A 219456-nucleotide genomic window follows, 5' to 3' on the forward strand; every position below is an offset into this window, starting at 1 on the left:
TCGGCCAGACGAAGAACTCCGAGATGACCGCCCTGGTGACCGGCGATCCCGTGAAGGCGGACAGGCTCGCGGCGCGCTACGGGCTGAAGAGCTACCACTACGACGATTACGCGAAGCTCCTGGCCTCGGACGGGATCGACGCGATCTACCTCGCCCTGCCCAACGACCAGCACGAGAGATTCGCCGTGCCCGCGCTGGAGGCCGGCATCCATGTGCTGCTGGAAAAGCCGATGGCGGTGAGCACCGCGCAGTGCGAGGCGATCAACACGGCGGCGAAAGCCTCGGGCGCCAAGCTGCTGATCGCCTACCGCCTGCATTTCGAGCCGGGAACGCTGGAGGCGATCCGCCGCGTCCGCTCCGGCGAGTTCGGCGAGATCCGCTCCTTCGTCTCGAATTTCAGCCAGATCGTCAGCCCCTCCAACCACCGCGCCAGGCATGGCTACTGGGCCGGGCCGGTGACGGATATGGGGCCCTATCCGCTGAACGCCGTGCGCAACCTCTTCGGCACGGAACCGGTCGAGGTCTCGGCCATGGGCATCCGCACGCCGGGCTCGGGCATGGACCTGGACGACACGGTGGCGGTGACGCTGCGCTTCCCGGAGGAGCGGCTGGCGCAGTTCACCGTCAGCTACACCGGCGGCAGCAGCGCCACCTACCGCGTCACCGGCAGCAAGGGCGACCTCTATGTCGAGAACGCCTATGGCTTCGGCCCCGGCGTCTCGCCGAAACACACCGCCACCGTGGACGGAAAGACCAGCACGCGCGAATTCCCCGTGGTGGACCAGTTCGCCGGCGAGACGGACTACTTCTCCGACTGCATCCTGAACGACCGCGATCCGGAGCCCGGCGGCGAGGAGGGCCTCCTCGACGTGCGGGTGCTGGAGGCGATCGAGCGGGCGCTGGAAACCGGCCAGCCGCAGACCCTGCCGCCCGCCCGGCGCAGCCGCCCGATCGACCCGGACCAGGGCCGCGAATTCCCGCTGGCCGAGACGCCGGAGCTGATCGACGCCAAGGAGCCGGGCGGGGACTGAAAGCCAGGAGGCGGGGGGCAGCAGCGCCTCCCGCCGGCCGTCTCAACCCCTCCAGATCACCTCCGGTCCGATCGAGGCGAGGTCGCGGCAGCCGGTCAACGCCATCGCGGCCTCCAGCTCCGTGCGCAGGATCTTCAGCAGATGCGCCACGCCCACCGGCCCGCCCACGGCCAGCGCGTGCAGCACCGGCCGCCCGACCAGCACCGCCTTCGCGCCCAGGGCCAGCGCCTTCACGATATCCGTGCCGCGCCGGATGCCGCCATCGAGCAGGATCGGCAGCCGCCCGCCGAGCCGCTCCGCCATCGGGGGCAGCAGGTCGATCGTGGCCGGCAGCGTGTCCAGCGCCCTGCCGCCATGGTTGCTCAGGATGATTCCGGCCATGCCTTCCCCGGCGGCGCGCAGCGCATCCTCCGGATCGGTCACGCCTTTCAGCAGGATCGGCAGGCGCGTGCTGGCGCGCAGCCATTCCAGGTCCCGCCATGTCGGCGCGGCATCGAGCATCCCGCGGAAGACCGCGCTTTCCGCCATGCCCGCCCGGTTCGGTGGAGCAGGGGGCAGGCCGCGCAGATGCACCGCCTCCAACCCCGGCGGCAGGGCGAAGCCGGCCCGGGCCTCGCGGTTGCGGATGCTGACCGGCGCATCCACCGTCAGCACCAGCGCGGAACAGCCGGCCGCCTCGGCGCGCTGGATCAGGGCACGGGTGAAGCCACGGTCGTGCTGCAGATAGAGCTGGAACCAGAGCGGCGTCCGCCCGCCGCCCGCCGCATACTGTGCGGCGATCTCCTCGACCGGGATGCTGGACTGGGTGCTGACCACCATGCCCGCCCCGACCGCCGCCGCGCCCAGCGCGGTCGCGGCCTCGCCACCCTGATGGGCCAGGCGGTGGAAGGCCATCGGCGCCACCAGGACCGGGTGTTCCAGCGATGCGCCGAGGAGGTCCAGCCGCGTGTTGGCGCCCGCCATGTCGGCGAGCACCCGCCCGCGCAGCCGGAGCCGGTCGAAACCCTCGCGGTTCCAGCGGAGCGTCAGCTCATCCGCGCTGCCGCCGGAGAGATAGGCCCAGGCGGCTGCCTCCATGCGCTGGCGTGCCTCGGCTTCGTAATCGGCGGCGCAGACGATGCCGGGCGGGATGGGCGGGGCGGCGAAGCTCAAGCGCGGGCCCTTTCGCGGGGGTTGTCCGGGGCGCGTCCATCCTACCCGCCCGGCCGGGTGGCGACAGCCTCGCGGGGGCGGGAAGACATGAAAAAACCCGGCCTCCCGCAAGGGGAGGACGGGCTTCTCAAACGGGCTCTCAGGTCAGGCCGTCAGGCCCGGATCGCTCAGCGCGTGCCGGAACGGTCCGTGTCGCGGAAATCGCTGTCCCGCCAGGAACGGTTCTTGGCCTCGCCCTCGTGGCGCGCGTGATCCGCGCGGCGATCGCGGCCCTCGCCATGCGGGCGATGGCCGCCCGCCGGCTTGCGGTCGCCCGCGAACTGCGGGCGGCGGGCATCGCCGCGCCCGTTGCCGGCACCGTGCCCACCCGCCGGGCGGGGGGCGCCACCGGGGCGGCCCTGGCCGCCGCGGCCACGGTTCTGCTGGCGCCCGGGGGCGCGCGGCACCGGGCCGGTCGGGATGTCGCCCTCGGCCGGCACCGCCTGGCGCGTCAGCTTCTCGACCGCGCGCAGCAGCGGCACGTCGTCCAGCGACACCAGGGCGATGGCCTCGCCCGAGGCGCCGGCGCGCGCGGTGCGGCCGATGCGGTGGACATAGGTCTCCGGCACTTCCGGCAGGTCGTACTGGATCACATGCGTCACGCCGGACACGTCGATGCCGCGCGCGGCGATGTCGGTCGCGACCAGGATCGGCGCCGTGCCGCGCTTGAAGGCGTCGAGCGCGCGCTCACGCTGCCCCTGGCTCTTGTTGCCATGGATCGCGTTGGCGGCGAGCCCGTCCTGCTCCAGCTGCTTCACGATGCGGTCGGCGCCGTGCTTGGTGCGGGAGAAGACCAGCGTGCGGCCCACCTCCGGCTTGCGCAGGATCTCGGCCAGCACCGTGCGCTTGCCGTCGCGGCTCACATGGATGGCGCGCTGGTTCACCCGCTCCGCCGTGGTGGCGACGGGCGTGACCTCGACCTTCACCGGCTCGCGCAGCAGGTCCTTGGCGAGCGAGGCGATGGCCTCGGCATGGTGGCCGAGAAGAACATCGTGTGGCGCTGCTTCGGCAGCATCCCCGCGATGCGGCGGATCGCGGGCCAGAAGCCCCGGTCCAGCATCTGGTCGGCCTCGTCGAGGATGAAGGCCTCCAGCGAGTCCAGGCGGCAGTTGCGCGTGCCGATATGGTCCAGCAGGCGGCCCGGCGTGGCGACGATGATGTCCACACCGCCCGACAGCGCGCGGCGCTGCGGGTTCTCCGGCACGCCGCCGAAGATCAGCGCGGTGCGCAGGCCCAGGTGGCGGCCATAGGCCTTGATGCTGTCATGGATCTGCGCCGCCAGCTCGCGCGTCGGGGACAGGATCAGCGCGCGGCAGCCGGTCGGCGGCGCGCGGCGCTTGTCCATGATCAGCCGGTGCAGCAGCGGCAGCGAGAAGGCCGCGGTCTTGCCGGTGCCCGTCTGGGCGATGCCCAGAACGTCCCGCCCTTCCATGGCGGCCGGAATGGCCTGGGCCTGGATCGGGGTCGGGGTGGTGTAGCCCTCTTCGTCCAGCGCGCGCAGGATGGGCGACGCGAGGCCGAGGGTCAGGAAGTCGGTCATCAGTGTTCGATCGGTCCGTGAAGCGCCCGGCCCATGGCTTTCCCTGGGGGCGGAGCGTCTTCCAGTGGGCCGCGAACGACGCGGATGGCGGCCCGGGAGAAGGTTGCTCCGCCGCAGGGCCATGATGGAAGCGGCCCGCTCGCGTCAGGGAGCATGACCGGCGCGGATCGCCGGTGGGCGGCATATGGACTGTTGCAGTGCAGGATGCAAGCGCGCCCCGGACGTGTCTGCCCCGCGAGGTTGCGGGGCAACCCCCGGGCGGCCTTCCCGTCGCCCCGGGCTTCCGCTACGGCCTTCCTGCCCAGGGGCTGCGAGTCCCCGGCGACGGACGGAGGATGGCCATGGCGGGACGCCTGCACCGGTACCGGATCGCCGTGACCTGGACGGGCGACCGTGGCCGGGGGACCGCGGGCTACCGCGCCTATGAGCGCGCCCATCTCATCGAGGCCCCCGGCAAGCCGCCCATCAAGGGCTCCTCCGACCCGGCCTTCCGCGGCGACCCCGCCTGCTGGAACCCGGAGGAACTGCTGCTCGCCTCGCTCTCGGCCTGCCACAAGCTGCAATACCTGCATCTCTGCGCCGAGGCCGGGGTGGTGGTGACCGCCTATCGCGACGAGGCCGAGGCGGAGATGGCCGAGGAGGGCAGGGGCGGCCGCTTCATCGGCGCGACCCTCCGGCCCCAGGTGGTGATCCGCGCCGGCTGCGACGTGGAGCGGGCCCGGACCCTGCACCACGAGGCGCATGCGCATTGCTTCATCGCCAGTTCGGTCAACTTCCCGGTGGCCTGCGAACCGGTGATCCGGGAAGCCTGACCCTTCCTCAGGCCGTCGGCAGGCGGCGGAGGCCCGGTTCCTCCGGTGCCTCGGCAAAGGATTCCACGAGCTCGTCCACCCGCGCCATGGGTGGCCCCAGGCGGCAGGCGGACAGCACATCGCGCACGGCGGCCTCGTCGCCGGACAGGAGAGACTCCACGGAACCGTCCTGCCGGTTGCGGACCCAGCCGGACAACCCATGCGCCCGCGCCTCCCGCAGCAGCCAGTCGCGGAATCCCACGCCCTGCACGCGGCCCCGGATGCGGATCAGCCGGGCCGCCATCAGTGCGCCCTCGCCAGGAAAAGCAGCCGGGCGGAGAGCGCCACATCGGCCGCCAGCCTGTCCCGCCGGGCCAGGGCCTCGGCATCCTCCCCCCAGAAGGCTTCCTGATAGGTCTCGTCGACGATGGAAAGCCTGTGCGCGGCGACCGGGTCCAGCACCCCCGCCGAGAGGGCGAGGCCGAGCACGAGGCTGCCCAGTGTGGGGACGGCGAGCCCCAGCGCCGAGAGTTCGAGCGGCGAATGCTCCGCCACCACCTCGCGCAGCCGCTCCAGCGCCTCCGGGTCCTGCGGGCGATAGGCGATGCCGCTGGCCGGGCGCAGGCGGGCGCCATGGCAGGCCGCGCACCAGTCGAGGATGGGGTCCCAGTCCGCCGCCTCCAGCGCGGCCAGGCGGCGGTCCTCGGCGCGGTAGCAGAGCAGGTCGGTCTCGGCATAGCGGGCGATGGCTTCCACCGTCGGGCCGGGGTCCGGCGCGATCCGGTCCAGCCCGGTGGCGGCGAGGCGGGTGAGCGGCACCTCGTCCAGGCTCATCTCGCCACCCTTCCCGCCGCCGGCCTGCTGCCATTCCCCGGCCACGGCCTCGGCCAGTGGGCGGCTCGGCAGGATGAAGCCTGCGGCGCGGCCATCGACACCGGGCAGGCGCAGCGGTTTTCCGTCGAGCATGATGGCGAAGCCGCCAGGTGCCTGGGCATAGTCGGCCCGGTCCCAGAATCGCTTCATCGCGGGTCCTCCGGAGCGGCTCTGCCCCCTGCGCGGCAGGGTGGAGCACTCTCTCCTCTTCCGTTGGCGGCAGCGCCCCTCCTCATGGGTCGCTTCGCCAGACATGTCCAACTCTCCACCGGTCCGCCCGTTCCGCGGAAACCCACCGGACCCTCGGACGGCCGGGAAGTTCCCCGAAAGGGACAGCGGACTCCACCTCCTGATCTAGACCAGATCGGCGCCGGGCCAAATGCGGCTGCCCCGGGGAGCATCAGCGCCGCAGCAGGCCGCGCAGCAGGTCGCCGACGCCGCCGGAGCGGTTCTCCTGCGCGGGCGGGGCCGGCACCGGCCCTTCGCGGCCATCCCGGGCGATGCGGAGCTGCGCGGCGCAACCGGCCTCGTCGCCCTCGCCCAAGGTCTGGCCCAAGATCTGGCCGAGAGCCTGCCCCAGCGCCTTGCCGGCCTCGCCCGCGGAATCGCCCCCGGCATCGCCCCGGTGGCTCGACAGCTCGCTCAGGATCGCGGCGCCGGCGCTTGCCGCGCCCTGCGGATCGGCGCGCAGGCGCGGCTGCGCCAGGGCGCCGTCCACCACCACCGGGATGGCCAGGCCGACGCCGCCGATGCGCGCGCGCGGCAGCAGCCGCAGGTCCAGCCGCTCCTGCCGCAGATCCACCGAGCCGGAGCCGAGCACGCTGGCGATGTCGGTCTCCAGCAGCATCGCCTGGGCATGGACCACGCCGTCCCGGGCCTGGAGGCGCAAAGCGAGGCAGCGCAGCGCCTCGCTGCCATTGCGCGGGGCATTGGGCAGCAGCAGGCGGCGCAGGTCCCCCGCGACCGCGTCGAGCAGGCTGATATCCACCCGCCCATCGGCCAAGGCGAGGCCCAGCGAGCCGTTCAGCCCGGCCGCCATCTCGCGCAGCGTCCTGCCCCTGGTGGAAAGCGCGGTCTCGGCATCGAGCATGCCGCTGGCGCCACCCGGTTGGCTACCCGGCTGGCCTCCGGCCCGGCCCATGGAAGGGAGCAGGGCGGGGACCAGCGCCGAGAGGTCGAGCGAGGGCGCGCGGACGGAAACATCCAGGCCAGGGGGCTGGCCGCGCCATCCGCCGCCACGCGCAGGGCGATCCGGCCGCCCGGCCCGTCCACGGCCAGCGGCTCGGCCAGCAGCCGCCCGCCATGCACGGCCAGCACCATCTCGCCGTTGCGCCAGTCCAGCCGGGCGGCGCGCAGCAGGCCGAGGCGGATGCGCAGATCGGCCTCCAGCGCGGCGAGGCGCTCCAGCGGCACCGGCAGGTCGGGAATGACCTTGCGGCTTCCGGCGGGCAGGGCGGGCGGCGCGGGGGAGGCCGGGGCGGCGGGCGTGGCGCCGCCGGAATCCTGGGCCTGGCCCGCAGCCTGGTCCGCGTTCGGGGCCGGGGCGGGTGGCAGCGGCGGCGGGATGGCATCGAGGTCGAGCCGCGCGATGTCGATCTGCCCGTCCAGCGCCGGCACGGCGCCGGGCCGCAGGCGCAGCCCGCCCGCCGCCTCGGCCTGCTCCGCGCGCAGGGCGAGGCTCCGCAGCCCGATCCATCCCTCCGCCTCGCCCACCAGATGCGTGCTGGCCTCCAGTCCCCGCAGGCCGGGCAGGGGCAGGCGCGCCCGCTGCCCGAGGGTGCGGAGGTCCTGCGTCTTCAGGGACAGGTCCAGCGCCGCGCCTTCGATCCCCGGCCCCGCCAGCGTGCCGCCCAGGGAAAGGGCGAGGTCCTCGCCCGTCACCCAGACCTGCAGCGGCCAGGGGCCCCGGCCGGACTGCACCGCGCGGGGCGGCGGCAGGTCGGCCTTCCAGCTCAGCGGCAGATCGCCGATCTGGGCCTCGCCGGTGGCGGCGACCCGGCCGTCGAGATCCGGCGCGGTGACCGTGACCGGTCCCAGCGAGAGATCCGGCCCGGTGTCGCGTTGGGGCAGGTCCACCTTGCCGGCGGCGAGGCGGATCGCGCTCGGCCCCCCGGGCGCGAGGTCCATGTCGAGGGCCAGATCCTCGGCCGGCGGCAGCCTCAGCCCCGGCACCAGCATCGCCAGCCGCGCGGAGCTGTCGGCGGAAACCCTCAGCCGGCCGGACCAGAGGCTGCCGGAGAAGTTGCCCGAAAGCTGCGCCTGTATCCCTTCGCCGGACAGGGAGGCATCGATGGGCCAGCCGGTGACTGGCTGTCCGGCGGCCGGTGCCGGCGCCCGTCCCGACAAGGCGGAACGCAGGCCGGACAGGGTGCCGCCGCGCGCATCGAGCGACAGGGCGAGGCCCTGGAAGCCGATATCGCCGGCCATGCGGAGCGTGCCGTCGCCATCGGTGCGCAGGGCCAGCCTTGGCAGGTCCAGCTGCTCGGTGAGGCCGGAACGCATGTCGTGCCAGACCGCCCGGCCGCCGCGCAGTTCCACCTGGCGCAGCTCCACCACATAGCCCCGGGCGGCATGCCCGCCCCCGGGTACTCCGCCCGCCGCTGGCGAGGCTTCGGGCGCGGTGGGCTGCGCCGCCTGCGCCGGGCCGGCGGCGTGGAAGCGCCAGTTGGGCTGCCCGGAGGCATCGGTCTCCAGCAGCAGTTGCGGCTCCACCACCGTCAGGTGCCGGACCTCCAGCCGCTGCGACAGGAGCGGCAGCAGCGCCACCTCCGCCTCCACGCGGCGGGCGGTGAACATCTCCGGCTGCGAGCCGCCCGGGGCATTGGCGAAGCGCGGCCCCTCCAGCACCACGGTCGGGACCAGGGCCAGCTTCAGCCCCACGGGCCCGGACAGGGTGAGGCGGCGCCCGGTGGCGGCAGTGACCGCGCTTTCCACCCGCTGGCGCAGGCTCTCTCCGTCCAGCAGCACCGACAGGGTGGCATAGCCCAGCAGCGGCAGGGCCAGGACCACCCCGCCCGCGATCCACCAGCCGCGCCGCCGCCGGGGCTTCCCGGCAGACCCCTCCGGTGACTCCCCCGGGGGCTCGCCGGGGGGCGCCACCCATCCATCGGCGCCTCGGGCGTGGCCATCACCCGCGGATCCAGCGGGCGCGCGGTGTCTTCGGCCGGTCGAAGCCAAGGAAAACGAAGGTCTCGTTCATGTGCGGTGGCAGCGGCGCCGCCACCTCCAGCCGCCCGCCCTCGGGATGCGGCACGGCGATGGCGCGGGCATGCAGGTGCAACTGGCCGGACAGGTCCTCCAGATGCGCCGCCGAGCCGCCATACTTGCCATCGCCCACGATCGGGCATTTCAGCGCCGAGGCGGCATGCACGCGGAGCTGGTGCGTGCGGCCGGTGAGCGGGTTCATCTCCAGCCAGGCCGCATGGCCGCGCGCCGCGTCCACGGTGCGGTAGTCGGTGATGGCGCGGGTGCCCTCGCCATCCTCGGCCGGGGCGGTGCGCTCGCCACGGGCACCGGCCTGCTTGGCGAGCGGCATGTTGATCCGCCCCTCGCGCGGGGTAGGCACCCCGGCGACCACGGCCCAGTAGGTCTTCTCCGCATCACGCCCGCGGAAGGCGGCGGCCAGCTTCGCGGCGGCGGCGGCGGTGCGGGCCAGCAGCAGCACGCCGGACGTGTCGCGGTCCAGCCGGTGGACCAGCCTCGGCCGTTCCTCCGAGCCGAAGCGCAGCGCGTCCAGCATGGCGTCGAGGTTGCGGGTGATGCCCGGCCCGCCCTGGACCGCCAGCCCATGCGGCTTGTCGAGGGCGATCACGCTGTTGTCGCGGTAGATCACCATGCGCTCCAGCATCGCCGCGTCGCGTTCCGAGACCTCGCGGACCGGCTTCGGCGCCGGGGCGCTGGGCATGGGCGGGATGCGGATCTCCTGCCCGGGCGCGAGGCGCGTGCCGGTCTCGGCCCGCTTGCCGTCGACGCGGATCTGCCCGGTGCGCAGCATCTTCTGCAGGGCGCCCTGGGTCAGGGCGGGATAGTGCCGGCGGAACCAGCGGTCGAGGCGCAGGTCGGCCTCGTCCGGTGCGACGGATCGGGTGGAAACGGTCATGACCGGGCGGGTTTAGCATCGCCCGGGCCCGGGCACAGCCCGCCGTGACGCGGGGGCGCGCGGGAAGCCGGCCCGCCTCGCCCCCGCCTCGCCAAGCCGGCCGAACCGGGGCAGGTTCGGCCCCAGCACCGGAGCAAGGCCCCCGCCCATGAGCCAGCAGGACGACACCCATTTCTACGAGCCGGCGAAGGGCCACGGCCTGCCGCACGACCCCTTCAACGCCATTGTCGGCCCGCGCCCCATCGGCTGGGTCTCCACCCAGGGCCGGGACGGCAGCGTCAACCTCGCGCCCTACAGCTTCTTCAACGCCTTCTGCTACACGCCGCCGATCATCGGCTTCTCCTCCACCGGAGCGAAGGACAGCCTGCGCAACACGCGGGAAACCGGGGAATTCGTCTGGAACCTGGCGACGCGCGAGCTGGCCGGGGCGATGAATGCGAGCTGCGCCCCGGTGCCCTACGGCACCGACGAATTCGCCCTGGCCGGGCTGGAGAAGGCGCCCTCCCGCCTCGTCGCGCCGCCGCGTGTGGCGGCCAGCCCGGTGCAGTTCGAATGCAAGGTCTCCGAGATCGTCCAGCTCAAGGGATATCGCGGCGACCCCGCCCGGGCCTGGCTGGTGCTCGGCGAGGTGGTCGCGGTGCATATCCGCCGCAGCCTGCTGAAGGACGGCATCTTCGACACCTTCGGCGCCGGGGTGATCCTGCGCGCCGGCGGCCCGAGCGCCTATGCCGCGATCGGGCCCGACAACCGCTTCGACATGCGGCGGCCCGGCTGAAGCGCGGCGGCCGGCATCCCGCGAACGGCGGAAGGCTTCGACGCCGAAAGGCGGTGGAGCCTTGCTCCGGGCCACACACCCCTTGCGTCCCGAGTTCCGCCCGCGCTATGGGAATAAAATCAACAGCCGACACACGTCCAGCGCAGGCCATCGCCAGGCCAAGCGACGACCTGCATCCATTCGGACGCATAAAGGGCTAAAATCCTAAAACGCTAAAATCCTAAAGCCTGAACCAGCACGCATGGCGGAAGGCTCCGAACCCATTACGCCGGGGGCTGACAGCACCGGCACCAGACCGCGGCACGCCCGGGGGCCATGCCTCCCGCCGCTCGCACCGGCTCCGCATCAGTCTTCCGGAGGCTGCCCCTCGCCGCGCCGCGCCGCCCGCAGCTCCTCCCACTGCTCCAGCCGTGCCGCCACCCGGGCCTCCGCGCCCCGGTCGGTGGGGCGGTAGAAGCGGCGCCGCGCCATCCCCTCGGGGAAGTAGTCCTGGCCGGAGAAGGCATCCTCCTGGTCGTGGTCATAGGCATAGCCATGGCCGTAGCCGAGCTGCTTCATCAGCTTCGTGGGCGCGTTCAGGATATGGGCGGGCGGCATCAGGCTGCCCGTCTCGGCCGCCGCGGCCTGGGCTTCCTTCCAGGCGACATAGGCGGCGTTGGACTTGGGCGCCGCGCCCAGATGCAGCACGAGCTGCGCCAGCGCCAGCTCCCCTTCCGGCGAGCCGAGCCGCTCATAGGCTTGCCAGGCCGCCAAAGCGAGGTGCAGCGAGGCGGGATCGGCGGCGCCGATATCCTCCGAGGCGAAGCGCAGCAGGCGGCGGGCGATGTAGCGCGGGTCCTCCCCGCCCCGGACCATGCGCGCGAACCAGTAGAGCGCGGCATCCGGGTCCGAGCCCCGCAACGACTTGTGCAGGGCGGAGATGAGGTTGAAATGCTCCTCCCGGTCCTTGTCGTAGAGCGCGGCACGCTTCGCCAGCAGCTCCGACAGCCCCCGCGCATCCAGCGGCGCCGTGTCCTCGGGCAGGGCAAGGAGCTGTTCCGCCATGTTCAGCAGGTAGCGCCCGTCGCCATCGGCCATGGCGCGCAGCGCGGCCCGCGCCGCCTCGTCCAGCGGCAGGGGGCGCCCCGCCTCCTCCGCGGCGCGGTCCAGCAGCAGGTCCAGCGCCGCATCGTCCAGCCGCCGCAGCACCAGCACCTGGCAGCGCGAGAGCAGCGCGCCGTTCAGGGCGAAGGACGGGTTCTCCGTGGTGGCGCCGACCAGCACCACCGTGCCGTTCTCCACCACCGGCAGGAAACCGTCCTGCTGCGCCCGGTTGAAGCGGTGGATCTCATCCACGAAAAGCAGCGTGCCCTGGCCATTCTGACGCCGGGCGCGGGCCTCGTCGAAGGCGCGCTTGAGATCGGCGACGCCGGAAAAGACCGCCGAGAGCGGCGCGAAGCGCAGCCCGGCCTCATCGGCCAGCAGGCGCGCGATGGTGGTCTTCCCCACCCCGGGCGGCCCCCACAGGATCAGCGAGGCCAGGGCGTTGCGGTCGAGCATCCGGCGCAGGCTGCCCTGCGGGCCGAGCAGGTGGTCCTGCCCGACCACCTCCGACAGGCGGCGCGGGCGCAGGCGGTCGGCCAGGGGCGCCGTGGCGGAGGGGGGCACATCCCCGGCGGGGTCCGGCCCGGAGGCGGGAGGCTGGCCGAACAGATCCGGCGCGGCGCGGGATGTCTCCCGGGATGTCTCTGGGGCACGCTTGGGCGGCATGGGCGTAACCTAGGGCAGATCGCTCCGGAACGGCATCGCCCGGGCGCATGAATCCGCGCCCCGGACGGAAACCCAGGGCTTCCACGGCGGAGGCGGGCGAAGCGGAACCGTCCCGGCGCCCGGAAAGGCACCCGGAAACGGGCGCGGGGCTGGCCACGCCCTCAGCGCAGCCGCGGCTCCTGCCGGTAGCCGCGGGCGCCCGGCACCTCCGGCGGCGGCGGCACGGGCGGCGTGGTGCGGACCGGCCGGATGTCGCGCGGCGGGGTGGCCCGCATCGAGGGCGGGCTTTCCCAGCCTTCCTCGGGCGTGAGGCGGCGCGAGGAGGGCAGTTCCGGCAGGCGCATGGCCAGGGCGCGGATATCGTCCTGGATCTCGTCGAGCTGTGCCTCCAGCGATTCCAGCCGACCCTTCACGCCGAAGACGCTGAAGGGCATCAGCAGGAAGGCGATCGCCGCCAGCAGCAGCAGCAGGGCGACCACGAGGCCCGACCATTCGGGCAGGCCCGGTATCGCAAGGGAATGGATCAATTCGGACGGCACGCTCAGCCCCCGGTGACGGACATGTGACGATGCAGTGCAGGACGAGCCTGCCTCCGGTCAATCACGAAGTCATGTCCCTTGGGCTTGCGGGCGATGGCATCGCGGATCGCCTCGCGCAATCCGGCCTCCCCGAGCGCCGGGTCGCGCAGCGGGCGGCGCAGGTCCGCCGCATCCTCCTGCCCCAGGCACATGTAGAGCGTGCCCGTGCAGGTGAGGCGGACCCGGTTGCAGCTCTCGCAGAAATTGTGGGTCAGCGGCGTGATGAAGCCGAGGCGGCCGCCGGTCTCCGCCACGCGGTAGTAACGCGCCGGGCCGCCGGTGCGGTGGTCGCTCTCCTCCAGCGTCCAGTTCCGCCGCAGGCGCGACCGCACCAGGGAGAGCGGCAGGTACTGGTCGGTGCGGTCGCCGCCGATCTCCCCCAGCGGCATGGTCTCGATCAGGGTGAGGTCGAAGCCGTGCTCGCCGCACCAGGCGATCATGCGGTCGAACTCGGCCTCGTTCACATCCTTCAGCGCCACGGCGTTGATCTTCACGGCGAGGCCGGCGGCCTTGGCGGCGAAGATGCCGTCCAGCGTCTGGTCCAGCTTTCCCCAGCGCGTGACCGCGCGGAAGGTGCCCGGGTCCAGCGTGTCGAGCGAGACGTTCACCCGCCGCACCCCGGCATCGTAGAGATCGTCCGCCAGCTTCGTGAGCTGCGTGCCGTTGGTGGTGACCGTCAGCTCCCGCAGCCCACCGCCGTTCAGCCGCGCGCCCAGAGCGCGGAAAAGGGAGATCACGTTGCGCCGGACCAGCGGTTCGCCGCCGGTCAGCCGGATGCGCTCCACCCCCAGGTCGATGAAGGCGCCGCAGAGCTTCTCCAATTCCTCCAGGCCGAGGACTTCCGCCTTCGGCAGGAAGGTCATGTCCTCCGCCATGCAATAGACGCAACGCAGGTCGCAACGATCCGTGACCGAAACGCGCAGATAGCTGATGCGCCGCCCGAAGGGATCTTCCATCGGCAGGGGCGCCACCCCAGCGGGGGCGGTGTCGGCAGGAAAGGGAAAGGTCAGGTCGGACACGATGGCCTTGGCGTCTGTTGATGGACCCGGCGGAACGGCGGCGGCTGGTCCCCCGATGTGGCGGGACGGGACGGCCGCCGCAAGGGCCGCACCGTCCGGGAGGGCTGGGGCCCTTCCCAGGATCCCTTAATGATCCGACACGATTTCCAGCGTCACATGCAGCGTGTTGATCAGCAGCTTGCCGGCATGTTCGAAGTTGACCGTCACACGCTCCCCGGTCACGGACTGCACCTGGCCGGTGCCCCAGTCGGGGCGCGACGGATGCCGCACGCGCATTCCGGGCTCGATCAGATCGCTGTTGGCGCTGGACATGTCCAGAGCATGGCACCGGCCCGCACCCAGTGTCCATGACGCGGGCCGTCACGGCGGCGGAAGGAAAGGCAGGCGTTCATCTTGCGGCAACCGCCGATCCGCCAGAGAGCATGCTTTCCCACGGGACCGATGCCGGAATGCGATTCGACCTATCCCTGACCCAGGATCTCTGCGCCCGCCTCTGCCATGACCTGGGCGGACCCCTGGGCAGTGTGTCCGGTGCGCTCGACCTGATCGGGCCGATGGACGAGGCCGCTCTGGTGGCCCGCGAAAGCGCCGAGGTGCTGGAAGGCCGGCTACGGCTCTGGCGCGCCCTGGCCGGCGCCGGTGCCGGCCCGCTGGACCGGGAGGGCCTGGACGCCCTGCTGGCCGGCGGCTTCGGCGGCGGCCGCGTTTCCGCCGACCTGTCCGGCATGGAGGGCGGGGAACTGCCCGCCACCATGGCCCGCGCGGCGCTGGCGGCCGCCATGCTGGGTGGCGAGGCCCTGCCGCGCGGCGGAAAGGTGCGGCTTTCCGGCGGCGCCGGCGCCCTCCTGGTGGTGCCGGAAGGGCGGAACGCCCACTGGCCCCCCGGCCTGGCCCTGGTCCTGGCGGGAGAGACGGTGAGCGGCCCGCGCGAGGTGCTCGCGCCGCTTCTGGTCACCCTGGCGGAAACGGCGGCCTGCCGGTTGGACATGGTGCCGTCCGGAACCGGCGGGATCGACGGGCTGAGCCTGCTGCCGCTCTGACGACACCAGGGGTGGGCGCCGCCCTCTCACCGGCGGGCTGGTTTCAGCCCGTCTTGCCGCGAAGCCCCGCCGCATCGAGCGCCTGACGCTCCGCCTTCGCGGCGCGGCGCCCGGCCTCGGTCTCCCGCTTCTCCTGCAACCGCTCCACCGCCCGTTCCGCGGCGCGGGCCGTCGCCAGCGCCGTCCGCGCCTGCTCCGCGGCGGCTTCCGCCCGCCGGGCGGCCTGCGTGGCCTCGTCTCTTTGCCGCAGCCCGAGGGGGAGCCAGGCCGCATGGTCGCGCGGTTCGGCGGCCAGTGTCGCCTCGCGCCGCAGGACCTCCGCCGCCGCCTGGGCGGATTGCTCCGCGGCGGAGAGCCGCGACAGGCGGTCGCCGAAGATGCGCTTCGCCTGCTCCACCTCCATCGCCCGCAGCCGCCGCAGCACGGCCAGGGGATCGCGCGCGCCCGGCCGGCTCACGCGCCCTCCAGCGCGCTGGCCAGCCGCAGAAAGGCATCCTCCACCGTGCCACGCTCCTCCTTGCCCTGGGCCAGCACGGCCTCGATGCGGGGCGCCAGGCGGATGGCCTCGTCCACCGCCGGGTCGCTGCCGGCGCGATAGGCCCCCAGCCGCACCAGATCCGCCATGTCCCGGTGCAGCGACAAAATCCTCCGCGCCCGCGCCAGCAGGGGCCGTTCCTCCGCACGCAGGCAGCCCGGGGAGGTGCGCGACAGTGAGCGCAGCACGTCCACCGCCGGGTAGCGCCCCGCCTCGCCGATGGCACGGTCGAGCACGACATGGCCATCGAGGATGCCGCGCACGGCATCGGCCACCGGCTCGTCATGGTCGTCGCCCTCCACCAGCACGGTGAAGAGCCCCGTGATGCTGCCGCCGCCCGCGCCCTCCGCCGCCATGCCGGCGCGTTCGAGCAGGCGCGGCAGCTCCGCGAAGACAGAGGGAGGATAGCCCTTCGTGGCGGGGGGCTCGCCGGCCGCGAGCCCGATCTCCCGCAGCGCCATGGCGAAGCGGGTGACGCTGTCCATCAGCAGCAGCACGCGCCGTCCCTCGTCACGGAAATGCTCGGCGATGGTCATCGCCGCCAGGGCGGCGTCGCGGCGTTCCATCGGCGAGGCATCGGAGGTGGCGCAGACCACCACGCTGCGCGCCCGGCCCTCCGGCCCGAGATCGTCCTCCAGGAACTCCCGCAACTCGCGCCCCCGTTCCCCCACCAGGCAGATCACCGCCACGTCGCAATCGGCGCCCCGCGCCAGCATCGACATCAGCGTCGATTTGCCGACGCCCGAAGCAGCGAAGAGGCCCAGCCGCTGGCCGCGCCGACAGGTGGCGAAAAGGTCGAGCGCGCGGACGCCCAGGTCGATCCTGTCCCCCAGGCGCTGGCGCAGCCCGGCCAGGGGCGGTGCCGCATGGAGGCGGCGTGACCGGGCGCCCGACGGCAGATTCGGCCCGCCATCCATGGGACGCCCACGGGCATTCACCACCCGCCCGAGCCAGCCGTCGGAAGGGGCGATTCCGGCCTCCCCGTCGAACCGGACCACGTCACCGACGGCCACTCCGTCCGGCCTGCGGTCCAGGGCGGCATGGATTCTTCCAGAATTTGCAGCAATGGATTCTAATTTGATACAATCACCATTATTGGAGATTATCTGGAACTGAGAGCCGATCGGGAGGGGTGGATGGAAGCCGGACAGAGTCAGCCCCTGCGACAGCATGGATTCCACCGTTCCATGCCTAATAATATTTTGTTTTTGCTTGATTAAATTTGAAAGGGCCAGGAGGCGTGGCGGCAACGAGCCAAAGGAGTCCATATCTTTTATGATATCCGTCTCATGTCTTCATTCGCTTCATCTCTAAAATGACCCTTTTCAGTTTCCGAATTATGAGGCCAAATGCACGCATAGGATGTGGAGCAAAAAAGATGCGAGTTCTTCTGGTTGAGGATGATCTCACAACCGCCCGCGGCATCTCCCTGATGCTGAAATCGGCCTCGATGATCGTGGACACGGCCGATACGGGCGAGGAAGCGATGGAACTGGCCCGCCTCTATGACTACGACATCGTCATCCAGGATCTGATGCTTCCGGATATGGAGGGCTATGAGGTCGTGCGCCGGCTGCGGGCTGCGCGCATCGAGACCCCGGTGCTGATCCTCTCTGGCCTTTCCCGGCCGCAGGCGAAGGTGAAGGGCTTCGGCATGGGGGCCGACGACTTCATCGTGAAGCCCTTCGACCAGCAGGAGCTGATTGCCCGCATCCAGGCCATCGTGCGCCGCGCCAAGGGCTTCGCGCAGCCCAGTCTGACGGTGGGCAACATGACGCTCGACCTTGCCTCCCGCGAGGTGACGGTGAGCGGCCGGCCGGTCCATCTGACCAGCAAGGAATACGCAACGCTGGAACTCCTGACCCTGCGCAAGGGCGCGGTGCTGACAAAGGAAGCCTTCCTCAACCACCTCTATGGCGGCATGGATGAACCGGAGGTGAAGATCATCGACGTCTTCATCTGCAAGCTGCGCAAGAAGCTGGCCCAGGCGGGCTGTTCCGACCTGATCGGCACGGTCTGGGGCCGCGGCTATGTGCTGCGGGACCCGGTGGGCAATCCCCGGGCCGGAAAGGCGCAGAAGGCCGAGGAAACCCCTAAGATCCCCCTCGTCGCCGCCTGAAAGGGGCGGACCAGGGCAAGGGGGCTTTTGTATCCATCGCGCGATGGCGCCGCCCTACCGCGTCGGTACGGCAGCGGCGCCGCGCAGCCGGTGCGGCCCGCGCTCACCGGGCACGGGCACCAGGCCATCGGTCACGCCGAGGACCGTTTCGGCCCCACCCAGATACAGCAGGCCATCCGGCGCCAGGCGCCCGGCCAGCGCCTCCAGCACATGCCGCTTCGTCGGCATGTCGAAATAGATCAGCACGTTCCGGCAGAAGATCACGTCGAAACGGCCCAGCCCGCGCAGATCCTCCAGCAGGTTGCCTTCCATGAAGCGCACGCGGGCGCGCAGTTCCGGCGAAGCGCGCCAGCGTGCCTTCCTGCCGGAAATACTTCACCAGGAGCTGGATCGGCAGGCCCCGCTGCACCTCGAACTGGCTGAAGACGCCCTCCTGCGCGCGGGCGACCACCTCGCGGCTCAGATCGGTGCCGAGGATCTCGCAGCCCCGCCCACCCATCCGGCCCTGCAACTCGTCCAGGATCATGGCGATCGAATAGGCTTCCTGCCCCGTGGAACAGGCGGCGGACCAGATGCGCAGCTTCTGCCCCGGGGGCCGCGCGGCCGCCAGCCCGGGCAGCGCGCGGCGCAGATGGTCGAAGGGTTTGCCGTCCCGGAAGAAGGAGGATTCGTTGGTGGTCAGCGCCTCCGTGACCTCCTGCGCCAGCCCCTGGGCACCCGGGGCCTGCAACCGGCTGGCCAGGAGCCGCAGGTCGCCCAGCCCATGGCGGCGGAGCAGGGGGGCCAGCCGGGTTTCCAGCATGTATCCCTTGTCCTCCCCCAGCACGATGCCGGAACGCGCCTGCACCAGTGCGGCGATGACCGACAGGGCCGTGGCGCTCATGTCCGCACCCCCGCCGGGCCGCTGGGCGGCGGTGCCCAGCGCTGTTGCCGCAGCCGTTCCGCCAGCCCCTCCGGCGGCAGCAGCACCTCCGCGAGGCCGGCCCGGGCCACGGCGCCGGGCATGCCCCAGACCACCGAGGACGCTTCGTCCTGCGCCAGGACGGTGCCGCCCGTCGCCGCCACCGCGCGGCTGCCGGCCAGGCCATCCGAGCCCATGCCGGTGAGGATCACCGCCAGGACGCGGCCCTGGCAGGCGGCGACCAGGCTGCGCAGCATCGGGTCCACCGCCGGGCGGCAGAAGTTCTCGGGCGGCGAATCGCTCAGCCGGGCCAGGAGCGCCCCGCCGTCGCGCACCGCCAGCAGGTGGCGGTCCCCCGGGGCGAGATAAAGTTGCCCCGGCCGCAGGACCTCGCCGTCGCGGGCCTCACGCACCGGCAGGACCCCCAGGCGCGACAGATGGTCCGCCAGCATGGAGGGAAAGCCCGCCGGCATGTGCTGCACAGCCAGGACGGGCACCGGCGGCGGGCTGCGCAGCCCGCGCAGCAGCGCCGCCAGGGCCTGCGGCCCGCCAGTGGAACTGCCGATCGCCAATACCTGCGCCTCCTGCCGCGCGCGCTGCGGTGGCGGGGGCGGCAGGGCGGGAGGCCGTGGCGCGTTCCGGCGCATGCGGGCCCAGCCCCTGACCTTCTCCACCAGTTCCGTGCGGAAGGCCTGATCGGCCATGCCGCCCGCGGCGGCCATGGGCTTGGGCATGTAGTCCACGGCCCCGGCCCGCAGCGCCGCCATGGCCATCGCCGCGCCGCGCTGCGTCAGCGAGGAGGCGACGATGACGCTGGGGCGCGGCTCGCAGCGCAGCAGCAGGGGCAGGGCGGTCATCCCGTCCATCACGGGCATCTCCAGGTCGAGCAGCACCACCTCCGGCCGCTCGGCGGGGGGCAGGGCGGCGAAGGCGGCGAGGGCGGCGCGCCCGTCGCCCGCCCGGGCGACGATGCGCAGGCCGGGATCGGCCTCCAGGATGCGGCTGAAGGCGGCGCGGACCGTCAGGCTGTCGTCGCACAGCATAACCCGCACGGAGGAAGCGCTCACGCGGCTCCGCCAGCCGGGGCGAAGCCCATCACCGCCAGCTTGTCGGCCAGGATCGCCTCGTCGAAAGGCTTCATGATGTATTCCCGCGCCCCGGCCTCCAGCGCTTCCATGATCCGGGGCAGGCTGGCCTCGGTGGTGCAGAACATGACCGGCGGACAGGCCTCGCCGAGATCCCGCCGCAATGCGCGCAGGCATTCCAGGCCATCCATCACCGGCATGTTGCGGTCGAGCAGGATCAGGTCGGGCCGTGCCGCCTGGCAGGCGCGCAGGGCGGCCGCCCCGTCCTCCGCCTCGCGCACCGTGAAGCCGAACCGCTCCAGCATCCCGCGTGCGACCCTGCGCACCACGCGGCTGTCATCCACCACCAGGCAATCGGGCATCTCTGCCTCCTCATCCGATCGCGAGGAGGCGATCGACATCCAGCAGGACCAGGAGCTGCCCCTCCTCGCCCGCCATGCCGCGGAAGACGCCCCGTGCGGTCTCGCGCCAGAGCGGCTCCAGGGTCGGCGGGTTGGGCGCCGCCTCCCCCAAGGCCAGCGGCACGACATCGCCGACACTGTCCACCAGCAGCGCGTAGAGCTCGCTGCCCTGTTCCACCACCACCGCCATGGGGCCGGGCGCGTCGGCTGGGCGGGCGGGCAGGTGGAGCCGTCGCCGCAGGTCCATCGCCGTGACGATGCGGCCCCGCAGGTTCAGGCTGCCGGCGATCTCGGGCGGCGCCAGCGGGATCGGCGTGGTGGCCTGCGGCAGCAGGACATCCCGGACACGCTGGACCGGCACGCAGCAGAGCTGGCCGCCCACGGTCAGGGTCAGGAAGACCTCGGTTTCCCCGGAGGGCATTTCCCGGGAAGGGGGCAGGCGATCCGCCTTGGTCATGCTCATGGCTGTCTCCTCATTCCGTCGCCATGGCGGGCCATTGTGTCGGGGTGCCAAGGCATTGCCGCAGGGAGGCAAGCAGGCCCTCCCGGTCGAGCTTGCCGACATAGTCCGTGAAGCCTGCCTCGCGCGCTTGGCGGATCGCCTCCGGCGTGGTGCGCGAGCTGAGCGCGATCATCGGCAGGCCGGCCCAGGCGCCACCCTGGCGCAGCGTGCGGGCCAGTTCGATGCCGCCCAGCTCCGGCATCTCGATATCGGAGACGATGGCGTCGAAGCTCTCCTCCGCCTCCCGCAGCCGGAGCGCTTCCGCCCCGTTCGCCACCGCCGTGACCTGATAGCCCGCGGCGGACAGCATGGGCCCGACGACGCCACGGAAGAAGGCGCTGTCCTCGACGAGCAGGAGGCGGGTCCGGGCGGCAGCGGTCTCGAACCAGCCTTCCCCACCCTGTTCCAGCCACCAGGCGCAATCCAGCACCTCCGTGGCGCGGCCGGCGATCACCGCCGTGCCGAGATAGCCGGGGCAGGTCGAGGCCTGCTCGATCCGCAGCCTCTCCTCGACGACATCCAGGATGCTGTCCACCATGAGCCCCATGACGCGGTCATGCTCGGTGAAGACCAGCACCGCCTGGCGCGTCCCGGCGTGGCCCGGGCTCCATCCCGGAGAGAGCGGCACCAGCGGCATCAGCCGGCCGCGATACTGCGTCATCCAGCGGCCCCCCGAGACCTCGATGCGCTCCGCCGGGATGTCCTCCAGCCGCGACACCAGGGCGAGCGGCACCGTCTTGGGCGTGGCGTCGCCGGCGGTGAAGAGGAGCAGGGCCGAGGCCGTGCTGGTGGTGCGCGCCGGGGCGGGCTTGCGCTCCGCCTCCAGGCCACGGTCGCCGCCGATGCCGGCGGCGCGTGCGATTCCGGCGGGGTCGGCGATCATGATGACGGTGCCGTCGCCCAGGATGGTGTTGCCGCTGAAGACGGTGAGGTGCCGCAGGATCGGCGCCACCGGCTTCACCACGATCTCCTCGGCATCGAAGATCCGGTCCACGATGATGCCGAAGAGGTCGCTGCCGAGCTGGGTCACGACGACGAAGCCGCCATCCTCGCCCGCCCCGCCATCCAGCCGCAGCAGGCCGGACAGGGAGACCAGCGGCAGCAGCCGGTCGCGCAGCCGCAGCACGGCGGCGTCCTTGATGCGTTCGATCCGGGCGCCGCTGCTGCCCACGCGCACCAGTTCCAGCACGCCGATCTGCGGGATGGCGAAGCGCTCGCTCCCCGCCTGGACCACGAGTGCGGAGACGATGGCCAGGGTCAGCGGGATCTTCACCACGAAGGTGCTCCCCTTGCCCTCGCGCGACCGCACCTCGACCGTGCCGCCGATGCGCTCGATGTTGGTCTTCACCACATCCATGCCGACGCCGCGGCCGGATACGGCGGTGACGGCGGCGGCGGTGGAGAAGCCGGGGTGGAAGATCAGCCGCTGCACGTCGCGCTCGCTCATCGCCGCGAGCTCGGCTTCCGTCACCAGGCCCTGCGACAGCGCCTTGGCGCGGATACGCTCCAGCGCCAGGCCACGGCCGTCATCGCCCACTTCCATGACGATGTGGCCGCCCTCGTGATAGGCATTGAGCAGGATGCGGCCGGTGTCCGGCTTGCCGGCGGCGCGGCGCTGCTCGGCGGTTTCCAGTCCGTGATCCGCGCTGTTGCGGACCATGTGCGTCAGCGGGTCGCGGATCATCTCCAGCACCTGCCGGTCGAGCTCCGTCTCGGCGCCGCGCATCTCCAGCTCGATGCGCTTGCCGAGTTCGCGCGACAGGTCGCGCACCAGCCGGGGCAGCTTCTGCCAGGCATTGCCGATCGGCTGCATGCGCGTCTTCATCACCCCTTCCTGCAGGTCGGAGGTGATGTGGGAGAGCCGCTGCAAGGGCACCGACAGGGCGGCGTCATCACGCCCGCGCACGCTTTGCAGGAGCTGGTTGCGGGTCAGCACCAGTTCGCTCACCAGCACCATCAGCTCCTCCAGCACCTCCACCGACACGCGGATGGTCTGCTGGGCGGCGACGGGCGTGGCGTCCGGGGCCTCGGCGGCGGGTTCGGGCGAAGGCGCGGCGGCGGTTTCCGTGGCGCCTGATTCCCTGGTCCCGGCTCCCCTGGGCTCGGCCAGCCGTCCCTCATAGGCTTCGTTCAGCGCATGCAGCAGCGCGGCATCGTCCCCTTCCGCCTCCGTCCCCGTGCTGGCGATGCCGGCGACGATGAGCTTCACGCGGTCCAGCGCCGAGAGGATCAGCGTGACGCCCGCCGAGGTGACGGGGAGCTGCCCGTCGCGGTAGCGCCCAAGGACGTTCTCCGCCGCATGGGCCACGCGTTCCAGCCTCGGCAGGCCGAGGAAGCCGCAGGTGCCCTTGATCGTATGCACCAGGCGGAAGACCTCGGAGAGGGTCTGGCGGTCCTCCGGCACACGCTCCAGCCGCAGCAGGGCGTCGTCGAGGGCCGCCAGCCCTTCATGGGTTTCCGTCAGGAAATCGGCGAGCAACTCGTCCATCGTCGTCCCGCTTCGGTCACGACGGATGGAATAGGGCTCCGGTCACGAAGATTCCGTGAAGACGGCACCGGAGCCTGGCGAGTGACGCACCTCATCCCGCCGGCGCGCGGTGCTCCTCCAGCGCGGCGAGGGCCGAATGCGTGTGCTGCCTCGCCTCGTCCAGACGGCCCTGGCCCAGTGCCGTGCGGGCGTCGGAGATCATCCGCACGACCGGGGCATGGTCAGGGATATCGGCCCGTGCGGGCGTCACGGAACGGTCCAGCAGGCGGGTTTCCGCCATTTCCAGCGCCTGTTCCGCCGCGCCGGTGTGGTGCGAGTCGAGATCCGACAGGGCCGCGTGCAGGTAGCGGGCGGGATGCGCCTCGTCGCCGAAGCGCGGTTCCGGCAGGCTGGGCGCGACCACGCCATGCGTGTCGGCCGGCAGGATGTTGCTGGCCACGGTCGCGGCGGGTTCGCGGCCCATCTCCTGCGCCGTGCCGTTCGTGGCAGCGAAGGCGGGCAGGCCGAAGGCGGTGGAGCCCAGCAGGAGCAGGGGAAGAAGGGGTTTGCGGATCATGTCATCCTCCAGAATTGGTGGACGATGAAAGAACCGGGGCGGCGCTCCGGTGCTGCGTGATCGCTGGCTGAAATTCCGGCACAGGTGCGGAAACCGGCCGGAAACACGCGGCGCTCAGCGCCAGCGGCGATGCATCCAGAGCCACTGGCCCGGATGCTCGCGCACCCAGCCGGCGATGACGTCGTTCATGGCCTGCGTCGCCGCCGCGACGTCGATCTGTCCTTCCGCGTCGCGTGGCAGCTCCAGCGGCTCCGTCACCTCCACGCGGAAGCGCCCGCCGGGCAGGCGGATGGCGCGCACCCCGCGCACCGGGCAGTCGAAGCGCCGGGCCAGGTTGGCGAGCAGGGGGTTGGCCGGGGTCGGGCGCCCTAGGAAATCGATCACCGGGCCACGGCTGAAACGCTGGTCCACCAGCATGGCGACGATGCCGCCGGCCTGCAGCACCTTGGCCAGTTTCGTCGGGGCGGTGATGCCGGCCGGCACCATCTCGCCCATCAGGTCGCGCCGCATGCCGGTGATCAGTTCGGCGATCGCCTTGTTGTTCGGCGTCCGGTAGAGCACGGCCGTGTCCAGCCCGTGCTTGCGCGCTGCCACCGCCGGCAGTTCCCAGTTCGCGAGATGCGAGGCGAAGACCACCACCGGCCCGCCGCTCTCGCGCACCTGCCGGAAGCGATCATAGGTCGCGTCGTCGATCTCCACGCGGCCGCCCGGGTGGCGCTCCTCGGTCAGGTCCCAGATCTCGCCCAGATGCACGTATTCGCAGGCGGTGCGGCCGAGATTGTCCCAGGCTTCCATCGCCACCTGAAGGTGCCAGGCCTCGTCCTTTTCCGGGAAGGAGGCCCGGATGTTCTCCAGCGCGATGCGGTGCTGTTTGAACAACGGGCCAAGCTTCCGGGCCACGGCGGCGCCGAGGCGCGGACCGCGGTCCGGCCCCATGGCGCGCATGGCCGCGAAGGCGCCGCGCACGAGCAGGGCCAGGGCGCCGTCGCGCCAGCGGAGGGCGCGGAGCTGGGCCTTGCGCCAGCGGTAGCGGAGTTCCGGGGTCACGATGCCGGGGCTTACAGCGTCACCACGATCTTGCCGAAGACGCGGCGGCTTTCGAGCCGGTCCAGCCCCTCGGTGAAGCGTTCCAGCGGGATCACCGTGTCCAGCACCGGGGTCATGCCGCCCGCCATCCTGGCCAGCCCGTCGGCCACGTTGCGCATGGAGGCGCCGAAGGAGCCGAAGATCCGGAGCTGGCGCTGGAAGATCATCATCAGGTTGGTCTCGGCCGATACGCCGGAGGTCGAGCCGCAGGTGACCAGCCGCCCGCCCATCCTGAGCGAGAGCAGCGAACCCGCCCAGGTCGAGGCGCCGACATGCTCGAACACCACATCCACGCCGCGCTTGCCGGTCACGCGCCGGGCGACGGTGGGGAAGTTCTGGGTGTTGTAGTTCACCACATGGTCGGCGCCGAGCGCCCTGGCCTTCTCGCACTTCTCGTCATCGCCCGCCGTGGCGATGACGGTGCAGCCGAGCGCCTTGGCCTCCTTGATCGCCACCGTGCCGATGCCGGAGCCCGCGGCCTGGATCAGGATCGTCTCGCCCGGCTCCAGCCTCGCATTGTCGAAGAGCATGTGCTCGACGGTGGAGAAGGTGATGGTGGCGCAGGCGGCATCGTTCGTGGCGACATTCTCCGGCACGCGGATCAGCAGCCGCGCCGGGATGTTCACCAGTTCCTGCGCGAAGCCGTCGAGATGGAAGCCCATCACGCCGCCGACATTCTCGCAGAGATTGTCGCGCCCCTCGCGGCAGGCCCGGCAATGGCCGCAGGTGAGCGCGCCATAGGGCGCCACGCGGTCGCCCACCTTCCAGCCGCTCACGCCCTCGCCGGCGGAGACCACCTCGGCCACCGCCTCGGCGCCCGTCACCAGCGGCAGGTTCCGCTTGGCGAAGGCCATGCCGCGCCAGCCCCAGACATCGATATGGTTCAGCGCCACCGCCAGCGGACGGATCTGCACCTCGCCCGGGCCGGGCGGCGGAGGCGGGGCGATGTCGTCGATCCGCAGGTCGCGGTCGCCATGCAGGCGCAGGGCGCGCATCAGCGGGCACTCCGGTTCACGTTACGCATCTTCGATGTTCCACGACCGGAGCGCATCAGCGCGGCTCCGCCGAGAGGACGAGGCAGGTGTTCTGCCCGCCGAAACCGAAGGAATTGGACAGCACGTGCGTCACCTGGGCCTCGCGCGCCACATTCGGCACCACGTCCAGGGTGATGCTCGGATCGGGCTCGTCATAGTTGATGGTGGGCGGCAGGCGGCCGTCGCGGATGGTGAGCAGCGAGAACAGCGCCTCCAGCGCCCCGGCGGCCGAGAGGGTGTGGCCGATCATCGACTTGTTGGAGGAGATCGGCGGCGCGTCCTCGCCGAAGACGGCGCGCATGCCGAGATTCTCCATCTTGTCGTTCTCGGGCGTGCCGGTGCCGTGCGCGTTGACATAGGAGATGTCCCAGGGCTTCAGCCCGGCATCGGACAGAGCCACGCGCATGGCGCTGATCACCGCGTTGCCGTCCGGATTGGAGCGGGTGCGGTGGAAGCTGTCGGCCCGCTCTCCACAGCCGGAGACGAGGCCGAGGATGCGGGCGCCACGCGCCACGGCGCTGTCGTAATCCTCCAGCACCAGCGCCGCCGCACCCTCGCTCATCACGAAGCCCGCACGGTTCTTCTCGAAGGGGCGGGAGGCCTTCTCCGGCTCCTCGTTGCGGGTGGACAGGGCGGAAAGCAGCGAGAAGCGGATCAGCGATTCCGGCTGCACCGTGCCATCCGCGCCCACCGCGATGCAGGCCGTGGCCTCGCCGCGCTGGATCGCCTCGACGGCGAGCTGGATCGAGGAGGCACCGGTGGCGCAGGCGGTGGTGATGGCCACCGGAGCGCCGCGCGTGCCGAAGCGTTCGGCCAGGCGCTCACCGATGCCGCCATAGAGGATGCGCTCGTGAATCTCCGGATGGCCGATGGCCGCCAGCGTCATCGCGGCATAGCCGGGGCCGGCCTCGCGGGCGAGGGTGAAGCGCTCCGGCCATTCCATCTCCACCGGCGGCATGCCGAGGAAGAGCGGCCCGGGAAAGCGGCCCGGCTGGCCCAGCGCGGCCATCTCCAGCGCTTCCTGCACGGCGATCGCGGCGATGCGCTCCACCCGGACGGGGGTGGAGAAGGGCTCGCGCCCGGCCTCCTCCGGCAGGTCCACCGTGCCGGCAATGGTGGTCCGCAGGTGTTCGGTGGGGAAGCGGGTGATCCGGCGCAGGCCCGAACGGCCGGCCAGCAGCGCGGACCAGCTTTCCGCCACGCCGAAGCCCAGCGGGGTGACGGCGCCGATGCCGGTGACGGCGACCAGGGGGCGCCCGAGATGGTCCTGCATGCCGCTCACGCCTCTGCTTTCGACAGGCTGGCCAGGGCCTCGCCGCGCCATTGGCCGAAGCCGGTGACGAGGATACGCCGGGGCGCGGCGGCCTCGCCTGTTCCCGCCTCCGGGTCCGCCGGGTCGATCGGCGGATAGAAGCCGTCGCGCGACAGCGCCAGCGCCGCCAGGGCGGTGTTCACCATGAAGGCGCCCTCCACCCCATGACCGATCAGGCTGCCGGTCCGGCGCGGCACCACGGCGCCGTCCTGGCCGAGCGAGGCCAGGAAGCGCTCCTCCTCGGCCCAGGCGGCGGGGGCGCCGGACGCGCCGGAGATCACGGCGGCGGCGGGGCCGCCGACCAGGGGCAGCAGCGCCGTGGCCGCCGCGGCGGACTGGCCGGGGCTGGAGCGGTGGGCGGAATCCGTGGCCACGGCATCCAGCCGGGCCAGCGCCCTGGCGCCGCGCGCGCGGGCATGGTCGGCGGCCTCCAGCACGAGATAGGCGGCCATGGAGCCCAGCACCATGCCGCCGCCCTCACGCTCGGAGAGGGGACGGAATTCCCCCTGCCAGAGGCCGCTGCGGGCGTAGAGGATCAGCATGTCCCAGCGCGAGGCGGCGAAGCCGCCGCCGACCAGGGCAATCTCGCCGCGCCCCTCGCTGATCCGCGCCCGGGCGATGCGCAGAGCATCGGCCGCCGCCACCTCCTCCCCCATCAGGGTGCGGGAGGAGCCGGTGACGCCATGCACGATGGAGATGTTGCCGGCCACGAGGTTGGAGAGCTGCGCCAGGAACAGCGTCGGCCGCAGGCCGGTGGCCAGCATCTCGTTCAGCCGGGCGCCGCTGTCGCTGCTTTGGGCGAGTTCCGCGGTGATCTGCTCGTCCAGCGCCACGTCGCGCTCGCCGCCGCCGGCGGCCACCACCAGATGTGTCTCGCCCGCTAGGTCGCGCGCGCGCGCATCGTCGAGCGCGAGGCCGGCGGCATAGGTGTTCAGCCGCTGCCAGGGCTCCATCTGCCGCTGGTCGCCGCGCCTGGGGATCTGCCGGTCGAGGTCCAGGGCGGGGAGGGGATGCACCAGCCAGGGCGCGAAGCCCGTCTCGTCCAGCACCGGGCGGCGTTCCGGCGCCCGCAGCGCCTCCCAGTGCGTGTCGCTTCCTTCGCCCAGCGAGGTGACGAGGCCGATGCCGGTGATGACGACGTCGCGCTGACGCATCAGCTGCTGGCTCCCTGAACGGAAGGCTGCGCGGCCAGGGCCTCGTCCAGCCCGATGGCGGCGGCGCGCTCGCGCATCGCCTTCTCCAGGTCAGGGGCAGGGAAGGGCATGATGCGCAGCATGATCTCGGCATCGCAGAGGCGCTTGCCGCCGCTTTCGATCCGCGCCGCGGTCACGGCATAGCCGGAGCCGTCATGCACGATCCGGGCGGTGACATCGAGCTTCGCGCCTGGTCCGACGAAGGAGCGGAACTTCGCCTCCTTCACCGAGGAGAGGAAGGGCATGGCCGAAAGGCTGTTGCGCGCCAGCAGCAGCCAGCCCGCGGCCTGGGCCATGGTTTCCACCAGCAGCACGCCGGGCACCAGCGGATGGCCAGGGAAATGCCCCTCGAAGACCGGCGAGGCGTCGGGCACGGTACTCTCCACCGCGATGGCGTCGCCGTCGAAGGACCGTACCCGGTCCACCATCATGAAGTATTCCAGGCGCACCGGGCGTCCTCCGTCTCTGGCCGTCCCTTCCGGCCGTGCCGGGAAATGCGGGCGTCAGGCGCCCTTGGCCGCCACCAGTTCCTCGACCCGGGCCGCGAGGTTCTTCATGACGAAGTACTGCTCGGCCGGGGCGGTGCCGGCATTCACGTCCTGCGTCCACTTCTCCACCGGCACCTTGATGCCGAATTCCTTGTCGATCGCGAAGACGATATCGAGGAAGTCCAGGCTGTCGATGCCCAGATCGTCGATCACATGGCTGTCGGGTGTGATCTTGTCGCGGGGGACTTCGGAATTGGCGGCGATGATATCGGCGATGCGCTCGAAGGCCGAGGCCATGGACGGCTCCTGAATGGGCAAGGGTCGCCGCCCGTACCTCCCGTCTCGGGGAAATCCCGCTCGGGAAGACGAGGGCGTCGGTCGGAACAGGGGGCGGGTGATGGACCGGAATGGGGGCGGGTGTCCATAGGGCTTGCGGCCCCGCCGCCTCCGGCCCCCTCAACCATGGGGGCCATGGGATACCGCCGCGGACAGGATCGCGTCATGGCCACCCATCCTGGGCTCTATCCTGGGCCAGGACCCAGGCTTCCTGCTCCGCCGTCTCGATCGCCCCTGGCCGCGCCCGCCGCACCTGCATGACGGCCTCCGGCGCCGGCAGCCCCCGGGCCACCAGCAGTGCCGCCGCCACGGTGCCGGAACGGCCCAGGCCGCCCCAGCAGTGGATCGCCAGCCTTTCCCCGGCATCGAGCCGCTCCAGGAGCCGGCCGGACAGCATCCGCCAGGCTGGGCCGGGGATACCATAATCCGGAACGGGAAAGCTGACCCAGCCGATATGCGCGTGGCCGAGCCGTGCCGCCAGCGCCGCCGCATCGGGGAATTCGCCGGGCTCGCAGAGGCTGAGCAGCCAGTTCGCCCCCCAGCGGCGCAGGGCCGCCACATCGGCGGCGAGGTCGCCATGGCGGCCCGGGCAATGGGTGATGGCCAGCGCGCCGGGCGGCGGCCAGGGCAGGGGGGTCAGCTCCGGGGGCGGGACGGGATGGGGCTCGATGGCGCTGCGCCTCCGGAAGGGGGTCAGAGGCCGGGGCGGGACGGGGTGAGGAGGCGCAGGCTCCGGTCCGCCAGCAGGGCCAGCCAGGCGGTGAAGATGCCCCCCTGCAGCACCCAGGCGGGATTGCCGTTCGACAGGCCGATCACGATGGGCGTGCCCAGGCAGCGCGCCCCGGCCACCGCCCCCACCGCCGCCGTGGCGATGGAGAGCACCACCGCGACACGCAGGCCGGACAGGATCACCGGCAGGGCCAGTGGAAGCTCGACCTGCAGGAGCTGCCGCGCCGGGCCGAGCCCCAGCCCCTGGGCGGCGTCGCGCACCGGACCGGGCACGGCGTCCAGCCCGCCGGAGGCCGCCCGCATGACCGGCAGGGCGGCGTAGAGCACCAGGGCCAGCAAAGTGGGCGCGGCGCCGAAGCCCAGCAGGGGCAGGGCGAGGGCGATCACCGCCACCGGCGGCACGGACTGGGCCAGGGAGAAGAGCGCATCCAGCAGCGGCCGCAGCCGGCGCCCGGCCTGGCGGCTGGCCAGCACGCCCGCCGCCAGTCCCAGCGCGGCCGCCACCAGCGCGGCCCCCAGCGACAGGGCAAGATGGCTGCCGAGCAGGGTGAACCAGCTTTCCGAGGTCCAGACCGGGCGGGACACCTGCGGGAAGAGGCCGCCCCAGAGCGCGCCCAGATGCGGCGCGGCCAGCAGGGCCAGCAGGAACAGGGCCGCCTCGGCCAGGAGACGGATCGCCCGGCCCCCTGGGCGCCTCCTCATGGTGGCGTCCGGTCGCCGGCCGTGGCCGGGGACAGCAGGTCGCCCAGATGCAGGATGTGCGGCGGGCCGGCCTGCGCCGTCTCCACCACCAGCCGGTCCGTGCGCCGGTCCAGCATCAGCAGCAGCGCCTGTTTCAGCGTGGCATCCGCCGGCAGCAGAGGGAGATCCCGTTCCCCAGCCCCCATCCCGATGCCCGTCTCGACCCGGGCGCGGCGATGGGCGGGCAGGGTGGCGAGGCGGTGGAAGGCCAGCGCCTCCTCGCCCAGCAGCTCGCGCACCGCGCCATCCGCCTGCCGCTCCAGCACCTCGGCCGGCGTGCCACTGGCCACCAGCTTCCCATCCCGCAGCACGGCGAGCTGGTCGGCCAGGGTCAGCGCCTCCTCCACGTCATGCGTCACGAAGAGGATGGTCTTGCCGGTGCGGGCATGGATGGCGCGCATCTCCCGCTGCAGGCTGCGGCGGATGCTGGGGTCGAGGGCGGAGAAGGGCTCGTCCATCAGCAGCACCGGCGGGTCCGCCGCCAGGGCCCGGGCCAGCCCGACCCGCTGCGCCTGCCCGCCGGACAGCTCGTGCAGCCAGCGTTCCGCGAAGCGCGCGGGGTCGAGCCCCACCAGTTGCAGCAGCTCCTCCACCCGCCGGGCGATCCGCGCCGCGTCCCAGCCCAGCAGCCGGGGCACGGTGGCGACATTCGCCGCCACCCGCCAGTGCGGGAAGAGCCCGACCGACTGGATGACATAGCCGATGCCCCGGCGCAGCGCCCCGGGATCGGCCGCGGCGACGTCGCGCCCGTCCAGCATCACCCGTCCGCCATCCGGACGCACCAGCCGGTTCACCATCCGCATCAGCGTGGATTTGCCGGAGCCCGATTCGCCCAGCAGCACGCAGAACCGCCCGTCCCGGATCTCCAGGCTCACGGCATCCACGGCGCGGCGGCTGCCATAGGTCTTGGTGGCCCCCTCGAAGCGGATCATGCCGGACCTCCATGGCGCCGGGACAGCCAGGTCTGCAGCGCCGCCAGCCCGGCATCCGCCGCCAGGGACAGCGCCACCACCGGCAGCACGCCAAGCAGGATCAGGTCCGTCGCCAACTGCCCGACGCCTAGGAAGACCAGCCGCCCCAGCCCCCCGCCGCCGATCAGCGCCGCCAGGGTGGCAAGGCCGATCGCCTGGATCACCGCCGTCCGCAGCCCACCGAGCACGATCCCGCCGCCGAGCGGCAGCCGCACCCGCCAGAGGATCTGCGACGGGCCGAGCCCCTGGCCAATCGCGGCATCCATCACCGGGGCGGGAACGGCGCGGAGCCCGGACAGCATCCCCGCCGCCAGGGGCAGCAGCAGGTAGCCGCCGATCGCCAGCACCGCAGGGGCCGGCCCGATCCCGCCGATGCCGAGGCCGCGCAGGACGGGAAAGGCGGCGGCAAGCGCCGTCAGCGGCGCCATCAGCAGGCCGAACAGGGCGATGGAGGGAACCACTTGCAGGCCGTTGGCGAGGCCCATGAGCGCGGCCTCCAGCCTCGGGCGACGCAGCGCCAGGACCGAGAGAGGGATCGCCACCAGTGCCGCCAGCAGCAGCGAGGCGGCGGCGATGAAGACATGTTCCACCAGGGCACCGCGCAACTCGGCGCCGCGCGAGGCGGCTTCCCGCAGCAGGGACAGGGCGTCGAGCGCACCACTGCCCACCAGCAGCGCGAGGCCCAGGCCGAGGCCCAGCAGGAAGCGCCCGGGCGTGCCGCCGCGCCCGGCAGCGCAGCACCCGGCGGCCAGGGCAGACAGCAGCAGGCCCAGCCAGACCCCGGAGGCCGGTGCCGCGCGGGCGACGGAGGAGGCGTCCGACAACGCCGCTGCCGCCCCGAGCCCCGTGGCCGTCAGCATGGCGAGCACGGCCAGCGCCACCAGCGCCTCGGCCCAGGGCAGCAGCGCCGCGCGCCGGGCCAGGACCGCGCCGCCCAGGGCAGAGAGCAGGAAGACCGCCACGGCGGCCCAGACGGATGGCGTCAGCGGCAGAGGCACCGGGCGTGGCGAGACCAGCCGGTTCGGCGCGACGGAGAGCCAGCCCAGCAGGAAGGGCGAAAGGGCGGCCAGGGCCAGGAGGACCCCCGCCGCCAGGGCCTCGCGCGGGATCGGCGCCGGGGCCGCCTGGTCGCGGGGCGCCGGCAGCGCCGCGCTGCGCGCCATTCAGCGCGCCGCGCCGAGGCTGCGCAGATGCGCCTGTGCCACGTCGCGCGGATTGGCGCCTTCCACCACGACCTTGGCGTTCAGCTTTTGCAGCACATCCAGGCTGAGGGAGTCGAAGACCGGCTTCAGCCAGTTGCCCATCTTCGGATGGGCATCGAACACCGCCTGCCGCACCACCGGCGCAGGGCGATAGACGATCTGCGCACCCTTGGGATCGGCCAGGACCTTCAGCTCCAGCGCCTGGATGGCGCCGTCGGTGCCATAGACCATGGCGGCATTGACGCCGTTCAGCCGCTCCGCCGCGGCGCGCATCGTCACCGCCGTGTCGCCACCGGCCAGGACGAGCAGCCGTTCGGGCGGCAGGGTGAAGCCATAGGCCTTCTGGAAGGCAGGCAGGGCGGCCGGGCTTTCGACGAACTCCGCCGAGGCGGCCAGCCTGAAGGGGCCGTCACCCTTCAGGTAGTGGGCGAGATCCTCCAGGCTTTCCAGCTTCGCGCTCTTCGCCAGGTCCTGCCGCACGGCGATGGCCCAGGTGTTGTTGGCCGAGCCGGGCGTCAGCCAGACCAGCCTGTTGCGCTCCAGGTCCAGTGCCCGGACCTTCTCCGCCCCGGCCTGCGGATCGTGCCAGGCGGGGTCATCCTCCATCTGGAAGAAGAAGGCGCCATTGCCCGTGTATTCGGGATAGACGTCCACCTCGCCATTCAGGATGGCGGCGCGCAGGATGCGGGTCGGCCCCAGTTGCAGCTTCCGCTCGACCGTCACGCCCTGCGCTTCCAGCACCAGGGCGATCATCTGGCCGAGCAGCGCGCTTTCCGTATCCAGCTTGGAACTCACCACGACGGGGCGTCCCGAGGCAGGTTGCGCGCGGGCCTGCCGGGGCAGGAGGGCCGGCAGGGAAAGGGCAAGCCCTGCGAGCAGCATGGCACGGCGGGAGAGGGCGTGGGTCATCCAGGGCTCCTCGCATTTCGCCCGGGGCCCGGACGGCGTGGCGCGCCCACGGCGGGATGGCCGGGGTCACATCGTTACTTAGCCTGTGGCCATGCGGGCGGAAGATGGCCAGCGTGCATCCGGCGCACACGCCTTTGCGATGAGATCCTTGTCCGGCGCGAGATCGGTGAAATCCGGGCGATGGTGACGCCCTGTTTGCCACGGTCCGGCCCGATGCCTTCTCCGCCCGGTGGTGCCGGAAGGCGCATTCCCGCATCCCTCCGGCCGGCCGGTTCCGGAGCGGTCTCTCATGTCACGGAGACTGGTAGGGGCGGCCGGACTCGAACCGGCAAGCCTGTGAAGGCAAACGATTTTGAGTCCATTTAGCGTCACAAAAAGTGGTAGGGGCGGCCGGACTCGAACCGGCAAGCCTTTGAAAGCAGGCGATTTTGAGTCGCCCGTGTCTACCGTTCCACCACGCCCCCAAACGCCGAGAAGGCCCCCGATGCGACTGTCAGCCGCGCCGGAAGCCTCGTCGGCGCAGGAGATTTACGGCAAGTGGGAATGCAGTCAACTGACCCGCCGGCAACGGGTCGCCGCCCCGCCAGGGAGGTGCGTCCATCCCCGCAACCGTGGCCAGGGCCGGGTACTTTCAGGGGAGGCCCGGCGTTCCGGTTCTGGAGGCGAAGCACGGATGGCAGGTTTCATCGGGCGTTGGCTTTCCGATTCGCTGCGGATCGGGCTGGCCCTGGTCCTGGGTGTGGCGGCGATGCAGGTTCCCGCGCTGACCCATTCCTATGATGCGGCCCTGCTGCAGGTGAGCCAGGACGCAAGGCGCGACATCGAGCAGCGCAAGGAGAAGGCGCGGCGGTTCTATGGGCTGTCGACGGACACGGATGAGGGCGTGATCGGAGCCTTGCGGCAGGCCGAGCCCTCGAACGCGGAGGGGCTGGCCGTCTCGGTCGCCAAGGCGGAGGCGTTGCGCCGGGCGCATGAGCGGATCGGGAAGGCGCCGCCGCTGTTGCAGCCGCTGGACGCGGCCTGGGATCTCCTCACCGAGCCCGATGCCGACAAGCGCGCCGTGCTGAGGACGGCGATCGACACCCATGTGCCGCAGCTCATCCTCGGCAGTGCTGCCGCCACCTATGGCCTCTGCGGCCTGGTCCTTGGCCTGTTCCTGGCGCAGCTCGTGATCTCTTTGCCGGGCAGCCTCGCGCGGCGCAGGCGGCAGCGTCACTTGCCGGCCTGACGGCCCGGACGCAGCGTTGTGGCCATGATTCGCCGCTCCTCCCTGTTGCTGGCTGTGCTGGCCGCCGCCGCGCCCTTGGCCGCCCTGGCGTCCGAAACCTTCCTGGGCCTCGCGCCCTGCGCTCTGTGCTTGTGGCAGCGCTGGCCCTACTGGGTGGCGGCCGTGCTGGCCGTGCTGGCCGCTGGCCTGCGCTCGCGTGGCCTGCTGGCCCTGGCGGCCCTCGCCGTGCTGGTGTCGGGTGGCCTCGCGGTGCTGCATATCGGCGTGGAGCAGCAATGGTGGCCCTCGCCCCTGCCATCCTGCCAGGCGCCCACAGCCACGCTGGGCCTGAGCGTCGATGACATGCTGAAGGCCATGGCAGCCAAGCCCGACAAGCCCTGCGATGCGCCGACCTATCTGATCCCCGGGCTGCCTGTCACCATCGCCCAGTTGAACCTTCTCTACGCACTGCTCCTGGGCGGCTTCGGGCTCCGGCGGGCGATCCGCCACCCGTAACCGGTTCCGACAGCGATTGAAGGAAGCGTTGGAGGCTCCCGACGGAGCCTCCGGCCGCCATCCGGATCTGCCCGTTCGGTCACCTCGACCGGTTATCGGCTGGCGGTCTCACGCCCCATCGGGCCCATTTTTTGTGGCAGGACGACAATAGGCCGTCAGAGGCCGGTTTTGGCGTCGAATGCGCCGTATCATTCGAACAAAACAAGAACAATTTGTTGCCGAAACTCCAAGGAATCATGAATTTCACGAATTGGTGATTAATCTCTCTCGTAATTTTGTTCGTTAATGCTACCTAGAGTTGCAATGGGACGATGATGGACTCCTGAGAAGGGTATCCTGTTTGACCCCGCACGGAAGAATCTTGTCCTACAACACAACCATAGGTTGCAAAATGGCCAGTACGACAGCTTTCCGCGCCGGAGACTTCATCGATTCCCTGGGTGTCAACGTTCACAGCCAGTACCTGGACACGCCTTATGCGGACATCGATCAGGTGCTGGCCTCGCTCCAGTACCTGGGCATCGGCAATGTGCGCGACGCCGCAGGCTATGCCTCGCTGCAACTCGATCGGCTGGCCTATCTTGGTGAGAACGGCATCAAGCTGGACATGATGGTGGGCGTCCAGGGCGATACCTATGCCAACCAGTTCGCGCTGGTAGAGAAGCTCGCGCCCTATCTGCGCAGCCTGGAAGGCCCGAACGAGGTCAACTACTGGGAAGCCACGCTGAACGGCGTGGGCGGCATTGCCGGCGCCCGGGCGGTGCAGAAGCTGATCGCCGACTATGTGAATTCCAGTGCCGCGCTGAAGGATGTGCCGATCATCAACTTCAGCGTCGCGGCATCGGACTCCGCCAGCTTCGCCGCCTATGGCAACAATTCGGCCAATGCCGATTACGGCAACGCGCATATCTACTACGGCGGCGGCGCGACCTCCTATTCCGTGCTCAGCACCTATGTGCCGATGGCCAACCAGATGAATCCCGGCCAGCAGATGGTCATCACGGAATCCGGCTATCCGACCCAGACCTCCGGTGCCGGCAACCAGGGCGTGAGCGAAGCGGTCCAGGCGAAGTACACGCTGAACCTGCTGCTGGACACCTACAAGCTCGGCTACGCGGCGACCTATCTCTACGAGCTGGTGGACTCCTTCCAGGACCCCACCGACACCAACCAGGAGGCGCATTACGGCCTCTTCAACTACGACTGGTCGGCCAAGCCCGTGGCGGTGGCCATCCACAACCTGACCACGATCCTGTCCGACACCGGCAGCACGGCGGAGAGCTTCACCACCGGCACGCTGGGCTATTCGGTCACGGGCCTGCCGGCCACGGGCAACACGCTGCTGCTGGAGAAGTCCTCGGGCACCTACGAGCTGGCGGTGTGGAACGAGCAGAAGCTGTGGGACAGCGCCACCCTCAGCGAGATCGCCGCCAAGAACACGACGGTCACCGTGACGCTGGACCACAGCTTCGGCACCGTGAAGGTCTATGACCCGCTGCTCGGCACCGATGCCCAGAGCACCTACACCAATGTCAGCCAGATTCAGATCAGCCTGACCGACCATCCGCTGATCATCGAGATGTCCGATTCCAAGGGCGCCGGGACGGGCTCCGGCGGCGGCGCCACCACCGATGCGCACACGATCACGCTGAAGCTGTCTGGCGACAGTTGGCAGGGCGATGCCCAGGTGAAGGTCTTCATCGACGGCGTGGCGATGAGCGACGTGGTCACCGTGACCGCCCAGCACGGCAGCGGCCAGACCCAGGACCTGACGCTGACGGGACACTGGGATGCCGGCGCCCACACCATCTCGGTGCAGTTCCTGAACGACGCCTATGGCGGCACGGCCAGCACCGACCGGAACGCCTATGTCGACCAGATCCTGGTGGACGGCAACGAGCTGCTGACCAGCGCCTCCTGGCTGACCTACAACCGCACGATCGACTACGCGGTCTCCCTGACCGACCAGCTCGTGGTGGGCAAGACGCCGGTCACGATCAGCAGCGCGGTGAGCACCACCCTCGCCTCCACGGCGGACAACCTGGTGCTGACGGGCTCGGCCGCGCTCAAGGGCGTCGGCAACGCGCTGGACAACACGATCACCGCGAATGACGCGGGCAACAGCCTCTATGGCAAGGACGGGGCCGATACGCTGAACGGTGGCGCGGGCAACGACTATCTCGATGGCGGCACCGGCGCGGACCACATGGCGGGCGGCGCGGGCAACGACACCTATGTCGTGGACAATGCCGGCGACGTGGTGGTCGAGGCGGCCAATGGCGGCGACGACCGGGTCTATGCCTCGATCAGCTATACCCTGACCGACAATGTCGAGCGGCTGAAGCTGACGGCGGAGGGCCTGACCGGCACCGGCAATGCCCAGGACAATGTGCTCTATGGCAGCGACGGGGCCGATACGCTGAAGGGCATGGCCGGCAACGACACCCTCTACGGCAATGCCGGCAACGATACGCTGGAGGGCGGCGACGGCAACGATACCCTGAATGGTGGCACCGGCGCGGACCGCATGACCGGTGGCGCGGGCAACGATGCCTATACTGTGGACAATGTCGGCGATGTGGTGGTCGAGGCGGCCAATGGCGGCGACGACCGGGTTTATGCCTCGGTCAGCTACACCCTGCCCGATAATGTCGAGCGGCTGAAGCTGACGGTGGAAGGCCTGGCCGGTACCGGCAATGCCCAGGACAACATTCTCTACGGCAGTGACGGCAAAGACGTATTGAAGGGCATGGCGGGCAATGACACCCTCTATGGCTATGCCGGCAACGACACGCTGGTCGGCGGCGCCGGCAATGACGTGCTTCTCGGCGGTGCCGGGGCGGATGTCTTCCTCTTCCAGAAGAGCGATGGCGCCGGCCGCGACACGGTCGTGGACTTCAGCCATGCCGAGGGTGACGTCGTCAGGTTGCAGGGCTTCGGCGTTGATAGCTGGGCCGAGGCCCATGCCGCGATGAAGCAGTCCGGGGCCAATGTCGTCCTGACCCTCGATGGCGGAGAGGTCATCACCTTCAAGAACATGACCGTCGGTGGCTTCCACGCCAGCGACTTCGCTTTCGCCTGAAGCTCAGCCGGCAGGCGCCCGTCCCATATGGCCGGGCGCCTGTCCCGTCAGCTTTCCAGCTCGCTGTCCCAGTACAGATAGTCGCGCCAGCTCTGATGCAGATAGTTCGGCGGAAAGGCACGCCCGTTGTCCTGCAACTCCCAGGACGTGGGCTGTCGCGGCGCCACGCGCGGGATCATCTGGCAATCCCGCGGCAGGCGGGAGCCCTTGCGCAGGTTGCAGGGGCCGCAGGCGGTCACGACATTCTCCCAGGTCGTCCGGCCACCGCGGGAGCGGGGGATCACGTGGTCGAAGGTCAGTTCCGGCGTGGGAAACCCGTCTCCGCAATACTGGCAGGAGAAATGATCGCGCAGGAAGACGTTGAAGCGCGTGAAGGCCGGCTTGCGTGCCGAGGGGATGTACTCCCGCAGGGCGATGACGCTCGGCAGCTTCATGGTGAGAGTCGGAGACCGCACCTCGTGCTCATATTCGCTGAGCACGGAGACACGATCCAGGAACACGGCTTTCACCGCATCCTGCCAGGACCAGAGCGACAACGGATAATAGGACAGCGGTCGAAAATCCGCGTTCAGCACCAGTGCTGGGAAAGTGTGACCACCGTCAGGCAAGTGTGGCTCCCTATCCCAAAGGGACGGGACCACCAGCTTTGGGGCCTATCCGGACGATCAGGCCCCAGATGAAGTGGCGCCGTCCGATGTGTGTGGCTGGTTTGCCATGCGGTGGGTCGCGCCGCAACAGCTTGTGCCGCAAAGGTCACGAAGGCTTCATGCAGCGCCGCAGGAAGGCCGCGCCCGCCATCATCCCGTCCGGCGAGATGGTATGGTCCACACCCGGCTCGAAGCGGGAATCCACGGGCACGCCGAACTGCCGCAGCCGGAGAGCGGCGCGGCGGGATGCCTCGGCCGGGACCACCGGGTCGGCCTCCCCATGCACCAGCAGGACCGGCGGGGGAGGGTGCACCAGCCCCCGCTCCAGCCCCTCCGGGTCCAGCAGCGCCCCGGCATAGGCGAGGATGGCGGCGGGCGGGCGCGGCAGGCGAAGCCCTGTGTGCAGCGCCATCATCGCCCCCTGGGAGAAGCCGAGCAGCACCAGGTCGCCATGATCCAGCCCCAGCCTTTCCAGCCAGAAACCGATCCGGCGCGCCAGGAGCGGGGCGGCGGCCTGGATGGCGGGCACCAGCACGGCGGGGCGGCGGTCACTCAGGGAGAACCACTGCCGGCCGAAGGGCGCGCCGTCATAGGGGTCCGGCGCGTCCGGCGCCAGGAAGAGCGCGTCCGGCAGGACCTTGCCCAGGGCCGGGGCGAAGGGCAGGAGGTCATCGCCCCTTGCCCCGACGCCGTGCAGCAGCAGCACCAGATGACGGGGTGCCCGGCCGGAGGGCGTGCCCCAGCCGCGCACCGTGCCACGCCCCGGCTCCGGCCCGTCCGGCAGGTCGTTGGAAGTCTCTCGCGCCATTCCATCCTCTCCTCCGGCCTGTCGCCCCACCTTTTCCGGGGCGGGCCATGGCGATAGAGCCTGTTCCGGCTGCCAGGCATTCAGGACCGCGATGCCCCGCGAACTCCATTCCGCCCTTCCGCCTGTGACCGGGGCGAATCCCGCCGGGATGGTGACGCGCTTCGCGCCGAGTCCGACAGGCTATCTGCATCTCGGCCATGTGCGCTCGGCCCTGCAAGGTTGGCGCGCGGCACGGCGGGCGGGCGGGCGCTTCCTGTTGCGGATCGAGGATATCGACCCGGCCCGCTGCCGCCCCGAATACCGCGCGGCGATCGAGGAGGATCTGCGGGCACTCGGCCTGGACTGGGACGGTCCTGTGCGGGTGCAGTCCGGACACCTGGCGGAATACCGCCGGGCCCTGGACCTGCTGGCGGGGCGCGGCCTGCTCTATCCCTGCTTCTGCACCCGTGCGGAGATCGCGCGCGAGATCGCCCGCAGCGGCACCGCGCCGCATCCCGCGCGCCCGGGCGAGGCCGGGCCGGAAGGCCCTGTCTATCCCGGCACTTGCCGGCGCCTGGACCCGGCGGAACGCGCGCGCCGCCTCGCCGCCGGGGAGCCGCACGCGCTGCGGCTGGACATGGCGGCGGCCCTCGCCACCCTGGACGGCCCGCTCTCCTACGAGGAGCAGGGACGAGGCCGGCTGCGCTGCGATCCGGCCCGCTTCGGCGATGTGGTGCTGGCCCGCAAGGATGCCCCGGCCTCCTACCATCTCTGTGTCACGCATGACGACGCGCTCCAGGGCGTGACGCTGGTGACGCGGGGGGAGGATCTGCGTGCCGCCACCGACATCCACCGGTTGCTGCAGATGCTGATGGGCTGGCCGGAACCCCGTTATGCCCATCACCCGCTGCTTCTCGGGCCCGACGGGAAACGGCTGGCGAAGCGGGACGGCGCGAAGCCGGTGCGGGAACTCCTGCGGGATGGGCTTTCCCCCGGGGCGATCCTGGCCCTGGCGGAAGGGACGGCGCCTCCTGCTTGACGGAACGGGGGGAAATATGCGCCCCCTCCGGCATGGTTCCGCACCACACCACACCGCCCTCGGCCGAGGACATCGCCAGCCTGGCCGAAACCGCCCTGTGCGCCCTGCCGGAGGAGTTGCGAGTCTCCGTGCGCAACCTCGCCATCGCCGTCGAGGAGGTGCCCGACGACGACACCCTGGAAGAGATGGGGCTGGAGCATCCCTGGGAGCTGACCGGGCTCTATCGCGGAGTGCCCCTGACGGAACGCTCCATCGGCGACCTGCCGCGGGAGCCCGACATGATCACGCTCTACCGGGAGCCGATCCTGGTCGAATGGGTGGAAACGGGGGAGGACCTCTTCCGGCTGGTGCGGAACGTCATCATCCACGAGGTCGGCCATCACTTCGGCTTCTCGGACGAGGAGATCGCGCGGCTGGAAGGCGACGAGGCCGGACCGGGCTGAGAACCGGGCTGAGGCCGCTCCCTCCGGGGGCCAGATGGCAGGCCGTGGGAGGTGGGCCGGAGCCCGTCCCGACGCCCTTCCTCAGACCGGCTTTTCCGGCGACCGGCCGGCTTCGCCCCGATGGGGATCGGCACCTTCCTTGCCGGTGCCGTAGTCCTCGTCGGTCCGCTCCTGCTTCTGCCGGTCGGACTGGTCCTGTCCCTCGTTCGGCAGATTTGGGTCGTCGCCCCAGCTCCGCTCGTTCTGGCGGCGGGCGTGCTCCCAGTCCTCGCTGCGATCGACCGGCTTCTTCGGGATGTTCATGCCTGTTCTCCCTGGCGACATGTCTCCGGTAACGCGGCAGTGGGCCTTTGGCTCCCTTGCCCCAGGCGGCATCGGGGGTCAGGGAAGCGGCCAGGGCGCCACGCGGCCACCCTGGCGGGAGAAGTTGGTCCAGTTCCGGCAATCCACCAGCGCCCAGCCGGAGCCCGGACTGTCCGAGAAGGGGACCGGCCCGCAGCGGCCGGTGCGCGCGAACCAGCGGCCACGTTCCGGCGTGTCGGGCAGGAAGGCCCCGTTGTTCCAGCGCTCCCAGCGCACCATGCCGAGGTCCCGGGCGAACCAGAAGCGTTCCAGATGGTCGGAGGCAGCGATCTCCGGCCGGGCATAGTGCTCGGAGATGATCGCCTCCACCGGCAGGCTCCTGGGCGTGGCGTCGTCGTGCCAGCGCATCGGCAGGGCGATCCGCGCCTGCCGCCAGCGGGTCAGGGCCCGGCCGAAGCTGGTGGGGCAGGCATCGGGTGCGGGGGCGATGTTGATCGGCGCGATCCGCTCCGCCCAGCGGCCCTCGGGGACCGCGCCGGCGAAGGCCAGCCAGGCGGGTGCCGGGCGCGCGCCCGGGCGGCAGGCGGGGGAGAGGAACCATTGCAGCACCCCGGGCCGCCCACCATCCTGCGTGACCACGAAACTCGCCTCCACCCCGTCGGGGCCGGGGCGGAGCAAGGCGGCCTGCCCACCCTCATCCGGCTCGAAGCGGCCGAATTCATGCCCCTGGAAGCCGCCGCCGATATCGAAGGTCTGGATGATGGCGGGGTGGCCCAGCAGCCGTCCCAGCACGGCGTCGGAGGCCATGTAGCCCTGCGGACGGGCCGCGGCGGCGCCGCTGTCGGGATAGTCGGTCTTGCGCCAGGGCAGCACCTCCTCGATCCGGGCGGGGCGGCGGCGGTCGCAGCCGGGCTCGAAGGGCAGGAGGCCGGGGACCGGGTGCCCGGCCTCATCCAGGCAAACGGACTGCGCCAGGAAGGAAGTGGCCTCCGCCTCGCTCAGCCCTTCCCCATCCCGCGCGCCTGCGGCTCCGGTCGGCGCGGCCCCGGTCAGCACCAGCAGCATGGCCAGCAGCAGGATGCCCCGGCGGCGCGGGCCGGCCATGGTCAGGGCAGGATTCATGCCGCCAGGACCTCCCGCACCACCTGGCGCAGCCGGGGGATGACCTCGGCCTCGAACCAGGGATTCTTCGCCGCCCAGGCGAGGGTGCGCCAGGACGGGTGGGGCAGGGGGAAGTGCCGGGGCAGGAACGCCTCATGCCGCCGCACCCGATCCGCCAGGCTGCCCGGCCCGAGCACGAGGCGCTGGGCATGGCTGCCCACCAGCAGGCGGCAGCGGACCTCCGGCATCAGCGGCAGCAGGCGCGGATGCCAGAGCGGCGCGCATTCCGGCCGGGGCGGGGCATCCCCGCCGCGCGGCAGGCGCCCGGGATAGCAGAAGCCGGTGGGCAGGATGGCGACGCGGTCCGGGTCGTAGAAGACCTCCTCGTCCAGCCCCAGCCAGTCGCGCAGCCGGATACCCGAGGCGTCCTGGAAGGGGATGCCGGACAGATGCGCCTTGGTGCCCGGGGCCTGGGAGGTGATCAGCAGCCGCGCCCGCCTCCCGACCTGCAGGATCGGGCGCGGCCCGAGCGGCAGATGCGGCGTGCAGAGGGTGCAGGCCCGGGCCGCGGCCTCCGCCTGCTTCAGTCCCAACGGTTCAGGATCTCCGCCACCCATTCCGGCACCAGCCGCGTGGCCGGGCCGTGCCGCGCCTCGTCGAAGAGGTGCGAACCGGCGGAGGGTTCCAGGTTCAGCTCCAGCGTGTCGGCACGGTCCCGCACTCCGGCCACGAAGCCCGCCGCCGGATAGACGCTGCCCGAGGTACCGATGGAGACGAAGAGGTCGCATGCCTCCAGCGCCGCCTCGATCCGCTCCATGTGCAGCGGCATCTCGCCGAACCAGACCACGTTCGGCCGCATCCCGCCCGCCTGGGCGCAGGCGGGGCAGGGCGTTTCGGTGGAAAGGTCCTCCTCCCAGGCGGAGACCGCACCACAGCGCGCGCAGCGTGCCTCGCGCAGCGCGCCATGCATCTGCACGAAACGGCGGGAACCGGCCCGCCCATGCAGCCCGTCCACATTCTGCGTGACCAGCAGGAATTCCCCCGGCCAGCGAGCGTCGAGTTCCGCCAGGGCGCGGTGCGCGGCATTGGGCTCGACCTCGCGCAGCCGGGCGCGGCGGGAGTTGTAGAACGCGTGCACCCAGGCCGGGTCACGGGCGAAGGCGGCGGGCTGCGCCACCTGTTCCAGCGGCACCCTGGCCCAGGTCCCGTCCCGGTCGCGATAGGTGGACAGGCCGGATTCCCGGCTGATGCCGGCACCGGTGAGGACGACGATCTTCGGCGGGGAGGCCATGCCGGTTTGGGACATGGCGCCCCGCCGCCCGTCAAGCGGGCCGGCGGTCACGCTGCGGTGGGCGGGCCACTCAGGCCAGGGCGTATTCCACCTCCGGCGTATAGACCGAGTGCTCCTTGCCCAGCAGCGAGGAGAAGAGCGTGAACTGCTCCATCCGCACGGGTGGGGCGCGGAACAGGTTGTGTGCCTGGACATAGGAGATCAGCTTCGGCACCTCGGCCCGGTCCACCCGCGCCAGGGTGATGTGCGGCGCGAAGCGGCGGCGCTCCGGTTCCAGCCCCACGCGTTGCAGGGCGGTCTCCACCTTGGCCTGGAGATGCGACAGCGCCTCGGTGCGCTCCACCCCGACCCAGAGGCTCTGGATGCGCCCCGCCTTCTCGAAGGTGCCGACGCCGCACAGTGACAGGTCGAAGGGGCGGGCGCGGATCGCGGCCAGGGCCTCGTCCACCTCCTCCGCCCGCCAGCGTTCGATGGCGCCGATGAAGCGCAGGGTCAGGTGGTAGTTGTCGGGCGGCACCCATTTCGCCCCGGGGATACCACCGGCGAGGCCGGCAAGCTGGTCGCGCAGCAATTCGGGCAGGGCGAGAGCCACAAACAGTCGCAACATCGGATCGGAAAGCCCCCATGGCGTCGTGATGGTGGTCGTGCGGCGACCTTGGCGGCCCCGCGGCGTCTGGTGCGTCGGTCTCGGCTGCTGGCGGCTCGGTCTCTCCCTTCTTGCGCGGTGTCCCTTCTGTCGCGGCGCCTTTCAGCTCCCGCCGGGAGCCCTGGCCGGGATGCGGGCGATCAGTTCCTCCACCGCGGGCCGCATCCGCTCCACTAGCACCTTCACCCCCTGCGGGTTCGGGTGGATGCGGTCAGCCTGGTTCAAGGCCGGGTCCCCGGCCACGCCATCCAGCAGGAAGGGGTAGAACACCGCCTCCGGATGCGCCTTGGCCAGCCGCGCGAAGGCGCCGGAGAAGTCCCGCCCGTAATCGGCCCCGAGATTGGGCGGCGCCAGCATCCCCGCCAGCAGGGCCGGGATCTTCCGCGCCTTCAGCGCATCCAGGATGGCGCCAAGATTGGCCTCGGTGTCCCGGGGCTCGATCCCGCGCAGCCCGTCATTGCCGCCCAGCGCCACGATCGCCGCATCCGGCGAATCGGCCAGCGCCCAGTCGAGGCGGGAGCGCCCCCCGGCGGTGGTGTCGCCGGAGACTCCGGCATCGATCACCTGCACCGGCCGGCCGGGCCGCGACAGCGCGGCCTGAAGCTGCGCGGGCAGCCCATCCTCTCGCGACAGCCCATAGGCGGCGGTGATGGAATCGCCCAACATCAACAGCTTGATGGGCCTCTCCGCCGCCCGGACCGGATGGGCGGCCAGGACGGGCAGCGCCATGGGCAGGGCCAGACACATTGCGAAACGGGACAGCCCCCTGTGCAGCGCAGCGCGCCGGGACAATCTCTGGGCGATGCCGGACATGATGACCTCCTCCTCGCCCCCCGCCGCCCCCCTCGTCGAGGCGCGGCGCGTGACCTTCAACGTGGTTGCCAGTGGCGGGCCGGTCAACATCCTCAAGGGGCTGGATCTTTCCATCCGGGCGGGGGAGGCCGTGGGCATCGTCGGTCCTTCCGGCTCCGGCAAGACCTCGCTGCTGATGCTGCTGGCGGGGCTGGAGCGGGCGAGTTCCGGCACCTTGCAAGTGGCGGGCCAGGAGCTGGGCGCGCTGGACGAGGATTCGCTGGCGCGGCTGCGGCGGGACCGGATCGGCATCGTGTTCCAGGCCTTCCACCTCGTGCCCACCATGACGGCACGGGAGAACGTGGCCGTGCCACTGGAATTCGCCGGGCGCCGCGATGCCTTCGAGCGCGCGGAGGCGGCGCTGCGGGAGGTCGGGCTCGGGCACCGGCTCGACCACTATCCCGGCCAGCTTTCGGGCGGCGAGCAGCAGCGCGTGGCGCTGGCGCGGGCCTTCGTGGGGGAGCCGGCGCTGCTCCTCGCCGACGAGCCGACCGGCAATCTCGACCGCGCGACCGGTGAGGTGGTGATGGAACTGCTGTTCGGCCTGCGCCGGCGCCTCGGCACGACGCTGGTGCTGATCACCCATGATCCCGCCCTGGCGGACCGTTGCGAACGGCAGGTGCGGATCGAGGATGGGCGGATCGTGTCCGACACCGCCACCCATGGCGGGCCGTCCGGCCGATCGGCGGGCGCAGCGGCGCTGGATCTCGGCGTGGCGGGCTCGTCCCCGGCATGAGCGCCTTGGCCTTTCCGGAGCATGGCGCGCCCGCCGGGGCTCCCTCCGCTGGCACCTTGGCCCTGGCCTGGCGCCTGGCGCGGCGGGAGCTGCGGGGCGGGGTGAAGGGGCTGCGCATCGTCCTTGCCTGCCTCGCGCTGGGCGTGGCCGCCATCGCCGCCGTCGGCACGCTGCGCGCCGCCATCGAGACCGGGCTGGAGGCGGATGGCGCACGCCTCCTGGGCGGCGACCTGGAGGTGCGGGCTTCGCAGCGCCCGATGCCGGAGGAAGGGCTGCGCTGGCTGGAGGCCCAGGGCGCGCGGGTCAGCGAGGTGGTCTCCATGCGCGCCATGGCGGTGGCCCCGCGCGCGGAGGGCAGCGGAACGGCGCCCGCCGGGCCGGAACCGAGCTCCGGCACGGACCGCTCGCTGGTGGAGCTGAAGGCGGTGGACGGGGCCTATCCGCTCTATGGCGCGCTGGAACTGGACCCGCCCGGCCCACCGGGCAATCCGCTGAGTGACCGCCCGGACGCGGAGGGCCGCTGGCCGCTGGCGCTGGACCGTCTGGTGCTCGACCGGCTGGGCATGAAGGTCGGCGACACGGTGCGGATCGGCGAGGCCCGCTTCGTGCTGCGCGGCACCGTGGCTTCCGAGCCCGACAAGGTGGCCAGCGCCTTCCAGTTCGGGCCCCGCGCCATCATCCCGCTCGCCGCCATCCCTGCGACGCAGCTCGTCCAGCCCGGCTCGCTGGTGACCTATGCCTATCGCCTGCGCCTGCCGCCTGGGACGGATGAGGCGCGCTTCACCGCCGCCCTGCGCGCCCAGGGCTTCGCCGACAGCGGCTGGCGCATCCGCGATGCCTCGGACGGTGCGCCGGGCGTGGGGCGCTTCGTGGACAACGCCGCCTCCTTCCTCACTTTGGCCGGGCTGACGGCGCTGCTGGTCGGCGGCATCGGCGTGGCCACCGGCGTGCGCGCCTGGCTGGACCGGCGCGCGCGGACCATCGCCACGCTGCGCTGCCTCGGCGCCCCGGCGCGGGTGATCTTCGCCACCTACCTGCTGCAGCTCCTGGTGCTCTCGGCCCTGGGGATCGCGATCGGCCTGCTGGGCGGCACGGGGCTGACCTGGCTGGCGGCGCAGGCCCTGGCCGGGGTGCTGCCGGTGCCGCCGCGCTTCGGCTTCTACCCGCTGCCGCTGCTGGTGGCGGCGGCCTATGGCCTGCTGGCGGCGCTGGCCTTCTCGCTCTGGCCGCTGGGGCGGGCGCGGGAGATCCCCGGCGCGGCCCTGTTCCGCGATGTCGTGCAGCCCGTGGCCGGGCGCCCGCGCCTGTGGCTGCTGCTGGTGAACGGGGCCGTGGTCGCCCTGCTGGTGGCGCTGGTCGTGCTCAGTTCCGAACAGAAGCTCTTCGCCCTGTGGTTCTGCCTGGGCGCGGCGGCGACGCTGGCGCTGTTCCGGGGCGGGGCCTGGGCGCTCCAGGCGCTGGCGCGGCGATTCCGGGGCGTGCGGCGGCCCGAGCTGCGCCTGGGCCTCGCCAACCTGCACCGCCCCGGCGCGCCGACCGGGCTGATGCTGGTCTCGCTGGGCATCGGCCTGACCACCCTGGCGGCGGTGGCGCTGATCGAGGGCAACCTGCGGCGCCAGATCGGCGAGCAGATCCCGCAGGGCGCGCCGAGCTTCTTCTTCATCGACATCCAGAACGACCAGGCGCAGCGCTTCGACACATTGGTGCGCGGCCTGCCGGGCGTGCACGAGGAACAGCGCGTGCCCTCGCTGCGCGCCCGCATCGTGGCGGTGAAGGGAATCCCGGTGGAGCAGCTCAAGGTCAGCGAGGATTCCGCCTGGGCGCTGCGCGGCGACCGTGGCCTGACCTATGCCGCGGCGCCGCCGGAAGGCACGCGCCTCGTGGCCGGGCAGTGGTGGGCGCCGGACTACGAGGGGCCGCCGCTGGTCTCGCTCGACGCCAATCTCGCACGCGGCTGGGGCGTCGGGCTGGGCGATACGGTGATGCTGAACATCCTGGGCCGCGACCTGGAGTTCCGCATCGCCTCCCTGCGCGACATCGAGTGGCGCGGCCTCGGGCTGAACTTCGCCCTGGTGGCCTCGCCCGGCCTGCTGGAGGCGGCGCCGCACACGCATATCGCCACGATCCGCGCCGACCAGGCAGCGGAAGGCGGCATCCTGCGCGCCGTGACCGACGCCTTTCCCAACGTCACCGGCATCAGCGTGCGGGAGGCACTGGACGCGCTGGGCGAGATGCTCGGGCAGCTTGCCATGGCCATGACCTCCACGGCGGCGCTGACGCTGATCGCCGGGGCGCTGGTGCTGGCGGGCGCGGTGGCGGCGGGGCAGGCGCGGCGCATCCGCGATGCCGTGGTGCTCAAGACGCTGGGCGCCACGCGGGCGCAGATCCGCAACGCCTGGCTGGTGGAATTCGGCCTGCTCGGCGTGACGGCGGGGGTGATCGCGGCGGCGGCCGGAACGCTCGCCTCCTGGGGCGTGGTGCGCTTCGTGATGCACATGGACTGGGTCTTCCTGCCCGGCACGCTGCTGCTGACCGTCATCGGCTGCGCGGTGCTGACCCTCGCCATGGGCTGGGTCGGCACCGCGCTGGCGCTGCGTGCCCGCCCCGCGCCGCTGCTGCGGAACGAGTAGTCCTCGCGCCCCCAGGGCCGGGGCCTTTCGCGCCCCGGCCCGGAAGGTGCACCCTGCCGCACGCCACGCTGGATGCACGGAGAGAGCCCATGCCCGAAGCCTTCCCCCTGATCGACGTCTCCGGCGACCCCGGGGAGCGCGGGCGGCAATACGGCCGGCAGGCCGAGGCCCGCATCCGCAAGGGCATCGGCCATTACGGCGCGCAGTTGCGGCGCCTGGGCCTCGGGGCGGCGCAGGTCCGCGACCTCGTGCGGCTCTACCTGCCGATCATCGAGGACTTCGACGAGAGCTACATCCCGGAGATGCGGGGCATCGCCGAGGGTGCCGGCCTGTCCTTCGAGGAGGTGCTGCTGCTGAACGCGCGCACCGAGATCCTGAAACTGGCCGAGAAGCCCGCGCTGCGGGCGCAGCTCGCCGCCTGCGCCGATGGCTGCACCGCCGTCGCGGTCATGCCCGGCGCCACGGCGGATGGCGCGATGATCCATGCGCAGAACTGGGACTGGAAGGCGGAATGCGCGGAGACCGCCGTGGTGCTGCGCATCCGGCGGGAGGACGGGCCGGACATCCTGACCTTCACCGAGGCGGGTGGGCTGGCGCGCTCGGGCATGAATTCCGCCGGCATCGCGATCACCGCCAACTACCTGATGTCGGACCGCGACTATCGGGAGGCCGGCGTGCCGCTGGCGCTGATCCGCCGCAAGGTGCTGCAGCAGGAATACCTCGCCCATGCCATGCGCGCGGTCTATGCGACCGGCAAATCGGCCTCCAACAACATGATGGTCAGCCATTCGGGCGGCATCTGCATCGATTTCGAATGCGCGCCGGACGAGACCTTCCAGCTCCATCCCGAGAACGGGCTGCTGGTCCATGCCAACCACTTCGCCAGCGCGGTGGCGCTGTCGAAGCTGAAGGATCTCGGCCTGCAGGGCTTCGGCGACAGCCTCTACCGCGACCTGCGGGTGCGCGACCTGCTGCGACCGCATCTGGGGCGTGTCACCGTGGAGCATGTGAAGGCCGCCCTGGCCGATGACTACCAAACGCCTTTCTCGGTCTGCCGCCCGATCCGCCCCAATGCCGATGACAACCTGACCGCCACGGTCGCGACGGTGGTGATGCGGCCCGCCGCGGGGACGATGGAGGTGGCGCCGCTGCCGGCGCATGGCAGCGCCTTCACCCGCTACGCGCTGGCCCGCGACGAGGCCGCCACGCGGGCGGCGGCCGAGTAGCGGAAGGGGCCGGGGCGGCGCGCCCGCCCCGGCCGCCTCAACCCGCCGTCACATGCACGCCGGGGCGCTTCCCGTCGTTCCAGCGGCCCCCGATGGCGCGCTCGATCTGCGCCGCCAGTTGCAGCAGCAGCCCGTCGCCCGCCTGCCGCGTCTGCGCCTGGATGCCGAGCGGCAAGCCGCTTTCCTGCCAGGCGAGGGGCAGGGAGATGGCCGGGATGCCGCAGAGGTTGGACAGCGGCGTATAGGCGAAGTTGCGCCACAGATTGCCGAACCAGTCATGGACATCCGGATTGTCGCTGATGGTCAGGTATTCGGTGGTGCCGATCACCGGTGTCGGCAGGGCGGTGATCGGGGTGAGGATGATGTCCCATTCCTCGAGGAACTCCCCGAAGGCGCGGGAGGTGCTGTTGAACACCGCCTGCATCCGCGCCCGCTCGGTGAAGCTGGTGTTGATCCCTGCCTCCCAGATGCGGATGTTGACCGGCTCCACCAGATCCGCCGGCGGGCGCTCATGGCCCAGCGGCGCGATCAGGTTGTTCACCGTCTGGGCGAAGTTGCTGATGTAGCAGGTGGTCTGCGCGGCGAAGGCGGCGCGGAAATCCACCCGGGGCAGTGCCCATTCGACATGGTGGCCCAGGCTTTCCAGCAGCCGGCCCACGCGCTCCAGCTCCGCCACGAAATGCGGCACGGCGCGGTAGTCGCCCCAGTCATGCGACAGCGCGATGCGCAGCGGCTTCGGGTCGCGCCGGATCAGCGCCGAATAGGGCTCCTCGGCCTTCCAGTAGGGCATGAACTCGCCCGGCGCGCCGCCGCGGCAGGAATCCACGAAAAGCGCCGTGTCGCGCACGGTGCGGCTCTGGCAGCCCTGGATGGAGACGAGACCGGTCAGGTCCGAGGCATAGGGCGCGATGGAAAAGACACCGCGCGAGGGCTTCAGCCCGATATTGCCCGTGGCGCCCGCGGGGATGCGGATCGAGCCGCCGCCATCCGTGGCATGGGAGATCGGCAGCACGCCCGCCGCCACCGCCGCCGCCGTGCCGGCGGAGGAGCCGTTGGTGGTGTAGCCCGTGTCCCAGGGGTTGCGCGTCACATACACCGCCGGGTTCTCGGCGGAGGAGCAGCAGCCGAATTCCGGAGTCGTGGTGCGCCCCATGATGTTCAGCCCGGCCCGCCGGATCTGGGCGGCGAGGAAGCTGTCCGCCTGTGCCCGGTTCCCGCGCATGAGGCGCGAGCCCATCTCCTGCAGCCGGCCCTTCAGGGTGGGGCCGAGATCCTTCATCAGATAGGGCACGCCGGCGAAAGGGCCGTCCGGGGCGGTGCCGTCCCGGAAAGGCTCGGCGACCAGATCCTCGAAGATCTCGACCACGGCGCTGAGTGCCGGGTTGACCCGGGCGATGCCGGCGGCGGCCTGGGCGGCGAGCTCGGCGGCCGTGACCTCCCCGGCCCGGACACGGTCGGCCAGCGCCACCGCGTCATGCTTGGCCCACTCGTCCCAGCTCATCGCCAGAGTCATGTCGCGCCCCATCGGAAATGCGCGGCGAGCCTAGGCGCGCCCCCGGGCGGGTCAAGGCGTGGAAGCGGCCGGAGACGCGGGGGCGGCACGGAATTCCGGCTCAAAAGAACCGGGCGGTTACTTTTTTGCGGAGCAAAATATGGAGCTTTTAGAGATGAAAGTTAATTAAGTAACCACAAGGTTACTTTCTCTTGGTGCCGCCGTCCGGAAGTGGGAACCTCCGGCAGGTCCCGGGCACAACGATGCCACGGGCAGGGAAACGGACGGAGAGAATGCGGATGCCTCAGGCAGCCAAGCCCTGGCACGTCGTCATGGCCTGTTTTCTGGGCTGGACCATCGATGCCTTCGACTTCTTCATCCTGGTTTTCGTGGTGAGCGACGTCGCCCGGGAATTCGGCACCTCCATCACTACCATCACCTGGGCGCTCACCCTGACCCTCGGCCTGCGGCCCGTCGGCGCCCTGGTCTTCGGCCGCCTGGCCGACCGCTATGGCCGCAAGCCGGTGCTGATGGCGAATATCCTCAGCTTCTCGCTCCTCGCCGTGGCCACCGGCTTCGCGCCGAACCTGACGGTCTTCCTGCTGGTGCGCGCGCTCTTCGGCATCGCCATGGGCGGCGAATGGGGCATCGGCGCCTCCCTCACCATGGAAAGCATCCCGGCCCGCTGGCGCGGCGCCGTCTCCGGCATCCTCCAGTCCGGCTACTCCTCCGGCTACCTGCTGGCGGCGCTGCTCTACGGCATCGGCTATTCGACGCTTGGCTGGCGGGGCCTCTTCCTGGCCGCCGTCGTGCCGGCCCTGCTGGTGCTCTACATCCGCCGCGCCGTGCCGGAGAGCCCGGCCTGGGAGCGGCAGCGCCAGGCCGGCGGGGCCGCGACGCGCATCTCCCTCGGCCAGTCGCTGCGCCGTCACCGGCGCCTCTACCTCTATGCCATCGTGCTGATGACGGCCGCGGCCACCTTCAGCCATGGCACGCAGGACCTCTACCCCGTCTTCCTGCGGGAGCAGCACCACCTGGGCGCGCGGGAGATCTCGATCCTGGCGGTGATCTTCAACATCGGCGCCATCCTGGGCAGCCTGTGCGGCGGCTCGCTCTCGCAGGTCATCGGGCGCCGCCGCCAGCTCGCCCTGGCCAGCGGGCTGGCGCTGCTGCTGCTACCCTTCTGGGCCAGCGCCTCCGGCGTGGTGGCGCTCGGCGCCACGGCCTTCCTGATGCAGTTCCTGGTCCAGTGCACCTTCGGCGTGATGCCCGCCCATCTGAACGAGATCTCGCCGCCCGAGGCCCGCGCGACCTTCCCCGGCTTCACCTATCAGTTCGGCAACATGCTCGCGGCGGGCAACGCGACGGTGCAGGCCGCGCTCGCGGCATCCTTCGGCGGGAATTACGGGCTGGGGCTGGGCATCGTCGTGGCGGTCGGCGCCGTGGCCTTCTGCCTGCTGGCGCTGTCCGGCGTGGAGGCGAAGGAGACCGACATGTCGATCGATCCCGCCCTGCCGCCGGAAGCGGACTCCGCCCCGGTCCGGCCCATGGGGCAGCCGGCCTCGCCGCGACTGGTCTGAGAGGCTTCTCCGGCGGGGCGGGACCACCGCCCCGCCAGCAGGGTCCGCCGGCCGGTCTCCCCCCGGCTCTTGTGCGGCGGCCCCGCTGCTTCCAACCTGTCCGGGCTGGAGGCGCTCCGGCTCCGGCGCTCCGGTTCCGCATGGCCCCTGGCATGGCGGCTGCCTGCGGCACGATCCGGCGCCACGGGCGCCCGACTTCGAGGAACCACCGATGACCGAACCCTGCGATCTCTCCGCCGTCGAGGCACGCGCGCTGATCGGCGCGAAGAAGCTCTCCGCCACCGAACTGCTGGAAAGCTGCATCGCCCGCATCGAGGCGGTGGATCACGCGGTGAACGCCATGGTGGCGCGCGACGACGACCGCGCGCGTGCGGCGGCGAAGGAGGCCGATGCGGCGGTGGCGCGCGGCGATGCGCTGCCGGCCCTGCACGGCCTGCCGATCGGCGTGAAGGACCTGGAGGATGTGGCCGGGCTGCGCACCACCTATGGCAGCACGCTGTTCCGCGACCATGTGCCGGAGAAGGACCAGTTGATCGTCGCCCATACCCGTAAGGCGGGGGCGATCGTGCTCGGCAAGACCAACACGCCGGAATGGGGCGCCGGCGCCAATACCCGCAACGCCGTCTATGGCGCGACGGGCAATCCCTTCGACACCTCGCGTTCGGCGGCGGGCTCCTCCGGCGGTTCGGGCGTGGCGCTGGCCTGCGGCATGGTGCCCATCGCCACCGGCTCCGACACCGGCGGCTCGCTCCGCAACCCGGCGGCCTATAACGGCATCGTCGGCTTCCGTCCGACGCCCGGCCTGGTGCCGAACGAGAAGAAGCCGCTGGGCTGGGCCGCGCTGGGCGTGCTCGGCCCGATGGCGCGCACCGTGCCGGATCTCTGCCTGCTGCTCTCCACCATGGTCGGCGACGATGCCGGCGACCCGCTGGCCACCACCATCGAGGGCCGGCAGGTGCGCCGCCCGGAGGATTTCGCCGTGCCGGGGGCGGTGGACCTCGCCTCGCTGCGCGTCGCGCTGACGCCGGATTTCGGCTTCGCCCCGACCGAGAAGCACATCCGCGCGGTCTTCGCCGAGAAGACCGGCCTGTTCCGCCATGTCTTCGCCCGGGCGGAGGACACCACGCCGGACTGCGCCGGGGCCGACGAATCCTTCGAGGTGCTGCGCGCGCTGTCCTTCCTCGCCGGCTTCCATGAGAAGGTGCGGGATACGCCGGACCAGGTCGGCCCCAATGTCCGCGCGAATGTGGAGGAAGGGCTGGGCTACAGCGCGCTCGACGTGTCGCGGGCGATGAAGCTGCAGACGGCGATGTACAGGAGCTGGCAGGGCTTCTTCGAGAAGCACGACGTCGTCCTGGCCCCGGCCGTGACGCTCAGCCCGCGCCCCTGGACCGAGCTCTACCCGGCCGAGATCGACGGCAAGCCGACCCGGACCTATTTCCACTGGCTGGCGCTCGCCTATGCGCCGACCCTGGTCGGGCATCCGGCCATCTCCCTGCCGGTGGGGCTGGACCACAACGGCATGCCCTTCGGCCTGCAGATCGTCGGGCCCCGTGGCGGCGATGCGAAGGTCCTGGCCGTCGCGGCGGCGCTGGAGCGGCTGCTGGCCGGGGACCCGCGCACGGCCCGGCCGGTGCCGGACCTGGCGAAGCTCAAGGCCGCCGCGCCACTGCGGGAGAGCCCGGGTTTCATGGGCTTCGGCTGAGGCCTGGCACGGGAGCCGGAGGGGCACCCCCTCCGGCGGCGGTCCTGGCCGCGATTGTGCCTTCATCAGAATCAGGGAATGACGCCGCACGAAAATATCATTAAAAGTACAAATATCGATATTTTGGATGATCCTCCATGTTCAGGCTCGCTCGCCACGCCCCTGGGCGCTATCCCTGGCAGGGGACCGAGACGGCGGAGGAGGTCTGGGGGAGCGGCTGGGCAGACACGATCTGGGGGGCCACCGCACCACCGGATGGGGCCGCCCGGACGCCAGCCGCGCCGGGGCCGGTGATGGCATGGCCCGGGCGAGCGCGGATGCGGAACCCTGTGCCGCTGGCGGGACGGCTTCCGGCAGGCGGCGCGGATGCGAAACCGGCATGGATGCGCTGAACCCGCCATCCGGGGTGCCAATCCGTCACCATTTGCAATCCGCAGGACATGCGAAGCCCATGGTCCTTCCCTCGCTGGCGCATCATCTTTCCAGGGGAGGATGAGGTGCAGCGGCATGTCCCGGATCGGACCGGCGGGTTTCGCAGGCAAGGATGCTTCCCGGTCACGCCAGGGCTCCGATATGGCCTTCCAGACCGGGACGCGTGGTGTAGGGTCTCTCCATCGGCACGATTCCCGGCCCACGCGATATCCGGCCGGGACATGTGCTGAGCGTTGCCCATGCGCCGCCTCATATCATCGGTCCCTGCCTGGAGGAGGATGGGGGCGGAACCCGATCGCGGCTCTTGGCGCGAGGCGGCCCGAGGGGGCCGGGCCGCTCTCGCCCATTGATCCGCATTACAGAATGTCCATATAGTTCCGTGACCGCGGGGATGGCCCAAACCTCATTCCCGCCAGGAGGAGTCCTAAACACACCATGGCACTGCGTCCCGACAACCGCTTCACGACCGGCGGCTCGGCGTGGACCCAGCCTCTGGGGCGGGCGAGCACGGATGCCGCCGTCCTGGATGCCGGGCTCCGCGCCTACATGCTGCGGGTCTATAACTGGATGGCCTCGGGCCTCGCGCTGACCGGCATCGTCGCCTATGTCATCGCGAACACCGCGCTGTCCCAGGCCTTCTACACCGTGGGCCGCACCCAGTCCGGCTACCTCGTCACGCAGCCCACGCTGCTGGGCTGGGCCGCGATCCTGGCGCCGCTGGCCTTCGTGCTGGTGCTGTCCTTCGGCGTGAACCGCATGCAGAAGACGACGGTGCAGGCGCTGTTCTGGGCCTTCGCCGCGGCGATGGGCGCCAGCATGGCGAACCTCTTCGTCATCTACGCGGGCACCTCGATCGCCACGACCTTCTTCGTGACGGCCGGCATGTTCGCGGCGGTCAGCCTCTATGGCTACACCACCAACCGCGACCTGACCCGCATGGGCAGCTTCCTGCTGATGGGCCTGATCGGCATCATCATCGCCGGGCTGGTCAACATGTTCGTCGGCTCCACGGCGCTGCAGTTCGCCATCAGCGTGCTGGGCGTGCTGATCTTCGTAGGCCTGACCGCCTATGACACGCAGCGCATCAAGGCGGACTACATCGAGTACGCCTATGCCGAGGGCAGCGACGAGGCCGCCAAGCGTTCGGTCTTCGACGCGCTGGGCCTCTACCTGAACTTCGTGAACCTGTTCCAGTTCATGCTGCAGTTCATGGGCGTGCGGAACCAGTCCAACTGATCCGTCCCGGCCCCCGCCCAGGCGGGGTGCCGGAGCGCTGAAAGGCTCCGGGGCGCGAGTCCCGGGGCCTTTTCCATATCCGCCGCCCTGCCGGCGGGCAGGCACGAAAAAGGCCGGGGAAGATGCCCCCCGGCCCGCATGCCACCTCCTCCCCCATGCCGGGGGAGAGCAGGGGGGTCACTCCCCCTTGTCGGCGCTCTTGTCGGCCTTGTTCAGGTACTCCATCAGCTTCGCCGTCGCCTTGATCTTGTCCGTGCCGTCGCGGGCCGCGACCTCCATGGCCAGGCGGTCCAGCGCCAGCTCGTAGATCTGCCGCTCGGAGAAGGACTGGTCCGGCTGGCCGGCATTGCGGTGCAGGTCGCGCACCACCTCGGCGATGGCGATGGGGTCGCCGCTGTTGATCTTCTGCTCGTATTCCTGGGCACGGCGCGACCACATGGTGCGCTTGATGCGCGCCTTGCCGCGCAGCGTCGCCATGGCCTCGTCCATCACCTTGGGCGAGGCGAGCTTGCGCAGGCCGGAGGAGGGCGCCTTGGCCATCGGCACCTTCAGCGTCATCCGGTTCTCCTCGAAGGTGATGACGATCACCTTCAGGGTCGTGCCGGCGACCGGGATCTCCTCGATCCCCTGCACTTGGCCCACGCCATGGGTCGGATAGACGACATGGTCGCCCGCCTTGAAGTCCTTGCCCTGATTGCCGAGCGGCTTGGGCGGCGGGGCGGGACGGATCGGGCCGCTGGGGACGGAACTGGCCTGGCTTTCCTCGGCACGGGGCTCGGGGGCGGCAGGGGCGGCCACGGTCTCTTCCGGCTTCGGATCAGCGCTCATGCCCGGCCACTCCCTTGCTGGTTCCATCCGGACAGGGTGCCCGGAGCGGCCCCCGCGATGAACAGGGGGGTGACGGGGGGGATGGGGGCTGGCGCTTGCGCGGGAGCCTTCATTCTCTACCTCCAGTGCGGATGAACGCGGCCCCCCGGCGAGGGCTGCCTTCTCCGGATCGGGCCATGTCCTTCCCCCGGTCCCACCCTGTCCGAATGGAACCGACCGGGCGGCGGAACGGGCCCGCCACGGGAGATTGGGGATGCCTTGGCCGAAAACGAGCGGCCCCATAGCAGAAAATACGCCCCCCGTCACATGCGGGGTGCGTGGCCGGTGGAGGGTCCGGGAGGAGGGGGCGGGTGGGAAGCCCGCCGCCGAAGGCAGATCAGGGCTTGCCGGGGTTGGGGCTCAGCAGGCCGGCCTTGTCCGGCTTGCCGTTCCATTCCTCCGCATCGGCCGGCGCCTCGCCCTTGCGGGTGATGTTGGGCCATTGCTGGGCATAGGTCCGGTTGATCTCGGCCCAGGCGGTCGCGCGGTCGTCGCTGTCCGGCAGGATCGCCTCGGCAGGGCACTCCGGTTCGCAGACGCCGCAGTCGATGCACTCATCCGGATGGATGACCAGGAAATTCTCGCCGACGTAGAAGCAGTCCACGGGACACACCTCGACGCAGTCCATGTACTTGCAGCGGATGCAGTTCTCGGTGACGACGTAGGTCACTGCGGCAGTCTCCTGTCCGGTATCTCTTCCGGCGCGCTGGCGAAAGTTCCGGCGTCACATGGCGCGAACGGGCCGTTCCGGCAAGCCGTCCATGCCGCCGGGCTGCCCTGAGGGGGCATCGCTCCTCCTCGGCCGTCAGGCCGTGAGGGGCAGGGCCATGGCCCCCAGCGCAGCGCGGACCTCCGCCGGGGTGAGGCGCAGTTGCAGGCCGCGCTGGCCACCATTCACGAAGACATAGGGCTCGGCCAGGGCGGCCACCTCGATCGCCGTGGGCAGGCGCCGCCGCTGGCCAAAGGGGCTGATGCCGCCGACATGGTAGCCGGTGAGCCGTTCCGCCTCCGCGGGCCGCATCATCTCCGCCGATTTCCCGCCGAAACCGGCGGCGAGGCGCTTCATGCTTACCTCCCGGTCCGAGGGGAGCAGCACGCAGACGGGTTTGCCATCCACAAGGGCCAACAAGGTCTTCAGCACACGCGATGGCGGCTCGCCGATGGCCTCCGCCGCCTGGAGGCCGATGCGCTCCGCCCCCGGGGCGTAGTCGTAGTGCCGGCGCTCGTAGGCGATGTCGGCCTTGTCGAGGAAGCGGGTGGCGGGGGTGGCGTTCGACATGAGACCGATCCGGCGGAAACACTGCCGGCGGCCATGGGCCACGCGGCCTGCGGGAGGGCAGTCTAGGCTGCGGGGCAGGGACAGGGGATGGCGCGGGAGGAAACTCTGCCACCCGGCCGGAGCGAGGGTGCGCGGCGGAGCCTCAGTCCACGAGTTCCTCGTAGAGCGTCCGGGCTTCGGCCGCGGGGCCACGGCGCAGGGCAAGGGTCAGGACGCGCCAGACCTGGATACGGCCATGTTCCGGCCCGCCGAGCGCCAGGGTCAGCACATCCCCGGGCCGCAGCCGGGCATGGGCCTTCTCCACCGGCTGGCGGTTCAGGCGGATGGCGCCGGCCTCGACCAGCCGGGAACAGGCGGCGCGGGTCTTGGCCACCCGCGCGCACCAGAGCCAAGTATCCAGCCGCTGCCAGTCCCGGCCCTCCTCTGGCCCTCCGCCCGCGCCGTTCAAGCCGTCACTTGCTGAGCTTCAGCTTGGCCAGGGCCGCGAAGGGGCTGTCCGGATCGGGGCCGGAGTCGCGCTTGCCGCCGATCTGGAAGACCCTCGGCTCGCGCTCACCACCCCTCCGGTCGCGGTCGGAGAAGGGACGGTCGCCCCTCGGGCGGTCGCCGCGCGGCCTGTCACCACCGGACCTGTCGTTCCGGGGCCGCTCGCCACGTTCCTTGTCGCCCTGTCCGCCCTTGCCCGGCCCGCCCTTGCCATGGCGCTCGTCGCGATGGCCGTGGCGGCCCTGCCGGTGGCCGTCGCGCGGCTTCTCGTCGCGCGGGCGCGGGGCTTCCCCGGGGCTCCAGGGGTGGGCTGCCCGTCCTGGCTCTCGGCCGCGAGCGGGTTTTCCCCCTCGGGCGTGGTGTCCGGTGCGGGACGGTTCGCCCCCTGGTTGCCCCCTTGGGCGCCCCGCTCGCCCCCTTGGCGGCCCCGTCCGCCCTGGCCGCCGGGCTGGCCCCGTCCGCGATGGTCGTGGCGTCCGTGGCGGTGATGGTCCTCGCGCCGCGCCGCCACCATCAACGGCGCCGGCGGGCCGAACATCTCCTCCGGCAGCGGCTCGGCATTCAGCAGGCGGAAGCCCAGGGCCGTCAGCGCCGGGGCCAGGGCCTCGGCCTTCACGCCCAGGCGGCTGGCGATGTCCCCGGGCAACAGGGCCGGGGCGCGCCGGGTCAGGTGACCCAGCTCGCCCGCCACGCGTTCCGCGACGTCGAGGCGGATCATCACCTCGCCCGCCAGCACCCAACCCATCTGCGCGGCGAAGCCGGCGGGCCAGTTGGAGGGCGGGGTGATCGAGACCAGCCCGCCCACCGGCAGCGGCGGCACCGCGCTCTCGGCGGCCAGCGCCCAGAGCTGCGCGCGCAGCGACATGGGCTTGGGCTTCAGCATCTCCGGCAGATAGAGGGCGAAGCGCCCCGCCCGCACGCCGATGCCCTTCAGCTTGGCGCGGAGCTCCGGGGTGATCTCCCGCTCCGTGCCGCCGGGCACCAGGCCCAGATACTCCCGAAGCCGGAAAAGGTGGCCGCGCAGGCTGGAATCCTCGGCCGCCTTGGTCTCGGCGGCCTCCAGCGGCGCCATGGCCTTCTTGATCGTGTTCTCCAGCCAGGTCGCCAGCCGGGCGCGCACGCGCTCGCGCTGGGCGCTGTCCAGGAACTCCGAATTCAGCGGCTCGACCAGTGGCTTGTCCGGGCTCGGCCCGGCCTTGAGCCGCGCGACCTCGGCCGCCTCATGCCCCGGCGAGCCGGGGGCGGGGAGCCGGGCAGGGTCCAGGTGACGCGCTGCAGCGGGGTGAGGCCGAAGGCGTCGTCGTTGCTGGCCTCCAGCAGGGAGACGCGGCGCGGCATCTCCTCCTTCAGCGCCCGGCGGGCGGCGCGGAGCAGGGCCTTGCGCTCCTCCTCGCCCGCGCCGGCCTCGGTCGCGGCCTCGAAGTTGAAGCCGGAGATCTTGCCGACCGGATGGCCCTCGACCACCACCTCGCCCCGGCGGGTGACGGCGGACAGCAACTCCTCCTCGCCATCATCCAGCTTGCGCATCAGATGCGCCGCCCGGCGGTCCACGAAACGGGCGGTCAGGCGTTCGTGCAGCGCGTCGGAGACCCGGTCCTCGGCCTCCCGCGCCTCGCCCTGGAAGCGGCTGGCGTCGCGGAACCAGTCGTTGCGGGCGGCGACGAAGCTCCAGACCCGGATCGAGGCGAGACGGGCCATCAGCGTGTCGAGGTCGCCCTCGATGTTGTTGCAGGTGGCGATGCCGGAGGCGATCCAGTCCTCCGGCAGATGCCCGTCCTGGGCCAGGTGCTTGAAGGCCCGGGCGCAGAAGTTCTGGTGCGTCTCGTCGGCCAGCTTGCGGAAATCCGGGATCTGGCAGGCTTCCCAGAGCAGGCTGACGCGCGAGCGGCTGTTGGCGAGGCGGCGGACCTCCTCGTCCCGCACCAGGGCGGCGAGGGTGATGTGGTCGTCCGCGTCGTTGCCCTTGGCCAGCCCGGCGAAGGGCGGCGGCGCGGCCAGGCTTTCCAGCAGCGCCTCGGGCGAGGCGAAGTCGAGCGCGGAGTTCCGCCAGGCCAGCGTCTGCAGAGGCTCGAACTGGTGGCTCTCGATCTTCTCGACGATCTCGTCCGACAAGGGCGGGCAGTCGGCGGTGACGCCGAAGGTGCCGTCGCGCATGCCGCGCCCGGCGCGGCCGGCGATCTGGGCGGCCTCCTGGGCGCTCAGCTCGCGCGAGCGGTGGCCGTCGAACTTGGTGAGCGAGGCGAAGGCGACATGGTCCACATCCATGTTCAGCCCCATGCCGATGGCATCGGTGGCCACCAGGAAATCCACCTCCCGCTCCTGGTACAGCGCCACCTGGGCATTGCGGGTGCGGGGGGAGAGGCGGCCCATGACCACGGCGCAGCCGCCCCGGCGGCGGCGGATGGCCTCGGCGATGGCATAGACCTCGCCGGCGGAGAAGGCGACGACGGCGGAGCGCGGCGGCAGGCGGGTGAGCTTGGCCGGGCCGGCATAGGTGAGCTGGGACAGGCGGGGGCGGGTCTCGATCTCCGCCCGGGGCACGAGGCGCTGGAGCAGCGGCCGGATGGTCTCGGCGCCGAGGAACATGGTCTCCACCATGCCGCGGGCATGCAGCAGCCGGTCGGTGAAGACATGGCCCCGGTCCGGATCGGCGCAGAGCTGGATCTCGTCCACCGCCAGGAACTCGACCTTCCGGTCGAGCGGCATGGCCTCCACCGTGCAGGCGAACCACTTCGCCTCGGGCGGGATGATCTTCTCCTCGCCGGTGATCAGGGCGACGTGCTGCTCGCCCTTGGCGGCCACCATCCGGTCGTAGTTCTCGCGCGCCAGGAGGCGCAGCGGGAAGCCGATGATGCCGGAGCTGTGCGCGAGCATCCGCGTGATGGCGAGATGCGTCTTGCCGGTGTTGGTCGGCCCCAGGACAGCCTTGACCCGGGGCTCGAACATCTGCGTGTCGTGGTGACTCATTCCGGGCGGAGTGTGTGGCAATGGCGGGGCCGCTTGGCAACCGTCACCGGCGCAGAGAATGCGACCTGTGCCCCGCCATGAGGCGATTCCGCGCCCCGGAGCCACCTTCGGGCGGTATCGGGATGCTCAGCCCACCCTCCCCCGGCGCTCCGGAGGGGCGGCTGGCCCGGATGCTGCTAGGGCAACGCCGGTTCCCCACCCGGCGCCCCTGCCGGCCGCCATGCGCGGATGCCGCCTTTGGGTCTGCTTTCGTCGCGGGAACGGGCTGGCGGAGGCCGGGCTCCGGGCGGATAACCGATGCGTGACTGGCGCCTGCCCTGGGGAGGGGCCGCCTGAGGAAAGGGAAGTTTGACCATGATCTCACGACGCCTGATGGCCAGGACCGGCGGCTTTGCGGCGCTCGCGGCGGGGTCCGGGATCGGTGCCTCGCTGGGGGTCCCTTCCGCCGCGGCGCAGACGCCCCCGGCCGAGAGCGGCGAGCCGACGCTGGACCGGATCAAGCGCACGAAGAAGCTGCGCTTCGGTGCCGTCGCGGGGGCCACGCCCTATTATGTGAAGGACCTCGCCACGGGGGAGTGGAAGGGGTTCTACATGGATCTCGGCCGCGCCCTGGCGCAGGAGCTGGAGGTGGAACTCGAACTGCACGAGACCACCTGGGGCAATGCGGTGCTTGACCTGCAGAGCAACAAGCTCGACGTCTTCTTCGGTCTGAACCCGACGCCGCGCCGCGCCCTGGCGGTGGATTTCTCGGTGCCCTGCTTCAACAACGCCTTCTCCTTCATCACGAAGAAGGGCTTCACCTTCGAGACCTGGGATGACCTGAACAAGCCGGAGGTCCGCATCGCGGTGGACAGCGGCTCCTCGCAGGATGGCGCGGTCACACGCCTCTGCCCGAAGGCCACCATCTCCCGTTTCAAGACCGCGGACGAGGCCACCATGGCGGTGCAGACAGGCCGGGCCGAGGCCCAGTGCATCGTGATCATCCTGGCCCTGACCGTGAAGAAGAAGGTTCCCAATCTCGGCGAGATCGTCACGCCGAAGCCGGTCTTCCTCACCACCTCCAATGCCGGCTTCCGGCGGGAGCCGGACAAGACCTGGCGCGACTTCGTCAATGTCTGGATCGACTACAACCGTGGCCTGGGCGTGGTGCGGCAGGCGATCGTGTCGAACATGCGGCTGGTCGGCGTCGAGGAATCCGATTTCCCGGCGGGCCTGACGCTCTGATCCCGCTTCGCTGCCGCCCCGCCGCCCGGGTCCCGCGCCCGGCCGGCGGCGGCGTCCTGCCCCCGCCCGCCCCGCGCTGAGGGGAAGGGACTGGGGGAAGGGCCGGACCGCGCCGCGGCCCGGCCATCCGCCCCGCCTTCCGGGCCGGGCGGGCGGCACGAGAGAGACCATATGTACGAGTGGGACTTCTACTTCATCTGGGGCTACCGCTGGCTCTTCCTGCAGGGGCTCGGTGTCACCATCGCCTTCACCGTCGGCATCGTGCTGATCGGGCTGGCGGTGGGTCTGGTGGCCGGGCTGGGGCGGCTCGCGCCCTATGCGGTCATCCGCTGGATCGCCCAGGCCTATATCGAGGTCTTCCGCTGCACCCCCGTGCTGGTGCAGCTCGTCTGGTTCTACTACGCCCTGCCCATCCTGTCCGGCATCGACATGTCGGCGACCTCGGCGGCGGTGCTGGCGCTCTCGCTCTATGGCGGCGCCTTCTATGCCGAGATCATCCGCGGCGGCATCGTCTCGATCGATGCGGGGCAGCGGGAGGCGGCGGAGGCGCTGGGCATGACGCCCGGCCAGTCCATGCGGCGAATCATCCTGCCGCAGGCGATCAAGCGCATGGTGCCGCCGCTGATGAACCAGTCGATCATTCAGTTCAAGAACACCTCGCTGGTCTCGGTGCTGGCGGTGCCCGACCTGCTCTACCAGGGCCAGGCCATCGCGCACGACACCTATCGGCCGCTGGAGACCTACTCCCTCGTGGCGGTGATCTACTTCGCCGTGCTCTTCCCGCTCACCCTGCTGGTGCAGCACCTGGAGCGCCGCATGGCGCGCAGCGACTGAGGAGGGCGTGATGAGCGCATCCCAACCCAAGATCGACGTCGCCGCGCTGCGCAAGAGCTTCGGCGACAACACCGTGCTGCGCGACATCAACTTCCGGGTGGAGCCCGGGCAGGTGGTGGCGCTGATCGGCCCCTCCGGCTCCGGCAAGTCCACCCTGCTGCGCTGCCTGAACCTGCTCGTCGTGCCCGATGGCGGGCGGGTGCGGATCGGCGGCCAGGGCTTCGACTTCGCGGCCGGGCAGCGCCTGCCGGGGCGGCGGGAGCTTGCCCGTTTCCGCGCCAATACCGGCATGGTCTTCCAGCAGTTCAACCTTTTCCCGCACCTGACGGCGCTGGAGAACGTCATGGAGGGGCCGGTCACGGTGCGCCGCATGGCGAAGCCGCAGGCCGAGGCGCTGGCGCAGCGGCTGCTCGCCCGGGTCGGGCTGGCGGACCGGGCGGCCTATTATCCCTCCCGCCTCTCGGGCGGGCAGAAGCAGCGCGTGGCCATCGCCCGTGCCCTGGCCATGGAGCCGGAGGTGATGCTCTTCGACGAGGCGACCTCGGCGCTCGATCCCGAGCTGGTCGGCGAGGTGCTGGGCGTGATGCAGAGCCTCGCCGCCGAGGGGATGACCATGGTGATCGTGACGCACGAGATCGCCTTCGCCCGCGAGGTCGCCGACCGCGTGGTCTTCATGCGCGACGGGGTGGTGGTGGAGGAGGGGCCGGCGCGGCAGGTGATCGACGCCCCGCGCGAGGCCGCCACGCGCACCTTCCTGTCGCATTTCCATCGCCAGGGGGGACTGCCGGAAAGCCCCTCTCCTGGCATCACGGCCTGAGCAGACAGAGACATGATCATCGACCGCATGCGGCTCTTCCTGGTGGAGAGCCCGATCAGGATGGCCCGCGCACAGGGCGTGGGTTCGGTGAAGGGCAGCGTGAAGCGCGTGCTGATCGCCCTGTCCACCGCCGAGGGGCTGACCGGCTGGGGCGAGGCCGCGCCCTGGGAGGTCTTCACCGGCACGCCGGAGGGCGCCTTCTCCGCCCTCGACACCTATCTGCGCGCCCATGTGGTCGGCCATCCGGCGTTGCGGCTGCGCGAGATGCTGGCGCGGATGGACCGCGCCCTGATCGGCCATACCGATGCCAAGGCGGGCGTCGAGATGGCGGTGCTGGATCTTCTGGGCCAGGCGAAGGGACTTTCGGTCGCCGACCTCCTGGGCGGCCGGGTGCGCGACACGATCCCGCTTTCCTTCTCCATCGCCGATCCGGATTTCGAGGCCGACATGGCGCGGATGCGGGCCATGGTCCCGGCGGGGCACCGGCTCTTCAAGGTGAAGACGGGCGTGAAGCCGCACCACGAGGACATGGCGCATCTGGAGGCGATCCGCAGTGCCTTCGGCGACGCCGTGGACCTGCGCCTCGACTACAACCAGGCGCTGGAGCCCTTCGCCGCGATGACGGTGCTGCGCGACGTGGACCGCTTCCGCCCCACCTTCATCGAGCAGCCGGTGCCGCGCCGCCATCTCGACGCCATGGCCGGCTTCGCCGCCGCGCTGGACACGCCGGTGCTGGCGGATGAGAGCTGCTACGACGCGGTGGACCTGCTGGAGGTGGTACGCCGCCGCGCGGCGGACGCCATCTCGGTGAAGCTGATGAAATGCGGCGGCATGCTGAAGGCGCAGGCGATGATGGCCATCGCCGACACGGCCGGGTTGCCGGGCTATGGCGGCACGCTCTGGGAGGGCGGGATCGCGCTGGCCGCCGGGACACAACTGATCGCGGCGACGCCCGGCATCTCGCTGGGCTGCGAGTTCTACATGCCGCACCACGTCCTGACCGAGGATGTGCTGGAGGAGCGCGTGCCCAACCGCGATGGCGCCGTGGTGGTGCCGGAGGGTCCGGGCCTGGGAATCCGGGTCAGCGAGGCGTCCGTCCGCAACGGCGCGCGCATCCTGGCCGAGGCGGGCTGAGAGGGGGGCTGCCGCAGGTCCGTCCCGTCGGCCGGTGCGGCGGGGTGCGGTCCTGTGCCACCATGGGCGGCGACGGGCGATTCCGTTGCCAATCCGGACCAGCGTGACCCTGCCATGATACTGCGCCGCGCCATCTTCCGCCCGCGCCGCCCGGGACGGCCCAGCCCGCCCGGCGGGTGCGGCCGCGGAAGGAGGGCGGCCCTGCCTCGCCCAGCCCTCGCCGGCCCCGGCGGAGCCGCCATTGCCTGATCGCAGCCCGGGGGATGCCGGTATCGTCCTGATCCTCGCTCCGAACGAGCGGGACGGGCTCGGCCTGTCCCGCCTCCTGGACAGCGAGGGGATCGGGAACCAGCGCGTCGAATCCCTGCCGGCCCTGGCCGGGGCCATCGGCGAGGCCACCGGGCTGGTGCTGGTCACGGACGAGCTGCTGTTCCACGCCGATCTCGGGCCGCTGACCGAACGCCTCTCGCGCCAGCCGCCCTGGTCGGACCTGCCCTTCATCGTGCTGAGCCAGATGGGCACGCTGGCGCGGCGCCAGTTGGACGAGATCCGGCTGGCGGACAGGCTCGGCAATGTCCTCTTCATCGAGCGGCCGCTGAATGCCATCACCCTGGTCAGCGCGGTGAAGACCTCGCTGCGCGCCCGTTCCTGGCAGCGCCGCCTGCGTGGCCACATGGAGGCGGAGGCCGCCGAGGCGGAGCGCATGGCGGAGCTGCTGGAGGAACGCGTGCGCCAGCGCACCGCCGCGCTGGAGGCCGCCGAGGCCGAGCGCCGCCGCATCGCCGCCGCCCTGGCCCAGTCGCAGAAGATGGAGGCGGTCGGCCAGCTCACCGGCGGCATCGCGCATGACTTCAACAACATGCTGACGGGCGTGCTCGGCAGCCTCGACCTGATGCAGGCGCGGCTGGCGAAGGGCCGCTTCTCGGAGCTGGAACGTTTCCTCGGCCTGGCGCGCACCGGGGCGGAGCGCGCCGCCGCGCTGACCCAGCGCCTGCTGGCCTTCTCCCGCCGTCAGGTCCTGACGCCGCAGCCGGTGGAGCTGCAGCGGCTGGTGGCCGGGATGGAGGAGCTGATCCGCTCCACGATCGGGCCGGAGATCACCATCGAGGTCACCGCGCCCGCGGAATCCTGGCCCGTGCTCTGCGATCCGCACCAGATGGAGAGTGCGCTGCTGAACCTCTGCATCAATGCGCGCGACGCCATGCCGGGTGGCGGCCGGCTGGGCATCGCTGTGGACAACCTTCCGGGCAGCGACGAAGCCGGGGGCGACCAGGTGATGCTGTCGGTGCGCGACACCGGCAGCGGTATGACGCCGGAGGTGATGCGGCGTGCCTTCGACCCCTTCTTCACCACCAAGCCGATCGGGCAGGGCACGGGGCTGGGCCTGTCGATGATCTATGGCTTCGTGCAGCAGTCCGGCGGTCATGTCACCATCGACAGCGCGCCGGGCCAGGGCACCACCCTGCGCCTCCTCTTCCCCCGGCACAGGGGCGACATACCGGCGGCAGCCGAGGCCGGAAGGCCGGGAGCCACCGATGCCGGGCCGGGCGGTACCGTGCTGGTGGTCGATGACGAACCATCGCTGCGCCTGCTGGCGGCGGAGGTGCTGCGCGAACGGGGCTATGGCGTGCTGGACGCGGCGGATGCGGCCTCGGCCCTGGAGATCCTGCGCAGCGGCGTGGCGATCGACCTGCTCGTCACCGATATCGGCATGCCGGGCGGGATGAACGGGCGCGATCTGGCCCTGGCGGCCCGCGAGCTGCGCGGCAGGCTGCGGGTGCTCTTCATCACGGGCTATCCCGAGGCGGCGCTGGAGGGCGTGGCCCTTTCCGATATGGACACGCAGCTCCTGACCAAGCCCTTCACGATGGAACTGCTGGCCGAACGCATCCGGCACATGATGGCGAAGGAATGACCGCGGCGCCTCAGGCGGTGATCTCGGTCGCACGGTTCAGTGCCAGCGTTTCCCAGCCCTGGCCGTTCCAGGCCCGTGGCTCGCAGGCAATGCCCACGGAGCCAACCCCGGGACCTATGGTGAGGCGGTTATAGGTGTTCACCTCGTTGCGCAGCCTGAGGGAGGTGGCGGAGCCGGCGCTGACGATCTGCAGGCCGCCCCCTTCCTCCACGATGTTCTCGTATTGCGAGGTGTAGGTGCGGTGCAGGTGCCCGCTGAGAACCAGCCGCACCCCCGCCTGGGACAGGATGGCCAGTGCCTTGCGCGCCCGCCCGGCCAGCACCGTGTCCGGCGCCCAGGGCGGGGCCAGGAAGGGATGGTGCGCCACGATGATCCGCACCGCCCCGGCGGGCAGGGCGCGGAGGCGTTCCAGCAGCCGCGACAGCCCCCCCAGATGCACCGTGCCATCGGCCCAGTTCATCCGCAGGCCGCCCCGGCTGACGGTGTTCAGCCCCAGCACCGCGATCTCCTGGTCCACCCAGGCGGGCTCGATGTCCTCGTGGATGAAGCGGCGCCAGCGGGCATAGGGGTTGGTGAAGCGTTCCCAGGGGTCGTAATAGGGAATGTCGTGGTTGCCCGGCACGGCGATCCAGGGCGCCTTCAGCGCGTGCAGGAACTCCGCCGCCGCGGCGTATTCGCGGCGCCGGGCGCGCATGGTGAGATCGCCCGAGACCGCCACCAGATCCGCCGGCGCGGCATTCAGCTCGTCCAGCAGCCCGGCCACCACCGCCTCGTCCACCCGGCCGAAATGCAGGTCGGAGATATGGTCGATCCGCCTCATGCCGGCTGGGGTTCGCTCTGCGCCGTCACCTCCGCCTCCGCCACGGGGGCGAGGGAGAGCACGCGCAGGGCCCGGGGGTGGATGCGGAACCGCAGGGGCGTCGGCAGGATCTGGATCTCCCCATCGGTGGCGACGCGCAGGCTGACGCGGCGCGATTCGATGGTCAGGGCGGGGGTGAGGAAGTGGTCCACCTCCTCCGTGCGCCGCCACAGGCCGAGGCCCATGGCCACCAGCATCACCAGCGACCAGAACAGGCCGAAGCGTTTCGGGCGGTGCACGGCCAGGACCCCGGTGTCGAGCCGGGGGCGATGGAAGAAGCTGCCCAGCGCCTCCTCATAGGGATTGTTGACCACGGACAGCGCCCGGGCCCGGACGTGCCGGCGGACCGGCGGCGCGCCCGGCTGTTCGGACCAGGCGAGGTTCAGGCTCAGGGGCGGGCGGCCAAAGGCCCGCAGGGTCCCGAGGATGGTGCGCATCCGCGCGGCGATGCCGGGGATGCGCCGGTTCGCCTGCCGCAGCCGCGCGAAGCGGTTCGGCAGGCCCAGCACGGCCTGGCAGGTGAAGACCTCGCCATTCACCTCGCCGATATCGATCCGCCGTGTTTCCGCGCCGGCGAGGGCCATGGCGGCCTCCAGCGGATCGAGTGGCATGCCGAGGTCGCGGGCGAGGATGTTGAGCGTGCCGAGCGGCAGGATACCCAGGGCGATCCCGGTGCCGGCCAGCCTGCCTGCGGCGCCCCGCACCGTGCCGTCACCGCCGCCGACGATCACCAGCGGTGCCGGCAGGCTGCGCGCGGCCGCGACGGCGGCCTCGATACGGCCCTCCATGTCGGGGGCGGCATCCTCGGCGATGATATGGAGGTCGAAGCCGGACTCGCGCAGGGCGTCTTCGATCTGTCCGGGCAGTTCCGGCCGGCCGTCGAGCGTTCCGGCACGGTTGTTCATCACGAGTACGGCGCGCGTCATCCCGGTCCCCCTGCCTGTCCCAGCGCGGGCAGCCGGGGCGGCAACGCGGCCCCGGGCAGGATGGTTGCCCATCCCGCCCGTAAGCGGCCGGGGGGAATGGCCCCCCGGCGGAAGCGCGATCAGGCCGCCTGCGGTGCCTGCGCCATGGAGTGCAGCACGTAGTGCAGGATGCCGCCCTGGCGGTAGTACTCGACCTCATCGGCCGTATCGACGCGGCAGAGCAGGGTGGTGCGGTGCTCGGTGCCGTCGGGGCGGTGGATCACCAGCGTCACATCCATGCGGGGCTTGATCTCCTCCAGCCCCAGGATGTCGATGGTCTCCTCGCCGGTCAGGCCCAGGCTCTCCCGGGTCTCGCCGTTCTTGAACATCAGCGGCAGCACGCCCATGCCCACGAGGTTCGAGCGGTGGATGCGCTCGAAGCTCTCGGTGATCACGGCCTTCACGCCGAGCAGGAAGGTGCCCTTCGCCGCCCAGTCGCGGGAGGAGCCGGTGCCGTATTCCTTGCCGCCGAAGATCACCAGCGGCACGCCTTCGCTCTTGTAGCGCATGGCCGCGTCATAGATCGGCATCACGTCGCCGGAGGGCAGGTGCTTGGTGATGCCGCCCTCGATGCCCGGCACCATCTCGTTCTTGATGCGGATATTGGCGAAGGTGCCCCGCATCATGACCTCGTGGTTGCCGCGGCGGGCGCCGTAGCTGTTGAAGTCCGCCTGACGGACCTGGTGCTCCAGCAGGTACTCGCCGGCGGGCGAGGCCTTCTTGATCGAGCCGGCGGGCGAGATGTGGTCGGTGGTGATCGAATCGCCCAGCTTGGCCAGGATGCGCGCGCCCTCGATGCCGCCACGCGCCTCGGGCTCCATCGTCATGCCCTCGAAATAGGGCGGGTTCTGCACATAGGTCGAGCCGGAGTTCCAGCGATAGGTCTCGCTGTCCGCGTCGATCTTGATCGCCTGCCACTGCGCCGTGCCCTCGAAGACATGGGCGTAGCGCTCCTGGAACATCTCGCGCGTCAGGGACTGGGCGACGATCTCGTTGATCTCCGCCTGGGTCGGCCAGATGTCCTTCAGGAAGACATCCTTGCCGTTCTTGTCCTGCGCGATCGGCTCTCTGGTGATGTCCTTGGTGATCGTACCGGCCAGGGCATAGGCGACCACCAGCGGCGGGGAGGCGAGGTAGTTCGCCCGCACGTTCGGGTGGATGCGGCCCTCGAAGTTGCGGTTGCCGGAGAGCACCGAGACCGCCACCAGCTTGTTGGCCTCGATCGCCTCGACGATGTCGTCGCTGATCGGGCCGGAATTGCCGATGCAGGTGGTGCAGCCATAGCCGACGGTCTGGAAGCCGATGGCGTCCAGGTCTTCCTGCAGCTTGGCGCGGTTCAGGTAGTCGGTCACCACCTGGGAGCCGGGGGCGAGCGAGGTCTTCACCCAGGGCTTCGGCTGCAGGCCCAGCGCCCGCGCCTTGCGGGCCACGAGGCCGGCGGCGACCAGCACATAGGGGTTGGAGGTGTTGGTGCAGGAGGTGATGGCCGCGATCACCACGTCGCCATGGGCGATGTCATGGTTGGCGTTGGCCACGCCGTGGCGCTTCGTCACATCCGCGTTCGGGTTGCCGGACAGCCCCGGCAGCTCGCGCAGGAAGGCCGGGGCGGCGTCGGAGAGCAGCACGCGGTCCTGCGGGCGCTTCGGGCCGGCGATGGAGGGCTGCACCGTGGACAGGTCCAGCTCCAGCGTGTCGGTGAAGACCGGGTCCGGCGTGCTGGTCTCGCGCCACATGCCCTGGGCCTTGGCATAGGCCTCGACCAGCTTGATGCGGCTTTCCTCGCGGCCCGAAAGGCGCAGGTAGTCGAGCGTCACGCTGTCCACGGGGAAGAAGCCGCAGGTCGCGCCGTATTCCGGGGCCATGTTGCCGATGGTGGCGCGGTCGGCCAGCGGCAGCTGGTCCAGGCCCTGGCCGAAGAACTCGACGAACTTGCCGACCACGCCCTTCTTGCGGAGCATCTGCGTGACCGTCAGCACCAGGTCGGTGGCGGTGACGCCCTCCCGCAGCCTGCCGGTCAGGCGGAAGCCGATCACGTCGGGGATCAGCATGGCGATCGGCTGGCCGAGCATGGCGGCCTCGGCCTCGATGCCGCCGACGCCCCAGCCCAGCACGCCCAGGCCGTTCACCATGGTGGTGTGGCTGTCTGTGCCGTAGCAGCTGTCGGGATAGGCATAGGCGGTGCCGGCCTCGGTGCGGGTCCAGACGACCTGCGCCAGATGCTCCAGGTTCACCTGGTGGCAGATGCCCGAGCCCGGCGGCACGACGCGGAAGTTGTCGAAGGCGGCCTGGCCCCAGCGCAGGAACTCGTAGCGCTCGCCGTTGCGCTCGTACTCGATGTCCACGTTCTTCTGCAGCGCGTCGGCGCGGCCGGCGACATCCACCATCACCGAGTGGTCGATCACCAAGTCCACCGGCACCAGCGGGTTCACGCGGCGCGGCTCGCCGCCCAGCTTCAGGATGCCGTCGCGCATGGCGGCGAGGTCCACCACGGCGGGGACGCCGGTGAAATCCTGCATCAGGATGCGCGTCGGGCGGAAGGGCACCTCGCGCTCGCTATGCGCGTTCTCCAGCCAGCCGGTGAAGGCCTTCGCGTCCTCGACCGTATAGGCGCGGCCGTCCTCGAAGCGCAGGACGTTCTCCAGCAGCACCTTCAGGCTGTTGGGGAGGCGGGAGAAATCGGTGTTCAGCGCCTTCCCGGCTTCGGGCAGGCTGAAGTAAGTGTATTCCTTGCCATCCACGGAGAGAGTGCGGCTGGTCTTCAGACTGTCCTGCCCGATCATTCGCATGGCGCGTAAAACCCCTGCCTGACGTTGGTGACGTTTAACCGGCTTGAAGCATGGCGGCCGGTGCGGGTCCAGGGGGACCACGGAAGCAGTCATAAGGTGGGGGCCGTGCTGACGGCGGAAAAGCTGCATTTGCGCCGCGGGGGCCATGACGTGGTCGCGGATTTGGACTTCACTGTGAGTCCTGGCGAAGCGATAGTAATTCTCGGTCGCAACGGTGCCGGCAAGTCCTCGCTTCTTCGCGCCCTGGCCGGGCTGCTGCGCCCCGCCGGGGGGCGGGTGGCCTGGGACGGCGCCGACATCGCCGCCCACCCCGCCGCCCATGCCCGGCGCCTGCGCTGGGTCGGGCATCTCGATGCCGCCAAGCCTTCCCTCACCGTGCGGGAGAACCTGGAATTCCTGGCGCGCCTCCTCGGCGGGTCGGTGCAGGCGGCGCTGGACGCCCTGGCGCTGAACGCCATCGCCGAGCAGCCGGCCCGTGCCCTGTCCTCCGGCCAGAAGCGCCGCCTCGCCCTGGCGCGGCTGGCGCTCTCGCCCGTTCCGCTCTGGCTGCTGGACGAGCCGACGGTGGGGCTGGACACGGCCTCCGTCGCGCGGCTCGGCCCGCTGCTGGCGCGGCACAGGGCGGGCGGCGGCATGGTGCTGGCCGCGACGCATCTGCCGCTGCCCCTGCCGGACATGCGGGAGATCACGCTGTGAGGCGCCGCGCGGATGCGGGAGAAAGGCTGTGAAGCCCTGGCTCGCCGTGCTGTCGCGGGAACTGCGCCTCGCGGTTCGCCACCCAGGCGATGCACTGGCCGCAATGCTGTTCTTCCTCGTGGTCTGCTCTCTCTTTCCCTTCGGCGTGGGCCCAAGTCCGGAGGCTCTGGCGCGCCTCGCGCCCGGCGCGCTGGTGGCGGCCGGGCTGCTGGCCGCCCTGCTGCCGCTGGACCGGCTCTTCGGCGCGGAGGCGGAGGATGGGTCGCTCGACCTGCTGCTCCTGTCCGGCCTTTCGCCGGCCGCCCTGGCCCTGGCCAAGGCCGCCGGCCACTGGCTGACCACGGGCCTGCCACTGGTGATGGCGGTGCCGCTGGCCGGCGCCATGCTGAACCTCGACCCCGCGGCCTGGCCCACCGCCTGTGCCGCCCTGGCCCTGGCCGGCGTGGTGCTGTCGCTGCTCGGCACCCTCGGCGCGGCGCTGACGCTGGGCGCGCGGCGCGGCGCGGCCCTGCTGCCCGTGCTGGTGCTGCCCCTGTCCGTGCCGGTGGCCATCTTTGCCGCCGCCGCCATCGAGGCCACCACCGCCGGCCTGTCGCCACGCCCTTATCTGCTGCTCCTGGCCGCCCTCGCGGCGCTGGCGGCGCCGCTGGCACCGCTGGCGGCCGGCGCCGCCCTGCGGAGCGACTGAGGCCGGCCACGCCGCACAGGGGTGCCACAGGTGGGGCGCATGAGTCCCTTGAATCCCGTCGCCAGCCGGTTCATTCGGAAGGCCAAGGAGAAACCACGGTCATGCCGACCTTCAAGGGCAAGCCGCCCGGCGCCGGCGCCGGCGAGATTTCCCGGCGCACCGCCGCCCTGCGCCCATCGATCGCCTTGGAGCCGAAGCAGCGGGACAAGGCGCGCCAGTTGCGCCGCCAGGGCCATGAGCCCGAACAGATCGCCAAGGCGCTGAACGTGCCGCTGGAGGAGGTCGAGAAGGCGCTGGTGCAGATGCGCATGCCGCGCCCCGAGACCACGCGGGGCACGCTGAACGTCACGCTGGACGCGCACCGCCTGGTGATGAAGGAGCGCAAGGGCGACGAGCCCGTCTGGGTCACCATGGACCGGCTGCTGGGTGAGCTGCTGCGCCTGCGGGCGGAGCGGGACCGGCCGAAGCGGCTGAAGGAAAGCCAGGCCGCACTGCCGCTGTTCAGCAACGAGGCGTGACGGCACCGACCATGGCACGGGGCGGGGCGATGGCGGCCCCGGCTCGGAAGCCCCGGCTTGCCATGGCCGGGCTGGCCCTGCTGCTCCTGTCGGCGGGCGCCGGGGCGGCGGAACCGCTGCGGACGCCCTTCGCGCCCTTGCCGCCCGCGACAGGGCCGGCGGCGGACTGCCCCGCGCCCCCGGAGGCGATGCGTAACATCGAGGGCGTGTCCTTCTACGCCGACCCGGCCTTCTCCCGCCCCGATCCGGAGCGGCTGGCCGCCGATGCCGCCGTGCAGAAGCGGCTGGATGTCTGGCTGGACGCGGTGCAGGCCGCCGTGGAACGCGCCCGGGGCGGGGAGGCGGGGGCTGCCGCCTGCGCCCTGTCCCTGCTCGACGACTGGGCCAAGTCCGGCGCCATGCTGGGGGCGGTGAACCAGCAGGGTGCCTATCACCGCGTCTGGGCCCTGGCCGGGGCCGGGCTCGCCTTCCTGCAGATCCGTGACACGGCGGGGCTGGAGCCGGTTTCGGTCGGCCGCGTCGGCCGCTGGATGCGGGAGGTCGCGACGGCCATCCAGCCGCGCTACGACCGGGAATCGCGGGCGCTGATCAGCGATGTGCGCAACAACCACGCTGCCTGGGCGGGGCTGGCCGTGGCGGCGGCCGGCATCGCCAGCGACAGCCGGGCGCATTTCGACTGGGGCCTGGCGCGGCTGCACGCGCAGCTCGCCCAGGTGACGGGGGAGGGGGCGCTGCCGCAGGAACTCGCCCGCGGCGCCCTGGCCCTGCACTACCACCTCTTCGCCCTGGAGCCGATCGCGGCGCTGGAACGCCTCGCCGCCGCCAATGGCGTGGTCCTGCCGCCCGGGGATCAGGTGGCGCTGGAGCGCCTGACCGGTTTCGTCCTGGCCGCGACGCAGGACCCGTCGCGGATCGAGGCCCTGGCCGGCGTGGCGCAGTCCGATCCCTGGCTGCACGGGAAGCCGCCGCTTTCCGACGGCGCGGGCCTGGAGATCCGTGCCCAGGCGCGGCCCGACCCAGCCCTGGACGCGGCGCTCGCGCCGTTCCGGCCCTATCGCGCCCGATGGCTCGGGGGGATGGTCACGGGGCGGTGGATGCCTGTTCCTCCCGTGCGGGAGGGAGGACCCGTCGCGGCCCCGGGAAGGCGATAGACCCTGATTCGCGCTCATGGAAGCGCGGATCAGGATCTACCCCTTTGTTTGAGAGCATGATTCACCGCTTCGGCGATACCGCCTGCGCGGATCGTGCTCCAGGGCAGCGCTCTCCCTGTCCGGCGACCTGCACATGTTGCCAAAAGGACATGCACTGAAACATTCCGCATCATGCGTATTGAGATTGAGAATTCTTCTGAATAAGAACCCGGCAGAAAATCCGCCGGAGACTGGAATTGACCACCGCACCGAAGCGCTCCGGCGCCCCGGGGCTGATAAACCTTGCGCTGCTGGCCATGCCGCTGGCGCTGGCCCCCCGGGCCGCCATGGCCCAGGATGGCATGGTGCAGCTGCCTGAAGTCCAGGTGCAGGGGCAGCAACGGACCTCCACCGGGCCGGTGCAGGGCTATGTCGCGACACAGAGCGCCTCCGCCACCAAGACCGACACGCCGCTGATCGAAACGCCGCAATCCGTCACCGTCGTCACCCGCGACCAGATGGACGACCGCGCGGTGCGCAATGTGGAGGAGGCGCTGGCCTATGTGCCGGGCCTCGCCACCGGCTTCTCCGGCAACGACACGCGCTTCGACAGCTTCCGCCTGCGTGGCTTCGACGCGCGGTCGAGCCAGTTCCTCGACGGGCTGCGCCTACTGCGGCAATTCGGACCGACCTCGATCGAGCAGTACGGGCTGGAGCGGATCGAGGTGATCCGCGGCCCCAACTCGGTGCTCTACGGCCAGACGCCGCCGGGCGGCATGATCAACATGATCAGCAAGCGCCCCACCGAACGCCCCTTCGGCGAGGTGAACCTGCAGGCTGGCTCCTATGACCGCTACCAGGGCAGCTTCGACCTGGGCGGGCCGCTGACCCAGGACGGGCAGTTCCTCTACCGGCTGACCGGGCTGGTGCGGCAGAGCGGGACCCAGGTCGATCACGTCGATGACGACCGGTACTTCATCGCCCCCGCCATCACCTGGCGGCCCAGCGCGGATACGGTGCTGACCCTGCTCGGGCGATTCCAGTACGACCAGGGCGGCTCGCCCATCGGCCTGCCGGCCGTGGGCACGCTGCTGCCGAACCGCAACGGCCAGATCAAGCGCAACTGGTTCGCTGGCGAGCCGGGCTTCAACAACTCCGACATCACCACCACCAGCATCGGCTGGAACTTCGAACACCGCTTCGACGATGTCTGGAGCGTGCGGCAGAACGCCCGCTACATGCACAACCGCGTGGCTTACGAAACCATGTATGTCAGCGGCCTCTCGGCCGACCAGCGGCGCCTGACGCGCGGCAGCCTGCTGCAGCGGGAAAGCTCCGACACGGTCAACCTCGACAACAGCGTCGAGGCGCGCTTCGACACCGGGCCGTTGCGGCACACGGTCCTCGCCGGCTACGACTTCCGGCAGTACTGGGGGCGCTACCAGGCCAATTTCGGCCAGACCGGGACTGTCCCGTCGCTCGACATCTTCGCCCGTAACTACGGCGCTGCGGTTCCCGACCCGCGCCTCGGCACGGGCGCGAAGACCGACCGCAACGACGACTACGGCCAGCACGGCATCTACCTGCAGGACCAGGTCCGGCTCGACCGGCTGCTGATCACCGGCGGGCTGCGGCAGGACTGGTCCACCACCAGCCAGACCGCCCGCCGCACCGGGGTGCGCACGCGTTCCAACGACGATGCGCTGACCGGGCGGATCGCGGTGATGTACCTCTTCGACTTCGGCCTCTCGCCCTATGCGAGCTATACCACCTCCTTCGACCCCGTGATCGGCGCCACCGCGGCCCAGCGCGGCGCCACGCCGTTCAAGCCGACCGAGGGTGAGCAGTACGAGCTCGGCGTGAAATACCAGCCGCCGGGCCGCAACAGCTTCGTCACCGCGGCGGTGTTCGAGCTGACGCAGACCAACGTGACCACCCGCGATCCGGTCTATACCTCCTCCCAGATCCAGACAGGCGAGGTGCGCTCGCGCGGCGTGGAGCTGGAGGCGGTGGCGAGCCTGGCGGAGGGCCTCGACCTGACCGCCTCCTACACCTACCTCGATGCCGAGATCACCAAGAGCAACACGCTGATCACCGGCACGACGCGCACCACCAGGGGCAACCGTCCGGGGCTGGTGCCGGCGCATACGGCCAATCTCTGGATGAAGTACCGCTTCGACCGGGATTCCAGGCTGGCCGGCCTCGGCCTGGGCGGCGGCGTGCGCTACATCGGCAACCTCTACGGCGAGGATGCCAACCAGTACCTCTCGCCTTCGGTGACGCTGTTCGACGCCTCGGTGAGCTACGATCTCGGCCAGTACCGGCTGTCGGTGAACGCGAGCAACCTCTTCGACAAGGAGTATGTCTCCTCCTGCACCGGCACCTACTACTGCTACTGGGGCAATGGCCGCACGGTGATCGGCAACGTCTCCTATCGCTGGTGAGAAGCGGGCCGGGGAGCCACCGGGTCCCCCGGCCGCCTATCCGGGGCCGACCCAGTAGGTCCCCTGGAAGGGTACGGCGGCGAAGCGGCGGTTGATCTCCGCCAGCGTTGCCTCCGGGTCGAGATCCGCGAAGAGGTCGGGCCGCAGCCAGCGCGCCATCGCCTCCAGCGCGGCGATCCCGACCGGGCTGCCGAAGACCGGGTTCCACAACCCATAGACGCGCTTGTCCCGCGTGGCGGGCAGGGCCACGAATTCCGGCGAGGCCATCAGCGCCTCCAGCGAGGCTCTTGCCTCGGCCAGCGTGACGCCGGTGCCGACGCGCAGGCCCTGCTGGTCCTCGTCATGGCGGTTGCCGGTGTTCACGACGATCCCCGGCGCCACGGCGAGAAGCTGCTCCAGGTTGATCTCGCCGCCGCGCGGGCCGGGCAGCAGGCCATCGGACAGGTTCCGCACGCCCACCAGCGAGAGCATCTGTCCCGTGCCGTCATTCCCCGCCACCCAGCAGCAGGGACGCCGCCCGGCGAAGGCATTCATGATCACCCCTGGCCTCGGGCCGGCATGCGCGGCGACACGCTCGCGGATGCGCGCCAGCCGCTCCTCCTGGAAGCCGATCACCGCCTCGGCCCGTTCCTCGCAACCCAGCGCCCGGCCCAGCAGGCGGGTGCTCGGGATGCCGTTGCTGAGCGGCCGCTGGAAGTTGTCGATGAAGACAACCGGAATGCCGGCGGAGGCGAGGTGCTCGACATTCTGCCGCGTCTCGGCCGAACCGAGCTGCCATGTGCTGAGGATCACCAGATCCGGCCGCAGCGCCAGCGCCCGCTCCACCGAAAGGCCCTGTCCCACCGCGCTGGTGAGTTCCGGCACCTGGCTCATCGCCGGGAAGCGGCGGCGGAAGGCCTGGTCGCTGCCCTGATCGTGCTGCTTCAGGTCGCCGCCCATGCCGACCAGCAGGGAGACCGGGTCGGGCAGCAGCACCGACAGGGTCAGGAGCTGGAAGTTCTCGGCCAGCAGGATCGCCTGGGGCTGTCGCGGAAGCGTCACCTCGCGCCCCGCCAGATCCGTGACCCGGCGTGGCCATCCGCCATCCTTCCGCTCCTGGGCGCTCGCGGCCGGAGCGAGCCAGGGCAGAAGCGGCAACAGAGGCAAGGCGAGGCGGAGGCGGGACGGAACGAGGGCCAAGGGCAGGGCCTCCTGGAAGCGAGAACGGCTCGCAATAAAGGGCGCCCGGCCCGCAGTACAAGCCGTTCGCCCTTTATTGCGCACCGCTACTCGCTCCGGCGCGGGCGCTCCATCAGCCGCCCGACCGCCTGGGCCACGCTGAGCCGCCCTTCCAGCACGGCGGCGACGGTGGCACTGACCGGCATCTCCACCCCGGCCGCCTCGGCCCGGGCGAGCAGGGCAGGGGCGGTGGCGGCCCCCTCCGCGACGCCACGGCTGTCCGCCAGCGCCTTGGCCGGGCTGAGCCCGCGCCCCAGCGCATGCCCCAGGGCGAAGTTGCGGCTGCTCGGCCCGGTGCAGGTCAGCAGCAGATCCCCCAGCCCCGACAGCCCGGCGGCGGTCTCGGCCTTCCCGCCCAGCGCCACCACGAGGCGGGAGATCTCGGCCAGGGTGCGCGTGACCAGCGCGGCGCGGGCGTTCTCGCCCAGCCCGGCTCCCATGGCGGCCCCGGCGGCGATGGCCGCGACATTCTTGGCCGCGCCGCAGAGCTGCACGCCGAGCACGTCCTCGCCCTCGTAGAGACGGAAGGCGGAGGTGGCGAGGCGGGCGCAGGCGGCGGCGCGCAGCACCGGATCGCTGCTGGCCAGCACGGCGGCGGCGGGCAGGCCGGCCGCCACCTCATGCGCGAAATTCGGCCCGGACAGCACGGCCGTGGGCAGGCCCGGCCGCAGTTCCGCCAGGACCTCCAGCGGCAGCAGCCGCGAGGCGCTCTCCACCCCCTTGGCCACCGCCACCACCGGCGGCAGGTCCGGCATGGCGGCGACGGCGGCGCGCAGCGGCTGCATCGGCACGGCCAGCACGGCGAGGCTCGCCCCCGCCAGCGCCTCGGCGGCATCGGCGGTCACGTCCAGCCCCTCCAGCACCGCATCCGGCAGGCGCGGGTTCCGCCGCGCCCCGCGCATCGCCGCCGCCTTGTCCGGGTCGCGTGCCCAGAGCGTCACCCGGTTGCCCGCCCGCACCGCCTGAAGCGCCAGGGCCGTGCCCCAGGCCCCGGCGCCCATCACGGCCAACCTGTTCGCCTCACTCATCGCTCAGCCTCGTCACGGCGCAGCCCTGGCCCAGCTCACCCCGGCCCAGATGCTCCAGCAGGGCGCGCAGGATATCGCCGGCCACGGTCTCGAAACTTCCCTCCGGCACCCAGGGGCCGTTGCAGACCACCAGCCCGCAGCCGTTGAGCCGCGTCGGGTCGGTGGGTTCGCGCAGCCAGAGCTCGCAGGCCAGCAGGTCCCGCACCCCGGAGGCGCGGAGCCTGTCGTGGAAGTCGCGCACCGGGGCGCGGTGCTTCACCGGATACCAGGCCGCCTGGATGCAGCCGCGGAAGCGCCCCGAGACGGCGGTGATCGTGTCGGCGAGGCGGCCGAACTCGCCCTCCTGCTCGAAGGGCGGGTCCATCAGCAGCAGCCCGCGCTTTTCCGGGAAGGGGGTGAGGGCGGTGGCGGCCTCCCAGCCATCGCGCGCATGCACCGCCACGCGCCGGTCGCGGCCGATCCGGGTCCGCAACTCCTCCTGGTCCTCCGGATGCAGCTCGCAGAGCACCAGCCGGTCCTGCTCGCGCAGCATCGCCTGGCTCAGCGCCGGGCTGCCGGGATAGAGCGGCGGCCAGCCGAAGCTCCGCACCATGGAGAGCCAGGGGGCGAGCGGCCCCTCCGCGATCCCCTCCAGCCGCCCGATCCCGGCCCGCCATTCCCCGGTGCGCTCGGCCCTTTCCTCGCGCAGGTCATAGGCGCCGATCCCGGCATGGGTGTCGAGCACGCGGAAGGGCGCCGGCTTGCGCCGCAGGGCGGCGAGGATGTGGTGCTGCAGGACGTGCTTCACGCAATCGGCGAAGTTCCCGGCATGGTAGGCGTGACGGTAGTTCATGCGGCCTGCTCCGCCGCCAGCTCCGCCAGTGGCCAGCGCGGGCGCGGCGCGTGTTCCACCGGGTCGGTGAGGCCGGCGCGCAGCCGCTCGATCCCGGCCCAGGCCACCATCACCGCATTGTCCGTGCAGAGGCGGATGGGCGGGGCGATCAGCGGCAGCCCGGCCCGTTCCGCCACGCCGCGCAGCGCCTCCCGCACCCCGCCATTGGCGGCCACACCGCCGGACACCACCAGCGCCGTGGCGCCGCGCATCATGCCGAGGGCGTTGCGCGCGCGGTCGGCCATCACGGCGGCGACGCTGGCCTGGAAGGCGGCGGCGATGTCGGCCTTCCCGGCCTCGTCGGCCAGCCGGCCTACCGCCTGCGCCACGGCGGTCTTGAGGCCGGAGAAGGAGAAGTCGCAGCCCGGCCGCCCCAGCATCGGGCGGGGCAGGGGGATGCGCTTCGGGTCCCCCGAACCCGCCAGCCGTTCCAGATGCGGCCCGCCAGGCCAGGGCAGGCCGAGCAGCTTGGCGGATTTGTCGAAGGCCTCGCCCACCGCGTCGTCCAGGGTCGAGCCGAGGCGGCGGTAGCGGCCCAGCCCCTCCACCGCCACGCACTGGCAATGCCCGCCGGAGAGCAGCAGCAGCAGATAGGGGAAGGCCGGCGCCTCGGGCAGCAATCCATCTTCCACGAGCTGGGGCAGGCGCGGCGTCAGCGCATGCGCCTCCAGGTGGTTCACCGCCACGAAGGGCAGGTCCTGCGCCAGCGCCATGCCCTTGCCGAAGCTGGCGCCCACGATCAGCCCGCCGATCAGCCCGGGGCCGGAGGTGGCGGCGATGCCGCCCAGCTCCGACGGGGCGATCCCGGCCTCCTCGAAGACCTGGGCGGCGAGGCGCGGCATGTGGTGCAGATGCGCCCGCGCCGCGACCTCCGGCACCACGCCGCCGAAGCGCGCATGCTCCGCCACCTGGCTCAGCAGTGCCTCCGCCAGCACGCGCCCGTCCGGGGCCAGCAGGGCCGCCGCCGTCTCGTCGCAACTGCTCTCCAGGCCCAGGACAGGCCCCTTGAGTTCCATCATGCCATCCTCTCGGCCGGCGCGGGCCTCGCCCGCCTTCCGCCTTCCTCAGCCACCAGCCCCGGCCCGTGGGAGGGTGTGGGACATTCTGTCCCAGTCACACCCGCAACAAGCCCGCTTCCACGGAGGGCAGGGCGGTTCTATGACGCGCCGATGCTTCCTGCCCACCCCGCAGCACCCGGGATCAAGCCCGGCGTCTTCTCCTCCGAGGCCAGACCGCGCGTGCAGCCGCATGCGGGGCGGAACCTGCCGCTGCGCGTCGGCACGCGGGGCTCGCCCCTGGCGCTGTGGCAGACGCGGCATTTCCTGCAGAAGATCCTGCATTTCTGCCCGGTTCTGCGCATGGCCGAGGCTTTCGACGAGCATGTGATCGCCACCTCGGGCGACAAGATCCAGGACCGGCGCCTCGCCGATATCGGGGGCAAGGGGCTTTTCGCCAAGGAGATCCACGAGGCGCTGCTGGACGGGCGGATCGACTTCGCCGTGCACAGCCTCAAGGACCTGGAGACGGAGATGCCGCCGGGCATCGTCCTCGCCTGCACCCTGAAGCGCGAGGATGCGCGGGACGTGCTGATCCCCGGCCCCGGTTGCGGCGCGCTCGATCCGACGGACCCGCTGGGCTCGCTGCCGGCGGGCATCCTGCTCGGCACGGCCAGCCTGCGGCGGCAGAGCCAGGTGCTGCATGCGCGGCCGGACCTGCGGGTGACGATGATCCGCGGCAACGTCCAGTCGCGCCTCGGCAAGCTCGCCGCGGGCGAGGTGGATGCCACGATGCTGGCCCTGGCGGGGCTGAAGCGGCTGGAGATCGTCCCCGAGGGCATGGTGATCCTGGACCCGGAGGCCATGGTGCCCGCCGCCGGCCAGGGAATCGTCGGCGTGACGGTGCGCGAGGGCGATACGGAGCTGCGCCAGCTCCTCGCCGCCATCGAGAACCCGGAGGCCCGCGCCGTGTCCCGGGCCGAGCGCGCGCTGCTCTCGGCGCTCGACGGTTCCTGCCGCACCCCGATCGGCGGCCATGCCAAGCTGCTGCCGGATGGGCAGTTGCGCCTGACCGGGCTGGTGGCGCGGCCGGACGGCTCCTTCCTGCTCAAGCGCACCGTGCATGGCCAGGCCCGGGATGCCGAGCGGCTTGGCGACGCGCTGGGGCAGGAATTGCGGCTGGACAGCCCGGCCGACCTCTTCACCTGAACGGCGCCGCGGAAGCCGGGAAGGCGCCCGGCTGCCTCGTGACGCGGCCGGAGCCCGGGGCGGCCGAGACCGCCATCCGCGTCGCCGCCCTCGGCTGGCATCCCGTCCTGGCGCCTGCCCTGGTGCTGGAACCCCGCCCCGTGCCGCTGCCGGCGGCCCAGGCCCTGCTGCTGACCAGCCGCGCCGCCGCCCGTGCCCTGGCGGGCCGCTTTCCCGATCTGCCGGTGCTGGCCGTGGGCGAGGCCACGGCGGCGGAGGCGCGCCGGGCCGGCGCCACCCGCCTTCACGCGGCAACGGGCGATGCCCGGAGCCTCGCGGATCTCGCCACCACCGTGCTGGAGCCAAGGGAGGGACCACTCCTGCTGGTGGCGGGGCGTGGCTATGCGCTTGATCTGGCCGAAATATTGCGGTGGAGGGGATTCCGCGTGCGGCGCCGGGTGGTCTATGACGCCCACCCCGCAAGGCACCTGCCGGAGGAGGCGCTGCTGGCGCTTCGGGCGGGGAAGATCGGCTCGGCCCTGTTCTTCTCGCCACGCTCCGCGGAGGTTACGCTGTCACTGATGCGGGACGCGGGCCTGGCCGCGGCGGCAACAACCGTCGAAGCCCTCGCGTTGAGCGCGCGTGTCGCGACGACGCTCCGGGGCCTCCCCTGGCGCGCCGTCCGCGTCGCGTCCGATCTGAACCAGAATGCCTTGTTGGCCCTGTTGGGTCCGGCAGGCCAAACAGGAGAGCCGCCGCCCTCATGAGCGATTCCCCCGACAAGGACACGGCCCCAGGGGCACAGGAGCCGCAGGCGGCCTCCGGCCCCGCCGGGTCCGCCCCGCCGGCACGCTCCACGCTTCCGCCCGCGCCGCCACCCCGGAAACTCGATCCGGCGGTGCTGCCCATCCTGATCGGCGTGCTGGTGCTGGGCGGCGCCCTGGCCTTCCTGTTCCTGACACCCTCCGGCACCGTCAATTCCGGGGAAACCAACCGGGTCCGGATCGCGGCGCTGGAGGAGAAGCTCGCCTCCGTCACCGAGCGCATGCAGGCCGACGAACGCCGCATGGCGGCGCTGGAGCAGCAGGCGCAGCAGCTCGCGGCCCGCCCCGCCGGCGACCCGGCCGCCCTTCAGGATCTCGCGGCCCGGCTGCAGGGCATCGAGACCCGGGACAGCGAGAGCACCAAGCGGCTGACCGACAGCCTCGCCGGGCTGGAGAACGACCTGCAGCAGCGCCGCCAGGCCAACGAGGCCCGGCTGTCGGCCATCGAGAAGAATGCGGGCGAGGCCAGCCAGCAGAATGCCCAGCGCATCCAGGCCATCGAGGGCCGGGTCGGCGAGGTGGAGAACCGTGCCGCCGCCCGCGCCGCGGAGGCCGAGCGCAGCCTGTCGCAGCGCATCGCCGAGGCGGAGAAGCAGATCGCCCAGCGCGTCGCCGATGCCGAGGCCGCCATCGCGCCGCGGCTGGCGGCGCTGGACCAGAGCATCGCGCAGCGGGTGCAGGCCGCGACGCAGGAGCTGGACCGCCGCGTCAACGCGCAGAACACCGCGCTGGACCAGCGCCTCGCGGGTTTCGACGCCCGGGTGAAGCAGGCCGAGAGCGCCGAGCGCCGCGTGGGCTTCCTGGCCGCGCGCGGGGCCATCCAGTCCGCGCTGGAGGCCGGGCAGCCGCTGAAGCAGGCCCTGTCCGGCCTGCCCGGCACGCCGCCACCCGCGCTGCAACGCTATGCCGAGGTGGCACCGCCGACCGAGGCCGCGCTGCGGCTGAGCTTCGAGGACGCCGCCCGCGCCGCCCGCGCCGCCGCCGAGCCGCAGGGCCAGGGGGTGATGGATTCCGCCCTGGCGCGCATCCAGGGGCTGGTGACCGTGCGCCGGGGCGATCAGGTGGTGGTGGGCGACACCGCCGCCGGCCATCTGGAAGCCGCGCGGCGCGCGCTGGATGCCGGGGATCTCGCCGCGGCGCTGCAACGGCTCGACGCGTTACCGCCCGAATCCAAGGCCGCCATGCGCGGCTGGCTGGATCAGGCCCAGGGGCTGCTGGCGGCGCAGACCGCGCTGCGCACCCTTTCCGCTGACCGCAACGGGGGCGCCGGCTGATGCTTCGCGCCATCTGGCTGCTGATCGTCCTCGCGGTCGGCGTCGCTTTCGCCTGGTATCTGCGGAACCTGGGCGGCGCCGTCGAGATGCGGGTGGGCGATGTCTTCATCGGCCTGCCGCTCTGGGTCCTGCTGCTGATCCTCGTGGTCGGCTTCGTGGTGCTGCATGGGCTGCTGCGGGGCTGGGCCCTGCTGCGTGCCTGGCCGCAGCGCATCCGTGACCGCCGCGCCGCCCGCTACCGCGCGGAGGGCGATGTCGCCGTGACCCGCGCCCTGGTGGCGCTGGCCTCCGGCGCGGCCGATCAGGCGCGGATGGAGATCCGCCGCGCCCGCAGGCTGCTGGGGGACACGCCGCACACGCTGCTGCTGACCGCCGAGGCGGAGCGCATGAGCGGGCGCGAGGAAGCGGCCAATGCCGCTTTCCAGGCCCTGGCCGAGCGCGAGGATGCCCGCTTCCTGGGCCTGCGGGGGCTGCTGCGCTCCGCGATGCAACGGGAGGACTGGCCCGAGGCGCAGCGTCTGGCTCGCGAGGCCGAAGCGGCCCAGCCCGGTGCCTCCTGGGTGAGGGAGGAGCGCGCGCTGCTCGCCATGCGCACGCACCATTGGGGCGAGGCGCTGGCGCTGCGGGCTCCGGGCCTCTCCGAATCCGCCCTGGCTCTGGCCGCGGCGGAAGAGGAACAGGCCCCGACCCGCAAGGCCGAGCTGGAGAAGCGGGCCTTCCAGGCCGATCCGGGCTTCGCCCCCGCCGCCCTGGCCTATGCCGCCCAGTTGCGCGAGATGGGCTCCCCCCGCCGTTCGCGCGCGGTGCTGGAGGAAAGCTGGAAGGCCGCCCCACACCCGGACCTGGCCCGTGCCTATCTGGCCGGCGAGGGTGATGTCCTGGCCCGGGTGCGGGCGGCCGAGACCCTGGTGGAGCCGAACCGCACCCACCCGGAAAGCCGCCTGCTGCTCGGCCGGCTGGCGCTGGAGGCCTCGCTGGTCGGCCGGGCCCGCACGGAACTGGAGGCGCTGGCGGCCAGCGGCGAGGCCGATCGCCGCGCCTATCTGGCCCTGGTGGATCTGGAGCGGGTAGAGCAGGGGGACACCCCGGCCGGCCGCGCCGGAGAGGCGAAATGGCTGCGTGCCGCCGCCACCGCGGCGCCGGAGCCGCGCTGGGTCTGTGGCCAGTGCGGGCAGGAACACGGAGCCTGGGCGCCGGTCTGCGACCATTGCGGCACCACCGGCCGCATCGGCTGGACGGCGCCCTATCAGCGCCCGCCCGTCCCGCGTGCGGAAAAGGTGTAAACCGGAGTTGCCGAAGTCGGCGGGCGAGGGTAGATAGCGCGCCACGCCGCTTCGGCAGGCCGACTTAGCTCAGGGGTAGAGCAACTGATTCGTAATCAGTAGGTCCGGGGTTCAATTCCCCGAGTCGGCACCATCTTCCCCACCTTCCCAGCCTCCACTTCCGAAGAAGCCACGACGCCCGGCATCCGGTCAGCAGGAATCGGGCAGCGCAGTTCCGTTTCCAGCGTGACCCATTCCTGCGCGAGAATCAGGCGCTTGTCGGCGCTCCGCGAAATCGGCAGGCCGATCATCTTGCAATAGGCGATCAGGGCTGCCGCCAGCGCCGCGGCGTAGAGGATCTGCAACACCGGTTCCGCGCCCGGCCCAGGGCGGAACACCACCCGCAGGCTGGGTGGGTCCTGGGACACCGGCTCGCAACGGAGGATCTCGAAAGGTTCCCGCGCCAGCCCCAGGATGGCCGGGGCGCCGGCCAGCGCCCGGGACAGGACGGAGAGCGGGAAGCGGATCTGCCGGACATCGACGATGTCTTGGATCATGCGCGTCTCCTTGCCGGAACAGTCTGCCGGCAAGGTCTGAAGCAAACATGAAGGCCGCAAGGCCCGGACGGTGCGCGTCAGCGCAGGGGGAAACGATCCGCCCGGGAAGGATTTCCCCACAGCCCGGCCTGCGTCCCGATCGGAGGCGGCCGCGATACGATGGGCGGAGCCACGGGGAAGACGGCCGCCGCGCCACAGCCCACCCCGCCTCCCGGTTCGTCGCAGAAGCGCGAGATATAGGCCGCGTCGATCTCGGCGGGCGAAAGCTGGATCGGCCCGTCGCCCCACAGGTCCTCATTGGTCCAGACCGCTTCGGCCGGCTTCCACAGCATCGGCCGGGGCGTGCAGGCCCGCCCGGTATGGGAGGCCGAAAGCTGAAGCCAGTGCCAGGATTCCGTCTGGCGCCACTCGGCTGGTGGATATCCATCCCAATCCGATCGCATCGCTGGGCCCCCTCCATCCTTGTCTGGCATCCTCCGCCATTCGCTGGCGTTGCCGAATCAAAACGCGAATTGGGAAGGAACAAGCAAATCAATTGTTTGTATTGATGGCTCGATATTCCTCCCAGAGTTGCAAATCCGCCATCCCACGGACATGCAGCTCGAATAATCGGCGCATTCCTGGGAGGAGGCCGTGACCGAACCGGGCGGCGTCAGCAGAAGCCGCCACGCAGTTCGATCACCAGGACGATCACGACCAGCCAGCAGACGATGCCGATCACGGCGGCCCAGGCGAGGCCCTTGCGCAGCCGGCCCTCGGGAAACTCCGGTGGTTCCGGCATGGGGGCGGGTTGCGGCGTCCCCTCCGGCCCCGCGCCCTCCCCATGGCCCCGATGATCCCGGTCGTCCTGCTTTCCTGCGATCCCGAGCCCTCCGCCAGTTCCGGGGCGGTATGCCCCGGGGTGAAACTCCCCTCGCAATTCGGGTGCCAGTCATCCCTCGCATGGGATGGGAGCGGGTCTGAAGGCAGTGGGATGACGCTGTGGTGAAGACGGAAGGGGACAAGAGGAGACCCATCCCGGTCCTGTGAAAGGGATCCGGCAAGCCTCTCGCAACCTCGGCCCTGTAGGCTGGTTGCCGAACCGGGCGATCCAGGCCAGGCGCCCTGGCACGGACCCTCCCGGCAAGGAAATGGACACCGCAGACCATGGCCGATGACAGCAAGAGCGCGCAGGTGCAGGTGGCGAATGCCCGCCCCGAGGATGTCGGCAAGGGGGCCGCGCGGGTCAGCCGGCGGATCATGCAGGAACTCGGCCTGCAGCCCGGCGATGTGCTGGAGGTCGTCGGCCAGCGGCACACCGCCGTGATCCCGATCCCGCCCTTCCCGGAGGACGAGGACCTGGAGATCATCCGCCTGGACGGGTTGCAGCGTGCCAATGCCGGTGTCTCGGCCGGGGAGCGGATCGAGGTCCGGCGCGCCCAGGTGAAGCCCGCGAGCCGCGTGGTGCTCGGCCCGGCGCAGAAGAACCTGCGGCTTTCCGGCTCCGGCGAGGCGCTGCGGCGAACCTTCATGGGCCGGCCGGTCGTCGCCGGAGACGTGATCTCCACCTCGGTCTATCACCGGCCCGAGCGCGGCGCCGACGGCATCCCGGACGAGGTCTATCGCCGCTTCTTCGAGCAGCAGACCTATGCCCTGCAGGAGATCCGCCTCGTCGTGGTGGAAACCACGCCCAAGGGCATCGTCCGCGTCGATCAGAGCACCGAGTTCGAGATCCTGCCCCAGTATGCGGAACCGAAGGAGGTCCGCCGCGCCGACGTCACCTATGACGATATCGGCGGGCTGGGGAATGCGGTGGACCAGGTGCGGGAGATGGTGGAACTGCCGCTGCGCCATCCCGAACTGTTCCAGCGCCTGGGCATCGATCCGCCGAAGGGGGTGATCCTCCATGGCCCGCCCGGCACCGGCAAGACGCTGCTGGCCAAGGCGGTGGCCAACGAGTCCGAGGCCAATTTCTTCTCCATCGCCGGGCCCGAGATCATGGGCAGCCAGTACGGCGAGTCCGAGAAGCGGCTGCGCGAGATCTTCGAGCAGGCGGGCAAGCAGTCGCCCTCCATCATCTTCATCGACGAGATCGACAGCATCGCGCCCAAGCGTGACGAAACGCGCGGCGAGGTCGAGCGCCGCATCGTCGCGCAGCTCCTGACCCTGATGGACGGGCTGGAACCGCGGCAGAACGTGGTGGTCATCGCCGCCACCAACCGGATTGATGCGATCGACGAGGCGCTGCGCCGCCCGGGCCGCTTCGACCGGGAGATCGTGATCGGCGTGCCGGACGAGCCGGGGCGCCGCCAGATCCTGAGCATCCACACGCGCGGCATGCCGCTGGCCGACGATGTGGACCTCGATGCGCTGGCGCGTTCCACCTATGGCTATGTCGGCGCCGATATGTCGGCCCTGGCGCGGGAGGCGGCGATGGACGCGGTGCGGCGTATCCTGCCGCAGATCAACCTGCGCGAGGGCATCCCGCCCGAGATCCTGGCCGATCTGCGCGTCTGCCGGCAGGATTTCGAGAACGCGATGAAGCGCATCCAGCCCTCGGCGCTGCGCGAGATCATGATCCAGGTGCCCAACGTGTCCTGGGAGGATGTCGGAGGGCTGGAGGAGACGCGGACCCAGCTCCGCGACGGGATCGAGTTGCCGCTGAAGCATCCCGAGGCCTTCCGGCGGCTGGGCATCCGTCCGGCCAAGGGCTTCCTGCTCTTCGGTCCGCCGGGCACCGGCAAGACGCTGATGGCCAAGGCCGTGGCGCGGGAGGCCAGTGCCAACTTCATCGCTACCAAATCCTCCGACCTGCTCTCGAAATGGTATGGCGAGTCCGAGCAGCAGGTGAGCCGCCTCTTCGCCCGGGCGCGGCAGGTGGCGCCGACGGTGATCTTCATCGACGAGATCGACAGCCTGGTACCGGCGCGCGGCGGCAGCCTGGGCGAGCCCGCGGTGACGGAGCGGGTGGTGAACACCATCCTGGCCGAGATGGACGGGCTGGAGGAGCTGCAGAGCGTGGTGGTGATCGGCGCCACCAACCGCCCGAACCTGCTGGACCCGGCGCTGCTGCGGCCCGGCCGCTTCGACGAGCTGGTCTATGTCCCCGTGCCGGACGAGGCCGGGCGGCTGCATATCCTGCGCATCCAGACCAAGGACATGCCGCTGGCCGGCGACGTGGACCTGGAGGATGTGGCGAAGCGCAGCCAGGGCTATACCGGCGCCGATCTGGGCGATGTGGTGCGGCGGGCCGGCCTGCTCGCCCTGCGCGGCGACATCGCCAGCCCGGCGGTGGGCCGCTCGCAGTTCGAGCAGGCGCTGCGGGAATCCCGCCCCTCGGTGACGCCGGAGATGGAGCAGGAATACGAGCAGCTTCGCCGCAGCCTGAAGCAGCAGGGGCCACTGACGCAGCGGCCGCGCATCGGCTTCCAGTTGGACTGAGCAGTTCCCTCCTGGCCCGGCGTCTCCGCCCGGGCCAGGAGGGCATCCTCAGGGCTGCGGGCGCCAGGCCAGGATGAATTCGTGGATGCCCGAGGCGATGAACTGCACCGCGATGCAGGTCAGCAGGAAGCCCATGATCTTCGTCATGGCCATCACGCCGTGCTTGCCCAGAAGCTGCGCGATCCGGAAGGACGAGGAGAGGACCAGCCAGGCGATGAAGAGCGTGACGGCGATGCCAAGCGTGATCACGAGATAGCCCAGCACCATCCGCCCCGGGGGGATCTGCGAACTGTAGCCGAGCACGGCGGCGATGGAGCCGGGGCCGCTGAGGCTGGGCATGGCCAGGGGCGTGAAGGCGATGTCGGGCTGGCCGGGGCGGCTGGCGGTCTCCACCGTCTCCCGGGTCGGGCCGGTCTCGTCCTGCCCGGTGAAGATCATGCGGAAGCCGAGCGCCAGGATGATCAGCCCGCCGGCGACGCGGATGCCGGGCAGGGAGATGCCGAAGCCGCTGATGATGAGCTGCCCGGCCAGCAGGAAGGCGATCAGGATCGAGGCGGCATAGACCGTGGACAGCCGGATCTGCCGCTTGCGTTCCTCGGCGGGCATGGTGCGGGTCAGCGCGATCACCAGCGGGACCGTGCTGAGCGGGTTCATGATGGGCAGGATGCCGATCACAACGATGCCGACATAATAGGGGACTTGCAGCAGCTCCGACATGGCGGCTGTCTTGCCGGTATGCCGCATCGCGGCAAGCCCGGAAATGGACCGGGCGCCGCGGATCAGCCCTGCGGCACCGATGCCCCGCATGCCGGCCGCATATCGTGGCAACCCGCCCGGACGGCCCGGCGCTCTGTCAGGAATGGCGATGGAGAAGGCCGGCCGTGACCCCGTTTCGTGTGGATTGGACCCCTGAAAGCGTCACGCCCGTGCTGGAGCAGGTGCGGCGCCATGAATTCCCCCCGGTGCCCGAGGGGGAGGGGTGGCGCTACGGCTGCGATGCCGGCTTCCTCCGCGAATTCTGCCGCTTCTGGGCGGAGGAATATGACTGGCGGGTGGCGGCGGCGCGGCTGAACCGCTTCCCGCAATTCGTGGCGGAGGTGGATGGGGTGGAGATCCACTTCCTGCATCTGGTGGGCGAGGCCCAGGGGAGGCGCCCCCTGCTGATGAGCCATGGCTGGCCTGGCTCGCACCGGGAATTCTGGAAGGTGGCCGAACCGCTGGCCTATCCTTCGCGCCATGGCGGGCGGGCGGAGGATGCCTTCGACCTGGTGATCCCCTCGCTGCCGAATTTCGGCTTCTCGGCCAAGCCGGCGAAGACGGTCGACCAGCGGCGGGTGGCGGCGCTGTTCGACGGGCTGATGACGCGCGTGCTGGGCTATCGCCGCTACCGCGCCCATGGCGGCGACTGGGGCGCGCTGGTGACCTCCATGCTGGGGCTTCACCATGCCTCCAGCCTGGAGGCGATCCACCTGACCATGCTCTTCCCCCGCCCCGCCGCCGTGCCGGAAACGGAGGAGGAGGTGGCCTGGGCGGCGAAGTTCCCGGAGATCGAGCAGCGGTTGGGCGGCTACCGGCATCTCCAGGGCAGCAAGCCGCAGAGCCTGTCCTGGGCGCTGGGCAACAGCCCTGTGGGGCAGGCCGCCTGGATCCTGGAGCGGTTCCATGACTGGTCGGACAGGCGGGAGCGGGCCTTCGAGGCGGTGTTCAGCCGCGAGGAGCTGCTCGACAACATCATGATCTATGTGATGACGGGGGCCTTCCATTCCTCCATCCGCTTCTATGCGGCGGCGATGGAGGGCGGCTACCGCAGCCTGCCGGAGGGCGCGCGGGTGGAGGTGCCTACCGCCTTCGCCTGCTTCCCGGACCCGCTGCATCCCTGGGCGCCGCGGGGCTTCGCGGAGAAGGGGTTCAATGTCTCCCGCTACACGCCCATGCCGCGGGGCGGGCATTTCGCGGCGCTGGAGGCACCGGATCTGCTGGTGGCGGATCTGCGGGAATGGGGCCGGACTGGCTGAACGCCGGAGCATGGCGGGGAGGCTGGCCTGTGCCGGCCTTCCCGGTGACGGTCAGACCGCCCCATGAACCTCGACGGTCAGGGCATAGATCGAATGCGAACTGGCCATGTAGAGGCGGTTGTTCTTCGGCCCGCCGAAGACCAGGTTCGGACAGCGTTCCGGCAGGCGGATGAAGCCGACCGCCTTGCCCAGCGGGTTGAAGATCATCACCCCGTCGAGGTCCTCCGGCTTGCCGCGCAGTTCGTAGACCTTGCGGCCTCCGGCCTCGCGCGGCTCGGCTTCCAGCAGCCCGTTGCTGCCCCAGCCGCACCAGAGGTTGCCCTCCCGGTCCACCTTGAACCCATCCAGCGCGCCCTGGTCGGCGGCGTCGATCAGCTTGGCCTTGCCGGTGAGCGTGCCGTCCGGCTGCACGTCATAGCTCCAGATGCTGCGGTTGGGCGTACCCTTCCACTCGACGACATAGAGCTTCTTCTCATCCGGGGAGAAGGCGAGACCGTTGGGGTTCACCAGATCGGTGAGGACGGCCGTCAGCGTCCCGTCCGTGCCGATGCGGTAGACATTGGTGGTCGGCTGCTCCGGCGTGGCGCGGAACCCCTCCCATTCGCCGTTGATGCCGAAGGTCGGGTCGGTGAACCAGATCGTGTCGTCCGACTTCACCACGATGTCGTTTGGGGCATTGAGCCGCTTGCCCTGGTAGCCGTCGGCCAGGACGGTGATGGAGCCGTCCTTCTCCGTGCGGGTGACGCGGCGGGTGACGGAATGCTCACAGGTGACGAGCCGTCCCTGCCGGTCGCGCACATTGCCGTTGGAGAAGTTGGAAGGAGCACGGAAGACGGTGAAGCTGCCGTCCTTCTCGCTGTACTTCATGATCCGATTGTTGGGGATGTCGCTGCACAGAAGGTAGCCCCCCTCGGGGAAGTAGGCCGGCCCCTCGGCCCAGCGCATTCCCGTGGCGACCTGTTCCAGCGTGCTGCTGTAGATCCGGTACTTCGCGAAGCCCGGATCGAGGATCTGCACCGCCGGATCAGGATAGCGCTGGTTCGGTGCGAAGGCGAAGGACTGCGCCAGCGCGGGGCGCGCCAGGGCCGCGGTCACGGCGATGCCGCCGGCGGCGGCCAGCAGGCCGCGTCGTGTGGTGTTCATTCCTGTCTGCTCCTCCCGATGCGGCGAAGGGTGGCCGCGAGCGGAGGAAGGGTGTGCCGCGGCCGCCGGGCTGGCAAGGAGGCGCGGTAGACTTATCGGCCGCCGGGCGCAGGGGCAGGGGGCGCAGGGGCAGGGGGCGCAGGGGCGACGGATGCGGGGGCAACGGTCACGGTAAAGGTCTGGACGGCGCCCGTGGCGGCAGGGCCGGGCGGCGGGGCGGTGGCCGCATCGGGCTTGGGTGGGTTCGCCGCCCAGGCGAAAAGGGCGAAGCCCAGGATCGCGACGGGCGATGCGCGCCACAGGGCCCGGACGAGCTGCTCGAAGCGAGCCCGGACGAAGAGGAAGCTGCCATCGGCGCCGAAGAGGGTGTTGTCCTCCCTGGCCCGGGCGAGGAGCTGTGCCGTGGCTGGCGTCTGCGGGTTGGTGCCGCGCGCCTCGTCCACGAGCCTGACGTAATCCGCGAAGGACGCCGCCCCGGGGGGCAGCCGGTCCCTGTAGCGTTCGAGCAGCTTTGCCCGGACCGTGACCCAGTCGGGGAGGTTGTCGTGGCCGGCCGCGGCGATCTCGCGGAAGGTCATGCTTTCGCGGGTCAGGACCGCTATGGCGCGATGGAGGATCATGGCCAGCGCCCCGAAGCCGGCCAGGAGCCCGGCGACCGCCAGGACCAGCCGCGGCATGTTCGCCACCGGGTCCAGCGAGCCGAAGGCGGTCAGCGAACTGCCGGCGAAGATGCCCGCCGCGGTTCCCACCACGCCGCCCACCATCCAGCGGGCGGTGTCGCGCAGGGACTGCGCGGCCGTCGCCATCGCGGAGGCGACGGGATCGGGGTCGCTCATGGCTTGCGCGGTTTGCCGAAGTCGATGGCGAGAAGCAGTTGCGGGAGCACCTGGGCGATCTGCGCCACGGCGCGGGTGATCTCGTGCAGATCGGCGGTCTCGGCGTTCAGGACCGCGGCGGCGGGGGCGGGGCTGGACGCGTCGGCGATCTGGCTCCGGGCGGATGCCACCAGCCGGTCGATGTCCGGCTTGCCGTCCCGCTTGTGCTGAACGCTGATATAGGCCCCGGGCGTCCCGAAGGGATCGGGCAGGGGGAAGAAGCGCGGCGCTCCGCCCGCGGGCTGCGCCCCCTGCACCTCGATCTCCAGGATGTCGCCCCCGCAGGAGATGCGGATGAGACCGTTCGCGTCGGGGATGGCGATGATGCGTGTGGCCATGACAGGCTGCTCCTCTGGCGAAGCGCAGCCTGTCATGATGTTTCTGAAACGGAAAGAACTAAGCGATTTGGCTTCAGGGAGGCTGGGCCTCCCTGGGCGGCGGGTCAGGCCGCCTTGCGCGCGGTAAGGCCCCAGTCCCGCACCAGCCGCACCAGCGTGGCCTGCGCCTCTTCCGTGAGCGGCCAGGCGGCGGGCGGACGGGCCGGGCCGACATCCTCGCCCATCAGTTGCAGCGCGGCCTTGACCACGGAAACATTGGCGCCGCCGAGTTCCTGCGCGCGCAGCACCTCGAAGGGATCGATCGCCTCGATATTCTCGCGCGCCGTGGCAAGGTTGCCGCTCTCCAGCGCCGCATGGATGGCGACGGAGCGCTCGGGCACGACATTGATCAGGCCGGAGGTGAAGCCGCGCGCCCCGACGCCGTACATCGGCGGCGCCCAGGGCTCGGCCAGGCCGCAGGTCCAGTTGACGCCGAGATGCGCCGTGCGGCGCACGGCCTGGGCCAGCAGCATGACATTGGGGGTGGCCCATTTCACGCCCACGACGCCGGGCAGGCTGGCGAGCTCGACGATGCGGTCGATGCCCATGCTGTCATTGCGCAGGTAGAGGATCAGCGGCAGTTCGCCGGCTTCGGCCACGCGCTGGAGATAGGCCTTGATGCCACGCGGGGCGCAGAAGGGGTCGGGCGGCTGGTGCACCATCAGCATGTCGGCGCCGGCCTTCTTCGCCACGCGGGCGAGCTTCTCGGCCTCGACGATGGAGCGGCCGATGCCGGCGATGACTGCGGCGCGGCCATTCACCATGCCGGGGACCTCGGCCTGCATGCGCTCGGCCTCGGCGAAGGAGAGCGAGTAGAACTCGCCGGTGTTGCCGTTCACGGTCAGGCCATGGACGCCGGCCTTGGCGGCGCGGGCGATGATGGGCTCCAGCGCGGCGGGGTTGATGGCGCCGTCGCGGTCATACGGTGTCACCAGGATGCCGGAGATGCCGCGCAGGGCGGTGAGGCATTCTTCCCGGGTCTTCGTCACGTCATCCTCCTGTTCTGGTTGGGGCTGCTCTGGTCGAGGGGCGCGAGGCCATCGGCGGAGATGGCCCCGGCCGGTTCGGCAGGGTGTTGCGTGGCGGATTGCAGGGAGCGCAGGCCATGCGCGCGCATCAGCAACTCGGCACGGTCCTGGTCGCCCAGGCGCAGGGCGTCCAGCAGTTCGGTATGTTCCGCCAGGGCGCGGGCGAATTCGCCCGGGGCGGCGAGACTGCGCTGGCGGCCCACCCGGTCGTAGCCGCGGAGGGAGCGCAGGGTCGTTTCCAGCATGGCGTTGCCGGCCATGTCGCGGATCATCTCGTGGAAGCGGGTATTGGCCTCGGCGAGGCGGGCGGCATCACCGGCCTCTGTGGCGGCGCGCATGGCATCAAGCTGCCCGGCGAGGCGGGCGATGGCCTCGGGCGTGGCGTTGCGGGCGGCTAGGCCGGCGGCGACGGATTCCAGGGCGACGCGGATGCGCCCCATCTCCTCAAGCTGGCCGGGGCCGAAATCGGCGACAAGCGTGCCACGGCGTGGCAGGGTGATGACGAGCCCCTCCATCTCCAGCCGCCGCAGGGCTTCGCGGACCGGGGCGGGGGAAACACCCAGCTGGGCGGCGAGGCCGCGCTCGGACACGCGGGTGCGGGGCGCGAGGCTGCCCATGGCGATGGCATCACGAAGCCGGCGATAGACACGTTCCGAAAGCGACGCCGTTTCGCTTCGGGAGAGCGGCTCAAGCGCGTTCATGCCATCTGATATATCAGTACGGGCGGGCTGCCGCAAGCGCTTCCGTCCATGGCCTGCTTCAGAGCGGCGCGCGAACCGTCAGAGCCGGGCGCCGGATGCCATTGAGCCATGGGCCGGCGCCAGCACGGCGGTCAGGCGGCGGGCGAGCTCCTCGGTGCGGAAGGGTTTCTGGAGGATCCTGTCCTTGCTCTCGCCGGCCATGGCGGGAGCTTCGGCGTAGCCGGTGAGAAACATGATCGGCAATTGGGGGCGCCGGCTGCGCGCGGCCCGGGCGACCTCGACGCCGTTCATGCCCGGCATGGCAAAGTCCAGCAGCAGCAGGTCGAAGCGGGTGTCACCATCCAGCAGGTTCAGCGCCGCGAGTCCATCACGGGCCTCGACCACGTCATAGCCGAGGTCCCGTAGGGTGAGGGCGGTGATCTCCCGCACGGGCTCCTCGTCATCCACCAGCAGGATGGTCCGGTCGTCCTTGTCCCGTTTCCCGGCCGGGGCGGGCGCGGCCGGGCGTGCCTGGGCCCGGGGCAGATAGAGATGGATGGCCGTGCCCCGGCCGGGCGCCGTCTCGACCCGCAGCCCACCGCCGGACTGCTGGACGAAGCCGAGCACCTGGCTGAGGCCGAGGCCCGAGCCCTGTCCGACATCCTTGGTGGTGAAGAAGGGCTCGAAGGCCCGCGCCCGGACCTCCGGCGGCATACCGGTCCCGGTGTCGCGGACCGTGATCGCGATATACTCCCCCGCCGGCGGCTCCTCGGGATGCTCCGGCGGGCCGAGGGTGACGTTGCTGGTGGCGATGCGGATCGTGCCGGTGCCCTGCATGGCATCGCGGGCATTCAGCACGAGGTTCACCAGCGCGAGCTCGATCTGGGTCGGGTCGGCCATGGCGAGCCAGGGCACGCCCGCCGCGCCGGTGTCGAGGCTGGTGTCCAGGCGGATGCTGCCGCCGACGGTGGTGCCCAGCAGCCCGACCATCTCGCGGATCAGCGCGCTCATGTCCAAGGGGCGGGGGTCGAGCCGCTGGCGGCGGGAGAAGGCGAGGAGCTGCGAGGTGAGCAGGGCGCCGCGCTCGGCGGCCAGGCGGACCGCTTCCAGCCGCCGCGCGAGGGGAGGGGACGACAGGCACTGCGAAGGGGCTGGCGCTGCAGCAGCCGCAGGTTGCCGAGGATGACAGTCAGCAGGTTGTTGAAGTCATGCGACACGCCGGCGGTGAGCTGGCCCAGCGCCTCGGCGCGCTGCATCTGCCGGAGCGAGGCTTCCAGCCGGTTGCGCTCCTCGATCTGCTCCTTCAGGCGCCGGTTGGCCTCGGACAGGTCCCTGGTGCGCTGCCGGACCAGGCGCTCCAGCGCCTCCTCCGTCCGGTGGCTCTCGGTCATGTCCGTGTCGATGCCGACGAAGCCGAGGAACTCCCCATCAGCCGACAGGCGCGGGGCGGCATCCACCCGGACCCAGTAGAGCCGGCCATCCCGCGCCCGCAGCCTCAGGACGGTCTGGAAGGGCTCCCGCCGGGCAAGGGCGCGGTCCACCGTCGCGGTATAGGCATCCAGGTCCTCCGGATGGACCAGATGGCGCCAGCCCTGCCCCAGCAGTTCGCTGACCGGATAGCCCAGCGTTTCCTCGTGGTGGCGATTGGCGAAGAGGCAGTTTCCATGCTGGTCGGAGAACCAGATCATGGAAGGGGTGCAGTTGGCGATGCGGCGGAAGGCTTCTTCCCCCTCCGTCTCCGCCGCAAGGCCCTGGGCCGGGGTGCCCGGGTTCGGGGCATCCGGAGGAGGCGTGCCCAGGGGCGGCACATCCGGGAATGAGGCGGACGGGGAGGCTTCCCCCGCGGCGGGCTGGTCGTCGTCAGGCGGGCCGGAATGGCTCCTGGAACTGCGTCCCGATGGGCTGGGCCGGGTCGTCGGGCGGTGGGCGGGCCTTAATCGATCGGACGAGGACAGGGCCATGATCCAAGGACAGGAGACGCGGTCGACATTCTGGGACATCATTGTCCGTGAGGGCGGCAAGCTAGGGCCCGGACGGAGCTCCTGCAATTGCAGGAGAGGCCGATGGCACCGCAACAGGCATCACCCTCGCGTGACGACGGCGAACCGGCCCTGCCACGGCCCTCTGCACGGGGCCGTGCACTGGCCTGCGGTGCCGGCACGTGCCAGTTCTGGCGGCCAGCACAGACACCAGCGAATGTGAGGGCCATGCCATGACATCTTCCGAGGCGCTGCGCGGCGCGATCCTGCCGGTCACGCCCTTCGGCCAGAACTGCCTGATCCTCTGGGACGAGGCGACGAAGCGCGGGGCGGTGGTCGATCCCGGGGAGGCCGGGCCGGTGCTCGCCGCGCTGGAGAAACTGGGCGTGACGGCGGAGAAGGTCCTGCTGACCCATGGGCACCTGGACCATGCGGCGGGGGCCGCGGAGGTCAGCGAGACGCTCGGCATCCCGGTCGAAGGACCGCACGAGGCGGACCGCTTCCTGCTGGACGGGCTGGCGCAGTCGGCGGCGCAGTACGGCTTTCCGGGGCGGCCGGTGGTGCCGGACCGCTGGCTGGCCGAGGGCGACACGGTGGAGGTCGCCGGGCGCCGCTTCGAGGTGCTGCATTGCCCCGGCCACACGCCGGGCCATGTGGTGTTCTTCGATCCGGCAGGGCGCTTCGCCGTGGTGGGGGACGTGATCTTCCGTGGCTCCGTGGGGCGGACGGACTTTCCCTATGGCGACGGGCCGGGGCTGATCCGGGCAATCCGGGAGAAGCTCTTCCCGCTCGGCGACGACGTCGCCTTCCACTGCGGACACGGCTCGGGCGGGACGCTGGGTGAGGAGCGGCGCAGCAACCCCTATGCCGGGGATGGAGCGGCCGCTTGAGCGGGGAGGAGCCCGATATCGTCTGTACGGGCAGCCGGCTGGTCTATGAGAACCGCTGGATGCGGCTGCGCGAGGACAGGGTGCAGCGGCGCGACGGCTCGCCCGGCCTGTTCGGCGTGGTGGAGAAGACCGATTTCGTGACCGTGGCGGCGGTGCAGGACGGCATGGTCCATCTGGTCGAGCAGTTCCGCTACCCGGTGGGCCGCCGGTGCTGGGAGTTCGTGCAAGGCATGTGGGAATACGCGCCCGGCACCGACCCGCTGGAGCTGGCGCGGGCCGAGCTGCGGGAGGAGACGGGGCTGCGCGCGGCGGAGATGCGCTATGCCGGGCGGCTCTTCCTCGCTTACGGCTTCTGCACCCAGGCGAACCACGTCTTCCTCGCCACCGGCCTCACGCCGGGCGAGGCGGCGCTGGAGGTGGAGGAACAGGACCTGGTGACACGGGCCATGCCCCTGGCGGAGCTGGAAGCGATGATCCGGGACGGCGTGATCGAGGACCAGTCCACCGTGGCAGCCTTCGGCCTGCTGCGGCTGAAGGGCCTGTTGTGAGGATGCCGGTTTCGCGCTTGCGGCGCCGGGGCGGCGGGAAGACACCTCTCGTGTCTGTGATCAGGATGGAATGGCGATGAGCGGCGAGGACGAGGACTACGTGTATGACGAGGCCACAGGCGAGTGGCGCCCGGCCAGCGAGATGAAGGCGGCGGCGCAGGCCCGGCCGGAGGTGCGCGACGCCTCCGGCAACCTCCTCGCCGACGGGGATTCCGTCACGCTGATCAAGGACCTGAAGGTGAAGGGGGCGAACCAGACCCTGAAGCAGGGCACCGTCATCCGCTCGATCCGCCTGACCGGCGATCCGGAGGAGATCGACTGCCGCCACGACACGATCAAGGGGCTGGTGCTGCGCACGGAGTTCGTGCGCAAGCGCTGAACCGCCTCACCGCTCAGGCCGCGCCCCGGGGCGAGAGGCGCAACTCGCAGCAGCCCCGGTCGCCCGGCTTCCAGGTCCGCGCCGCGAAGCCGATGCCGCTGGCCCCGAAGACACCGTGATCGGCACGGCCGGCGATGCGGCAGAGCAGGGCGATCTCCTCCGGCGTCCGCCCGTCCTCCTCCCAGGCGTCCTTCAGCGGGCAGCGCTCGACCTGCACGACGACCGTGCCATCCGCTTCCTCGCGCAGCCTGTGCGGGAAGAGCCGGCCCCAGTCCGGGCTGGCGCGGGTCAGGAAGGTTTCCGCCACGGAATGGGGCGTGGGGTCGCCGAGCCCGGCGAAGAGGGCGGCGCCCGCGGCCGCGCCCCGCCGCTCGATGGCCAGGGAGAGGAGGCGTTCGGCCTCCGCCTCCCCATGGGCTTCCCGCAGCGTGGAGAGCAGGTCCCAGTAGAGGCGGCCACGGGCCTTGAAGGCGGCGTCGAGCTCGGCGGCGAGGCGGGCCGCGCGCTCGTCCGGGGCGGGCTCCCGGGTGGGATGGGCGGGGGAGGGAATCTCGCGCGATTCGGGCATGCTGCGGAGAAGGCTCATGCCTGGCCCGCCCCTCTGTCCACACGGATTTTTCCCCGTCTCCACCCCGTGGAGGAGGATCTCCCCGCGGTTGCGAAAAGACCGGGCCCGTGGACAGAGTGTTTCCTTCCAGCAGGAGAGAGCCGCATGCTGCAACTCGGTCAGGTCGCGCCCGATTTCGAGGCGGAGACCACGCAGGGGCGTATCCGCTTCCACGACTGGCTCGGTGGTTCCTGGGGCGTGCTGTTCAGCCACCCCAAGGATTTCACGCCGGTCTGCACCACGGAGCTGGGCATGACGGCGCGGCTGAAGCCGGAATTCGAGAAGCGGGGCGTGAAGGTGATCGGGCTGAGCGTGGACACGCTCGACCGCCACGTCGGCTGGGATGCCGATATCGCCGAGACCCAGGGCGTGGCGGTGAACTTCCCGATGATCTCGGACCCGGACCGGGCCGTCGCCAGCCTCTACGGCATGATCCATCCGGAGGCCGACCCCTCCGTGACCGTGCGGACGGTCTTCGTGGTCGATCCTCAGAAGAAGATCCGGCTGATGCTGGTCTATCCGCCGAGCGCGGGGCGGAACTTCGACGAAGTCCTCCGGGTGATCGACAGCCTGCAGACCACCGACCGGCACAAGGTGGCCACGCCGGTGAACTGGCAGCCGGGCGATCGCGCCATCGTGCTCGCCTCGCTCAGCGACGAACAGGCGAAGCAGCAGTTCCCCCAGGGTTTCACGACGGAGAAGCCCTATCTCCGCTGGGTCGAACTGCCGAAGGAGTGATGTCTTGAACCTGCCCGGTCCCGTCGATGGCTTCTGGGGTGCGGTCGGCCGCACCCCGATGATCCGGTTGAAGCGTGCCTCGGAACTGACGGGCTGCGACATCTTCGCCAAGGCGGAATTCATGAACCCCGGCGGCAGCGTGAAGGACCGCGCGGCCCTGGGCATCCTGGGCGATGCGGTGGACCGGGGGCTGCTCACCCCCTACCGCCCGGGCACGGTGGTGGAGGGAACGGCCGGGAACACCGGCATCGGCCTGGCGCTGGCGGCGAATGCGCGCGGCTGGCGCTCGGTGATCGTGGTGCCGGAAACGCAGAGCCGGGAGAAGATCGACTTCCTGTGCATGATCGGCGCCGATGTCCGGCTGGTGAAGGCGGTGCCCTATGCCGATCCGGGCAATTACGTGCATGTCTCGCGCCGGCTGGCGGAGGAGCTGGCGGCCGAGGGGCCGACCATCTGGGCGAACCAGTTCGACAACCTCGCCAACATGCATGCGCATGAGCGCACCACCGGGGCGGAGATCTGGGACGATCTTGGCGGCCGCATCCATGCCTTCACCTGCTCCTGCGGCACGGGCGGCACGCTGGCCGGCGTGGCCCGGGCGCTGAAGTCCCGGAACCCGGAGGTACGGATCGTGCTGGCCGACCCGATGGGCAGCGCGCTCTATTCCTGGGTGAAGACCGGGCGGTTGAAGGCCGAAGGGAGTTCGATCACCGAGGGGATCGGGCAGGCGGCCCGGGTGCCGGGCAACCTGGAGGGCGCGCCGATCGACGATGCCGTGCAGGTGCATGACGGGGCCATGCTGGCCGAGGTCTATGCCCTGCTGGCCGGGGAAGGGCTGAGCGTCGGCGGCAGCGCCGGTCTGAACGTGGCCGCCGCGATCCAGGTGGCGCGCGACCTGGGGCCGGGGCACACGGTGGCGACCATCCTCTGCGACGGCGGGGCGCGCTACCAGTCCAAGTTGTTCAATCCGGAATTCCTGGCCTCCAGGGGCCTGCCGGCGCCACCCTGGCTGCGGAGCTAGGGCACGAAAGGCTGCCGGAAAAAGAAAGGCGGCTCCGAGGAGCCGCCAAGTTTAGGGAGGAAACGTCCAAGAAATGCAGCCTCACATCTCTGCGATGCTGCACAGCGATAATATGGACTGTCCGGTCGATGCATGCAAGCCCAAAATCACCGTCCGGCTTGCCGAATATGCATTCCCGCGTTGCGGGAACCGGGCCTTTCTCACCACAGAACATCGCCCACGGGCTGCAAAGGTTTCGGCACGTCCAGCTCGCCGATCGATTGCAGCAGGTCGATCTCGATGGTCCGGCAGATGGCGGTGAGGGGCACGTCGTTGGGCGTGTTCTCGAAAGGATCCTGGATGTCGTCGCCGATCTGCTCCATCACCAGCAGCATGAAACCCACCACCGTGGAAGCGAGCGGGGTGTAGAGGCCCAGGCTCTCCACCAGCCCGAGCGGCAGCAGCACGCAGAAGAGGTGGACGAAGAAGCGCGGATAGAAAGTGTATTGCCGGGGCAGGGGCGTGTTCTTGATGCGCTCCATGCCGCCCTGGGCATTGGCCATGTCCACCATCGTCGCCTCGATGCGGGACTGCCGGATATTGTCCAGCCAGCCGCGTTCCAGCGCATCGCCGACCAGACGGGCGGAGCCCGTGAGGATGGCGTTGGGCACGTTGTTGAAGCGGTGGAGATGGGCCACCTCCTCCGGCTCCAGATGCCGGGCGAGTTCGTCCCAGCATTCGTGCTTGCGGAGCTGGCAGCGCAGGGCATGGGCATAGGCGATCTGCCGCTGCACCAGCCGGCGCTTCAGCGGCACTGCCTCCGGCGTGTCGGGGATGAAGGCCAGGATCTGCCGCCCATAGGAGCGCGAAGCATTGACCATGGCGCCCCAGAGGGTCCGGGCCTCCCACCAGCGGGCATAGGCGCTGTTGTTGCGGAAGCCCAGAAAGAGCACCAGGGCGGAGCCGAGCAGGGGCAGCGGAAGCACCGGCAGATAGACGCTGAAATCGTGGTGGAGCGTGACATAGGAGACCACGATCAGGACGTCCCAGACCAGGAAGATGACCAGGGGCCAGCCCAGCCGGGCCATCATGCGGTGGAGCTGAACGTCCTTCGGAACGATCATGCGGCTCGGTTCTTCTCCGTTGTCCGGCAGCAGGGCTTTGAGGCTTCCCGGCGCCCCTGCTGCTGTTGCAACGCAGCATGATCGAGCGGGTTGAACCCAGGAATAGGAGCGTTACCGCGGCAACCCCTTCTCCGGGCGCGCGTCATGGACGCAGCACCTGCCATTCGCGCGTGTCGAGAGGCCCCTATGAGAGGCTGGAGAGACATCACATGATCGAGAGACGCGGCGTGCTCGCCAGCATGGTCTCGGCCGCGGGCCTGCCCATGGCAATGACCGGGCAGGCGCGGGCGCAGAGCGGGAACAACGGGGGCAACGGGCCCGCCTCGATGCTGCTGGTGATGGAGAAGAATGCCGGCAAGCTCGCCTTCTTCGATGCGTCGGACGGCACGCGGACCGGCGAGGTCGGGCTGCCGGCCTATCCGCATGAATTCACCGTCGATGCGAAAGGCCGCTTCGCCTATGTCGGCCATTACGGCCTGCCGAGCTCCGACAGGCCGGGCGAGGGCGGGCATTCCGTGCTCGTGGTGGATCTGGGGGAGCGCCGCGTGGCCAGGACCATCGACTGCGCGCCCTTCAACCGGCTCCACGGGATCGCGATGGACGGGCAGGGGCGTCTCGGCGTGCTGAGCGAAGGGCGCGATACGCTGCTGATCCTGGAGGACCCCACCCGGGCGGTGCGCCCCGACCAGCAGGTCGCCACGGGTGGGCGGAAGACGCATCTCTTCTCCTTCAGCCGGAATGGCGAGCGCGCCTATGTCACCGGCCTGGAATCCGGCACGGCCAGCCTGCTGCGCCCCCATGACCGGGGCGCGAAGCCGGTGGTCGTGAAGACGGGGCAGATGCCGGAAGGCAACTGCCTGAGCCCGGACGGGCGGGTCCTCTATGTCGGCAACCGGCGGAGCCGGACGGTGAGCGCACTGGATGCCGAGAGCATGAAGCTCAAGAACCAGAGGGATGTCGGCGGCGACCCGCTGCGTCTCTACGCGCTGCCGGACGGGCGGCTCCTGCTCGCGGATCTGGAGCGCGAGAGCATCAGCCTGCTGCGGCCGGACCTGCGCGAGATCTGGCGCCTGCCGCTGGGCGCCAGGCCGAGCGCGGCCTCCCTGCGTCCGGGCAAGGCGGTGGCCTTCGTCTCGCTGGCCTCGGACGAGGTGGTGGCGGTGGACCTGGAGGCGAAGCGTATCGAGCAGCGCATCAGGACCGGCCCGGGCGCGGATGTGAGCCGGTTGCTGCTGCAGGGCTGAGCCGGGCGGCCCGCGCCCTCAGCGCCGGATGATCAGCGCGATCGCCACGACGATGCAGGCAAAGGCCAGGATGCCGAACATCGCCTGGACGACGGAGTAGTTCTCCGCCCCGGCCGCCACGAAGAGGGAAGCCAGGCTGCCGCCCAGATAGAGGATCAGCCGGACGATCAGTCCCATGGCGCGGCATTCCTTTCCGTGAGGCGCGGGCCAGGTTCCGGCGTCGCCGGGCCACGGGGCCCGGCGGTGCGCGGCGCAGCCATCTCAGCCTGCCTTCGCCTCGCGGCGGCGGCGGGTCAGAATGAACACGGTATAGCCGTTGGGCTGGGTCGTGCCCTCGAAGACGAGGTCGCAGGCGGCCTTGAAGGCGGGGCCGTCGAAACCCGGCGCCATCGGGCTGTAGTTCGGGTCGCCCGCATTCTGCTTGTCCACCACCCCCGCCATGCGGCGCAGGGTCTCCATCACCTGCTCCTTCGTGGTGACGCCGTGGCGCAGCCAGTTGGCGATGTGCTGGGCGGAGATGCGCAGCGTGGCGCGGTCCTCCATCAGAGCGACATCGTGGATGTCCGGTACCTTGGAGCAGCCGACGCCCTGGTCCACCCAGCGCACGACATAGCCGAGGATGCCCTGGGCATTGTTGTCCAGCTCCGCCTGCACGTCGGCGGGCGCCCAGTTGGTGTCCTTGGCCAGCGGCACGGTGAGGATGTCCGACAGCTTCGCCCTTGGCCCGCCGGCGGCGATCTCCTTCTGCCGCTCCATCACGTTCACCTGGTGGTAGTGCAGGGCGTGCAGCGTGGCGGCGGTGGGGGAGGGCACCCAGGCGGTGTTGGCACCGGCCTTCGGATGGCCGATCTTCTGCGCCAGCATGTCGGCCATGGCATCGGGCGCGGCCCACATGCCCTTGCCGATCTGCGCCCGGCCGGCGAGGCCGCAGGCGAGGCCGGTATCGACGTTCCAGTCCTCATAGGCCTTGATCCAGGGCTGGGCCTTCATGTCCGCCTTGCGGACGACGGCGCCGGCTTCCATGGAGGTGTGGATCTCGTCGCCGGTGCGGTCGAGGAAGCCGGTGTTGATGAAGACCACCCGCTCCTTCGCCGCGGCGATGCAGGACTTCAGGTTGGCGGTGGTCCGCCGCTCCTCGTCCATGATGCCCATCTTGAGCGTGTTGCGCGCCATGCCGAGGATGTCCTCGACCCGGCCGAACAGCTCCACGGCGAGGGCCACTTCCTCCGGCCCGTGCAGCTTGGGCTTCACGATATAGACGGAGCCGGCGCGGCTGTTCATGCGGCGGCCATTGGCCCCGATATCGTGCAGGGCGATGGCGCCGGTGATCAGCGCGTCGAGCATGGTCTCGGGCACCGGCTGGCCGTCCAGCGTCACCACATCGGTCAGCATGTGGTGGCCGACATTGCGCACCAGCATCAGCGAACGCCCCGGCAGCGTCACCTTGCCCCCGTCCGGCGCCGTCCAGCTCCGGTCCGGGTTCAGCCTGCGGGTGACGGTCTTCCCGCCCTTCTCGAAGCTCTCGGCGAGGTCGCCCTTCATCAGGCCGAGCCAGTTCCGGTACACCACCACCTTGTCGGCGGCATCGACGGCGGCCACGGAATCCTCGCAGTCCTGGATGGTGCTGACGGCGGATTCCAGGACCAGGTCGGAAATGCCGGCGGCATCGTCCTTGCCGATCGGGCTCGCGCGGTCGAACACGATCTCCAGATGCAGCCCGTTCTTCCGCAGCAGCACGGCGGCGGGCGAGCCCGCCTCGCCGGAATAGCCGGCGAACTGGGCGGGATCGCGCAGCGCCGTGACGGCGCCGCCCTTCAGCGTGACGGCGAGGGCACCGTCCTTCACCACATAGCCCGTGGCGTCGGCATGCGAGCCCTGGGCGAGCGGCGCGGCCTCGTCCAGCGCGGCGCGGGCGCGGGCGATCACCTGGGCACCCCGGGCGGGGTCGTAGCCCTTGGCCTTCGGGCCTTCCTGCGGGATGGCGTCGGTGCCGTAGAGGGCATCGTAGAGGCTGCCCCAGCGCGCATTGGCGGCGTTGAGCGCATAGCGGGCGTTGTTCACCGGCACGACGAGCTGCGGCCCGGCGATGGTCGCGATCTCCGCATCCACATTCGCCGTGGAGACCCGCACCTCGCCCGGCGGGTCGAGGAGATAGCCGATCCCGCGCAGGAAGCTCTCATAGGCCGCGGCATCGATCGGCTTCGCGGGATGCTCGCGGTGCCAGGCATCGATCTTCGCCTGGATCTCGTCGCGCTTCGCCAGCAGGGCGGCGTTGCGGGGGGCAAGGTCGCGCAGCAGGGATTCCATCCCGGCAAAGAAGGCATCCGGCGCGACGCCGGTGCCGGGCAGGGCTTCCTTGACCAGGAAGGCTTCCAGTTCGGGGGCCACCCGCAGGGCGCTGCTCGCCGCCATGACCTGTTCCTCCGGAGATATGGTCCTGTCCAGGAGATAACCGCCTTCGCGGTGCCGGGCAAAGGGGGCGCCACAGCCCCCCACAGGGCCGGCCACGGAAGCGGCCCAGGCTTGCGGCCCAGGCTTGCGGCCCAGGCTTGCGGTCCAGGCTGTCGGGCGAAGGGAAAACCGGAACGGCAGGGGTTGCGGCATGGGGCGAGCGGACGGAGGCTGCCGCGCCGAAGGAGTGATGCCATGTCCCAGAACCCCTCGCCGGGCCTCGCCGACTACCAGCCCAGGCCGCACCGCACCCAGAACTGGGCCGTGACCAAGCCCTCTGCGCGCGGCAGGCGCGGCATGGTGGTGTCGCAGAGCAAGGCGGCGGCCGAGGCGGGCGTGGCGGTGCTGGAGGCCGGTGGCAACGCGGCGGATGCGGCGGTGACGGCGGCCTTCGCCCTCGCCGTGGTGGAGCCCTGGAACAGCGGCCTGGGCGGCATCGGCTTCGGCCTGGTGCACCGCGCCGGGGCGGAGAAGGCCGAGGTGGTGGATTTCGGCCCGGTGGCGCCGAAGGGGGTGGACCCCGCCGCCTACAGGCTCACCGGGAAGGTCAAGAAGGACTTCTTCACCTGGCCGGAAGTCGAGGGCGACCGCAACATCCACGGGCCGCTCTCGGCGCTGATCCCTTCCTCGGTGGCGGGCTACGACCTGCTGCGCGAGCGTTTCGGCACGGGGATGCCGTTGTCGGAACTGCTCGGCCCGGCGGTGGCCCTGTCCCGGCGCGGCTTGCCGCAGGACTGGTTCACCCTGCTCAAGATCTCGTCCTCGGCGAAGATCATCCGCCTCTATCCGGAAAGCGCGCGGATCTACCTGCCGGACGGGCTGCCGCCGGCGCCGCCCTACCAGGGCAATCCGGGCTTCTTCCGCCAGGGCAACCTCGCCGAGACGCTGGAGCGGCTGCGGCGCCATGGGCTGCGCGACTTCTACGAGGGGGTGGCCGCCGACCTCGTGGCGGATCTCCGGGAGGTAGGCAGCTTCGTGTCCGCCGAGGATCTGGCCGCCTGCCGCGCCACGGCGAGGCCGGCGATGGTGCTGGACTGGCGCGGGCGCTTCCGCGTGCAGTCGGCGGGCGGACTGACCGCGGCGCCGACCCTGGCGGCGGTGATGCGGCAGATGGCGGAGACCCAGCCGGGCGGCGAACCGGATGCGGCCTGGTATGTGGCGCTGTCGCAGGCGATGCGCGGCGCCTATGCGGAGCGGCTGACCAGCCTGGGCGCCGCCAATCCGCCGCCGGAGCCGGCGGAGACCTGCACCACGCATCTGACCGCCACGGATGCCGAGGGGAACATGGTGTCGCTGACCACCACGCTGCTCTCCTCCATGGGCAGCCGCATGGTGCTGCCGAAGACCGGCGTGCTGATGAACAACGGCATGATGTGGTTCGACCCGACGCCGGGCTCGGCCAATGCGATCCGCCCGGATGCGCGGCCGCTGTGCAACATGCTGCCGCTGACGGTGTCCGAGGTGGGCAAGGCCGGGCCGGTGATCGCCGTTGGCGCCTCGGGCGGGCGGCGCATCCTGGCCAGCGTGTACCAGATGCTGGCCTATTCGCTCGACTTCGGCATGGGGCCGGAGGCGGCGGCGGCCACGCCGCGCATCGACGTTTCCAGCCCCGACGCGACCAGTGCCGATCCGCGCCTGCCGGCCGCCGTGCTGGAGGCGCTGGCGGCGCAGGGCGGGCTGGAACTGGTGGAGCATTCCACCCTGCCGGTGAACTATGCCTGCCCGAACATCATCCGCTGGGAGGATGGCGAGGCGGTGGGAATCAGCGATGTGATGTCGCCGAGCTCCGGCGCCGTGGCGGTGGGGTGAGCCTCCTCCGGGGGAGGGATGTCCTCCCCCGGATGGCATCGCGGCCTCAGGCCGGGCTGGCGGCGTTCTCCTTGCAGTAGCGCGCCACCTGCTCATGCGTCAGGAAGCAGACGCTCTCGAAACCCTTGATGTATTCCACCAGCCGGTCAAGCAGCGCGATGCGCGAACGATGGCCGATGATGTGCGGATGCATGGTGAGCAGGAAGAGCCCGCCCTCGGCATAGGCGCCATCGAACTCCGCCCTGAAGATCTCCTCCACCGCGGAAGGCGGCGTATAGGGGCGCAGGCCGCTGAAGCGCTGGAAGTTCAGATAGGGCGCGTCGTCCTTGATCCATTCCGGCGGCAGCTCGACGATGCCGGTGGGCACGCCGTCGGCGACGATCTCATAGGGATCGTCGTCGGCCATCAGGCTGCTGTCGTAGAGCAGGCCCATCTCCCGGATGATATCCATCGTGTCGACGGAGAAATCCCAGGAGGCGGTGCGGATGCCGACCGGGCGGCGTCCGGCGGTCTTCTCCAGCACATCGGCCGCGCGCATGGTCAGGTCGCGCTCCACACCGGGTGGCAGGGTGGTGTTGGCCTCGTGGATCCAGGAATGGATGCCGATCTCGTGGCCCTCATCGGCCAGGGCGCGCACCTCCTCCGGATAGATCAGCGCCGAGACCGCCGGATAGAAGAAGGAGGCCGGGATGCCGTAGCGCTTCAGCAGCGCGCGGATGCGGGGGATGCCGCGCCGGCTGCCGTACTGGCCCTGGCTGATGCGCATCGGGCTCTCGTCGGCGTCGCGCAGCGGCGTGGTGTCATGGTCCGCATCGAAGGACAGGGCGACGCAGCAGCGCGCCCCGCCGGGCCACGAGGCAGGCGCCAGGGAACGGCCGGCGCGGGCGCGGTTGACCATCCTGCGCCAGCTCGGCTCCGGCCATTCCCAGGGTTTCAGCGTCTGCTCGCTCATGGCCACACCTTTCGGGGTCGGAAGGCAGGCACGAGAGAACCGGGCGCGGCCCGCGTCAACACCCCCGGCGGCTGGAGGCGCGCCTGGCACGCCGATTGCTGCGCCGGGCGGTATCGCAATCGCGCGCAGCGCCGCCGAGGGGGCCGTTCCATGGATGTCGGTGTCTTCATCCCGATCAACAACAATGGCTGGATCATCTCGGAGACCTCGCCGCAATACAGGCCGAGCTTCGATCTCAACCGGCGCGTCGTGCAGAAGGCAGAGGGCTACGGCCTCGAATTCGCGCTGTCGATGATCAAGCTGCACGGCTTCGGCGGGAGGACGGAATACTGGGACTATGGGCTGGAGAGCTTCACCCTCATGGCCGGCCTGGCCTCGGTGACGAGCCGCATCCGCCTCTTCGCCTCGACCGCCGTGCTGACCCTGCCGCCGGCCATGGTGGCGCGCATGGCGGTCACCATCGACAGCATCTCGGGCGGGCGCTTCGGGGTGAACATCGTGTCCGGCTGGCACAAGACCGAGTACAGCCAGATGGGCCTCTGGCCGGGCGATGTGCATTTCGGCCGGCGCTACGACTACAGCACCGAATATGTGCGGATCATGAAGGAGCTGTGGGAGACCGGCGGGTCCGACTTCAAGGGCCGGTTCTTCCAGATGGACCACTGCATGCTGAAGCCGTTGCCGCAGGCGCCGATCCGGCTTGTCTCGGCCGGGCAGAGCGAGCGCGGCATGGAATTCGCCGCGCAGTACTGCGACTACAACTTCATCCTGGGGGAGGGCGTGAACGAGCCGAAGAAGTGCGCCCCGCTGCCCGCCCGCATGCTGGCCGCCGGGAAGAAGGCGGGCCGGGATGTCGGCTCCTATGTCCTCTACATGCTGATCGCCGAGGAGACCGAGGAGGACGCCTGGGCGAAGTGGGAGCTCTACCTCAAGGGCGCGGACCAGGAGGCGCTGGCCTATCTGCTCGGCCGGGCCTCCGACGACAAGGACGCGGCCGGGACCTCCATGGCGGCGGCGGTGCTGCGCTCCACCACGCCGGTCAACTGGAACATGGGCACGCTGGTCGGCAGCTATGAGCAGGTGGCGCGTATGCTGGACGATGCGGCGACGATGCCGGGCGTGAAGGGGCTGATGCTGACCTTCGACGACTTCCTGGAGGGCATGGACAAGTTCGGCCAGAAGATCCAGCCGCTGATGCGCAGCCGGGCGAAGGTGCTGGAAAAGGCGTGAAGCCCCCCAACGGGGCGGCGCCGGACGGCAGCCTGGTCACGTCCGCCAGGGCCGCCGCCCGAGCCCGGTGAAGAAGCGCAGCAGGTAGCCATCCCGATCGGCCAGGACGAACTGCCGGTTGCCGGCCTCGGTGTCGTCCTGGCGGTACCAGCGTTCCTCCATTGGGATGAGGATGGCGAGGCCATGGGCCAGCGCCCTCTCATGCAGCGCCTCCACATCGGGGACCTCGATCTGGAGATTGATGCCGCGCCCATAAGGATGTTCCAGCGGCGCGGTTCGGAAGCGCCGGCCGGGGCCAGCGGCTTCCTGCAGCATCAGATGCACTTGCCGGTCCGCCTCGCCGCGCACGAGATAGGCGAAGCGCTCTTCAGGGCGCGTGATGTGGCAGCGGAAGCCGAGGGGGCCGCAATAGTCGGCAAGGGCGCGGCTGAGGTCGGCGACATCGAGTTCGGGCACCACGGGGGGAGGGTGGAAGGACATACGGGCAGCCTGACATGGCGCGGCCTGACATGGCAGGGGCATGACAGCCCGCGCGCCGCAGCCATACCGGGCGCGGCCTATCCCGGCGGCGGACATGGGCGCAGGATGCGGGTGCGATGGTGACAGCGATGACGACCAAGACCGATCCGGCGCTGATGAGCGCCGAGGAACTTCTCGCGCTCTATGCGCGCCGGGCGCTCAGCCCGGTCGAGACCCTGAAGGCGGTGACCGAACGGGTCGCGCGCTACAATCCCTGGGTGAATGCCTTCGCGGCGCTGAATCCGCGCGCCCTGGTGCAGGCGGGGGAGAGCGAGGCCCGCTGGGCCGCCGGGCGGCCGCTGGGGCCGCTGGACGGCGTGCCGGTGACGGTGAAGGACCTGCTGAACGTGGCGGGCTTCCCCACCCGGCGCGGCAGCAAGATCACCGATGCCGCCCCGGCGCCGGAGGATGCGCCCTCGGTCATGGGGCTGAAGGCGGCGGGCGCCGTCATCCTGGGCAAGACCACCACCACGGAATTCGGCTGGAAGACGCCGGGCGACTGCCCGCTGCACGGCATCACCCGCAATCCCTGGGACCCGCGGCGGACGCCGGGCGGTTCCTCCTCCGGTGCCGGGGCGGCGGGGGCGGCCTGTTTCGGGCCGCTGCATGTCGGCACGGATGCGGGCGGATCGATCCGCATCCCGGCGGCCTATTGCGGGCTGGTGGGGATGAAGCCGACCTATGGCCGGGTGCCGCAATGGCCGCACAGCGCCTTCGGCAGCGTGTCCTGCGCCGGGCCGATGACGCGCAGCGTGCGCGACGCGGCGCTGATGCTGAGCGCCATGGCGCGGGCGGATGTGCGCGACCCCTTCTGCCTGCCGGACGAGCCACGCGACTGGCGCCAGGGCATCGAGGGCGGGGTGCGCGGGATGCGGGTGGCGGTGATGCGCCGCCCGGGCTTCGACGCGCCCCTGGATGCGGATGGCGAGGCCATGCTGCAACAGGCCGCCGACTGGCTGCGGCAGGAAGGCGCGCTGGTGGAGGAAGCCGATCCGGCCTTCCCCGACACGCGCGAGACCTTCGGCCGCGTCTGGGGCGTGGCGCTGGCGCGGATGGTGGCGCTGACGCCGGAGGGCAAGCGCGGGATGCTGGATTCCGGGCTGGAGGAGGTGGCGCGCCGCGAGGGCGGGATGAGCGCCATCGACTTCCTCGGCGCCGAGGTGGCGCGCACCCAGGCGGCGCATGCGGCGGGACAGTTCCATCTGCGCTACGACCTGATCCTGGCGCCCTGCACGCCGACGGCGGCCTTCGCGGCGGACCAGCCCACCCTGCACCCCACCCAGGCGCTGTGGCGCGACTGGGCGCCCTGGACCTTCGCCTTCAACCTGACGCGGCAGCCCGCGATCAGCGTGCCGGTGGGCCTGGATGGGGAGGGCATGCCGCGCGCCGTGCAGGTGGCGGCGGCCCAGGGGCGGGACGACCTGTGCTTCCGCGCCGCGCGGGCGATCGAGCGGGCGGCGGGCTTCCCGCTGGCCGATCCGGACCTGGCGGCGAAGGCGCCGCGCGGCTGAGGACGGGCCGGGGGGGCGATCCCCCCCCCGGCCTCGCCTCATTTCGGCATCGCGCAGGCGAAGCTCGACGCCTCGTCGGGATTGCCCTTGCCGTCATAGGCGGCGACCTGCGGATAGGGGCAGAGCGGCCGGGTGCGCGTGACGCGGTCGCCGGCGCGCTGCGCGGCGGGGATGCTGTCGGGTGCCTTGCCGGCCTCGACCCATTCCACCAGCGAGGTCATGGCGTCGAAACTGTCCGTGCCGAAGCCGCCTCGGCAGTGGAACATGCCGGGCACCATGAAGAGGCGGAAGAAATCGGGCGTGGAGGCGCCGTTCTTCGCGCTGGCCTTCTCGTAGTACTCCACGCTCATCAGCGGCGTCAGCGCTGTGTCGGCCCAGCCATGATACATGATCAGCTTGCCTCCGCGCCGGCGGAAGCCGGAGAGGTCCGGGTCGGTGGCGTTGATCAGGCCACGGACGGCCTCCATGCGCGGCGGGTCGGCGGCGAAGTCGAAGCCGGCCGGGTCGAAGTCGGGGCGCGGCTTTCCGAAGGCCATGTTCTGCATGAAGGTCATGGCGTATTCGAACTGGCGCGAGGACTGGCCCGGCAGGGGGATGATCCAGCGCGTCCAGCCGCCCGCGGAATCCGAACCCCCGGGCAGGCTGGGGCCGCTGGCCTCGGAACCCACCGGGAAGCCATGGAAATAGGGCTTGCCGTCCGGCAGGCGGATGCCGGTATTGATGGCGGAAATGGCGCGGGCCTGCGGTGCGGTCAGGCAGTCGTCGCCATCCTGCCCCGCCGCGCATTGCTTCACGTCGCGCGCCGGATCGAAGTCGCAGCGGCGCGGATCGGAGAGCAATCCGTCCTTCAGCCCGTCGGCGGCGTCGCAGCGTGCCATCACCGCCTGCGACACGGTGCTCATCTTGGCCGGGGTGAGGCCGCTGCCGCGCAGCGCGCGGTCGTTCCAGATATAGTTCACCATGGTATCGACGAAGTTCGAGACCGGCGCGCCGGCCAGGATGCCGTCGAAATCGCCGGGGAAGCGCTGCGCCGAGATCAGCCCCTGGCGGCCGCCGGTGGAACAGGCGTCCCAGTAGGAATAGGCGGGCGGGCGGCCGTAATAGGCGGCGGTGGCGCGCTTGGATTCCTCGACGGTGCGGTGCACGGCGCGGAAGGCGTAATCGACCATCTTCGCGGCGCTGCCGGCGAAACTGCCCAGCGGCTCGCGCTCCGCGTCATGGCCCGTGTTGTTGCTGGCCACCACGAAGCCCCGGCGCAGCGCGGCCTCGCGCGTGTCGCGCCGCGCGGGGGCGTCGAGATCCTCGCCGGCATAGCCGCCATTGCCGAACATGTAGAAGCGGCGGTTCCAGTGCTCCGGCAGGTTCACCTCGAACTGGATCTCGGGCGCGATGACGCCGCGCAGGCGGCAATAGGCGGGGATGTCGCCCGCGGCCGGGAAGCTGGTGGCGGAGGCGATGGTGACCTCGCCGCCGGAAAGCCCGGCGCGCAGGGCGTCGCAGCTCTGCTGCGGCTGCTGCGGCGCCAGGGTATAGGGCACGCCGGATTGCGCGGCGCGGGAGAAGGTGCCGGTGCCCGCGCTTTCCGAGATGCCCCGCGCCGCGCCCGATGGCTGCGGCGCGGGCTGGGCCGCGAGCGGCGCAGCGCCCAGCAGCGTGGCGGCGACGGCCAGGCGCAGGCCGGCTCTGCCATGGGTCATGTCTTTTCCTCCCCGATCGGGATGGCGGATTCGTGCCGCCGTGGCTGGAAGGCTAGCCCACGCGTGCCGGAAGCGTGAACCGCAGGCCGGGACGGCGCGGCATCTCCCGGGCATGCCGTGCTTCTGCTACGACCACGGACCACCGCAGGTGAGGAGAGCAGGCATGGCCGCAGACGCTACCGAGACCCGGATTCTGGATTGGCTGCAGCAGCACGAGTCCGAGATGGTCGCGCTGCTGGAGGCCATGGTGAACACGGATGGCGGCTCCTACGACAAGGCGGGCGTGGATGCGGTGGGCGCCATCGTCAGCCGCTTCCTGGCGGAGCACGGCATCCCTGTGGAAACCGTGCCGGGCGAGCGTTTCGGCGACTGCCTGCGCGCCACGGTCGAGGCGGGCGAGGGCGCGGGCGCGGCCAGCGGCAACCGGCAGCGCAACATCGTGCTGATGGGGCACCGCGACACGGTCTTCCCGAAGGGCGAGCCGCAGCGCCGGCCCTTCCGCATCGAGGATGGGCGTGCCTATGGCCCCGGCGTGGCCGACATGAAGGCCGGGCTGGTGATGAACATGTTCGTGCTGGCGGCCTTCAAGGCGGTCGGCGGCGCGCCGGGCCCGCTGGTCGGGCTGTTCACGGGCGACGAGGAGATCGGCTCGCCGGAAGGGCGCCCGGTGATCGAGGCGGAGGCACGCAACGCCCGCGTCGTCTTCAACAGCGAGCCGGGGCGGCCCACCGGCAATGTGGTGACGGGCCGCAAGGGCGGCGTCTTCATGGTGATGGATATCGAGGGCCGGGCCGCGCATTCCGGCGGCAATTTCGAGCGCGGCATCAGCGCCATCGGCGAACTGGCGCAGAAGATCGTGGCGATCCACGCGCTGACCGACCTGAAGCAGGGCATCACGCTGAATGTCGGGCTGGTGAGCGGCGGGCAGAGCGTGAACACCGTGGCGCCGCATGCCCAGGGGCAGATCGACCTGCGCTATGTCGATCCGGCGGACCGCGAGGAGATCATGGGGAAGATCCACGAGATCATCGCGACCTCCTACGTGCCCGGCACCAGGGCGAGCCTGACCATCAAGGGCGAGTTCCTGCCGCTGGTGCAGGACGCGGCGGCGAAGCGGCTCTTCGACGCCTATCGCGGCGCGGCGGCCGAGACCGGGCTCAAGGTGGAAGGGGAATTCGCCGGCGGCTGCGCCGACAGCGGCTTCACCGCCGCCGTGGGCGCGCCGACCCTCTGCTCGGTCGGGCCGGTGGGCGGGCTGGCGCACAGCCCGGAGGAGTACCTGGAGATCGGCAGCATCGTGCCCCGCGCCCAGGCGCTGGCGCGGGCCATCCTGGGGCTGGAGAAGGCCGGGCTCTGAAGCCGGTCGCATCCGGGTGGCGGCTTCCGGATGCGCGACGGCGCCGAGGAACGGCAGGCCGGGCGAAAGCGCCTGCCCCGCCCCGGCGCAGCCAATGGGCGGGGGCGGCGTTGTGCCCATGGAAGCAGGGGAGGGCCGCGATGCGATACCGGGATGAGGCGGCCCTGGCCGGGCTGGCGATGGGCCTGCTCGCCGCCTGCGGAACGGCGGATGATGTGCCGGGACAGGCGCGGGCCACCGCCGGTGCCAGGACCGGCCCCGCCACCGGCATGCCCAACCCCGCCTCGGTCCATTGCCGCGACCAGGGCGGCAGCCTGGAACTCCGGCAACAGGCCGGCGGTGGCGTCATCGGGATGTGCCGTTTCCCGGATGGCCGGGTCTGCGAGGAGTGGGCCTTTTTCCGCAGCGGGGCCTGTCTGCCTCCAAGCTGAGACGGACGCTCAGCGTGAGGCCGGACCGCGTTCCGACAGGCGCGGCGTGGCGCTTTCCAGGAGGCGCGCCTTCTCCGCCTGCCAGGCCATGCGGCGCAGCCGGCGCCCTTCCTCCTCGCGCTCGGCGGAATCGCTGCCGGGCAGGGCGCGCGAACGCGGCCGGGGAGAACTGTCCTCGGCGAAAAGATTGCCGAAGCTGCGGTCGAACAGGCTGTCCATGGTGGAGGCTGCCGCCGGGGCGGCAAGAGCCGTCAGGAATGGCAGAAGCAGAAGAACGGATGCCCGGTGCCCCTGAGGCGCCGGCACTTGAGAGGCCGGCACTGCCGCTGGCTGCTGTGGTTCTGTCCGAAACATGGCCTTCCTGGGATTCCGGGCCGGTTGCCCACGGCCCACGCCGAGGCCCGCGCCGCTGTAGCACCGGTCAGGCGGGCGGGCGATGGGGGTGTCCGGTCGCGCGGCGTGGATCATGGCTGGATGGCCTGGATGTCAACGCAGGCGCTGTTGCAGCAGCGGCGTTGCCTCCGGTTCCCCGGCCTGCGGGCCGGTGCCGGGGGGCCGCTGGAGATGCGCGCCGCCACGGATATTGTCGCCCGGTGCGCCGAGCTGGTTGAGGTCCGGCGCGCGCTCGGCCTCCACGGCATCGGCCCGGGTGGTGGCGCCGGCCCGGTTCTGCGGGGAGCCCGTCGAGGGCTGCCGGTTGATGATGTTGTTCTCCTGCTCGCGCCGGAATTCCTGGTTCAACTGCTGCTGGGCCCGGCCGGAGGCGCTCGGGGCCGTGCCCTGTGGACCGCTCTGGGTTCCGGTCTGGGCGCTGGCCGAGCCGATCATGGCCGGCCCGGCCAGGCTGGCGGCAAGAAGTGCCATGGCGATGCGTGTCATGGGTTGAGGCCCCATCCCTGTTCCCGTTTCGGAAGCAACGCGGGAGGACGGGCATCGTTCCCGCCCTCCCCAACACGGCAGAGGGGGGCACGGAAGGAGAGCCCCCTTCCGCGCACCGTCAGGGCCGGCGCCTCAGCGCGAAGGCGTCCAGGAAGGCGGCGCGACCGAGCCCACCTGCTCCACGATGCGGCCATAGGCCTCCGGGCGGCGATGGGCGGCGAAGTTGAAGATGGTGGTGCGGCCGAGCTGGCACATGTCCAGGTCGCAATCCGCCACGATCAGCTCGTCGTCCCAGGAAGTCGCCTGGGCCATGATTTCGCCCTGCGGGTTGCAGATGATGGAATGGCCGAACAACTCGTGCCCATCCTCCACGCCGCCCTTGGCCACGCCGACGCCGAAGCAGGCATTCTGGTAGCAGCCGGACTGGATCGACAGATGGCTGTGCAGCACGCGCAGGTGGTGCGCCTCGAAGCCGCGCCGGTCCTGGTTGATGCTGGGGGTGTTGTATCCGAGCATGACCAGCTCGACCTGCTGCAACCCGAGCACGCGCCAGGCCTCGGGCCAGCGGCGGTCGTTGCAGATCAGCATGCCAAGATTCACTTCCTGGCCGCCGACCGGGGCGCGGACCACGGGGAAGCCGAGATCGCCGACCTCGAAATAGCGCTTCTCCAGATGCTGCACCTGCCGGACCGGGTCGTAGTCCTTATGCCCGGGCAGATGGATCTTGCGGTACTTCAGGACAATCTCGCCCGAGGGATGGACGAAGACGGCGGTGTTGAAGCGGCGCCCGTCGGGCGTCTTCTCGGCATAGCCCAGGTGGAAGGCGATGCCGTATTTGCGGGCGGCCTGGAAGAGCGGCGCGGTCTCGTTGGAGGGCAGCGCCGTCTCGTACCAGTGGTCGGCGTTGGCGATGTCCTCCTCGTACCAGCGCGGGAAGAAGGTGGTCAGCGCCAGCTCGGGGAAGACGACCACCTGGGCGCCGCGCTGATGGGCGCGCTCCATGAGCCGGACCATGCGGCCGACCGCGACGTCGCGGCCCTCCGCCTTCTGGATGGGGCCAAGCTGGGCGCCGGCCACGGTGATGAGTCGCTGGGTCATGGGGGCAGGGAGGTACACCCGGTTCCTCCCCGCGCCAATGCTCAGGATGTGGGCGAGATGGCCTCCAGAGTGATCTTCATGCCGCAATGCGTGGCAAAAAATCCGATCTGCTCATAGAATCGGCGGGCCTGCTCGCGGCTGGCATGGGTGGTGAGCTGCACCATGACGCAGCCCGCTTGCCGCGCCCTGTCGATGGCATGGTTCATGAGCGCCGTGCCCAGGCCCTGCCCACGATGGGTGGAGGCGATGCGGACGCTTTCCACCTGCGCCCGCATCCCGCCCTGGTGCGACAGATGCGGCAGCAGCATGAACTGCAGGCAGCCGACCAGCCGGCCCTGCGCATCCTCCGCCACGATCACCGACCAGCCGGGCAGGGCGGCGATGGCGGCAAAGGCCTGCCCATAGGAAGCCGGCAGGGCACCATCCGGCGAGGCGGCCTCGCGTGCGGCGCCGAAGCCGTCATCGGCCATCAGCCGCACGATGGCGGGAAGGTCCGCGGCGGTGGCGTCGCGGAAGCGCGGCGCGGCGGCGCTCATGCCGCACCGAGATAGGTGTCGCGGTGCTGGCGCGGCACGAAGCCGCCGGTGCCGGGCTTCGCCAGAACCTCCCGGCCATTCCAGATGCAGGCGCCGCGCAGATAGGTGGCGGCGACGCGCGCCTTCACCGGGCGCCCGTCATAGGGCGACCAGCGGGCATCCTCGCGGTCCCGGATCTCCGCCGCGTCGAAGGTGAAGTCGCCACGCTCCATCACGCAGAGATCGGCATCCGCGCCGATGCGGATGGCGCCCTTCTTCGGGAAGAGGCCGTGGAAGCGGGCCGGCCGCTCGGCGCAGTAGAGCGCCATGAGCTGCGGGGACAGGCCACGCTCGGCCAGCAGCGTGTACATGACGGGCGCGAAGGATTGCATCCCGGTGAGGCCGGCGCCGACGGCGAAGATGTCGCCCCGGTAGACCTTCTTCTCGCGCGGCCAGGGCGCATGGTCGGTGGAGACATAGGCGATGCGCCCGGCCAGCAGCTCCTCCCACATGCGCTCCACCTCCTCCGCCGTGCGGAAGGGCGGGTTGCACTTGCCGAAGCCTTCCAGGCGGACCAGATCCTCCTCGGTCATGCAGAGATACTGTAGGCAGGCCTCGCCGCTGGCCTTGCCCCCCGCGCGGCGGAAATCCTCTGCCATGCGGAAGCCGCGGGCGATGGAGGAATGCGCCATGTGGACATGCGCGCCCGTCTCCAGCCCGATCTCGAAGATCTCGCCATCCGCCATGCTCTCGGCCAACGGCGGGCGGGTGCGGCAATGCATGATCGGATCGGTGCGCCCCTCCGCCTTCGCCTGGGCGGTCAGGTATTCGACCAGCTCCTGGTCCTCGTTGTGGACGGAAACCATCAGGCCGGTCTTCGCGATCTCGCGGAAGGCCTCGGTCATGGTGATGTGGTCGATCCGCGGGAAGCGGTTCTCGTCGTACTCGTAGGTCGAAAGCTTGAAGGAGCAGGCGCCCGCCTCGGCCAGGGCGGGGATCGCCTCCACCCCACCGCGCTTGCGGATGGTGCCGTAGAGGGCGACGTCCACATGCGCCAGCCGTTCCACCCACTCCACCTTCTCGCGGAAGATCGCCGCATCCGTCACCGCGCGCGGCACGTCATAGGGCATGTCCACGCAGGTGGTGACGCCGCCCGCAGCGGCCGACATGGTCGCGCCCTCGATGCCGGGAAAGCCGACAGCGCTGCCGGTGTGCATATGCCCGTCCACCAGGCCCGGCAGCACGAGATGGCCGCGATGGTCGGCCACGCTGCGGGCGGCAGGCGGCTCGCCCTCGCCGATTCCCGCGATGCGGCCGGCGCTGACGGCCACCCAGCCATCGGCGAGGATCTGGTCGGAAAGCACCAGCTCTCCCCGGATCAGGGAGTCGTAGGTCTGGCTCATTGGGGCTGCCTCACGGTTGATCGCGTCATCGTGTCTGCGGATGGACGCGACGCTAGACCCGTTGCGTCGGGAGCGCGAGGGCGGAGCGCGACAGGACGGGCCGGGCGGATGGCGGTGCCGCAGCGGTGCGGCGACAGGGCGAACCGGGCGAGCGCCGCGCGGTACCGGAGAAACGCCGAGATCCCTTTCGTGCAAAAGCCGGAAGCAAAGATGCGCATGACGGCTGGGGCATGGCGGAGGCCGGAACGGGTGATCGCCGGGATGCCGGACCGGCAGCCTGACGCGGGCGTCGTGCCCCTCGCGGCGGTGGCGCGACGCGCGGCGGCATGGCGACGATCATGTCCGTGCCGTGCATCCGGCGACATGCAGCGGAGCGCGTGGAACAGAGGTGGCGCGCGTTTTCGTTGACAAGCATCGGGTGCATCCCGATAGCGTGCGTCACGCGCCATGATTGCGCGATTCGCTGGAAGCGACGCACGGCTGGGTGTCGGATGCGGCTTCGGCGAAGAGCTTCAGCAGGTGGTGTCGCGGAACGAGGAACGGTTCGGAACCAAGAGCCGGAATGGAAGCCGGTCAGGCATCCCGCAGCCGGATGGTTGCCCCCGGTGGGCAGGTTCGGGATGCGTTGTCCGGATGCGACCCCGGTTTGCGGGACGATCCGCCGGACAGGCCCAGTGACGTTCGGGCTGGCGCTTCAAGACATTCCTTTCGCGCGGGTTGCAGCCGAGGACGGCATGACGCGTTGCCGTTCCGGGCAGACAGACAACATCTTTCAGAATCGAGCAGGAGACCAGTCATGAGTGAAGAAACCGGCGACAAGGCCCCGCGGGCCCAGGCCATGGCGGTGAGCACCACCCGCCGCAGCACCAGCGCGCGCCGTGGCACCACCACCGCCCGCAAGGCTCCGGCGGCGGCGAAGAAGCCCGCCGCGAAGAAGGCCGCGACGACCCGCACGGCGGCGGCGAAGAAGCCGGCTGCGAAGAAGGCGACGGCGACCCGCGCCGCCACCACGCGCACCGCCGCGAAGAAGCCCGCCGCGAAGAAGGCGACGGCGACGACCCGCCGCGCGGCCACCACGCGCACCGCCACGGCGAAGAAGCCCGCCGCGCGGAAGACCGCCACCGCCGCCCGCGCCACCACGGCGCGCAAGCCGGCCGCGCGGAAGACCGCCACGGCAACGACCCGCCGCGCCGCCACCACGCGCACCGCCGCGAAGAAGCCCGCCGCGAAGAAGGCGACGACGACGACCCGCCGCGCCGCCGCCACGCGCACCGCCACGGCGAAGAAGCCCGCCGCGCGGAAGACGACCACCGCCGCCCGCAAGGCGCCCGCCCGCACCACCGCCAAGGCTGCTGCGCCGAAGCGCGCCACCACCGCCCGCAAGGCGACGACGCGCAGCGCCGCCGCCAAGCCCGCCACGCGCCGCGTCGCCACGGCCCGCAAGCCGGCGACCCGTACGGCGGCGGCGAAGCCCGCCACGGCGCGCAGCACGTCCCGCAAGCCCGCGGCCGCCAAGCCCGCCAGCACGTCCAGCAGCGCGCGCTCCGAAGCCGCGAAGAAGGCCGCCGCGACGCGCGCGCGCCGCAAGGCCGAGGCCGCTGCGGTGATGCCGGCGCCGGAGCCGGTGATGGACCTGCCGCCCGTCGTCGCCAATGATGGCGAGCCGCAGGAGGATTGAGCCGGATCGCCTGACGGGCACTCCGCCTGTCAGGCCCCAGCAGCAAGGGGGTGCCGCAGCGATGTGGCACCCCTTTTTTGCGTCAGCCGATCTCCTCGAAGGCGCGCAGGAACATGTCGCGCCCGCCGAAATTGCCGGATTTCAGCGCGAGGTGCAGGCCGGGAGGATCGGCGAAGGTCCAGGGGACACCGGGCGCGATCTCGCCGCCGATGCGCAGGCTGCGCAGGCCCAGGCGCTGCGCCACGGCCCCCGAGGTTTCCCCGCCCGCCACGACCAGCCGGCCGACGCCACGCTCCACCAGCCCCGCCGCGATGGCGGCCAGTGCTTCCTCCACCATCGCGCCCGCTGCCTCGCGCCCCAGGCGCCGTTGCAGCAGCGCCACGCGGTCGGGCATGGCGGAGGCGGCGATCACCACGGGGCGGTCCTCCCGCAGCTTGCCATCCACCCATCCGAGCGCGGCGGAGACCATCGCCGGGCCGTCCTGCGCCAACGGATCGAGCTCCAGCACCGGCACATGGTCGCGCGCGAAGCCGATCTGCCCCAGCGTGGCGCGGGAGCAGGAGCCCGCGAGCACGGCGCCATATCCCCGCATGGGCGGCAGCGCATCGGCATCGTCGCGAGGCGGCAACAGCCCGGCGCGGCGGAAATTCTCCGGCAGGCCCATGGCGATGCCGGAGCCGCCGATGAGCAGCGGATGCGCCGCCGCAGCCTCGCCGATCGCGACCAGATGCGCGTCGGTCAGGGCATCGAGGATGGCATAGCGGCGGCCGGATTCCGCGAGGCGCGTCATGGCCTGGCGGATCGCTCCCGCGCCCTGTTCCACCGTGGCGAAGCCCACCAGCCCGACACCGCCATCCGTCTGGCGCGACAGCACGCGCACCAGGTCGGGGTCGCGCATCGGGGTGAGGGGATGGTCCTGCATCCCGCTCTCGCTCAGTAGCCGGCTGCCGACGAAGAGATGGCCCTGGTACACGGTGCGGCCATTCGCCGGAAAGGCCGGGCAGGCGAGGGCGAAACCCGCCTGGAGACGGCGCAGCAGCGTATCCGCCACCGGGCCGATATTGCCCGCATCGGTGCTGTCGAAGGTGGAGCAGACCTTGAACAGGATCTGGCGCGCGCCCGCCGCCAGCAGGGCCTCCAGCGCCGCCTGGGATTGCGCCATCGCCTCCGGCGCCGGGACGGTGCGGGATTTCAGTGCCACCACCACGGCATCGGCCTCGGGGAGCGGCGCATCCGGCACGCCGATCACCTGGATGGTGCGCATGCCATGGCGCACCAGCATGGAGGCGAGGTCGGTCGCCCCGGTGAAGTCATCCGCGATGCAGCCCAGAAGAGGCACGGTGCGGTCTCCGCGTACGAGGAAGGGTTGGATCAGCCAGCGGCGGGAACCGCCAGCAGATCGCGATGCCCGATCACCGCCCGCAGGCGGTTCTGCTGCCATTGGCGGCTGCGCGCCTCGGTCCAGGCCTCGATGCGGCGCGGCTGGCGCAGATGGGCGCTCGCCGCATCGGCATGGCCCAGCATCAGCTCCAGCAGCAGCTCGCGATGGCGCCGCGGGCCGAGCTCCCAGGTCGATCCCGCCTGCTCCACGGCGAAGCCGCGCGCGGCGAAGGCACGTGCCGCCGCCGCCGTGGCCCCGCCGCCCAGGGCCGGCCCGTCGAAGCCCTTGTCGCGGCGCTGGTCGCGCCGGAAGCCCTGCGCCACCACGCCGTCGAGCGGATGCGGCGGCAGGAAGCGGTCGCGCCCGTCCACGGTCATGGAGGCATAGAAAGGGCATTCGACCACATCGGCCAGATCCTCCATCCAGTCCTCGGACACGAGGTCCAGCAGGGCGGAGCAGACCACCGCATCGGCGCCGCGCTTCGGCAGCCAGTCCGGCGCGTCGGCGAGATCGGCGATCAGCCCCTCCACCCGCCAGGCGCCGCCGGGCGTATGGATCAGCAGGGTCCGCTTGTTCGGGGCGCTCACCGTCAGGCCGATACTGTCCGCGCGGCGGGCGATGGTGTCGAAGGCCTCCTCCACCAGCGCGGCGTCGCCGTCTACCAGCGTCCAGACCTGCGCGCCGCCGATCTGCGGGGCGAGCCAGCGGAACAGGCTGCCGGTTCCGGCGCCGAGATCGACCAGATGCGGCCGCTGCGGCAGCAGGGAGACGAGATGCGCCGCCAGGGCGGGATCGCGCGCCCAGGCATCGGCGGGTTCGCGCAGCGCCAGCCAGGTGGCGTCGAAGCTCTCGCTCACGCCGCGCCCTCCATGAGCGCCGCGAAGGCATCGGCGCGGTCCTCCCAGCGCGGCAGCCGCTGCCCGGCGGCCCAGGAGGCGTCGGCCATCTTCCGGCGCAGCGAGCGGTCGAAGATCACCCGCCGCATCGCCTTCGAGAGGCTGGCGAAGTCGCCCGGCGGCGAGGCGACGCCGGCTCCGGGTGGCATCAGATCGGCCAGCGCGCCGCCCTTGGTGATCGCCAGCGGCAGGCCGCGCGCCATGGCCTCGGCCACCGCCATGCCATAGCCCTCCCAGTGGGAGGCGAGGGTGAAGACATCGCTGCGGGCATAGAGCGCCTCCAGCGCCGCGCCAGTGACGGGGCCGGCGAAGGTGACGCGTTCCTCCAGGCCCAGATCCTTCGACAGAGCGCGCAGCGCGGCGGCGCAGGCGGGATCGGCATCCGGCCCGGCGATGGTCAGGTGCCAATCGAGATCCATCAGCCGCGCCACGGCGCGCAACAGCACGTCATGCCCCTTGCGCGGCACCAGCACGCCGACGGCGAGGAGCTGGCAGGTCTCGCCGCCCGATCCCGGGGCGCGCGGTGCCGGATCGGTGCCCGGCTCCACCACCGCGACGCGGCCGGGCTCCACGCCGAATTCCCGCGGCAGGCTCCCGGCGGTCAGCGGCGAGGTGGCAACGAGGCGCGACAGGCGCGGATAAAGGATCTCCTCCCGCCGCCGCAGCTCCGCGCGGGTGGCCTCGTCATGGCCCGTCTCGATGCAGGTGGGATGGTGGATCAGCCCGATGGCGCCGCGCACCGCCAACTTCTCCACCAGCGGCGCGAAGGCGGGCAGGCCGAGGCTGTCCAGCACGATCCGCTCCTCCGCCACGCAGGAGGAGAGCGCCTCACGCGCCGAGGCTTCCGCCGCCGCATCGGGCACCGGATGCCGGCCGGCGAGTTCCACCACGCGCACCGCATGGCCACGCTCGCGCAGCCCGGCGGTGATGCGGCGGTCATAGCCGTAGCCGCCACTCACCGCATCGAAAGGGGCGGGGACGAGGAAGGCGATGTTCATGCCACCGCGCCCTCATAGGCGGCCCAGGCCAGCGGACTTTCGCGCAGCAGGATCTTCAGCGACTGCACGGCGCGTCCGCTCTCGCCCAGTTTCCCGTCCCGCAGGGCGGCCGACAGCAGCCCGTGGATATGCGCGCAGAGGAATTCCGTGGTGGTGTTCTGCCCGGCCAGTTCCGGCACCTCGTCGAGGTTGCGGTAGTCCAGCCCGTCGAGGACCCGGCGCAGTTCGACCCGCGCGGCGGCGATGTCCACCAGCAGGTTCGCGCCATCCAGGCGCGCGGCGCGGAATTCCGCCTCCACGACGAAGGTCGCGCCATGGACGCGCTGGGCGGGGCCAAATTCCTCGCCGCGAAAGGAATGGGCGATCATGATGTGGTCGGCGACGGTCAGGCTGTACACGCGGAAGGAGCCTCCAGGCGAAGGGTTGGCGCGGCCGCCGGGCAAGGGTGTGGCCGGGTTTGCGGACAGAATTAAGGCGTGGCGCGCCGGCCCGGCAACGCGCGGCAGGAGGGTCGCGGCGCCGGGCGGCTCATAGCGGAAGACTCAATAGATGACGACCGGGCAGAGCGGCGCATCCTGGCCGGGCGCCGGTTCGAGCAGGCGTGGCAAGGCCCGCGGCAGTTCGGCGAAGGGCAGCACCGGGCCACAGAGCGCATCCAGCGCGGGATCGTCCAGCAGCGACAGGGCCAGCGCCAGGCGTTCCGCATGCGTGCGGCGGCCACGCATGGCGGGAGAGACCTGTCCGACCTGGGTGGAGAGGAGGCGCAGGCGGCGCGCGTGGAAGGCTTCGCCGAGCGGCAGGCCGATCTCGGCATCGCCGAACCAGGAGGCCTCCAGGATGCGTGCCTCCGGCGCCGCGCAGCGGAGCGCGAGGCGCAGCCCCTCCGCGCTGGCGCTGGCATGGATGACCAGTTCCCGTTCCGCCGGCGCCTCCTCCGGCATGGCGAAGCGCAGGCCGAGCCCTTCCGCCACCGCGCGCCGCGCGGGGTCACGGTCCAGGATATGGAGTTCGACACCGGGAATGCGCGACAGCAGGAAGGCGGTGAGCAGCCCGACCACGCCGGCACCGATCACCAGGGCGCGCTCGCCCATCAGCGGCGCGGCATCCCAGAGGATATTGAGGGCCGTCTCCATATTCGCGGCCAGCACGGCACGGCGGTCGGGGATGCGGCCGGGCACGGGGATGCACATCGCGGCCGGCGCCACGAAACGGTCCTGGTGCGGATGCAGGCAGAAGACCCGGCGCCCGCGCAGCCGCTCCGGCCCGGACTCCACCACACCAACCGCCGCATAGCCGTATTTCACGGGGAAGGGGAAGGCGCCGCCCATCAGCGGCGCGGCCATGATCCCCCACTGGCTTTCCGGCACGCGCCCGGCGAGCACGAGGCGTTCCGTGCCGCGCGAGATGCCGCTGGCGAGGCTGCGCACCAGCGCTTCCTCCGCGCCCGGTGGCGGCAGGGTCTCGCGGCGCAGCTCGGCCCGGCCGGGCGCGACGCTCCAGAGCGCCGTCGCCTCCGTCACGCCGTGGCTTCCCGGATGGGCGGCGCATCCTGGCAGATGCCGGGCCTGGCCCGGTCCAGGGGGATATCGAAGAGCACATCGTCGCCAAGCGGATGCACCGTCCAGGCGAAGCGCAGACCCTCGGCGATGCGCGCGACCTGCGGCAGCACGAAGGCGGGCCGGCCGGAACCCAGGATGACCGGCGCCACGGTCAGGTGCAGCCGGTCCAGCAGCCCCGCCGCCAGGAAGCGGGACACGGTGACGCCGCCTCCTTCCACGAAGACGCGGTGCAGGCCACGGGCGAAGAGCTCGCACAGCAGGGCGGGCAGGAAGCCGCCGCGCGGCAGGCGCAGGATCTCGGCGCTGCCGTGATGCGTGCCGCCATCGCCTGGCGCGTCCTCGGCGCAGGCCAGCAGGGTGCGCGGCGGACCGGAGAAGACGCGGTAGCCGGTGCCCAGCCGCCGTTCCGTGTCGATCACCACGCGCACGGGGTTCGGGCCATCCACCTCCCGCGTCGTGAGCTGCGGGTTGTCGGCGGCGACCGTGCCCGCGCCGACCACCACGGCATCGAAGAGCGCGCGCAGCCGGTGCGTGTGCAGGATGTCGCCCCGGCCGCCGATCCAGTGGCTGGCGCCGCAGGCGGTGGCGATGCGCCCGTCCAGCGTCTGGGCGAGGCGGCCGAGCACGAGGCAGCGCCCGGCCCCGTCCCTGGCGGGGCGCAGCAGCGGCATGAAGAGGCGCGCGAGCGGATGGTCCGGTGGTGGCCCGCCGGAAGCAGCCCGCATCAGCATGGCCCAGGCGTCGTCATCTCCCATGCCTCCGGCTATGCCGCAGGGCGGAACGGCGCGCCATCCCGGGCGTGGCATTCGCCCCGGCGGCTCGCGCGATTGTTCGGCGCGGCGCCGCCGTTCAGGCGCGGGTGCCGATGCTCAGGAAGGGAACCGGACGCAGCGGCGTGCGGCGGCCGGCGGTGGTGTAGGTGACGGGCTGCGCATGGGGCAGGGCGGCACCGGCGATGGTCTCGATCACCTTGGCCTGCAAGGCGATGGCGCGTTCCAGCAGGCGGCGGTTCTCGTCCGAAAGGTCCTTCAGGCGCAGGGACAGCCGCTCCGTTTCCGCACGCTGGGTGTCGTCGGCGATCCGCGCGCCCGTCCGGTGCACAGCGACATGCGCGGCGGAGAAGGCCTCGGAGGCCCGGATCTTGGCATCCGCGAGCTTCGCGGCGCGCAGCAGGTCGAGCTGCGCCAGGGCCTCGTTCTCCTCGGCCAGGGCCTCGGCGAGGCGGTGGCCGGCGGTGATCAGCGACTGCATCATCATGCGGGGGATTCTCCACCGTCAGGGGTTGAGGAAAGGTTCGCGGCCTCCGTTCCGGTTCCGCCGTCCGCGCCGGCATGCATTCCCTGGGCGCGCAGCATCTCCTGGAACACCGAGGCGGCAAGGCCGATGCCGCCCTGGCGGCTCCAGGCCTCGGCATAGGCATCCACCAGCATCGGCCGCCACTGCCCCTCCGCCGCGCCGCCGCCGAAGCTGCCAGCGCTGACGGTGGCGAAGGCTGGCTGCAACAGCGCGCCCAGGGCCTGGGCCTCGAATTTCCGCGCGGCCTCGCGCATCGCCTCCAGGCGGGGCGGCTGGCCGGAGACGGTGGCGGGCAGGGCGGGGCCCATCAGCGCACCTCCAGCTCGGCCTGCAAGGCGCCCGCCGCCTTGATGGATTGCAGGATGGTGATCATGTCGCGCGGCCCGACGCCCAGGGCGTTCAGCCCGTTCACCAGATCCTGCAGCGTGACGGAGCGCGGCAGGATGCCGAGGCGGCGGCCGTTCTGGTCGTCCACCTCGATGCCCGTGCGCGGCACCACCGTGGTCTGGCCGTTGGAGAGCGGCGCGGGCTGGCTCACCTGCGGCGTCTCGGTGATCCGGATGGTCAGGTTGCCCTGGGCGATGGCGACGGTGGAAATCCGCACATCGGCGCCCATGACGATGGTGCCGGAGGCTTCCTCGATCACCACCTTCGCCGCTTGGTCGGGAACGACACGGAGCTGCTCGATCTCCCCCAGCAGGCCGGCCACGTCCATGCCGCGCGTCATCATCACCACCGTGCGCGGGTCGGTGGCGGTGGCCAGGCCGGGGAAGCGCGCGTTGATCGCCCCGGCGATGCGGCGCGCCGTGGTCATGTCCGGGTTCCGCAGGCCAAGGCGGACGCGGTCATGCCCGGCGAGCTCGAAGGGAATCTCCCGCTCCACCACCGCGCCGCTGGCGATGCGTCCGGCGGTGGGCACGCCCCGCTGCACCGAGGCGGCCTGGCCCCGGGCGCCGATCGCCCCGGTGGCGAGCGCGCCCTGGGAGACCGCATAGACCTCCCCATCCGCGCCCAGCAGCGGCGTGACGAGCAGCGTGCCGCCGGTGAGGTTGGAAGCGTCGCCCAGGGCGGAGACCGCGACGTCGATGCGCGAGCCGGGCCGGGCGAAGGCGGGCAGGTTCGCCGTGACCATCACCGCGGCGACGTTCTTGGTGTCGAGCTGCTTCTCGTTGTCGCGGGTGTTGACGCCCAGGCGTTCCAGCATGCCGACCAGGGACTGGCGGGTGAAGACGGCGGAGCGGAGCTTGTCGCCCGTGCCGGGCAGGCCGACCACCAGCCCGTAGCCGACGAGCTGGTTGTCCCGCACCCCCTCCACATCGGCGATGTCCTTGATCCGCACCTGGGCGAGGGCCGGTGCGGCCAGGGCAGGCAGGACGGCGAGGGCGAAGCCCAGCAGCAGCGCGGGCAGCGCCTTGGTGAATCCGCATCCGGCCATGTTTGCCGTTCGGAAACCGGTTCGGGGGAGGATAGGGCGCATCACGCCACGGCACAGCGCAACCGCCGTGCCAGGCATGGGCCGGGGCCCAGGCGGCAGAAGCTGCCGCCAACCCGGCCAAACGCGCCCCCGGCGGCAAAAGGAGCCCAGAATGATCCAGCGCATCACCGAGACCCGGCCCGGCCTCGCCCCCGGCGGCCCGCGCCGCGCCACCGGGCGGGGTACGGCCTTCCGGCTGGGGGAAGGCGACGAGGCCCATGCCGCCGCCGCGGACGGCGCCCTGCCGGTCCTCGCCCCGGGGCTGCTGGCGATCCAGGAGGACGGGGAGCGGGACGGGGATCGCGACCGGCGGGCGGCCCGCCGGGGGGCAGCGATGCTGGAGGAACTGGTGGGCTTCCAGGCGGACCTGCTGCGGGGCCGGGCCGACCCCGAACGGCTGCGGCGGCTGGCCGGCCTGTCGGAAGGCGAGATGCCGTCGGACCCCCGCCTCGCGGAGGCCCTGGCGGCCATTTCTTTGCGCGCGAAGGTGGAGTTGGCCCGCCTGGAAGTTCGCCGGCGTGGCGTTTGAGCACCCTGTCTCTGAAACATCTCAACTGCCCTCTTGGCTTGGCAGCCATGCGCCTTGTATGAGGCTCACGGTTTTGTGGACCGGGAATGCCGCCGGTGCTCACGAAGACTGAGGGATGTGCGTAATGCTGGTGACCCTACCGCCGGATTATCGTCCGACCGAATCCGAGCCTTTCATGAACCCTCAGCAGCTGCAGTATTTCCGGCAGAAGCTGCTGCGCTGGCGTCAGGACCTGTTGCGGGAGGCCGGAGAGACCCTGAGTTCCATGGGGCAGGGGGGCATCATCGAGGCTGACCTGACCGACCGCGCCAGTGTCGAGACCGACCGGGCCCTGGAACTGCGGACCCGGGACCGCGCCCGCAAGCTGATCAGCAAGATCGACATGGCGTTGGAGCGGATCGAGAACGGCACCTACGGCTATTGCGAGGAGACCGGTGAGCCGATCGGCCTGAAGCGCCTGGAGGCCCGCCCGATCGCCACCCTCTCCATCGAGGCCCAGGAGCGCCACGAGCGCATGGAGCGCGTCCACCGCGACGACTGAGCCGGCGGCTCCTCCGCCCAAGGGCCGAATCGGTGCCCCGGGGCCGTCCCGTCCCCCTTCTCCGCCGGGGGAACGGGCACGGCACCCCGGGCGTGCCCTGTCCCGTCTCCGACGCGCTCCGGTTCCCCGGCGCTTCCAGGTCACATCCCTCCCTGGAAGGACCGGGCCGCCGGGCGCGCGCCGGTCTCCGCGGAGCCGCGCGGGCCGTGTTTCCACCCTGGGAATGCCACCGGAGAGGCCGAGGATGCTTGCAATTCCGGCTCCGACAGCGCAAATGTGCCAGCGCGATAGCGGGGGTCCGGCATCCCCCGGGTTCATCCCCGGGTTTACCCTCTGGGGTCACCCCGAGGCGGACCAGAACCCTTGAGTGAGAACCAGTCTGGCGGGCGAGGCGGCGAGGAGCCGCCCCGGTCCCGCCGCAATGCTTACCCGCGCGGCAGGCGCCGCGAGCTTTTGGAGGCCCACCGTGGCGCGTACCCCGCTCGACAAGATCCGGAACATCGGGATCACGGCGCATATCGACGCCGGCAAGACCACCACGACCGAGCGCATCCTCTACTACACCGGCAAGTCCCATAGGATCGGTGAGGTGCACGACGGCAACACCACGACCGACTACATGGAGCAGGAGCGGGAGCGTGGCATCACGATCACCTCCGCCGCCGTGACGGCCGTGTGGCATGACTACCGCATCAACGTCATCGACACCCCGGGCCACATCGACTTCAACATCGAGGTGAACCGCTCGCTGCGCGTGCTCGACGGTGCGGTGTTCATCATTGAGGGCGTGGCCGGCGTGCAGCCGCAGTCCGAGACCAACTGGCGCCTGGCCGACCGCTACAACGTCCCGCGCATCATCTTCATCAACAAGCTGGACCGCACGGGCGCCGACTTCTACCGCGCCGCGGACACGCTGACCGAGAAGCTGGGCATCAACTGGGTCGCCCTGCAGCTGCCGATCGGCATCGAGGAGAACCTCAAGGGCGTCATCGACCTGGTCGAGATGAAGGCCCTGGTCTGGGAAGGCGACGAGCTGGGCGCCAAGTACCACGAGGCCCCGATCCCCGACGACCTGAAGGAGAAGGCGGAGGAGTACCGCCAGAAGCTGCTCGACACCGTGCTCGGCATGGATGACGCGGCCATGGAGCAGTACTTCGAGAAGGGCGACGTGGATGTCGCGACCCTGAAGAAGTGCATCAAGAAGGGCACGATCTCCGGCGAGTTCCGCCCGGTCTTCTGCGGCTCGGCCTTCAAGAACAAGGGCGTGCAGCCGCTGCTGGACGGCGTGGTGGACTACCTGCCGAGCCCGGTGGACATCGAGGGCATCAAGGTCGCCCCCGAGGAGGGCGAGGACGAGGACGCCGAGCGCCGCATCATCCCGGCGACCGAGGACGGCCCCTTCGCCGGCCTGGCGTTCAAGATCATCAACGACAAGTACGGCAACCTGACCTTCGTCCGCGTCTATCGCGGCGTGCTGCGCTCCGGTGACCAGGTCCTGAACACGACCAAGGGCAACAAGGAGCGCGTCGGCCGCATGTTCCAGATGCATGCCGACAAGCGCGAGGAGATCAAGGAGGTCTTCGCCGGCGACATCGCGGCCTTCGTGGGGCTGAAGGACACCGGCACGGGTGACACCCTGGCCTCCTCCGACGACCCGGTGGTGCTGGAGCGCATGGCCTTCCCGGTGCCGGTGATCGACATCTCGGTCGAGCCGAAGACCAAGGAGGGCATCGAGAAGATGACCCTTGGCCTGCAGAAGCTCGCGGGCGAGGACCCCTCGCTGCGCCTGAAGACCGACCAGGAGACCGGCCAGACCATCCTCTCCGGGATGGGCGAGCTGCACCTGGAGATCATCATCGACCGCCTCCGCCGCGAATACGGCGTGGACGCCAATATCGGCGCCCCGCAGGTCGCGTACCGCGAGACGATCACCAAGGCGCATACCGAGACCTATACCCACAAAAAGCAGTCGGGTGGCTCGGGGCAGTTCGCCGAGGTGAAGATCATGTTCGAGCCGCTGGAGCGGAACCAGGGCATCGAGTTCGTGAACGCCGTGGTCGGCGGCACGGTGCCGAAGGAGTACATCCCGGCGGTCGACAAGGGCATCAAGGTCCAGGCCGAGACCGGTGTGCTCGCCGGCTTCCCGACGGTGGACTTCAAGTTCACCCTGCTGGACGGCAAGTACCACGACGTCGACTCGTCCGCCCTGGCCTTCGAGATCGCCGGCAAGGCCTGCTTCCGCGAAGGCATGAAGAAGGCTGGCCCGGTGATCCTGGAGCCGATCATGGACGTGGAGGTCACCACTCCGCAGGACCATGTCGGTGACGTGGTGGGCGACCTGAACCGCCGCCGTGGCGTGATCCAGTCGCAGGACATGGCCGGCACCTCGGTCATCGTCCGGGCGCATGTCCCGCTGAAGGAGATGTTCGGCTACATCTCCAACCTGCGTGGCATGACCAAGGGCCGCGCCTCCTTCTCGATGCAGTTCCACCACTATGATCCGGTGCCGCGCAACGTGGCCGACGAGATCATGAAGGCCAGCGCCTGATCTTCAGGCGTCCCTTCCGGCCCCGCCTGGCGGGGCCGGAGAAGGTCCGAAAGACGAGAAAACCCCGTGCCATTCCCGGCACGGGGTTTTTTCATGCCCGCATGGCCCATCCTGGCGACGGTGTTGGCGTCGCTTCCCGGCGTGATCCGGCCGACAGCAGGAACCAGCAAACCGGGTTCAGGGCGCGCCGAGTCCTGGCGGAGTGGGGGTTCCGGGGGCGAGGCGGAGCCTTGCCCCCGGAGGATAGCGGAACCCGGGAAGAGCGGCGCGCTGGCCGCGTTCAGCGCCGCGCGACGTTGAAGTTGATCGGCACCGCGGCGCTGAAGGTGTCGTCGCTGAACTCCTCCGGCACCGGAGGGAGCGAAGCGCGCTGCAAGGTCTCCACGGCCGCCTCGTCGAGGAGCTCGCTGCCGCTGCTGCGGGACACCCGGGCCGAGACCAGCGTGCCGTCCCGGCGCATGGTGAAGGCCACGACCACGACGCCCTGGATGCCGCGCATCTCGGCCTCGCGCGGGTAGCGCTTGGCGCGGTTGATCGCGGCCGAAAGCCGGCTGGTCCAGTTCGGCGGCGGTCCGGCGGCGGCCATGCGCGGGCGTGACGGGGCGGCGGGCGCGGCGGTGGCGGCCGGGGGCGTGTACTCGCGGGCCGGCGGTGCCTCGGTGACGGCCGGACGCGGCGGAGCGGGCCTCGGCGGGGCGGGGCGGGGCGGTGTCGGGCGCGGCGGCACCGGGCGGGGCGGCGGGGGCGGCGCGGGGGGCGGCGGCTCCGGCAGGGGCTCCAGCGCCGGCTCCGGATCGGGCGGTGGCGCTTCTGCGACCTGCACCGGCTCCGGCTTCACCGGCTCGATCTCGGGGGGCGGCTCGGCCGTCTGCACGGGCGGTGGCGGTTCGGCCACGTCCGGCGGGGGCGGCTCCACGGCTTTGACGGTCTCGGCGGGCGGCGGGGGCGCGGCGGCCTCCGTGACTTCCGCCGGGCTGTCCGGCGTTTCCTCCGGGGCCATCACCGCCAGTTCGACCGGCATCTCCACCTCGGCGGCCGGGGGCGGGGGTTCAGGGATCAGGAACAGCGGCACAGCCACCGCCGCATGCAGCACCAGGGAAGTCCCCCAGCCGAGGACCTGCGCGCGCGTTGCCATGGGATCAGCGCGCCTGGACGGGGGGCGTGCCCGGCTCCGCCTCGGCGATCAGCGAGACGCGGGAAATGCCGGCGGCGGTGATGCGGCCCATGACCCGCAGGACCACGCCATAGGGGGTGTCGCGGTCGCCGCGCACATAGACGGGGGTGTCCGGATCGTCCCCCTGGGCTTCCTTGATGCGGGCGCCGACCTCGGCCTCCGGCACCTCGTCCTGCTTGATGAAGGTGCGGCCCTCGCGGTTCACCGTCAGCACCACGGGCGGCTTGGGCGCGGCGACGCGGGCGGCGGAGGTCTTGGGCAGGTTCACGGGAACGCCCACCACCATCATCGGGGCGGCCACCATGAAGATGATCAGCAGCACGAGCATCACGTCCACCAGGGGCGTGACATTCATCTCGGCGAGCGGGCGTGCGTCGTCCTCGTCACCGCCGAGATCGGGTCCGGCAAAGGCCATGGTGGAATGCCTTACTCCGCCGCGGCGCGCAGGCGGGTGTTGGTGCGGCGCGACAGGTTGGCGGCCAGATCCCCGGCGGCGGCGGCGCCTTCCTGGCGGATGCGGGCGATGGCCACGTTGAAGCGGTTATAGGCCATGACCGCCGGGATGGCGGCGAAGAGGCCGATCGCCGTGGCGAAGAGCGCCTCGGCGATACCCGGCGCCACGACGGCCAGCGAGGTGTCGTTGCTGGCGGCGATGCCCTGGAAGCTGTTCATGATGCCCCAGACTGTGCCGAACAGGCCGACGAAGGGGGCGACGGAACCGGTCGTGGCCAGGATCGGCAGGCCCGGCTCGGCACGGCGCAGCGCCTTGGTCAGCATCCCGCGCATGGACCGTTCCATGCGGTCGCGGAACTCGGCGCGGCTCTCATCCTCCTCGCGCCCTTCGCGCCATTCACGCAGCCCGGCCTGCAGGGTCTCGCCCGCCAGCCCGTCCTGCTGCACCGGGGCGCCGGTCGGCAACCCGTCATGCACGATGCGCGCGAAGTTGCGGACCTGGCGGCGCAGGCGGCCCAGGGTGATGGTCTTCTCGACCATGATCGCCCAGCAGGCGATCGAGGCCAGGATCAGCAGCAGCATCACCGCCTTCACCACGATATCGGCCTGCAGGAAGAGGCCCAGCATGGTGAGGTCGTGGGGCGGGGGCACCGGCACGGCGGGGAGGGCGGTGGCGGGAAGGGCGGCGTCCGGATTCATGGGGGTCAGACCCTCGGGCTCGGGGTTTCGTTGGCCAAGGCCCTGGCGAAGGGCGCTTCGCCGAAGGCAGTCGTCTGCATCACTTGTCGAAGCTCACGCCCTGCACGCGCGATGAGGTCGCGATCCGCGGCAGGCAGGCGCTGCGCCCTTCCGGCTCCGGGCCACAGGCGAGGAGGTCGTTCAGCAGCACGCCGGTGATGCCGTCGCAGGGCAGGCCGGACAGGTCGAAGATCCGGGCCAGCGTCTTGTTGGCGGGCAGGGGACCGACATCCAGCGCCAGGCGCCGCGCGATCACCCCGTCCTTGCCGAAGAGGATCAGATCCAGCCGCAACGGGTCCAGGGCGGTGTCGCCTGGGTTGCGCATCAGCAGCCAGGCGCGGCAGCCGGCCGGCTGCAGGTCCGGCTTCGGCTCCAGCCGGTTCAGCTCCAGGCTGATGGGCCTGGGGGTATCCTGCTGCGCCGCGGCCGGCAGGGCCAGGGCGGTAGCGGCGGTCAGGGAGAGGGCGGCGGTGAGAAGGCGGGACGCAGCCACCCTCACGCCGCTTCCGCGCCGCGGCGCAGCAGGAAAGGCGGAGAGGCTTTTCGCGTTGGCGCGGCCGGACCGGAGGAGGCTGTTCCGGATGGGGGGCTGCGGCATGCGGATCTCCGGTGAAAGACGGCGCACAAGGGCGCGGCACCACGGCCCCGGCGCCGGGGAAGCCCGGTCGGACAGGGAAGATGGCACCGCAGCAATGTCGGGCTGTCTTTCGCTCCTGGCGATCGGTTTAGCAAGTGAGAATTGCTTGCAAATAACCGGTCGCAATCCTGTTCCTCGGGCAGGTCATGGCCCATGGACGTGTCCCATCTCCCCGGCCGCTGGTGGAGAGGCTCTGCCTTCCCCCCGGACCAGAAGGTGCGGCGCCTCACCGGAGGTGCCCAGGCTGGGACAGGCCCCAGGAAGCCGCCGCCCGCAGCATACCGGCCGGCCTTCCGGACGGCCCACCGGCGCTGTGGGCGAAACCGCCGGGCGATGTCAGAGCGCGGCGGTGGCCGACTGGTGCGAGTAGAGGTCGGTCGCCCGCACCTGTGCGCCGCTGAGACCCGCCAGCGTGACCGGAATCCGGTCGGCGATGCGTCCGTTGCCGGCCACGGCCACGATATGCGTGCCAGTCTGGTGCGTGGTCGGCCCGCCGCCCGCGAAGAGGTCGTAGGCGACCTCGGCGCTGTTGCCACCGGTGAAGCTGTCGCCCTGCACCTCGATAAACCGGCCGCCATCGAGGATGGCGCGGAGCTGGATATGCGGCACGGGGACGCCTTCGCCGATATGTTCATGCGCGCCGCCGGCTGACGTCTAGCGCATCATCCCGCCCTGGAAGCGCTGCATCCGGCCACCGCCGGGCTGGTCGCGCTCCTCCTCCAGCGGGTAGTGCAGGGCGCTTTTCTCCCAGCCCATCTGCGCCCAGCGGTCGCGGATGGCACCATAGACCTCATGCGGGCCGGTGGCCGGCGTCCAGTAGATGGAGGCTTCCGGACGGCCCGGGCGCTGCATCGCGCGGAAGTGGTTGAAGCGCCCGACCTGGTCGGGGCAGCTGGTCTCGTCGTTGATCGGATAGCCGAACTGCTCCCGCCCGATCTGGCGCCAGCGGACGCCAATCGCGCCGTAGACTAGGTGCGCCCCGGTATTCGGATGCCAAACGATGGTCTGGCCGCTCTGGAAATCCTGGAACCGCCCGGTGCCGTCAAAGGTCGGCGTTTCGTTGTTGAGAGGCGCGCCGAGGCGCCCGCCGAGGCCGCCGAGGCTTAGCCACTTCTTCTCGATATCCCCGAAAACCACGAGGTTCCCTACTTGAGTCGGCATCGTCCTGCTCCCTGGATCATGTCCACAGGGGGAGCCTGGACGTGGGCGGCTGGGGTTTCGCCCCGCAAATGGAGCAGGGCGGGATGACGCCGCGGTCATGTCGTTCTGATAAAGGAATAAACCGACGCGGGCTTGGCCAGGATCAGAAACCTATCCGGGCGCAGGCCGACCCGCCGCGACGGTCATGTTGCCCTTGCTGGCCGGGCTGTGCCTGATGGAGGTCTCGCCATGAGAACGGCGCGGGCAGATGCCGCCTCACCCGATCGTGATCAGGCTCGGCCTGTTGCCGCGGCGCTGGGACGGGAACTCGGGGGAAGGGGAAAGCCCGTCAGAAGCCGCCACCTCAGCCCGGCGGCTCGGCGACGAAGCCTTGCCAGCCCCGTGCACGTAGCTCGCAGGCGGGACAGGTGCCGCAGCCATAGCCCCAGGGATGGCGATGCGTGCGGTCGCCCAGATAGCAGGTGTGGCTGTCCTCCAGGATCAGCTCCACGAGCTCCTGCCCGCCGAGGTCGCGGGCGAGGCGCCAGGTGGCGGGCTTGTCGCGCCACATCAGCGGGGTGTGGAGGACGAAGCGGCGTTCCATGCCGAGATTGATGGCCACCTGCAGCGCCTTGAGCGTGTCGTCGCGGCAATCCGGATAGCCGGAGTAGTCCGTCTCGCACATGCCGCCGACGAGATGGCGCAGTCCCCGGCGATAGGCGAGGGCCGCGGCGAAAGTGACGAAGAGGAGGTTGCGGCCGGGCACGAAGGTATTGGGCAGCCCGTCCTCGCGCATCCGGATCGCGATCTCCGCCGTCATGGCGGTGTCGGACACCTGCGACAGCGCCTCCAGCGGCAGGGTGTGGTCGGGTCCGAGCTTCGCCGCCCAGCGCGGGAAGCGTTCCGCGAGGCGCCGGCGGAAGGTGTCGCGGCATTCCAGTTCCACCCGGTGGCGCTGGCCGTAGTCGAAGCCCAGCGTCTCCACATGGGCGAAGCGGTCCAGCGCCCAAGCGAGGCAGGTGGCGCTGTCCTGGCCGCCGCTGAACAGGACCAGGGCGCCGTCCCCGGAAAGATTGTCGGTCATGGCGTGAGGTTCTCCAGGCGGGAAACGGCCCAGGCGGCCGCCTCCGCCACCACGGGGTCGGGGTCTCCGGCGAGGCGGCGCGCTTCGGGCAGGAGCGACGGGTCGGCCGAGTTGCCGATGGCATAGAGCACGTTGCGGACGAAGCGGTCGCGGCCGATGCGCTTGATGGGGGAGCCGGAGAAGAGCGCGCGGAAGGCGGCGTCGTCCAGCACGGCCAGATCCGCCAGGCGCGGGGCGGCGAGGTCCTCCCGCCCGATCAGGGCCGGCTCGGTGGCGGCCCGGGCGAACTTGTTCCAGGGACAGGCGGCAAGGCAGTCGTCGCAGCCATAGATGCGGTTGCCAAGCCGCGGGCGCAGCGCCTCCGGGACCGGCCCCTTGTGCTCGATGGTGAGGTAGGAGACGCAGCGGCGGGCATCGAGCCGGTAGGGGCCGAGGAAGGCATCGGTCGGGCAAGCGGTCAGGCAGCGGTGGCACTGGCCGCAATGGTCCGTCTCCGCAGCATCGGGCGCGAGGTCGAGCGTGGTATAGACCTCGCCCAGGAAGAGCCAGGAGCCGTGCGCGCGGGACACCAGGTTGCTGTGCTTGCCCTGCCAGCCGATCCCGGCCTGCTGGGCGAGCGGCTTTTCCGCCACCGGCGCGGTGTCCACGAAGACCTTGAGCTCCATGGGAGATTCGCCTCCGGCGAAGCGGGCCATCATCCAGCGGGCCAGGGCCTTCAGCCGCTTCTTCACCACGTCATGATAATCGCGGTGGCGGGCATAGACGCTGATCGTGCCGCGATCGGGGCGGGACAGGTTGGCGAGCGGGTCCTCCTCCGGCCCGTAATTCATGCCGAGGCTGATCACCGAGACGGCCTCCGGCCAGAGCGCCCGCGGGTGGCTGCGCTGCTCGGCGCGCTCGGCCAGCCAGCCCATCTCTCCATGCATCCCGGCCTCCAGGAAGGCCCCCAGGCGCTCGCGCACCTCCGGCCCGAGATGCGCACGGGCGAAGCCCACCGCGTCGAAGCCCAGGCGCAGGGCCTCGTCCCGGATGGCGTCGCGAGCGGTGCCCGGGGCCGGCGGAGCGGGGCTGGCCGTGTCGGGACGGGATGTGGCGCGGAGGGTGGCGGACATGGTTCCGGCCCTATCTGTCGCCCCCGGCACCGCACTGCAAGGATGGACGCGCGCCGGCGGGGAGTCATGCCAGGGGGCGATAGCGGGGTGATGGCCGAGAGGGAGTCGGGGGCGATGGAGAAGGAATTCGCGGGGCGGCGCGTGGTGGTGATGGGCGGCAGCCGGGGCATCGGGCGTTCCACGGCGCTGCTCTTCGCCGCGCGCGGAGCCGCCGTGTCGATCTGCGCGCGCGGCGCCGCGACGCTGGAGGAAACGCGCCAGGAGATCGCCGCCCTCGGCGGCCTGGCCCATGCCGGGGTGGCCGACCTGTCGCGGGAGGCGGATATCGCCCGCTACATCCCCGAGGCGGCGGCGGCGCTGGGGGGCCTCGACGTGCTGGTGAACAACGCCTCGGGCTTCGGCATGTCGGATGACGAGGCGGGCTGGGCGGCCTCGCTGAACGTCGATGTCATGGCGGTGGTGCGGGCGAGCCACGCGGCGCTGCCCTTCCTGGAGGCATCGCCGCGGGAGAAGGGCGGCGGCAGCATCGTCAACATCGCCTCGATCTCGGCGATGCGGGCCTCGGCGCGCTCGGCGCCCTATGGGGCGGTGAAGGCCGCGGTGATCCATTACACCGGCAGCCAGGGGAAGATGCTGGCGCGCCGGGGTATCCGCGCGAACTGCGTGGCGCCGGGCTCCATCGAGTTTCCTGGCGGAAGCTGGGAGCAGCGCCGGCTGGCGGGGGAGAAGCTCTATGCCGACACCCTGGCCTCGATCCCCTCCGGACGGCTGGGCCGCCCGGAGGAGGTCGCGGAGGTCATCGCCTTCCTGGCCTCGCCGCGCGCGAGCTGGGTGACGGGGCAGACCATCGTGGTGGATGGCGGCCAGCTCGTCGGCCCCTGACGGACAGGGACCGGCAAAACGGGCGGAGGGCCTCAGCCTTCCGCCTGGACCCCCACGGACCGGGCCGCGGCGACGATCCCGGCCCAGCTCGTCTCGTCGATGGGGATGCCCTCGGCGAGGCGCCGCGCCATGGTCCGGCGCTCCGGCTCCCCGGCCACCAGTACCTCCTCGCCCGGCTGCGGCGGGGACGCCTTCACATGCGCGATGCAAGCGGCGACCTCCCGCTGGAACTCCGCCACGTCGCCCAGCCGGGCGGGGTCGAAGACGAAGCTCAGCATGTTGTTGACGATGCCGCGCCGGGGGCTGTCATCCCCGACATTCGGCCCGCCGCCGCTCAGGCCGCCGGCCAGCACCTCGCACATCAGCGACAGGCCGAAGCCCTTGTGCCCGCCGAAGGGCAGCAGGCAGCCATGGGCGCCCTGGCCATCGGCATTGCCGGCCCCCTTGTCCTGCGTGCCGTAGAGGGCGTTGGGATCGTCCGTCGGGCGCCCCTCCGCATCCAGCAGCACCGGGGCGGGCAGCTTCTTGCCGGCATTGCGGGCGACGCGGACCTTGCCCATGGCGATGGCGCTGGTGGCGAAATCCAGTACCAGGGGCGGCTGGCCCTCGCCGCAGGGCACGGCGATGCAGAAGGGGTTGGTCTGCAGCCGCCCGTCGCTGCCGTTATGGGGCGCGACGAAATAGCTGGGGCCGAGCCGCACATTGGCGAAGTGGATCGAGATCAGCCCGGCGGCGGCCGCCATCTCGCCGAAGGCGCCGATGCGGGCGAGGTGGTGGGAGTCGCGGATCGCCGCCACGGCGATGCCGGTGGTGCGCACGCGGTCGATGGCCCAGCGCATCACCTCGCGCCCGATCACCTGGCCGAAGGCGTCGCGGGCATCCACCACCGCGAAGGGGCCGTCGTCGCGCAGGAAGCGGGGCGGCGTGTTGGGCACCAGATGCCCGTCCTTGCAGTCCTGGAGATAGTCCGGGATCAACCCGACGCCGTGGCTGTCATGCCCCTTGAGATTGGCCTCCACCAGATCGCCGGCGACGGTCGCGGCCTCCCCGGGGCTGCTGCCGGCGGCCTGGAAGATGCTGGCGGTGAGGGATTGCAGGCGATCGCAGGCGATCAGCATGGCGGGTTCTCGCTCCCTGTGACGGGTTCTTGGGGCTCTGATTCCTGCCCGGAAGCCTGGACGCGGAGGGGCGGGTGCACAAGCCGCGCGGGCCGCATGGCGGCCACCGGCCAGGGGAACTCCGTGGCGGGAAAAGAGCCGTTTGGCCGTTTGGGCATTCCATGTGCGGGCCGAAGAGACTATCTGCCCCCGGTTCAGACGTTTTTTCTTCAAGTCACGGTGATTGCTTCATGACCCCTGCCGAGATCGCCCAGGTCCAGGCCCATCTGCGCAAGCAGTTCAACAACCAGCAGATCGTGGTGGCTGCGCCGAAGCGCCGTGGCGGCAGCGTGGAACTGCGCATCGGCGACGAGTTCATCGGCACCATCCACCGCGATGCCGAGGATGGCGAGGTCTCCTACGCCATCCAGATGGTGGTGCTGGCCGAGGACCTGAACCAGATCGACTGATGCGGATGGCGGCCTGCCGTGGCAGGCCGCCGGATCGCGGCCTCCGCTCCCGGTCCCGTTCCGCTCAGCCCCGGCCGCGATAGCCCGGCACGTCCTGCGGCGGAATCCAGACCCCCTCCGGCGCCGCACCCGTCTGCCAGAAAACGTCGATCGGGATGCCGCCGCGCGGATACCAGTAGCCGCCGATGCGCAGCCAGTGCGGCTTCAGCTCCCGCACCAGCCGGTCGCCGATCTCCACCGTGCAGGCCTCGTGGAAGGCGCCATGGTTGCGGAAGGAGGTCAGGTAGAGCTTGAGCGACTTGCTCTCCACCAGCCAGCCATCGGGCACATAGTCGATCACCAGATGCGCGAAATCCGGCTGCCCCGTGATGGGGCAGAGCGAGGTGAATTCCGGTGCGGTGAAGCGGACGCAATAGCGCTTGTCCGGATGCGGGTTCGGCACGCGCTCCAGCCGCGCCTCCTCCGGCGAGGCGGGCTGGGCGGTGTGCTGGCCGAGCATGGTCAGCCCTGCCAGGGGATTGATGCCGGGGCTGCCCGGCGGGAGGTCGGCGGCGCTCTCATGGCCGGGGGTGGGGCGGCCGGTGGTGCCGGAGGAGGTGTCGTTGTCGCTCATGCTTCTGCACTCGTTGCGGGGGCGGGGCCGCCCGCCGGGCCACCCGTGGGATCGGCCGAGGCGCGGCCGGCGGAAGGGAGCGTGGCCTGGCCCGTGGACGCGGCGGCGGTCTCCGCGGCGCCCTCCGCCCATCCGGCCCCGATGCGCGCGGCCTCGTCCTCGAACCGCCCTTCCAGGATGGCATCGCGCAGCCGCGCCATCAGCCTCTGATAGTACCGGATGTTGTGCCAGGTCAGCAGCATCGGGCCGAGCATCTCCTCGGCCTTGAAGAGATGGTTCAGATAGGCGCGGCTGTGCCGGGTGCAGGCGGGGCAGTCGCATTCCGGGTCGAGCGGCCGCAGGTCCTCGGCGAATTTCGCATTCCGCAGGTTCATCACGCCGCGCGAGGTATAGGCGCGCGCGGTGCGGCCCGAACGCGTCGGGATCACGCAGTCGAACATGTCGATGCCGCGCCGGACGGCGCCGATGATGTCGGAGGGCGTGCCGACCCCCATCAGATAGCGCGGCTTGTCCCGGGGCAGCAGCGGCGTGGTGACGTCGAGGGTGGAGAACATCATCTCCTGCCCCTCGCCGACCGCGAGGCCGCCGACCGCATAGCCCTCGAAGCCGATCTCCGTCAGCGCCCTCACGCTCTCGGCGCGCAGCCCGGCATAGACGCTGCCCTGCACGATGCCGAACAGGCCATAGCCGGGGCGCGGCACGAAGGCCTCGCGGCAGCGGGCGGCCCAGAGCATGGACTGGCGCATGGATTTCGCGGCCTCCTCCTCCGTGGCGGGGAAGGGGGTGCATTCGTCCAGGCACATGGTCACGTCGGCATCCAGCAGGTGCTGGATCTCGATGGAACGCTCCGGCGTCAGCCGGTGCTTCGAGCCGTCGATATGCGAGTGGAAGGTGACGCCATCGGCATCCATCTTCCGCAGCTTGCTCAGCGACATGACCTGGAAGCCGCCGGAGTCCGTCAGGATCGGGCCGGACCAGTCGACCATCCGGTGCAGCCCGCCCAGGCGGCCGACGCGCTCCGCGCCGGGGCGCAGCATCAGGTGATAGGTGTTGCCCAGGATCATGCGGGCGCCGGTGGCGCGCACCGCGTCGGCGGTCATCGCCTTCACCGTGCCGGCGGTGCCCACGGGCATGAAGACCGGCGTCGGCACCTCCCCATGCGCGGTATGCAGCATGCCCGCGCGGGCGCCGCCATCGGTGGTCTCGAGCGTGAAGGACAGGGTCACGGGGCGGAATCCTCCCGCCGCAGCAGCGAGGCATCGCCATAGGAATAGAAGCGATAGCCGGATGCGATGGCGTGGTCATAGGCCGCGCGCACGCGCGCCGTGCCCGCATAGGCGCAGGCCAGCATGAACAGCGTGCTCTTCGGCAGGTGGAAGTTGGTCAGCAGCACCGGCGCCGAGCGGAAGCGGTGGCCGGGCAGCAGGAAGAGTTCGGTGAGGCCGCGGAAGGGGGCGATCGTGCCATCCTCCCGCGCGGCGCTTTCCAGCAGGCGCAGCGCCGTGGTGCCGACCGCGACGACGCGGCGGGCGGCGTTGATGCGGGCAGCGGCCTCGGGCGTGATCTCGCCCCATTCGGCATGCAGCCGGTGCTCGCGCGGGTCGTCGCCGCGCACGGGCAGGAAGGTGCCGGCGCCGACATGCAGCGTTACCGTGGCCCGCCCGATGCCGCGCTCCTCCAGCGCCGCCAGCAGGCGCGGGGTGAAATGCAGGCTCGCGGTGGGCGCGGCGACGGCGCCGGGCCGGTCGGCGAAGACGGTCTGGTAGTCCTCCCGGTCCGCCGCCACCGGGCCGCCGGGGCGCTGGATATAGGGCGGCAGCGGCACCTCCCCGGCACGTTCCAGCGCGGTGAGCAGCGCGGCCTCGTCGGGGCCGAAATCCACCAGCACGGCCCCGCCCTCTTGCCGCTCCACCACGCGGGGCGCGAGTTCCGGGGCGCCGTCGATGGCCAGGATGTCGCCGGGGCGCAGGCGGCGGGCGTTGCGGGCCAGGGTATGCCAGACGCCCCCGCCCTCGGAACGGTTCAGCAGCAGCTCGATCGCGGCCTCCCCGCGCCGGGCATGGAGGCGGGCCGGGATGACGCGGGTGTCGTTGACCACCAGCAGGTCGCCCGGCTCCAGCAGGCCGGGCAGGTCGGAGACATGGCGGTCGGCGAGGCCGTCCGGACGCACATCCAGCAGCCGCGCGCTGTCACGCGGCTGGGCGGGGGACTGGGCGATGGAGGCTTCGGGGAGGGTGAAGTCGAAATCCACCGTCCGGAGGGGTGGGAGGGAATGAGGCACGCTTGAGGACTCGCTGGCAGGCGGCGGCCCCTAGACCGCGCGGCCACGCCTGTCCAGTCTCGCCCCCTCCCATGGGCAGGGAGGGGGAGGTCAGGTCTCCTTGGCGATGATGCCGTTCAGGGTGCGGCAGGCCGCGACCACGGCGATCAGCAGCACGCCATTGCGGATCAGCCCTTCCGGCGTGACGTCATGGCCACCGAGATAGAGGGAGCGGGGCAGTTGCGTCACCACGCTCTGCAGCATCGGGTCGAGATGCAGGTTGGCGGCAAGATTCACCAGAACCCACCAGGCGATGCCGGCAACCAGAAACAGGGGCGCCAGGATCTCGGCGACCTGCTCGATGAAGGTCAGGGCGAAGGTCGCCACGCCACAGATCAGGATACGCAGGGTCCGGCCCAGGATGGCTTCCAGCCGGGCCATGGGCGAGCGGTCCGCACGATCATCCAGAACGCCTCGGCGCGACACACCCGACATCGCCATTCCCCTCAAAATCCAGCACCGCCTCAGGCCCGGCGGCAGGACAGAGGCTTGCCGGCCATACCGCCAGGACGGCCACACTAGCCTCAGGGGCCGGGGGAAGGCCACCGAGGACCGATCACGCTCGCGATGGTTGCAGGCTCCGCGCAACAGGCGTGGCCCCGGGAGCACGCCGGCTGCCGGGTGGCAGACGTCCTCCGGACGCAGGGCCCTGCCTCAGTGACGGGGACGGCGGTCCTGGGCGCGGACAGGGATGGGAGCTGGCTGGCCAGCCGCCTGCGCGGCGGCAGCGGCCGCTGCGGCGATGGCGGCCAGGGCAAGGGAAATCGCGATCATCATCCTTCCTTTCCTGCCACGGCCGGGAACCGCGTGACACGATATTCCGGAACGGGGACATCCGCGGCGGGTTCCTCGCCGCACATCCCCCGTTCCTCTGGAGCGGCGGAAGCGCCTCGGACGGTTTCCGCCGGGGACAGGGCGATGTCCCTCGGCCTCCACCGCCCGGATCGCAGCCCCGGCTGCCCTCTGCCCGGGTTCCGGGCCGGAGGCGGGGGCCGAGGTGCTTCCGCACCATGCTTCCGTCATAGATTTTACGGGCCGGGCCGCCGGACAAGATGCCTGCGGGGAGGCCCACCAATGCGGCGGGCGCAACCCGCCGGAAACAAACCCTTTGGGCGCAGCGCCGGATCGGCGCCGCATACCGGGCGCGGAACCGGCCAGCGGCGCAGGCGCCGCCCGTCCCGTCCGGTCCGACCATGCCGGTCTGCCTCTCCGCCATCCTGACCTCCGACGGCATCCCTCTTCCCGCGCCTGCTCAACGCGCCGATCGCCCATCGGTTCGGCAGCCACTGTGCGGATGCGGCGGAATCAGCGGAAATTTCCGCCCCGCCGTGGCTTGCCGCACCCGGTTCCGTCCGTAAGCTCCGCCGCATGAGCCAGAGCAACATCCAGCCCGACACCGACCGCTTCCTGGCGGACCTCAACGAGCTGCGCCGGATCGGCGCCTTCAGGACCGGCGTGCACCGCCCGACCTTCAGCGAGCAGGACATGGAATCCCGCCGCTGGCTGATGGCGCGGATGGAGGAGGTGGGGCTGGTCCCCGAGATCGACGGCATCGGCAACGTGCTGGGCCGGCATCCCGGGCCGGGACCGAAGCTGCTGGCGGGCTCGCATATCGAGAGCCAGAACGAGGCCGGCTGGCTGGACGGCGCGCTGGGCGTGGTCTCGGCGCTGAACCTCGCCCGCGCCGGCCTGCCGGTGGACGTGATCGCCTTCGCCGATGAGGAAGGGCACTACGGCTCCTTCATCGGCTCGCGCTCCTTCACCGGGCTGCTGGAGGAGGCGGAGATCGACCGCCTTTCCAACCGCTATCACGGCAAGCCGCTGCGACAGGCGTTGCAGGAGGCGGGCCTCGCCGGCAAGCCCCGGCTGCGGATGGAGGAAGGCCGCTACAAGGGCTTCCTGGAGATGCATATCGAGCAGGGCACGACGCTGGAAAGCGCCGGGCAGCAGATCGGCGTGGTCACCGGCATCGTGGCGATCTGGCAGTACCGCATCGCCTTCGAGGGTATGCAGGACCATGCCGGCGGCACCACCATGGCGGAGCGGAAGGATGCCGGCCTGGCGGCGGTGCGCCTGCTCGCCTGGCTGGACCAGGAATTCCCCCGCCATTGCGGCGAGCGCACGGTCTGGACCTGCGGCCGCATCGTGCTGGACCCGGGCGCGGCCTCGATCATCCCCGGCAAGGCCGAGGTGCTGTTCCAGTTCCGCGACATCTCCATGGAGGTGCTGGAGCGGCTGGACGGGGTGCTGCGCCGGGGCGTGCAGGAAAGCAACCGGCGCGAGCGCTGCACCGCCACGCTGGAGGTGGTGAGCCAGTCGAAGCCGGCCCCCTGTGACCCGAAATGGCAGGAGGTCCTTTCCGCCGCGGCGGAGGCGCTGACCCCGGGCGGCTGGCAGCGCATGCCCTCCGGCGCCGGGCACGATGCCCAGTACATGGCCCCGCATGTGCCGACGGCGATGCTCTTCGTGCCCTCGATCGGCGGCATCAGCCACCACTGGAGCGAGGACACCAGGCCGGAGGACCTCGCCATGGGCCTGCGCGTCATGGCCGAAGGGGCGCGGCGCTTCCTGGCCGAATGAGCGAGGGGCGGCGGGAGGTCGATTGCAGCCGCCGGAGCGCTTCTCCTTCCCTCAGGCCCTGCCGGGTCCGGAGGCCGCCCCGAAAGGCAGCCGGACCCCCGCGCGATGAAGCCCTGGAGAGAGGCGCCCGGGGCACAGCCCAGGGGTCATGCCCGCCCGCACGGGCCGCCGTGCCGAGAGGCGGCTTACGCCACCCCCCTTGGACGTGTAGTCTTGTCCCGAGAGTTTCACCCGGGGAGATAGCGTCCGGATGTCCGCACAGGTTGCCAATCTCCGCCCCGGTGGGGCCGTCGATCTCTTCCGGCTGAGAGCCGCCAATTTCAGCCTGCTGGTCCTGCGCCTGTTGGATGCACGGGTGGAGGCGGTGGTGCCGGCCATCGCCGACCAGTTCCGCCGCGCCCCGGGCTTCCTGCGCAACGCGCCGATCGCCATCGGGCTGGACGACCTGGAGGACGGCGCGCAGGTCGATTTCGAGACGCTGATCCGGGAACTGCGCGCCGCGGCTATCCAGCCCATCGGCACCACCGGCGGCTCGCCCGCCCTGCGCTCGGCCGCCCTTTCGGCCGGGCTGCCGCCCCTGCGCAGCGTGGGGGACGCGAAGGAGGAGATTCCCGCCTTCACCCAGGCCCCGTCCGCCGCCCCGGCGCCCGAACCGGTGGCCGCGCCGGAGGCGCCGCCCGCCCGGCGCACCATGATCGTGGACGGTTCCGTGCGCGCCGGGCAGCGGGTCTGGGCCCAGGGCTGCGACCTGGTGATCAACGGCACGGTCAATCCGGGCGGGGAGGTGATCGCGGACGGCCATGTCCATGTCTGGGGCGCGCTGAAGGGCCGGGCCGTGGCCGGTGGGGCGGAGGATACCGAGGCGCGGGTCTTCGCCTTGCAATTCGACCCCGAACTGGTGTCCATCGCGGGTTACTACGCGGTGCGCGACGGGCTGGGCGAGGCGCCGATCGGCAAGGCGGTGCAGGCACGGCTGGTGGGCGAGAGCATGCGCTTCGACCGGCTGGGCTGATCCCCGGCCATGGGGAGGCGCCCCGTGCAGGGGCCGGCGGGTCGGGCTGGGGCTGACTCGCCGGGGCCGGTGGTGCTGTAAGACGGGTTTGACAAGGGGGACTGGGCGCGATGGCGCAGGTGATCGTGGTGACTTCGGGCAAGGGCGGCGTGGGCAAGACCACGTCCTCCGCCGCCATTGCGACCGGGCTGGCACAGACGGGCAAGAAGGTGGCGGTGATCGACTTCGACGTCGGCCTGCGGAACCTGGACCTGATCATGGGTGTCGAGCGGCGCGTCGTCTTCGACCTGGTGAACGTCATCTCCGGCGAGGCGCGGCTGAGCCAGGCGCTGATCCGCGACAAGCGCGTGGATACGCTGAGCATCCTTCCCGCCTCCCAGACGCGCGACAAGGAAGCGCTGACGAAGGAGGGCGTGGGCAAGGTCATCGACGACCTGGGCAAGGACTTCGACTACATCCTCTGCGACAGCCCGGCGGGCATCGAGAAGGGCGCGCTGCTGGCGCTCTACTTCGCCGATCAGGCGATCGTGGTGACCAATCCCGAGGTCTCCTCGGTCCGCGACAGCGACCGCATCCTGGGCGTGCTGCAGAGCAAGTCCCGCCGCGCCGAGGAGAACAAGGACCCGGTGCGGGAGCACCTGCTCGTCACCCGCTATGACCCGGCGCGGGTGGAGAAGGGCGAGATGCTGAAGCTCGACGACATCCAGGAGATCCTGCGGATCCCCCTGCTGGGCGTGATCCCGGAGAGCGAGAGCGTGCTCAAGGCCTCCAACACCGGCAACCCGGTGATCCTGGATGCCGAGAGCAATGCCGGCCAGGCCTACAAGGATTCGGTGGCCCGTTTCCTCGGCGAGGAGCGGCCGATGCGCTTCCTGGGCGTGGAGAAGAAGGGCCTGCTGTCGCGCCTGTTTGGCGGGAGGGCCGCATGAGTTGGCTCGCCTTCTTCCGCAACCGCAAGCCGGAGCCCCAGACCGCCGCCGCGGCCAAGGACCGGCTGCAGATCATCCTGAGCCATGAGCGGATCAGCCGGAACGGCGAGGATTTCCTGCCCAAGCTGCAGCAGGAGATCGTCGAGCTGGTGGCGCGGCATGTCGCGATCAACCCGGAGAAGGTGAAGGTCGATCTGGAGCGGGGCTCCGATCTCTCGGCCCTGGCCATCACCGTGGAACTGCCGGGCCCCGAGGCGGTGGCGCCGAAAGCCGCCGCCAAGGCATCCGAGGGGACGGCCGGGAAGGCGGCTGCGAAGGCCGAGGGGGAGAAGGCCCCGGGAGGCGACAAGCCAGCCGAGAAGGCGGCCGCCAAGCTGCCGGAAAAGGCCCGCGAGAAGCACGTCGGCTGACACCCGTTTCCCACCCGCCGGGGTGCCGCGAAGGTTGACCTTCGCGCCCCCACGCCCTATAGGCCCCGGCCAAATTCGGAAGTGTTTGTGATGAAGATCCGCAATAGCCTCAAGAGCGCCAAGACCCGTGACAAGAACTGCGTGCTGGTTCGCCGCCGCGGCCGCCTGTACGTGCTCAACAAGAAGAACCCCGGATGAAGGCCCGCCAGGGCTGAGATCCGGGGGCGCGGGAACTCCGGCGCCGTCCGGGCTTCCCGGACCCTGGCCGGGGCGGCTCCGCCCCCTCAGACGAAAAGCCCGCCGTGGGTTCCACGGCGGGCTTTTTCGTTCCGAATCCCTGCCGGGCAGGAGCCCGGACCTTATCCTGGCCGGATCGTCGCGATGCGTTGGTCGAGCTGTTCCAACACCCTGGTGCAGAGCTGGAGCTCGTCCTCCGGCAGGCCGGCGAGCAGCTCCTGCTCCATCTCCTGGATGCGCGGCCGGACCTGGGCCACGATGGCCTGGCCTGCGGGGGTCAGGCGCAGGCAGCGGGCGCGGCGGTCGTTCTTGTCGGCGTTGCGCTCCACGAAGCCGTCCCGCTCCAGCGCATCCAGCAGCCGGACGAGGCTGGGCCGCTCGATCCCGAGTGAGGCAGCCAAGTCCTTCTGATGCACTCCATCGCCCAGCTTGGCGAGATGCACCAGCGGCCGCCAGACGGCATCCGTCAGCCCCTCCTGCTGCAACCGCGCGTCGATCAGGGCCCGCCAGCGCCGCGCCAGCAGCAGGAGGCGGTAACTGAAGTCCAGGTTGGTGGGGGCGTGCGCCTGATCCATGGTCGGATGGGCTTAGCACGGGAAATCGTTCCGGTCAGGCGTACCATTCCCCCAGCCGTACCATTCCCCTGGCCCCTGGGGAGCGGAAAATCCCCCGCTGGGGCAGCCCCGCAAAGGGGCCGGCCACCACCGGCCCCTGGGGCACTGCTTCTCAGGGCTTGGTTTCTCAGGGCTTGGTGATGCTGTTCACCGTGCGGTCCATCGACCGGCCCACCGATTCGGCCGGGCCGCTCGGCGGGTCCAGCGTGTCCCGGATCTTCTGGCCGGTGGTCCGCTCGGCACAGGCGGCGAGGCTCACCGCGGCCAGCAGGATCAGGGCGGCGGGCTTCATGATCGACAAGGGCATTCTCCTCTGGGAACTTCGCAGGAGGTAACCGGGCGAATCCGGGCCGGGTTGCAGCGCCGCCGCGTGGCGCCCGGGGCGGGTGGCGGGAATGTCACAACGCTTGCGTCACGCCGTCATGGCGCCATCCTCAGGCCATGCGCATCGCTCCCGCCCTGCTCCTGCCGACGCTCCTGCTCCCCACCATCGCTCCGCAGTCGTCTGTCCGGGCCGAGGCCCAGCTCCTGCCCATCCAGGCCAGCCGGCGCCCCGATCCCGCCGCCTCCCAGGCCGAGACGCAGCGCCTGCTGGACGCCCTGGCCCGCGCCCCGGATGGCGAGGCCGCATCGGCCATCGAGGCGCAGATCCGTCGCCTCTGGGCGGCCCGGGCCAGCCCGGCGGCGGCCCTGCTGATGCAGCGCGCGGCGCGGAACATGGAGGCCCGGGCCTATGCGGATGCGGTGGAGGACCTGGATGCCGCCATCACCCTGCAGGCGGATGACCCACGGAGCTGGGTCCTGCGCGGCCAGGCCCAGGCGGCATTGGGGGACCGCCGGGCGGCGGCGCTGGACCTGCGGGAGGCGCTGCGCCTGGAGCCCCGGCAGTTCGACGCGCTCCTGGCCCTGTCCACGCTGCAGCAGGACAGCGGCGACCTGGCCGGCGCCTTGCGCAGCCTGGAGGCAGCGATGAAGATCAACCCGCGCATGGCGGGCGGCGAGGCGAGGCTGCGCGAATTGCGGCGGCGCGCCCTGGGCGACAGCACCTGAGGCGACCCCCGGAACGCAACGAGGCAAGCAGGAAGGGATATCTCTCATGGACGACCGCGTGCGCATGCGCGAGGTCCGCGTGCTGTCCGACGACACCTATATCCTGCGGCGGAACACCTTCGATTTCCGCCGCCGCGATGGGCGCTGGCAGACCCTGGTGCGGGAAACCTATGACCGGGGCGATGGGGCCGCGATCCTGCTCTGGGAGCCGGAGAAGCGCACGGTGCTGCTGGTGCGGCAGTTCCGCTTTCCCGCCTATGCGGTGGGGCACAAGGAGGATCTGGTCGAGGTCCCGGCCGGCCTGCTGGACGCGCGCAGCCCCGAGGAAGCGATCCGGCGCGAGGCGGAAGAGGAGGCCGGCATCCGCCTGGACATGCCGCGCCGGCTCTTCGAGGCGTTCATGAGCCCCGGCGCCGTGACCGAGCGGATCACCTTCTTCATGGCCGAGTACAGCGCCGCCGACCGCATCGGCGCCGGCGGCGGGCTGGAGGAGGAGGGCGAGGATATCAGCACGCTGGAGGTGCCACTGGACGAGGCCCTGGCGATGATCCGGCGTGGCGAGATCGTGGACGCCAAGACGATCATGCTGCTGCAATACGCCCGCCTGCACGAGCTGGGCGAAGCCTGACGGGGAGGGGCGGATACCGGCGCAACGCCCGGATGGCGGGCAGGGCCCTTGCCATGGGACAGGAAGACATGAGCGACACCCTGCTTTCCCCTCCCGAAGCGCCCCTTCCCGATGAGGCGGACCGCCTCTGGGACTCGCTGCTGCGACGCGAGCCGCGCCGCGACGCGGTCTATGCGGTGACAACGCAGGGCGTCTGGTGCCGCTTCGGCTGCCCCTCGCGCCTGCCCCTGCGCCGCAACACCCGCTTCTTCGCCGATGGCGGGGCGGCGGAGGCGGCGGGCTTCCGGCCCTGCCGGCGCTGCGACCCTCGTGGCGAGCGGAGCCGGCTGCATGCCGAGGCCGTGCGCGCCGCCTGCGAGATGATCGAGACGGCGGAGGGCATCCCCTCCCTGGCCGTGCTGGCGGAACGGGCAGGCTATGCCCGGCATCACTTCCTGCGCCTGTTCCGCGAGGTGACGGGCGTGACGCCACGTTCCTATGCCGAGGGCGTGCGGGCCCGGCGGCTGCAACGCGCGCTGGGCGAGGGCGCGCGCGTGGCGGATGCGGTCGCGGAGGCCGGTTTCGGCAGCGAGAGCCGCGTCTACGGGGCGCCGGGCAGCGTGCTGGGCATGACGCCGGGCGCGGCGCGGCGGGGCGGGGCGGGGGAGGAGATCCGGACCGCCTTCGCCGAGAGCACCCTGGGCCTGCTGCTGGTGGGCGCCACGGAGAAGGGGGTCTGCTTCCTGGGATTCGGGGAGGACCGGGAGGGGCTGGAGGGCGACCTGCGGCACCGTTTCCCCCGGGCCGCGATCCGCCCGGCGCCAGAGGAGCTGGCGGACATCCTGCGCGGCGTGGTGGGCTTCATCGCGGAGCCGAAGGCGGCCCTGTCGCTGCCGCTGGACCTGCGCGGCACCGCCTTCCAGCGGCGGGTCTGGGAGGCACTGCAACGCATCCCCCTGGGCGAGACGCGCAGCTATGGCGCTCTGGCCCGCGCCATGGGCGAGCCCCGGGCGGTGCGGGCGGTGGCACGGGCCTGTGCCTGCAACCCGGTCTCGCTGGCGGTGCCCTGCCACCGCGTGCTGGGGCAGGATGGCGACCTCACCGGCTACCGCTGGGGCCTGGAGCGCAAGCGGGCGCTGCTGGCCGGCGAGGCGGCGGGGCAAGGGGCGCGGGCATCACGCCCCGGGAAGGACCGGTCCGCGCGAGCGGCCTGTCCCGCCGACGAACCCCCGGGTGGGCGCAGCACGGCCACGGCCGGGGCCGTGGCGGGCTGAACCCGCGCTACTTCTTCGCCGGGGCGGGCTTGGCGGCCTGCGCCGGCGGAGTGGCCCCCTTGGAGGGCGGCGGCGCGGCCTGGGCGCCCGGCGGGGGTTGCCACGGAAGCTCAGCGTCTCCGTTCCCACCTGATCGGTGCCCACCAGCGTCCATTGGCCGGTCAGCGTGCCGTTGGGCAGGATCTTGTAGATCGCCAGGCCGGGCTGGCCGCCCGCCGTGAAGCCCACCGCGAAATTCTCCTTGGTGGACATGGCATAGCCCTCGTAGCGGCCGATGTTGGTTTCCCAGAGCACCTGCCAGGAGGCCTCGCCGACACGGTGCATGGCGAGGGTGCCGTCATAGGAGGAGCCGTCGGGCCCGTTGCCGATGACGTTGTAGAAGCCGTCCTTCTGCGCATGCGCCGCCGTGGGGACGGCGAGGCAGAGGCCCAGCGGCAGGAGGGCGGTGATGAGCCCCGTCAGGAGCCGGCGGCGGAACATCCGGGAATCAGCCTTTCTTGTCTGGTGCCTTGTCGCCGACGGTGGCGACGCGGAGGGCGTTGGTGGTGCCGGCCTGGCCGAAGGGGACGCCCGCGGTGACGACGATCTCCTCGCCGCGATTGGCGAAGCCCTCGGTGGAGGCGGCACGGGTGGCGCGGCCGACCATCTCGGTCATCGAGTGCGGCGTGGCGGAGTGCAGCGCATGCGCGCCCCAGACCACGGCAAGGCGGCGGGCGGTGTCCTCCTCCGGCGTCAGGGCCAGGATGGGGGAGGAGGGCCGCTCCCGCGCCACACGCAGCGTGGTGGAGCCGGTGGAGGTGAAGGTGGCGATCGCCTGGGCGCCGATGGTGGCGGCCACCTGCCGGGCGGCGGTGGCGATGGCGCCGGCGGTGGTGGCCAGCGGTTCCGGCCGGGCGGCATCCGTCAGGCGCCGCCAGCCCTCGTCGCTCTCCACGCGGGACAGGATGCGGTCCATCATGTTGACCGCCTCGAAGGGGTACTGGCCCGCCGCGCTCTCGGCCGAGAGCATCACCGCATCGGCGCCGTCGAAGACCGCGGTGGCGACATCCGAAGCCTCGGCCCGGGTGGGCGCGGGGGCGGAGATCATGCTCTCCAGCATCTGGGTCGCCACCACCACAGGCAGGCCGCGGTTGCGCGCGGCACGCACGATGCGCTTCTGGATCAGCGGCACTTCCTCGGGCGGGCATTCCACGCCCAGGTCGCCGCGTGCCACCATGACGCAGTCGGTCAGCGACAGGATCGCGTCGAGATTCTCGACCGCCTGCGGCTTCTCCATCTTCACCATGATCCAGGCGCGGCCATCGGCGATCTTCTTCGCCTCCGCCACGTCCTCGGGGCGCTGCACGAAGCTCAGGCCGATATACTCGATGCCCAGCGGCAGCACGAAGGCGAGATCGGCGCGGTCCTTCTCCGTCAGCGCAGGGATCGGCAGCACCACGTCGGGCACGTTCACGCCCTTGCGGTCGGACAGCGGGCCGCCCACCACCACCTCGGTCTCCAGGTGGTCCTCGCGCTTGCGGGTCACGCGCAGGCGCAGCTTGCCGTCGTCGAGCAGCAGCGTGGTGCCGATGTTCGCGGCCGCGATGATCTCGGGATGCGGGAGCTGCACGCGCCGCGAATCGCCCGGCACCGGCGAGAGGTCGAGGCGGAAGCCCTGCCCCGTCTGCAACTGCACCCGGCCGCCGCCGAACTTGCCGACCCGCAGCTTCGGCCCCTGCACATCGGCCAGGATGCCGATCGGGCGGCCGACCTTCTTCTCCAGCGCCCGGATCGAGACGATGTTGGCGGCGTGGCCCTCATGCGAGCCATGGCTGAAATTCAGCCGGAACACGTCCGCGCCCGCGCGGAACAGGCGCTCGATCATCTCCGGTGTCGAACTCGCCGGGCCCAGCGTGGCCACGACCTTGCGGTGCGGCGCCGGCGGCGCAACGGAATCCTCTGTGGCATGAAGCCTCCTGAAAGGGTCCGGCCGGAAGGGACAGGGTCGGCAAGAGGCCGCCAGCTTCCGGCAAGGCCTCTTCCCACAGGCGTCCCTGGGTGCCAAGCCGGGGTGGACGTGAAGCGGGTTGCGCCCAGCGCGGGGCAAGGGTGCGGGGCCAAGGGCTGGGGATATCGGCGATGACGGAAGGGCCGGGCGAGGCCGCCCCCTGGCGGGCCATGGCGGCGGCGGATCTCGCTTCCGTCGGGTGGGTCGCGGAGCGGGTGCATGCCGACTACCCGGAGGATGCGGCGGTCTTCGCCGAACGCCTGTCGCTCTTCCCCGAAGGCTGCCTGGTGCTGGCCCCCGCATCCGGAGGGATCGGCGGCTACGTGATCGCCCATCCCTGGCAGATCGGGCAGCCACCCGCCCTGAACAGCCTGCTCGGCGCCCTGCCGGCGGCCCCGGATACGCTCTACATCCACGATATCGCCCTGCTGCCGGACCGGCGCGGGGGTGGGGCCGCCATGCAGGCGCTGGCGCGGCTGGAAGACCTGGCGCGCCGGCAAGGGCTGCCGGGCCTGTCGCTCGTGGCGGTCGGGGGATCGCCCGGCTTCTGGCTCCGGCGCGGCTTCCGGGAGCAGGCGGACGAGGCACTGCACGGGAAGCTGCGGAGCTATGACGGGGCGGCGCGTTATATGGTGAAGGACCTCGCCGCGGGCTGATGCCGGCCCACCGGCCCGTCCATCCCTGGGCCGGAAGCCATTTTTCCCTTGCGGAAAGATGGCCGAATGTCCATGTTCCTGCCCGATCCGGGCCCCTCTGGCGTCCCGGCGGATCGGCCGGCCTGTCCCACGGACAGGGCCGCGCGCGTTCCGCCACCGCGATGTCGGATCACCTTTCGCGCAACCGGGCCCGGCGCGCATCCAGAATTCCCGCATGCGGATTCTGCCGTCTGGCCCTTTGAGAGGAGGAGCCACCCGGCATGGAGGCCTCACCGCTTTTCTGGGTCCTGTTCAACGCGGGCGTCCTTGGCCTGCTGCTGCTCGACCTCGGCGTCTTCGCGAAGAAGGATGCCAGCGGCGCGCCCGCGCCCGTTCCCGTGCGCACCGCGCTGATCAAATCCGCCGCCTATATCGCCCTGGCGCTGCTGTTCTTCGGCTGGATGCGGATGAGCTACGGCCTCACGCCCGAGGAACGGGCGACCAACAGCCTGGAATTCCTCACCGGCTACCTGATCGAGTGGTCGCTCTCGGTCGACAACATCTTCGTCTTCGTCCTGCTCTTCGCCCGCTTCGGCGTGCCGGCGGCCTATCAGCACCGCGTGCTGTTCTGGGGCATCATCGGCGCCCTGGTGATGCGCGGCGTGATGATCCTGGTCGGCACCGCGCTGCTGCGCGAATTCGACTGGCTGATGGTGGTCTTCGGCCTGTTCCTGGTCTGGTCGGGCTGGAAGATGCTGCGTTCCGCCGAGCAGGAGCACGACCCCGCCGACAGCGGCGTGCTCCGCTGGATGCGGGCGCGCCTGCCGGTGACGGACGGCTTCCGCGGCAATGCCTTCACCGTGCGGGAGGCCGGCAGGTGGATGGTCACGCCGCTGCTTCTGGTGCTGGTGCTGATCGAGCTGACGGACCTGTTCTTCGCGCTGGACAGCATTCCGGCCATCTTCGCCGTCTCGACCGACCCGTTCATCGTCTACACGGCGAATGTCTTCGCCATCCTGGGCCTGCGCGCGATGTACTTCGCCCTGGCGGGGGTGATCCACCGCTTCCACTACCTGAAGCACGGGCTCTCGGTGGTGCTGATGATCGTGGGCGCGAAGATGCTGGCCAACTGGTATGCGGGCGGCAAGGCGGTGCCGGTGGAATACGCGCTGCTGCTGACCGGCGCGATCATCGCCACCTCCATCGCCCTGTCGCTGTGGAAGACCCGCAACGACAAGCCGCAGGACGTGGCGCATCAGGGGGCCGCACCGGAGAAGGTGGAGGCGCTGAGCGGCAAGAGCGGCTGATCCGGGCCGGCGGCCTGCCTCGGCCCCGGCCGGGGCGGCATCTTGCATCCGGCCGCAGCGAGGGCCAGCGAATGGCAGGTTCAGGAGCCCCAATGGGAGACCGGAGCTCCTGGCGGACAGAGGAGTATGGGGGGCTGAGGCCATGCCTCAGCCGGAGCCTTCCCCCGGGCCGAAAACGCGACGCCGGACCATCCAGCGCCGTCGCGACCGGTCCCGCGGCCGCCTACTCCGCCGGCAGCGCGCGCGGATCTGGCCGCGACAGCCGCCAGCGCAGTACATCCACCGCAAGGAAGCCGATCAGGCTGACGCCTGCGACCGGCAGTGCCCAGCCCAGTGCCAGCGCGACCGCCACGGCCGACCCGCGCTGCAGCAGGGAGAGGCGCAGGAATGCATGGAGCAGCGTCCTGGGCGGCGCTCCGGGCGCGGGGCGGTTCTGCCACCAGATGCGGTAGCCATAGAGGGTCGCGGCGATCAGCCCGACCCCGGTGGCTGCCATCAGCACCTGGCTCGCCAGCCCGAAGAGCAGGCCCATATGAAGGTCGATGCCCCAGCGGATCAGCTTGGCGACCAGAGGGAAGTCCGCGAAGTCGGCGCGATCCGTCACCGCCAGCGTGCGCGGGTCGATGGCCACCGTATCCGCCTGCGTCGGCCAGTTCCGGTCGAATTCCCGCACCACCCAGGCCTGTCCGCTGCGCGGCAGGCGAAGCTCCACCAGTGGCGAATTGATACCGGCGGCCCGTGCCACGGCCAGCACGGCGTCGAGCTGCGGAACCGGTGCCGACAGGGCTGGCGACGCGGCGGTGGCCGGCATCGCCGCGCCGCTGGCGTGATGGCCCGCATGTTCCTCTGCATGCTGCGCGCCGGGCGCTCCGGCTGAGCCCCGGGCTGCATCCGTCGCGTCCGCTGGCAGGGCGAGACTTACCGACGGGGTCACCCAGCCAATCTCGGCGCGCAGCACGCCGATCCGCCCCCCGGCCCATTGCGACCAGGTCAGACCGGAGGCCGAGAGGAACAGGAGGCCGAGCGAGACGGTGACGCCGATCAGCCCGTGCAGTCGCCGCGTCCGCAGGCGCCGGTTCGCCGGATTCTGCCGCGACAGCCGGCCGGTGCGCCGCCAGAGCCAGAGCAGCACGCCGCCCAGGGCCATGATCCAGAGCCAGGAGGCCGCGAGCTCGCTATAGGCGCGCCCGTAGGCGCCCAGCATCAGGTTGCTGTGCAGGTAATCCAGCGCGGTGCGGAAGGGCAGGACGCCGGTGGTGCCATAGACCGTGAGGTCGCCCCGAATCGCCAGCGTCACCGGGTCCACGAAGACCGCGCGGCTCTCGGAATCGCCCAGGCCGGGCTGTGCGAACAGCACCCGCGTGGTGTGGCCCGGCGCGATGGCGGGCCGCACCGCCGAGAGGCGCGGCGCCGGACCGACCAGGGCACGCGCGGCCTCGGCCTGTGCCTCCAGGCTGTGCGCCGGGCCGGTCGTATCGGTGCGCAGCACGTCGCGGTACAGAGCGTTCTCGATCTGCGGGGTCAGCACGTAGAGCGTGCCGGTGAAGGCGGCGACCAGCAGGAAGGGGCCGACGAACAGGCCGATCAGGAAGTGCAGCCGGGCGATGAAGGCCCGCAGCTCGGGATTGGCGGCGCTCATACGGCGCTTCCCGGGCCGGCGGAGCGGGGGCGGCGGCCGGGGGCATGGCGGCGCACGCGCAGGATGTGGCCGAGGCGCGCGACCTCGGGCAGCCATCCATGGGAATGGTCGGGCAAGAGAGTTCTCCTGAAGGAAACGGCGTATGAGGAGGGTTTCGCTTCAGGCCAAGGGAGGGGCGCGGGAGTGCCGGACCCGTGGCGGATCAAGAAAGGAGAAAAGGCGGACCAGCGCCAAGGTGGCGATGGCCGGGGCGGTAGCCTCGCGCGGACCCTGGATCGTCGGCAGGGGCGTCGGTTCCGCGCCCGGCATGGGGCCGGGGCAGAGGAGGCAGCAGAGCGGCGGGGCGGCATCCCGCCCGGCCGGCTGTCCGTCCTCGCCGAGCTGGATCGTCCGCATGCCGTCGGGCGAGCAGATCATCACCGTCTCGCCCTTTACGCCGTCCGGGGAGACACCGTGGGAGATGCCGGGCAGGAGATGCGGCAGCATCCCGCCCGCCCACTGCAGCAGCAGCAGGATGGCCAGGAGGCGGAGCAGGGGGCGGGCCAAGCGCGGCATCGATATGTTCCCTAGCAACCGTGCCGGGGCCGGTCACGCCCTGGCCACGCGCCCGGGTTCGGGGGCTCAGGCGACGAGGACGATGCGCAGGTCATTGACGTTGGTCAGCGTGGGCCCGGTCACCACCAGGTCCCCGAGGGCGGCGAAGAAGCCGGTGGCGTCGTGGACGGCCTGGGCCTCCCGCGCATCGAGGCCGAGCGCCCGGGCGCGGGCCAGGGTGTCGGGCGTGGCCAGGGCACCGGCAGCCTCCTCCACCCCGTCGATGCCATCCGTGTCGCCCATCAGCGCCCAGGTGCCGGGGCGCCCGGCGGCGGCGAGCGCGAAGCCCAGCAGCGCCTCGGTGTTGCGCCCGCCGCGCCCGGGCTCGGGGTGGCGGATCGTCACCGTGGTCTCGCCGCCGGACAGGATGACGCAGGGCTTCGGCGCCGGGATGCCGTGATCGGCCACCGAGCGCGCGATGCCGGCCAGCACCGTGCCCAGCTCCCGCGCCTCGCCCTCCAGAGCATCGCCCAGGATGATCGGGTGCAGCCCCTCGGCGGCGGCCTCCCGGGCCACGGCCTGGAGCGCCATCATCGGCGTGGCGATCAGGCGGAACTCGCTGCCCGCCAGGCGCGGGTCACCCGGCTTGGGCACGGGATCGGAGGCTTCCGCCAGCCGCCGCGCCACCGCCTCGGGCAGGGCGATGCCGAAGCGCTTCAGGATGGCGCGCGCCTCGGCATAGCCCGCGGCCTCGGGCACGGTGGGGCCGGAGGCGATGGTGCCGGGATCGTCGCCCGGCACGTCGGAGATGGCCAGCGTCACCACCCGCGCCGGATGGCAGGCCGCCGCCAGCCGCCCGCCCTTGATGGCCGACAGGTGCTTCCGCACGATGCTCATGTCGCCGATCGTGGCGCCGGAGGCGAGCAGGGCGCGGTTGACCGCCTGCTTGTCGGCCAGCGTCAGCCCGGGGGCGGGCAGGGACAGCAGGGCCGAGCCGCCGCCCGAGGCCAGGAAGATCACCAGATCCTCCGCCCTGAGCCCTTCCGTCAGCGCCAGCATCCGCCGAGCCGCCGCCTCGCCCGCCGCGTCGGGCACGGGATGGCTGGCCTCGGCGATCTCCACATGCCGCGTCGGCACGGCATGGCCGTAGCGGGTGACGACCAGGCCCGACATCGCCACGTCGGGCCAGGCTTCCTCCAGCGCCTGGGCCATCAGCGCCGAGGCCTTGCCGGCGCCCAGCACCAGCACCCGGCCCGATCGCGGTTTCTCCGGCAGGTGCTTCGCCAGCACCGCGCGCGGATCGGCCGCGCGCAGCCCGGCCTCGAAGAGCTTCCGGAGGGTCCGCCGCGCCCAGGGATCGCCGGCCTCGGCCGGCGCCGTGTGCGATCGGCCCTGCGAGGCTTCGGATTCACTCATGCGGGCGGCCCTCCGGAGGATCAGACGTTGGCGCTGTGGATAGCGTCGCAGACCGCCTCGGTCACCTCCTTCGTGGTCGCCTTGCCGCCCAGGTCGGGGGTGAGGAGGCCGCTGGCGGTCAGCCGCTCCACCGCGCGCATCAGCCGCGCTGCGGCCTCCTTCTCGCCCAGGTGCTCCAGCATCTGCGCGCCGGTCCAGAAGGTGGCGATGGGGTTGGCGATGCCCTTGCCGGCGATGTCGAAGGCCGAGCCGTGGATCGGCTCGAACATCGAGGGGAAGCGGCGCACCCGGCGCGAGCACTATGCCGGCCCGTGGCTGCCCGAGCCGGTGCGGGGCGCGGCGGCCGCTGCTGCATCTGGGTCGGATCAACAACCTGCCAGGCTATGCGACGCTGGCGGCCGATGGGCTGCCGCAGGTCACGGCGCTCGAAGGGGGGGAGACTGGCGAAGCGGGGGCGGCGATGCCACTTGTGCCGCCGGACGCATTCCGGAGGACCCGCATGCCCGCACCGCAGCCCGAGGCCATCATCGACACCGGCGCCGCCGCCCATCTCACGCCCGAGCAGCGCGAGGCGCTGGAGGCCGCCGCCTTCCGCAAGCTGGTGGCGCATCTGCGGAGCCGGACGGATGTGCAGAACATCGACCTGATGAACCTCGCCGGCTTCTGCCGCAACTGCATGTCGCGCTGGTACCGCGAGGCCGCCGCCGACCGGGGCATCGCCATGGAGGACCCGGCGGCGCGCGAGGCGATCTACGGCATGCCCTACAAGGAATGGCAGGCGAAGCACCAGCGCGAGGCGACGGCGGAACAGAAGGCCGCCTTCGCCGCCGCCAATCCCGGCCACTGAGGGCAGGGGAGTAACGCGACGGGAATGTCCGCCGTTCTCGCGAGCCTCTGGCTGCCCTTCCGGCAACTGGGCGACCCCGGCTTCCGGGGGCCGCTGTGGAAGGGGCTGCTGGGCGCCGTCCTGAGCTTCGGCCTGCTGGTCTGGCTGGCCGACTGGGGGCTGTCCGCCCTGGCCGGCATGGCCGCCGGGGGGCAGGGCTGGATCGCCACCCTGGCCGGGGTGCTGGGCGGGCTGCTGGTGCTCTTCTCGGCCATCTGGCTCTTCGTGCCGATCATGCTGGCCATCGCCGGCTTCTTCACGGACCAGGTGGCGGAGGCGGTGGAGCGCCGCTTCTACCCCTGGCTGCCGCCGCCCTCCGGCGGCGCCTCCCTGGCGGCGCAGGCGCGCTACAACCTGCGCCTGACGCTGCAGGTGCTGCTGCTGAACCTCGTCCTGCTGCCGCTGGCCTTCGCCCTGCCGGTGGTGGGGGCGGCGCTGCTCTGGGTGGTGGCCGCCATCGCCCTGGGCAACGGGCTCTTCGAGGGGGTGGCGCAGCGGCGCATGCCCGTGCCCGCCGCGCGGCTGTTGCGCCGCCGCCGCCGGGTGCAGGTCTTCCTGCTGGGCGGCATCCTCGCCGCCCTGGCGGTGGTGCCGGTGGCGAACCTGCTGGTGCCGATCCTCGGCACCGCCGCCATGACGCACCTGCTCCACCGGGGGCAGGATACGCTGCCGCCAGCGGAACGGGCGGTGCCGGCCCGCGCGGGCTGAAGGCGCCGGGGCGCCTCGCCCGGCGGCCTCAGCCCGCCAGCGGCGCCTCGCCGCTGCGCAGGATGGCCTCGACGATGCTCTGCACCTCGTAGGCTTCCTCCAGCGTCGCCAGATGATGCGCCTCGCCACGGGTCATGCGCGCCACGCCGTCGAGCTGGCGTTGCAGCGTCAACGGGCGTGCCTTCTCATGCGGCATGGCGGAGGGATCGCCCTGCCAGCCGCCGGCCGCGTCGCGGCGTTCCGCCAGCGCCCAGTTCCGCAGCCGCACGGCGCCCGAACGGCCGGTGGCGGTGAAGCTGTTCGCCTCGTCCTCCGCGACCCGCCCGACCGAGCCGGTCAGGCTGAGCGGCAGGCCCCCGGCGGTGAGCCGGGCCTCGATGGCGCGCTCGCTGCGCCCCGCCTCGGGGAAGAGCGCCCGGGCCTGGAGCAGCACCAGCGGGCCGAAGAGGCGCCGCGCCAGGAACAGGAAATGCGACACGACCTCCCGCGTGAAGCCGCCCTGGGCGGGGCCGTCGAGCCAGCCGGCGGCGGCATGCTGCCAGCCCCGCGGCCAGCGGGCGAAATCGGCGGTGATGGCCAGGCTCTCCGCCTGTCCGATGACGCCGCCGTCCAGCCATTCGCGCAGCCGCTCCACCGTGGGGGAGGAAGCGAAGGGGAAGTTGACGGCGGCCCGGGCTCCCCGCGCCTCCCGCAGGAAGCGGCCGGCATCGGCCACATCCACCGCCAGGGGCTTCTCGCAGAACAGCGCCTTGCCGGCCTTCAGCGCGGCGCGGGCATGCGGCAGGTGGGTGGCGGGGGGCGAGGCGACATAGACGCAATCCGCACTCTCGATCACCGCGGCGGCGGAGGGCTGGAAGGGCGTGCCGGGCAGCTCCGCCCCGAGGCGTGCGACCGCCTCCGGCGCCGGGTCCCAGAGCCCCGTGACCAGGACCCGGTCCTGCCCGGCGGCGGCGCGCAACAGGCGCTCTCCCATGATCCCCGCCCCGATGATGCCCAGCCGCACCGTTCCGGTGCCGGGGGGAACGATCTCCGCTTCGCTCATCCTCGCTGCCTGCTCCATGTTCCCGGCGGAACCTACAGCGGCCGGTGAGGCTGCCAATGGGGCCGGCGCGGATTCGGGCGGGGCCATGCGGCGGGCGGCGGGCTGCCAGACGGCGCGGCCCGGCACGGCGTGTTGGCGCGGCTGTTCCCGGCGGCTATACCCGGCGCCTTTCGGGGATGAACATATGTCGGACGTGACCGATCAGGACCAGGAGCAGGACACCGATGTCGGCGGCATCGCCGCGGACCGTCTGCGCTCCATCATCGAGCGGGTGGAGCGGCTGGAGGAGGAGCGCAAGGCGCTGGCCGACGACATCAAGGACATCTTCGGCGAGGCGAAGTCCGCGGGTTTCGACGTCAAGGTGATCCGGCAGATCATCCGCCAGCGCAAGCAGGAGCCCGCCGAGGTGGAGGAGCAGGAGACCCTGCTCGACCTCTACCGCCGCGCGCTCGGCATGTGAGGCGCCGCGCGTGGCGCCAGAGGAGCCGGGGCAGGGGGGACGAAGCGGGAAGCTGATCCCGGTCAATGCCCGGCTGGCGCTGCGCGAGGACGAGATCACGGAAAGCTTCGTCCGTGCCTCCGGGCCGGGCGGGCAGAACGTGAACAAGGTCTCCACCGCCGTCCGCCTCAGCTTCGACCTGCGCAACTCGCCCTCGCTGCCCCCGGCGGTGAAGGCGCGGGCGGCCCGGCTCGCCGGGCACAGGCTGACCTCGGAGGGCGTGGTGGTGATCGCCGCGCAGCGCTTCCGCTCGCTGGAGCGGAACCGCGAGGATGCGCTGGAACGCCTGCTGGAGCTGCTGCGCGAAGCGGCGGTGCCCCCCGTGCCGCGCATCGCCACCCGCGTGCCGAAGGGGGAGAAGCGGCGCCGGGTGGAGGGCAAGGTCCGGCGCGGCGAGATCAAGCGGATGCGCGGGAAGCCGGTGGGAGATTAGGACGGGGGGATTAGGACGGGCCGGCACCGTTCCGGCGCCTGCTACGTCAGCAGGCTGGCGGGCCGCGTGCGGCGCCGCCCGGGAATGCGCGCCAGTTCGGCGCAGGCCCGCTCCACCAGTTGCGGCACCGGCATCTCCGACCGCAGCCGCAGAACAGGGCAGGGCAGCCCGGCCAGCCAGCCCTCGTGCAGGGCGCGGGAGCGGATTTCCGGCCCCGCCGTATCGTAGCTCTCGGCCCAGGCCAGGAAGGCGGCGCTGGCCTCGGCCATGTCGCCGCCCGGACGGATGCGGGCGCCGTGGCGCGCTTCCTCCCGCGCCAGGAGGCGCCGCATCCGTTCCGCCGGATCGAGGCTCAGGAAGACGACCAGGTCGAAGCGGGGCACGAGGCTTTTGCCCCAGGAGATCATGGAGCCGCTCAGCACCCAGCCCGCGGCATCGTCCAGCGCCTGCTCCAGCAGGGCGAGCCGCTCCGGCACCGGCCGCTTGGTGGTGAAGGGCGGGTCCGTCCGCCGCCAGTAATAGAGGTCGGTATCCTCATGCGGGCAGCCGAGGCGCTTCGCCAGGGCCGCGCCCAGGGTCGTCGTGCCGCTGCCGGATGCGCCGAGGATGTGGATCCGGTGACTCAATACAGCGCCTCCACCAGCGGGGCATGCTGCTGCAGCACGATCCGGCGGCGGACCTTCATGGTCGGCGTCATCAGCCCGTTCTCGACGGTGAAGGGCTCCACCACCCGCCAGCGGCGGATGCGCTCGATGCCGGACAGGCGCCTGTTCACCCGGTCCACCGCGGGGCCGACCCGGTCCTCCGCGCCATCCGCCGGCACCAGCAGCGCCACCACGCCCGGACGGCCCTCTCCGGCGATCACGGCCTGGGCGATCTCCGGTTCCCCCATCAGCAGCCCCTCGATCTTGGCGGGGCTCACCATGTCACCTCCCAGGGTTTTGATGAAGTCCCGCTTGCGATCGCTGATCACGATATGGCCGGCCGAGTCGATCTCCCCGATATCGCCGGTGTGCAGCCAGCCGCCTTCCAGCGCCGCCTCGGTCGCCTCGGGCGCGTTCCAGTAGCCGTCCATCACCAGCTCCCCCCGCAGCAGGAGTTCGCCATCCTCGGCGATCCGCGTCTCGACGCCCGGCAGGGGGGCGCCGACACTGTCGCGGCGGTTGTCCCAGGGCAGGTTGACGCTGACCACCGGACCCGCCTCCGTCTGGCCATAGCCCTGCAGCACGGTGACGCCGAGCGCCAGGAAGAAGCCGGACAGTTCCGGATCGAGCCGCGCGCCGCCGGACACCAGCGCCACAAGCCGCCGGCCGAAGCGGGCGCGCAGCTTGCGCCGCACCAGCCGGTCCAGCGCCGCGTCCTCGATCCGCTCCAGCAGGGACAGGGGCGGCCCGTCCATCCGCCGCAGGCCGAGGGCGAGGGCGCGGTGGAACAGGCGCTGCTTCCAGGCGGGCTCCTTGTCGAGCTGGGCCAGGATGCGGTGGCGCAGCACCTGGAACAGGCGCGGCACCGCCGTCACCAGGGCGGGCTCGATCTCGGTGAACTCGGCGGCCAGCCGGTCGGCGCCGCGGCTGTAGACCACCTCCATGCCGAGCGAGGGCAGCAGGAAGTTGCCCACCGTATGCTCATAGGCATGGGAGAGGGGGAGGAAGGAGAGGTAGCGCTCCCCGTCGAGCTTCAGCCGCGCCACCACCTCCGCCAGCCCGGCCTGGTTCGCCAGCATGGCCCGGTGCGGCAGCATCACGCCGCGTGGCTGCCCGCCGGTGCCGGAGGTATAGACAAGGCAGGCCAGCCGCCCGGGCGGGATCTGCGCCACCTCCGCCACCAGCATGGCGAGGTCGCCCGGGTCGGCGGTCAGCGCCTGCCAGGACAGGGTTCCGGGTGCCTCCTCCATGCAGACGAGCAGGTCGAGCCCCGGATCGTTGCCGCCCTGTCCGCCCTGGGCCAGCCGTGCCGCCCCGGCCAGTTTCGCGGCCAGATCGGCTGTGGAAGCGATGGCCACCCGGGCGCCGCAGTCGCGCAGGATATGGGCGTGGTCGGCCACGGTGTTGGTGGTGTAGGTCGGCACGGTCACGGCGCCGATGGCCATGATGGCGGTGTCGGCGATGGGGAATTCCGGCCGGTTCTCGCTGACCAGCAGCACGCGGTCGCCCGGCATCACCCCGCGGGCGCGCAGCCCGGCGGCGGTGGCGGCCACCGCCTGGGCGAAGCCGGCCCAGCTGATCCGTCGCCATTCCGCGGCCGATCCGTCCCGGACCCAGTGGCGCAGCATCGGGCGGTCGCGCCAGCGCGCGGCCAGGCCCAGCAGCATGCCGGGGAGGCTCTCCCAGCGTTCCGTCATTCCGCGCTTCCCCCTATCGTCATCGCCCGCCTGTCTTGGTGGGAGGCGGGGTGGTCATATATCCAGGCCGTTCCACTCCTCCCGCGAGGCGCACGCATTTCCATGTTTCGACCGACCTGCCTAGCCGACTCCTTCCGCCATGGCCGCGCCACCCTCGACATCTCCGGCCGCGCCGGGGGCGGCGGGGGCGAGGCCCTGCCGGAATGGGATCTGTCGGACCTCTATGCGGGGATCGAGGACCCGAAGCTCAACGCCGATCTCGGCCATGCGGAGGCGGAGGCCCGGGCGCTGGAGGCGGAGGCCGCCGGAAAGCTCGCGGACCTGTCCGGCGACGCCCTGGCCGGAGCGATCCGGCGCTATGAGGCGGTGGAGGAGATCCTGGGCCGGGTGCTGTCCTTCGCCCAGCTCCTCTTCGCGGGCGATGCCACGAAGCCGGAACATGGCCGCTTCTACCAGACCATGCAGGAGCGGGCGACCGACATCAGCAGTCACCTGCTCTTCCTGACGCTGGAGCTGAACCGGCTGGAGGATTCCGTGCTGGAGGCCAAGTTGGCGGAATCCGCTGGCCTGGCCGCCTGGCGCCCCTGGCTGCGCGACCTGCGGGTGTTCCGCCCGCACCAGCTTTCCGACGAGCTGGAGAAGCTGCTGCACGAGAAGGAGGTGACCGGCCGCTCCGCCTGGAACCGCCTCTTCGACGAGACCGTCGCCGCCATGAAGGTCCGCGTGGGGGCGGAGGACCTGACCGTCTCCTCGGCGCTGAACAAGCTCTCCGACAAGGACCGTGCGGTGCGCGAGGCGGCGGCCAAGGGGGTCTCGGCGGCCTTCGCCGAGCGTGCCCCGCTCTTCTCGCTGATCACCAACACCCTGGCCAAGGACAAGGAGATCATCGACAACTGGCGCCGCTACCCGCGCCCCGGTTCCTCCCGCAACCGCGCCAACATGGTCGAGGACGAGGTGGTGGACGCGCTGGTCTCCGCCGTGCGCGCCAGCTACCCCCGCCTGTCGCACCGCTACTACGCCATGAAGGCGAAATGGCTGGGGCTGGAGAAGCTGCAGCACTGGGACCGCAACGCGCCGCTGCCCGACGAGGAAGACCGCACCATTCCCTGGTCCGAGGCCAAGGAGCGGGTCTTCGCCGCCTACAACGCCTTCTCCCCGGAGCTGGCGGCGATCGGCAGGCGCTTCTTCGACAACCCCTGGATCGACGTGCCGCCGCGCCCGGGCAAGGCGTCCGGCGCCTTCGCGCACCCGACCGTGCCCTCGGTGCATCCCTATCTGCTGCTGAACTACCATGGCAAGTCGCGCGACGTGATGACGCTGGCGCATGAGCTGGGGCATGGCGTGCACCAGATCCTGGCCTCGAAGCAGGGCTATCTGCGCTCCGGCACGCCGCTCACCCTGGCCGAGACGGCCAGCGTCTTCGGCGAGATGCTGACCTTCCGCGCCGTGCTGGATGCCGAGACCGACCCCACCCGCCGCCGCATGCTGCTGGCCGGCAAGGTGGAGGACATGCTGAACACGGTGGTGCGGCAGATCGCCTTCTACACCTTCGAATCCCGCCTGCACGAGGCACGTCGGAAGGGCGAGCTGTCCTCCGGGCAGATCGGCGAGATCTGGATGAGCGTGCAGGGCGAGAGCCTCGGCCCGGCCTTCGAGTTCACGCCGGACTACAACGTGTACTGGGCCTATGTGCCGCATTTCGTGCACACGCCTTTCTACGTCTATGCCTATGCCTTCGGGGACTGCCTGGTGAACGCGCTCTACAGCGTCTATCAGTCCGGCGAGGTGCCGGGCTTCCAGGAGAAGTATCTCGACCTGCTGCGCGCCGGCGGCACGCTGCGGCACAAGGAACTGCTGGCGCCCTTTGGCCTCGACGCTTCCGACCCGGGCTTCTGGAACAAGGGCCTCGACGTGATCGACGGCTTCATCACCGAGCTGGAACAGCCGGCCGTCAAGAGGACCGCATGAGCGACACCAGACGCGGCAACAGCCTGTTCGGCGAGATCCGTCGCATGGCGCGCACCTCCGGCGCCGTGGGCGGCATCGCTGCCCGCGTGGCGGGGGAGCGCTATCTCGGGCTGAAGACCGACAAGTCCGCGCATGCCGAGGACCTGCGGGCGGTGCTGGGCGGGCTGAAGGGCCCGATGATGAAGGTGGCGCAGCTTCTCTCCACCATCCCCGACGCGCTGCCCGAGGAATATGCGCGGGAACTGTCGCAGCTCCAGTCCAACGCCCCGCCGATGGGCTGGCCCTTCGTGCGGCGGCGCATGTCCACCGAGCTGGGCCCGGCCTGGCAGTCGCGCTTCTCCGCCTTCGGCCAGGAAGCGGCGGCGGCGGCCTCGCTGGGGCAGGTGCACCGCGCCACCCTGCTGGACGGGCGGGAGGTGGCCTGCAAGCTGCAATATCCGGACATGCCGAGCGTGGTGGAGGCCGACCTGCGGCAGCTCCGCCTCGCCATGGGCATCTACGCGCGCATGGATAGCTCGATCCAGAGCGACGACGTCTATGCCGAGCTGAGCGAGCGCCTGCGCGAGGAGCTCGACTACGAGCGCGAGGCCGCCCATATGCGGCTCTACCGCCTGATGCTGGCGGGCGAGCCGGAGATCCGCGTGCCGGAGCCGGTGCCGGAGCTGACGACCAAGCGGCTGCTGACCATGACCTGGCTCGACGGCCGCGCGATCCAGTCGCGCATCGAGGAGAACCCGCCGCAGGAGGAGCGCGACGCCTATGCGCGGGTGTTGTTCCGCGCCTGGTACGTGCCCTTCTACCACTACGGCGTGATCCATGGGGACCCGCACCTGGGCAACTACCAGATCCGGTCCGACCTGCACGGGATCAACCTGCTCGACTTCGGCACCATCCGCGTCTTCCCGCCGCGCTTCGTCACCGCCGTGGTGCGACTCTACGAGGCGGTGCGCGATGGCGACGACGAGAAGGCCATCCATGCCTTCGAGGCCTGGGGCTTCCGCAACCTGCCGCGGGAGACCTGGGAGGTGCTGATGAAATGGGCGCGCTTCCTGCACGAGCCGCTGATCGACGACCGGGTCCGCCCGATCTCCGAGACCCAGGACCCGCAATTCGGGCGCAAGGTGGCGGAGGAGGTGCATGCCGGGCTGAAGAAGACCGGCGGCGTGCGGCCGCCGCGGGAATTCGTGCTGATGGACCGTTCCACGGTCGGCCTGGGCAGCGCCTTCCTGCGGCTCAAGGCGCGGCAGAACTGGCACCGGCTCTTCGAGGAACTGATCGCCGGCTATGACGAGGAGGCCCTCGCGGCGCGGCAGGCCGAGGCGCTGCGCCAGGCGGAGGTGCCGACTTCGGACTGAAGGCCGCTCCGAATCCGAGGTCCCGCCGCCCTTTCCGGTGGCGGGACCGCCGCCCCATGACGGGATTCCCCGTGGGGCCGGGCCGAAAACCTCCCTAAATTCGCGATGCGTGCCCTTGCGGCCCTTCCGGCGCCCGGTGATCGTGACCGGGCTGAAACGGAAACCCGGAGGGAAGCCTGCATGCGCTTGGCCGTGCTGAAGGAGAGACGTGCCACGGAGGCACGGGTGGCGGCGACGCCCGAGACGGTGAAGAAGCTGATCGGGCTTGGCCTGGTCGTGGCGGTGGAGAAGGGCGCCGGCCTGTCCGCCGGCATTCCCGACGCGGCCTATGCCGAGGCGGGGGCGGAGGTCGCGCCCGATGCTGCCGCGGCGCTGGCCGGGGCAGGCATCGTGCTCAAGGTCCGCGCGCCGCTGGCGGCGGGCGAGGGGGAACTGGACGAGATCGCCCTGATCCCCGAGGGCGCGGTGCTGATCGGCACGCTGGAAGCGGCCTCCGCGCCGGAACGCAACCAGGCCTATGCGGCACGCCACATCACCGCCTGCGCCATGGAACTGGCCCCGCGCATCACCCGGGCGCAGAGCATGGACGTGCTCTCCTCCCAGGCGAACCTCGCCGGCTACCGCGCGGTGATCGAGGCGGCCTCGGCCTTCGACCGGGGCTTCCCCATGCTGATGACGGCGGCGGGCACCATCCCGGCGGCGAATGTGCTGGTGCTGGGCGCGGGCGTGGCGGGGCTGCAGGCCATCGCCACGGCCCGGCGCCTGGGCGGGCGGGTCTCGGCCTCCGACGTGCGTCCGGCGGCGAAGGAGGAGATCAAGTCCCTCGGCGCCAGCTTCGTCGGCGTGGAGGATGAGGAAAGCGCCGCCGCCCAGACCGCCGGCGGCTATGCCAAGGCGATGAGCCCCGAATACCTGCGCAAGCAGGCCGAGGTCGTGGCCACCGCCGCCGCCAAGGCGGATATCGTGATCTGCACCGCGCTGGTGCAGGGCCGCAAGGCGCCCGTCCTGCTCACCGAGGCCATGGTCGCCGGCATGAAGCCGGGCTCGGTGGTGGTGGACATCGCCGCCGAGGCCGGCGGCAACTGCGCCGCGACCGTGCCGGGGGAGGCCGTGACCACGGAGAACGGGGTGAAGGTGCTGGGCTGGCGCAACTGGCCCGCCCGCATCCCGGCGGCGGCGAGCAGCCTCTATGCCCGCAACCTGCTGACCTTCCTGACCACCTTCTGGGACAAGGAGGCCGGGATGCCGAGACTGCCGGAGGAGGACGAGATCGTGCGCGGGGTGCTGCTGACCCGTGGCGGCGCGGTCGTCCATCCGCAATTCCAGAACAGCTGAGGGGGACATCCGATGAACCCGAACGAGACCGTCCCAGGGGCTGCTCAGGCCCTGGCGGGCCGGGCCGAGGCCCTGGCGGCCCAGGCGCTGGACCTCGCCCGCCAGGCGAGGCTGGCGGCGGAGCAGCATGCTCCCCTGGCCATGGAGCAGGTCGCCCATGGCGCCGCCGTGGTGGAGCCTTTCCTGCTGCTGCTGACGATCTTCCTGCTGGCCTGCTTCGTCGGCTACCACGTCGTGTGGAACGTGACGCCGGCGCTGCATTCGCCGCTGATGGGCGTCACCAACGCCATCTCCTCGGTGATCGTGGTGGGCGCCATCCTGGCCACGGGCCTGGGCGATTCCATCGCCGCCAAGGTCTTCGGCTTCCTGGCCGTGACACTGGCCAGCGTGAACATCTTCGGTGGCTTCCTGGTCACGCGCCGGATGCTCGCGATGTTCAAGCGGAAGGGCTGAGGGCATGTCGCACACCCTCTCCACGCTCGCCTATCTCGTCGCCGCCGTCCTGTTCATCCTGGCGCTGCGCGGCCTGAGCCACCCGGAAACCAGCCGGCGCGGCAACCTCTTCGGCATGATCGGCATGGGCATCGCGGTGGTCGCGACGCTGGCACAGCCCGGCATGTCGGGCGGCGGCATCACCATCGTGCTGGCCGGCCTCGTGATCGGCGGCGGCATCGGCGCCTACCTGGCCAACCGCATCCAGATGACGGCGCTGCCGCAGCTCGTCGCGGCCTTCCACTCGCTGGTGGGCCTCGCCGCCGTCTGCGTCGCGGCCGCCGCCTTCTACGCGCCGCAGAGCTTCGGCATCGGCGTGCCGGGCGACATCCATGCCCAGTCGCTGGTGGAGATGTCGCTGGGCCTCGCCATCGGCGCCATCACCTTCTCCGGCTCCGTCATCGCCTTCGCCAAGCTGCAGGGGCTGATGAGCGGCGCGCCGATCCTGTTCAAGGGGCAGCACTGGCTGAACCTGGCGCTCGGCATCCTGCTGCTGATCCTGGTGATCGGCTTCGTGGCCAGCGGCAACGCGGCGCTGTTCTGGCTGATCGCGATCCTCTCCTTCGCGCTCGGCTTCCTGCTGATCATCCCGATCGGCGGCGCGGACATGCCGGTCGTGGTGTCCATGCTGAACAGCTATTCCGGCTGGGCGGCGGCGGGCATCGGCTTCACCGTCGGCAACCTGCTGCTGATCATCACCGGCGCGCTGGTCGGCGCCTCGGGCGCGATCCTGTCCTACATCATGTGCAAGGGCATGAACCGCTCGATCATCAACGTGCTGCTGGGCGGCTTCGGCTCCGATTCCGGGGCGGTCACCGCCAGCGGTGGGGCGGCGCAGCCGGCGCGGCCGGTGAAGTCCGGTTCCCCGGAGGATGCCGCCTACATCATGAAGAATGCCGGCAAGATCATCATCGTGCCCGGCTATGGCATGGCGGTGGCGCAGGCGCAGCAGGTGCTGCGGGAGATGGCGGACCTGCTGAAGAAGGAAGGCGCCACGGTGGAATACGCCATCCACCCGGTGGCGGGGCGCATGCCCGGCCACATGAACGTGCTGCTGGCCGAGGCCAACGTGCCCTATGACGACGTGAAGGAACTGGAGGAGATCAACCCCGAATTCGCCGAGGCCGACGTGGCCTATGTGATCGGGGCGAACGACGTGACCAACCCGGCGGCCAAGACGGACAAGTCCTCGGCGATCTACGGCATGCCGATCCTGGATGTGGAGCGTGCGAAGACGGTGTTCTTCATCAAGCGCGGCATGTCCAGCGGCTATGCCGGGGTGGAGAACGAACTCTTCTTCCGCGACAACACCATGATGCTCTTCGGCGACGCCAAGAAGGTGACGCAGGAGATTGTGCAGGCCTTGCAGAAGTAGCATTGCCCGCGGCCCGGGGGCGGCCATGCTGTCCCCGGAAGCCCGCGGCAGGCGGATCATCCGCCGCCTCGCGGCCAGGGACGCCCGGAACGGGCACCCCCAAACTGAAAAACCGCGGTCTGCGGGGATGAGCCCGCACCGCGGTGTTTCAAACGGCTCTCTGGCACCCTTCCCGCAGGAAGGGGAGAGGGCTCAGAAGCCCTCGCGCTCCAGGCGCTTGCGCTCGACCTTGCGGGCGCGGCGAACGGCCTCGGCGGCCTCGCGGGCGCGGCGCTCGGACGGCTTCTCGTAGTGCCGGCGGAGCTTCATCTCGCGGAAGACGCCCTCGCGCTGGAGCTTCTTCTTCAGGGCCTTCAGGGCCTGGTCAACATTGTTATCCCGAACGACGACCTGCACGCGGCTCGGTCCTCCTGTTGCAAAAAGGGTGATAAAAGACGTGCCGAACCACAGGCGCTGCCGCCCGATCCTCGGGAGCGGCGCCGATAGCACGTCCGCCGCCTGCAAGGAAGCCCTTCCAGTCGGCACCGGGCATCCCAGATGGGGTTTCCGTTTCTCTTTATCCAGGGACCAGTCGATGGCCATCCTCAAGATCGCGCGAATGGGCCATCCGGTGCTGCTGCGGCGTGCCGAGCCCGTCGCCGACCCGCGTGACCCAGAGATCCGCCGCCTGGCGGAAGACATGGTGGAAACCATGCTCGATGCCGGGGGCATCGGACTCGCCGCGCCGCAGGTGCATATGCCGCTGCGCCTCTTCGTCGTGCGGGAATGGGAGGGCGGCCGCGCCCTGATCAACCCCGAACTGGAACTGCTGGGCGAGGAGGTCGAGAGCGGCTGGGAAGGCTGCCTCTCCATTCCCGGCCTGCGCGGCTGCGTGCCGCGCGCGAAGCGGCTGCGCTGGCGGGCGCTGGACCTGGAGGGGCGGGAGATCGGCGGCGAGGCCGAGGGCATGAGCGCCCGCGTCCTGCAGCACGAATACGACCATCTGGAGGGCACGCTCTACACCATGCGCATGCCCGACCTGTCGCTGCTGGGCTTCGAGCAGGAACTCGCCCGTGCCGCCGCCGAGCGGCGGAAGGCGGAAGAGTCGGAGCACGCCTCGTGATCGCCTGCCTGCCGCCCCCACCCCGGATCGCGCCGCCGGAGCGCAGCCCGGAGCGGGATGCGCTGCTGCGGGCGAGCCTGCCGCATGTGCCGCGCCTCGGCTGGAGCATGGCGGCCCTGCGTGCCGGCGCCGCATCGGCCGGACAGCCGCCGGAACTCGTGGAATCGCTGTTTCCGGGCGGCGTGGCCGGGGCGCTCGAAGCCTGGTGCGACCTGGCGGACCGGGAGATGGCCGAGGCCGCCGACCTGGCCGGGCTGCGGACGCCACAGCGAATCCGTGCCTTGATCGCCACCCGGCTCCGTCTCGCCCGGCCCGACAAGGAGGCGGTGCGGCTGGCCCTGGCGCAGCAGGCGCTGCCCTGGAATGCCCGCCTCGCCGCCAGGACCCTGGCGCGGACCGTCAGCGCGATCTGGGAGGCCGCGGGTGACCGTTCCGACGACCTGTCCTGGTACACGCGGCGCGCGACGCTGGCGGGGCTCTATGGCAGCGTCCTGGCCTACTGGATGGGCGACCCCTCGGAGGACGATGCCGCGACGCTGGCCTTCCTGGACCGGCAGCTCGCGCGCCTCGCCCGGGTGCAGAAGCCGCGTCCGAGATGGGGGAAGGTTGCCTGACGCTTCTGCCATGGCATTTCGGCAACGAAGCGCAAGCCATTGCTCTCCCTTGATCCAGCTACCCGAAAATCTCTCCTGTGCAGGGCGGCTGGCGACCAGTATAGGGCGGTGTGGGGGCAGGGGGTGCCCTCGTCATTCTTGATCGGAGAACCCGGCTGCGATGAAGCCGTCTCGCTTTCTGCTCGCCGGCCTGGCAGCGGCCTTCGCCGGCGCCGCCACGCCCGCCCTTGCCCAGTCCTGCATCCAGCCGTCCGAGAAGGCGGCCTTTGATGTGCGTGCCCTTCAGAGCCAGCTCATGGTCGTGGCGCTGACCTGCAAGCACGAGGACGTCTATAACGAGTTCGTGAAGCGCTATAACACGCAGCTTCACGGCGCCTACAAGACCATCGACGCCAGCTACCGCCGCGCCGGTGGCCAGAAGGCGCTGGACAGCTACATCACCTCCCTGGCGAACGTGCAGTCGCAGGAAGGCATCCGGATGGGCTCGCGCTTCTGCCAGAACAGCGCCGACCTCATCAAGACCGCCCTGGAAGCGCCGAGTGACGTGACGGCCCTGTCGCGCCTCGCCGTGGCGAACAACCTGGCCAACCCGCATGGCCGGGCGGAATGCGCCACCACGACCGCGGCGGTGACCCGTACGGCGGCGCCGAGCAAGCCGCAGGTCCGCAAGGTGTCCGCCACCACCACCAAGAAGCGCTGAAACCTGGAGGCACCCCGGGGGGGCGGGGGCCATCGGGACAGAGTTCGCGAAAAGGGCGCCTTCGGGCGCCCTTTTTCATGTCTGCCGCCTGGAGAGGCGGGACGGCAATCTCGCCTTCCACAACCACAAAGAAGAAGGGCCGGTCCTCGCGGACCGGCCCCCTTCCTGAAGCGGCGTATGGAGTGTCCGCGCGATCAGCGCAGGACGATCTCCACGCGGCGGTTCTGCGGCTCGCGCACGCCATCGGCGGTCGGCACCAGCGGACGGCTCTCGCCGAAAGCCTCGACCGTGATCTCCGAACGCTGCACGCCGTTGCGCACCAGCTCGGCGGCCACGGCGTCGGCGCGGCGGCGCGACAGGCCCATGTTGTACTGCGGCGTGCCGGAGCGGTCGGCGTGGCCGGCCACCTCGATGCGGGTCGAACCCGTGCTGCGCGCGTTCTGCGCCGCCTCGGCGATGATCTGCCGGGCGCGGTCCGTCAGGTTGTAACGGTCCCAATCGAAGAACACGAGGTAGGTGCGGGCCACGGCCTGCGGCGGCGCGACCGGGGCAACGGCCGGCGGCGGCGGGGTCGGCGTGTTGAAGGCGTAGCGCAGACCGAAGAAGGCCGAGTGGTTGAAGTTGTCGAACTCGGTCTTCGAGTGCGCCACCACCGTGCGGGTGCCGTTGGCGGCCACGCTCTGGATCTCGGTGTCGAACTGCGGCTGCAGCGTGCCCAGGAAGCGGTATTCCGCCGTGAAGGACAGGCCCGGCACGGACGGGATCGGGAAGGCGAGGCCGGCGATGCCCTGATAGGCGAACTGGCCGTTGGTGTCGTCGATCACCAGACGGGCGTTCGGGCCATAGCGGCCGGTCGCGTTGTCCATCTGCACCCACTGATAGCCCACGCCGGCGCCGATATAGGGCACGACCGGGGTGAACTGCGGGATGAAGCTCGGCAGGGCGAAGTCATAGAGGACATTGCCCATGGCGCCATAGGTGCGCTGCTTGCCGCCGATCGCGTAGCCGCGCGTGCCGAAGGCGCTGATGTTGTCGATGTCATTCTCGCGGTAGCTGCCCTCGGCCTCGAGGCGCAGGCCGTTGCCGAAGCCCCAGCCGATGCTGGCCACACCGCCCCAGCCCAGCTCGTACTTCGCCTTCAGGCTGTTGTTCGGCAGCCCCAGGCGAACCAGGGTGGAGGAGTCGGAGTTGACGTTGTTGTTGGTGCTCTGCACCCAGTTCGCGCCAGCGCCGCCACCGACATACAGGCCGGTGATCGGCTGCGCCTGGGCGGCCAGCGGCAGCGACAGGATCGTCGCGGCCATCAGTGCCTTGCGAAGGCTCATCATAAATTCTCCCTCGATCCCATCAGGGCATCGCAACCGCAGACCTCTGAGGAAGAGCCCCCCTCGATTCACGCTGCGGCGTCACCGGGAGATAGCACTGGCTTTCCCGGAAAGCATCCGCCTGCGTCTCGTTTCTGCATCACTGTGGCGGCGATGCCACGAGCGTTCCGCCCGCGAAAGCCTCGCCCAGCCTGCTCCGATGGGCATGCTTCCCATGCCCATCGGGCTCAGATGCGGCGAAGGAGACCCGCCTCGTCCGTCTCCGCCAGGGTGCCGAGCGGCAGGAGGAGATTGGCATGGCCCATCTTCCGGCCGGGGCGCGGCGCGCCCTTGCCATAGAGCTGCCCGACCACGCCCGGTGCGCCGAGGATCGAGGGCCAGCGCGCCATGCCCTCCGGGCCGATCAGGTTCCGCATCACCGCATCGGCATGGCGCGTGGTGCTGCCGAGGGGCAGGCCGGCGACGGCGCGGGCCTGCTGCTCGAACTGTCCGGCGATGCAGGCTTCCGGCGTCCAGTGGCCGGAATTGTGCGGGCGCGGGGCGATCTCGTTGCCCAGCAGGGTGCCGTCCTCCATCAGGAAGAACTCCACCGCCGCCACGCCGACGAGGTCGAGCGCCTCCGCCACCCGCGCGACATGGCGCCGCGCCTGTTCCGCCACCGCCGCCGGGATGCGGGCGGGGGCGAAGGAAAGGTCGAGGATGTGGTGGGCGTGGCGGTTCTCGGCCACGTCATAGGTCGCCACAGTGCCGTCCAGGCCGCGCGCGGCGATGGCCGACACTTCCAGCACGAAGGGAACGAAGGCTTCCAGGATCAGCGGGCGGGGGAAAGCCGCTCCCAGGCCGCGTCGAGATCGGCGGCCTCCCGCAGCACGGCCTGCCCGCGGCCGTCATAGCCCAGGCGCGTGGTCTTCAGCACGGCGGGCAGCCCGAGCTCCGCCACGGCGGCCGTCAGGTCCTCGCGGCTGTGCACCGCGCGCCAGGGTGCGACGGGAACGCCCGCCCCGGCCAGGAAGGTCTTCTCCTGCAGGCGGTCCTGGCAGACGAACAGGGCGCGGCGCCCGGGGCGGCAGGGCACGACGGCCTCCAGCGCGTCCAGCGAGGCGACGGGCACGTTCTCGAACTCGAAGGTGACGACATCCACGGCGCGCCCGAAACGCTCCAGCGCCGCGACATCCTCATAGGGTGCGACGGTGCGGGCGGCGGCGACCTGCATGCCGGGGGAGTCCTCCTCCGGCGCATAGACATGGCAGCAGTAGCCGAGGCGGGCCGCCGCCATGGCGGTCATGCGGCCGAGCTGCCCGCCGCCCAGGATGCCGATCGTGGCGCCCGGGGGGAGGGGGCGGTGCTCAAGCGGGATTCTCCGGTACGGATTCGGTCTGGGCACGGCGATGCGCCGCCAGCCGCTCCGCCAGGGCCTGGTCGGTGCCGGCGAGGATGGCGGCCGCCAGCAGCCCCGCATTCACCGCCCCGGCGCGGCCGATGGCGAGCGTGCCGACAGGGATGCCGGCCGGCATCTGGACGATGGAAAGCAGCGAATCCATGCCCTTCAGCGCCTGGCTTTCCACGGGCACGCCGAGCACGGGCAGCGAGGTCATCGAGGCGGCCATGCCGGGCAGGTGCGCGGCCCCGCCGGCCCCGGCGACGATCACCCGCAGGCCACGGCCCGCGGCGCCCCGGGCATAGTCGTAGAGCCGGTCCGGGGTGCGGTGGGCGGACACCACGCGGGTCTCGTGCGGCACCTCCAGCGCGGTCAGGATCTCGGCGGCATGGCGCATCGTCTCCCAGTCGGAGCGGCTGCCCATGATGATCCCCACCAGCGGCGCCGCATCCTGCGGGCCGGGGGCGGGCATTCGGGGACTGGTCAGGGCGGCCTCCGTCACGCAATGATGTCCGGAAGAAGCTGGCTCTCCAGCCAGACGATTTCGTCCTTCAACTTCAACTTCCGTTTCTTGAGGCGCTGCATCTGGAGCTGGTCGCTGACGCCCAGTTCCATGCGCGTGATGACGGAGTCCAGGTCCCGGTGCTCGCTTCGGAGCTCGTGGAGGCGGCGAAGGAGGCTGTCGCGATCGGCGAGCATATGGGGCGACGGTTCCGGAAAGGGCTGCAACCCGAAGGGGTCCGCGCCCATAACATACAAGAGCGGCCCTGACAGCCGCTAATCGGGAGAAGGAACCAAGGCTCATGCAGACTGCCCCGCGCCTGCGTTCGCTGGAAGAACGTCACGCCGCGCTGGAAGCCAGGCTTGCCGCCGAAACCCACCGTCCCAAGCCCGATGAGGCGGAACTGACCCGCCTGAAGCTGGAGAAACTGCGCCTGAAAGAGGAGATGGAGCGCCTGCGCGGCGCGACGGGCTGAGGCCCGAGGGGGCATCGGGTGCCTGGGCGGGCGCCGATGCCTCCGCTCCTCCGCTCCCCATCGCGGGGAAGCATCCCGGTCCGGCCATGAGGGAAGGCGGGCACCATTCCGGTGCACCCCTCTTCGAACGCGCCCCCGCTGCCGGGCCGCGCGGGACGCAACCATGCGGGTGGCTGACCGGTTTTCCGGCGTGGAGGACCCGCCCCGATGCCCCTCGATGCCACCCGCCACCCAGGCTCCCATGAGGCGATCCCTGGCACCGCGGCGCCGGAACTGAGGCGGGCCGCCCGGTCGGCCGGGCTGCGCTACGTGACCGACGAAGCGCCGGGGATCACGCGGCGCCGCGCGGGGAGCGGCTTCGCCTACCGCGACCCGGACGGGCATCCCCTGCGCGACAAGGCGGAACTCGCCCGCATCCGCGCGCTCGCCATCCCGCCGGCCTATCGCGACGTCTGGATCTGCCCGCAGGCGAACGGGCATCTGCAGGCCACGGGCCGGGATGAGCGGGGCCGCAAGCAGTACCGCTATCATCCCGGCTGGCGGGAGGCACGGGACGCGGCGAAATACGGGCACATGCTGGAATTCGCCGCCTGCCTGCCGGAAATCCGGAAGCGGGTGGCGGCGGACATGGCCCGCCCGGGGCTGCCGCGGGAAAAGGTGCTGGCCACCGTGGTGCGGCTACTGGAGGAAACGCTGATCCGCGTCGGGAACGAGGACTACGCGGAGCAGAACGGCTCCTATGGCCTGACCACCCTGCGGCGCCGGCATGTCAGGCTGGGCGGCGACGAGATCCGCTTCGACTTCAAGGGCAAGAGCGGCAAGCGCTGGCAGCTCGGGTTGCGGGACCGCCGGATCGCGAAGGTGATCCGGGCCTGCCAGGACCTGCCGGGGCAGGAGCTCTTCGCCTATCGCGACGAGGCCGGGGAGGCGCATGCCATCCGGTCCGAGGATGTGAACGACTACCTCCGGGCGATCACCGGGCGCGACATCACGGCCAAGGATTTCCGCACCTGGGCGGGAACAGTGATGGCGGCGCTGGCCCTGCGGGAATTCGAGCGCTTCGACAGCCAGGCGGCGGGCCGACGCAACATCAGCGCGGCCATCGGACAGGTCGCCAGGCGCCTGGGCAACACGCCGGCCGTATGCCGGAAGTGCTATATCCACCCGGACCTGCTGGAAGGCTATCTCGCCGGCAGGCTGGCGCTGGAGATCCGGGAATCGCAGGAAGAGACCGGCGCGCTGCACCCGGAAGAGGTGGCGGTACTGGCACTGCTGACCCATCTCCGGAGCGGCCGGGCCGCGTAGCAGGGGCCTCCCGTGATCGGCGCCGGCCCGCCGGAAGGCGGTGCCTGACGGCACCAGCCTCCGAAACGAGGGGCTGGAGGACCGGAAGCCGGGCCTCAGTAATTCCCCTCGGCTTCGGCCTCGTCCTCGGCCAGCGGCATCACCACCGGGGGCGTGCCCGGAACGCGGTCGGCGGCGGCGGCCACGGCGGCATTCAGCTCCGACTGGGTGCAGAGGCCCAGGATCACCGGATCGCGCGGCTTGATGTTGGCGGAGTTCGCATGGGTGCGGTCCCGCACCTTGGAGATGGTCTCCTTGGTGGTGGCCAGCAGCTTCTCGATCTGCGTGTCGGTCAGCTCAGGGTGGTTGCGGAGCAGCCACAGGATGCCATCCGGCCGGTCGGTGCGCTTGGAGACGGGGATGTAGCGGGCGCCCTTGCCGCGCTTCTTGGGCACCGGGATCGGGCTGGCCAGCAGCTTCAGCCGGGCCTTCGGATCGGCCTCGCAGCGCACGATCTCGTCGCGCGTCAACTGGCCGTTGGCGACCGGGTCATAGCCCACGATGCCCTGCGCCACCTCGCCATCGGCGATCGCCTGCACCTCCAGCGGATGCATGCCGACGAAATCGGCCACCTGCTCGAAGGTGAGGGAGGTCTTGTCGATCAGCCACACGGCGGTGGCCTTGGGCATCAGGGGGCTGGACATCGGAGCGTAACCTCTGGACAGGGGCCTGGCCCCCGGGGAAGGAGCGTCGGGCAAAGAGCATCAGGGGGCCGCCATGGGAAAGGCCCCGTGAACGGGGTGGACCCATGAAGGGGCCGGGGGCCGCCCGCTGCGGCAGGTCGGCGCCTCCTATAGTGAGAGGCCCGGGCCGGGTCAAAACCCCGGCGAGCCAATCCCGATCAAAAGAGTCGGACAGGCGGAAGAGCCGCCATTCCGCGCCGCCAGGGGCGCCAGGACGAGCCTCCCCGGAAACAGGGAAAAGGGCCGGCGGATCGCTCCGCCAGCCCCATCATCCCAAGGCCCGGAAGAAGCGGACCCAGGGGGCATGCAAGGCCGGGGTCAGGCCGCCTTGGGCTGGCCCTCGCCCGATCTGTTCGCCACTTCCAGGGCGGCACGAGGCGCGGCCGTCCCGATGGCGATGCGGCGGGGCTTCAGCGCCTCGGGCACCTCGCGCTTCAGGGAGACATGCAGGAGGCCGTTCTCCATATCCGCGCCCTGGACCTGGATATGGTCCGCGAGCACGAAACGGCGCTCGAAGGCGCGGCCGGCGATGCCACGATGCAGATAGCGGCGCTGCGTGTCCTCCTGGGCCGCCTTGCCGGACACCACCAGGACATTGTCCTGCGTCGTGATCTCGATGTCGTCGGGGCCGAAGCCTGCCACAGCCATGGTCAGCACATAGGCGTCGTCCGACACGCGCTCGATATTATAGGGCGGATAGGCAGGGCCTTCCGCGGCGGCGCGGGCAGTGTCCACGAGGCGCGCCATGCGGTCGAAGCCGATGGCGGTGCGCAGAAGGGGGGAAAGGTCGAAAGCGTTCACGAGAACCTCCTCAAGCCAAGCAAGGTCCAGTTGCGGGGCGGCATCCGGGCCGGAACACATCCCATCGGGGGCGATGTGCAGGCCGTTGCCGCGCCGGCGACCCCGATCGGGCATCGCTGGCAGCAGGAAGATTGGAAGGGGAAACAGCGTGTTCAAGACCTCTGGCCGCTGGGAAACCGATGGAAGAGCAGGTCCGGCCGGCATGGGGGCCGCCGCCCCGGCGGGGGCGCTCCACAGCGCCGGAAACGCGAAGGGCCCCGCGGGAAAGCCCGCGAGGCCCGGAAAGCGCCCATGCTCCCCCCGGCGTGGCCGGGGAGGGGGGCTCAGTCCTTCTTGCGAACGCCGATGCCGGCGAACTTCTTGTTGAACTTGGCGATCTGCCCGCCCGTGTCGATCACGCGCTGCTGGCCGGTCCAGGCCGGATGGGACTTCGGGTCGATGTCCAGACGCAGCGTGTCGCCTTCCTTGCCCATGCAGGAGCGGGTCTTGAAGGTGCTGCCGTCGGTCATGATGACCGTGATCTCGTGGTAGTCGGGATGGATATCGGGCTTCATCGGGGGTCTCGTATCTGGTGGCCGCCCGATGCCGACCGGGCGCGCGGAAACGCGGCTTCTAGCCGCCACGCCCCGGTGGCGCAACCGTCAAGGGCTCTTGGCCAGGGCTCCTGGCCGCCGCGCCCCGGCCGGATGGCCTTGCCCCCGGCCCGCACCGCGCCCAAACCGGTGCTGCGCCGGTGGATACGCCGGTGGGTGCGATCGTCCCTCCTTGGTGAAGCCGCGATGAACATCCTCTCCATCCAGTCCTGGGTCGCCTATGGCCATGTCGGCAATGCCTCCGCCGTGTTCCCGCTGCAGCGGCTGGGTGCCGAGGTCTGGGCGCTCAACACCGTGCAGTTCTCCAACCACACCGGCTACGGCGCCTGGCGCGGCCAGGTCTTCGGGGCGGAGCTGATCCGCGATCTGGTGGCGGGGATCGAGGAGCGCGGCGTGCTCGGCACCTGCGACGCCGTGCTGTCCGGCTACATGGGCGATGCCGCGATCGGCGAGGCGATCCTGGAGGCGGTGGCGCGGGTGCGGGCGGCCAACCCGCAGGCGGTCTATTGCTGCGACCCGGTGATCGGCGATGTCGGGCGCGGCGTCTTCGTCCGCCCCGGCATCCCGGAATTCATGCGCGACCGGGCCCTGCCCGCCGCCGATATCGTGACCCCCAACCAGTTCGAGCTGGAATGGCTGACCGGGCGCACCGTCGCCACGCTGGCCGAGGCGAAGGAGGCCGTGCGCGCCCTGCAGGAACGCGGGCCGCGCTGCGTGCTGGTGACCTCGTTGCGGGTCGAGGACACGCCCTCCGACGCGATCGAGATGCTGGCGGCGGAGGGCGGGCACTTCTGGCGGGTCCGCACCCCGCTGCTGCCGATCTCGGTCAACGGCGCGGGCGATGCCATCGCCGCGCTCTTCCTGTTCCACCGCCTGCGCTGGGGCGATGTGCGGGTGGCGGTCTCCTCCGCCGCTTCCTCCATCCACGGCCTGCTGCGCCGGACGGCCGAGGCCGGGTCGCGCGAGATCCTGACCGTGGCGGCGCAGGACGAGTTCGTGCGCCCCAGCCAGACCTTCGTGGCGGAGCCCTGCTGAGAGGGGTCCTGGCCGCGCCGGGGCGGTTGATCTAGCCTCCCGCGCCGAACGACGCGGGAGGAAAGCCGGTGCGCAAGAAGACGATCCTGGTCCTGGCCGGCCTGGCGGCGGGCCTGCCCCTGCTGGCGCCCCCGGCCGCGCGGGCCGCCCCCGGCCCTGTCACCTGCCCGGACGGCCTGCCCACCGGCACGGAATGCCGCCGCGGGCGCGACGCCAATGGCGCCTATTACTGGATCGCGGTGCCGAAGGACTGGAACGGCACGCTGGTGGTGCACAGCCATGGCGGCCCCCGCCTCGGCGCGCCGAAGCCGGACGATCCGGTGGAGGACCTCCAGCGCTTCGCCGTCACCGTGTCGGAGGGCTATGCCTGGGCGGGCAGCAGCTATCGCCGCGGCGGCTACGGCGTGCGCATGGCGGCGGAGGATACGGAGAACCTCCGCAAGCTCTTCGTGGCCGAGGTGGCGCAGCCGAAGCGCACCTTCATCCATGGCCAGTCCTGGGGTGGCAATGTCGCGGCCAAGGCGATCGAGCTCTATCCCGGCAGCTATGACGGCGCGCTGCTGACCAGCGGCGTGCTGGCGGGCGGGACGGAGGGCTATGGCTACCGCACCGACCTGCGCGCCGTGTACCAGTACTACTGCCACAACCACCCGAAGCCCGATGAGCCGCAGTATCCGGTCAATATCGGCCTGCCCGCCGGCGAGCGGATGACGGCGAAGGAGCTGGCGGAACGCGTGAATGCCTGCACCGGGGCCGGGAAGCCGGCGGCGGAGCGCAGCCCGGAGCAGGCGCGGAAGCTGGCCGAGATCACCACGGTGACGCGCCTGCCGGAGCGCACGCTGATCGCGCACATGAACTGGGCGACCTTCCTGTTCCGCGACATCGTGGCGGAGCGGCTGGGCGGACGCAGCCCCTTCGGCAACGAGGGCGTGCGCTACACGGGTTCCTCCGACGACGCGGCGCTGAACGCGGGCGTGCCCCGGCTGCGCGCCGATCCGAAGGCCGTGGCGGAACTGGCGGAGGACAGCGACCTGACCGGCAAGGTCACGATCCCGACCCTGACGATGCACGCGATCGACGACCCCACCGCCTTCGTCGAGCATGAGAGCCATTACCGCGCGGTGCGGGAGAAGGCGGGCACGGCGGGGCTGCTGGTGCAGACCTTCACCCGCGAGCATGTGCACAGCAAGCTGCACACGCCGGAATACGCCGCGGCCTTCGCGGCCCTGTCGCGATGGGTCGAGACGAAGCAGGCGCCGGAACCGGCGGCCATCGCGGCCTCCTGCGAAAGCTACCGCAAGGCCTATCCGGAGACCTGCCTCTTCGACCCCGGCTTCCACCTGGCGCCCTATGACAGCCGGGTCTATCCGCGCGACCCGGCCGGGAAGGACTGAACGCGCCTCAGGAAATCAGGCCGAGCCGCGCCCAGTCGTCCAGGATGGCGGCGAAGGCGATGCCCTCGTTGCGGAAATGCGTGCTGTTGCCGTTCGGCTCCGGGATCCAGCCGCCGCTGTGATGCAGGGCGACCAGCGCCCAGCCGTCGTCGAAGACCGGGGAGCCGGAGGAGCCCGGCATGGTGTCGGTCAGGTACTGCACCACCTGCGCGTCGGCATAGGCGACCTCGTTGTCCACCAGCCCGATCTGCTTGGGCTGGCCGCCCGGGTGCTGGATGATGTTCACGCGCATGCCGACCGAGGCAACGCTGCGGTACGGCGGCACGAAGCCGAACTGCATCCCCGGATCGCCCTGCACGCCGACCAGCGTGTAGTCCAGCGCCTCGCTCGTCACGAAGAGGACGTCCGGCGCGCACTGATAATAGGTGCTGGCCATGAGCTGGCCGGAGGCGTCGGTCTCATAGTTGAAGCGCAGCACGGTCTGGCGCGCGTGATCGGCGCTCGGGATCACATGGTTGTTCGTCAGCAGCAGGTTGGGCGCGATCAGGAAGCCGGTGCCGAGGCCGAGGCCGGTCACGATCACCTGCGTGACACAGCGCGCCCGCCGCGTCCCCAGCTCCAGGAAGGAGATGGGCCGCAGGTTGTTGTCGCCGATCAGCACCTCCTTCTGCGAGAAGGCTTCCTTCTGGCTGCAGACGCGGTGCACCGCCAGCGCCTCCCGCGTCGCACGGGTGTTGTCCTCCTGGCCGCGCCACTGGAAGCCGGGGCCCTCGATCGCCTGGAACATCGTCCTCTCCGCTTTGTCCTCGTCGCTCCCGCCGGGGAGGGACCGGGGCGGCCTCCACGCGCCATGGCGCATCCCTGCCGTCCCGGTCCCTTGTTCCGGCGGCAGCCCCACCCGGTCGCTCCAGGCGGTGCCGCCTCGCCGCTCCCGCCCTAGGTGCCGCTTTCCGAACCCCGCGTTCCGCCGGAAGCCGCGGCGAGCTGCTGGATCTGCTGGTCCAGCGCCTCGCTCTCATTGACCAGGAGGTCCGCCAGAGCGCGCAGGCCCCGTGCGACATCGGCGATCGTGGCCGCGGCGGGCACCGTCACGGTGAAGCCCCCCTGGACGCTCCCCTGGACGCCCCCCTGGGTCGATTCCTGCCGGCCCAGCATGCCGCCCAGGCCGCGTTGCCCGGCCGTGGCGACGGCCACCACCACCGTGCTGGCGGCCCTGCCGAGATCGGAGCCGATGCTGCCACGCTGCCCGGCGCTGGCGGCGACGATGACGACGGTGCTGGCGGCCCTGCCGAGATCGGAGCCGATGCTGCCACGCTGCCCGGCGCTGGCGGCGACGATGACGACGCTGCTGGCGGCCCTGCCGAGATCGGAGCCGATGCTGCCGCGTTGCCCGGCACTGGCGGCGACGACGACGACGGTGCTGGCGGCATTGCCCGCCTGGCTGGCGATGCTGCCGCGCTGCCCGGCCGTGGCGATGGCCACCACCACCGTGCTGGCGGCCAGGCCGCCCAGGAAGCGGCTGCCTTCCGTCAGGTCCAGCGAAGGCTGGATCTGCTGCTGGAAGTCGGGGCTGTTCACATCGACCCCGTTCTTCTCCAGCAGTTCCAGCGTATCCGCCAGGAAGCGCGCGCGCGCGGTCGGCGATTGCAGCAGGCGCTGCTCCAGCGCCTCGAAATTGCCCGGGTCGGAGGATGAGGAGCCCGGGCCGGTACTGCCTGTGTCGGACATGGATGTCTGCTCCGGATTGGACGTTCTGGATGGGTCACGGCAGGGGCCCGGGCCTCGGCGGAGGCACCATGCCCCGGCTGCCGTGAGGTGCGAGTCCTCAGGCGATGCTGACCGAGCGGAGGGTGTCGAGGATGACACGCTCCCCGGCCGCATCGCCCTTCTGCGCCCGCACCGCGGCGAGAAGCTGGGTGATCCGCTCGCATTCCAGCCGCTCCATCACCGCCAGGATGCGGTCGGCCAGGACCGGGTCGCGGAACAGGCGGTGGCAGAGGTGGCACGGGCCCACCGCCTGCGACGGATCGGGCAGGTCGCGCGCCAGATCGGCATCGGCCTCCCGCAGCAGGCGGTAGAGTTCCGCGAAATTCTGGCTCTTCATCACCCGCAGCAGCAGGGAGCCCTCGGCGCGGTCCCAGACCTCGGACAGCGTGTCGCGATACACGTTGCCGAGGCTGAGCTTCGGCATTTCCCGGTTGTAGACCGAGCAGCAGGGATAGACCTCGCCATCCCAGAAGACCGTGATGTCGTGGTAGATCCGCTTGTAGCAACTGCCGAAGCCGGGGCTCTGCGGGACATGGCCATAGCTCGCCGGCGTGACGGAGATGTTGCGCTGCCCCATGCGCCCGACATCGGGCAGCACCACGCGGTTGACGACATCGATGTCCGGCTGCCCCGCATATTCGGGGAAGATCTGCTCCAGCCGCATCGTGTCGTCATAGAAACTGGAGCAGAGGCAGACATGCACGCCGCATTCGCGGGCCGCGTCGATGGCATTGCGCACATATTGCAGCGGCACCCAGTTCTCGTGGCTCGGGTCGTGCGTGGCGGTGAAGACATCGACGCCATGGGCGGCGAGGTCGCGCAGAACGCGCCGCGCCTCCCCCATGTCCTTCGCCCAGTAGCAGGAGGAGATCATGGAGAAGGGCAGGCCGTGCTTCTGCATGCGCGCCGTGATGCGCATGACCTCGTCGTAGAAAATCAGCGCCTCGCCGCCGGTGAAGCCGCATTGCGCGAAGATGCCGAGTTCGGCGGCCTGATCCACCAGGTCCAGCGCCAGCGCCTCGTCCATGGTCTCGCTGCGCTTCGGCGAGCAGCCATAGCAGCAGTAGTCACAGGCCAGCGGGCATTTCATCGTGTAGTTGAGGATCAGGATGTTGAAGAGATCCGGTTCCGGTGTGAAGCCGGTCATGCGGGCGATGTCCGTATCGACCTGCTGGCGGCGCAGGGAGCGCGGCGCCATGGCCAGGCGGGGCCGCAGGAGCCTTTCGGGGCGCGTCACCCGGGCATCGAGGGCGGGAATGCGGTGGCAGGGGCTCGACATGGCTGGGGTCCTGTCTGTTGCTGACCTGGCGGAAGGCAAAGAGATCTCGTCAGCGGACCGGCGGGAAATTTCTTCCGACGGAGCGCATTTGTTCTGAATAAATTGTAATAATTTTCCGTTTTTACTGTGACACATCATCCATTTGAATGATAAATCACGGTTCCCGCTGGATATTTACTATGTGATTTCGATATTGGAACGTTATCACGATCGGTTGATGATTGAGGAACTTCACACAGTCTCAACCGATCCTGGCAGGGCCGCCGTGCCCGGGAACACAGTGGCGCCGCGCCCGGGCCGTGATGCGCGCCACCCGGTTGGAAAGGCGGCTCAGAAGCCGATGCAGGCGGGACGAAGGACGCGCAGCACGGATTCCTGCCGGAAACGCCGCCGGTAGGCTTCGGCGAGGGGTTCCAGCCGCGACGCGGCCTCGGCCGGGCCGGCGCCGGGCAGGGCGAGGATCAGCAGCTTCGATGCCTCGCGCTCCGCATGCCCATCCGCGCCACGCCACTGGCCCATGGCATCCAGCACCGTCAGCCCGTCCGGGAAGCGCGGCGTGACCTCGGCGGCCAGAAAGGCATCCCAGGCGCCCTCGCCGACCACCTGCGCGCCATCCCGGTTCCGGCCGAAGAAGAGTTCCGCCACCATGCCCTGCCGCAGCCCGTCCGGGCAGTCCGCCTGCGAGATGGCGGGGGTGCGGCACAGGCGGAAAGCGCCACCGCCGCGGCCAACGCGGACAGAACGCGCCCGCCGCGCACGGTCTCATCGGCGGGGCGGGCCATGTCAGGCCACGGCCAGCAGGGCGACCCCGGCGCAGATCAGCCCCAGCGCCGCCACCTTGGCCGGGCCCAGCATCTCGCCGAAGGCGAAATGCCCGATCGCCGCGACCGCGACATAGGAAACGGCGGTGCAGGGCAGTGCCACGCTCATCGGCAGCTTGCGCAGCGCCACGATGTAGAGCAGCGCCGCGCCGCCATAGGCACCAAGGCCGATGATGGTCTGCCAGCGGAAAAGCTGGGTGAGGAAGCCGCCCTCGCCCAGCGTGCCGGCCTTGAGCAGGACCTGGCCGAACAGCGAGGTGCTGATCGCCGCGGCCAGCGCGATCCAGGAAGGCATCATCGGACTTCGGCACCGTCCCTTTGCACGGCCGCCGCGACGGCCTCGTGGGGCGCCATCTCCGGCCTCGCCCGCAGCTCCTCGCGCACCACGCCCTGCGGCTTGCCGTTGGCGGACAGGAAGGCGCGGCCGACATACTCGCCCAGCACGCCCAGGATGACGAACTGCACGCCCGCGATCAGCAGCGTGACCACCATCAGCGAGGGCCAGCCGGAGGGCATGCCATGCACGAAGGTCTCCAGCACCACCCAGGCGGCGCCGAGCATCCCCAGGCAGCCCATGCCGATGCCGGCGAGCCCGGCCATGCGCAGCGGCTTCACCGAGAAGGAGGTGGCGAGGTTCAGCCAGAGCCGGACCAGCCGGCGCAGCGTGTAGTTGGAACGGCCCTCGGCGCGGGCGAGGTGGCGGACCTCGATGGAATCGATCCGCTGTGTCACCTGCATGATCAGCCCATCGATATAGGGATAGGGGCCGGTGTAGCGGGTGATGTTCTCCACCACGAGGGCGGACATGCAGCGGAAGGAGGAGAGGTAGAGGCCGGGCGGCTTGTCCAGCAGGCTGTCGGCCACCCTGTTGGCGAAGCGGGAGCCGATGTTGCGCCAGGCATCGTGCTTCTTCTCCGCATAGCGCGTGTACACCACGTCCCAGCCGCCGAGCCGGGCATGGTCGTAGAGCCGGACGACCTCCTCCGGCGGGTTCTGCAGGTCGTCATCCATGGTGATGACATAGCTGCCGCGGGTGCGGCGCAGCCCGCTCATGACCGCGTTGTGCTCGCCGAAGTTCCGGGCATGCTCGACATAGGTGACGGGCACCGTGGCGGTCTCGATCAGGCGCCGGCAGACATCGCCGGAATTGTCCGGACTGCCGTCATTGACCAGCACGATCTCGATGCCCCCGGCGGGGCGCAGGGCGGAGAGGGCCTCCACCAGCCGGCCGACCGTGGCCGCGCCGCGATAGACGGGAACGACGATGCTGAGGCCGTGGAACCCGTCCAGGGCCGGTGCGGCCGGTGCGGAGGGCAGGGGGAACATGGCGTGGTCGTCCTTCTCGCCGGCCGCGCACGGCCTGGGATGGCGGCCGGGGGCAGGCTGCCAGGGTGGATGATGGCGTTCTCTTTAGGCCAAAAAATGACCGATGGGCCCCGGAATTGCGACAGGTCGTCCGAAAGGTGCAACGTTTCCTCATCCGGAGGGGATGACCGCCATCCGGGGATGCAGGGTCCGGCGGCCGCGAGACCCTTCCTCGTCCAGGAGCTCGATCTCCAGCAGCCCGGGCACCGGTGGGAGCGGACAGTCCAGGTGCCAGCCGGCGGCGACGCGCCCATACTCCTCGAAGGCACCTGCCAGATCCGGGCGCGGGCCCGCCACATCGGCCTCGCCGAGCAGGTCCCCGCCGTGACGCAGGCGAAGCCGGGTGATGGGCGGGTCCGCCAGCACGAAGCCGCGCAGCACCAGCCGCTCCCGCTCCGGATAGGCGGCCATGTGCACGCCGAGGCGGAGGGGCAGCCGCCCGGCGGGGCGCCGTGCCGGCATGGGCCTCCCGGCACGGCGCCGGTGCGCCCGCGCCAGGCTTTCCAGCAGCCGCGCCATGCGGAGGGCGTGGCATGGCGCGCGGCCGCCGACGGCCTCCTCCAGGAACCGGTCCACCGCCTCGCCATCCTTCCGGGCCCGGCCGAGCGCCCCGAGCACGGCCTCCGGTTCCAGCGAGGCGGACAGGCCGGGAATTCCCCCGAAGGCATCGAGGGCGTCGTCCAGCGGCAGCGAGACCAGAGGCTTGCCCAGGGCCAGGGCCTCCAGCCCCAGCGTGGAATAATTGGTCAGCACCGCCGAGCAGGCCGCCAGGGCGGGGATCGGGTCCTCCCCATCGACCAGCGCCTGCAAAGCCGGGTCGCGTGGCAACCGGCCCTCGGGGCGGTAGAGGCCGGGGCGGGCAGGATGGTCGCGCACCAGCACGGGGCATCCCAGCCGCGCCTCCAACTCGGTCAGCAGCCGGTTCACCGCCTCCACGGCGGTGGGGCGCGCGTCGGCGACATAGAGCAGGAAGCCCCGGTCGCTGCTGGGCTGCTCCGCCAGCCGGTCCAGCTTCGGCAGGCCCGCCACCCGCGCGCGGGCGCGCAGCCAGGGCGCCAGCCGGCCCAGGTCGCGCGGGCCGAAGGCCAGGAAGGCGTCGCAGGTGTCGTGCCGGTTCATCTCCTCCCAGCGCTGCACCAGCCCATGCTGCACGCCGATCCAGAGGGGCGGGCGCGGCAGGCGGCCCCGCAGATCCTCCCGGAGCCGGGCGAAGGGCAGGGTGTTCACCGCCAGCACCAGGGCGCCGGGGCGGAAGGCTTCGATCTCCGCCGCGATCTCCTCCAGAAAGCCGGGCGAGCGGGCATGGGCGGCATATTCCGCCACGGTCCCGGCGGGATGCTCCAGGATGCGGTGCGTGCCTTCCGCCCAGCCGGCGAATCGGTCACGCGAGGCATCGCCCGGCAAGGGGTAGAGCAGGCTGCGGCAGGCATGGCCTCCGGCGCGCAGCACCGCCATGGCCGGGGCGAGGTTGTCGAGCGCCCGGAAGGTGCTGCCCAGAAAGAGGAATCTCAAGCCTGTCCCCACCATGGCGGCCCGTGCAGCACGGTGTCCCGGAAGGGATCGGATGCGGGCCGTGGGGTGATATCAACCACCGCGTGTGGTGCCGGGGCAAGCGCCACGATGGCACCCCGCCCCGGAGCGCGGATGGTCAGGGCCGCGCGGCCATCGCCAGCACGGAACCCCCGGCGGGAAAGCGCGCCCCGGCGGCGAGCAGACGGCGCTCGGCCCGGTCCACCGCCGTCAGCGTGGCGTCGAGCCAGGGCGGGAAGGGCGCCACATCGCTGGGGGCATCCTCGCCCCGCGACAGCAGCTTCCGCTGCGCCACCATCAGCGGCAGCAGGAGGCTGTTCCAGTACCGGGTCTCGATGCGGCCGAAGCCCGCCCCGGCCAGCAGGCGGCGGGCGGCGGGCGCGGTGTAGCGGCGGGCGTTGTGGACCCGCGTGTCATGGGCCGAGCGCAGCCATTCGAAGGCCGGCAAATTCAGGATCAGGCGGCCCCCCGGCGCCAGGACGCGGTGGAACTCGGACAGCGCCAGGGCTTCGGTCACGCCCCGGTGGCAGAGCACGTCCACCGACACCACGGCATCGAAGCTGCCATCGGCGAAAGGCAGGCGGTTGACGTCGCCGCAGGCCACGGTGGCGCCGGACTTGGCGGCGGCCCGCCGCGCGGCGCCATCGTCATATTCCAGGCCGGTGCGCCGCAGCCCGGGCATCGTGCCCTCCAGCCGGCGCAGGAAACCGCCGGTGCCGCAGCCGGCATCCAGCACGCGCGCCCCGGGCGGCAGGGTGGCGAGGGCATGGGCGAGCCGCGCATGGATGGCGCGGTACCACCACATGCCTTCCTCGGCCTCGTCCATCAGCGTGTATTCGGCGGGCTCCACGGGGCGGATTATTCGCCGCGGCCGCGGCCGCCACAAGGCGCTGCCGCCTCGCCACCGCCGTATTCGTCTGCCAGAATCCTCCCGCCGATGTGACCGCCCCTGCTTCCTGCCTCGCCGGACGATGAAACCGCCTCCACACCAGACCGGCCCGGCCACACCGGGCCACCCCCTGGGCCACCCCTTGGGCCCCGTGCCAGCCTCCGCCAAGGCCCAGGCTCTGATGCCAGCCATGGCCAGGACCATGGCTGGCGCCATCGCCGAGGCTCCGGCCGCCGCGCGGCTGCGGGCGAGGCTGCTGGGCCTGGCCATACACCTGCCGGCCCTGCTCTTCCTGCTCATGGTGTTGTCACCGCCCCTGAACCACGACGTGGCGGCGGTGCTGAATTTCTCCGAGCGCTGGTTCGCCGGGGAACGGCTCTACATCGACCTGATCGACGTCAACCCGCCGCTGATCTTCTCGCTGAACCTGATCCCGGCGGCGATCGCGGCCTGGACTCCGCTGGACGGGGTGCAGGCGCTGCAACTCTGTCTTCTCGTCCTGGCCGGGCTGAGCGTCCGGCTCTGCCTGCGGCTGCGCGAAGGGCGGGCCGAGGGTGCGGTGGAGGCGGCGGTGCTGACGGGGCTGCTGCCGCTGGCGGTGCTGGTGGTCGGCTACGACTTCGGGCAGCGGGAGGTGCTGATGGGCACGGTGGCGCTGCCCTATGCCCTGCTGGCCGTGCGCCGGATGGAGGGGCAGCGCACCGGGCGCGGGCTCTGGCTCGGCACCACGCTGCTCGCCGCCCTGGGCTTCGCGCTGAAGCCGCATTTCCTGGCCGTTCCCCTGCTGGTTGAGGCGCTGGTGCTGCTGCGGCGCGGGCCGCGCCGTGCCCTGCGCGACCCGGCGCCCTGGGCGATGGCCGCCGTCTGGCTGGCCTACCTCGCCGCCATCCCGCTGATCTTCCCCGCCTATCTCGGCTATGTCGTGCCGCTGGTCTGGCAGTACTACCTCGATCTCGGCGGGCAGAGCGCCTGGGCGGTGCTGCTGACCCCGAACCTCGCCGTCGCGGCGGCGCTGCTGCTGGTGCTGGTGCCGCTCTCCTTCCGCGCCACGGCGGGCGGCCTCGCACGGGTGCTGGCGGCGGCCGCGCTCGGCGCCTTCCTCTCCGCCTGGGTGCAGCACAAGGGTTGGACCTATCACGTCGCCCCGGTGCTGATGCTGGGCGGCGTGCTGGCCGGGCTGCTGGCCGCCCGCGCAGCGGATTCCGTCCTGCCCCTGGCCACGGCGCGGCGGGCGGCGCCCGGGCTGGCGCTGCTGGCCACGGCGGGGCTCGCGCTCTTCGCGCTGCGCGGCGGCGAGGCGCCTTTCCGCGAGATCGGCTTCGAGGACAGCAAAGCCGGGCGGCTGACCGCCTGGCTGAAGCAGCAGGCTTATGGCGAGCGGCTGCTGATCATCAGCCCGGACATCTACCCGGTCTATCCGGCGCTGAACTACGCGCATGTGCAGTCCACGCTGCGCACCATGAACATGTGGCTGCTGCAGGGCGTGTACCGGACCTGCCCGGAGAACGGCGAACGCTACCGCCAGCCCTGGGAGATGAGCCGGGCGGAGTTCTTCGTCTACCGCACCGTGGCGGAGGATTTCGCCAAGGCGCCCCCGGCCGCGGTGCTGATCGACCGCAATCCGGGCATCCCCTGGTGCGGCCGGGAGTTCGACTTCGCGGAATACTTCTCCCGCCACCCGCTCTTCGCCGCGACCTGGCGGCACTATCACCAGGAAGGGGAGATCGAGGGCTACCGTCTCTATGTCCGGGACAACTGAGGAAGGCCAGGCGCGCTGCCTCGATCCCGGGCAGGTGCGTGCTGCACCGCCGCATGGAGCGGCATGGCAAGGTGCGCCAGGACACAGTGCGACTCTTTTCGGCGATTCGCGGGGCAGATCAGCGTCTCCCGCACATGCCTCGCGGCACGAACTCGTCCTACAAATGACAACCCTGACGGAAGACACCGGCCGGACGTGCCGGGAACGGGGAGCGAATCGTGTCCAGCACCGAGGCCATTGCGCCGAAGCTCGTCGATGATGCCGTTCGGGGGATCGGCTTCGTCGCCCTGAGCTACCTCGTCTTCTCCCTGTCGGATGCCTCGATGAAATGGGCCCTGCCGGAACTCGGCACTGCCGGGGCGATGCTCTGGCGCGGCCTGTTCGGCACGCTCGCCGTGGGGCTCATGGCCGGGGTCCACCGGCCGGGCGGGCTGGGGCGGGTCTGGCCCACGAACGGGCGGCTGATCTTCTGGCGGGGCCTGCTGAACGTCGCGGCCACAGCCCTCTACTACGTCGCCTGGCGGCATGGCCTCGCCCTGGGCGACACCTATGCGGTGGCCGCCACCGCGCCGCTGATGCTGACCCTGCTCGCCATCCCCATGCTGGGGGAGACGGTGGGCTGGCGGCGCTGGACCAGCACGGGCATCGGTTTCCTCGGCGTGCTGTTCATGTTCCAGCCGGGCGGCGCCCTCTGGGGGCTGAACACCGTGCTGATCCTGGTGGCGGTCGCGATGCTGGCGATGACGCGCATCTGGACCCGCATCCTGGCCCGCACCGACAAGCCGACCACCATCACCTTCTGGCTGATGTTCGCGCAGTTGCCGGCGGGGCTGCTGATGCTGCCCTTCTTCCCGCTGCCGGAGGAATGGCCCTCCCTCTTCGCCCTCGTGCTGGTGGCGATGTGCGGCCTGGGGCACGGGCTGGCGCATTACCTGCTGGCCCGGGGCTACGCGATCGCGCCGGTCGCGACACTGGCGCCGCTGGAATACTCGCCCATCATCTGGGGCACCGCCCTGGGCTTCCTCATCTGGGGCGACATGCCCGCCTGGACCACCTTCGCCGGTGCCGGCGTGGTGGTCTGTGCCGGCCTGTACAACCTGCACCGGGAACGCATCCGGGCCCGCGAGAAGCGCCAAGGGGAGGCCAAAGGGGAAGCCGAGGGCGCCACCGCGCCGGCGCGCCTGACGGCGAGGACGGCGGCATGAGGCACGACCTGCGGCGTGGCGCCCTGCTGATCGTCTCGGCCGGGCTGATCTGGCAGTTGATGAACGCCCTGGTGAAGCAGCTCGGGACCACCATCCCGGTTCCCGAGCTGATGTTCTTCCGCAACCTCTTCTCCCTGCCGATGGTGCTGCTGATCGCCTCGCGCGGCACGATCACGCTGCGCACGCGGCGCTTCGGTGGGCATGTGATCCGGGCCAGCACCGGGCTGATGGCGATGAGCCTGTCCTTCCTGGCGGTGAGCGCGCTGCCGCTCGCGGAGCAGCAGGTGCTGGGCTACACGCAGCCGCTCTTCATCACCATCCTGGCCATCCCCTTCCTGGGGGAGCAACCCGACCGCCGGCGCTGGATGGCGGTGCTGGTGGGCTTCCTGGGCGTGATGACCGTCGCGCTGGGCCAGGGCGGGCTGGGCGGCGGCAGCGCGCCGGGCTGGGCCTATGCCGCGGCGGTGACGCAGGGGCTGATCTCCGCCCTCACGACGCTGCAGATCCGCCAGCTCTCCGCCACCGAGAGCAGCTCCACCATCACGCTCTGGCAGGCCATCCTGATGACGGCGATCATGACCTGCGCACTGCCCTTCGTCTGGGTGACGCCGACATGGGGGCAGTTCGGCCTGCTGATCCTGCTCGGCACGCTGGGCGGGCTGGCACAGGTGCTGCAGACGGAGGCCTTCGCTTCCGCCCAGGTCTCGGCGCTCGGCCCCTATACCTATTGCGGGCTGATCTGGGCGACGATCATCGGCTGGACCGTCTTCGGCGACGCGCCGTCGCTGGTGATGATCCTGGGCGCGCTTCTCATCGTGGGGGCGGGCCTCGCCATCCTGCCGGGCCGTGCGCGGCCCGAGCCGGTGGCCCAGCCCCGCACCAAGCCCCGCCCGGCGGTGGCGGGCGAATGAGCATCCCCTTCCTCACCGGCGACGGCCTGCCGCCCGGCGAGGCGCGGGAGGAGGTGGCCGGCGATGCATCGGCCGGGCTTCCGCCCGTCCGGCGCCTCCTCTGCGGCAATCCCGGTCCGCTCACCTTCCGCGGCACCAACACCTGGCTGATCGGGCGGGGCGAGGTCACGCTGCTCGACCCGGGGCCGGAGGACACGGCGCATCGCGAGGCCATCCTGCGCGCCACGCGGGGCGAGCGGATCGCCCGCATCCTGGTCTCGCACACGCATCTGGACCATTCGGGCGGCGCCCCCGCCCTGGCCGCCGCGACCGGCGCGCCGGTGCTGGCCTGGGGCGCGCATCCCACCCCGCCGGAGGCCGGGGGGATGGGGGCGGATCATGGCTTCCGCCCGGATGTCCTGCTGGCCGATGGCGAGGCGGTGGAGGGCGAGGGCTGGCGCCTGCGCGCCCTGCACACGCCGGGGCATTGCGCCAACCATCTCTGCTTCGTGACGGAGGGGGAGGGGCTGCTCTTCAGCGGCGACCTCGCCATGTCCTGGTCCACCAGCGTCGTCTCCCCGCCCGATGGCGACATGGCGGACTACATGCGCTCCCTGGCCCGGATCGCGGGGCGGGACGACCGGCTGATGCTGCCCGGCCACGGCCCCGTCCTGCCCCGGCCCGCCTCCTTTCTCGCCGCCCTGGCCCGCCACCGGGAGGCCCGCGAGGCGAAGGTGCTGGCGGCGCTGCGCGCGGCGGAGGGTGTGGTTCGGGCCGAGGATCTGGTCCCGCCGGTCTATGGGCCGGCCCTGGACCCGCGCCTCGTGGGCGGCGCGGCGCGCAGCCTGCTCGCCCATCTGCTGAAGCTGTCGGCGGAAGGGCGGGCGCGGCGGGAGGAAGACGGCTTCCGTGCCTCGCCCGGGTGACTGGCCGGCGGCAGGAAAGGACTTGCCGCCGGGAAGGGAGCCGGTGACATTCCGGCGAATCGGTGCCGTCGCCATTTCCCGCGGCGGCGCCTGCGGCTAGAGCGGGGGGCGCAAGCCCCGCTCCGCTTGCCGGGACAGATCGCGGCGGCTCCCCTTGGAATCGCCGCGGCCCGATCGAAACTACCGGAAGCGGCAAGGCGCTGCCGGAGGCAAGGAACCAGCCATGTTCACGCTTGAGATCGGCGGCAAGCCGGTTGCCATCACCGATGCGGGGGAAGACGAAGCCCGCGAGATCTTCGAGGGCAAGGAATTCCGCGACGATCTTCTGGACCTGGAGGGCGAGGACGGCCCCCTCTGGGACGGCGAGGCCGCGCTGAACTGGCGCCCCGCCACCGAGGAGGAGATCGCCGAGTTCCGCCAGGTGGAACTGGAGGAAGAGGACGAGGAGGACGAGGAGGATGACGGCCCGGTCATCATGTTCCTCGTGCCGCTGGTCGAGGATGACGAGGACGAGGAATACGAGGAGGACTGAGCGCCTCCTTTCCCGCTTCGCGGGGCGGGGCGTGGCCTCGCGGTCACGCCCTCTCCAACCCGTGCCCGGCCCGGGCTGACGCCTTCCGGCCGGCTCCGGTGCCTCAGCGGCGGCTGAAGAACCCCTCCAGCCGCGCCATCGCCTCGCGCGCCAGTTCGGGCGAGATGGCGAAGCACAGGCGCAAGCAGCCCTGGCCCGCCGGGCCGAAGGCGGTGCCGGGCGCCACGCCCACCTTGGCCTCCCGCAGCACCCGCTTGGCGAGGTCGAGGGCGCTCTTCTCCCCCTCCACCGAGAAGAACAGGTAGAAGGCCCCCTCCGGCACGCTCAGCGTCACGCCGGGCAGGCGGGACAGGCCGTCCACGAAGATCTGGCGGCTTTCGGCGCAGCGGCCGACCATCTTGCGGATGAAGCCGTCGCCCTGTTCCAGCGCCACGATCGCCGCGTGCTGCACGAAGGTGGGGATCGAGGTGGTGTTGTACTGGTTCAGCTTGGCGAAGGTGGCGTCGAGCCCCTCCGGATAGACCACCCAGCCGGCGCGCCAGCCGGTCATCGCCCAGTTCTTGCTGAAGGTGTTGGTCACCAGCAGCCGGTCGTCGGGCCGCGCGATCTCCAGGAAGGAGGGCGCGATGGCATTGCCGTAGGTGAAGTGGTTGTACACCTCGTCGGAGAGAATCCAGATCTTCCGCTCCCGGACGAAGGCCAGCAGCCTTTCCATATCCGCGCGCGGCATCACCCAGCCCGTGGGGTTGGAGGGCGAGTTGATGACGATGACCTTCGTGCGCTCCGTCACCGCCGCGAAGAGGTCCTCCAGCGACAGGGTGAAGCCGCCATCGGCCTTGCGGCGATAGGCGACCGGCACGGGCACGCCGCCGCAGATGCGCGCCGCCTCCAGCAGGTTCGGCCAGGCGGGGGAGGGGTGGATGACCTCGTCGCCCGGCTCCAGCACCGCCTGGAAGGCCTGCATCACCGCGTTCATGCCGCCTGAGGTCACGGAGAAGCGCGAGGGCGCGACCTCCACCCCCCAGTGGCGGCGGTGGTAGTCGGAGAGCGCCTGGCGCAGCCGGGGCAGGCCGAGGGAATAGGTGTAGCGGGTATGGCCCTCGCGCAGCGCCTGCACCACCGCCTCGGTCACGAAATCCGGGGTGGGGAGGTCGCCCTCGCCGATCCAGAGCTTGATGACGGCGGGGTCCTCGCGGGCGAGGTCGGCCACCTCGGCGATCTGGCTGCTGCCCAGGCTGCGGACGCGGTCGGGCAGTGTCTCGTTCAGGTCGTTCACGGCATCGGAAAGGGCGGCGCTCATAGGACCTCATGCGCGGGCGGCGTCGGAAGGGAGCGATTATCGCGTGCCGGACCGGGGATGGCCACAGCGGCGGCGCCGGATTGCGGCCGGACAGCCATGCGGGGCCACGATGTGCCGCCGCGCCCGCGGCGGATATCCGTATGATGTCCGCCGCAACCGGCCTATGGTCGTTACGAATCCAGTTTCAACAACGGCCGGATATCACCATGGCGATCGAGATCTACGCGGGTGTCCATCGTCCGATGGAGGACAAGCCGGGCCGGGACAGATGGAGTTTCGACGCCTCCATCGACGGACAGCACGGGATCGTCGAGTTCTCCGCGCCCTCGGGCACCGGCGATGCGCAGGCCCGTGAGTTCGCCCGCGACATCCTGACGCGGTATCCGGAACGCCTCCAGGGCATCACATCGACGCGCGGCGTTCACGACGTCTGGAGAGTCCAGACGCCGGACGGCAGCTAGGTCCGCATCATCCCGCGCCGAGGCGCGCCGCATGCCAGCGGAGATGGTCGGCCATGAAGCTGCCGATGAAGAAGTAGGAGTGGTCGTAGCCCTCCTGCATCCGCAGCGTCAGCGGGATGCCCGCCTTGGCGCAAGCCTCGCGCAGCAGTTCCGGCTTGAGCTGGTTCTCCAGGAACGGGTCCGCCGTGCCCTGGTCCACCAGAAGTTCCGGCAGGCGGCCGCCATCCTCGATCAGGGCCGTGGCGTCGTGGCCGCGCCAGAGGGGCCGGTTCGGGGCGCGGTCCGGGCCAAGATAGGCGGTGAGGGCCTTCTCGCCCCAGGGGCAGCGCATCGGCGACACGATCGGCGCGAAGGCGGACACCGAGCGGAAGCGGGCGGGGTGCCGCAGCGCCAGGGTCAGTGCCCCATGGCCGCCCATGGAGTGGCCGGTGACCGACTGCCGCGACAGGTCGGCCGGGAATGCCGCCGAGACGATGTCCGGCAACTCGCCGACCAGCCAGCTTTCCATGCGAAAATGCGGCGCCCAGGGGGCCTGCGTGGCATCGAGCCAGAAGCCCGCGCCCTGGCCCAGGTCATAGGCCGGGTCGTCGGCCACGCCTTCCCCTCGGGGGAGGTGTCGGGCGCGACCAGGATCAGTCCGAGTTCGGCGGCGAGGCGCTGGGCACCGGCCTTCTCGGTGAAATTGGCCTCGGTGCAGGTCAGGCCCGAGAGGAACCAGAGGACGGGAAGCTTCGCCCCCGCCTCCGCCTGGGGCGGAAGGTAGAGGCCGAAGCGCATCGGCGTGCCGGTCGCCGTGCTGTCGTGGCGGCACACGAACTGCGTGCCGCCGAAGCTCCGGGCGCGGGACAGGACCTCCATCAGAAGGTGATGACGCTGCGGATCGACTTGCCCTCGTGCATCAGGTCGAAGGCGTGGTTGATCTGGTCCAGCGGCATGGTGTGGGTGATCAGGTCGTCGATGTTGATCTTCCCCTCCATGTACCAGTCCACGATCTTCGGCACGTCGGTGCGGCCACGCGCGCCGCCGAAGGCCGAGCCCTTCCAGACGCGGCCGGTGACGAGCTGGAAGGGACGGGTGCTGATCTCCTTGCCCGCCTCGGCCACGCCGATCACGATGCTCTCCCCCCAGCCGCGATGGCAGCATTCCAGGGCCTGGCGCATCACGTTCACATTGCCCGTGCAGTCGAAGGAGAAGTCCGCCCCGCCGCCCGTGACGTCGAGGATGGCCTGCACGACCTTGTCGTTGCCCAGCTCGGTCGGGTTGATGAAGTCGGTCATGCCGAACTTCCGCGCCATGGCGAGTTTGGCGGGGTTGATGTCCACGCCCACGATCTTGTCGGCGCCGACCATGCGCGCGCCCTGGATGACGTTCAGCCCGATGCCGCCCAGGCCGAAGACCACGACATTCGCGCCCGGCCAGACCTTGGCGGTGTTGATCACCGCGCCGATGCCGGTGGTGACGCCGCAGCCGATATAGCAGATCTTGTCGAAGGGCGCGTCCTCCCGGACCTTGGCCACCGCGATCTCCGGCAGCACGGTGAAGTTCGAGAAGGTCGAGCAGCCCATGTAGTGGAAGACCGTGTCGCCCGTCGCCTGGCTCCTCACCGGTGCGCCGCCCGCCGGCTCGCAGTGGAAGCGGCTGGTGCCGTCGGGCATCACGCCCTGGCCCTGCGTGCCGCGGATGGCGGTGCAGAGGTTGGTGCGCCGGCTGAGGCAGGACTTACAGTTGCGGCATTCCGGCGTGTAGAGCGGGATGACGTGGTCGCCCACCGTCACGCTGGTCACGCCGGCGCCCACCTCGCGCACGATGCCCGCGCCCTCATGCCCCAGGATGGCGGGAAACTTGCCCTCCGAATCCGCGCCGGAGAGGGTGTAGGCGTCGGTGTGGCAGACGCCGGTGGCCATGATCTCCACCAGCACCTCGCCCGGCTTCGGGCCGTCCAGCCGGACGGTCTCGATGGTCAGGGGCTGTCCGGCGGCCCAGGCCACCGCGGCGCGTGTTTCCATGGCGTTCAGTTTTCCCGCTGAGGACGGTTTCGGACAAATGCCCCGCGCCCGGGATGGCGGGCCGGCCGGCGGGGGATCGTGGCCGCACCATAGGGCATCCGGCGCGGGAGGCCAGCCGGGCCGGCAGCGGGGTGGGGCGGAAGGGCCGGGTGGGGGCCGGAGCGGATCACGGTGTGGTTCCCGGTGCGGCTGGGAGTATGGCCGGGGGCGTGTCGCGGGCGAAGGCGGCGCGCAGGGCATCGGCGGGGATGATGGCGGTGCTGGAGGTGTAGGAGGTGAACGCCATCGTGCCGCCCCGCAGGCGGAAGCAGAGATCGGCCGGGTCGTGGCGCAGGTCGCGGCTGACATATTCCGGGTCAGGGATGTCGCCGGTTCTGTACTTCCCGGCCTGCGACACGATGTCGGGGAAGAAGCTGTAGACGATGCGGCCATCGGCCCGCCGGGGCAGCGGCGCCGGGTCCAGACCTGCCATCATGACGCTTCCCGCCGCGGTGTGAACGGAGGAACCGCCCGTGAGCAGCCGATCCCCGTCGAACCGGGCGTCGGTGCAGAGCGATATGGCGGCCCAGATGGTGTGGCCGCCATTGGCGTGGACCCGCGCCAGGTCGTGCGCGGTGGAGAAGCGCACAAGCAATGTGGGAATAGGCTGCGAGGGTGGGCGGTCCGGCGACAGCCAGGATTCCGGATGGTCCAGCAGGTCCGTGACCTCGACGCCTTCGAAGCGCAGGTCGTGGATGCGCGGGGAGCTGAGCATGAAGCTCCAGACGGCACATCCGGGCAGGGTGAGAGGGAGGAGCGCGGCGGCGAGGCGGAGCGTGCGGGCGATCATGGCTGGGCCGGGGGCGTGGCGCGGGCGAAGGCGGCGCGCAGGGCATCGGCGGGGATGATGGCGGTGTTGGAGGTGTAGGAGGTGAACGCCATCGTGCCGCCGCGAAGGCGGAAGCAGAGGTCGGCCGGGTCGTGGCGCAGGTCGCGGCTGACATATTCCGGGTCAGGGATGTCGCCGGTTCTGTACTTCCCGGCCTGCGACACGATGTCGGGGAAGAAGCTGTAAACGATGCGGCCATCGGCCCGCCGGGGCAGCGGCGCCGGGTCCAGACCTGCCGTCATGACGCTTCCCGCCACGGTGTGAACGGAGCGGCTGCCCGTGAGCAGCCGATCCCCGTCGAACCGGCCTTCCGTGCAGAGCGATATGGCGGTCCCGACCGAGTGGCCGCCATTGGCAAAGACCCGCGCCAGGTCGTGCGCGGTGGAGAAGCGCACAAGCAATGTGGGCATAGGCTGCGAAGGCAGCCTATCGGATGCGGACCAGAATTCCGGATGGTCCCTGAGATCCGTCACCTCGATGCTCTCGAAGCGCAGGTCGTGGATGCGCGGGGAGCCGAGCATGAAGCTCCACACGGCGCAGCCGGGCAGGGTGAGAGGGAGGAGCGCGGCGGCGAGGCGGAGCGTGCGGGCGATCATGGCGGCCTACCGCCTCGCCCCGGTGGCGGGCCAGCGGCCGAGTGCCGCGTCCTCCGCCGACAGCCCGTTGCCGTCGCGTGCCTCCATCATGGTATCGAAGCTGCCATGCGAGGCATTCGCGTTCAGATGCACATCCGCGTAACCGCGCGGGCGCTCGTTATAGGCGCCGCCGATGACGGCCACCATGTTGGAGAAATCGAGCGGCCCGCCACCGGCCGCGTTCACGTTCATCCAGTGACCGGCACCCTTCCGCGCCCAGGCCAGGAAGGCGGCGTCCCGGAAGCTGCCGACCGGGTCGATGGTCACCAGCGTATCGACCGACCTGTTTTCCTGCGCCAGCCTGCCCACGACCTGGATCGCCGTGTTGCCGCCCCAGCTATGGCCGACCACGGACACCTTGGTTCCGGGCGGGAGGTTTTCGATGTAGCGCTGGATGTCGTCGGCTTGGTCGTGCGCGTAGTATTTCTCCTGTATGCCGGGATTTCTCGTGGCAAAATCCGCGCCGTATATTTCGACAATCCCCGACAACCACTTGTCGCCCGCCCCACCCACGAAGATCACCACCCGCTTTTCCGGCTGGTTGCCGTTGGCGGGTGCTGCCGGTCCCGGATCGTTGGCGGGGCTGGGGGCATGGGCCGCCTCGCCCCGGCCGGAGGCGCGGGACTGGGTGTAGCCGCTGACCTGTTCCGCATGGCCGTTGCGCTGGCGCTGGTAGGGGCGGACCCGCACCTGGCTGCGCTGCCCGTCGCCCCGTCCTGCCTCGTTGGCGGCGACGAGCTGGCGCCAGCCCTCGCCGACCCAGGCGCGGAAGGCGCCGCTCTCCGGATGGCCTGTCTGGGTGTAGCGCGGGTCGCGCATGGCGGCGCGCAGTTCCTTCTCCGTGATCGCCGGCATTCCGGCTCTCCATCTCTCTCACGGAAAGGTTACCGAATACCCGTCAAGGTTGCAAGAATAAAATCCTATTCCGCCGCTGTCACCGTTTGCGCTCGCCCCGTTCCGGAAACCGGTTGTCGAACCCGGCGAAGCGGATCAGCGCGCGCTCGTCCCACGCCTCGGGTGGCAGGGCGAGCAGGGCGCGGAACTCCCTCAGCACGCAGGCGGTGATGGGGGCGAGGCGGGCGGGCGGCGTGCCCTCCAGCGGCACCCAGGCCAGCGCCTCCAGTTCGCCGGACCCGGCCAGCTCGCCCCGCACCGCCTCGGCGGGGGCGAGCAGGAAGCGGGCGTTGAAGCGGATCGGCATGGTGGGCGGGGTGACGGCGCGGCAGAGATAGCGGAGCGGCGCGAGGTCCGGCCGCAGCGTGCCATCGGGCGCGAGGTCCCCCAGCAGGAGGCCGGTTTCCTCCCGCAGCTCCCGCGCGGCGGCCACGGCCAGGGCCTGGGCCAGGCGGGGCGGGGCGCGGCGTTCGAGCGCGCGGCGGGTGGGTTCGGCGAGGGGGTGAGCACGGGCGTGCGGCGGTCGGCGGCATCGACGCGGCCGCCGGGAAAGACCAGGACGCCGGGCATGAAGCGGTGGGCGGCGCTGCGCAGGCCCATCAGAACCTCCACGCCGCCGCCCCGGGTCTGGCCCTGGGTCTGGCGCCAGAGGATCAGCGAGGCGGCATGGGCGGGGGCGCTGGCGACGGCCCTGGCTCCGGGGCGCGCGGCATCCCGCGGCGAGGTCTTTGTCTTGTCCTGGACGCTCATCACGGCAGCTTCGCACCGGTGGCCAGGGTTGGGAAAGGGTGGGGTGCCGGGACTGGTGGCCGCAGTTGCGAACGTCGCTCAAACCATTGCGAGTGCTTGACAAACTGTGCCCCGGCTCGCATCTGGGCCATACCGGACCCCAGAGGTCCAGTATTCAGCTCCCTGCCGGAGGTCCTGCCGTGCTGCGGTTGTCGAAACTGACGGACTACGCCATCGCCGTCCTGGCCCGCCTCGGCCAGGAGGGAGGGCTGCGCACGGCACCGGAACTGGCCGCCGGCACCGGCCTGGGCGAGCCCACCGTGTCCAAGGTGCTCAAGACCCTGGGCCATGCCTCCCTCGTGGAGGGCGTGCGCGGCTCCCGCGGTGGGTACCGTCTGGCACGGCCGTTGTCACGCATTTCGCTGGCCGAGGTGGTGGTCGCCATGGACGGGCCGATCGCGCTCACGGCCTGCGTCGACGGTTCCGTCAACAGTTGCGAGGCCGAGGCGCTCTGCCCCGTGCGCGGACGCTGGAACCCGGTGAACGACGCGATCCGGGATGCGCTGGCCTCCGTTTCCCTGGCCGACCTGACGGCCAATCCCTGTCAATCGCATGGCCGCGCCGCTTTGCCGGTGCCCGCCGCCGCGCAATAGCCGAAAGAGCAAGGACAACGAGATGCCCGCCGTCTCCGAGACGATCGACGCTGTCCAGTCCGTCACCCACTCGACCTACAAGTGGGGCTTCGAGACGGATATCGAGATGGACATGGCCCCCAAGGGGCTGAACGAGGATATCGTCCGCTTCATCTCCGCCAAGAAAGGGGAGCCGGAATGGCTGCTCGAATGGCGCCTCAAGGCCTTCGCCGCCTGGAAGAAGATGGAGGAGCCGCGCTGGCCGGCGGTGAAGTATCCGCCGATCGACTACCAGGACGCCTACTACTACGCCGCGCCGAAGCAGAAGGCCGCGCCGAAGTCGCTGGATGAGGTCGATCCCGAGCTGCTGAAGACCTATGCCAAGCTGGGCATCCCGCTGAAGGAGCAGGCGATCCTGGCCGGCGTCGAGGGCGCGGGCGAGATGCCCGCCGATGCGGAACGGGATGGAGAGCGCGTGCCGGTGGCGGTGGACGCGGTCTTCGACAGCGTTTCCGTGGCCACGACCTACAAGGAGCGGCTGGAGAAGGACGGGATCATCTTCTGCTCCATCTCCGAGGCGGTGCGCGAGCATCCGGAGCTGGTGCGGCAGTATCTGGGAACGGTGGTGCCGGCGGGGGACAATTTCTTCGCGGCATTGAACTCGGCGGTCTTCACCGACGGGTCCTTCGTCTACATCCCCAAGGGCGTGCGCTGCCCGATGGACCTGTCCACCTATTTCCGCATCAATGCCAAGAGCACGGGGCAGTTCGAACGGACCCTGATCATCGCCGACGAAGGCGCGACGGTCTCCTATCTGGAAGGCTGCACCGCGCCGCAGCGCGACGAGAACCAGCTTCATGCCGCGGTGGTGGAGCTGGTGGCGCATGACGACGCCACCATCAAGTACTCCACGGTGCAGAACTGGTACCCGGGCGACGAGAACGGCAAGGGCGGCATCTACAACTTCGTCACCAAGCGCGCCGCCTGCCGCGGCAGGCGCTCCAAGGTGAGCTGGACGCAGGTGGAGACGGGCTCGGCCATCACCTGGAAGTACCCCTCCTGCATCCTGCAGGGCGACGAGAGCGTGGGCGAGTTCTATTCGGTCGCCATCACCAACAACTGGCAGCAGGCCGATACCGGCACCAAGATGATCCATCTGGGCGCCAACACGAAGTCCACCATCGTGTCCAAGGGCATCAGCGCGGGGCAGGGGCAGAACACCTATCGCGGCCTGGTGAAGATCAGCCCGAAGGCGAAGAACGCCCGCAACTTCACGCAGTGCGACAGCCTGCTGATCGGCGACCAGTGCGGCGCGCATACGGTGCCGTATATCGAGAACCGCTGCATCTCGGCCAAGGTGGAGCACGAGGCGACGACCTCGCGCATCGCCGAGGACCAGCTCTTCTACTGCCGCCAGCGCGGGCTGAACCAGGAGGAGGCCGTGGGCCTCATCGTGAACGGCTTCTGCCGCGAGGTGCTGAAGGAGCTGCCGATGGAATTCGCCGTCGAGGCGCAGAAGCTGCTGGCGATCAGCCTCGAAGGCTCGGTCGGCTAGGGAATTGGCCCCTTCGGGCGTGAGAGGAACAGGCCCGGCCGTGGCGCACCTGCGTGTGCCGCGCCGGCGCCGGATGGGATAAGAGCGATGTTGAAGATTGAAGGGCTGCGGGCCGAGATCGACGGCAAGGAGATCCTGCGCGGGATCGACCTGGAAGTGCCGGCCGGCGAGGTGCATGCCATCATGGGCCCGAACGGTTCGGGCAAGTCCACCCTCTCCTACGTGCTCTCGGGGCGCGAGGGCTATGAGGTGACCGGCGGCACGGCCAGTTTCGACGGGCAGGACATCCTGGAGATGGAGCCCGAGGAGCGCGCGGCGGCGGGGCTGTTCCTGGCCTTCCAGTATCCGGTGGAGCTGCCGGGCGTGGGCAATGCCAACTTCCTGCGCACCGCCCTGAACGCGCTCCGCCGCTCGCGCGGCGAGAGCGAGCTGGACGCGATGCAGTTCCTGAAGCTGGCGCGCGACCGCATGAAGAAGCTGTCCATGCCCGAGGACATGCTGAAGCGCGGCGTCAATGTCGGCTTCTCCGGCGGCGAGAAGAAGCGCAACGAGGTGCTGCAGATGGCCCTGCTGCAGCCGAAGCTCGCCATCCTCGACGAGACGGATTCCGGCCTGGACATCGACGCGCTGAAGATCGTGGCCGAGGGCGTGAACGCCCAGCGCGGGCCGGATTTCTCGGCGCTGGTGATCACCCACTACCAGCGCCTGCTGGACTACATCGTGCCCGACCGCGTGCATGTTCTGGCCAATGGCCGGATCATCGCCTCCGGCGGGCCGGAACTCGCGCATCGCCTGGAAGCCGAGGGCTATGCCACGGTGATCGAGGAGGCCGCGTGACCGCCCTGCCTGCCAACACCCCGGGTGGCACCAGCTTCCTCGCCCGCTACGAGGGGCTGAAGGACCGCCTGCCGGGCCGCAACATCCCCGCCATCCACGCGCTGCGCGAGGCGGCGGCGGAGATCCTGCGCAGCACCGGCCTGCCGACGCGCCGCGTCGAAGCCTGGCGCTACACGGACATCACGGCGATCAGCCGGGCGGAGTTCCGCGAGCCGCTGCTCTCGGTGGAAAGCGGCCCCGCCCTGCCGGCGAAGCGCTGCGAATACCGCGCCGTCTTCCTGGACGGGCGTTTCCAGCCGGAACTGTCGGAACTGCCGCCCCATGCCGGCCCGCTGAGCGAGCATCTGGTGGCCGCTGCCGGGCTGCTGGGCGAGGTGGATGCGCTGCGCCCGGCCGAGGCGCTGAACGCCATGCTCTTCGAGGACGGGCTGTTCCTGGACCTGCCGGAAGGTACGGAGGGCGGCGAGCTGGAGCTGCTGACCGTGGCGACCGGGCCGGTGGCCATGGCCTATCACCCGCGCCACGTCATCCGCCTGGCGCGCGGCGCCTCGCTGATGCTGCTGGAAACGGCGACGGGGCCGGAGGGCAGCCAGCACCTCCACAACCCGGTCTTCGACATCGCCGTGGCCGAGGAGGCCCGCATCGTGCATGTGCGGGCGCAGCGGGAGCCGGAGGGTGCCTTCCACCTCGCCCATATCAACGTCCATGTGGCGGCGCGGGGGGTCTATGACGGCTTCGCGCTGAATGCCGGTGGGCGCGTGGCGCGGTCCGAGATCCGGCTGCGCCTCGATGGGCCCAGGGCGGAGGCGCATCTGAACGGCGCGCAGCTCGCGGCCGACGGGCAGGTGGCGGACATCACCACCGCCATCGACCATGCGGCGCCGGACTGCCCCAGCCGCCAGACGGTGAAGACCGTGCTGGCCGGGCGCGCGCGCGGCGTGTTCCAGGGCAAGATCCTGGTGCGGCAGGCGGCGCAGAAGACCGACGGCTACCAGATGAACCAGGCGCTGCTGCTCTCCGAGAACGCGGAGATGGACAGCAAGCCGCAGCTCGAGATCTATGCCGACGACGTGAAGTGCTCCCACGGCGCCACGGTCGGCGCGCTGGACGAGGAGCAGCTCTTCTACATGCGCTCCCGCGGCATCCCGGCCGATGCGGCGCGGGCGATGCTGGTGCGTGCCTTCCTGGAGGAAGCGATCGAGATCGTCTCCTCCGAGACGGCGAAGGGCGCGCTGGAGGAGGCGATCGCCATCTGGTGGGCGCGCCACGGCATCGGCACGCCGGGCGAAGGGGAGGCGGCGTAACGGCCATGGACGGTTCGGCCCCTCCGGCTTTCGACGTGGCGCGGGTCCGGAAGGACTTCCCGATCCTCTCCACGACGCATCGCGGCAAGCCGCTGGTCTTTCTCGACAGCGGTGCCTCGGCCCAGAAGCCGCGCGCCGTGATCGACGCGATGAAGGAGATGATGGAGACCGCCTATGCCAATGTGCATCGCGGCGCCTATCACCTCAGCGAGCAGGCGACCGAATCCTACGAGGCCGCCCGCCGCGCCGCGGCGCGCTTCCTGAACGCCGCCGACGAGCGCGAGATCGTGCTGACCGGCACCGGCTCCACCCAGGCGATCAACCTCGTCGCGCATTCCTTCGGGCGTGGCGTGCTGAAGCCGGGGCAGGCGGTGCTGGTGAGCGAGATGGAGCACCACGCCAACCTCGTCCCCTGGCACATGCTGCGGGACGCGCATGGGGTGGAGCTGCGCATCTGCCGCGTCACCGATGCGGGCGAGCTGGACATGGCGGAGCTGGAGGCGAAGCTCGCCGACGGGAAGGTCGGGCTGGTCTCCATCGCCCATATGTCCAACGTGCTGGGCACGGTGGTGCCGGCCCGGCGGATCGTGGACCTCGCCCATGCCCATGGGGCGCGGGTGATGTTCGACGGCAGCCAGGGCGCGGTCCACCGCAAGGTGGATGTGCAGGCGCTGGGCTGCGACTTCTACGTCTTCACCGCGCACAAGCTCTATGGCCCGACCGGGCTGGGCATCCTCTATGGCCGGATGGAGGTGCTGGAGCGGATGCCGCCCTTCCTGGGCGGCGGCGACATGATCACCGAGGTGACGCTGGAGCGGACCCTCTTCGCCGAGCCGCCGCTGCGCTTCGAGGCCGGCACGCCGCCGATCATCGAGGCGATCGGGCTGCACGCCGCCATCGACTATGTCGAGGCGATCGGCATGGAGGCGATCGAGGCGCATGAGCGTTCCCTGGTGGACCATGCGATGAAGCGCCTGGGGAATATCGAGGGCGTGACCCTGCTGGGCCGGGCGCAGGACCGGGGCGGCGTCTTCGCCTTTTCCATCGACAACGCCCATTCGCATGACGTCGCGACGCTGCTGGACCGGGCGGGGATCTGCGTGCGCTCCGGCCGGCATTGCGCGGAGCCGCTGCACACCCGCTTCGGGGTGGAAAGCACCTGCCGGGCCTCCTTCGGCCTCTACACGACGCATGAGGAAGTGGACTATCTCGCCGAGGCCGTGACCAAGGCCCGGGAGTTCTTCGCGTGAGGTCCGGCGCCGGGGCGGCCATCGGAATGGCCCGTCCCGGACAGGGCCTGGGAGTGCGCTGATGTTCGACGATCTTCGCGATCTCTACCAGGAGGTCATCCTGGACCACGGCCGCAAGCCGCGGAACTTCCGCCGGCTGGAGGATGCCGACCGCCACGCGCGCGGCGACAACCCGCTCTGCGGCGATCGCATGGAGCTCTGGGTGAAGCTGGACGGCGAGGGCCACATCGCCGATGCGGCCTTCCAGGGCAAGGGCTGCGCCATCTCCATGGCCAGCGCCTCCCTGATGACGGAGACGGTGCGCGGCAAGAGCGCCGCCGAGGCGCAGGAGCTGGGCGCGAAGTTCCGCGAACTGGCGATGACAGGCACCTGCCCGGATTGTGGCGCCGGCCTTGCCGAGGAGATGGAGCGTCTCCAGGTTCTGGGCGGGGTCGCGGAGTATCCGAGCCGCGTGAAATGCGCGACCCTCGCCTGGCACACGCTGAATGCCGCCCTGGAAGGCGCGAAGGAGGCGTCGAGTGAGTGACACGCCCGCCAAGGACCCGTCCGTGACGGAAGAACCCGCCGCCGTGCCGCAGCCGGCCGCCGCCTCCCATGGCGTCTGGACCCCGGATGGCGAGGTGCCGCCGGCCGCGCCCGAGGGCGTGCAGGAAGAGGCCGTGCTGAACGCGCTGAAGACGGTCTTCGACCCGGAGATCCCCGTCGATATCTATGAGATGGGGCTGATCTACGCGGTGGAGATCGGCGAGGACGGGACGGTGAAGGTCGAGATGACGCTGACCACGCCCTCCTGCCCTTCGGCGCAGGAACTGCCCAGCATGGTCGAGGAAGCGGTCCGCACCGTCCCGAATGTGAACGATGTGGAGGTCGAGGTCGTCTGGGACCCGCCCTGGGACCCGTCGCGGATGAGCGAGGACGCGCGCCTCGCCCTGAACATGTACTGAGAGAGGTTGTCCCCCCCGATGAGCACGACGACCGAGACCCCCGCCCGCCCGAAGCGCGCCCTGCCGCCGCTGATGTCGCTTTCCGATGCCGCGGCCGAGCGCCTGCGCCGCCTCTACGAGAGCGGCGAGAATGGCAGGTACCTGCGCATCGCGGTGAAGACCAAGGGCTGCTCCGGCATGGCCTATGACCTGAACTGGGTGGATGAACCCGGGCCGGGTGACGAGGTGGTGACGGACAAGGGCGTCACCATCCTGGTGGACCGCAAGGCGACGCTGTTCCTGATCGGCACCACCATGGACTACGAGGTGAAGACCATGTCGGCAGGCTTCACCTTCGTGAACCCGAACGAGAAGGGCCGCTGCGGCTGCGGCGAAAGCTTCCACGTCTGACCGGTTCGGGCGTTGCGCCTTCCCGGGGGACAAGGCTCCGCCTTTTCCCCCCGGACCCCCTTATCCGCCAGGACCCTGCGGGCCCTGGACCCGATGAGCTGGCTCTTGCTGCGGCCGGATCGCGCCGGAGAGCATGGTCTCCGGCGACTGCGGCTGCCACAAGCGCGGAGAAGGATTTTCCTTCCAGAAGTCCCGCCGATCCACCTGCGCCCGGGGATCAGCCCGCAGGCTGACGCCCACCACCACCGCCAACGAAAGCCCGGGGTCCGGGGACCGGCTTCGGTCCCCGGCGGAGTGGGGGTCCGGGGCGAGAGGCAGCGCCTCTCCCCCGGGGGTTGCCACGAAGGCGCCGGCCAGCTCAGACCGCGACCTCGTCCTCCGAACCGCCATCCTTCCCGGTGGGAGCGAGGCGCGTGTCCAGCCGCACCAGGGCGAAGGCGACGATCAGGAAGCCCGCCGCGATCCCGAGCGCGTTGAGCCCGGTCCGGGCCCAGCCGATCGCCTCGACATCGATGAAAGGATAGGCGTAGCGGCCGCCGAGCCCGCCGCGCAGCAGGGCATAGGCGAGATAGACCAGCGGATAGATCGCCCAGATCAGCGGATCATGCCCTCGCAGCCGCCCCTTGGGCATGAAGAGCAGCCAGAAGAGCGGCACCAGGGCTGGGATGGCATCGTGCATCAGCGTGTTGGCGGTGCGGGCGAGGCCGTCGCCCAGCACCGGCATATGGCCGCGCAGCAGCAGCGCATAGACCACGCCCACCAGCATGATGGCCAGCGTCGTGCCGCCGACCAGGCCAGGGGCGGCGAAGCCGGGGCGGCGCAGGGCGATGCCGGTGAAGACCGTGGCCACCACGAGGTTGGTGGTGATGGTGAAATAGCCCAGCAGGACCCAGAGCGCCGTGACGACGGACTGCGTCCGCTCCAGCAGCGACAGGAACTGCAGCCCCAGCCCGAGCCAGGCGAGCACGGCGATCAGCGCCGCGAAGCCGGTGGCGGTTTGGCTGAGGGGGAAGTGGCTGGCGGGAAGGGTCTGCTCCGTGTGAAGGGGCGGCGGATCGGCGTGCAATTTGGGATGGAATCCGGGCGAGGGTGGGGACCTTGCGGGGTCAGCCCTCCAGGATGCCTTCAGCCCCGGGCGAATGCCACCACGGATTCGAGATGCGGCGACCACAGGAACTGGTCCACCGGCACGGCCGAAACGGCGCGCCAGCCGCCGCGCTGCAGCAGCGCCGCATCGCGCGACAGGGCGGCGGGGTTGCAGGAGACATAGACCACCCGTTCGAGCCGACTGCGGGCGATGATGCCGATCTGCTCGGCGGCGCCGGCATAGGGTGGGTCCAGCACCGCGGCGGCATAGGCGGCGAGTTCGGCGGGCAGCAGCGGCTGCCGGGCGAGATCGCGGCGCTTCGCCTGGACGCGGCGCATGGCCTTGTTGGCCCCGGCGGCGAGCGCCGCGACCGCTTCGGCCTCGCCCTCGAAGGCATCCACCCGGGCGAGCCGGGCCAGGGGCAGGGACAGCGTGCCCACCCCCGCATAGAGGTCGGCGATCCGGGCCTTGGCGGGCAGCCGGCGCGGCAGGGCCGCCAGCACGGCCTCGACGATCGCGGCCTCGCCCTCCGGCGTCGCCTGGAGGAAGGCGCCCGGGGCCGGCGGGACCGCCACGCCGTCGAGCAGCAGCGAAACGCCGCCGCTCTGCGCGGCCATTTCCGGCGCGCCCTTGTTCAGGGCCCAGGCGATGCGCGGGATGCCATGGGCCTCGCCGAAGGCGGCCAGGATCTGGCGGTCCTGCGCGGTCAGCGCCGCATCGGTGCGCAGCAGCAGGTCCGGCCCGGTGCTGAGCAGGTTGACCAGGGCCGAGCCCTCCCGCCGGAAGCCGCGCAGCCGGGCCAGGAGGCCGCGCAACGGCTCCAGCAGCGCCAGGATCGCGGGATCGAGCACATGGCATTCCCGCATGTCCACCACCTGCGCACCGCCCCGTTCGTGGAAGCCGATGCGCACCCCGTCCGCGCCCTGGCGGATGGCGAGGTCGGCGCGGCGGCGCGTCGCGGTGGGGCAGGGGGCCAGGGGGGCGACGGGCGTGTCGGGGAAGCCGGCGCGGGCCAGAGCCTCGGCCAGCCGCGCCCGTTTCCAGCCGCGATAGGCCGCGCCATCCCAGTGCTGCAGGGCGCAGCCGCCGCAGGTGCCGAAATGCCGGCAGGGCGGGGCGGCGCGTTCCGGGCTGGGGCGCAGGATCGCCTCGGCCTCCGCCACCGCGCCTTCACCCCGCTTGCCGGTGACGCGGGCCAGGACCCTCTCGCCGGGCAGGGTGAAGGGCAGGAAGGCGGCGCGCCCGTCCGGCAGGGTGGCGATGCCGTCGCCGCCCGAGCCCATGCCGGCGATGTCGAGTTCGATCGCGCTCACGCTTCGTCCAGATGCAGGGTGGTGAGCCAGATCTCGGCCAGGAAGAAGACGAGCGACCCCATCAGCACGATCAGCGCCGCGACCAGCAAGGCCCCGAGCAGCAGTCCGACATGCAGGTCGAAGAAGGGACCGGCGAAGGAGATGACCAGCAGGGCGCAGAGCAGGATGGCCGAGACCACGCAGCCGGTGATGGCGAACTGCACCAGCCGCGCCCGCCGCCCCAGGCGCGACAGCTCCCCGGGCGCCGGCTCCGCCCCGGCCCGCAGGGCGCGGGTGCGGTCCACCAGCCGCGAGAGCCGCGTCGCCAGGATGTTGAGCACCGCCATGATGCCGCTCAGCAGGAAGGCGGGCGCGATCGCGAGCTGGATGGTCCGCTCGATATCGAGGATGTCACCGCCCAAGGAATATTCTTTCCGGAAGATGCGGGCCGCCGCGCCCCGGCCCCTGGCGAGGGCCGGAGGCGCGGCGGCACCGTGGAATCAGGCTGCCTCGGATTCCTGCGACGCCGTTTCCTCCACCCGGCGCGGGCGGGGGATCGGGATCAGCATGAAGGCCGGCACGTTGTCGCCGAAGCCCAGCACCGGCGGGCCGAGATCGTCGCGGTCGCGGCGGGAGGGGTAGCGGTCCTCGTAGCGGCCACGGCCGCCATGGCGGTTCTCCCGCTCCGCTTCCGCGTTGTCGCGGCGCGTGGGCAGGGCCTCCGGCGCCTCGCGGCGCGGACGCTCGGCGCGCGGAGCCCTGTCCTCGCGCGGAGCCCTGTCCTCGCGGGGCGCCCTGTCCTCGCGGGGCGGGCGTGCGTCGCGGGGGGCGCGTTCCTCGCGCGGCGCACGCTCCTCACGCGGGCCACGTCCTTCCTCCCGGCGGCCGGAAGCCGACCGGCCGCCACGGCCACGGCCCTCGCCGCGGGAGGCGGGTTCCTCGCGGCGGCCGCGGCCGCCGCGCGGGCTGCGGGCAGCAGCCTCCATCTCCTCCTCGGAGACCGGCTCGATGCCCTCGATCTCGATGCGGGGGATGGGGTGGCCGGTCAGCTTCTCCACCGCCTGGAGCAGCTTGGCATCGTCCGGCGTGGCGAGGGTATAGGCATGGCCCTCGCGGCCCGCGCGGCCGGTACGGCCGATGCGGTGGACATAGTCCTCGGCATGGAAGGGCACGTCGAAGTTGAAGACATGCGACAGCCCGCCGATGTCGATGCCGCGCGCCGCCACGTCGGAGCAGACGAGGAGCTGCAGCTCATCCGCCTTGAAGCTGTTCAGCGTGGCGAAGCGGGCGGACTGGTCCATGTCCCCATGCAGGGCGCCGACCGAGAAGCCGTGCTTCTTGAGCGACTTGTAGAGGATGTCCACGTCGCGCTTGCTTGCGGTTGCAGAAGATCAGGGCGTTCTTCACCTGCTCCCGCCGGACCAGGCGGCGCAGCGCCTCGCGCTTCTCCATCGTGCGGCAGAACACCACGCCGGCGGTGATCGTGGTCGCCACTGAGGCGGCGCGGGAGACCTTGATCTCCTTCGGGTTGCTCAGGAAGGCATCGGCGAGCTTGCGGATCTCCGGCGCCATGGTGGCGGAGAAGAACAGCGTCTGCCGCAGCGGCGGCAGCATGCCCACGATCCGCTCGACATCGGGGATGAAGCCCATGTCCAGCATGCGGTCGGCCTCGTCGATGACGAGGATCTTGCAGTCGGCGAGCAGGATGCGGCCACGGTCGAACAGGTCCAGCAGCCGGCCCGGCGTGGCGATCAGCACGTCCACGCCCGCGTTCAGGATGGCCTTCTGCTCGTCCATGCTCTCGCCGCCGATCAGCAGCGCGTGGTTCAGCTTCAGGTGCTTGCCGTACTTCACGAAGTTCTCGGCCACCTGCAACGCCAGCTCGCGCGTCGGCTCCAGGATCAGCGAGCGCGGCATGCGGGCCTTGGCGCGCGATCCGGACAGGATGTCCATCATCGGCAGCACGAAGGAGGCCGTCTTGCCGGTGCCGGTCTGGGCCACGCCCAGCACGTCGCGGCCCATCAGCACCACGGGGATGGCCTGGGCCTGGATCGGCGTCGGGGTGACGTAGCCGGCCTCGGCGATGCCCTGAAGCAGAGGCTCGCTCAGGCCGAGATCGGAGAAGGGCGGCAGGGGCTCTTCCGGCTCCGCGGCGGGGGCGGCCTCCGCGGCCTCCGGCTGTGCGGTGCCATCGGCCGGAACGGCATCCGCGGCGGCCTGCGGAGCAGCTTCCAGGACGGCGGCAGCGGGGGAGGCCGCCTCATCCGGCAGCGGCCCGGCTACTTCCTCGGCGAAATGGCCGATCTCGGCGGCGGAGGAACCCGGCACCTCGTCGCCCATCCGCGCCGGCACGGTCTCGCCCGGCAGCGTGGCGCCGCCCTCGGGCGGGACATCCGGATTCGGCACCACGGCATCCTCGTAGAACTGCTCGGGTGTTTCCTCGGTGCTGCCCTCGCCGGGGCGCTCGGGCTCGAACGGGGTGCTTTCTTCCTGCTCGGGCGTGGTGTCGTCGGGCGTCATCGGACCGGGCTGCCCGGCCGGGTCATGGCCGGCCTGATCCTGGCCTGCCTGGTCGTGGCCGATGGCATCCGGCTTGTCGCTGTGATCCGCCGCCGCGGCAGCGTTGCGCGTTTCGTTCAAATCTGATCGGTCCTGCGGCGCCCGGCGGAAGCCCGCCAGGCCGGTTATGCCGCGGCCTTTCCGCGGCTATCCTCTTCTGCAGCCCAGGTGTCGCGCCAACGTCGCGCCAACATGGTGGCGGACCGGCCAAGGGACCGGAAAACGGTCCCGCCCGACCCAGGCTCCGCCGCATATGCGCGCATAGCCCGTTGAAAGCAAGGTTTTCGGTGCTGGACGGGCATTCCGGCATCGCCTATCGCCCCGGCGTGAGCACGCGCATTCCCCTTCTCCTGCTGCCCGGCCTGCTGAACGACGCCCGCCTCTGGCACCATCAGGCCGAGGCCCTGGCCGATATCGCCGAAAGCCGGGTTCCCGATCTCAGCCTCGACGACAGCATGGCGGCCATCGCCCGCCGGGTGCTCGCCACCGCGCCGGAACGCTTCGCCCTCGCCGGCCTGTCGATGGGGGGCTACGTGGCCTTCGAGATCATGCGGCAGGCGCCGGAACGCGTGCTGCGCCTCGCCCTCTTCGACACCTCGGCCCGGCCGGAGGCGCCGGAGCAGGAAAGGCGCCGCCGTGGCCTGATGGCGCTGACCCGGGGCAGCGCGCCGGAACGGTTCCGCGGCGTCACGCCACGGCTGATGCCGCAGATCCTGCATCCCGACCACCTGGACGAGGGCGGGGAGGGATCGCTCGGCCGGCTGGTTTCCGACATGGCCATGGCGGTGGGGCGGGAGGGCTTCCTGCGGCAGCAGGCGGCGATCCTCGGGCGCCCGGATTCCCGCCCGGGCCTCGGCGCCATCGCGGTGCCGGCGCTCGTCGCGGTGGGGGAGGCGGATGCCATGACCCCGCCCTTCCTGTCGGAGGAGATCGCCGCCGGCATCCCTGGCGCCACCCTGCACCGGGTGCCGCGCAGCGGCCACCTGCCACCGCTGGAGAACCCGCCCGTGGTGAACGCCCTGATGCGGGACTGGCTGCTGGCCTGACGTCCGGATGCTGACGTCCGGATGCTGACGTTTGGGGCCGGGCTGCGGCATGATGCGTGGCCCCAATGGGAGTAGCATGGCGATGAGCATCCTCGACCTGGCGCTGGTGGCGCATGACACCAAGAAGGACGCGCTGATCGCCTGGGCGGAGCGGCACCGCTCCCTGTTGTCCGGCCACCGCATCCTGGCCACCGGCACCACGGGCCAGAGGCTGAAGGAGGCCATCCCCGAGCTGAAGGTGGAGCGTGTGCTGAGCGGCCCGATGGGGGGCGACCTCCAGATCGGCGCCCGCATCGCCGAGAAGCGGGTGGATGCGCTGATCTTCCTGATCGACCCCCTCTGGGCGCAGCCGCACGAGCCCGATGTGCGGGCGCTGATGCGGATCGCGGCGGTGCATGACGTGCCCATGGCCACCAATCTCAGCACCGCCGAGGCGCTGGTCGCGACCTGGCCGAAGGTGACGGTGCTGGCCGGCGGCTGACCCGCCTATCCGGCCTTGTCTCCCGGAGCGCTGGCGATCAGG

At 71.0% G+C, this 219456-nt stretch carries 222 protein-coding genes, 2 tRNA genes and 5 pseudogenes (2 of these 229 cut by a window edge); 92 read left to right on the forward strand and 137 right to left on the reverse strand.

What is annotated here, in order from left to right:
- Window positions 1-1031, forward strand: partial view of a Gfo/Idh/MocA family protein gene (locus MVG78_RS10210; RefSeq protein ID WP_247551191.1) — the 3' portion only. It extends 88 nt beyond the left edge of the window; 1031 of the gene's 1119 nt are visible here — the last part of the coding sequence; its start codon lies beyond the left edge, outside the window; it ends in the stop codon at window positions 1029-1031.
- Between the two features lie 42 nt (window positions 1032-1073).
- On the opposite strand, the gene MVG78_RS10215 is transcribed toward MVG78_RS10210, so the two are convergent.
- Together MVG78_RS10215 and MVG78_RS22060 are read right to left on the reverse strand one after the other, a co-directional pair.
- Window positions 1074-2183, reverse strand: coding sequence for an alpha-hydroxy acid oxidase (locus MVG78_RS10215; RefSeq protein WP_247551194.1), 1110 nt, complete (start codon window positions 2181-2183; stop codon window positions 1074-1076).
- Window positions 2184-2350: 167 nt separating this feature from the next.
- Window positions 2351-3762: pseudogene (locus MVG78_RS22060) on the reverse strand (DEAD/DEAH box helicase).
- Between the two features lie 341 nt (window positions 3763-4103).
- Between MVG78_RS22060 and MVG78_RS10230 the strand changes: the two are divergent.
- On the forward strand, window positions 4104-4574 hold the full coding sequence (locus tag MVG78_RS10230; protein WP_247551200.1) for an OsmC family protein: 471 nt from the start codon (window positions 4104-4106) through the stop codon (window positions 4572-4574).
- Between the two features lie 7 nt (window positions 4575-4581).
- Here the strand turns inward: MVG78_RS10230 and MVG78_RS10235 are convergent, their stop codons facing one another.
- The 5 genes from MVG78_RS10235 to MVG78_RS10255 all read right to left on the reverse strand — a co-directional run bounded on the left by MVG78_RS10235 (window position 4582) and on the right by MVG78_RS10255 (window position 9525).
- A complete protein-coding gene (locus MVG78_RS10235) occupies window positions 4582-4857 on the reverse strand; it encodes an acylphosphatase (RefSeq protein ID WP_247551202.1) in 276 nt (91 codons plus the stop codon).
- Window positions 4857-5576, reverse strand: a complete 720-nt coding sequence (locus MVG78_RS10240; protein WP_247551204.1) for an ATP12 family chaperone protein — start codon at window positions 5574-5576, stop codon at window positions 4857-4859. The genes MVG78_RS10235 and MVG78_RS10240 overlap by 1 nt, the downstream gene beginning before the upstream one ends.
- Window positions 5577-5826: 250 nt before the next feature.
- On the reverse strand, window positions 5827-6516 hold the full coding sequence (locus tag MVG78_RS22165) for a hypothetical protein (protein WP_486969863.1): 690 nt from the start codon (window positions 6514-6516) through the stop codon (window positions 5827-5829).
- Complete coding sequence (locus tag MVG78_RS22170) at window positions 6450-8435, reverse strand: AsmA family protein (protein ID WP_486969864.1); 1986 nt, start codon at window positions 8433-8435, stop codon at window positions 6450-6452. The genes MVG78_RS22165 and MVG78_RS22170 overlap by 67 nt, the downstream gene beginning before the upstream one ends.
- A 118-nt stretch (window positions 8436-8553) precedes the next feature.
- Window positions 8554-9525, reverse strand: a complete 972-nt coding sequence (locus MVG78_RS10255; protein ID WP_247551206.1) for an RluA family pseudouridine synthase — start codon at window positions 9523-9525, stop codon at window positions 8554-8556.
- 148 nt (window positions 9526-9673) lie between these two features.
- Here MVG78_RS10255 and MVG78_RS10260 point away from each other — a divergent pair, with 148 nt between their 5' ends.
- Complete coding sequence (locus MVG78_RS10260; RefSeq protein WP_247551208.1) at window positions 9674-10300, forward strand: flavin reductase family protein; 627 nt, start codon at window positions 9674-9676, stop codon at window positions 10298-10300.
- Between the two features lie 345 nt (window positions 10301-10645).
- Here the strand turns inward: MVG78_RS10260 and MVG78_RS10265 are convergent, their stop codons facing one another.
- The 4 genes from MVG78_RS10265 to MVG78_RS10280 all read right to left on the reverse strand — a co-directional run bounded on the left by MVG78_RS10265 (window position 10646) and on the right by MVG78_RS10280 (window position 13958).
- Window positions 10646-12049: a replication-associated recombination protein A gene (locus MVG78_RS10265; RefSeq protein ID WP_247551210.1), complete on the reverse strand. Its 1404-nt coding sequence runs from the start codon at window positions 12047-12049 to the stop codon at window positions 10646-10648.
- Window positions 12050-12210: 161 nt separating this feature from the next.
- Window positions 12211-12576 carry a hypothetical protein gene (locus MVG78_RS10270; RefSeq protein WP_247551212.1) on the reverse strand — a complete coding sequence of 122 codons (366 nt, stop codon included), beginning with the start codon at window positions 12574-12576 and terminating at the stop codon, window positions 12211-12213.
- Window positions 12577-12590: 14 nt separating this feature from the next.
- Complete coding sequence (gene moaA, locus MVG78_RS10275) at window positions 12591-13583, reverse strand: GTP 3',8-cyclase MoaA (protein ID WP_247560392.1); 993 nt, start codon at window positions 13581-13583, stop codon at window positions 12591-12593.
- A 189-nt stretch (window positions 13584-13772) separates the two neighbouring features.
- Window positions 13773-13958 (reverse strand): DUF3553 domain-containing protein, encoded by a 186-nt coding sequence (locus tag MVG78_RS10280; protein WP_247551214.1) that lies wholly within the window; start codon window positions 13956-13958, stop codon window positions 13773-13775.
- A 137-nt stretch (window positions 13959-14095) separates the two neighbouring features.
- On the opposite strand from MVG78_RS10280, the gene MVG78_RS10285 reads away from it, so the two are divergent.
- Window positions 14096-14686 (forward strand): histidine phosphotransferase family protein, encoded by a 591-nt coding sequence (locus MVG78_RS10285; RefSeq protein WP_247551216.1) that lies wholly within the window; start codon window positions 14096-14098, stop codon window positions 14684-14686.
- A 43-nt stretch (window positions 14687-14729) separates the two neighbouring features.
- Here MVG78_RS10285 and MVG78_RS10290 read toward each other — a convergent pair whose 3' ends face one another.
- The gene (locus tag MVG78_RS10290; protein WP_247551218.1) at window positions 14730-15143 is read right to left on the reverse strand and encodes a hypothetical protein; all 414 of its coding nucleotides are present in this window, start codon (window positions 15141-15143) and stop codon (window positions 14730-14732) included.
- Window positions 15140-16489: a FliI/YscN family ATPase gene (locus tag MVG78_RS10295; protein WP_428480636.1), complete on the reverse strand. Its 1350-nt coding sequence runs from the start codon at window positions 16487-16489 to the stop codon at window positions 15140-15142. Before MVG78_RS10295 ends, MVG78_RS10290 begins: the two co-directional genes overlap by 4 nt.
- 110 nt (window positions 16490-16599) lie before the next feature.
- Between MVG78_RS10295 and ctrA the strand changes: the two genes are divergently transcribed.
- A complete protein-coding gene (ctrA, locus tag MVG78_RS10300) occupies window positions 16600-17340 on the forward strand; it encodes a response regulator transcription factor CtrA (protein WP_247551220.1) in 741 nt (246 codons plus the stop codon).
- Window positions 17341-17394: 54 nt separating this feature from the next.
- Here the strand turns inward: ctrA and MVG78_RS10305 are convergent.
- The 18 genes and pseudogenes from MVG78_RS10305 to MVG78_RS10390 form a co-directional block, all read right to left on the reverse strand.
- Window positions 17395-18223, reverse strand: a pseudogene (locus MVG78_RS10305) (CheR family methyltransferase).
- Window positions 18220-19308, reverse strand: coding sequence for a chemotaxis-specific protein-glutamate methyltransferase CheB (cheB, locus tag MVG78_RS10310; RefSeq protein WP_428480637.1), 1089 nt, complete (start codon window positions 19306-19308; stop codon window positions 18220-18222). The pseudogene MVG78_RS10305 and the gene cheB overlap by 4 nt, the downstream one beginning before the upstream one ends.
- On the reverse strand, window positions 19305-19688 hold the full coding sequence (locus MVG78_RS10315; RefSeq protein ID WP_247551222.1) for a response regulator: 384 nt from the start codon (window positions 19686-19688) through the stop codon (window positions 19305-19307). The genes cheB and MVG78_RS10315 overlap by 4 nt, the downstream gene beginning before the upstream one ends.
- A 10-nt stretch (window positions 19689-19698) precedes the next feature.
- Window positions 19699-20190 carry a chemotaxis protein CheW gene (locus MVG78_RS10320; RefSeq protein ID WP_428480638.1) on the reverse strand — a complete coding sequence of 164 codons (492 nt, stop codon included), beginning with the start codon at window positions 20188-20190 and terminating at the stop codon, window positions 19699-19701.
- A gap of 10 nt (window positions 20191-20200) precedes the next feature.
- Window positions 20201-22717: a hybrid sensor histidine kinase/response regulator gene (locus MVG78_RS10325; RefSeq protein ID WP_247551224.1), complete on the reverse strand. Its 2517-nt coding sequence runs from the start codon at window positions 22715-22717 to the stop codon at window positions 20201-20203.
- A 91-nt stretch (window positions 22718-22808) separates the two neighbouring features.
- On the reverse strand, window positions 22809-23273 hold the full coding sequence (locus MVG78_RS10330) for a hypothetical protein (protein WP_247551226.1): 465 nt from the start codon (window positions 23271-23273) through the stop codon (window positions 22809-22811).
- 114 nt (window positions 23274-23387) lie between these two features.
- Window positions 23388-24320, reverse strand: a complete 933-nt coding sequence (locus MVG78_RS10335; protein ID WP_247551228.1) for a lipid A biosynthesis lauroyl acyltransferase — start codon at window positions 24318-24320, stop codon at window positions 23388-23390.
- Between the two features lie 11 nt (window positions 24321-24331).
- Complete coding sequence (locus MVG78_RS10340) at window positions 24332-25354, reverse strand: zinc-binding dehydrogenase (RefSeq protein ID WP_247551230.1); 1023 nt, start codon at window positions 25352-25354, stop codon at window positions 24332-24334.
- A 55-nt stretch (window positions 25355-25409) separates the two neighbouring features.
- Window positions 25410-26666, reverse strand: coding sequence for a beta-ketoacyl-ACP synthase (locus MVG78_RS10345; RefSeq protein ID WP_247560399.1), 1257 nt, complete (start codon window positions 26664-26666; stop codon window positions 25410-25412).
- 5 nt (window positions 26667-26671) lie between these two features.
- Window positions 26672-27859 (reverse strand): beta-ketoacyl-ACP synthase, encoded by a 1188-nt coding sequence (locus tag MVG78_RS10350; protein WP_247551232.1) that lies wholly within the window; start codon window positions 27857-27859, stop codon window positions 26672-26674.
- Window positions 27859-28347: a 3-hydroxyacyl-ACP dehydratase FabZ family protein gene (locus MVG78_RS10355; protein WP_247551234.1), complete on the reverse strand. Its 489-nt coding sequence runs from the start codon at window positions 28345-28347 to the stop codon at window positions 27859-27861. Before MVG78_RS10355 ends, MVG78_RS10350 begins: the two co-directional genes overlap by 1 nt.
- Window positions 28348-28401: 54 nt before the next feature.
- Window positions 28402-28683, reverse strand: coding sequence for an acyl carrier protein (locus MVG78_RS10360; RefSeq protein WP_247551235.1), 282 nt, complete (start codon window positions 28681-28683; stop codon window positions 28402-28404).
- Between the two features lie 202 nt (window positions 28684-28885).
- The gene (locus tag MVG78_RS10365; protein WP_247551237.1) at window positions 28886-29281 is read right to left on the reverse strand and encodes a phosphatase domain-containing protein; all 396 of its coding nucleotides are present in this window, start codon (window positions 29279-29281) and stop codon (window positions 28886-28888) included.
- A gap of 134 nt (window positions 29282-29415) precedes the next feature.
- Window positions 29416-30153, reverse strand: coding sequence for an ABC transporter permease (locus MVG78_RS10370; RefSeq protein ID WP_247551239.1), 738 nt, complete (start codon window positions 30151-30153; stop codon window positions 29416-29418).
- Entirely contained in the window at window positions 30150-31124 is a 975-nt protein-coding gene (locus MVG78_RS10375; protein WP_247551241.1) for an ABC transporter ATP-binding protein, read from the reverse strand. The genes MVG78_RS10370 and MVG78_RS10375 overlap by 4 nt, the downstream gene beginning before the upstream one ends.
- On the reverse strand, window positions 31121-32326 hold the full coding sequence (locus tag MVG78_RS10380; RefSeq protein WP_247551243.1) for an ABC transporter permease subunit: 1206 nt from the start codon (window positions 32324-32326) through the stop codon (window positions 31121-31123). Before MVG78_RS10380 ends, MVG78_RS10375 begins: the two co-directional genes overlap by 4 nt.
- Complete coding sequence (gene osmF, locus MVG78_RS10385) at window positions 32327-33274, reverse strand: glycine betaine ABC transporter substrate-binding protein OsmF (RefSeq protein WP_247551244.1); 948 nt, start codon at window positions 33272-33274, stop codon at window positions 32327-32329.
- A gap of 378 nt (window positions 33275-33652) precedes the next feature.
- A tRNA-Leu gene (locus tag MVG78_RS10390) sits at window positions 33653-33738 on the reverse strand.
- Window positions 33739-33947: 209 nt separating this feature from the next.
- On the opposite strand from MVG78_RS10390, the gene MVG78_RS10395 reads away from it, so the two are divergent.
- The 3 genes from MVG78_RS10395 (at window position 33948) to MVG78_RS10405 (ending at window position 38079) form a co-directional block, all read left to right on the forward strand.
- Window positions 33948-34502, forward strand: coding sequence for a DUF2937 family protein (locus MVG78_RS10395; RefSeq protein ID WP_247551246.1), 555 nt, complete (start codon window positions 33948-33950; stop codon window positions 34500-34502).
- 24 nt (window positions 34503-34526) lie between these two features.
- The gene (locus MVG78_RS10400) at window positions 34527-34997 is read left to right on the forward strand and encodes a disulfide bond formation protein B (protein WP_247560401.1); all 471 of its coding nucleotides are present in this window, start codon (window positions 34527-34529) and stop codon (window positions 34995-34997) included.
- Window positions 34998-35388: 391 nt separating this feature from the next.
- Window positions 35389-38079, forward strand: coding sequence for a carbohydrate-binding domain-containing protein (locus MVG78_RS10405; protein WP_247551248.1), 2691 nt, complete (start codon window positions 35389-35391; stop codon window positions 38077-38079).
- Window positions 38080-38126: 47 nt separating this feature from the next.
- Here MVG78_RS10405 and MVG78_RS10410 read toward each other — a convergent pair whose 3' ends face one another.
- Together MVG78_RS10410 and MVG78_RS10415 are read right to left on the reverse strand one after the other, a co-directional pair.
- Window positions 38127-38687 carry an HNH endonuclease gene (locus MVG78_RS10410; RefSeq protein ID WP_027279895.1) on the reverse strand — a complete coding sequence of 187 codons (561 nt, stop codon included), beginning with the start codon at window positions 38685-38687 and terminating at the stop codon, window positions 38127-38129.
- A gap of 145 nt (window positions 38688-38832) precedes the next feature.
- On the reverse strand, window positions 38833-39534 hold the full coding sequence (locus tag MVG78_RS10415; RefSeq protein ID WP_247551250.1) for an alpha/beta hydrolase: 702 nt from the start codon (window positions 39532-39534) through the stop codon (window positions 38833-38835).
- 148 nt (window positions 39535-39682) lie between these two features.
- Here MVG78_RS10415 and gluQRS point away from each other — a divergent pair, with 148 nt between their 5' ends.
- Entirely contained in the window at window positions 39683-40552 is an 870-nt protein-coding gene (gene gluQRS, locus MVG78_RS10420) for a tRNA glutamyl-Q(34) synthetase GluQRS (RefSeq protein WP_428480807.1), read from the forward strand.
- Between the two features lie 32 nt (window positions 40553-40584).
- A complete protein-coding gene (locus tag MVG78_RS10425; RefSeq protein WP_247551254.1) occupies window positions 40585-40995 on the forward strand; it encodes a metallopeptidase family protein in 411 nt (136 codons plus the stop codon).
- An 81-nt stretch (window positions 40996-41076) separates the two neighbouring features.
- Here the strand turns inward: MVG78_RS10425 and MVG78_RS10430 are convergent, their stop codons facing one another.
- The 6 genes from MVG78_RS10430 to MVG78_RS10455 all read right to left on the reverse strand — a co-directional run bounded on the left by MVG78_RS10430 (window position 41077) and on the right by MVG78_RS10455 (window position 45065).
- Window positions 41077-41298, reverse strand: coding sequence for a hypothetical protein (locus tag MVG78_RS10430; RefSeq protein ID WP_247551256.1), 222 nt, complete (start codon window positions 41296-41298; stop codon window positions 41077-41079).
- A 78-nt stretch (window positions 41299-41376) separates the two neighbouring features.
- Window positions 41377-42420, reverse strand: coding sequence for a hypothetical protein (locus MVG78_RS10435; protein WP_247551258.1), 1044 nt, complete (start codon window positions 42418-42420; stop codon window positions 41377-41379).
- Window positions 42417-43016: a uracil-DNA glycosylase family protein gene (locus MVG78_RS10440; RefSeq protein ID WP_428480639.1), complete on the reverse strand. Its 600-nt coding sequence runs from the start codon at window positions 43014-43016 to the stop codon at window positions 42417-42419. The genes MVG78_RS10435 and MVG78_RS10440 overlap by 4 nt, the downstream gene beginning before the upstream one ends.
- The gene (locus MVG78_RS10445; RefSeq protein ID WP_247551262.1) at window positions 42983-43705 is read right to left on the reverse strand and encodes an NAD-dependent deacylase; all 723 of its coding nucleotides are present in this window, start codon (window positions 43703-43705) and stop codon (window positions 42983-42985) included. The genes MVG78_RS10440 and MVG78_RS10445 overlap by 34 nt, the downstream gene beginning before the upstream one ends.
- A gap of 55 nt (window positions 43706-43760) precedes the next feature.
- Window positions 43761-44297: an RNA 2',3'-cyclic phosphodiesterase gene (thpR, locus tag MVG78_RS10450; RefSeq protein WP_247551264.1), complete on the reverse strand. Its 537-nt coding sequence runs from the start codon at window positions 44295-44297 to the stop codon at window positions 43761-43763.
- A 141-nt stretch (window positions 44298-44438) separates the two neighbouring features.
- Window positions 44439-45065, reverse strand: coding sequence for an arylesterase (locus MVG78_RS10455; RefSeq protein WP_247551266.1), 627 nt, complete (start codon window positions 45063-45065; stop codon window positions 44439-44441).
- A gap of 73 nt (window positions 45066-45138) precedes the next feature.
- On the opposite strand from MVG78_RS10455, the gene MVG78_RS10460 reads away from it, so the two are divergent.
- The 3 genes from MVG78_RS10460 (at window position 45139) to MVG78_RS10470 (ending at window position 49780) form a co-directional block, all read left to right on the forward strand.
- Window positions 45139-45924: an ABC transporter ATP-binding protein gene (locus tag MVG78_RS10460; protein WP_247551268.1), complete on the forward strand. Its 786-nt coding sequence runs from the start codon at window positions 45139-45141 to the stop codon at window positions 45922-45924.
- Complete coding sequence (locus MVG78_RS10465; protein ID WP_247551270.1) at window positions 45921-48554, forward strand: ABC transporter permease; 2634 nt, start codon at window positions 45921-45923, stop codon at window positions 48552-48554. The genes MVG78_RS10460 and MVG78_RS10465 overlap by 4 nt, the downstream gene beginning before the upstream one ends.
- An 89-nt stretch (window positions 48555-48643) precedes the next feature.
- Window positions 48644-49780, forward strand: a complete 1137-nt coding sequence (locus MVG78_RS10470; RefSeq protein ID WP_247551272.1) for a C45 family autoproteolytic acyltransferase/hydrolase — start codon at window positions 48644-48646, stop codon at window positions 49778-49780.
- Between the two features lie 37 nt (window positions 49781-49817).
- Here MVG78_RS10470 and MVG78_RS10475 read toward each other — a convergent pair whose 3' ends face one another.
- Window positions 49818-51281, reverse strand: a complete 1464-nt coding sequence (locus tag MVG78_RS10475; protein ID WP_247551274.1) for an amidase — start codon at window positions 51279-51281, stop codon at window positions 49818-49820.
- A gap of 290 nt (window positions 51282-51571) precedes the next feature.
- Between MVG78_RS10475 and MVG78_RS10480 the strand changes: the two genes are divergently transcribed.
- The 3 genes from MVG78_RS10480 to MVG78_RS10490 all read left to right on the forward strand — a co-directional run bounded on the left by MVG78_RS10480 (window position 51572) and on the right by MVG78_RS10490 (window position 56225).
- A complete protein-coding gene (locus MVG78_RS10480) occupies window positions 51572-52852 on the forward strand; it encodes an MFS transporter (protein ID WP_247551276.1) in 1281 nt (426 codons plus the stop codon).
- A gap of 211 nt (window positions 52853-53063) precedes the next feature.
- On the forward strand, window positions 53064-54557 hold the full coding sequence (locus tag MVG78_RS10485) for an amidase (RefSeq protein WP_247551278.1): 1494 nt from the start codon (window positions 53064-53066) through the stop codon (window positions 54555-54557).
- Between the two features lie 867 nt (window positions 54558-55424).
- Entirely contained in the window at window positions 55425-56225 is an 801-nt protein-coding gene (locus MVG78_RS10490; protein WP_247551280.1) for a Bax inhibitor-1/YccA family protein, read from the forward strand.
- A gap of 177 nt (window positions 56226-56402) precedes the next feature.
- Here the strand turns inward: MVG78_RS10490 and MVG78_RS10495 are convergent, their stop codons facing one another.
- From MVG78_RS10495 to MVG78_RS10520, 6 genes are all read right to left on the reverse strand, one after another.
- Window positions 56403-57053 (reverse strand): CarD family transcriptional regulator, encoded by a 651-nt coding sequence (locus tag MVG78_RS10495; protein ID WP_247551282.1) that lies wholly within the window; start codon window positions 57051-57053, stop codon window positions 56403-56405.
- Window positions 57054-57429: 376 nt separating this feature from the next.
- Entirely contained in the window at window positions 57430-57762 is a 333-nt protein-coding gene (fdxA, locus tag MVG78_RS10500) for a ferredoxin FdxA (protein WP_027279879.1), read from the reverse strand.
- A 135-nt stretch (window positions 57763-57897) separates the two neighbouring features.
- Entirely contained in the window at window positions 57898-58371 is a 474-nt protein-coding gene (gene ybaK, locus MVG78_RS10505) for a Cys-tRNA(Pro) deacylase (protein ID WP_247551284.1), read from the reverse strand.
- Window positions 58372-58513: 142 nt separating this feature from the next.
- On the reverse strand, window positions 58514-58819 hold the full coding sequence (locus MVG78_RS10510; protein WP_247551286.1) for an RNA-binding S4 domain-containing protein: 306 nt from the start codon (window positions 58817-58819) through the stop codon (window positions 58514-58516).
- A gap of 18 nt (window positions 58820-58837) precedes the next feature.
- A complete protein-coding gene (locus MVG78_RS10515; protein WP_247551288.1) occupies window positions 58838-59977 on the reverse strand; it encodes a hypothetical protein in 1140 nt (379 codons plus the stop codon).
- 35 nt (window positions 59978-60012) lie between these two features.
- Window positions 60013-61803 carry a helicase-related protein gene (locus MVG78_RS10520; RefSeq protein ID WP_247551290.1) on the reverse strand — a complete coding sequence of 597 codons (1791 nt, stop codon included), beginning with the start codon at window positions 61801-61803 and terminating at the stop codon, window positions 60013-60015.
- 375 nt (window positions 61804-62178) lie between these two features.
- On the opposite strand from MVG78_RS10520, the gene MVG78_RS10525 reads away from it, so the two are divergent.
- The 5 genes from MVG78_RS10525 (at window position 62179) to MVG78_RS10545 (ending at window position 67748) form a co-directional block, all read left to right on the forward strand.
- Entirely contained in the window at window positions 62179-63048 is an 870-nt protein-coding gene (locus MVG78_RS10525; RefSeq protein WP_247551292.1) for a transporter substrate-binding domain-containing protein, read from the forward strand.
- Between the two features lie 171 nt (window positions 63049-63219).
- Complete coding sequence (locus tag MVG78_RS10530; protein WP_247551294.1) at window positions 63220-63882, forward strand: amino acid ABC transporter permease; 663 nt, start codon at window positions 63220-63222, stop codon at window positions 63880-63882.
- 10 nt (window positions 63883-63892) lie between these two features.
- Window positions 63893-64699, forward strand: a complete 807-nt coding sequence (locus MVG78_RS10535; protein ID WP_247551296.1) for an amino acid ABC transporter ATP-binding protein — start codon at window positions 63893-63895, stop codon at window positions 64697-64699.
- Between the two features lie 12 nt (window positions 64700-64711).
- Window positions 64712-65833, forward strand: a complete 1122-nt coding sequence (locus tag MVG78_RS10540; protein WP_247551298.1) for an enolase C-terminal domain-like protein — start codon at window positions 64712-64714, stop codon at window positions 65831-65833.
- A gap of 241 nt (window positions 65834-66074) precedes the next feature.
- Complete coding sequence (locus MVG78_RS10545) at window positions 66075-67748, forward strand: ATP-binding protein (RefSeq protein WP_247551300.1); 1674 nt, start codon at window positions 66075-66077, stop codon at window positions 67746-67748.
- A 10-nt stretch (window positions 67749-67758) separates the two neighbouring features.
- Here the strand turns inward: MVG78_RS10545 and MVG78_RS10550 are convergent, their stop codons facing one another.
- From MVG78_RS10550 to acnA, 3 genes are all read right to left on the reverse strand, one after another.
- Window positions 67759-68568 (reverse strand): metallophosphoesterase family protein, encoded by an 810-nt coding sequence (locus MVG78_RS10550; RefSeq protein WP_247551302.1) that lies wholly within the window; start codon window positions 68566-68568, stop codon window positions 67759-67761.
- Window positions 68565-69533, reverse strand: a complete 969-nt coding sequence (locus tag MVG78_RS10555) for a diacylglycerol/lipid kinase family protein (protein ID WP_247551304.1) — start codon at window positions 69531-69533, stop codon at window positions 68565-68567. Before MVG78_RS10555 ends, MVG78_RS10550 begins: the two co-directional genes overlap by 4 nt.
- A 119-nt stretch (window positions 69534-69652) precedes the next feature.
- Complete coding sequence (gene acnA, locus MVG78_RS10560; RefSeq protein ID WP_247551306.1) at window positions 69653-72358, reverse strand: aconitate hydratase AcnA; 2706 nt, start codon at window positions 72356-72358, stop codon at window positions 69653-69655.
- 150 nt (window positions 72359-72508) lie between these two features.
- On the opposite strand from acnA, the gene ccmA reads away from it, so the two are divergent.
- The 5 genes from ccmA (at window position 72509) to MVG78_RS10585 (ending at window position 77834) form a co-directional block, all read left to right on the forward strand.
- A complete protein-coding gene (ccmA, locus tag MVG78_RS10565) occupies window positions 72509-73054 on the forward strand; it encodes a heme ABC exporter ATP-binding protein CcmA (protein WP_247560402.1) in 546 nt (181 codons plus the stop codon).
- 28 nt (window positions 73055-73082) lie between these two features.
- Window positions 73083-73742: a heme exporter protein CcmB gene (gene ccmB / locus MVG78_RS10570; RefSeq protein ID WP_247551308.1), complete on the forward strand. Its 660-nt coding sequence runs from the start codon at window positions 73083-73085 to the stop codon at window positions 73740-73742.
- A gap of 101 nt (window positions 73743-73843) precedes the next feature.
- Complete coding sequence (locus MVG78_RS10575; RefSeq protein WP_247551310.1) at window positions 73844-74260, forward strand: hypothetical protein; 417 nt, start codon at window positions 73844-73846, stop codon at window positions 74258-74260.
- Window positions 74261-74322: 62 nt separating this feature from the next.
- Window positions 74323-75411 (forward strand): alginate lyase family protein, encoded by a 1089-nt coding sequence (locus tag MVG78_RS10580; RefSeq protein ID WP_247551312.1) that lies wholly within the window; start codon window positions 74323-74325, stop codon window positions 75409-75411.
- 236 nt (window positions 75412-75647) lie between these two features.
- On the forward strand, window positions 75648-77834 hold the full coding sequence (locus tag MVG78_RS10585) for a TonB-dependent siderophore receptor (RefSeq protein ID WP_247551313.1): 2187 nt from the start codon (window positions 75648-75650) through the stop codon (window positions 77832-77834).
- Window positions 77835-77870: 36 nt separating this feature from the next.
- Here MVG78_RS10585 and MVG78_RS10590 read toward each other — a convergent pair whose 3' ends face one another.
- The 4 genes from MVG78_RS10590 to tsaD form a co-directional block, all read right to left on the reverse strand.
- Window positions 77871-79013, reverse strand: coding sequence for an ABC transporter substrate-binding protein (locus MVG78_RS10590; RefSeq protein WP_247551315.1), 1143 nt, complete (start codon window positions 79011-79013; stop codon window positions 77871-77873).
- A gap of 86 nt (window positions 79014-79099) precedes the next feature.
- On the reverse strand, window positions 79100-80080 hold the full coding sequence (locus MVG78_RS10595; protein ID WP_247551317.1) for an NAD(P)H-dependent glycerol-3-phosphate dehydrogenase: 981 nt from the start codon (window positions 80078-80080) through the stop codon (window positions 79100-79102).
- The gene (locus MVG78_RS10600) at window positions 80073-80912 is read right to left on the reverse strand and encodes a 23S rRNA (adenine(2030)-N(6))-methyltransferase RlmJ (protein ID WP_247551319.1); all 840 of its coding nucleotides are present in this window, start codon (window positions 80910-80912) and stop codon (window positions 80073-80075) included. Before MVG78_RS10600 ends, MVG78_RS10595 begins: the two co-directional genes overlap by 8 nt.
- On the reverse strand, window positions 80909-81967 hold the full coding sequence (gene tsaD, locus MVG78_RS10605) for a tRNA (adenosine(37)-N6)-threonylcarbamoyltransferase complex transferase subunit TsaD (protein ID WP_247560403.1): 1059 nt from the start codon (window positions 81965-81967) through the stop codon (window positions 80909-80911). The genes MVG78_RS10600 and tsaD overlap by 4 nt, the downstream gene beginning before the upstream one ends.
- Window positions 81968-82120: 153 nt before the next feature.
- Between tsaD and hemC the strand changes: the two genes are divergently transcribed.
- The 5 genes from hemC (at window position 82121) to MVG78_RS10630 (ending at window position 86648) form a co-directional block, all read left to right on the forward strand.
- On the forward strand, window positions 82121-83155 hold the full coding sequence (gene hemC / locus MVG78_RS10610; RefSeq protein ID WP_247551321.1) for a hydroxymethylbilane synthase: 1035 nt from the start codon (window positions 82121-82123) through the stop codon (window positions 83153-83155).
- Window positions 83156-83193: 38 nt separating this feature from the next.
- Window positions 83194-83901, forward strand: a complete 708-nt coding sequence (locus tag MVG78_RS10615; protein WP_247551323.1) for a uroporphyrinogen-III synthase — start codon at window positions 83194-83196, stop codon at window positions 83899-83901.
- On the forward strand, window positions 83898-85232 hold the full coding sequence (locus MVG78_RS10620) for a mitofilin family membrane protein (RefSeq protein WP_247551325.1): 1335 nt from the start codon (window positions 83898-83900) through the stop codon (window positions 85230-85232). The genes MVG78_RS10615 and MVG78_RS10620 overlap by 4 nt, the downstream gene beginning before the upstream one ends.
- The gene (locus MVG78_RS21545; protein WP_282615007.1) at window positions 85232-86515 is read left to right on the forward strand and encodes a heme biosynthesis HemY N-terminal domain-containing protein; all 1284 of its coding nucleotides are present in this window, start codon (window positions 85232-85234) and stop codon (window positions 86513-86515) included. The genes MVG78_RS10620 and MVG78_RS21545 overlap by 1 nt, the downstream gene beginning before the upstream one ends.
- Window positions 86516-86573: 58 nt before the next feature.
- Window positions 86574-86648, forward strand: a tRNA-Thr gene (locus tag MVG78_RS10630).
- A gap of 480 nt (window positions 86649-87128) precedes the next feature.
- On the opposite strand, the gene MVG78_RS10635 is transcribed toward MVG78_RS10630, so the two are convergent.
- Window positions 87129-87494, reverse strand: a complete 366-nt coding sequence (locus MVG78_RS10635) for a hypothetical protein (protein WP_247551327.1) — start codon at window positions 87492-87494, stop codon at window positions 87129-87131.
- Window positions 87495-87703: 209 nt separating this feature from the next.
- Window positions 87704-87832: a hypothetical protein gene (locus MVG78_RS21550; RefSeq protein ID WP_282615008.1), complete on the reverse strand. Its 129-nt coding sequence runs from the start codon at window positions 87830-87832 to the stop codon at window positions 87704-87706.
- A gap of 365 nt (window positions 87833-88197) precedes the next feature.
- Between MVG78_RS21550 and MVG78_RS10640 the strand changes: the two genes are divergently transcribed.
- Window positions 88198-90471, forward strand: coding sequence for a CDC48 family AAA ATPase (locus MVG78_RS10640; protein WP_247551329.1), 2274 nt, complete (start codon window positions 88198-88200; stop codon window positions 90469-90471).
- 48 nt (window positions 90472-90519) lie between these two features.
- Here the strand turns inward: MVG78_RS10640 and MVG78_RS10645 are convergent, their stop codons facing one another.
- Complete coding sequence (locus MVG78_RS10645) at window positions 90520-91278, reverse strand: MarC family NAAT transporter (RefSeq protein ID WP_247551331.1); 759 nt, start codon at window positions 91276-91278, stop codon at window positions 90520-90522.
- Window positions 91279-91352: 74 nt separating this feature from the next.
- Here MVG78_RS10645 and MVG78_RS10650 point away from each other — a divergent pair, with 74 nt between their 5' ends.
- Window positions 91353-92486, forward strand: a complete 1134-nt coding sequence (locus MVG78_RS10650) for an epoxide hydrolase family protein (RefSeq protein WP_247551333.1) — start codon at window positions 91353-91355, stop codon at window positions 92484-92486.
- 51 nt (window positions 92487-92537) lie between these two features.
- Here the strand turns inward: MVG78_RS10650 and MVG78_RS10655 are convergent, their stop codons facing one another.
- The 7 genes from MVG78_RS10655 to MVG78_RS10685 form a co-directional block, all read right to left on the reverse strand.
- A complete protein-coding gene (locus MVG78_RS10655; RefSeq protein WP_247551335.1) occupies window positions 92538-93629 on the reverse strand; it encodes an SMP-30/gluconolactonase/LRE family protein in 1092 nt (363 codons plus the stop codon).
- A gap of 92 nt (window positions 93630-93721) precedes the next feature.
- Window positions 93722-94465, reverse strand: coding sequence for a hypothetical protein (locus MVG78_RS10660; protein ID WP_247551337.1), 744 nt, complete (start codon window positions 94463-94465; stop codon window positions 93722-93724).
- Window positions 94462-94842, reverse strand: a complete 381-nt coding sequence (locus MVG78_RS10665; protein ID WP_247551339.1) for a hypothetical protein — start codon at window positions 94840-94842, stop codon at window positions 94462-94464. The genes MVG78_RS10660 and MVG78_RS10665 overlap by 4 nt, the downstream gene beginning before the upstream one ends.
- A 104-nt stretch (window positions 94843-94946) precedes the next feature.
- Entirely contained in the window at window positions 94947-95870 is a 924-nt protein-coding gene (locus tag MVG78_RS10670; protein WP_247551341.1) for a dihydrodipicolinate synthase family protein, read from the reverse strand.
- Window positions 95867-96610: a GntR family transcriptional regulator gene (locus tag MVG78_RS10675; RefSeq protein WP_247551342.1), complete on the reverse strand. Its 744-nt coding sequence runs from the start codon at window positions 96608-96610 to the stop codon at window positions 95867-95869. The genes MVG78_RS10670 and MVG78_RS10675 overlap by 4 nt, the downstream gene beginning before the upstream one ends.
- 78 nt (window positions 96611-96688) lie before the next feature.
- Window positions 96689-97600 carry an ATP-binding protein gene (locus tag MVG78_RS10680; protein WP_247551345.1) on the reverse strand — a complete coding sequence of 304 codons (912 nt, stop codon included), beginning with the start codon at window positions 97598-97600 and terminating at the stop codon, window positions 96689-96691.
- Window positions 97597-98397 (reverse strand): PAS domain-containing protein, encoded by an 801-nt coding sequence (locus MVG78_RS10685; RefSeq protein WP_247551347.1) that lies wholly within the window; start codon window positions 98395-98397, stop codon window positions 97597-97599. The genes MVG78_RS10680 and MVG78_RS10685 overlap by 4 nt, the downstream gene beginning before the upstream one ends.
- Before the next feature lie 404 nt (window positions 98398-98801).
- Here MVG78_RS10685 and MVG78_RS10690 point away from each other — a divergent pair, with 404 nt between their 5' ends.
- The 3 genes from MVG78_RS10690 to MVG78_RS10700 all read left to right on the forward strand — a co-directional run bounded on the left by MVG78_RS10690 (window position 98802) and on the right by MVG78_RS10700 (window position 100385).
- The gene (locus MVG78_RS10690; RefSeq protein WP_282615009.1) at window positions 98802-99458 is read left to right on the forward strand and encodes an MBL fold metallo-hydrolase; all 657 of its coding nucleotides are present in this window, start codon (window positions 98802-98804) and stop codon (window positions 99456-99458) included.
- The gene (locus MVG78_RS10695; protein ID WP_247551349.1) at window positions 99455-100006 is read left to right on the forward strand and encodes an NUDIX domain-containing protein; all 552 of its coding nucleotides are present in this window, start codon (window positions 99455-99457) and stop codon (window positions 100004-100006) included. Before MVG78_RS10690 ends, MVG78_RS10695 begins: the two co-directional genes overlap by 4 nt.
- A 76-nt stretch (window positions 100007-100082) precedes the next feature.
- A complete protein-coding gene (locus tag MVG78_RS10700; protein ID WP_247551351.1) occupies window positions 100083-100385 on the forward strand; it encodes an alkylphosphonate utilization protein in 303 nt (100 codons plus the stop codon).
- Between the two features lie 13 nt (window positions 100386-100398).
- Here MVG78_RS10700 and MVG78_RS10705 read toward each other — a convergent pair whose 3' ends face one another.
- A complete protein-coding gene (locus tag MVG78_RS10705) occupies window positions 100399-100971 on the reverse strand; it encodes an L-2-amino-thiazoline-4-carboxylic acid hydrolase (protein WP_247551353.1) in 573 nt (190 codons plus the stop codon).
- 126 nt (window positions 100972-101097) lie between these two features.
- Here MVG78_RS10705 and MVG78_RS10710 point away from each other — a divergent pair, with 126 nt between their 5' ends.
- Together MVG78_RS10710 and MVG78_RS10715 are read left to right on the forward strand one after the other, a co-directional pair.
- Complete coding sequence (locus MVG78_RS10710) at window positions 101098-101730, forward strand: peroxiredoxin (RefSeq protein ID WP_247551355.1); 633 nt, start codon at window positions 101098-101100, stop codon at window positions 101728-101730.
- 58 nt (window positions 101731-101788) lie between these two features.
- On the forward strand, window positions 101789-102751 hold the full coding sequence (locus MVG78_RS10715) for a cysteine synthase A (RefSeq protein WP_247560405.1): 963 nt from the start codon (window positions 101789-101791) through the stop codon (window positions 102749-102751).
- A 200-nt stretch (window positions 102752-102951) separates the two neighbouring features.
- Here MVG78_RS10715 and MVG78_RS10720 read toward each other — a convergent pair whose 3' ends face one another.
- Window positions 102952-103854, reverse strand: coding sequence for a bestrophin family protein (locus MVG78_RS10720; RefSeq protein WP_247551357.1), 903 nt, complete (start codon window positions 103852-103854; stop codon window positions 102952-102954).
- Between the two features lie 209 nt (window positions 103855-104063).
- On the opposite strand from MVG78_RS10720, the gene MVG78_RS10725 reads away from it, so the two are divergent.
- Window positions 104064-105098, forward strand: a complete 1035-nt coding sequence (locus MVG78_RS10725) for a YncE family protein (protein ID WP_247551359.1) — start codon at window positions 104064-104066, stop codon at window positions 105096-105098.
- Window positions 105099-105116: 18 nt separating this feature from the next.
- Here MVG78_RS10725 and MVG78_RS10730 read toward each other — a convergent pair whose 3' ends face one another.
- Window positions 105117-105275, reverse strand: a complete 159-nt coding sequence (locus tag MVG78_RS10730; protein WP_247551361.1) for a hypothetical protein — start codon at window positions 105273-105275, stop codon at window positions 105117-105119.
- A gap of 84 nt (window positions 105276-105359) precedes the next feature.
- Complete coding sequence (locus MVG78_RS10735; RefSeq protein ID WP_247551363.1) at window positions 105360-107510, reverse strand: malate synthase G; 2151 nt, start codon at window positions 107508-107510, stop codon at window positions 105360-105362.
- A 234-nt stretch (window positions 107511-107744) separates the two neighbouring features.
- Here MVG78_RS10735 and MVG78_RS10740 point away from each other — a divergent pair, with 234 nt between their 5' ends.
- A complete protein-coding gene (locus MVG78_RS10740; RefSeq protein WP_247551365.1) occupies window positions 107745-109358 on the forward strand; it encodes a gamma-glutamyltransferase in 1614 nt (537 codons plus the stop codon).
- A gap of 46 nt (window positions 109359-109404) precedes the next feature.
- On the opposite strand, the gene MVG78_RS10745 is transcribed toward MVG78_RS10740, so the two are convergent.
- Complete coding sequence (locus tag MVG78_RS10745; protein ID WP_247551367.1) at window positions 109405-110310, reverse strand: polysaccharide deacetylase family protein; 906 nt, start codon at window positions 110308-110310, stop codon at window positions 109405-109407.
- Between the two features lie 150 nt (window positions 110311-110460).
- On the opposite strand from MVG78_RS10745, the gene rutA reads away from it, so the two are divergent.
- Entirely contained in the window at window positions 110461-111540 is a 1080-nt protein-coding gene (gene rutA, locus MVG78_RS10750; protein WP_247551369.1) for a pyrimidine utilization protein A, read from the forward strand.
- 36 nt (window positions 111541-111576) lie between these two features.
- On the opposite strand, the gene MVG78_RS10755 is transcribed toward rutA, so the two are convergent.
- On the reverse strand, window positions 111577-112020 hold the full coding sequence (locus tag MVG78_RS10755; RefSeq protein WP_247551371.1) for a bleomycin resistance protein: 444 nt from the start codon (window positions 112018-112020) through the stop codon (window positions 111577-111579).
- A gap of 116 nt (window positions 112021-112136) precedes the next feature.
- Between MVG78_RS10755 and MVG78_RS10760 the strand changes: the two genes are divergently transcribed.
- Entirely contained in the window at window positions 112137-113570 is a 1434-nt protein-coding gene (locus tag MVG78_RS10760; protein ID WP_247551373.1) for an amidase, read from the forward strand.
- 38 nt (window positions 113571-113608) lie between these two features.
- On the opposite strand, the gene MVG78_RS10765 is transcribed toward MVG78_RS10760, so the two are convergent.
- Window positions 113609-115267 carry a tannase/feruloyl esterase family alpha/beta hydrolase gene (locus tag MVG78_RS10765; RefSeq protein ID WP_247551375.1) on the reverse strand — a complete coding sequence of 553 codons (1659 nt, stop codon included), beginning with the start codon at window positions 115265-115267 and terminating at the stop codon, window positions 113609-113611.
- Between the two features lie 163 nt (window positions 115268-115430).
- Here MVG78_RS10765 and MVG78_RS10770 point away from each other — a divergent pair, with 163 nt between their 5' ends.
- The gene (locus MVG78_RS10770; protein WP_247551376.1) at window positions 115431-116624 is read left to right on the forward strand and encodes a M20 family metallopeptidase; all 1194 of its coding nucleotides are present in this window, start codon (window positions 115431-115433) and stop codon (window positions 116622-116624) included.
- A gap of 140 nt (window positions 116625-116764) precedes the next feature.
- On the forward strand, window positions 116765-117055 hold the full coding sequence (locus tag MVG78_RS10775; protein WP_247551378.1) for a putative hemolysin: 291 nt from the start codon (window positions 116765-116767) through the stop codon (window positions 117053-117055).
- Between the two features lie 9 nt (window positions 117056-117064).
- Here the strand turns inward: MVG78_RS10775 and MVG78_RS10780 are convergent, their stop codons facing one another.
- The 5 genes from MVG78_RS10780 to MVG78_RS10800 form a co-directional block, all read right to left on the reverse strand.
- Window positions 117065-117274 (reverse strand): hypothetical protein, encoded by a 210-nt coding sequence (locus MVG78_RS10780; RefSeq protein WP_247551380.1) that lies wholly within the window; start codon window positions 117272-117274, stop codon window positions 117065-117067.
- Between the two features lie 267 nt (window positions 117275-117541).
- Window positions 117542-117934, reverse strand: a complete 393-nt coding sequence (locus MVG78_RS10785) for a hypothetical protein (RefSeq protein ID WP_247551382.1) — start codon at window positions 117932-117934, stop codon at window positions 117542-117544.
- A gap of 132 nt (window positions 117935-118066) precedes the next feature.
- On the reverse strand, window positions 118067-119032 hold the full coding sequence (locus tag MVG78_RS10790; protein ID WP_247551384.1) for an N-carbamoyl-D-amino-acid hydrolase: 966 nt from the start codon (window positions 119030-119032) through the stop codon (window positions 118067-118069).
- Window positions 119033-119073: 41 nt separating this feature from the next.
- On the reverse strand, window positions 119074-119568 hold the full coding sequence (locus MVG78_RS10795) for a GNAT family N-acetyltransferase (RefSeq protein ID WP_247551386.1): 495 nt from the start codon (window positions 119566-119568) through the stop codon (window positions 119074-119076).
- Window positions 119565-120950, reverse strand: a complete 1386-nt coding sequence (locus tag MVG78_RS10800; protein WP_247551388.1) for a dihydroorotase — start codon at window positions 120948-120950, stop codon at window positions 119565-119567. The genes MVG78_RS10795 and MVG78_RS10800 overlap by 4 nt, the downstream gene beginning before the upstream one ends.
- A 796-nt stretch (window positions 120951-121746) precedes the next feature.
- Here MVG78_RS10800 and MVG78_RS10805 point away from each other — a divergent pair.
- Complete coding sequence (locus tag MVG78_RS10805) at window positions 121747-122628, forward strand: hypothetical protein (RefSeq protein WP_247551390.1); 882 nt, start codon at window positions 121747-121749, stop codon at window positions 122626-122628.
- A gap of 82 nt (window positions 122629-122710) precedes the next feature.
- On the opposite strand, the gene otnK is transcribed toward MVG78_RS10805, so the two are convergent.
- From otnK to MVG78_RS10850, 9 genes are all read right to left on the reverse strand, one after another.
- A complete protein-coding gene (otnK, locus tag MVG78_RS10810) occupies window positions 122711-123967 on the reverse strand; it encodes a 3-oxo-tetronate kinase (RefSeq protein WP_247551392.1) in 1257 nt (418 codons plus the stop codon).
- Window positions 123968-123999: 32 nt separating this feature from the next.
- On the reverse strand, window positions 124000-124866 hold the full coding sequence (locus tag MVG78_RS10815; protein ID WP_247551394.1) for a class I SAM-dependent methyltransferase: 867 nt from the start codon (window positions 124864-124866) through the stop codon (window positions 124000-124002).
- On the reverse strand, window positions 124863-125903 hold the full coding sequence (locus MVG78_RS10820) for a glycosyltransferase family 4 protein (protein ID WP_247551396.1): 1041 nt from the start codon (window positions 125901-125903) through the stop codon (window positions 124863-124865). Before MVG78_RS10820 ends, MVG78_RS10815 begins: the two co-directional genes overlap by 4 nt.
- On the reverse strand, window positions 125900-126301 hold the full coding sequence (locus tag MVG78_RS10825) for a 6-pyruvoyl trahydropterin synthase family protein (RefSeq protein WP_247551398.1): 402 nt from the start codon (window positions 126299-126301) through the stop codon (window positions 125900-125902). The genes MVG78_RS10820 and MVG78_RS10825 overlap by 4 nt, the downstream gene beginning before the upstream one ends.
- Window positions 126302-126445: 144 nt before the next feature.
- A complete protein-coding gene (locus MVG78_RS10830) occupies window positions 126446-127423 on the reverse strand; it encodes a zinc-dependent alcohol dehydrogenase (protein ID WP_247551400.1) in 978 nt (325 codons plus the stop codon).
- Window positions 127420-128217: a RibD family protein gene (locus tag MVG78_RS10835; RefSeq protein ID WP_247551402.1), complete on the reverse strand. Its 798-nt coding sequence runs from the start codon at window positions 128215-128217 to the stop codon at window positions 127420-127422. The genes MVG78_RS10830 and MVG78_RS10835 overlap by 4 nt, the downstream gene beginning before the upstream one ends.
- 94 nt (window positions 128218-128311) lie before the next feature.
- A complete protein-coding gene (locus tag MVG78_RS10840; RefSeq protein ID WP_247551404.1) occupies window positions 128312-128719 on the reverse strand; it encodes a hypothetical protein in 408 nt (135 codons plus the stop codon).
- Window positions 128716-129066, reverse strand: a complete 351-nt coding sequence (locus MVG78_RS10845) for a rod-binding protein (RefSeq protein ID WP_247551406.1) — start codon at window positions 129064-129066, stop codon at window positions 128716-128718. The genes MVG78_RS10840 and MVG78_RS10845 overlap by 4 nt, the downstream gene beginning before the upstream one ends.
- Window positions 129066-130193, reverse strand: coding sequence for a flagellar basal body P-ring protein FlgI (locus MVG78_RS10850; RefSeq protein ID WP_247551408.1), 1128 nt, complete (start codon window positions 130191-130193; stop codon window positions 129066-129068). Before MVG78_RS10850 ends, MVG78_RS10845 begins: the two co-directional genes overlap by 1 nt.
- Before the next feature lie 151 nt (window positions 130194-130344).
- Between MVG78_RS10850 and MVG78_RS10855 the strand changes: the two genes are divergently transcribed.
- The 3 genes from MVG78_RS10855 (at window position 130345) to fusA (ending at window position 133850) form a co-directional block, all read left to right on the forward strand.
- Entirely contained in the window at window positions 130345-130761 is a 417-nt protein-coding gene (locus MVG78_RS10855; protein WP_247551410.1) for a flagellar assembly protein FliX, read from the forward strand.
- A 124-nt stretch (window positions 130762-130885) separates the two neighbouring features.
- Window positions 130886-131302 (forward strand): RNA polymerase-binding protein DksA, encoded by a 417-nt coding sequence (gene dksA, locus MVG78_RS10860; protein ID WP_037224686.1) that lies wholly within the window; start codon window positions 130886-130888, stop codon window positions 131300-131302.
- Window positions 131303-131723: 421 nt separating this feature from the next.
- Window positions 131724-133850 carry an elongation factor G gene (gene fusA / locus MVG78_RS10865; RefSeq protein WP_428480808.1) on the forward strand — a complete coding sequence of 709 codons (2127 nt, stop codon included), beginning with the start codon at window positions 131724-131726 and terminating at the stop codon, window positions 133848-133850.
- 280 nt (window positions 133851-134130) lie between these two features.
- On the opposite strand, the gene MVG78_RS21555 is transcribed toward fusA, so the two are convergent.
- The 8 genes from MVG78_RS21555 to queG all read right to left on the reverse strand — a co-directional run bounded on the left by MVG78_RS21555 (window position 134131) and on the right by queG (window position 140188).
- Entirely contained in the window at window positions 134131-134985 is an 855-nt protein-coding gene (locus tag MVG78_RS21555) for an energy transducer TonB (protein WP_282615010.1), read from the reverse strand.
- A 4-nt stretch (window positions 134986-134989) separates the two neighbouring features.
- Complete coding sequence (locus MVG78_RS10875) at window positions 134990-135439, reverse strand: ExbD/TolR family protein (RefSeq protein WP_027279823.1); 450 nt, start codon at window positions 135437-135439, stop codon at window positions 134990-134992.
- A gap of 11 nt (window positions 135440-135450) precedes the next feature.
- Window positions 135451-136176, reverse strand: coding sequence for a MotA/TolQ/ExbB proton channel family protein (locus tag MVG78_RS10880; protein ID WP_027279822.1), 726 nt, complete (start codon window positions 136174-136176; stop codon window positions 135451-135453).
- Between the two features lie 79 nt (window positions 136177-136255).
- Window positions 136256-136708, reverse strand: a complete 453-nt coding sequence (locus tag MVG78_RS10885) for a Tat pathway signal protein (protein WP_247551413.1) — start codon at window positions 136706-136708, stop codon at window positions 136256-136258.
- Window positions 136709-137188: 480 nt separating this feature from the next.
- On the reverse strand, window positions 137189-137461 hold the full coding sequence (locus tag MVG78_RS10890) for a hypothetical protein (protein ID WP_247551415.1): 273 nt from the start codon (window positions 137459-137461) through the stop codon (window positions 137189-137191).
- 45 nt (window positions 137462-137506) lie between these two features.
- Window positions 137507-138013: an LGFP repeat-containing protein gene (locus MVG78_RS10895; protein ID WP_247551417.1), complete on the reverse strand. Its 507-nt coding sequence runs from the start codon at window positions 138011-138013 to the stop codon at window positions 137507-137509.
- Between the two features lie 343 nt (window positions 138014-138356).
- A complete protein-coding gene (queC, locus tag MVG78_RS10900) occupies window positions 138357-139076 on the reverse strand; it encodes a 7-cyano-7-deazaguanine synthase QueC (protein ID WP_247551419.1) in 720 nt (239 codons plus the stop codon).
- Window positions 139073-140188 (reverse strand): tRNA epoxyqueuosine(34) reductase QueG, encoded by a 1116-nt coding sequence (gene queG / locus MVG78_RS10905; protein WP_247551421.1) that lies wholly within the window; start codon window positions 140186-140188, stop codon window positions 139073-139075. The genes queC and queG overlap by 4 nt, the downstream gene beginning before the upstream one ends.
- 90 nt (window positions 140189-140278) lie before the next feature.
- On the opposite strand from queG, the gene MVG78_RS10910 reads away from it, so the two are divergent.
- Window positions 140279-141070: an SDR family NAD(P)-dependent oxidoreductase gene (locus tag MVG78_RS10910; RefSeq protein WP_247551423.1), complete on the forward strand. Its 792-nt coding sequence runs from the start codon at window positions 140279-140281 to the stop codon at window positions 141068-141070.
- Between the two features lie 32 nt (window positions 141071-141102).
- Here the strand turns inward: MVG78_RS10910 and MVG78_RS10915 are convergent, their stop codons facing one another.
- Window positions 141103-142188: a malate/lactate/ureidoglycolate dehydrogenase gene (locus MVG78_RS10915; RefSeq protein ID WP_247551425.1), complete on the reverse strand. Its 1086-nt coding sequence runs from the start codon at window positions 142186-142188 to the stop codon at window positions 141103-141105.
- Between the two features lie 230 nt (window positions 142189-142418).
- On the opposite strand from MVG78_RS10915, the gene MVG78_RS10920 reads away from it, so the two are divergent.
- Entirely contained in the window at window positions 142419-142637 is a 219-nt protein-coding gene (locus MVG78_RS10920; RefSeq protein WP_019459592.1) for a DUF3126 family protein, read from the forward strand.
- Window positions 142638-142701: 64 nt separating this feature from the next.
- Here the strand turns inward: MVG78_RS10920 and queF are convergent, their stop codons facing one another.
- The 4 genes from queF to MVG78_RS10940 all read right to left on the reverse strand — a co-directional run bounded on the left by queF (window position 142702) and on the right by MVG78_RS10940 (window position 145951).
- Window positions 142702-143136 (reverse strand): preQ(1) synthase, encoded by a 435-nt coding sequence (queF, locus tag MVG78_RS10925; RefSeq protein ID WP_051417676.1) that lies wholly within the window; start codon window positions 143134-143136, stop codon window positions 142702-142704.
- A 110-nt stretch (window positions 143137-143246) separates the two neighbouring features.
- Window positions 143247-144425, reverse strand: coding sequence for a tRNA guanosine(34) transglycosylase Tgt (gene tgt / locus MVG78_RS10930; protein WP_247560407.1), 1179 nt, complete (start codon window positions 144423-144425; stop codon window positions 143247-143249).
- Between the two features lie 47 nt (window positions 144426-144472).
- On the reverse strand, window positions 144473-145531 hold the full coding sequence (queA, locus tag MVG78_RS10935) for a tRNA preQ1(34) S-adenosylmethionine ribosyltransferase-isomerase QueA (RefSeq protein ID WP_247551427.1): 1059 nt from the start codon (window positions 145529-145531) through the stop codon (window positions 144473-144475).
- A 90-nt stretch (window positions 145532-145621) separates the two neighbouring features.
- Window positions 145622-145951 (reverse strand): hypothetical protein, encoded by a 330-nt coding sequence (locus MVG78_RS10940; RefSeq protein ID WP_247551429.1) that lies wholly within the window; start codon window positions 145949-145951, stop codon window positions 145622-145624.
- A 987-nt stretch (window positions 145952-146938) separates the two neighbouring features.
- On the opposite strand from MVG78_RS10940, the gene MVG78_RS10945 reads away from it, so the two are divergent.
- From MVG78_RS10945 to ykgO, 5 genes and pseudogenes are all read left to right on the forward strand, one after another.
- Window positions 146939-148150 carry a Zn-dependent hydrolase gene (locus tag MVG78_RS10945; RefSeq protein WP_247551430.1) on the forward strand — a complete coding sequence of 404 codons (1212 nt, stop codon included), beginning with the start codon at window positions 146939-146941 and terminating at the stop codon, window positions 148148-148150.
- Window positions 148151-148400: 250 nt separating this feature from the next.
- Window positions 148401-149162 (forward strand): septum site-determining protein MinC, encoded by a 762-nt coding sequence (minC, locus tag MVG78_RS10950; protein WP_247551432.1) that lies wholly within the window; start codon window positions 148401-148403, stop codon window positions 149160-149162.
- A gap of 110 nt (window positions 149163-149272) precedes the next feature.
- Window positions 149273-150091 (forward strand): septum site-determining protein MinD, encoded by an 819-nt coding sequence (minD, locus tag MVG78_RS10955; RefSeq protein WP_247551434.1) that lies wholly within the window; start codon window positions 149273-149275, stop codon window positions 150089-150091.
- Entirely contained in the window at window positions 150088-150501 is a 414-nt protein-coding gene (gene minE / locus MVG78_RS10960) for a cell division topological specificity factor MinE (protein WP_247551436.1), read from the forward strand. Before minD ends, minE begins: the two co-directional genes overlap by 4 nt.
- A 90-nt stretch (window positions 150502-150591) precedes the next feature.
- Window positions 150592-150716: pseudogene (gene ykgO / locus MVG78_RS10965) on the forward strand (type B 50S ribosomal protein L36).
- Window positions 150717-150860: 144 nt separating this feature from the next.
- Here the strand turns inward: ykgO and MVG78_RS10970 are convergent.
- Together MVG78_RS10970 and MVG78_RS10975 are read right to left on the reverse strand one after the other, a co-directional pair.
- Window positions 150861-151313 carry a MarR family winged helix-turn-helix transcriptional regulator gene (locus tag MVG78_RS10970; protein WP_247551438.1) on the reverse strand — a complete coding sequence of 151 codons (453 nt, stop codon included), beginning with the start codon at window positions 151311-151313 and terminating at the stop codon, window positions 150861-150863.
- A gap of 166 nt (window positions 151314-151479) precedes the next feature.
- Window positions 151480-151653 (reverse strand): hypothetical protein, encoded by a 174-nt coding sequence (locus MVG78_RS10975; protein ID WP_247560565.1) that lies wholly within the window; start codon window positions 151651-151653, stop codon window positions 151480-151482.
- Window positions 151654-151793: 140 nt separating this feature from the next.
- On the opposite strand from MVG78_RS10975, the gene MVG78_RS10980 reads away from it, so the two are divergent.
- The 3 genes from MVG78_RS10980 to MVG78_RS21560 all read left to right on the forward strand — a co-directional run bounded on the left by MVG78_RS10980 (window position 151794) and on the right by MVG78_RS21560 (window position 154283).
- Window positions 151794-152402 carry a tetratricopeptide repeat protein gene (locus tag MVG78_RS10980; RefSeq protein WP_247551440.1) on the forward strand — a complete coding sequence of 203 codons (609 nt, stop codon included), beginning with the start codon at window positions 151794-151796 and terminating at the stop codon, window positions 152400-152402.
- A gap of 46 nt (window positions 152403-152448) precedes the next feature.
- The gene (locus MVG78_RS10985; protein WP_247551442.1) at window positions 152449-153030 is read left to right on the forward strand and encodes an NUDIX domain-containing protein; all 582 of its coding nucleotides are present in this window, start codon (window positions 152449-152451) and stop codon (window positions 153028-153030) included.
- Window positions 153031-153098: 68 nt separating this feature from the next.
- Window positions 153099-154283: a bifunctional transcriptional activator/DNA repair enzyme AdaA gene (locus tag MVG78_RS21560; protein WP_282615011.1), complete on the forward strand. Its 1185-nt coding sequence runs from the start codon at window positions 153099-153101 to the stop codon at window positions 154281-154283.
- Here the strand turns inward: MVG78_RS21560 and MVG78_RS11000 are convergent.
- Together MVG78_RS11000 and pyk are read right to left on the reverse strand one after the other, a co-directional pair.
- Window positions 154185-154763, reverse strand: coding sequence for a hypothetical protein (locus tag MVG78_RS11000; protein WP_247551444.1), 579 nt, complete (start codon window positions 154761-154763; stop codon window positions 154185-154187). The genes MVG78_RS21560 and MVG78_RS11000 overlap by 99 nt on opposite strands.
- A 7-nt stretch (window positions 154764-154770) precedes the next feature.
- Window positions 154771-156183, reverse strand: a complete 1413-nt coding sequence (gene pyk / locus MVG78_RS11005; RefSeq protein ID WP_428480642.1) for a pyruvate kinase — start codon at window positions 156181-156183, stop codon at window positions 154771-154773.
- A 218-nt stretch (window positions 156184-156401) separates the two neighbouring features.
- Between pyk and MVG78_RS11010 the strand changes: the two genes are divergently transcribed.
- The gene (locus MVG78_RS11010) at window positions 156402-156926 is read left to right on the forward strand and encodes a GNAT family N-acetyltransferase (RefSeq protein WP_247551446.1); all 525 of its coding nucleotides are present in this window, start codon (window positions 156402-156404) and stop codon (window positions 156924-156926) included.
- A 260-nt stretch (window positions 156927-157186) separates the two neighbouring features.
- Window positions 157187-158212, forward strand: coding sequence for a TerC family protein (locus MVG78_RS11015; protein ID WP_247551448.1), 1026 nt, complete (start codon window positions 157187-157189; stop codon window positions 158210-158212).
- A 223-nt stretch (window positions 158213-158435) separates the two neighbouring features.
- Here the strand turns inward: MVG78_RS11015 and MVG78_RS11020 are convergent, their stop codons facing one another.
- The 4 genes from MVG78_RS11020 to MVG78_RS11035 form a co-directional block, all read right to left on the reverse strand.
- The gene (locus MVG78_RS11020; RefSeq protein WP_247551449.1) at window positions 158436-159851 is read right to left on the reverse strand and encodes a PepSY-associated TM helix domain-containing protein; all 1416 of its coding nucleotides are present in this window, start codon (window positions 159849-159851) and stop codon (window positions 158436-158438) included.
- A 159-nt stretch (window positions 159852-160010) separates the two neighbouring features.
- Window positions 160011-160406, reverse strand: a complete 396-nt coding sequence (locus tag MVG78_RS11025; protein ID WP_247551451.1) for a DUF2946 family protein — start codon at window positions 160404-160406, stop codon at window positions 160011-160013.
- 66 nt (window positions 160407-160472) lie between these two features.
- Window positions 160473-161801 (reverse strand): glycerate kinase type-2 family protein, encoded by a 1329-nt coding sequence (locus tag MVG78_RS11030; protein ID WP_247551453.1) that lies wholly within the window; start codon window positions 161799-161801, stop codon window positions 160473-160475.
- Window positions 161802-161821: 20 nt separating this feature from the next.
- Window positions 161822-162088 (reverse strand): isocitrate/isopropylmalate family dehydrogenase, encoded by a 267-nt coding sequence (locus MVG78_RS11035; RefSeq protein ID WP_428480643.1) that lies wholly within the window; start codon window positions 162086-162088, stop codon window positions 161822-161824.
- A gap of 212 nt (window positions 162089-162300) precedes the next feature.
- Here MVG78_RS11035 and MVG78_RS11040 point away from each other — a divergent pair, with 212 nt between their 5' ends.
- The gene (locus tag MVG78_RS11040) at window positions 162301-162648 is read left to right on the forward strand and encodes a DUF1244 domain-containing protein (protein WP_247551454.1); all 348 of its coding nucleotides are present in this window, start codon (window positions 162301-162303) and stop codon (window positions 162646-162648) included.
- Window positions 162649-162672: 24 nt separating this feature from the next.
- Window positions 162673-163395 carry an EI24 domain-containing protein gene (locus MVG78_RS11045; protein ID WP_247551455.1) on the forward strand — a complete coding sequence of 241 codons (723 nt, stop codon included), beginning with the start codon at window positions 162673-162675 and terminating at the stop codon, window positions 163393-163395.
- Between the two features lie 28 nt (window positions 163396-163423).
- Here MVG78_RS11045 and MVG78_RS11050 read toward each other — a convergent pair whose 3' ends face one another.
- Window positions 163424-164437, reverse strand: coding sequence for a Gfo/Idh/MocA family protein (locus tag MVG78_RS11050; RefSeq protein ID WP_247551456.1), 1014 nt, complete (start codon window positions 164435-164437; stop codon window positions 163424-163426).
- A gap of 184 nt (window positions 164438-164621) precedes the next feature.
- Between MVG78_RS11050 and MVG78_RS11055 the strand changes: the two genes are divergently transcribed.
- Together MVG78_RS11055 and arfB are read left to right on the forward strand one after the other, a co-directional pair.
- Entirely contained in the window at window positions 164622-164897 is a 276-nt protein-coding gene (locus MVG78_RS11055) for a DUF2312 domain-containing protein (RefSeq protein WP_019459568.1), read from the forward strand.
- Between the two features lie 10 nt (window positions 164898-164907).
- On the forward strand, window positions 164908-165369 hold the full coding sequence (gene arfB / locus MVG78_RS11060) for an alternative ribosome rescue aminoacyl-tRNA hydrolase ArfB (RefSeq protein ID WP_247551457.1): 462 nt from the start codon (window positions 164908-164910) through the stop codon (window positions 165367-165369).
- A gap of 41 nt (window positions 165370-165410) precedes the next feature.
- On the opposite strand, the gene MVG78_RS11065 is transcribed toward arfB, so the two are convergent.
- Window positions 165411-165995 (reverse strand): AAA family ATPase, encoded by a 585-nt coding sequence (locus MVG78_RS11065; protein WP_247551458.1) that lies wholly within the window; start codon window positions 165993-165995, stop codon window positions 165411-165413.
- Window positions 165992-167710: an AMP-dependent synthetase/ligase gene (locus tag MVG78_RS11070; protein WP_247551459.1), complete on the reverse strand. Its 1719-nt coding sequence runs from the start codon at window positions 167708-167710 to the stop codon at window positions 165992-165994. Before MVG78_RS11070 ends, MVG78_RS11065 begins: the two co-directional genes overlap by 4 nt.
- Window positions 167711-167812: 102 nt before the next feature.
- Between MVG78_RS11070 and MVG78_RS11075 the strand changes: the two genes are divergently transcribed.
- The 5 genes from MVG78_RS11075 (at window position 167813) to MVG78_RS11095 (ending at window position 174235) form a co-directional block, all read left to right on the forward strand.
- Window positions 167813-169678 carry a M3 family oligoendopeptidase gene (locus MVG78_RS11075; protein WP_247551460.1) on the forward strand — a complete coding sequence of 622 codons (1866 nt, stop codon included), beginning with the start codon at window positions 167813-167815 and terminating at the stop codon, window positions 169676-169678.
- The gene (locus MVG78_RS11080) at window positions 169675-171033 is read left to right on the forward strand and encodes an ABC1 kinase family protein (RefSeq protein WP_247551462.1); all 1359 of its coding nucleotides are present in this window, start codon (window positions 169675-169677) and stop codon (window positions 171031-171033) included. The genes MVG78_RS11075 and MVG78_RS11080 overlap by 4 nt, the downstream gene beginning before the upstream one ends.
- 180 nt (window positions 171034-171213) lie before the next feature.
- Window positions 171214-172368 (forward strand): Re/Si-specific NAD(P)(+) transhydrogenase subunit alpha, encoded by a 1155-nt coding sequence (locus MVG78_RS11085; RefSeq protein WP_247551464.1) that lies wholly within the window; start codon window positions 171214-171216, stop codon window positions 172366-172368.
- A gap of 12 nt (window positions 172369-172380) precedes the next feature.
- Window positions 172381-172821, forward strand: coding sequence for an NAD(P) transhydrogenase subunit alpha part 2 (locus MVG78_RS11090; RefSeq protein WP_247551466.1), 441 nt, complete (start codon window positions 172381-172383; stop codon window positions 172819-172821).
- Window positions 172822-172825: 4 nt separating this feature from the next.
- The gene (locus MVG78_RS11095; RefSeq protein WP_247551468.1) at window positions 172826-174235 is read left to right on the forward strand and encodes an NAD(P)(+) transhydrogenase (Re/Si-specific) subunit beta; all 1410 of its coding nucleotides are present in this window, start codon (window positions 172826-172828) and stop codon (window positions 174233-174235) included.
- Window positions 174236-174427: 192 nt separating this feature from the next.
- Here the strand turns inward: MVG78_RS11095 and rpsU are convergent, their stop codons facing one another.
- Window positions 174428-174631 carry a 30S ribosomal protein S21 gene (gene rpsU / locus MVG78_RS11100; RefSeq protein ID WP_019459559.1) on the reverse strand — a complete coding sequence of 68 codons (204 nt, stop codon included), beginning with the start codon at window positions 174629-174631 and terminating at the stop codon, window positions 174428-174430.
- 178 nt (window positions 174632-174809) lie between these two features.
- Here rpsU and def point away from each other — a divergent pair, with 178 nt between their 5' ends.
- From def to MVG78_RS11115, 3 genes are all read left to right on the forward strand, one after another.
- A complete protein-coding gene (gene def, locus MVG78_RS11105; protein WP_247551470.1) occupies window positions 174810-175337 on the forward strand; it encodes a peptide deformylase in 528 nt (175 codons plus the stop codon).
- A complete protein-coding gene (locus tag MVG78_RS11110; RefSeq protein WP_247551472.1) occupies window positions 175334-175951 on the forward strand; it encodes a COQ9 family protein in 618 nt (205 codons plus the stop codon). Before def ends, MVG78_RS11110 begins: the two co-directional genes overlap by 4 nt.
- A gap of 160 nt (window positions 175952-176111) precedes the next feature.
- On the forward strand, window positions 176112-176651 hold the full coding sequence (locus tag MVG78_RS11115; RefSeq protein ID WP_247551474.1) for a hypothetical protein: 540 nt from the start codon (window positions 176112-176114) through the stop codon (window positions 176649-176651).
- Window positions 176652-176845: 194 nt separating this feature from the next.
- On the opposite strand, the gene MVG78_RS11120 is transcribed toward MVG78_RS11115, so the two are convergent.
- The 5 genes from MVG78_RS11120 to MVG78_RS11135 form a co-directional block, all read right to left on the reverse strand.
- Window positions 176846-177976, reverse strand: a complete 1131-nt coding sequence (locus MVG78_RS11120) for an OmpA family protein (RefSeq protein ID WP_247551476.1) — start codon at window positions 177974-177976, stop codon at window positions 176846-176848.
- 227 nt (window positions 177977-178203) lie between these two features.
- On the reverse strand, window positions 178204-178764 hold the full coding sequence (locus MVG78_RS22175) for an ATP-grasp domain-containing protein (protein WP_486969865.1): 561 nt from the start codon (window positions 178762-178764) through the stop codon (window positions 178204-178206).
- A gap of 23 nt (window positions 178765-178787) precedes the next feature.
- Window positions 178788-179360, reverse strand: a complete 573-nt coding sequence (locus MVG78_RS22180; protein WP_486969866.1) for an ATP-grasp domain-containing protein — start codon at window positions 179358-179360, stop codon at window positions 178788-178790.
- Complete coding sequence (gene purE, locus MVG78_RS11130; protein WP_247560408.1) at window positions 179323-179826, reverse strand: 5-(carboxyamino)imidazole ribonucleotide mutase; 504 nt, start codon at window positions 179824-179826, stop codon at window positions 179323-179325. The genes MVG78_RS22180 and purE overlap by 38 nt, the downstream gene beginning before the upstream one ends.
- Window positions 179827-179852: 26 nt before the next feature.
- On the reverse strand, window positions 179853-180053 hold the full coding sequence (locus MVG78_RS11135; protein ID WP_019459528.1) for a YdcH family protein: 201 nt from the start codon (window positions 180051-180053) through the stop codon (window positions 179853-179855).
- A gap of 104 nt (window positions 180054-180157) precedes the next feature.
- Between MVG78_RS11135 and MVG78_RS11140 the strand changes: the two genes are divergently transcribed.
- Window positions 180158-180331: a YdcH family protein gene (locus MVG78_RS11140; protein WP_247551477.1), complete on the forward strand. Its 174-nt coding sequence runs from the start codon at window positions 180158-180160 to the stop codon at window positions 180329-180331.
- A gap of 207 nt (window positions 180332-180538) precedes the next feature.
- The gene (locus tag MVG78_RS11145) at window positions 180539-181636 is read left to right on the forward strand and encodes a DNA topoisomerase IB (protein WP_247551479.1); all 1098 of its coding nucleotides are present in this window, start codon (window positions 180539-180541) and stop codon (window positions 181634-181636) included.
- 95 nt (window positions 181637-181731) lie between these two features.
- Here the strand turns inward: MVG78_RS11145 and MVG78_RS11150 are convergent, their stop codons facing one another.
- The 3 genes from MVG78_RS11150 to rpmE form a co-directional block, all read right to left on the reverse strand.
- Entirely contained in the window at window positions 181732-182319 is a 588-nt protein-coding gene (locus MVG78_RS11150) for a DUF1013 domain-containing protein (protein ID WP_247551481.1), read from the reverse strand.
- Window positions 182320-182676: 357 nt separating this feature from the next.
- The gene (locus MVG78_RS11155) at window positions 182677-183159 is read right to left on the reverse strand and encodes an Hsp20 family protein (RefSeq protein ID WP_247551483.1); all 483 of its coding nucleotides are present in this window, start codon (window positions 183157-183159) and stop codon (window positions 182677-182679) included.
- Window positions 183160-183482: 323 nt separating this feature from the next.
- Window positions 183483-183713, reverse strand: a complete 231-nt coding sequence (gene rpmE, locus MVG78_RS11160) for a 50S ribosomal protein L31 (protein ID WP_247551485.1) — start codon at window positions 183711-183713, stop codon at window positions 183483-183485.
- Between the two features lie 225 nt (window positions 183714-183938).
- Here rpmE and pdxY point away from each other — a divergent pair, with 225 nt between their 5' ends.
- Window positions 183939-184787, forward strand: a complete 849-nt coding sequence (gene pdxY, locus MVG78_RS11165) for a pyridoxal kinase PdxY (protein ID WP_247551487.1) — start codon at window positions 183939-183941, stop codon at window positions 184785-184787.
- A gap of 68 nt (window positions 184788-184855) precedes the next feature.
- A complete protein-coding gene (locus MVG78_RS11170) occupies window positions 184856-186181 on the forward strand; it encodes an alpha/beta hydrolase family protein (RefSeq protein WP_247551489.1) in 1326 nt (441 codons plus the stop codon).
- Between the two features lie 7 nt (window positions 186182-186188).
- Here the strand turns inward: MVG78_RS11170 and MVG78_RS11175 are convergent, their stop codons facing one another.
- From MVG78_RS11175 to MVG78_RS11210, 8 genes are all read right to left on the reverse strand, one after another.
- Window positions 186189-186968, reverse strand: a complete 780-nt coding sequence (locus MVG78_RS11175; protein ID WP_247551491.1) for a trypsin-like serine peptidase — start codon at window positions 186966-186968, stop codon at window positions 186189-186191.
- Window positions 186969-187117: 149 nt separating this feature from the next.
- On the reverse strand, window positions 187118-187909 hold the full coding sequence (locus tag MVG78_RS11180) for a hypothetical protein (RefSeq protein ID WP_247551493.1): 792 nt from the start codon (window positions 187907-187909) through the stop codon (window positions 187118-187120).
- Between the two features lie 97 nt (window positions 187910-188006).
- On the reverse strand, window positions 188007-189227 hold the full coding sequence (locus MVG78_RS11185) for a radical SAM/SPASM domain-containing protein (protein ID WP_247551495.1): 1221 nt from the start codon (window positions 189225-189227) through the stop codon (window positions 188007-188009).
- Between the two features lie 330 nt (window positions 189228-189557).
- Window positions 189558-189875, reverse strand: a complete 318-nt coding sequence (locus tag MVG78_RS11190) for a DUF3574 domain-containing protein (RefSeq protein ID WP_247551497.1) — start codon at window positions 189873-189875, stop codon at window positions 189558-189560.
- 135 nt (window positions 189876-190010) lie between these two features.
- A complete protein-coding gene (locus MVG78_RS11195; protein WP_247551499.1) occupies window positions 190011-190346 on the reverse strand; it encodes a DMT family transporter in 336 nt (111 codons plus the stop codon).
- Window positions 190343-191374 (reverse strand): glycosyltransferase family 2 protein, encoded by a 1032-nt coding sequence (locus tag MVG78_RS11200; protein WP_247551501.1) that lies wholly within the window; start codon window positions 191372-191374, stop codon window positions 190343-190345. The genes MVG78_RS11195 and MVG78_RS11200 overlap by 4 nt, the downstream gene beginning before the upstream one ends.
- 150 nt (window positions 191375-191524) lie before the next feature.
- A complete protein-coding gene (locus MVG78_RS11205) occupies window positions 191525-192925 on the reverse strand; it encodes a hypothetical protein (protein WP_247551503.1) in 1401 nt (466 codons plus the stop codon).
- Window positions 192926-193061: 136 nt separating this feature from the next.
- The gene (locus tag MVG78_RS11210) at window positions 193062-193793 is read right to left on the reverse strand and encodes a class I SAM-dependent methyltransferase (RefSeq protein ID WP_247551505.1); all 732 of its coding nucleotides are present in this window, start codon (window positions 193791-193793) and stop codon (window positions 193062-193064) included.
- Between the two features lie 229 nt (window positions 193794-194022).
- Between MVG78_RS11210 and MVG78_RS11215 the strand changes: the two genes are divergently transcribed.
- From MVG78_RS11215 to MVG78_RS11235, 5 genes are all read left to right on the forward strand, one after another.
- Window positions 194023-195591 carry a hypothetical protein gene (locus MVG78_RS11215; protein ID WP_247551507.1) on the forward strand — a complete coding sequence of 523 codons (1569 nt, stop codon included), beginning with the start codon at window positions 194023-194025 and terminating at the stop codon, window positions 195589-195591.
- 218 nt (window positions 195592-195809) lie between these two features.
- Window positions 195810-196796, forward strand: coding sequence for a DMT family transporter (locus MVG78_RS11220; protein ID WP_247551509.1), 987 nt, complete (start codon window positions 195810-195812; stop codon window positions 196794-196796).
- Window positions 196793-197707, forward strand: a complete 915-nt coding sequence (locus MVG78_RS11225) for a DMT family transporter (protein WP_247551511.1) — start codon at window positions 196793-196795, stop codon at window positions 197705-197707. The genes MVG78_RS11220 and MVG78_RS11225 overlap by 4 nt, the downstream gene beginning before the upstream one ends.
- The gene (locus tag MVG78_RS11230; RefSeq protein WP_247551513.1) at window positions 197704-198612 is read left to right on the forward strand and encodes an MBL fold metallo-hydrolase; all 909 of its coding nucleotides are present in this window, start codon (window positions 197704-197706) and stop codon (window positions 198610-198612) included. The genes MVG78_RS11225 and MVG78_RS11230 overlap by 4 nt, the downstream gene beginning before the upstream one ends.
- Before the next feature lie 223 nt (window positions 198613-198835).
- Window positions 198836-199144 (forward strand): hypothetical protein, encoded by a 309-nt coding sequence (locus tag MVG78_RS11235; protein WP_247551514.1) that lies wholly within the window; start codon window positions 198836-198838, stop codon window positions 199142-199144.
- 103 nt (window positions 199145-199247) lie between these two features.
- On the opposite strand, the gene MVG78_RS11240 is transcribed toward MVG78_RS11235, so the two are convergent.
- Window positions 199248-200444, reverse strand: coding sequence for a pyridoxal phosphate-dependent aminotransferase (locus tag MVG78_RS11240; protein WP_247551516.1), 1197 nt, complete (start codon window positions 200442-200444; stop codon window positions 199248-199250).
- Between the two features lie 206 nt (window positions 200445-200650).
- Here MVG78_RS11240 and MVG78_RS11245 point away from each other — a divergent pair, with 206 nt between their 5' ends.
- Window positions 200651-200905 carry a hypothetical protein gene (locus MVG78_RS11245; RefSeq protein WP_247551518.1) on the forward strand — a complete coding sequence of 85 codons (255 nt, stop codon included), beginning with the start codon at window positions 200651-200653 and terminating at the stop codon, window positions 200903-200905.
- 7 nt (window positions 200906-200912) lie between these two features.
- Here the strand turns inward: MVG78_RS11245 and fghA are convergent.
- The 6 genes and pseudogenes from fghA to MVG78_RS11275 all read right to left on the reverse strand — a co-directional run bounded on the left by fghA (window position 200913) and on the right by MVG78_RS11275 (window position 205741).
- Window positions 200913-201763 (reverse strand): annotated as a pseudogene (gene fghA, locus MVG78_RS11250) (S-formylglutathione hydrolase).
- Window positions 201763-202911: an S-(hydroxymethyl)glutathione dehydrogenase/class III alcohol dehydrogenase gene (locus MVG78_RS11255; protein ID WP_247551520.1), complete on the reverse strand. Its 1149-nt coding sequence runs from the start codon at window positions 202909-202911 to the stop codon at window positions 201763-201765. Before MVG78_RS11255 ends, fghA begins: the two are co-directional and overlap by 1 nt.
- Before the next feature lie 166 nt (window positions 202912-203077).
- A complete protein-coding gene (locus MVG78_RS11260; protein ID WP_247551522.1) occupies window positions 203078-203740 on the reverse strand; it encodes a hypothetical protein in 663 nt (220 codons plus the stop codon).
- Window positions 203737-204375: a hypothetical protein gene (locus MVG78_RS11265; protein ID WP_247551524.1), complete on the reverse strand. Its 639-nt coding sequence runs from the start codon at window positions 204373-204375 to the stop codon at window positions 203737-203739. The genes MVG78_RS11260 and MVG78_RS11265 overlap by 4 nt, the downstream gene beginning before the upstream one ends.
- Before the next feature lie 6 nt (window positions 204376-204381).
- Entirely contained in the window at window positions 204382-205269 is an 888-nt protein-coding gene (locus MVG78_RS11270; protein WP_247551526.1) for an alpha/beta fold hydrolase, read from the reverse strand.
- Window positions 205270-205348: 79 nt separating this feature from the next.
- Window positions 205349-205741: an NUDIX hydrolase gene (locus tag MVG78_RS11275; protein ID WP_247551528.1), complete on the reverse strand. Its 393-nt coding sequence runs from the start codon at window positions 205739-205741 to the stop codon at window positions 205349-205351.
- A gap of 496 nt (window positions 205742-206237) precedes the next feature.
- On the opposite strand from MVG78_RS11275, the gene MVG78_RS11280 reads away from it, so the two are divergent.
- The 8 genes from MVG78_RS11280 (at window position 206238) to MVG78_RS11315 (ending at window position 212949) form a co-directional block, all read left to right on the forward strand.
- Complete coding sequence (locus MVG78_RS11280) at window positions 206238-206690, forward strand: SUF system Fe-S cluster assembly regulator (protein ID WP_247551529.1); 453 nt, start codon at window positions 206238-206240, stop codon at window positions 206688-206690.
- A gap of 22 nt (window positions 206691-206712) precedes the next feature.
- On the forward strand, window positions 206713-208224 hold the full coding sequence (sufB, locus tag MVG78_RS11285; RefSeq protein ID WP_247551531.1) for a Fe-S cluster assembly protein SufB: 1512 nt from the start codon (window positions 206713-206715) through the stop codon (window positions 208222-208224).
- Window positions 208225-208311: 87 nt separating this feature from the next.
- Window positions 208312-209061 (forward strand): Fe-S cluster assembly ATPase SufC, encoded by a 750-nt coding sequence (gene sufC, locus MVG78_RS11290; RefSeq protein ID WP_247551533.1) that lies wholly within the window; start codon window positions 208312-208314, stop codon window positions 209059-209061.
- A complete protein-coding gene (gene sufD, locus MVG78_RS11295; RefSeq protein ID WP_247551535.1) occupies window positions 209058-210365 on the forward strand; it encodes a Fe-S cluster assembly protein SufD in 1308 nt (435 codons plus the stop codon). The genes sufC and sufD overlap by 4 nt, the downstream gene beginning before the upstream one ends.
- A 5-nt stretch (window positions 210366-210370) precedes the next feature.
- On the forward strand, window positions 210371-211615 hold the full coding sequence (locus tag MVG78_RS11300; protein ID WP_247551536.1) for an aminotransferase class V-fold PLP-dependent enzyme: 1245 nt from the start codon (window positions 210371-210373) through the stop codon (window positions 211613-211615).
- A 61-nt stretch (window positions 211616-211676) separates the two neighbouring features.
- On the forward strand, window positions 211677-212141 hold the full coding sequence (gene sufU, locus MVG78_RS11305) for a Fe-S cluster assembly sulfur transfer protein SufU (protein WP_247551538.1): 465 nt from the start codon (window positions 211677-211679) through the stop codon (window positions 212139-212141).
- A 22-nt stretch (window positions 212142-212163) separates the two neighbouring features.
- On the forward strand, window positions 212164-212559 hold the full coding sequence (locus MVG78_RS11310) for an SUF system Fe-S cluster assembly protein (protein WP_247560409.1): 396 nt from the start codon (window positions 212164-212166) through the stop codon (window positions 212557-212559).
- A gap of 18 nt (window positions 212560-212577) precedes the next feature.
- Window positions 212578-212949 carry a HesB/IscA family protein gene (locus MVG78_RS11315; RefSeq protein ID WP_247551540.1) on the forward strand — a complete coding sequence of 124 codons (372 nt, stop codon included), beginning with the start codon at window positions 212578-212580 and terminating at the stop codon, window positions 212947-212949.
- A 358-nt stretch (window positions 212950-213307) separates the two neighbouring features.
- Here the strand turns inward: MVG78_RS11315 and MVG78_RS11320 are convergent, their stop codons facing one another.
- The 4 genes and pseudogenes from MVG78_RS11320 to MVG78_RS11335 form a co-directional block, all read right to left on the reverse strand.
- Window positions 213308-214015: a Pr6Pr family membrane protein gene (locus MVG78_RS11320; protein WP_247551542.1), complete on the reverse strand. Its 708-nt coding sequence runs from the start codon at window positions 214013-214015 to the stop codon at window positions 213308-213310.
- 59 nt (window positions 214016-214074) lie between these two features.
- Window positions 214075-215349, reverse strand: a complete 1275-nt coding sequence (locus tag MVG78_RS11325; RefSeq protein ID WP_247551544.1) for a class I SAM-dependent RNA methyltransferase — start codon at window positions 215347-215349, stop codon at window positions 214075-214077.
- A complete protein-coding gene (locus MVG78_RS11330) occupies window positions 215346-215750 on the reverse strand; it encodes a DUF2721 domain-containing protein (protein WP_247551546.1) in 405 nt (134 codons plus the stop codon). The genes MVG78_RS11325 and MVG78_RS11330 overlap by 4 nt, the downstream gene beginning before the upstream one ends.
- Before the next feature lie 78 nt (window positions 215751-215828).
- Window positions 215829-217599: pseudogene (locus MVG78_RS11335) on the reverse strand (DEAD/DEAH box helicase).
- Between MVG78_RS11335 and MVG78_RS22065 the strand changes: the two are divergent.
- Window positions 217509-218933 (forward strand): alpha/beta fold hydrolase, encoded by a 1425-nt coding sequence (locus tag MVG78_RS22065; RefSeq protein WP_428480646.1) that lies wholly within the window; start codon window positions 217509-217511, stop codon window positions 218931-218933. The pseudogene MVG78_RS11335 and the gene MVG78_RS22065 overlap by 91 nt on opposite strands.
- Before the next feature lie 82 nt (window positions 218934-219015).
- Window positions 219016-219414, forward strand: coding sequence for a methylglyoxal synthase (locus MVG78_RS11345; protein ID WP_247551550.1), 399 nt, complete (start codon window positions 219016-219018; stop codon window positions 219412-219414).
- 5 nt (window positions 219415-219419) lie between these two features.
- On the opposite strand, the gene MVG78_RS11350 is transcribed toward MVG78_RS11345, so the two are convergent.
- Window positions 219420-219456, reverse strand: partial view of a LysR family transcriptional regulator gene (locus MVG78_RS11350; RefSeq protein ID WP_247551552.1) — the 3' end only. 872 nt of this gene lie beyond the right edge of the window; the window shows 37 of its 909 coding nt (coding positions 873-909); the start codon falls outside the window, past its right edge; it ends in the stop codon at window positions 219420-219422.

This window comes from Roseomonas gilardii subsp. gilardii (assembly GCF_023078375.1).
In the GTDB taxonomy this organism is placed as follows: domain Bacteria; phylum Pseudomonadota; class Alphaproteobacteria; order Acetobacterales; family Acetobacteraceae; genus Roseomonas; species Roseomonas gilardii.

Bases quoted from the DNA above. Each gene is read 5' to 3' on its own strand.
- sufU (WP_247551538.1), top strand. From the start codon at position 211,677: ATGTTCGACGATCTTCGCGATCTCTACCAGGAGGTCATCCTGGACCAC.
- MVG78_RS10660 (WP_247551337.1), bottom strand. From the start codon at position 94,465: ATGAGCGACCCCGATCCCGTCGCCTCCGCGATGGCGACGGCCGCGCAG.
- MVG78_RS11315 (WP_247551540.1), top strand. From the start codon at position 212,578: ATGAGCACGACGACCGAGACCCCCGCCCGCCCGAAGCGCGCCCTGCCG.
- MVG78_RS11140 (WP_247551477.1), top strand. From the start codon at position 180,158: ATGCAGACTGCCCCGCGCCTGCGTTCGCTGGAAGAACGTCACGCCGCG.
- MVG78_RS10600 (WP_247551319.1), bottom strand. From the start codon at position 80,912: ATGAACTACCGTCACGCCTACCATGCCGGGAACTTCGCCGATTGCGTG.
- MVG78_RS10710 (WP_247551355.1), top strand. From the start codon at position 101,098: ATGCTGCAACTCGGTCAGGTCGCGCCCGATTTCGAGGCGGAGACCACG.
- MVG78_RS11300 (WP_247551536.1), top strand. From the start codon at position 210,371: ATGGACGGTTCGGCCCCTCCGGCTTTCGACGTGGCGCGGGTCCGGAAG.
- MVG78_RS10765 (WP_247551375.1), bottom strand. From the start codon at position 115,267: ATGACCCATGGCAGAGCCGGCCTGCGCCTGGCCGTCGCCGCCACGCTG.
- MVG78_RS10595 (WP_247551317.1), bottom strand. From the start codon at position 80,080: ATGAGTGAGGCGAACAGGTTGGCCGTGATGGGCGCCGGGGCCTGGGGC.
- MVG78_RS10320 (WP_428480638.1), bottom strand. From the start codon at position 20,190: ATGAGCATGACCAAGGCGGATCGCCTGCCCCCTTCCCGGGAAATGCCC.
- MVG78_RS10455 (WP_247551266.1), bottom strand. From the start codon at position 45,065: ATGGCGCTGCCCGTCCTGGCCGCCCATCCGGTCCGGGCGGCGGAGAGG.
- MVG78_RS10435 (WP_247551258.1), bottom strand. From the start codon at position 42,420: ATGAATCCTGCCCTGACCATGGCCGGCCCGCGCCGCCGGGGCATCCTG.
- sufB (WP_247551531.1), top strand. From the start codon at position 206,713: ATGCCCGCCGTCTCCGAGACGATCGACGCTGTCCAGTCCGTCACCCAC.
- sufC (WP_247551533.1), top strand. From the start codon at position 208,312: ATGTTGAAGATTGAAGGGCTGCGGGCCGAGATCGACGGCAAGGAGATC.
- MVG78_RS10805 (WP_247551390.1), top strand. From the start codon at position 121,747: ATGAGTGAAGAAACCGGCGACAAGGCCCCGCGGGCCCAGGCCATGGCG.
- MVG78_RS10575 (WP_247551310.1), top strand. From the start codon at position 73,844: ATGCCGACCTTCAAGGGCAAGCCGCCCGGCGCCGGCGCCGGCGAGATT.
- MVG78_RS11345 (WP_247551550.1), top strand. From the start codon at position 219,016: ATGAGCATCCTCGACCTGGCGCTGGTGGCGCATGACACCAAGAAGGAC.
- MVG78_RS10315 (WP_247551222.1), bottom strand. From the start codon at position 19,688: ATGCCCGATTGCCTGGTGGTGGATGACAGCCGCGTGGTGCGCAGGGTC.
- MVG78_RS10920 (WP_019459592.1), top strand. From the start codon at position 142,419: ATGACCCCTGCCGAGATCGCCCAGGTCCAGGCCCATCTGCGCAAGCAG.
- MVG78_RS11255 (WP_247551520.1), bottom strand. From the start codon at position 202,911: ATGGAAACACGCGCCGCGGTGGCCTGGGCCGCCGGACAGCCCCTGACC.
- MVG78_RS10495 (WP_247551282.1), bottom strand. From the start codon at position 57,053: ATGAGCGCTGATCCGAAGCCGGAAGAGACCGTGGCCGCCCCTGCCGCC.
- MVG78_RS10620 (WP_247551325.1), top strand. From the start codon at position 83,898: ATGAGCGATTCCCCCGACAAGGACACGGCCCCAGGGGCACAGGAGCCG.
- purE (WP_247560408.1), bottom strand. From the start codon at position 179,826: ATGCCCGCCCCCGGCCCGCAGGATGCGGCGCCGCTGGTGGGGATCATC.
- MVG78_RS10370 (WP_247551239.1), bottom strand. From the start codon at position 30,153: ATGAGGAGGCGCCCAGGGGGCCGGGCGATCCGTCTCCTGGCCGAGGCG.
- MVG78_RS10980 (WP_247551440.1), top strand. From the start codon at position 151,794: ATGCGCATCGCTCCCGCCCTGCTCCTGCCGACGCTCCTGCTCCCCACC.
- ybaK (WP_247551284.1), bottom strand. From the start codon at position 58,371: ATGTCGAACGCCACCCCCGCCACCCGCTTCCTCGACAAGGCCGACATC.
- MVG78_RS10485 (WP_247551278.1), top strand. From the start codon at position 53,064: ATGACCGAACCCTGCGATCTCTCCGCCGTCGAGGCACGCGCGCTGATC.
- rpmE (WP_247551485.1), bottom strand. From the start codon at position 183,713: ATGAAGCCCGATATCCATCCCGACTACCACGAGATCACGGTCATCATG.
- MVG78_RS11195 (WP_247551499.1), bottom strand. From the start codon at position 190,346: ATGATGCCTTCCTGGATCGCGCTGGCCGCGGCGATCAGCACCTCGCTG.
- MVG78_RS10360 (WP_247551235.1), bottom strand. From the start codon at position 28,683: ATGGCCTCGGCCTTCGAGCGCATCGCCGATATCATCGCCGCCAATTCC.
- MVG78_RS10645 (WP_247551331.1), bottom strand. From the start codon at position 91,278: ATGCGGGGCATCGGTGCCGCAGGGCTGATCCGCGGCGCCCGGTCCATT.
- MVG78_RS11050 (WP_247551456.1), bottom strand. From the start codon at position 164,437: ATGAGCGAAGCGGAGATCGTTCCCCCCGGCACCGGAACGGTGCGGCTG.
- MVG78_RS11045 (WP_247551455.1), top strand. From the start codon at position 162,673: ATGTCCGCCGTTCTCGCGAGCCTCTGGCTGCCCTTCCGGCAACTGGGC.
- MVG78_RS11085 (WP_247551464.1), top strand. From the start codon at position 171,214: ATGCGCTTGGCCGTGCTGAAGGAGAGACGTGCCACGGAGGCACGGGTG.
- MVG78_RS21560 (WP_282615011.1), top strand. From the start codon at position 153,099: ATGAGCGACACCCTGCTTTCCCCTCCCGAAGCGCCCCTTCCCGATGAG.
- ctrA (WP_247551220.1), top strand. From the start codon at position 16,600: ATGCGAGTTCTTCTGGTTGAGGATGATCTCACAACCGCCCGCGGCATC.
- thpR (WP_247551264.1), bottom strand. From the start codon at position 44,297: ATGTTGCGACTGTTTGTGGCTCTCGCCCTGCCCGAATTGCTGCGCGAC.
- MVG78_RS11120 (WP_247551476.1), bottom strand. From the start codon at position 177,976: ATGAGCCTTCGCAAGGCACTGATGGCCGCGACGATCCTGTCGCTGCCG.
- MVG78_RS10795 (WP_247551386.1), bottom strand. From the start codon at position 119,568: ATGAGCGCCGCCGCGCCGCGCTTCCGCGACGCCACCGCCGCGGACCTT.
- MVG78_RS10480 (WP_247551276.1), top strand. From the start codon at position 51,572: ATGCCTCAGGCAGCCAAGCCCTGGCACGTCGTCATGGCCTGTTTTCTG.
- MVG78_RS10640 (WP_247551329.1), top strand. From the start codon at position 88,198: ATGGCCGATGACAGCAAGAGCGCGCAGGTGCAGGTGGCGAATGCCCGC.
- MVG78_RS21545 (WP_282615007.1), top strand. From the start codon at position 85,232: ATGCTTCGCGCCATCTGGCTGCTGATCGTCCTCGCGGTCGGCGTCGCT.
- MVG78_RS11245 (WP_247551518.1), top strand. From the start codon at position 200,651: ATGGCGATCGAGATCTACGCGGGTGTCCATCGTCCGATGGAGGACAAG.
- MVG78_RS11025 (WP_247551451.1), bottom strand. From the start codon at position 160,406: ATGCCGCGCTTGGCCCGCCCCCTGCTCCGCCTCCTGGCCATCCTGCTG.
- MVG78_RS10895 (WP_247551417.1), bottom strand. From the start codon at position 138,013: ATGCCGACTCAAGTAGGGAACCTCGTGGTTTTCGGGGATATCGAGAAG.
- MVG78_RS11000 (WP_247551444.1), bottom strand. From the start codon at position 154,763: ATGTTCCGCCGCCGGCTCCTGACGGGGCTCATCACCGCCCTCCTGCCG.
- MVG78_RS10240 (WP_247551204.1), bottom strand. From the start codon at position 5,576: ATGAAGCGATTCTGGGACCGGGCCGACTATGCCCAGGCACCTGGCGGC.
- MVG78_RS10745 (WP_247551367.1), bottom strand. From the start codon at position 110,310: ATGAGCGAGCAGACGCTGAAACCCTGGGAATGGCCGGAGCCGAGCTGG.
- MVG78_RS10730 (WP_247551361.1), bottom strand. From the start codon at position 105,275: ATGGGACTGATCGTCCGGCTGATCCTCTATCTGGGCGGCAGCCTGGCT.
- rutA (WP_247551369.1), top strand. From the start codon at position 110,461: ATGGATGTCGGTGTCTTCATCCCGATCAACAACAATGGCTGGATCATC.
- MVG78_RS10970 (WP_247551438.1), bottom strand. From the start codon at position 151,313: ATGGATCAGGCGCACGCCCCCACCAACCTGGACTTCAGTTACCGCCTC.
- MVG78_RS10835 (WP_247551402.1), bottom strand. From the start codon at position 128,217: ATGGGAGATGACGACGCCTGGGCCATGCTGATGCGGGCTGCTTCCGGC.
- MVG78_RS10520 (WP_247551290.1), bottom strand. From the start codon at position 61,803: ATGTTCGAGCCCCGGGTCAAGGCTGTCCTGGGGCCGACCAACACCGGC.
- MVG78_RS10845 (WP_247551406.1), bottom strand. From the start codon at position 129,066: ATGGGCCCCGCCCTGCCCGCCACCGTCTCCGGCCAGCCGCCCCGCCTG.
- MVG78_RS10265 (WP_247551210.1), bottom strand. From the start codon at position 12,049: ATGCCGCCCAAGCGTGCCCCAGAGACATCCCGGGAGACATCCCGCGCC.
- MVG78_RS10985 (WP_247551442.1), top strand. From the start codon at position 152,449: ATGGACGACCGCGTGCGCATGCGCGAGGTCCGCGTGCTGTCCGACGAC.
- MVG78_RS11115 (WP_247551474.1), top strand. From the start codon at position 176,112: ATGAAGCCGTCTCGCTTTCTGCTCGCCGGCCTGGCAGCGGCCTTCGCC.
- MVG78_RS11150 (WP_247551481.1), bottom strand. From the start codon at position 182,319: ATGTCCAGCCCCCTGATGCCCAAGGCCACCGCCGTGTGGCTGATCGAC.
- MVG78_RS10855 (WP_247551410.1), top strand. From the start codon at position 130,345: ATGATCCAGCGCATCACCGAGACCCGGCCCGGCCTCGCCCCCGGCGGC.
- MVG78_RS10705 (WP_247551353.1), bottom strand. From the start codon at position 100,971: ATGAGCCTTCTCCGCAGCATGCCCGAATCGCGCGAGATTCCCTCCCCC.
- MVG78_RS21555 (WP_282615010.1), bottom strand. From the start codon at position 134,985: ATGGCAACGCGCGCGCAGGTCCTCGGCTGGGGGACTTCCCTGGTGCTG.
- MVG78_RS10800 (WP_247551388.1), bottom strand. From the start codon at position 120,950: ATGAGCCAGACCTACGACTCCCTGATCCGGGGAGAGCTGGTGCTTTCC.
- MVG78_RS10530 (WP_247551294.1), top strand. From the start codon at position 63,220: ATGTACGAGTGGGACTTCTACTTCATCTGGGGCTACCGCTGGCTCTTC.
- MVG78_RS11235 (WP_247551514.1), top strand. From the start codon at position 198,836: ATGTTCACGCTTGAGATCGGCGGCAAGCCGGTTGCCATCACCGATGCG.
- MVG78_RS10380 (WP_247551243.1), bottom strand. From the start codon at position 32,326: ATGGCGCGCAGCGCGGCGCTGCCGGCGCCCCGCGACCAGGCGGCCCCG.
- MVG78_RS10880 (WP_027279822.1), bottom strand. From the start codon at position 136,176: ATGAATCCGGACGCCGCCCTTCCCGCCACCGCCCTCCCCGCCGTGCCG.
- queC (WP_247551419.1), bottom strand. From the start codon at position 139,076: ATGACCGACAATCTTTCCGGGGACGGCGCCCTGGTCCTGTTCAGCGGC.
- MVG78_RS10330 (WP_247551226.1), bottom strand. From the start codon at position 23,273: ATGATCCGCAAACCCCTTCTTCCCCTGCTCCTGCTGGGCTCCACCGCC.
- MVG78_RS10535 (WP_247551296.1), top strand. From the start codon at position 63,893: ATGAGCGCATCCCAACCCAAGATCGACGTCGCCGCGCTGCGCAAGAGC.
- MVG78_RS11095 (WP_247551468.1), top strand. From the start codon at position 172,826: ATGTCGCACACCCTCTCCACGCTCGCCTATCTCGTCGCCGCCGTCCTG.
- MVG78_RS22165 (WP_486969863.1), bottom strand. From the start codon at position 6,516: ATGCTCGATGCCGAGACCGCGCTTTCCACCAGGGGCAGGACGCTGCGC.
- MVG78_RS10735 (WP_247551363.1), bottom strand. From the start codon at position 107,510: ATGGCGGCGAGCAGCGCCCTGCGGGTGGCCCCCGAACTGGAAGCCTTC.
- MVG78_RS10415 (WP_247551250.1), bottom strand. From the start codon at position 39,534: ATGGCGCGAGAGACTTCCAACGACCTGCCGGACGGGCCGGAGCCGGGG.
- MVG78_RS11175 (WP_247551491.1), bottom strand. From the start codon at position 186,968: ATGTTCCAGGCGATCGAGGGCCCCGGCTTCCAGTGGCGCGGCCAGGAG.
- tgt (WP_247560407.1), bottom strand. From the start codon at position 144,425: ATGCTGCATACCGCGCATGGGGAGGTGCCGACGCCGGTCTTCATGCCC.
- MVG78_RS10850 (WP_247551408.1), bottom strand. From the start codon at position 130,193: ATGGCCGGATGCGGATTCACCAAGGCGCTGCCCGCGCTGCTGCTGGGC.
- MVG78_RS10235 (WP_247551202.1), bottom strand. From the start codon at position 4,857: ATGGCGGCCCGGCTGATCCGCATCCGGGGCCGCGTGCAGGGCGTGGGA.
- MVG78_RS10425 (WP_247551254.1), top strand. From the start codon at position 40,585: ATGGTTCCGCACCACACCACACCGCCCTCGGCCGAGGACATCGCCAGC.
- tsaD (WP_247560403.1), bottom strand. From the start codon at position 81,967: ATGGAACTCAAGGGGCCTGTCCTGGGCCTGGAGAGCAGTTGCGACGAG.
- MVG78_RS11145 (WP_247551479.1), top strand. From the start codon at position 180,539: ATGCCCCTCGATGCCACCCGCCACCCAGGCTCCCATGAGGCGATCCCT.
- MVG78_RS10740 (WP_247551365.1), top strand. From the start codon at position 107,745: ATGTCCCAGAACCCCTCGCCGGGCCTCGCCGACTACCAGCCCAGGCCG.
- MVG78_RS10715 (WP_247560405.1), top strand. From the start codon at position 101,789: ATGATCCGGTTGAAGCGTGCCTCGGAACTGACGGGCTGCGACATCTTC.
- MVG78_RS10760 (WP_247551373.1), top strand. From the start codon at position 112,137: ATGGTGACAGCGATGACGACCAAGACCGATCCGGCGCTGATGAGCGCC.
- MVG78_RS11260 (WP_247551522.1), bottom strand. From the start codon at position 203,740: ATGATCGCCCGCACGCTCCGCCTCGCCGCCGCGCTCCTCCCTCTCACC.
- MVG78_RS21550 (WP_282615008.1), bottom strand. From the start codon at position 87,832: ATGCCGGAACCACCGGAGTTTCCCGAGGGCCGGCTGCGCAAGGGCCTC.
- MVG78_RS10230 (WP_247551200.1), top strand. From the start codon at position 4,104: ATGGCGGGACGCCTGCACCGGTACCGGATCGCCGTGACCTGGACGGGC.
- MVG78_RS10915 (WP_247551425.1), bottom strand. From the start codon at position 142,188: ATGCTGATCGCCTGCGATCGCCTGCAATCCCTCACCGCCAGCATCTTC.
- def (WP_247551470.1), top strand. From the start codon at position 174,810: ATGGCCATCCTCAAGATCGCGCGAATGGGCCATCCGGTGCTGCTGCGG.
- MVG78_RS10675 (WP_247551342.1), bottom strand. From the start codon at position 96,610: ATGAACGCGCTTGAGCCGCTCTCCCGAAGCGAAACGGCGTCGCTTTCG.
- MVG78_RS10550 (WP_247551302.1), bottom strand. From the start codon at position 68,568: ATGAGGCGGATCGACCATATCTCCGACCTGCATTTCGGCCGGGTGGAC.
- MVG78_RS10285 (WP_247551216.1), top strand. From the start codon at position 14,096: ATGCGATTCGACCTATCCCTGACCCAGGATCTCTGCGCCCGCCTCTGC.
- MVG78_RS11020 (WP_247551449.1), bottom strand. From the start codon at position 159,851: ATGAGCGCCGCCAATCCCGAGCTGCGGGCCTTCATCGCCCGGCTGCAC.
- MVG78_RS10295 (WP_428480636.1), bottom strand. From the start codon at position 16,489: ATGGACTCCTTTGGCTCGTTGCCGCCACGCCTCCTGGCCCTTTCAAAT.
- MVG78_RS11200 (WP_247551501.1), bottom strand. From the start codon at position 191,374: ATGTTCCCCCTGCCCTCCGCACCGGCCGCACCGGCCCTGGACGGGTTC.
- MVG78_RS10680 (WP_247551345.1), bottom strand. From the start codon at position 97,600: ATGAGCGCGCTGATCCGCGAGATGGTCGGGCTGCTGGGCACCACCGTC.
- MVG78_RS11180 (WP_247551493.1), bottom strand. From the start codon at position 187,909: ATGTCCGACACAGGCAGTACCGGCCCGGGCTCCTCATCCTCCGACCCG.
- MVG78_RS10490 (WP_247551280.1), top strand. From the start codon at position 55,425: ATGGCACTGCGTCCCGACAACCGCTTCACGACCGGCGGCTCGGCGTGG.
- minE (WP_247551436.1), top strand. From the start codon at position 150,088: ATGAGTTGGCTCGCCTTCTTCCGCAACCGCAAGCCGGAGCCCCAGACC.
- MVG78_RS10780 (WP_247551380.1), bottom strand. From the start codon at position 117,274: ATGGACAGCCTGTTCGACCGCAGCTTCGGCAATCTTTTCGCCGAGGAC.
- MVG78_RS10555 (WP_247551304.1), bottom strand. From the start codon at position 69,533: ATGACGCGCGCCGTACTCGTGATGAACAACCGTGCCGGAACGCTCGAC.
- hemC (WP_247551321.1), top strand. From the start codon at position 82,121: ATGCTTCCTGCCCACCCCGCAGCACCCGGGATCAAGCCCGGCGTCTTC.
- MVG78_RS10525 (WP_247551292.1), top strand. From the start codon at position 62,179: ATGATCTCACGACGCCTGATGGCCAGGACCGGCGGCTTTGCGGCGCTC.
- osmF (WP_247551244.1), bottom strand. From the start codon at position 33,274: ATGACCCACGCCCTCTCCCGCCGTGCCATGCTGCTCGCAGGGCTTGCC.
- MVG78_RS10720 (WP_247551357.1), bottom strand. From the start codon at position 103,854: ATGATCGTTCCGAAGGACGTTCAGCTCCACCGCATGATGGCCCGGCTG.
- MVG78_RS11075 (WP_247551460.1), top strand. From the start codon at position 167,813: ATGTTTCGACCGACCTGCCTAGCCGACTCCTTCCGCCATGGCCGCGCC.
- acnA (WP_247551306.1), bottom strand. From the start codon at position 72,358: ATGCGAATGATCGGGCAGGACAGTCTGAAGACCAGCCGCACTCTCTCC.
- MVG78_RS11185 (WP_247551495.1), bottom strand. From the start codon at position 189,227: ATGTCGAGCCCCTGCCACCGCATTCCCGCCCTCGATGCCCGGGTGACG.
- MVG78_RS11270 (WP_247551526.1), bottom strand. From the start codon at position 205,269: ATGCCGGCGATCACGGAGAAGGAACTGCGCGCCGCCATGCGCGACCCG.
- queG (WP_247551421.1), bottom strand. From the start codon at position 140,188: ATGTCCGCCACCCTCCGCGCCACATCCCGTCCCGACACGGCCAGCCCC.
- MVG78_RS10470 (WP_247551272.1), top strand. From the start codon at position 48,644: ATGCCCGAAGCCTTCCCCCTGATCGACGTCTCCGGCGACCCCGGGGAG.
- MVG78_RS10465 (WP_247551270.1), top strand. From the start codon at position 45,921: ATGAGCGCCTTGGCCTTTCCGGAGCATGGCGCGCCCGCCGGGGCTCCC.
- queF (WP_051417676.1), bottom strand. From the start codon at position 143,136: ATGCTCGGCCAGCACACCGCCCAGCCCGCCTCGCCGGAGGAGGCGCGG.
- MVG78_RS10460 (WP_247551268.1), top strand. From the start codon at position 45,139: ATGCCGGACATGATGACCTCCTCCTCGCCCCCCGCCGCCCCCCTCGTC.
- pdxY (WP_247551487.1), top strand. From the start codon at position 183,939: ATGAACATCCTCTCCATCCAGTCCTGGGTCGCCTATGGCCATGTCGGC.
- minD (WP_247551434.1), top strand. From the start codon at position 149,273: ATGGCGCAGGTGATCGTGGTGACTTCGGGCAAGGGCGGCGTGGGCAAG.
- MVG78_RS11135 (WP_019459528.1), bottom strand. From the start codon at position 180,053: ATGCTCGCCGATCGCGACAGCCTCCTTCGCCGCCTCCACGAGCTCCGA.
- MVG78_RS10280 (WP_247551214.1), bottom strand. From the start codon at position 13,958: ATGTCCAGCGCCAACAGCGATCTGATCGAGCCCGGAATGCGCGTGCGG.
- MVG78_RS11010 (WP_247551446.1), top strand. From the start codon at position 156,402: ATGACGGAAGGGCCGGGCGAGGCCGCCCCCTGGCGGGCCATGGCGGCG.
- MVG78_RS10540 (WP_247551298.1), top strand. From the start codon at position 64,712: ATGATCATCGACCGCATGCGGCTCTTCCTGGTGGAGAGCCCGATCAGG.
- MVG78_RS11215 (WP_247551507.1), top strand. From the start codon at position 194,023: ATGGCCAGGACCATGGCTGGCGCCATCGCCGAGGCTCCGGCCGCCGCG.
- MVG78_RS10340 (WP_247551230.1), bottom strand. From the start codon at position 25,354: ATGCGCGCCCTGCGCCTGCATGGCGACCGCGACCTGCGGATCGACGAC.
- MVG78_RS11030 (WP_247551453.1), bottom strand. From the start codon at position 161,801: ATGAGTGAATCCGAAGCCTCGCAGGGCCGATCGCACACGGCGCCGGCC.
- MVG78_RS10770 (WP_247551376.1), top strand. From the start codon at position 115,431: ATGGCCGCAGACGCTACCGAGACCCGGATTCTGGATTGGCTGCAGCAG.
- MVG78_RS10655 (WP_247551335.1), bottom strand. From the start codon at position 93,629: ATGAACACCACACGACGCGGCCTGCTGGCCGCCGCCGGCGGCATCGCC.
- MVG78_RS10840 (WP_247551404.1), bottom strand. From the start codon at position 128,719: ATGATGATGCAGTCGCTGATCACCGCCGGCCACCGCCTCGCCGAGGCC.
- MVG78_RS10820 (WP_247551396.1), bottom strand. From the start codon at position 125,903: ATGAACATCGCCTTCCTCGTCCCCGCCCCTTTCGATGCGGTGAGTGGC.
- MVG78_RS10255 (WP_247551206.1), bottom strand. From the start codon at position 9,525: ATGACCGTTTCCACCCGATCCGTCGCACCGGACGAGGCCGACCTGCGC.
- MVG78_RS11230 (WP_247551513.1), top strand. From the start codon at position 197,704: ATGAGCATCCCCTTCCTCACCGGCGACGGCCTGCCGCCCGGCGAGGCG.
- fusA (WP_428480808.1), top strand. From the start codon at position 131,724: ATGCTTACCCGCGCGGCAGGCGCCGCGAGCTTTTGGAGGCCCACCGTG.
- MVG78_RS10350 (WP_247551232.1), bottom strand. From the start codon at position 27,859: ATGCGTCAGCGCGACGTCGTCATCACCGGCATCGGCCTCGTCACCTCG.
- MVG78_RS11070 (WP_247551459.1), bottom strand. From the start codon at position 167,710: ATGACGGAACGCTGGGAGAGCCTCCCCGGCATGCTGCTGGGCCTGGCC.
- MVG78_RS11040 (WP_247551454.1), top strand. From the start codon at position 162,301: ATGCCCGCACCGCAGCCCGAGGCCATCATCGACACCGGCGCCGCCGCC.
- MVG78_RS10375 (WP_247551241.1), bottom strand. From the start codon at position 31,124: ATGATCCGCTTCGAGGGGGCCACCAAGACCTATGGCAGCCGCCGCGCC.
- MVG78_RS10260 (WP_247551208.1), top strand. From the start codon at position 9,674: ATGAGCCAGCAGGACGACACCCATTTCTACGAGCCGGCGAAGGGCCAC.
- MVG78_RS10700 (WP_247551351.1), top strand. From the start codon at position 100,083: ATGAGCGGCGAGGACGAGGACTACGTGTATGACGAGGCCACAGGCGAG.
- MVG78_RS10940 (WP_247551429.1), bottom strand. From the start codon at position 145,951: ATGGCCCGGCTGGAAGCCATCCTGGGCCGGACCCTGCGTATCCTGATC.
- MVG78_RS10345 (WP_247560399.1), bottom strand. From the start codon at position 26,666: ATGCAGGACCATCTCGGGCGCCCCCTGGTCGCCGTCACCGGCATCGGC.
- MVG78_RS11190 (WP_247551497.1), bottom strand. From the start codon at position 189,875: ATGGTGGCGGAACTCTTCTTCGGCCGGAACCGGGATGGCGCGCAGGTG.
- MVG78_RS10635 (WP_247551327.1), bottom strand. From the start codon at position 87,494: ATGCGATCGGATTGGGATGGATATCCACCAGCCGAGTGGCGCCAGACG.
- minC (WP_247551432.1), top strand. From the start codon at position 148,401: ATGTCCGCACAGGTTGCCAATCTCCGCCCCGGTGGGGCCGTCGATCTC.
- MVG78_RS10945 (WP_247551430.1), top strand. From the start codon at position 146,939: ATGAGCCAGAGCAACATCCAGCCCGACACCGACCGCTTCCTGGCGGAC.
- MVG78_RS11265 (WP_247551524.1), bottom strand. From the start codon at position 204,375: ATGATCGCCCGCACGCTCCGCCTCGCCGCCGCGCTCCTCCCTCTCACC.
- MVG78_RS11055 (WP_019459568.1), top strand. From the start codon at position 164,622: ATGTCGGACGTGACCGATCAGGACCAGGAGCAGGACACCGATGTCGGC.
- MVG78_RS11090 (WP_247551466.1), top strand. From the start codon at position 172,381: ATGAACCCGAACGAGACCGTCCCAGGGGCTGCTCAGGCCCTGGCGGGC.
- MVG78_RS10400 (WP_247560401.1), top strand. From the start codon at position 34,527: ATGATTCGCCGCTCCTCCCTGTTGCTGGCTGTGCTGGCCGCCGCCGCG.
- MVG78_RS10785 (WP_247551382.1), bottom strand. From the start codon at position 117,934: ATGACACGCATCGCCATGGCACTTCTTGCCGCCAGCCTGGCCGGGCCG.
- MVG78_RS10665 (WP_247551339.1), bottom strand. From the start codon at position 94,842: ATGGCCACACGCATCATCGCCATCCCCGACGCGAACGGTCTCATCCGC.
- MVG78_RS10910 (WP_247551423.1), top strand. From the start codon at position 140,279: ATGGCCGAGAGGGAGTCGGGGGCGATGGAGAAGGAATTCGCGGGGCGG.
- MVG78_RS10690 (WP_282615009.1), top strand. From the start codon at position 98,802: ATGACATCTTCCGAGGCGCTGCGCGGCGCGATCCTGCCGGTCACGCCC.
- MVG78_RS10445 (WP_247551262.1), bottom strand. From the start codon at position 43,705: ATGTCCCAAACCGGCATGGCCTCCCCGCCGAAGATCGTCGTCCTCACC.
- MVG78_RS11015 (WP_247551448.1), top strand. From the start codon at position 157,187: ATGGAGGCCTCACCGCTTTTCTGGGTCCTGTTCAACGCGGGCGTCCTT.
- MVG78_RS11240 (WP_247551516.1), bottom strand. From the start codon at position 200,444: ATGAGCGCCGCCCTTTCCGATGCCGTGAACGACCTGAACGAGACACTG.
- MVG78_RS10405 (WP_247551248.1), top strand. From the start codon at position 35,389: ATGGCCAGTACGACAGCTTTCCGCGCCGGAGACTTCATCGATTCCCTG.
- MVG78_RS11225 (WP_247551511.1), top strand. From the start codon at position 196,793: ATGAGGCACGACCTGCGGCGTGGCGCCCTGCTGATCGTCTCGGCCGGG.
- MVG78_RS10725 (WP_247551359.1), top strand. From the start codon at position 104,064: ATGATCGAGAGACGCGGCGTGCTCGCCAGCATGGTCTCGGCCGCGGGC.
- MVG78_RS10430 (WP_247551256.1), bottom strand. From the start codon at position 41,298: ATGAACATCCCGAAGAAGCCGGTCGATCGCAGCGAGGACTGGGAGCAC.
- MVG78_RS11080 (WP_247551462.1), top strand. From the start codon at position 169,675: ATGAGCGACACCAGACGCGGCAACAGCCTGTTCGGCGAGATCCGTCGC.
- MVG78_RS10875 (WP_027279823.1), bottom strand. From the start codon at position 135,439: ATGGCCTTTGCCGGACCCGATCTCGGCGGTGACGAGGACGACGCACGC.
- dksA (WP_037224686.1), top strand. From the start codon at position 130,886: ATGCTGGTGACCCTACCGCCGGATTATCGTCCGACCGAATCCGAGCCT.
- MVG78_RS10775 (WP_247551378.1), top strand. From the start codon at position 116,765: ATGCGATACCGGGATGAGGCGGCCCTGGCCGGGCTGGCGATGGGCCTG.
- MVG78_RS10755 (WP_247551371.1), bottom strand. From the start codon at position 112,020: ATGTCCTTCCACCCTCCCCCCGTGGTGCCCGAACTCGATGTCGCCGAC.
- gluQRS (WP_428480807.1), top strand. From the start codon at position 39,683: ATGGTGACGCGCTTCGCGCCGAGTCCGACAGGCTATCTGCATCTCGGC.
- MVG78_RS10440 (WP_428480639.1), bottom strand. From the start codon at position 43,016: ATGGGTGGCGGAGATCCTGAACCGTTGGGACTGAAGCAGGCGGAGGCC.
- MVG78_RS10395 (WP_247551246.1), top strand. From the start codon at position 33,948: ATGGCAGGTTTCATCGGGCGTTGGCTTTCCGATTCGCTGCGGATCGGG.
- MVG78_RS10790 (WP_247551384.1), bottom strand. From the start codon at position 119,032: ATGACCCAGCGACTCATCACCGTGGCCGGCGCCCAGCTTGGCCCCATC.
- moaA (WP_247560392.1), bottom strand. From the start codon at position 13,583: ATGGAAGATCCCTTCGGGCGGCGCATCAGCTATCTGCGCGTTTCGGTC.
- MVG78_RS10325 (WP_247551224.1), bottom strand. From the start codon at position 22,717: ATGGACGAGTTGCTCGCCGATTTCCTGACGGAAACCCATGAAGGGCTG.
- MVG78_RS10475 (WP_247551274.1), bottom strand. From the start codon at position 51,281: ATGAGCTGGGACGAGTGGGCCAAGCATGACGCGGTGGCGCTGGCCGAC.
- MVG78_RS10580 (WP_247551312.1), top strand. From the start codon at position 74,323: ATGGCCGGGCTGGCCCTGCTGCTCCTGTCGGCGGGCGCCGGGGCGGCG.